The organism is Streptomyces sp. NPDC091280, assembly GCF_044768565.1.
Classification (GTDB): Bacteria; Actinomycetota; Actinomycetes; order Streptomycetales; family Streptomycetaceae; genus Streptomyces.
Genome location: NZ_JBIVUZ010000007.1, coordinates 1 through 230,686, shown reverse-complemented (window position 1 = coordinate 230,686; position 230,686 = coordinate 1). Strand labels below are relative to the sequence as shown.

General features: G+C 71.3%; 168 protein-coding genes and 2 pseudogenes (1 of these 170 cut by a window edge). 86 read left to right on the top strand and 84 right to left on the bottom strand.

Going from position 1 to position 230,686, the window contains the following annotated elements; translation table 11 throughout:
• Positions 1-619: the final stretch of a beta-galactosidase gene (locus ACIQPR_RS22255; RefSeq protein WP_403650936.1), read on the top strand. Its footprint begins 3,545 nt before the window's first position; 619 of the gene's 4,164 nt are visible here — the last part of the coding sequence; its start codon lies off the left edge, out of view; it ends in the stop codon at positions 617-619.
• 25 nt (positions 620-644) lie between these two features.
• Here the strand turns inward: ACIQPR_RS22255 and ACIQPR_RS22250 are convergent, their stop codons facing one another.
• Entirely contained in the window at positions 645-1,301 is a 657-nt protein-coding gene (locus tag ACIQPR_RS22250; protein WP_403650934.1) for a GNAT family N-acetyltransferase, read from the bottom strand.
• 177 nt (positions 1,302-1,478) lie between these two features.
• On the opposite strand from ACIQPR_RS22250, the gene ACIQPR_RS22245 reads away from it, so the two are divergent.
• Positions 1,479-2,270 carry a hypothetical protein gene (locus ACIQPR_RS22245; RefSeq protein WP_403650932.1) on the top strand — a complete coding sequence of 264 codons (792 nt, stop codon included), beginning with the start codon at positions 1,479-1,481 and terminating at the stop codon, positions 2,268-2,270.
• A gap of 87 nt (positions 2,271-2,357) precedes the next feature.
• Positions 2,358-3,929: an MFS transporter gene (locus tag ACIQPR_RS22240; RefSeq protein WP_403650930.1), complete on the top strand. Its 1,572-nt coding sequence runs from the start codon at positions 2,358-2,360 to the stop codon at positions 3,927-3,929.
• Between the two features lie 9 nt (positions 3,930-3,938).
• On the opposite strand, the gene ACIQPR_RS22235 is transcribed toward ACIQPR_RS22240, so the two are convergent.
• The 12 genes from ACIQPR_RS22235 to ACIQPR_RS22180 form a co-directional block, all read right to left on the bottom strand.
• Positions 3,939-5,807: a hypothetical protein gene (locus ACIQPR_RS22235; RefSeq protein ID WP_403650928.1), complete on the bottom strand. Its 1,869-nt coding sequence runs from the start codon at positions 5,805-5,807 to the stop codon at positions 3,939-3,941.
• Positions 5,804-9,373, bottom strand: coding sequence for a DUF5682 family protein (locus ACIQPR_RS22230; protein WP_403650927.1), 3,570 nt, complete (start codon positions 9,371-9,373; stop codon positions 5,804-5,806). The genes ACIQPR_RS22235 and ACIQPR_RS22230 overlap by 4 nt, the downstream gene beginning before the upstream one ends.
• Positions 9,370-10,530, bottom strand: a complete 1,161-nt coding sequence (locus ACIQPR_RS22225; RefSeq protein ID WP_403650926.1) for an AAA family ATPase — start codon at positions 10,528-10,530, stop codon at positions 9,370-9,372. The genes ACIQPR_RS22230 and ACIQPR_RS22225 overlap by 4 nt, the downstream gene beginning before the upstream one ends.
• An 84-nt stretch (positions 10,531-10,614) precedes the next feature.
• A complete protein-coding gene (locus ACIQPR_RS22220; RefSeq protein ID WP_403650924.1) occupies positions 10,615-15,522 on the bottom strand; it encodes a DNA-binding protein in 4,908 nt (1,635 codons plus the stop codon).
• Positions 15,519-16,385 (bottom strand): DUF4132 domain-containing protein, encoded by an 867-nt coding sequence (locus ACIQPR_RS22215; protein WP_403650923.1) that lies wholly within the window; start codon positions 16,383-16,385, stop codon positions 15,519-15,521. The genes ACIQPR_RS22220 and ACIQPR_RS22215 overlap by 4 nt, the downstream gene beginning before the upstream one ends.
• Before the next feature lie 151 nt (positions 16,386-16,536).
• Complete coding sequence (locus ACIQPR_RS22210; protein ID WP_403650921.1) at positions 16,537-17,772, bottom strand: PP2C family protein-serine/threonine phosphatase; 1,236 nt, start codon at positions 17,770-17,772, stop codon at positions 16,537-16,539.
• A 231-nt stretch (positions 17,773-18,003) separates the two neighbouring features.
• Positions 18,004-18,429, bottom strand: a complete 426-nt coding sequence (locus tag ACIQPR_RS22205) for a hypothetical protein (protein ID WP_403650920.1) — start codon at positions 18,427-18,429, stop codon at positions 18,004-18,006.
• Between the two features lie 92 nt (positions 18,430-18,521).
• Positions 18,522-19,742: a low temperature requirement protein A gene (locus ACIQPR_RS22200; RefSeq protein WP_403650918.1), complete on the bottom strand. Its 1,221-nt coding sequence runs from the start codon at positions 19,740-19,742 to the stop codon at positions 18,522-18,524.
• Between the two features lie 29 nt (positions 19,743-19,771).
• Complete coding sequence (locus ACIQPR_RS22195; protein WP_403650916.1) at positions 19,772-20,230, bottom strand: hypothetical protein; 459 nt, start codon at positions 20,228-20,230, stop codon at positions 19,772-19,774.
• A 133-nt stretch (positions 20,231-20,363) separates the two neighbouring features.
• Positions 20,364-21,518, bottom strand: coding sequence for an acyl-CoA dehydrogenase family protein (locus ACIQPR_RS22190; RefSeq protein ID WP_403650914.1), 1,155 nt, complete (start codon positions 21,516-21,518; stop codon positions 20,364-20,366).
• Positions 21,502-23,625, bottom strand: coding sequence for an acetate--CoA ligase family protein (locus tag ACIQPR_RS22185; RefSeq protein WP_403650912.1), 2,124 nt, complete (start codon positions 23,623-23,625; stop codon positions 21,502-21,504). The genes ACIQPR_RS22190 and ACIQPR_RS22185 overlap by 17 nt, the downstream gene beginning before the upstream one ends.
• Before the next feature lie 200 nt (positions 23,626-23,825).
• Complete coding sequence (locus ACIQPR_RS22180; protein ID WP_403650910.1) at positions 23,826-25,364, bottom strand: APC family permease; 1,539 nt, start codon at positions 25,362-25,364, stop codon at positions 23,826-23,828.
• 158 nt (positions 25,365-25,522) lie between these two features.
• Here ACIQPR_RS22180 and ACIQPR_RS22175 point away from each other — a divergent pair, with 158 nt between their 5' ends.
• Both ACIQPR_RS22175 and ACIQPR_RS22170 read left to right on the top strand, forming a co-directional pair.
• Positions 25,523-26,917, top strand: a complete 1,395-nt coding sequence (locus ACIQPR_RS22175) for a flavin monoamine oxidase family protein (protein ID WP_403650908.1) — start codon at positions 25,523-25,525, stop codon at positions 26,915-26,917.
• 55 nt (positions 26,918-26,972) lie between these two features.
• Positions 26,973-27,857, top strand: coding sequence for a TetR family transcriptional regulator C-terminal domain-containing protein (locus ACIQPR_RS22170; RefSeq protein WP_403650906.1), 885 nt, complete (start codon positions 26,973-26,975; stop codon positions 27,855-27,857).
• A gap of 47 nt (positions 27,858-27,904) precedes the next feature.
• Here the strand turns inward: ACIQPR_RS22170 and ACIQPR_RS22165 are convergent, their stop codons facing one another.
• Complete coding sequence (locus ACIQPR_RS22165; RefSeq protein WP_403650904.1) at positions 27,905-28,471, bottom strand: class I SAM-dependent methyltransferase; 567 nt, start codon at positions 28,469-28,471, stop codon at positions 27,905-27,907.
• Between the two features lie 131 nt (positions 28,472-28,602).
• Between ACIQPR_RS22165 and ACIQPR_RS22160 the strand changes: the two genes are divergently transcribed.
• Positions 28,603-29,901, top strand: a complete 1,299-nt coding sequence (locus ACIQPR_RS22160) for a sensor histidine kinase (protein WP_403650902.1) — start codon at positions 28,603-28,605, stop codon at positions 29,899-29,901.
• Entirely contained in the window at positions 29,898-30,611 is a 714-nt protein-coding gene (locus ACIQPR_RS22155) for a response regulator (protein WP_403650900.1), read from the top strand. The genes ACIQPR_RS22160 and ACIQPR_RS22155 overlap by 4 nt, the downstream gene beginning before the upstream one ends.
• 46 nt (positions 30,612-30,657) lie before the next feature.
• On the opposite strand, the gene ACIQPR_RS22150 is transcribed toward ACIQPR_RS22155, so the two are convergent.
• Positions 30,658-31,131, bottom strand: coding sequence for a hypothetical protein (locus ACIQPR_RS22150; RefSeq protein WP_403650899.1), 474 nt, complete (start codon positions 31,129-31,131; stop codon positions 30,658-30,660).
• A gap of 300 nt (positions 31,132-31,431) precedes the next feature.
• Between ACIQPR_RS22150 and ACIQPR_RS22145 the strand changes: the two genes are divergently transcribed.
• The 6 genes from ACIQPR_RS22145 (at position 31,432) to ACIQPR_RS22120 (ending at position 37,780) form a co-directional block, all read left to right on the top strand.
• On the top strand, positions 31,432-32,775 hold the full coding sequence (locus tag ACIQPR_RS22145) for an aminomethyl transferase family protein (RefSeq protein ID WP_403650898.1): 1,344 nt from the start codon (positions 31,432-31,434) through the stop codon (positions 32,773-32,775).
• 139 nt (positions 32,776-32,914) lie between these two features.
• A complete protein-coding gene (locus tag ACIQPR_RS22140) occupies positions 32,915-33,787 on the top strand; it encodes a methylenetetrahydrofolate reductase (protein WP_403650897.1) in 873 nt (290 codons plus the stop codon).
• The gene (gene purU, locus ACIQPR_RS22135; RefSeq protein ID WP_403650895.1) at positions 33,784-34,689 is read left to right on the top strand and encodes a formyltetrahydrofolate deformylase; all 906 of its coding nucleotides are present in this window, start codon (positions 33,784-33,786) and stop codon (positions 34,687-34,689) included. The genes ACIQPR_RS22140 and purU overlap by 4 nt, the downstream gene beginning before the upstream one ends.
• Before the next feature lie 91 nt (positions 34,690-34,780).
• Positions 34,781-35,653 carry a bifunctional 5,10-methylenetetrahydrofolate dehydrogenase/5,10-methenyltetrahydrofolate cyclohydrolase gene (locus tag ACIQPR_RS22130; protein ID WP_403650894.1) on the top strand — a complete coding sequence of 291 codons (873 nt, stop codon included), beginning with the start codon at positions 34,781-34,783 and terminating at the stop codon, positions 35,651-35,653.
• A gap of 67 nt (positions 35,654-35,720) precedes the next feature.
• Entirely contained in the window at positions 35,721-36,758 is a 1,038-nt protein-coding gene (locus ACIQPR_RS22125) for a chorismate-binding protein (protein ID WP_403651484.1), read from the top strand.
• A 95-nt stretch (positions 36,759-36,853) separates the two neighbouring features.
• The gene (locus ACIQPR_RS22120; protein WP_403650893.1) at positions 36,854-37,780 is read left to right on the top strand and encodes a LacI family DNA-binding transcriptional regulator; all 927 of its coding nucleotides are present in this window, start codon (positions 36,854-36,856) and stop codon (positions 37,778-37,780) included.
• A gap of 19 nt (positions 37,781-37,799) precedes the next feature.
• Here ACIQPR_RS22120 and ACIQPR_RS22115 read toward each other — a convergent pair whose 3' ends face one another.
• A complete protein-coding gene (locus ACIQPR_RS22115) occupies positions 37,800-38,297 on the bottom strand; it encodes a MarR family winged helix-turn-helix transcriptional regulator (RefSeq protein WP_403650891.1) in 498 nt (165 codons plus the stop codon).
• A 137-nt stretch (positions 38,298-38,434) separates the two neighbouring features.
• Between ACIQPR_RS22115 and ACIQPR_RS22110 the strand changes: the two genes are divergently transcribed.
• The 6 genes from ACIQPR_RS22110 to ACIQPR_RS22085 all read left to right on the top strand — a co-directional run bounded on the left by ACIQPR_RS22110 (position 38,435) and on the right by ACIQPR_RS22085 (position 45,037).
• Entirely contained in the window at positions 38,435-39,778 is a 1,344-nt protein-coding gene (locus tag ACIQPR_RS22110; RefSeq protein WP_403650890.1) for an aminomethyl transferase family protein, read from the top strand.
• A 227-nt stretch (positions 39,779-40,005) separates the two neighbouring features.
• A complete protein-coding gene (locus ACIQPR_RS22105; protein WP_403650888.1) occupies positions 40,006-40,917 on the top strand; it encodes a LysR family transcriptional regulator in 912 nt (303 codons plus the stop codon).
• 136 nt (positions 40,918-41,053) lie between these two features.
• Complete coding sequence (locus ACIQPR_RS22100; RefSeq protein WP_403650886.1) at positions 41,054-42,172, top strand: MBL fold metallo-hydrolase; 1,119 nt, start codon at positions 41,054-41,056, stop codon at positions 42,170-42,172.
• A 175-nt stretch (positions 42,173-42,347) separates the two neighbouring features.
• On the top strand, positions 42,348-43,700 hold the full coding sequence (locus tag ACIQPR_RS22095; RefSeq protein WP_403650885.1) for a glycine cleavage T C-terminal barrel domain-containing protein: 1,353 nt from the start codon (positions 42,348-42,350) through the stop codon (positions 43,698-43,700).
• An 86-nt stretch (positions 43,701-43,786) separates the two neighbouring features.
• A complete protein-coding gene (locus ACIQPR_RS22090) occupies positions 43,787-44,284 on the top strand; it encodes a pyridoxamine 5'-phosphate oxidase family protein (protein ID WP_403650883.1) in 498 nt (165 codons plus the stop codon).
• 180 nt (positions 44,285-44,464) lie between these two features.
• Positions 44,465-45,037 (top strand): MarR family winged helix-turn-helix transcriptional regulator, encoded by a 573-nt coding sequence (locus ACIQPR_RS22085; protein ID WP_403650881.1) that lies wholly within the window; start codon positions 44,465-44,467, stop codon positions 45,035-45,037.
• A 7-nt stretch (positions 45,038-45,044) separates the two neighbouring features.
• Here ACIQPR_RS22085 and ACIQPR_RS22080 read toward each other — a convergent pair whose 3' ends face one another.
• From ACIQPR_RS22080 to ACIQPR_RS22035, 10 genes are all read right to left on the bottom strand, one after another.
• Positions 45,045-45,776, bottom strand: a complete 732-nt coding sequence (locus ACIQPR_RS22080) for a gamma-glutamyl-gamma-aminobutyrate hydrolase family protein (protein ID WP_403650879.1) — start codon at positions 45,774-45,776, stop codon at positions 45,045-45,047.
• On the bottom strand, positions 45,773-47,263 hold the full coding sequence (locus tag ACIQPR_RS22075; protein WP_403650877.1) for an aldehyde dehydrogenase: 1,491 nt from the start codon (positions 47,261-47,263) through the stop codon (positions 45,773-45,775). Before ACIQPR_RS22075 ends, ACIQPR_RS22080 begins: the two co-directional genes overlap by 4 nt.
• Positions 47,264-47,358: 95 nt before the next feature.
• Positions 47,359-48,816 (bottom strand): APC family permease, encoded by a 1,458-nt coding sequence (locus tag ACIQPR_RS22070; RefSeq protein WP_403650876.1) that lies wholly within the window; start codon positions 48,814-48,816, stop codon positions 47,359-47,361.
• A 185-nt stretch (positions 48,817-49,001) separates the two neighbouring features.
• Positions 49,002-49,598 (bottom strand): TetR/AcrR family transcriptional regulator, encoded by a 597-nt coding sequence (locus tag ACIQPR_RS22065; protein WP_403650874.1) that lies wholly within the window; start codon positions 49,596-49,598, stop codon positions 49,002-49,004.
• Between the two features lie 28 nt (positions 49,599-49,626).
• Positions 49,627-50,472: a fumarylacetoacetate hydrolase family protein gene (locus ACIQPR_RS22060; protein WP_403650872.1), complete on the bottom strand. Its 846-nt coding sequence runs from the start codon at positions 50,470-50,472 to the stop codon at positions 49,627-49,629.
• Positions 50,473-50,481: 9 nt separating this feature from the next.
• A complete protein-coding gene (locus ACIQPR_RS22055) occupies positions 50,482-51,417 on the bottom strand; it encodes a 3,4-dihydroxyphenylacetate 2,3-dioxygenase (RefSeq protein ID WP_403650871.1) in 936 nt (311 codons plus the stop codon).
• Complete coding sequence (locus ACIQPR_RS22050; protein ID WP_403650869.1) at positions 51,410-52,870, bottom strand: aldehyde dehydrogenase; 1,461 nt, start codon at positions 52,868-52,870, stop codon at positions 51,410-51,412. The genes ACIQPR_RS22055 and ACIQPR_RS22050 overlap by 8 nt, the downstream gene beginning before the upstream one ends.
• 219 nt (positions 52,871-53,089) lie before the next feature.
• A complete protein-coding gene (locus ACIQPR_RS22045; protein WP_403650868.1) occupies positions 53,090-53,902 on the bottom strand; it encodes an acetoacetate decarboxylase family protein in 813 nt (270 codons plus the stop codon).
• A 12-nt stretch (positions 53,903-53,914) separates the two neighbouring features.
• On the bottom strand, positions 53,915-55,126 hold the full coding sequence (locus ACIQPR_RS22040) for an NAD(P)/FAD-dependent oxidoreductase (RefSeq protein WP_403650866.1): 1,212 nt from the start codon (positions 55,124-55,126) through the stop codon (positions 53,915-53,917).
• A complete protein-coding gene (locus tag ACIQPR_RS22035) occupies positions 55,126-55,314 on the bottom strand; it encodes a ferredoxin (protein WP_403650864.1) in 189 nt (62 codons plus the stop codon). Before ACIQPR_RS22035 ends, ACIQPR_RS22040 begins: the two co-directional genes overlap by 1 nt.
• Before the next feature lie 364 nt (positions 55,315-55,678).
• On the opposite strand from ACIQPR_RS22035, the gene ACIQPR_RS22030 reads away from it, so the two are divergent.
• Together ACIQPR_RS22030 and ACIQPR_RS22025 are read left to right on the top strand one after the other, a co-directional pair.
• Positions 55,679-56,992, top strand: a complete 1,314-nt coding sequence (locus tag ACIQPR_RS22030; RefSeq protein ID WP_403651482.1) for a glutamine synthetase family protein — start codon at positions 55,679-55,681, stop codon at positions 56,990-56,992.
• A 28-nt stretch (positions 56,993-57,020) separates the two neighbouring features.
• Positions 57,021-58,307, top strand: coding sequence for a cytochrome P450 (locus ACIQPR_RS22025; protein ID WP_403650862.1), 1,287 nt, complete (start codon positions 57,021-57,023; stop codon positions 58,305-58,307).
• 80 nt (positions 58,308-58,387) lie between these two features.
• Here ACIQPR_RS22025 and ACIQPR_RS22020 read toward each other — a convergent pair whose 3' ends face one another.
• Complete coding sequence (locus ACIQPR_RS22020) at positions 58,388-59,464, bottom strand: glycoside hydrolase family 19 protein (RefSeq protein WP_403651480.1); 1,077 nt, start codon at positions 59,462-59,464, stop codon at positions 58,388-58,390.
• A gap of 414 nt (positions 59,465-59,878) precedes the next feature.
• On the opposite strand from ACIQPR_RS22020, the gene ACIQPR_RS22015 reads away from it, so the two are divergent.
• From ACIQPR_RS22015 to ACIQPR_RS21995, 5 genes are all read left to right on the top strand, one after another.
• Positions 59,879-61,906 carry a hypothetical protein gene (locus tag ACIQPR_RS22015; protein ID WP_403650861.1) on the top strand — a complete coding sequence of 676 codons (2,028 nt, stop codon included), beginning with the start codon at positions 59,879-59,881 and terminating at the stop codon, positions 61,904-61,906.
• Between the two features lie 174 nt (positions 61,907-62,080).
• Positions 62,081-62,929 (top strand): serine hydrolase, encoded by an 849-nt coding sequence (locus ACIQPR_RS22010; protein WP_403650859.1) that lies wholly within the window; start codon positions 62,081-62,083, stop codon positions 62,927-62,929.
• Between the two features lie 152 nt (positions 62,930-63,081).
• A complete protein-coding gene (locus ACIQPR_RS22005; RefSeq protein WP_403650857.1) occupies positions 63,082-64,536 on the top strand; it encodes a DUF6351 family protein in 1,455 nt (484 codons plus the stop codon).
• A 203-nt stretch (positions 64,537-64,739) separates the two neighbouring features.
• Positions 64,740-65,114 carry a hypothetical protein gene (locus tag ACIQPR_RS22000; protein WP_403650855.1) on the top strand — a complete coding sequence of 125 codons (375 nt, stop codon included), beginning with the start codon at positions 64,740-64,742 and terminating at the stop codon, positions 65,112-65,114.
• Between the two features lie 208 nt (positions 65,115-65,322).
• Positions 65,323-65,682 carry an ArsR/SmtB family transcription factor gene (locus tag ACIQPR_RS21995; RefSeq protein ID WP_403650853.1) on the top strand — a complete coding sequence of 120 codons (360 nt, stop codon included), beginning with the start codon at positions 65,323-65,325 and terminating at the stop codon, positions 65,680-65,682.
• Between the two features lie 111 nt (positions 65,683-65,793).
• On the opposite strand, the gene ACIQPR_RS21990 is transcribed toward ACIQPR_RS21995, so the two are convergent.
• Both ACIQPR_RS21990 and ACIQPR_RS21985 read right to left on the bottom strand, forming a co-directional pair.
• Positions 65,794-66,240: an RICIN domain-containing protein gene (locus ACIQPR_RS21990; protein ID WP_403650851.1), complete on the bottom strand. Its 447-nt coding sequence runs from the start codon at positions 66,238-66,240 to the stop codon at positions 65,794-65,796.
• Between the two features lie 83 nt (positions 66,241-66,323).
• Entirely contained in the window at positions 66,324-67,094 is a 771-nt protein-coding gene (locus ACIQPR_RS21985; protein WP_403650850.1) for a peptidoglycan DD-metalloendopeptidase family protein, read from the bottom strand.
• Positions 67,095-67,257: 163 nt separating this feature from the next.
• Here ACIQPR_RS21985 and ACIQPR_RS21980 point away from each other — a divergent pair, with 163 nt between their 5' ends.
• Entirely contained in the window at positions 67,258-68,535 is a 1,278-nt protein-coding gene (locus tag ACIQPR_RS21980; RefSeq protein WP_403650849.1) for an SH3 domain-containing protein, read from the top strand.
• Positions 68,536-68,639: 104 nt separating this feature from the next.
• Entirely contained in the window at positions 68,640-69,533 is an 894-nt protein-coding gene (locus ACIQPR_RS21975; RefSeq protein ID WP_403650847.1) for a M23 family metallopeptidase, read from the top strand.
• A 27-nt stretch (positions 69,534-69,560) separates the two neighbouring features.
• Here the strand turns inward: ACIQPR_RS21975 and ACIQPR_RS21970 are convergent, their stop codons facing one another.
• The 5 genes from ACIQPR_RS21970 to ACIQPR_RS21950 form a co-directional block, all read right to left on the bottom strand.
• Positions 69,561-70,979 carry a serine/threonine-protein kinase gene (locus ACIQPR_RS21970; protein ID WP_403650845.1) on the bottom strand — a complete coding sequence of 473 codons (1,419 nt, stop codon included), beginning with the start codon at positions 70,977-70,979 and terminating at the stop codon, positions 69,561-69,563.
• Positions 70,976-71,755 (bottom strand): serine/threonine protein kinase, encoded by a 780-nt coding sequence (locus ACIQPR_RS21965; protein ID WP_403650844.1) that lies wholly within the window; start codon positions 71,753-71,755, stop codon positions 70,976-70,978. The genes ACIQPR_RS21970 and ACIQPR_RS21965 overlap by 4 nt, the downstream gene beginning before the upstream one ends.
• Positions 71,756-72,125: 370 nt before the next feature.
• Positions 72,126-73,709: a peptidoglycan-binding protein gene (locus ACIQPR_RS21960; protein ID WP_403650842.1), complete on the bottom strand. Its 1,584-nt coding sequence runs from the start codon at positions 73,707-73,709 to the stop codon at positions 72,126-72,128.
• A gap of 375 nt (positions 73,710-74,084) precedes the next feature.
• Positions 74,085-75,215: a fatty acid desaturase family protein gene (locus tag ACIQPR_RS21955; protein ID WP_403650840.1), complete on the bottom strand. Its 1,131-nt coding sequence runs from the start codon at positions 75,213-75,215 to the stop codon at positions 74,085-74,087.
• Between the two features lie 7 nt (positions 75,216-75,222).
• Positions 75,223-76,281, bottom strand: coding sequence for a ferredoxin reductase (locus tag ACIQPR_RS21950; RefSeq protein ID WP_403650838.1), 1,059 nt, complete (start codon positions 76,279-76,281; stop codon positions 75,223-75,225).
• 87 nt (positions 76,282-76,368) lie between these two features.
• Here ACIQPR_RS21950 and ACIQPR_RS21945 point away from each other — a divergent pair, with 87 nt between their 5' ends.
• Positions 76,369-77,508, top strand: a complete 1,140-nt coding sequence (locus ACIQPR_RS21945) for a PucR family transcriptional regulator (protein ID WP_403650837.1) — start codon at positions 76,369-76,371, stop codon at positions 77,506-77,508.
• A 64-nt stretch (positions 77,509-77,572) separates the two neighbouring features.
• Here the strand turns inward: ACIQPR_RS21945 and ACIQPR_RS21940 are convergent, their stop codons facing one another.
• From ACIQPR_RS21940 to ACIQPR_RS21925, 4 genes are all read right to left on the bottom strand, one after another.
• On the bottom strand, positions 77,573-78,262 hold the full coding sequence (locus tag ACIQPR_RS21940; protein WP_403650835.1) for a hypothetical protein: 690 nt from the start codon (positions 78,260-78,262) through the stop codon (positions 77,573-77,575).
• A 117-nt stretch (positions 78,263-78,379) separates the two neighbouring features.
• Complete coding sequence (locus ACIQPR_RS21935) at positions 78,380-79,078, bottom strand: hypothetical protein (RefSeq protein ID WP_403650833.1); 699 nt, start codon at positions 79,076-79,078, stop codon at positions 78,380-78,382.
• A 135-nt stretch (positions 79,079-79,213) separates the two neighbouring features.
• Positions 79,214-79,960 (bottom strand): hypothetical protein, encoded by a 747-nt coding sequence (locus ACIQPR_RS21930; RefSeq protein WP_403650831.1) that lies wholly within the window; start codon positions 79,958-79,960, stop codon positions 79,214-79,216.
• Between the two features lie 9 nt (positions 79,961-79,969).
• A complete protein-coding gene (locus ACIQPR_RS21925) occupies positions 79,970-80,515 on the bottom strand; it encodes an RNA polymerase sigma factor (RefSeq protein ID WP_403650829.1) in 546 nt (181 codons plus the stop codon).
• Between the two features lie 88 nt (positions 80,516-80,603).
• Here ACIQPR_RS21925 and ACIQPR_RS21920 point away from each other — a divergent pair, with 88 nt between their 5' ends.
• Positions 80,604-81,515: a serine/threonine-protein kinase gene (locus tag ACIQPR_RS21920; protein ID WP_403650827.1), complete on the top strand. Its 912-nt coding sequence runs from the start codon at positions 80,604-80,606 to the stop codon at positions 81,513-81,515.
• Positions 81,516-81,536: 21 nt separating this feature from the next.
• On the opposite strand, the gene ACIQPR_RS21915 is transcribed toward ACIQPR_RS21920, so the two are convergent.
• The 7 genes from ACIQPR_RS21915 to ACIQPR_RS21885 all read right to left on the bottom strand — a co-directional run bounded on the left by ACIQPR_RS21915 (position 81,537) and on the right by ACIQPR_RS21885 (position 92,855).
• Positions 81,537-81,821: a zinc-ribbon domain-containing protein gene (locus ACIQPR_RS21915; RefSeq protein WP_403650826.1), complete on the bottom strand. Its 285-nt coding sequence runs from the start codon at positions 81,819-81,821 to the stop codon at positions 81,537-81,539.
• Positions 81,822-81,947: 126 nt separating this feature from the next.
• Positions 81,948-83,144, bottom strand: a complete 1,197-nt coding sequence (locus ACIQPR_RS21910; RefSeq protein ID WP_403650824.1) for a glycoside hydrolase family 43 protein — start codon at positions 83,142-83,144, stop codon at positions 81,948-81,950.
• A gap of 37 nt (positions 83,145-83,181) precedes the next feature.
• Complete coding sequence (locus ACIQPR_RS21905; RefSeq protein WP_403650822.1) at positions 83,182-85,278, bottom strand: hypothetical protein; 2,097 nt, start codon at positions 85,276-85,278, stop codon at positions 83,182-83,184.
• Between the two features lie 13 nt (positions 85,279-85,291).
• Positions 85,292-87,751 carry a glycoside hydrolase family 2 TIM barrel-domain containing protein gene (locus ACIQPR_RS21900; RefSeq protein ID WP_403650820.1) on the bottom strand — a complete coding sequence of 820 codons (2,460 nt, stop codon included), beginning with the start codon at positions 87,749-87,751 and terminating at the stop codon, positions 85,292-85,294.
• 43 nt (positions 87,752-87,794) lie between these two features.
• The gene (locus ACIQPR_RS21895) at positions 87,795-89,255 is read right to left on the bottom strand and encodes an MFS transporter (protein ID WP_403650818.1); all 1,461 of its coding nucleotides are present in this window, start codon (positions 89,253-89,255) and stop codon (positions 87,795-87,797) included.
• 223 nt (positions 89,256-89,478) lie between these two features.
• Positions 89,479-90,459: a LacI family DNA-binding transcriptional regulator gene (locus ACIQPR_RS21890; protein ID WP_403650817.1), complete on the bottom strand. Its 981-nt coding sequence runs from the start codon at positions 90,457-90,459 to the stop codon at positions 89,479-89,481.
• 146 nt (positions 90,460-90,605) lie between these two features.
• Positions 90,606-92,855: a glycoside hydrolase family 3 C-terminal domain-containing protein gene (locus ACIQPR_RS21885; protein WP_403650815.1), complete on the bottom strand. Its 2,250-nt coding sequence runs from the start codon at positions 92,853-92,855 to the stop codon at positions 90,606-90,608.
• Positions 92,856-93,136: 281 nt separating this feature from the next.
• Between ACIQPR_RS21885 and ACIQPR_RS21880 the strand changes: the two genes are divergently transcribed.
• From ACIQPR_RS21880 to ACIQPR_RS21870, 3 genes are all read left to right on the top strand, one after another.
• Complete coding sequence (locus ACIQPR_RS21880) at positions 93,137-95,341, top strand: MMPL family transporter (protein ID WP_403650814.1); 2,205 nt, start codon at positions 93,137-93,139, stop codon at positions 95,339-95,341.
• A 90-nt stretch (positions 95,342-95,431) separates the two neighbouring features.
• Positions 95,432-96,637 (top strand): sensor histidine kinase, encoded by a 1,206-nt coding sequence (locus ACIQPR_RS21875; protein WP_403650812.1) that lies wholly within the window; start codon positions 95,432-95,434, stop codon positions 96,635-96,637.
• Positions 96,634-97,332 (top strand): response regulator, encoded by a 699-nt coding sequence (locus ACIQPR_RS21870; RefSeq protein ID WP_403650810.1) that lies wholly within the window; start codon positions 96,634-96,636, stop codon positions 97,330-97,332. Before ACIQPR_RS21875 ends, ACIQPR_RS21870 begins: the two co-directional genes overlap by 4 nt.
• Before the next feature lie 56 nt (positions 97,333-97,388).
• On the opposite strand, the gene ACIQPR_RS21865 is transcribed toward ACIQPR_RS21870, so the two are convergent.
• Positions 97,389-98,036, bottom strand: coding sequence for a TetR/AcrR family transcriptional regulator (locus ACIQPR_RS21865; RefSeq protein ID WP_403650808.1), 648 nt, complete (start codon positions 98,034-98,036; stop codon positions 97,389-97,391).
• A gap of 140 nt (positions 98,037-98,176) precedes the next feature.
• On the opposite strand from ACIQPR_RS21865, the gene ACIQPR_RS21860 reads away from it, so the two are divergent.
• The 3 genes from ACIQPR_RS21860 (at position 98,177) to ACIQPR_RS21850 (ending at position 101,730) form a co-directional block, all read left to right on the top strand.
• Complete coding sequence (locus ACIQPR_RS21860) at positions 98,177-99,115, top strand: MBL fold metallo-hydrolase (RefSeq protein WP_403650806.1); 939 nt, start codon at positions 98,177-98,179, stop codon at positions 99,113-99,115.
• A 75-nt stretch (positions 99,116-99,190) separates the two neighbouring features.
• Entirely contained in the window at positions 99,191-100,789 is a 1,599-nt protein-coding gene (locus ACIQPR_RS21855) for an MFS transporter (protein ID WP_403650804.1), read from the top strand.
• Positions 100,786-101,730 carry a fumarylacetoacetate hydrolase family protein gene (locus ACIQPR_RS21850; protein ID WP_403650803.1) on the top strand — a complete coding sequence of 315 codons (945 nt, stop codon included), beginning with the start codon at positions 100,786-100,788 and terminating at the stop codon, positions 101,728-101,730. The genes ACIQPR_RS21855 and ACIQPR_RS21850 overlap by 4 nt, the downstream gene beginning before the upstream one ends.
• Positions 101,731-101,763: 33 nt before the next feature.
• On the opposite strand, the gene ACIQPR_RS21845 is transcribed toward ACIQPR_RS21850, so the two are convergent.
• Positions 101,764-102,333, bottom strand: coding sequence for a TetR/AcrR family transcriptional regulator (locus ACIQPR_RS21845; protein ID WP_403650801.1), 570 nt, complete (start codon positions 102,331-102,333; stop codon positions 101,764-101,766).
• Between the two features lie 156 nt (positions 102,334-102,489).
• On the opposite strand from ACIQPR_RS21845, the gene ACIQPR_RS21840 reads away from it, so the two are divergent.
• Both ACIQPR_RS21840 and ACIQPR_RS21835 read left to right on the top strand, forming a co-directional pair.
• Positions 102,490-103,206, top strand: coding sequence for an alpha/beta fold hydrolase (locus tag ACIQPR_RS21840; protein ID WP_403650800.1), 717 nt, complete (start codon positions 102,490-102,492; stop codon positions 103,204-103,206).
• Positions 103,207-103,327: 121 nt separating this feature from the next.
• Positions 103,328-103,792 carry a hypothetical protein gene (locus ACIQPR_RS21835; RefSeq protein WP_403650798.1) on the top strand — a complete coding sequence of 155 codons (465 nt, stop codon included), beginning with the start codon at positions 103,328-103,330 and terminating at the stop codon, positions 103,790-103,792.
• 48 nt (positions 103,793-103,840) lie between these two features.
• Here ACIQPR_RS21835 and ACIQPR_RS21830 read toward each other — a convergent pair whose 3' ends face one another.
• The 5 genes from ACIQPR_RS21830 to ACIQPR_RS21810 form a co-directional block, all read right to left on the bottom strand.
• Positions 103,841-105,835, bottom strand: a complete 1,995-nt coding sequence (locus ACIQPR_RS21830) for a fibronectin type III domain-containing protein (protein ID WP_403650797.1) — start codon at positions 105,833-105,835, stop codon at positions 103,841-103,843.
• 256 nt (positions 105,836-106,091) lie between these two features.
• Positions 106,092-108,044 (bottom strand): hypothetical protein, encoded by a 1,953-nt coding sequence (locus ACIQPR_RS21825; protein ID WP_403650795.1) that lies wholly within the window; start codon positions 108,042-108,044, stop codon positions 106,092-106,094.
• Positions 108,044-109,426: a cytochrome P450 gene (locus tag ACIQPR_RS21820; RefSeq protein WP_403650793.1), complete on the bottom strand. Its 1,383-nt coding sequence runs from the start codon at positions 109,424-109,426 to the stop codon at positions 108,044-108,046. Before ACIQPR_RS21820 ends, ACIQPR_RS21825 begins: the two co-directional genes overlap by 1 nt.
• The gene (locus tag ACIQPR_RS21815) at positions 109,423-110,496 is read right to left on the bottom strand and encodes a polyprenyl synthetase family protein (protein WP_403650791.1); all 1,074 of its coding nucleotides are present in this window, start codon (positions 110,494-110,496) and stop codon (positions 109,423-109,425) included. Before ACIQPR_RS21815 ends, ACIQPR_RS21820 begins: the two co-directional genes overlap by 4 nt.
• A gap of 619 nt (positions 110,497-111,115) precedes the next feature.
• Positions 111,116-112,486, bottom strand: coding sequence for a condensation domain-containing protein (locus tag ACIQPR_RS21810; protein WP_403650789.1), 1,371 nt, complete (start codon positions 112,484-112,486; stop codon positions 111,116-111,118).
• Positions 112,487-112,940: 454 nt separating this feature from the next.
• Here ACIQPR_RS21810 and ACIQPR_RS21805 point away from each other — a divergent pair, with 454 nt between their 5' ends.
• From ACIQPR_RS21805 to ACIQPR_RS21785, 5 genes are read left to right on the top strand one after another with little or no spacing between them, the layout of a single operon-like run.
• Positions 112,941-114,476 carry a GMC oxidoreductase gene (locus ACIQPR_RS21805; RefSeq protein WP_403650787.1) on the top strand — a complete coding sequence of 512 codons (1,536 nt, stop codon included), beginning with the start codon at positions 112,941-112,943 and terminating at the stop codon, positions 114,474-114,476.
• A 32-nt stretch (positions 114,477-114,508) separates the two neighbouring features.
• Positions 114,509-115,831: an aminotransferase class III-fold pyridoxal phosphate-dependent enzyme gene (locus ACIQPR_RS21800; protein ID WP_403650786.1), complete on the top strand. Its 1,323-nt coding sequence runs from the start codon at positions 114,509-114,511 to the stop codon at positions 115,829-115,831.
• A gap of 38 nt (positions 115,832-115,869) precedes the next feature.
• Positions 115,870-116,823 carry a sulfotransferase family protein gene (locus ACIQPR_RS21795; protein WP_403650784.1) on the top strand — a complete coding sequence of 318 codons (954 nt, stop codon included), beginning with the start codon at positions 115,870-115,872 and terminating at the stop codon, positions 116,821-116,823.
• A complete protein-coding gene (locus tag ACIQPR_RS21790) occupies positions 116,820-118,091 on the top strand; it encodes an MFS transporter (protein WP_403650782.1) in 1,272 nt (423 codons plus the stop codon). The genes ACIQPR_RS21795 and ACIQPR_RS21790 overlap by 4 nt, the downstream gene beginning before the upstream one ends.
• A gap of 39 nt (positions 118,092-118,130) precedes the next feature.
• Positions 118,131-119,492 carry a condensation domain-containing protein gene (locus ACIQPR_RS21785; RefSeq protein ID WP_403650780.1) on the top strand — a complete coding sequence of 454 codons (1,362 nt, stop codon included), beginning with the start codon at positions 118,131-118,133 and terminating at the stop codon, positions 119,490-119,492.
• Between the two features lie 38 nt (positions 119,493-119,530).
• Here ACIQPR_RS21785 and ACIQPR_RS21780 read toward each other — a convergent pair whose 3' ends face one another.
• Positions 119,531-120,502 (bottom strand): hypothetical protein, encoded by a 972-nt coding sequence (locus tag ACIQPR_RS21780; protein WP_403650778.1) that lies wholly within the window; start codon positions 120,500-120,502, stop codon positions 119,531-119,533.
• Positions 120,503-120,571: 69 nt separating this feature from the next.
• Positions 120,572-121,252, bottom strand: a complete 681-nt coding sequence (locus ACIQPR_RS21775) for a hypothetical protein (protein WP_403650776.1) — start codon at positions 121,250-121,252, stop codon at positions 120,572-120,574.
• Between the two features lie 216 nt (positions 121,253-121,468).
• Between ACIQPR_RS21775 and ACIQPR_RS21770 the strand changes: the two genes are divergently transcribed.
• The gene (locus tag ACIQPR_RS21770; protein ID WP_403650774.1) at positions 121,469-121,828 is read left to right on the top strand and encodes a hypothetical protein; all 360 of its coding nucleotides are present in this window, start codon (positions 121,469-121,471) and stop codon (positions 121,826-121,828) included.
• Positions 121,829-121,869: 41 nt separating this feature from the next.
• Here ACIQPR_RS21770 and ACIQPR_RS21765 read toward each other — a convergent pair whose 3' ends face one another.
• From ACIQPR_RS21765 to ACIQPR_RS21735, 7 genes are all read right to left on the bottom strand, one after another.
• A complete protein-coding gene (locus ACIQPR_RS21765) occupies positions 121,870-122,391 on the bottom strand; it encodes a MarR family winged helix-turn-helix transcriptional regulator (RefSeq protein WP_403650773.1) in 522 nt (173 codons plus the stop codon).
• 36 nt (positions 122,392-122,427) lie between these two features.
• Positions 122,428-123,099: a GntR family transcriptional regulator gene (locus ACIQPR_RS21760; protein WP_403650771.1), complete on the bottom strand. Its 672-nt coding sequence runs from the start codon at positions 123,097-123,099 to the stop codon at positions 122,428-122,430.
• 100 nt (positions 123,100-123,199) lie between these two features.
• A complete protein-coding gene (locus ACIQPR_RS21755; RefSeq protein ID WP_403650769.1) occupies positions 123,200-124,243 on the bottom strand; it encodes an LLM class flavin-dependent oxidoreductase in 1,044 nt (347 codons plus the stop codon).
• Between the two features lie 105 nt (positions 124,244-124,348).
• Positions 124,349-125,836: an aldehyde dehydrogenase gene (locus tag ACIQPR_RS21750; protein WP_403650767.1), complete on the bottom strand. Its 1,488-nt coding sequence runs from the start codon at positions 125,834-125,836 to the stop codon at positions 124,349-124,351.
• A 37-nt stretch (positions 125,837-125,873) separates the two neighbouring features.
• Entirely contained in the window at positions 125,874-126,605 is a 732-nt protein-coding gene (locus ACIQPR_RS21745; RefSeq protein ID WP_403650765.1) for an alpha/beta fold hydrolase, read from the bottom strand.
• A gap of 6 nt (positions 126,606-126,611) precedes the next feature.
• The gene (locus ACIQPR_RS21740) at positions 126,612-127,163 is read right to left on the bottom strand and encodes an amino acid synthesis family protein (protein ID WP_403650763.1); all 552 of its coding nucleotides are present in this window, start codon (positions 127,161-127,163) and stop codon (positions 126,612-126,614) included.
• Positions 127,160-127,756, bottom strand: coding sequence for an amino acid synthesis family protein (locus tag ACIQPR_RS21735; RefSeq protein ID WP_403650761.1), 597 nt, complete (start codon positions 127,754-127,756; stop codon positions 127,160-127,162). Before ACIQPR_RS21735 ends, ACIQPR_RS21740 begins: the two co-directional genes overlap by 4 nt.
• Positions 127,757-128,005: 249 nt before the next feature.
• On the opposite strand from ACIQPR_RS21735, the gene ACIQPR_RS21730 reads away from it, so the two are divergent.
• The 16 genes from ACIQPR_RS21730 to ACIQPR_RS21655 all read left to right on the top strand — a co-directional run bounded on the left by ACIQPR_RS21730 (position 128,006) and on the right by ACIQPR_RS21655 (position 148,028).
• Complete coding sequence (locus ACIQPR_RS21730) at positions 128,006-128,944, top strand: flavin reductase (RefSeq protein ID WP_403650759.1); 939 nt, start codon at positions 128,006-128,008, stop codon at positions 128,942-128,944.
• Positions 128,945-128,969: 25 nt separating this feature from the next.
• Positions 128,970-130,454: a purine-cytosine permease family protein gene (locus ACIQPR_RS21725; protein WP_403650757.1), complete on the top strand. Its 1,485-nt coding sequence runs from the start codon at positions 128,970-128,972 to the stop codon at positions 130,452-130,454.
• Between the two features lie 281 nt (positions 130,455-130,735).
• Complete coding sequence (locus tag ACIQPR_RS21720) at positions 130,736-131,602, top strand: hypothetical protein (RefSeq protein WP_403650755.1); 867 nt, start codon at positions 130,736-130,738, stop codon at positions 131,600-131,602.
• Positions 131,603-131,851: 249 nt separating this feature from the next.
• Positions 131,852-134,917 carry a glycosyl hydrolase gene (locus tag ACIQPR_RS21715; RefSeq protein WP_403650753.1) on the top strand — a complete coding sequence of 1,022 codons (3,066 nt, stop codon included), beginning with the start codon at positions 131,852-131,854 and terminating at the stop codon, positions 134,915-134,917.
• A gap of 140 nt (positions 134,918-135,057) precedes the next feature.
• Positions 135,058-135,957, top strand: coding sequence for an SCO3242 family prenyltransferase (locus ACIQPR_RS21710; RefSeq protein WP_403650751.1), 900 nt, complete (start codon positions 135,058-135,060; stop codon positions 135,955-135,957).
• Positions 135,958-136,010: 53 nt separating this feature from the next.
• Positions 136,011-136,868: a sugar phosphate isomerase/epimerase family protein gene (locus tag ACIQPR_RS21705; protein WP_403650750.1), complete on the top strand. Its 858-nt coding sequence runs from the start codon at positions 136,011-136,013 to the stop codon at positions 136,866-136,868.
• A gap of 126 nt (positions 136,869-136,994) precedes the next feature.
• Complete coding sequence (locus tag ACIQPR_RS21700; protein WP_403650749.1) at positions 136,995-137,711, top strand: EboA domain-containing protein; 717 nt, start codon at positions 136,995-136,997, stop codon at positions 137,709-137,711.
• Positions 137,711-138,565 (top strand): TatD family hydrolase, encoded by an 855-nt coding sequence (locus ACIQPR_RS21695; RefSeq protein WP_403650747.1) that lies wholly within the window; start codon positions 137,711-137,713, stop codon positions 138,563-138,565. The genes ACIQPR_RS21700 and ACIQPR_RS21695 overlap by 1 nt, the downstream gene beginning before the upstream one ends.
• Before the next feature lie 7 nt (positions 138,566-138,572).
• Positions 138,573-139,757: a metabolite traffic protein EboE gene (gene eboE, locus ACIQPR_RS21690; RefSeq protein ID WP_403650745.1), complete on the top strand. Its 1,185-nt coding sequence runs from the start codon at positions 138,573-138,575 to the stop codon at positions 139,755-139,757.
• The gene (locus ACIQPR_RS21685; protein ID WP_403650743.1) at positions 139,754-141,130 is read left to right on the top strand and encodes an alkaline phosphatase family protein; all 1,377 of its coding nucleotides are present in this window, start codon (positions 139,754-139,756) and stop codon (positions 141,128-141,130) included. The genes eboE and ACIQPR_RS21685 overlap by 4 nt, the downstream gene beginning before the upstream one ends.
• Positions 141,131-141,154: 24 nt before the next feature.
• Complete coding sequence (locus ACIQPR_RS21680; RefSeq protein WP_403650741.1) at positions 141,155-142,354, top strand: cytochrome P450; 1,200 nt, start codon at positions 141,155-141,157, stop codon at positions 142,352-142,354.
• A 307-nt stretch (positions 142,355-142,661) separates the two neighbouring features.
• On the top strand, positions 142,662-143,990 hold the full coding sequence (locus tag ACIQPR_RS21675) for an extracellular solute-binding protein (protein WP_403650740.1): 1,329 nt from the start codon (positions 142,662-142,664) through the stop codon (positions 143,988-143,990).
• Positions 143,987-144,892: a carbohydrate ABC transporter permease gene (locus tag ACIQPR_RS21670; protein ID WP_403650738.1), complete on the top strand. Its 906-nt coding sequence runs from the start codon at positions 143,987-143,989 to the stop codon at positions 144,890-144,892. The genes ACIQPR_RS21675 and ACIQPR_RS21670 overlap by 4 nt, the downstream gene beginning before the upstream one ends.
• Positions 144,889-145,833: a carbohydrate ABC transporter permease gene (locus ACIQPR_RS21665; RefSeq protein ID WP_403650737.1), complete on the top strand. Its 945-nt coding sequence runs from the start codon at positions 144,889-144,891 to the stop codon at positions 145,831-145,833. Before ACIQPR_RS21670 ends, ACIQPR_RS21665 begins: the two co-directional genes overlap by 4 nt.
• Positions 145,834-145,860: 27 nt before the next feature.
• Positions 145,861-146,769 carry a 5-dehydro-4-deoxyglucarate dehydratase gene (locus ACIQPR_RS21660; RefSeq protein WP_403650735.1) on the top strand — a complete coding sequence of 303 codons (909 nt, stop codon included), beginning with the start codon at positions 145,861-145,863 and terminating at the stop codon, positions 146,767-146,769.
• Positions 146,766-148,028, top strand: coding sequence for a glucarate dehydratase family protein (locus ACIQPR_RS21655; protein ID WP_403650734.1), 1,263 nt, complete (start codon positions 146,766-146,768; stop codon positions 148,026-148,028). Before ACIQPR_RS21660 ends, ACIQPR_RS21655 begins: the two co-directional genes overlap by 4 nt.
• A gap of 15 nt (positions 148,029-148,043) precedes the next feature.
• Here the strand turns inward: ACIQPR_RS21655 and ACIQPR_RS21650 are convergent, their stop codons facing one another.
• The gene (locus ACIQPR_RS21650; protein ID WP_403650732.1) at positions 148,044-148,715 is read right to left on the bottom strand and encodes a lysophospholipid acyltransferase family protein; all 672 of its coding nucleotides are present in this window, start codon (positions 148,713-148,715) and stop codon (positions 148,044-148,046) included.
• A 219-nt stretch (positions 148,716-148,934) separates the two neighbouring features.
• On the opposite strand from ACIQPR_RS21650, the gene ACIQPR_RS21645 reads away from it, so the two are divergent.
• The 7 genes from ACIQPR_RS21645 (at position 148,935) to ACIQPR_RS21615 (ending at position 156,651) form a co-directional block, all read left to right on the top strand.
• Positions 148,935-149,624, top strand: a complete 690-nt coding sequence (locus tag ACIQPR_RS21645) for a restriction endonuclease (protein WP_403650730.1) — start codon at positions 148,935-148,937, stop codon at positions 149,622-149,624.
• A 147-nt stretch (positions 149,625-149,771) separates the two neighbouring features.
• Entirely contained in the window at positions 149,772-150,983 is a 1,212-nt protein-coding gene (locus ACIQPR_RS21640; protein ID WP_403650728.1) for an ROK family transcriptional regulator, read from the top strand.
• Between the two features lie 133 nt (positions 150,984-151,116).
• A complete protein-coding gene (locus tag ACIQPR_RS21635; RefSeq protein WP_403650727.1) occupies positions 151,117-152,466 on the top strand; it encodes an ABC transporter substrate-binding protein in 1,350 nt (449 codons plus the stop codon).
• A 2-nt stretch (positions 152,467-152,468) separates the two neighbouring features.
• The gene (locus ACIQPR_RS21630; RefSeq protein WP_403650725.1) at positions 152,469-153,467 is read left to right on the top strand and encodes a carbohydrate ABC transporter permease; all 999 of its coding nucleotides are present in this window, start codon (positions 152,469-152,471) and stop codon (positions 153,465-153,467) included.
• Positions 153,464-154,327 (top strand): carbohydrate ABC transporter permease, encoded by an 864-nt coding sequence (locus ACIQPR_RS21625; protein WP_403650723.1) that lies wholly within the window; start codon positions 153,464-153,466, stop codon positions 154,325-154,327. The genes ACIQPR_RS21630 and ACIQPR_RS21625 overlap by 4 nt, the downstream gene beginning before the upstream one ends.
• A gap of 40 nt (positions 154,328-154,367) precedes the next feature.
• Positions 154,368-155,651 carry a 6-phospho-beta-glucosidase gene (locus ACIQPR_RS21620; RefSeq protein ID WP_403650721.1) on the top strand — a complete coding sequence of 428 codons (1,284 nt, stop codon included), beginning with the start codon at positions 154,368-154,370 and terminating at the stop codon, positions 155,649-155,651.
• On the top strand, positions 155,644-156,651 hold the full coding sequence (locus ACIQPR_RS21615) for an N-acetylglucosamine kinase (protein ID WP_403650720.1): 1,008 nt from the start codon (positions 155,644-155,646) through the stop codon (positions 156,649-156,651). The genes ACIQPR_RS21620 and ACIQPR_RS21615 overlap by 8 nt, the downstream gene beginning before the upstream one ends.
• Before the next feature lie 23 nt (positions 156,652-156,674).
• On the opposite strand, the gene ACIQPR_RS21610 is transcribed toward ACIQPR_RS21615, so the two are convergent.
• Positions 156,675-157,526 (bottom strand): methyltransferase domain-containing protein, encoded by an 852-nt coding sequence (locus tag ACIQPR_RS21610; RefSeq protein WP_403650718.1) that lies wholly within the window; start codon positions 157,524-157,526, stop codon positions 156,675-156,677.
• 206 nt (positions 157,527-157,732) lie between these two features.
• Positions 157,733-158,434: a GntR family transcriptional regulator gene (locus ACIQPR_RS21605; RefSeq protein WP_403650716.1), complete on the bottom strand. Its 702-nt coding sequence runs from the start codon at positions 158,432-158,434 to the stop codon at positions 157,733-157,735.
• Positions 158,435-158,733: 299 nt separating this feature from the next.
• Between ACIQPR_RS21605 and ACIQPR_RS21600 the strand changes: the two genes are divergently transcribed.
• From ACIQPR_RS21600 to ACIQPR_RS21590, 3 genes are all read left to right on the top strand, one after another.
• Positions 158,734-160,179: an MFS transporter gene (locus tag ACIQPR_RS21600; protein ID WP_403650714.1), complete on the top strand. Its 1,446-nt coding sequence runs from the start codon at positions 158,734-158,736 to the stop codon at positions 160,177-160,179.
• A gap of 75 nt (positions 160,180-160,254) precedes the next feature.
• Positions 160,255-161,163 carry an ABC transporter substrate-binding protein gene (locus tag ACIQPR_RS21595; RefSeq protein WP_403650712.1) on the top strand — a complete coding sequence of 303 codons (909 nt, stop codon included), beginning with the start codon at positions 160,255-160,257 and terminating at the stop codon, positions 161,161-161,163.
• Entirely contained in the window at positions 161,160-162,206 is a 1,047-nt protein-coding gene (locus ACIQPR_RS21590; RefSeq protein ID WP_403650711.1) for an ornithine cyclodeaminase family protein, read from the top strand. Before ACIQPR_RS21595 ends, ACIQPR_RS21590 begins: the two co-directional genes overlap by 4 nt.
• Before the next feature lie 51 nt (positions 162,207-162,257).
• Here the strand turns inward: ACIQPR_RS21590 and ACIQPR_RS21585 are convergent, their stop codons facing one another.
• Positions 162,258-164,060 carry a RecQ family ATP-dependent DNA helicase gene (locus ACIQPR_RS21585; RefSeq protein WP_403650709.1) on the bottom strand — a complete coding sequence of 601 codons (1,803 nt, stop codon included), beginning with the start codon at positions 164,058-164,060 and terminating at the stop codon, positions 162,258-162,260.
• Positions 164,061-164,321: 261 nt separating this feature from the next.
• Here ACIQPR_RS21585 and ACIQPR_RS21580 point away from each other — a divergent pair, with 261 nt between their 5' ends.
• The 5 genes from ACIQPR_RS21580 to ACIQPR_RS21560 all read left to right on the top strand — a co-directional run bounded on the left by ACIQPR_RS21580 (position 164,322) and on the right by ACIQPR_RS21560 (position 169,802).
• Complete coding sequence (locus ACIQPR_RS21580) at positions 164,322-164,771, top strand: spore-associated protein (RefSeq protein WP_403650707.1); 450 nt, start codon at positions 164,322-164,324, stop codon at positions 164,769-164,771.
• Between the two features lie 132 nt (positions 164,772-164,903).
• Complete coding sequence (locus ACIQPR_RS21575; RefSeq protein ID WP_403650705.1) at positions 164,904-165,968, top strand: helix-turn-helix domain-containing protein; 1,065 nt, start codon at positions 164,904-164,906, stop codon at positions 165,966-165,968.
• A gap of 190 nt (positions 165,969-166,158) precedes the next feature.
• Entirely contained in the window at positions 166,159-167,112 is a 954-nt protein-coding gene (locus tag ACIQPR_RS21570; RefSeq protein ID WP_403650703.1) for a hypothetical protein, read from the top strand.
• Positions 167,113-167,302: 190 nt separating this feature from the next.
• Entirely contained in the window at positions 167,303-168,544 is a 1,242-nt protein-coding gene (locus ACIQPR_RS21565) for a hypothetical protein (RefSeq protein ID WP_403650701.1), read from the top strand.
• 148 nt (positions 168,545-168,692) lie between these two features.
• Positions 168,693-169,802, top strand: a complete 1,110-nt coding sequence (locus ACIQPR_RS21560; RefSeq protein WP_403650699.1) for a transglycosylase family protein — start codon at positions 168,693-168,695, stop codon at positions 169,800-169,802.
• Between the two features lie 21 nt (positions 169,803-169,823).
• Here the strand turns inward: ACIQPR_RS21560 and ACIQPR_RS21555 are convergent, their stop codons facing one another.
• Positions 169,824-171,326 (bottom strand): carboxylesterase/lipase family protein, encoded by a 1,503-nt coding sequence (locus ACIQPR_RS21555; RefSeq protein WP_403651479.1) that lies wholly within the window; start codon positions 171,324-171,326, stop codon positions 169,824-169,826.
• Between the two features lie 119 nt (positions 171,327-171,445).
• Positions 171,446-172,477, bottom strand: a complete 1,032-nt coding sequence (locus ACIQPR_RS21550) for a hypothetical protein (RefSeq protein ID WP_403650698.1) — start codon at positions 172,475-172,477, stop codon at positions 171,446-171,448.
• A 321-nt stretch (positions 172,478-172,798) separates the two neighbouring features.
• On the opposite strand from ACIQPR_RS21550, the gene ACIQPR_RS21545 reads away from it, so the two are divergent.
• Positions 172,799-173,602, top strand: coding sequence for a hypothetical protein (locus ACIQPR_RS21545; RefSeq protein ID WP_403650696.1), 804 nt, complete (start codon positions 172,799-172,801; stop codon positions 173,600-173,602).
• Between the two features lie 179 nt (positions 173,603-173,781).
• Here ACIQPR_RS21545 and ACIQPR_RS21540 read toward each other — a convergent pair whose 3' ends face one another.
• The gene (locus ACIQPR_RS21540) at positions 173,782-174,984 is read right to left on the bottom strand and encodes a transposase (RefSeq protein ID WP_403650694.1); all 1,203 of its coding nucleotides are present in this window, start codon (positions 174,982-174,984) and stop codon (positions 173,782-173,784) included.
• A gap of 239 nt (positions 174,985-175,223) precedes the next feature.
• On the opposite strand from ACIQPR_RS21540, the gene ACIQPR_RS21535 reads away from it, so the two are divergent.
• Positions 175,224-176,069 (top strand): SDR family NAD(P)-dependent oxidoreductase, encoded by an 846-nt coding sequence (locus tag ACIQPR_RS21535; RefSeq protein ID WP_403650692.1) that lies wholly within the window; start codon positions 175,224-175,226, stop codon positions 176,067-176,069.
• A gap of 4 nt (positions 176,070-176,073) precedes the next feature.
• On the opposite strand, the gene ACIQPR_RS21530 is transcribed toward ACIQPR_RS21535, so the two are convergent.
• From ACIQPR_RS21530 to ccrA, 3 genes are all read right to left on the bottom strand, one after another.
• Positions 176,074-177,087 carry a beta-ketoacyl-ACP synthase III gene (locus ACIQPR_RS21530; RefSeq protein WP_403650691.1) on the bottom strand — a complete coding sequence of 338 codons (1,014 nt, stop codon included), beginning with the start codon at positions 177,085-177,087 and terminating at the stop codon, positions 176,074-176,076.
• A complete protein-coding gene (locus ACIQPR_RS21525) occupies positions 177,087-178,898 on the bottom strand; it encodes a fatty acyl-AMP ligase (RefSeq protein WP_403650690.1) in 1,812 nt (603 codons plus the stop codon). Before ACIQPR_RS21525 ends, ACIQPR_RS21530 begins: the two co-directional genes overlap by 1 nt.
• Before the next feature lie 91 nt (positions 178,899-178,989).
• Positions 178,990-180,339: a crotonyl-CoA carboxylase/reductase gene (gene ccrA, locus ACIQPR_RS21520; RefSeq protein ID WP_403650689.1), complete on the bottom strand. Its 1,350-nt coding sequence runs from the start codon at positions 180,337-180,339 to the stop codon at positions 178,990-178,992.
• Between the two features lie 355 nt (positions 180,340-180,694).
• On the opposite strand from ccrA, the gene ACIQPR_RS21515 reads away from it, so the two are divergent.
• From ACIQPR_RS21515 to ACIQPR_RS21500, 4 genes and pseudogenes are all read left to right on the top strand, one after another.
• On the top strand, positions 180,695-188,767 hold the full coding sequence (locus ACIQPR_RS21515) for a type I polyketide synthase (protein ID WP_403650688.1): 8,073 nt from the start codon (positions 180,695-180,697) through the stop codon (positions 188,765-188,767).
• Positions 188,768-188,818: 51 nt separating this feature from the next.
• A pseudogene (locus ACIQPR_RS21510) lies at positions 188,819-197,104 on the top strand (type I polyketide synthase); the annotation flags it as partial.
• A gap of 285 nt (positions 197,105-197,389) precedes the next feature.
• A pseudogene (locus ACIQPR_RS21505) lies at positions 197,390-201,337 on the top strand (type I polyketide synthase); the annotation flags it as partial.
• Between the two features lie 59 nt (positions 201,338-201,396).
• A complete protein-coding gene (locus ACIQPR_RS21500; protein WP_403650686.1) occupies positions 201,397-202,545 on the top strand; it encodes an LLM class flavin-dependent oxidoreductase in 1,149 nt (382 codons plus the stop codon).
• Here ACIQPR_RS21500 and ACIQPR_RS21495 read toward each other — a convergent pair.
• From ACIQPR_RS21495 to ACIQPR_RS21455, 9 genes are all read right to left on the bottom strand, one after another.
• A complete protein-coding gene (locus ACIQPR_RS21495) occupies positions 202,479-205,382 on the bottom strand; it encodes an AAA family ATPase (RefSeq protein ID WP_403650684.1) in 2,904 nt (967 codons plus the stop codon). The two genes, ACIQPR_RS21500 and ACIQPR_RS21495, sit on opposite strands and share 67 nt — an antisense overlap.
• A gap of 105 nt (positions 205,383-205,487) precedes the next feature.
• Positions 205,488-206,243 carry a thioesterase II family protein gene (locus tag ACIQPR_RS21490; RefSeq protein WP_403650682.1) on the bottom strand — a complete coding sequence of 252 codons (756 nt, stop codon included), beginning with the start codon at positions 206,241-206,243 and terminating at the stop codon, positions 205,488-205,490.
• On the bottom strand, positions 206,240-208,078 hold the full coding sequence (locus ACIQPR_RS21485; RefSeq protein WP_403650680.1) for a dipeptide ABC transporter ATP-binding protein: 1,839 nt from the start codon (positions 208,076-208,078) through the stop codon (positions 206,240-206,242). The genes ACIQPR_RS21490 and ACIQPR_RS21485 overlap by 4 nt, the downstream gene beginning before the upstream one ends.
• Positions 208,075-208,974, bottom strand: a complete 900-nt coding sequence (locus tag ACIQPR_RS21480; protein WP_403650678.1) for an ABC transporter permease — start codon at positions 208,972-208,974, stop codon at positions 208,075-208,077. The genes ACIQPR_RS21485 and ACIQPR_RS21480 overlap by 4 nt, the downstream gene beginning before the upstream one ends.
• Before the next feature lie 3 nt (positions 208,975-208,977).
• Positions 208,978-209,913, bottom strand: coding sequence for an ABC transporter permease (locus tag ACIQPR_RS21475; RefSeq protein ID WP_403650676.1), 936 nt, complete (start codon positions 209,911-209,913; stop codon positions 208,978-208,980).
• Complete coding sequence (locus tag ACIQPR_RS21470; protein WP_403650674.1) at positions 209,910-211,565, bottom strand: ABC transporter substrate-binding protein; 1,656 nt, start codon at positions 211,563-211,565, stop codon at positions 209,910-209,912. Before ACIQPR_RS21470 ends, ACIQPR_RS21475 begins: the two co-directional genes overlap by 4 nt.
• An 82-nt stretch (positions 211,566-211,647) precedes the next feature.
• Complete coding sequence (locus ACIQPR_RS21465) at positions 211,648-212,820, bottom strand: acyl-CoA dehydrogenase family protein (RefSeq protein WP_403650672.1); 1,173 nt, start codon at positions 212,818-212,820, stop codon at positions 211,648-211,650.
• A gap of 723 nt (positions 212,821-213,543) precedes the next feature.
• On the bottom strand, positions 213,544-214,191 hold the full coding sequence (locus ACIQPR_RS21460; protein WP_403650670.1) for a LuxR C-terminal-related transcriptional regulator: 648 nt from the start codon (positions 214,189-214,191) through the stop codon (positions 213,544-213,546).
• A 266-nt stretch (positions 214,192-214,457) separates the two neighbouring features.
• Complete coding sequence (locus ACIQPR_RS21455) at positions 214,458-217,295, bottom strand: AAA family ATPase (RefSeq protein ID WP_403650668.1); 2,838 nt, start codon at positions 217,293-217,295, stop codon at positions 214,458-214,460.
• A gap of 145 nt (positions 217,296-217,440) precedes the next feature.
• Here ACIQPR_RS21455 and ACIQPR_RS21450 point away from each other — a divergent pair, with 145 nt between their 5' ends.
• Entirely contained in the window at positions 217,441-220,374 is a 2,934-nt protein-coding gene (locus tag ACIQPR_RS21450; protein WP_403650666.1) for an AAA family ATPase, read from the top strand.
• 166 nt (positions 220,375-220,540) lie between these two features.
• Here ACIQPR_RS21450 and ACIQPR_RS21445 read toward each other — a convergent pair whose 3' ends face one another.
• Entirely contained in the window at positions 220,541-221,101 is a 561-nt protein-coding gene (locus tag ACIQPR_RS21445; protein ID WP_403650664.1) for a TetR/AcrR family transcriptional regulator, read from the bottom strand.
• Positions 221,102-221,331: 230 nt separating this feature from the next.
• Here ACIQPR_RS21445 and ACIQPR_RS21440 point away from each other — a divergent pair, with 230 nt between their 5' ends.
• The gene (locus ACIQPR_RS21440) at positions 221,332-221,841 is read left to right on the top strand and encodes a cupin domain-containing protein (protein WP_403650662.1); all 510 of its coding nucleotides are present in this window, start codon (positions 221,332-221,334) and stop codon (positions 221,839-221,841) included.
• A gap of 29 nt (positions 221,842-221,870) precedes the next feature.
• Here the strand turns inward: ACIQPR_RS21440 and ACIQPR_RS21435 are convergent, their stop codons facing one another.
• Positions 221,871-222,488, bottom strand: coding sequence for an NAD(P)-dependent oxidoreductase (locus tag ACIQPR_RS21435; protein ID WP_403650660.1), 618 nt, complete (start codon positions 222,486-222,488; stop codon positions 221,871-221,873).
• A gap of 449 nt (positions 222,489-222,937) precedes the next feature.
• Between ACIQPR_RS21435 and ACIQPR_RS21430 the strand changes: the two genes are divergently transcribed.
• Positions 222,938-226,282, top strand: a complete 3,345-nt coding sequence (locus ACIQPR_RS21430) for a S8 family serine peptidase (protein WP_403650658.1) — start codon at positions 222,938-222,940, stop codon at positions 226,280-226,282.
• A 130-nt stretch (positions 226,283-226,412) separates the two neighbouring features.
• On the opposite strand, the gene ACIQPR_RS21425 is transcribed toward ACIQPR_RS21430, so the two are convergent.
• Both ACIQPR_RS21425 and ACIQPR_RS21420 read right to left on the bottom strand, forming a co-directional pair.
• Entirely contained in the window at positions 226,413-227,858 is a 1,446-nt protein-coding gene (locus ACIQPR_RS21425; RefSeq protein ID WP_403650656.1) for a DMT family transporter, read from the bottom strand.
• Between the two features lie 577 nt (positions 227,859-228,435).
• Complete coding sequence (locus ACIQPR_RS21420; RefSeq protein WP_403650654.1) at positions 228,436-229,341, bottom strand: M20/M25/M40 family metallo-hydrolase; 906 nt, start codon at positions 229,339-229,341, stop codon at positions 228,436-228,438.
• A 165-nt stretch (positions 229,342-229,506) separates the two neighbouring features.
• Here ACIQPR_RS21420 and ACIQPR_RS21415 point away from each other — a divergent pair, with 165 nt between their 5' ends.
• Together ACIQPR_RS21415 and ACIQPR_RS21410 are read left to right on the top strand one after the other, a co-directional pair.
• Complete coding sequence (locus tag ACIQPR_RS21415; RefSeq protein ID WP_403650653.1) at positions 229,507-230,046, top strand: winged helix-turn-helix domain-containing protein; 540 nt, start codon at positions 229,507-229,509, stop codon at positions 230,044-230,046.
• Positions 230,043-230,579, top strand: a complete 537-nt coding sequence (locus tag ACIQPR_RS21410; protein ID WP_403650651.1) for a transposase — start codon at positions 230,043-230,045, stop codon at positions 230,577-230,579. Before ACIQPR_RS21415 ends, ACIQPR_RS21410 begins: the two co-directional genes overlap by 4 nt.
• Positions 230,580-230,686: the final 107 nt, after the last annotated feature.

The following is a 230,686-nucleotide window of genomic DNA, read 5'->3' as shown; positions in this document are numbered from 1 at the left end:
GTCGGTCAAGAGCCTGCGACCGGGCGCGTCGGCCACCTTCACGTGGACGGTGGAACCACCGACCGGCACGCTGCCGTCCGCCTCGGCGCTCACCACCACGGTCCACTACCGGCAGAACGGCCGGCAGGCCGCCGGTGACGACGAGCGCATCGTCCGTGGCATCCCGCCGGCCCCGCCCGCCGGACAGAGCGACGTGAGCGGACTGCCGTTCCTGTCGTCCACCAACGGGTGGGGCCCCGTGGAACGGGACACCAGCGTCGGCGAACAGGCCGCCGGTGACGGCCGTCCGATCACCATCGCGGGCGTCAGCTACGCCAAGGGCCTGGGCACCAACTCCGTGAGCGACGTCGAGGTGTACCTCGCCGGACAGTGCTCGCGGCTGACGGCCCACGTCGGCGTCGACGACGAGACGAACGGCGCGGGCACGGTGACGTTCTCCGTGATCGCCGACGGCAGGACCCTGGTGACCACCCCGACGATCAAGGGGAAACAGGCCGCGGTGGCCATCGACGTCGACGTCAGCGGCGCCCAGGTGCTCGACCTCAAGGTCGGCGACGCGGGCGACGGCAACGGCAACGACCACGGCGACTGGGGGACGCCCACGCTGACCTGCCAATGACCGGGCGGCGGGGCGGAGGCCGCGCTCACGTCCCGACCGGGTCCTGGCCCCGCACCGCGCTGGTCAGCGGGGCCAGGACCCGCCACCCGATCCGCTCGTACAGGGCCCGCCCCTGTGGCGTCGCGCCCAGCACGCCCGTCTCCGCACCCTGAGCGGCCCCGGTGTCGGCGAGCGTGGCCATCACCAGGCGCCCCAGACCGCGGCGCCGGTGGCCCGGGTCGGTCTCCACCTGGTCGACGACGGCGGTGGAGCCCGTCACGGCGATCTGGCCGCGCGCGGCGAAGGCGCCGTCCTTGGTGCGCACCAGGGCGCGGGTCACCCCGGCGCGGTTCCAGACGCGCAGCCGGTAGCCCGCGGGGACGTCGGTGCGGGAGGCCGACAGCGGGGCGGACATCAGGAAGCCGGGACCGGAGCCCAGGGACCAGCCGGGGGCCAGCCAGGGCGTGAGCGTCTCCGGTGCCACGAACGCCTTCAGCCAGACATTCGGGGCGGTGGCGTTCTCGGTGATCTTGCGGACGGTCGCCTCGTCGGCGGTGGTCAGCACATGGCGCAGGACGTGCTGGGGCAGGCCGACGTCGACGGTGAACCCCCAGGGGGCGGGCGCCGGTTCGGCCGCGCCGCGCGAAACGGCCCACCCCTCGACCCATGCCCCTACCGCTTCGGCCGTGTTCCGGAAAGACAAAACCCCTCCCGATGTAAGCGACTCTTTTGCCTTGCGCCTATTACATCAAAGACGGGGGTGGTCCGCGACGTCCTGGGGGCAACCGGAACCCGCCCTCATAGGTCTAGCCACCGTTGACACACCATCAGGTCCGTCGCACGGGGAGACGGCGGACCCCGCGTCCCGAGGGGGGACTCCATGCGCATCCGCCCGGCCGTCGCCGTCACTTTCCTGACGGCCACCCTTTCCGCATCGCTGCTTCCGGCTACCGCCCAGGCGGCGAACCGGACCGCCACCGACGACACCACGTTCTCGAACGTCGTCGTCAACGGGGGCAAGGACATCGTGCTCGCCCCCACCACCAGAAAGACCGTCACGATCACATGGACCGCCCACGACCCGGAAGGCGTCGTCGCGTCCTGGGCCTATCTGTGGCACGGCCCCAACACCGACGACGCCGACGGCCTGCTGCCGCAGTACCCGCCGACGGGAACCTGCGCGGTGTCACCCGCGGACCCGACCACCGCCCAGTGCAAGGTGAGCATCGCCGTGGACGCCGCGCGGGACCTCGACCACAACGCTCTCGCCGGTACCTGGAAGGTGCTCGCCGGGGCGCAGGACGCGACGGACGAATGGACGGAGATCGACGCCGCCGGGACGGCGAACCTCAAGCGGTACGCCAAGGTCACCGTCAACGCCGCGCCCGAGCCGGTGAAGAAGGGCAGGACCATCACGGTCACCGGAAAACTGACCCGGGCCAACTGGGAGACCGGCACCTACACCGGCTACCAGGGCCGCGCGGTCCAGCTCCAGTTCCGTAAGAAAGGCAGCTCCGTCTACACCGCGCTCAAGACCGTCACCAGCGGAGCCGGCGGCGCGCTGAAGACCACCACCAAGGCGAAGGGGGACGGCTACTTCCGCTTCGTCTTCACCGGCACCGCCACCACCGGACCGTCCACGGCGACGGGAGACTTCGTCGACGTCCGGTGACCGGCGGCGCGGACGGATGCGGAAACCGCTCCCACGGGTGACGATGAGCGTCAGCCAGGGGAGCGGAGACACCCGAAGGGACACCGCATGTCCGGAACCGGCACCTCGTCCTCGTCCCGGCGGCTGACACTGGCCGCGATGATCTTCGCGGTGGCGATGACGTTCATCGACCAGACGATCGTCTCCATCGCCGCACCGAACATCCAGGCCGAGCTGGGGCTGTCGAACACCGGCGTGCAGTGGGCGATCAACTCCTACCTGCTGGCCATGGCCGCCCTCTTCGCCTTCGGAGGGCGGCTCGCCGACACGGTCGGACACCGGCGCATGGTCGTCCTCGGGGTGTTCGTGTTCGCCGCCGCGTCCGCGCTGTGCGGCCTGACACCCAAGGGCGGCGCGGCCGAAGGGTGGCTGATCGCGTTCCGGGCCCTTCAGGGAGCGGGCGGCGCGCTCATGTACCCGGCGGCCCTGGCCATCGTCGTCAACTCCTACGCGCTCCAGGAACGCGGCAAGGCGCTCGCCCTCTTCTTCGGCATCGCGGGCGGACTCACCGCGGTCGGACCGATCCTCGGTGGCTGGCTGACCCAGTGGACCTGGCGGGCCATCTTCTGGGTCAACATCCCGGTCGCCGTCGTGGCACTCGTCCTCATCGCGACCGCCCGCCCGCACACCCCGAACCGGCCGGCCCCGATGGACTACCGAGGCCTCGCGCTCATCGTGGCCGGAGTGGGCCTGAGCATCTTCGGCTTCCAGCAGTCCTACCTGTGGGGCTGGCACTCCGCGGCGACCTGGCTGTGCATCGTCGTCGGCCTACTGCTGCTCGTGGTCTTCGTCCTCGTCGAGAGGCGAACGACCCATCCGCTGCTGGACGTCGGCCTCTTCCGCGACCGGGCCTTCACGGTGCAGAACATCGTCCTCGGCGTGGCCATGGCCGCCTTCGTGCCGGTCTTCTTCTTCACCAGCGTCTACGCGGAGGTCGCCCTCGGGAAGAAGGCCTCCGAGGCCAGCCTCGACCTGCTCTACTTCTTCCTCGGCTTCGTGGTGGCCGCGCAGATCGGCGGTCGCATGCTCGACCGGATCGGCGCCAAACGGCCCGTGGTGCTGGGCTGCGCGCTGGCCTGCGCCGGCTTCTTCCTGTGGGCGGGCCGGGTGACCGAACTGAGCGAGAGCCGCATCGTGTGGTGCATCGTGCTCGCGGGCGCCGGCATGGGCCTGATGCTGGGACAGTCCAACACCGACGCCGTCAACCGGGTCCCCCAACTCTCCTACGGCGAGGCGACCGGTGCGACCCAGACCGTGCGCAACTACGGCTCCAGCCTGGGCCTGGCCGTCCTCGGCACGATCTTCGCCTCGGTGCTCCAGTCCCGCATCACCCAATCCCTGACCGCCCGGGGAATGGACCACGCGGCGGCGAGCCGCGAGGCCAGGTCTATCTCCCAGCTCAGTTCGGGACAGGGCGGCGGAAGCACCGGGACCATTCCGCACTTCGTCCGGCTGGGCGTGGCCGAGGCCACCCGCTCGGTTCTCCTCGGCATGGGCGTCATCATGGCCCTCGCTCTCGTCGTCGCCCTGCTCGGTCTGCGTCGCGGGGTGCAGCGGGAACTACCCGAGGAGAAAGGGGAGTTGAGAGCGCCCCGAACGCCGGAAGAAGGAGAGAGGTAGGGGCTGAGGTCAGGCCGCGTCCGGCGGCTCCCAGGTGCCCCGGACCAGCGCCCGTTCGGTACCGGCCAGACACACGGCCGCGGCGAGCCACGCGCGCGCGTACCCGTCCGGGTCGGCCTCCTCGGTGCGGCCGAACACATCGCGCCCACGCCGGTCCGCCTCCGCCGCGAGGGCGTACGACAGCTCCGCGGCCGTCCGGAAACCGGCCCGCCGCAGCGCTACGACTGCTCCGGCCCGGTCGCCGTCGCGCGCGGGCTCGGCGGCTGCCCTGCGCCCGCCGGACACCGCGACCTCCACCAGCCGCCGCAGCCGCCACAAGGGCGCCTCGGCCACCGGGTCGGACGGGACACCGGGGAGCCCGGCCGCCTCCAGGAGAGCGTCGGCCGGTGGCAGATGGCCGCCCTCGATGCGGTCGTAGCCCAGATCGGCGTGACCCAGCCACTCCGCGGGCAGCCGCAGCGTCGCCGTGGCCTGGTCCGGGTCCGGTACGGGCCCGACGGCGAGCGGTCGTAGCGTCGCCGCGCGATCGGGGTCGAGGCGGCCGACGACGCGCAGCCGCAGTCCGGGGCGGGAGGCCAGTCGGCGCAGGTTCGCGGTGTGGGCGAGGTCGGGGTGGCCGTTGGACGGCAGCAGACGGATCAGCGGGCCGTCCGCGTCCGCCCGGCCGGGGGTCGACTCCCGTGCGAGCAGCTGCTGTTCGACGACTCCGACGATCACCAGCTCACAGCCGACCAGCTCACCCGCCGTCCGCCCGGCGTCCTCCGGATCGCTGACCGGCGCGTCCCCGAGCCGGGCCGCGACGGCCTCGGCGAGCGGCCGGGCGAACAGGGCCGCCAAGGGGCCCGAGGTCCAGGACAGGCCCGGGACCGGCGTCGCCCGCACGCCCTTGCCCGCGCCGAGGCGGCCGTCCGAGGACAGCGTCGCCCCCGAGATCAGCAGCCCTCCCCGGGACAGCCCGGCATGGTCGACACTGCCCGAACCGAGCGCCACCGTGGCCGTGGCGGCTCCGCGCGCACGGGCGGGACCTCCCGGCTTCACGTCCGCCACGGTGAACCAGCGCCCGTCGTCGGAGACGACATGGGTGACCACCCCGCCGTAACCGGTGGCGGAGATCACCGGCTCCCGGCACACCCCGTGCACGCGCAGCGCACCCTCGGGCCGGTAGGCGCGCCGGGCGGTGCCGACCAGTGCCGGGGCCGGGTCGGCCGCCGCCAACAGGCCGGTGGTCAGGAGGAGTTCGCGCAGGTCGGCGACCAGGTCGGCCAGCCGGTGGCCGTCATGGCGCGAACGCGCGCCCCGTAGACCGCGGACCACCCGCAGGGCCGCCGCCTCGGCGCGGTGCAGTCCGGCGAGGCGCGCGGTGTGCGAGGCGCGCAGCACCTCCGCCTGAGCGACCGCACCCGCCGCGGGTATCCCGGCGGCCAGCACGGCGGCAGCGGCGGCCCACAGTGAGCGGGCGGCGGTCAACTGCGCGTCCGTGGGCCCCGTTTGAGACTCTGGCTCGGCCCGGTCCGGCCCGGGCGCCCCGGCGGTCTCGACGGTGTCCGGCGCCGGCGGCTCGGCCTCCCGCGCCACGGCTGCCTCCGCGTCGGCCACCGGACACGCGCCGAGCACGGCGGCGCGGTGCAGGCACCTCGGGGCCAACAGACAACTGCACACGGCCTCTTCGGGATCCGTGAGCACCCCGGAAGGGCCGGGGGTGAGGACGACCTCGGCGTCCTCGCCGCACCGCACCCGCCGTACGGAACCCTCGATGACGACGGGTGCGGCCGTGTACGTCTCGATCGCGGCGTCGAGTTTCTTGAGCAGCCGGGAGGTCAGGGCCTCCACGGCGGCAGCGGCCACCTCGGGTGCCACCGGGGGCAGTTGGGGGTTCATCGGGACTCTCCGCGGAGGCGTTCGCCCACCCAGCGGGCGAGGGCGAGGGGACTGAGGGCGGCGACGGGCATCCCGGCCGCGACGAGCTGTCGCGCCACCGGCACGGAGTAGCGCGGGGTACCGGAGTCGTCCAGGGCGGCGCAGCCCATCAGATGCACCCCGGAACTCGCCAACGCCCTTACCTCGCCCAGGAGTCCGCCCAGCGGGTAGCCCTCCTCGAAGTCGCTCACCACCACGACGAGGGTCCGGCTGGGCACGGTCACCAGGGAGCGGGCGTGGGCCAGCCCGGCCGCGATGTGCGTGCCGCCGCCCACCCGCACCTCCAGCAACAGCGACAGCGGGTCCTCGACCTTGTCCGTCAGGTCGATCACGTCCGTCGAGAACGCCAGGAAGTGGGTGCTGAGCGTGGGCACCCCGCCCAGTACGGCGGCGGTCAGCGCCGCCCAGATGACGGAGGCCTCCATCGAGCCGGACACGTCGACTACCAGGATCAGCCGCCAGTCCGCCTCCTTGCGCGAACGGGTGCTGAACACCGGTCGCTCCGGCACCACCAGGGTGCTGCCGTCGGGCCTTCTGCGGGCGTGGGCCAGGTTCGCGCGCAGGGTGCGCGGCAGATCGATCCGGCCGCCCGGACGGCGGGTCGGACGCGGTGTGGCCAGCCCGGACAGCGCGGGCCGCAGCCGGGTGGCCAGCTCCTTGGCCAACTCGTCGACCAGTCGGCGCACCAGCGGTCGCAGCCGGGCCAGTTGCTGCTCGGGCATCCCGCCCGCCAGGGACAGCACGGACGACAGCAGATCGACCGAGGGACGCACCGAATCGGGGTCGAGTTCGGCCAGTACGTCGCTACGGCCCTGGTCGGCGGCGCGGGCGAGGACCTCCTCGCGCACCTCCGCGCCGAACAGCGCCTGGAGTTCCTCGGCCCATTCACGCGCGGTCGGGAAGGAGGCGTCCTGCCCGCCGCCCGCACCGCTGTCCCGGCCGAGGTCCGAGGAGCCCTCGCCGCGGCCTCGGCCGTACAGCTCGTCGAGGGCGTGCGCGTAACGGCGGGCGCCCGGCGGCAACTTGTCGCTCTCCCTGCCGAGGAGCAGCCGCCACCGGTCCGCCGGCGTGAGACGGAGTCCGTCATCGACCGGCGGGTCCGGCACCGGCACGGGACGCGGGGTGGCGGTCCCGGGCCGCGCGGCGTCGGCGGGCCGGGGCGGCGGGGCCGCCGACCGCAGCGCCTCCACCGCCGTACGGCCGGCCTCGTCCGCCGCCGCCCACAGGGCCAGCAGGCGCGGGGAGGCGGACAGTGTCAGGTCGAGGCGGTCACCGAGCCGCTCGGTGACCGTGTGCAGCAGACGGTCGCGGCCCGCCGGGCTGAGCGTGTCGAAGCCGCCGCGCAGGGCCGGCAGCCGCTCCAGGAACGCCTGGTCGCCCAGCGAGTCGACCCGGTCGAGCAGCGGGTCGAGGGCGCTCGGTGCCGACTGGAGCAGGGGTGCCGCCCCGGTCAGCAGGCCGGCGAGCCTACGGGCCAGCGCGTGCCGCGCGTCGGGGCCGGTGGCGGTGTCGATCCAGCCGGCGGCCCGGGCGCCGAGCGCGTCCGCGTCGGCCAGGTCGAGCAGCACCCGGCAGGCGAGTGCCGCGCCCTGAATGAGAGGCGAGCCGGTGCGCGCGAGGCCGTCCAGGGCTTCGTCCATGCGCAGCCCGAGACGGTGGTCGGCCGCGCGGGTCGCCAGCGCGACGAGCGCGGCGGCCTCCTCCGGGTCGTCGCTGCCCGCCAGACCCGGCAGGGATCGTACGGCCGACTCCAGCAGGTCGGCGGCGAGCACGCCCGCCGCCTGCCGGGACCCGGGCGTGGTGCCGGGCAGATGCTCCCGGCGCAGTGCCTCCAACAGGTCGAGTCCGGCGAGGAGTTCGGGAAGTGTCGCGGAGGCGGGCAGCACCTCGGCGGCCTCGGCCAGCCGCTGGTCGACCAGGGCGGGCAGATCGCAGCGGGCGGCGTCCCGAAGCCCCGCCAGGACGAGGGCACAGGTGGGCCCGCCCGCCGCCGACTCCCGGCGGAAGGTCTCCCGCAGCGTGCCCTCGGCCGCCAGCGCCGCCGTCACGCCCCGCACCCCGGCCAGGTCGAGCCGGACGGGCACGGCCGGCACCCACGCCAGCCGCCACCGCGTGGTGAGCGCGGCGGCGTCGCCCGTACCGGCTACCGCCACGGGCTCGCCGTAGCCGACCCCGCACACGTCGAGGCGTCTGAGAAGGATCTCGCGCCGGTTGTCGAGGGGCGAACGGAGCGGGTCCAGGCGCAGTTCGCGCGCAGCGGGGTCGTCGGGGCCGGGCAGCCGCAGGGCGGCGAGCTCGGCCTCGACGGACGGGGCGAGCCCGGAGCGCGGGGTGCCCGGTGCGACCCGGCCGCGCTCGGTGCCCACCAGGACCACTTCGAGGGCACGCGCGAGAGCACGGCCCCGGCCGAGCGGTTCACCCTGTCCCATCACGGACGTCAGGGCCTCCAGCACCTCGCCCCGGCCCGGCGCGGGGAGCCCGCGCACCCGCGCGAGGTCGCAGGCCACCCGCAGCGTCTCGCGGGCCTCGCCGGTCCCCGCCGTGTGCCCGGCCGCGCGCAGCTCACGGCACACTCCCGTGATGGCCCGCGCGGCGGCGTCGCGCAGCAGCCCGGGATCGCCCGCCGCGCCGAACACCGCCTGCTGCCAGCGCGGGTCGCGGATCCCGGCCGGATACCCGGACCGCGAGTCCAGCAGATCGAACGCGTACGGCACCAGGGAGGTGACCACGGGCGAGGGCTCCCCGGGGAACACCGGTGCCGTCCCCTCCACCGCCGTACCCGCCACCCCCGCGCCGTCGGTCAGCGCCGGTGCGTGGAAGGCGCCGATCACCGCCGCGACCCGGCGTCCACCGGCCGCCGCCAGGGCGATCGTCTCCCGCATGTGCGCCTCGCGCGCCAGGTCCACCGCGGGTATCCCCTCCGACGACTCCGCGTCCTGGCGCAGCGCCCAGCCGACGCCCAGGGCGGCCCGGCGCAGCGACTCGGGGGAGCAGCCGGGGGCGAGGACCTCCACGCTGCGGTCCCACAGGTCGTCCCCGTCGCGACCGGTCCCGGCCGCGGTGAGCGCCCGCGCGAAGGAGGTGGGCGCCCGCCGGTCGGCCGCCTCGGTGTGCTCGGGCGCCTCGGCGTGCTTGGCCGCTTCGGTGTGTTCGGGTCCCTGCGCGTGCCAGCGCGCGTCGGCCATCGGCAGGTCGCAGCACACGACCTCCGCTCCGCGTTCCCGGGCCCAGCGGACCGCGGCGAGTTCGGGGGAGAAGTCGGCGAACGGATAGAAGCCGAGCCGCCCGTCCGCACCGGCACCCGCGAGCGCCACCGGCGCGAGCGTGCCGGGCGCGCCGAGGTGGGTCAGCCACGGCTGGAAGTCCACCGGCAGTTCCACGCACACCACTTCGGCACCGGCCGCGTCCAGCAGCGCGGGCACGGCGGCGGCGAGCGCCGGGCTGTGGTGCCGTACGCCCAGCAGGAACGGCACCACCGAGTCGGCCAGGGCGTCGAGTGCGGCCCTGGGGTCCTGAGCGAGCGTCACCGAAGGTTCTCCCGCAGGTCCCAGAGGCGGCGCCAGGTCGCGGAGCCGTCCTCGGCGCGGCGGCGCACCGGGCCGTCCCAGTAGCCCAACAGGCGTGCGTGGTCGCTCGGATCGTCCTTGCGGACCACACCGAGGAGATGGCCGGGCACCAGGTCGAGAGGGTCGCCGGAGGGCAGGTAGGCGGTGGCCACACCGAGGGAGACGGCGACCTGCACCGCCTCCGCGGTGGACATGACCGTGCCGGGGCGCTCCACGTCCCAGCCCTCGGCCGAACGCCCCGCCCGCAGATCGCGGAAGACGGTGACCAGGACGTCGAGCACCGCGTCGTCGACGTCGAAGGCCGCGCCCGCCCGCTCGACGGCCGCGACGGCCTGCCGCCGCACGAGCGCGGTCTCGGCGTCGACGTCCGCGATCGGGTGCACCGTCTCGAAGTTGAAGCGGCGCTTGAGCGCGGCGGACATCTCCGACACACCCCGGTCGCGCAGGTTGGCGGTGGCGATGACGGTGAAGCCGGGGGCGGCGGCGACCTGCGCGTCGTCCGTGCCGGACAGTTCGGGCACGCTCATCCGCCGGTCGGAGAGGATCGACACCAGGGCGTCCTGCACCTCGGGCAGACAGCGGGTGATCTCCTCGACCCGCGCCACCGCGCCCGAGCGCATCGCGCCGAGCACCGGCGAGTCCACCAGCGCCTGGGGCGTGGGGCCTTGGGCGAGGAGCAGGGCGTAGTTCCAGCCGTAGCGCAGCGCGTCCTCGGTGGTGCCCGCGGTGCCCTGCACGGTCAGGGCGCTGGTGCCGCAGACGGCCGCCGCCAGCAGCTCCGAGAGCATCGACTTGGCGGTGCCGGGCTCACCGACCAGCAGCAGCCCGCGTTCTCCGGCGAGCGTGACCACGCACCGCTCCACCAGGGCGCGTTCACCGACGAACTTGGGGGCTATGACGAGTTCGCGCGGCAGTGTCTCGTGGGGCTTGGCGAGCTTGAGGGCCTCGCCCGCGCTGCCGCACACGAAGGTGATGACGGCGCGGGGTGTCAGCCGCCAGCCGGGCGGACGCGGGCCCTCGTCGTGGGCGGCGAGGAAGGCGAGTTCGGTGGCGTGGCGCTCTTCGGCGGGCAAGGTCTGCCGGTCGGGCAGGGCCGTCGCCGTGTCGGTCGGGGTCATGAATGTCCTTGCAGGGTAGGTCTGTCGGTCGTTTGCGGACGGGGGCGCCGGCGGTGTCCGGCGGCGCCCCCGGTGCGGTGTACGTCAGCGGCGGCGGCCCCGGCGCACCTTCAGCTCCTCGAACCGGGGAGCGTCGCCCTCGCGGACCCGCTGCCAGGCTCTGCGGTACAGGTCGGCGGCCGGTTCGGTCGGCACGATCACGCCCAGGGGTGCCTGATCGTTGACGACGAGGTCGAACAGCGGCAGCTTCCAGCGCTCCAAGGGGACTCGCGGGGACGGCTGTTCGGCCCAGCCGCCGGGCAGGAAGAGCGAGCGTCCGGCTCTGGTCCTGGTGGCCTGGACCACGAGGTCGGTGGCGGCCAGTTCGGCGCGGGCGGCCTTGAGCCGGGCCGGCTTCCAGCCCGTCCACCGGGCCGTCGCGCGGTCGGTCGGGTCGGGCATGGCGAGGAGCATCAGATACAGCGTGGCCGCGTCCTCGCCGAGGTCGTACTCCTTGGCCACCTCGACGACCAGGTCGGGCACCGAGCAGCCCGGGTGCTGCGGCCACCAGGTGCCGTCCTTGTCCCGGCCGCCCGCCATCGGCTCACCGGGGTCGGCGAGCAGGGCGGCGAAACGCGGATCGCGGACCAGGCGCAGGGCGACTTCGGCCGGGTAGGGCTGGTCGTTGACGCGGGTCGCGGGCAGGTAGGGGTCCTGGCCGGCCTCGTCGAGGAGGTCGACCCGGATGCCCGGGGCCGGCTGGTCGTCGTGGGTGGCCATGACGACGGCGCCGTAGCGCTCGAAGCCCGGACCGGTCTCGGTGGGGGTGCCCGCCGTCTTCCGGAACGCGGGGAGGCCGATGTACTGGCCGAGGTCGAGCATCAGCCCGGGGGCGGCGAGGCGCTGGCGCACGGCGGTGAGCGCGGGCGGCAGCGCGGCGCGGACCGGGTCCCCGGCGGGCAGCCGGTGGGCGAGCCACGCGGCGAGGCCGACCGAGCCGGTCAGGGTCTGCACGGTGAACCCGGCCGTGTCGTTGCCGACCGGCCGCACCCGGTCGCCGTTGACCTCCCACCGCAGGTCCCGGCTGAGCTGCGGGGCGCGGGCCGGGTCCAGGAGCGCGGGCAGCGCGTCCCGCACCGCCCACGGCGCGTGCCGGTGGGCGCGGATCGCGTCGCTGAGCAGTTCCTCGGGGACGGCGGGACGCTTGCCGAGCCTGCTGTTCCACACGGCGGCGCCCGCCGCCACGTCCGGGCCCTCGGTCCACAGGCGCACCGGGTCGGCGGGCAGCAGCGCGCCCACGACCTCGGCGCGGACGGCGCTGTCGATGCCGCGCAGTTCGTCCTTGGCGACCGCGGCGGGGGCGACCTTCACCCCGATGACCTTGCGGGCTTCGGTGGTGAGGAAGGTCCGCTCGTAGGCGTCGACCCCCGGCAGCCCGGCGACGACGAGCCGGGCCATCGTCTCGGTGACGCCGGTCAGCCGGGCGAACTCCTCGGCGGCGTCCGGGAACCACGGCGCCGGACCGCGCTCGGCGAGCGCGGCGAGGAACGCGCCGAGCCTGCCCGGGTGTTGGTCCTCGCCGACCGGCTCGCAGGCCAGGACCTTGTACGGCTCCGGAGCGGCGAACCGTCCGGCCGGATCGTGGAACAGGCCGGTGAAGTCGCAGCCGTCGTCGTCCGGCGACCCATGTCCGGTCAGGGCGACGAAAGCCCCGTCCGCGAGCGGCAGCAGCCCGTGCCAGGAGCCCTCGCGCCAGGTGTCGGGGGCCGGGCGGAGCCGGTGCGCGTCCAGGTGCAGGGTCACCGTGCGCCAGCGGCCGGGCGCGTCGGACCGTCCCAGCCCCAGTCGCGCGAATCCGTCGAGCAGTTGCCGCAGTGCCGCGCGGTGCTCGGCGCTGGTGGTGCCGGCCGCCGCGCGGTGGGCGAGGGCCGGCACCCGCCCGAGCAGGGTGTGCAACTCCGGCTGCCCGACCGGCAGTTCGGGCCCGTCGAGGTGGAGCCGGACCGTGCCCGGTTCCGCTACGGCGGCCACGTCGGTGGCGTCGGCGGCCCGGGTCAGTGTCCGCAGGGTACGGAAGACGGTGTCGGCCTGGTCGTCGCGGTTCCACCAGTAGCCGTTGGTCGCGCCGAGACCGCTCATCGCGTCCCGCAGCAGGCTGTCCGTGGGACCGGCCGGACCCTCGTCCTCCAGGCCGCCTTCCAGAGCCAGCGTGAGCCGGGTCGCCGCCGCGTCCAGGACCGCCTGCTGGGCCGCCGCGTACCGTACGACCCCGGCGATGCCCGCGAGCAGCGCGGGGTGCGTGACCGGCAGCAGGGTACGGATGGCGCCGGGCAGTGTCTCCGGCTCCTGGTCGCCGGCCGCCGACAACAGCGCGGCGGCGGTGTCCCGTTCGATCCGCCGCAGTCCCGTGGAGCCCGCCGGGTCGCGCGGGGTCAGGCACTCCCAGTACTGCACCGGCGGCAGCAGCAAGGAGCCCTCGCCGAAGACGCCCGCCGTACGGTCGGTCTTCCCCCACGCGGTGACGACACCGTCCGCGTCGACCAGTTCGAGCCGCCAGCCGTTGTGCACGACCGCGGTGGGCCGCTCCGCGCCCGGGAACATCACCAGCGTGTACGGCCGGCCCGCGTCGGCGGGCAGTGTGAGGCCGTGCCCGGCGAGATCCTCGACCCGCGTGGAGCCGTCGGGGAGTTCCAGCCTGCGCAGGCCGACAAGGCCGTCGACCGGTGCCGAGGCCGGGGCGGCGCCCGCCGTGGGGGAGGGCCGCAGCCGACCCCCGGCGAAGGTGCTGCCCGCGGGGGCGTCGCGCAGCGCGTCGGCGAAGAACGCGGGACGGCTCATGCGTCCGCGCTCGTCGGTGGCCGGATCGTACTCGTACCAGCCGTGCTCCTCGCGGTCCTCGGACTCCGCGTGCCACACCCAGTGGCTGGAGCCGTCGAAGAGCAGCGGGCGCTCCTCGGGCACCGTCGTGTCCCCGGCGTGCAGGACACCGCGGCCGGTGGTCCGGCCGCCGCCGGGCAGCGGCAGGGTGATGGGGAAGTTGGCCTTGTACCAGTCCATTTCGGTACCCCGGGTACCGCGCGGGCCCTCCAGCTTCTCGACCCGGTCGGCACGGGTGTGCCAGTAGCCGCGCAGGCCGTCGTTGCGGCTGTTCCAGTAGACGAGGAGTTCGCCGTCGACGTGGTGGAAGCCGGGGTCGCCGTAGCGGTCGTCCTTGGGGACGCGCAGGTCGTGGGTGAGGAGGGTCCCCTCGACGCCGATCACCCGGGCCTGGGCCTCACCGGCCACCACGAGGTGGGGCCAGGCGTCGGCGACGACCAGGTCCTCCACCCGGTCCTTCGGGACGAGTTCGGCCGCCGCCTCCTCCCAGGCGGGCCAGCCGAGTTCGTCGAAGAGCCCTGCCCGCAGGGTGCGCGCCAGCACGGGCGCGAGGTCGGTGGCGACCGCCGCGCGGACCTCCGTCTCGGCCAGCGCCAGCGCCTCGGCCGGCAGCCACTTCAGACGGGCCAGCGCGTCGGGCAGCTGCGGCAGTCCGACCGCGGTGAACCGCTCGACGACCGTGCGCACCCACTGGGCGAGCAGCGGACGGCAACCGGGCGACTGCGCCAGCAGCCGGATGGCACGACGCCCCGAGTCGTCGTCGCTGAACCGGTCCGCGCCCTTCAGGAAGGCGCCGTGGAAACGGGCGTCGGCGCCCAGGAACAGCAGGTCCCGGTGTCCGTCGCCCGCCGCCCACTGCTCCAGCGGCAGGGCGTGGTCCCGTTCAGGAGCCGCCACCGGTACGTCCAGGGACAGCAGCAGGTCGATCAGGTCGATGTCGTGCGTGACCCTCAACGCCCGTCCGGACGCGGCGAGTTCGGTCCGCAGCCGGTCCACCGTCCGCTCCACGAGCGGGTACAGCTCGGGCATGCGGGTCGAGCCGCGCCAGGACCGGGCCCGCTCCCGGAACGTCAGGAAACGCTCCAGCCAGCCCGCCGTGCCGTCCCGGGGACGCTCCTCCTCGGGCAGGCCGGCGTCCCACAGCCCCGCCGTGGCACCGGAGTCCGCCAGCACCTGGAGCCACAGCGCGGGCATCTCGTCGTCGGCACCGGCGGGCAGCATGTCCAGCAGGGTGCCGCGCACATGCCGCTCCCGCGCGGCCAGCGCCACCAGCGCGGCCCGGTGGCCCTTCCACCAGCCGGCCGCGGCACGCAACGTGGCGGGCAGGCCGAGCAGTTCGGACAGGTACCGCTGCTCGGCGAGGTCCGCGTCCTGTCCGGCGGCGCGGGCCAGCTTGCGAAGGTCGCCCGCCATCTGCGCGGACGGCGGCAGACCACCGGCGGTGCGGCGCAGGCACAGCCGGGTGAAGCGCCGCAGCGCCTCCTCGGCGGGCACCCGCGCGGCCAGCTCCTTGCCGTAGGCGGACAGCACCTTCACGGGGAGCGCGCCCGCCAGCGCGAACTCCAGGAACACCGCGTCGAGCCGGTCCTCCTCGATGACGAGCCCGTGCTCGGCCTCGGCCCTGCGGGCCCGGGTGAACAACTGGGCCGCGTAGGTGGCATTCTCCTCGGCGAGGAACACCCGGCCCGCCTGCTCGTAGAAGGTGGGCAGGAAGTGCGGGACGGAGGCCGCCAGCCGCGCGCCCAGCTCCACATAGGCGTCCAGGGCGGCCTTGGGCCGCGACTTCGCCTGCCGGGCGGCGCGCTCCAGGTCCGGTACGACACCGAGCGCGTGGTGCCCGTCCTCGGGGTGGTGCACCAGCACCCACTCCGGGAAGCCCAGCGACTGACGCGACCCCAGCCCCACGACGGCCGGTTCGGCGTCCGGCTCAAGTCCGAGGAAACCGGCGGCCAGGTCTTCCGCCGCGCCCAGCTCACCGGCGACCAGCCGGACCACCACCCGGTCGTCGAGACCCGGGTGCCGGTACGTGCGGGCCGTCAGCGGCACCGCCCGCTCACCGGCGCCCTCCGTGTCCGGCGGCAGCACCGCCCCCGCCGCGAGCAGCTCCTCGTACGACACCTGCGTCCCCCCGCTCATGCGCTCTTGCCTTCCTCGATGTCACGCCCGGCGTACAGGGCCGCCGCCATCCGCATTCCCTCGGACCAGGCCACCGGTCCCACGTCCCGCAACGGCAGGGCACGGCCGTCCTGGTCCTGCCAGCTGAGCCCCCCGGTCTCCACCGTGTCCTCCCAGTACGGCTCCCCGATCCACACGGACGCCTCGACCGTGCGCCCGCCGTCACGCACCCGGGCCGTGGCGTAGCCGCCGCTGACGCGGTAGCCCAGCGAACTGGCGCGCGCCGCGAGGGCGAACCGGGAGCGGAACGAGCCGCCCGCGAACTCCCGTATCTCACTGGCCTTCGGGGCGATCTCCTCGGGGCGGACCCAGGTCGCCCGGTGGATCTGCTCGACGCGCTGGACGATGCCCAGCTCGGCCGCGAACTCCCGGATGTCGTCGAGGTCGGGCAGCAGCACCGGGTGCGGCAGGGTCACCGTGCGCGGGGACAGCCGTACCGTCTCGCCGTCCAGGTTCACCACGCGCAGCTCGCCGTCCTCGGTGGTGCCCCGGAGGAAGCCGACCTCGTCGGGGTCGTCGCCGACCACGGCCAGATCGCGCAGCGCCGACTGCCAGGCCTCGTCCGGCCACACGCGGACCAGCAGGCCGGTGGGGACGGGCAGCGACGACACCATCCAGGAGTCGACCTGTGCGACGCAGCCCGCCGCGTGCCGATCCAGCCATTCGGCGAACCTGCGCAGCCGGTCCACCTCCGGGTGGTCCTTCAGCGCGCGCGGCAGGGACTTCAACTGCCGTCCCGCCGCCCGGCCCCCGGTGGCACGCGCCGCCACCCGTCCCTCCACCAGGGCGACTTCATACCCGTCACCCGCCGACAGCCAACCCACTGTGCCCCCGCCTCCCACATCAACCCAGCCAGAAGAAAGCACAGTTCAGCCGAGATGTCCCGACAGCTGTGCGACGACAGGCGGAACGTTAGCGGCGATCACTGACAATCGGTCGGGGAAGCTGTGGACGGACCGGATTCGGCCACCGCCGTCACAGGCGCAGGACGATCAGGGCGGTGTCGTCGGTGTTGCCCTCCGCGGGGAGGAGATCGGCGAGCAGGGCGTCGGCCATGGACTCGGGTTCCGCGTGCCGGTGGTGGGTGAGGGAGTCGGCGAGCCGGGCGAGACCGCGGTCGATGTCCTCCGTACGACGCTCGATCAGTCCGTCGGTGTACAGCACCAGGGTGGAGCCCTCGGCGAAGGGGACGCTGGTCTGCACCCGGCCGACATGCTCGGGTCTGGCGCCCAGGGGCGGGTCGGTGGCCTGGTCGAGGAAGGTCACCGTGCCGTCCGGGGCGAGCAGGGCCGGCGGCGGATGGCCCGCGCAGCTGTAGGTGATGGTGCGGTCGTCCCAGTCGATGAACGTCGTGACCGCGGTCGCCGACTCGGCCCCCTCCACGAAACGCGAGTACAGCCCCAGGGCCTCCAGGGCGGGCCCCGGGCCGTCCGCGACCCGGCAGGCCGCGCTCAGGGCGCTGCGCAGCTGGCCCATGGCGCAGGCCGCCGCCAGCCCGTGTCCGACGACGTCACCGACGGCGACCGCCATCCCGCCGTCGGACAGGTCGACCAGGTCGTACCAGTCGCCGCAGACGTTCAGCGCGCCCACGGCGGGCCGGTAGCGGACGGCCGCCCGGTGGTGGCCGACGGGTCGCGGCGGGGGCAGCATCGCGGCCTGGAGGGTCAGGGCCACCTCGCGCTCGTGCGCGTGGGCCGTGCGCAGCCGCTCGTTGACCTGTTGCAGCTCACGTGCCCGGGTGTACAGCTCGGCCTCCAGTACCCGGGCCCGGCTGTCGTCGGACTGTTCGTCGAAGCCCCGGACGAACTCGGTGACCTCCTCCACCCGGTGGATGATCAGCGTCACCTCGCCGTCCGGGCCGCTGACGGGGGCGTTGATCGGGCTCCAGAAGTGCTCCACCCAGCGGCCGGACTGCTCGGGGTCCTCGATGTCGTAGCGGAGCAGGGCCATGGTGTCGCGTTCGCCGCTGGTCACCGCGCGCAGCATCGACTCCCGGGTCTCGCGCATGCCGGCCGCCGCCGCGTCCTTGGGGTTCTCGGGGAAGACGTCGAAGATGTACCGGCCGATCAGTTCCTCGCGCTTGCGTCCCGACAGGCGCTGGAAGTCGTCGTTGGCGTCGACGTAGACGAGCTCGGGGGTGAGCAGGGCCACCATGCCGGGCATGTCGCGGAAGACCGCCGCGTAGTCGATCTCCGGATCCGGATCCTGCATGGCCTGCCCGCTTCGACGCCGTGGGTCACTGTGTGGCTCCACGATAAGAGGGATCCGGCCACGAAGCCCGGAAACGGCACTTTTCGGTCCGGTGAGCGGCTGCCGCGCCCCCGGGCCGTCGCCCGACCGAGTGACCTGGCGGAAAGAGCCTCCGCAGGCCGCCGGACCCTGGTATCGGGCCCTGCCGGGAACGGCCGGGCGCCGGTGTCGCACGCCGGACGGCCACCCCGTTCACGGTTCGGCGTCCGGTGTGCCGGTCACACCGGTGGTGACCCGGCGGTAGGCGGCCCGGGCGTGCAGGAGGCGGGCCAGCGCCGTGCCCACCAGGGCGGCGGTCAGGAGGCAGCCGAGCCAGAACGTGTCGCGGTGCCCGGCCCAGGTCAGGGTGCCGGCGGGCGGTATGGCGAACCCGTTGAGGAAGAGCCAGCACAGCACCGCGATGCCCGGGGCCGCCGTGAAGCGGGCGCACAGACCGAGCACCACGGACAGCAGGGACAGCGCGACCAGCGCGGGCGAGGGCCGATCGGTGCCTATCAGCGCGTTCAGCAGCGCCACCAGCACCAGCGCGCCGCCGGACGCCGCCGCCCAGACCAGTGGCGTGGCCACGGGCGAGGGGACGGGCCTTGCTCCGGTGCGGAGCGGCACCCAGTCGATCATGCCTGCGACTCCTTCTGGTCGTCCCGCTCCTCCTGGGACGGGGAAGCCAGCCTGCCCGAGTCCCCGGCACGGGGACAACCTCGCCCCATGGCTCAACTCCCGGTCCGCACGGCCCCCTCCGGAGACTTCGCCGCCCGTCGCTCGTAGAGAGTCGGCCACAGGGTGATCAGGACGAGCAGCCACACCACGCCCACCGTGCGCACCCGCCCGCCGAACGCGGCCAGCATTAGCGGCAGGACGCAGCAGGGGAGGGCCACCGACAGCAGCCACCGCCGCTCCCGTTCGGCCCGGCCCAGCCAGGCCAGCCCGCTGAGCAGGAAGTATCCGGCCAGCGACGCGCACAGCAGCCACCGGGTGGCGTCCGGCAGGGTCTCCAGATGCTCGGCCGCGGCACCCAGTGCGGCGGCCAGGGCGGCGAGGCAGCCGGACACGAAACAGTGCAGGGGCAGCGCCGCGCGCGCGGGCAGCACCCCCGCCGCCAGATGCGGCACCCCCGCGTAGCCGTGCCCGAACGACAGCGACCACAGCGTGGCCAGCAGGACGAACGCCGCTACGGCCAGCATGTACAGCTGCTTGTCCCACTCCGCGTCCGACAGGCCCTCGACCACCTGGGCGACGCCCTCGCCGAGCACGATCAGGACGAAGAGGCCGAGCCGCTCGCTCAGGTGCTCCGCCTGCGACCGCGCGAGCGACGGACTCGCCTCGGAGCCGCGCCGCGCGGGACGGTCGTCGTGGCGTTCCCTGGCCTCCTGGTGCTCGACGATGTCACGCGCGGAGACCGCGAAGGTGACGTACAGGTCGAGGGCGATACCGAGCGCCCAGAGCCAGTGACGCATCGGATCGTGCGCCCAGAGGGAGACGACCCACGGGATCACGCCGAGCGACATCTGGGCGGCCGGCCAGTCGACGAGGATCTGGCGGCGGTGCTGCCAGGCCCGGTTCGCCAGTCCCCGGATCAGGACGTAGGCGAGAGCGAACACGCGCGCGTGCTGGTCGTCTCCCTCGTGCACCCCCGGTACCGCCGCCGCCATGACGGCCATGCCGAACATCGCGAGCAGCACCGTGCGGACGTGGGTGTGCTCGGAGGCCACGTTCGCGTACAGGGTGAAGACGATCCAGGCCGTCCAGAAGGCCAGGAACAGCAGCGCGTACAGGCCGAGGTCGGACACGTCCGGGACACCGTGCAGGAGGTGCGCGATCTGCGCCACCCCTGCCACGGCGACCAGGTCGAAGAACAGCTCCAGCCAGCTGGCGTGCCGGTTCTCCTCGGATGTCGCTCGCGGGGCCGCCGCGGCCGTGTCGTCGTCGCTCACGGCACCACCATGCCCTGTCGCGGCGGCGGTCAGGCCCCGGACGGCGCGGGAGCCAGCACGATGGGCCACTCCTCGTCGTCGGCGAGCAGCCGGTCGAGCGGCACATCGGGCCCAGCGGTGAACACGGCCGTCGGCTCGCCCAGGCGGGCGCGGAGCGCCGGTTCGACCGTCGTCGCGGCCGACAGCAGGAGCACGGCGTCCGGATCGGTGACCGAGCGCTCGGGGAAGCCGGCCGGGTCCACGCCCGCATGCCGCAGCGCCACGGGGTGGACGGCGACGCCGACCTCCAACCGCCCCGAGTCGAGCGACCGCTCGGCCCAGCCGTCGGTGCGCACCAGGTAGAACGCCCCGTCGCCCTCGTAGCAGTGACCACCGAGCCGGGCCACGGCACGCTCCCCTGGAGTGCCGTCCGGGTCTACCACGAGGATGACGAAGGCGGCGTCCGGATCGTCGGGGGCGATGCCGGAGCGGACGTACAGGCGGGCCATGGGGCAGGGCCTCCGAAACGGTCGGATCTGAGCGGAGCCGGGCAGCAGTACGGTACGGGGTCGTCTCCGGCCGGAACCGCCGCCCACCGCGAGCGTTCCGCCGCACGCGACGCCATGGTGGCCGGAGGGGGTGTCACAGCCGTCGCGAGATGATCAGCCGCATGATGTCCGAGGTGCCCTCCTCGATCTCCTCCAGCTTGGCGTCGCGCATCCACTGCTCGACCGGGAACTCGCGCGAGTAGCCCCACCCGCCGAGGGTCTGGACGGCGCCCCAGGTCACCGCCATCGCGGTCTCCGAGGCCTGGAGCTTGGCCATGGCCGCGACCTTCGTGGCGTCCGCCCCGGCGTCCAGCTGCCGTGCCGCGTGCAGGGTGAGCAGCCACGCGGACTCGATCCGGGTCGCCATGTCGGCCAGCCGGAACGCGACGGCCTGGTGCTCGATGATCGGCTTGCCGAACTGCCTGCGTTCGCGGGCGTAGCCGAGCGCGTACTCGTAGGCCGCCCGGGCCGCTCCGGTCGCCGCCGCGGCCAGCACGATCCGCGAGATGTCGAAGGTCCTCATCAGACCGCGGAAGCCCTGCCCCTCGTCGCCGAGCCGGTCGGACTCGGGCACGAAGACCTCGTCGAAGAAGATCTCCCGGCAGACGATCGCGCGCTGCCCCATCTTGCGCATGGGCTCGCCGAACGTCATGCCCTCGGCGCCCTTGCGCAACAGGAACGCGCTGACCCCGGAGGACCCCCGGCCCGGGTCCGTCTTGGCGAACACCACGTACTGGTCGGCCAGTCCCGCGTTGGAGATCCACGCCTTCTGCCCGCTGATCGCGTAACCGCCCTCGACCCGGACGGCCTTGGTGACGATGGACGCCGCGTCGGAACCCGCCTCCGGTTCGGTCGTCGCCAGCGCGGTGAACAGCGGATTCGGCCCGGCCAGCGGACGCAGCCACTCCGCCTTCTGCCGCTCGGTGCCGAGCGCGAGCAGCGGGTCGGCGAAGAACCCGTTGGAGCACACGAAGTTGCCGATGCCGGGGTCGCCCCAGCACATCTGCTCCTGCACCAGGCACTGGGTCACGACATCGGTGAAGCCGCCCCCGCCGTACTCCTCGGGCAGCATGAAGTCGGTGATGCCGACCTTCGCCGCGGCCCGGAAGATGTCCAAGGGCGGCTCGATGTCCCGCTCGTCGACCTCGCGCCCGCGCGGCCGGATCTCGTTCGCGGCGAACTCCCGGCACAGGTCGACGATCGCCCGCTGTTCATCGGTCAGCGGCCAGGGCTCAGTGGACGTGCTCACGCGGTATCTCCTGCTCCTCGATGGCTTCCCGGTGGCCGTCCGCCCCGGTGGTCTCGCATGCGTCGTTCGCTACGGCGCCCGCGGCACGGGGGACGACGAGCGCGTCCACGGCCAGGGCGCCGCCGGGCCCGACCCGGATCGGGTTGACCTCGATGTCCGCCACACCGGGCGTGGCCGCGATGGCCTGCGACACGGCGACGATCGCGTCGGTCAGCGCCTCGACATCGACCGCGGGCTGCCCCCGCCAGCCGTCCAGCAGCGGGCGGGCGCGCAGCCGGTCGAGCATCCCGGCCGCCGTCCGCCGGTCGACCGGTGCCAGTTCCACGGACACGTCACGCCAGAGTTCGGCGTGGACTCCGCCCAGACCGACCGCCACGGTCGGGCCGAAGTCACGGTCCCGACGTCCGCCGATCAGCATCTCGACGACGCCCGGCCGGACGTCCTGCTCCTCGACGACGTACTCGCCGGGCCCCAGCCGTTCGTACATCTCACGGAACACGGCGGCGGCGCTGTCCGGGCCCAACCCGGTTGCCACGGCCCGGTGTTCGCTCTTGTGCTCGATCCAGCCGGCCTTGAGCACCAGCGGCGCCCGCAGGGCCGCGCAGGCCTGCGCGAACCCGGCCGCGTCGGTGACCCGCCGCGCCTCGGGCATCGCGACACCGAGGGCCGTCAGGAACGTACGGGCCGCCCAGTAGCCGGCCGCCGGGACGGCCGTCTCACCGCGTACGTTCGTCGGCACGGATCGGGGCCGCTCACCGAGCCGCGTCACATGACCCAACGCGCCCACGGCCGAGTCGACGGTGTCGAACACCGGGACGCGGTGCTCGCGGAGCCGGGCGACCGCGGGCGAGGCGGCGCTCATGCTGTGCACGATCAGGGGTACGCGTGCCGTGTCCGCCCGCTGGAGGTCGCCGAGGCGGTCGACCACCGCGTCCTCGGCGGCCGCCAGGCTCGGTGCGTCCTCGCCGTAGCAGCCGAGATACCCCGACAGGACGATCGAGTCGACCTCGCCGGAGGCCGCCACCGCCTCGACGACCCGCGCGTAGACCTGGAGATCCGCCTCGCCCGCGCCCGCGAGGTCCACCGGATTGGACACGGCCGCCGCGGCGGGGAGCAGGGCACGCAGAGCGGTCCGCAGCCGGTCGCTGAAGACCGGCGCTCGCAGCCCCCGCCGGGTGGCGAGGTCGGCGGCGATCCCGCCCTGCCCGCCGCTGTCGCTGATGATCGCGACCCGGCGTCCGCGCGGCGCGGCGGTCGCGTCCAACACCCTGGCCGCGTCGACGAGTTCGCGCGGTGTCGTGACGCGGAGGGCTCCGGCGGCACGGCAGGCCGCGTCGACGACGTCGAGCGCCGAGGTCAGCGAACCGGTGTGCGACCGCGCGAGCCGACGACTGCCCTCGCTGGCGCCGGTGGTGAGCACCAGCGCGTGCTTGCCCGCGCGGCGGAGGGCGGCGAGCGCGGCGACGATCCGCGGTCCCTCCGCGAAGCCCTCCAGATACAGGGCCACCGTGGTGGTGTGCTCGTCGGTGACGAGGGACGTGAGTACGTCGGCGGCTCCCACGTCGAGTTGGTTGCCCACCGAGCAGAAGCGCGACACGCCGAGCCCGGCCCGTGCGCCGAGCCCGGCGATCTCCGAGCCGAGCTGACCGCTCTGCGAGACGATCGCCAGCCTTCCGGGCGTGAAGTTCCCCCAGGCGAGCCGGAGTCGCGTCGCCGCGTTGAACAGTCCGAGGCTGTTCGGGCCGATCATCCGCGCGCCCGACTCGCGGAGCAGCGCGGCGAGTTCGGCCTCGTCGGCGCCGAGCCCCGAGGTGATCGCGAGGAACGCGCGGCAGCCCTTGGCGAGCGAGTCCCGGACGACGGCGAGCACGTGCCGCGACGGCACGCACAGGGCGACCAGGTCGGGGGTTCCCGGCAGATCGCCCACGGTCGTACGGCAGGGCTGCCCGAGGACGTGTGCGGCACGGTGGTTGACGAGCCACACCTCCCGCCGGCCGGCTCCCGCGAGGGCGCCGGTGGCGAGCCAGTGGCCCCACTTGGCGCGGTCGTCGGTGGCACCGACGACGGCGACGGACGAGGGGTCGACGAAGGCCTGGGGAAAGGACACGGACGGTCTCCCGGTCTCAGGTGCCGAGTGCGGGGCGGAGCGGTGAGTCGCGGTGCCGAGCGGATCGGGCGCGGGGCCGCGCCGCCGTACATTCAGCCATGGGGCCGCATCTGCGTACAGACGGGCCGCGGGTAAGGCGACGACGTTCGGACACGGCCCCTACGGCGGCGGCCCAGGTGGCGTGGGCGGTCGGTGCGAACTCAGGGCTGGGCGGCGGGAGTTGCGGGACGTGCGAAGAAGGCGGGATAGCGGCGGCGGCAGATCAGCAGGGCGAGCAGTCCCAGCAGGACCGTCCCGACGCCGATCACGAACGTGCCGCCGACGCGGGATCCCGAGGTGAACGGGAGGGTCCAGCTCGTACCGCTGTTGACCGGGTCCCATGCCTGGACGAGGCTCCAGGCGCCCGCGCCGAGCAGGACGAGCCCGCCGGTCGCGGGGAGGACGACGGTCAGCCAGGGCAGGGTCGCCCTGGCGTGCGGTTCGGTGCGGTGGACCCAGGCGGAGGTGAGGCCGGTGAGGCCGTAGTAGAACGCGATCAGCACTCCGCAGGCGGAGACCGCGTCGCCGAGGACGAGTCCGTGGCCGAGGAAGTTCAGCGCGACGTACACCACCGCGCCGATGACGCCGACCGCGATCGTGCCGACGTGCGGGATGCGGAAGCGCGGGTGCACCCGGGCCAGGGCGCGGGGGAGTGCGCCCTGGTCGCCCATCGACAGCATCGTGCGGCTCAGCGTCAGTACGGTCGTCTCTGTCGACGCGGCGGCCGAGGTGAGGACCATGAGGATCAGCAGGTGCCACAGCACCGAGCCGAAGCCGCTGGACCCGAACACCGCGGTGCCGAAGCCGTAGAGGACGTCCCCGGAGTGGTCGGGGTTGTTCAGGCCGATCCCGGAGTCGCCGATGCCGGCGAAGGAGATCGCGGCGACGGTGGCGAGGAGGTACAGGCCGACCAGGAGGACCGTGGACCAGGTCGCGGCCCGGCCCGGTACGCGGTGGCGGTCGGTGGTCTCCTCGTTGACGGTGAGCGCGGTCTCCCAGCCCCAGTAGATGAACAGCATCAGCACCAGCGCGCTGACGAAGGAGCTGAGGGACGCGCCCCCGAACGGGTCGAGCCAGGACAGGCCGGGCCGTCGGGTCCCGGCCGGCGCGCCGCCCGCGTACACCTTGACGAGCGCGACGACGGACAGCGCCACGAGCATGCCGAACTCCAGGAAGAGCAGGGCGCGTTGGACCGCCGCCGCGATCTCGATACCGCGGTAGCAGACCAGGGTCATCAGCGCGAGCCAGCCGAGTCCGGCGAGCAGCACCCGCCAGTTCGCCGGATCGGAGCCGATCTGCTCCGCGCCCGCCAGCAGGAACACGTACTGTCCGGCGACCTGCGCGAGGCTGCCGATCACCAGGACGAAGGACGCGATGATCGCCCACCCGCCCAGGAAGCCGAGGCTCGGGTTCAGCGAGCGCGTGGCCCAGGTGAAGATCGTGCCGCAGTCCGGATCGCGGCGGTTGAGCGCGGCGTAACCGAAGGAGACGAACAGGATCGGGACGAAGGCGAGCACCACGACGGCCGGGGCCTGGAAGCCGACGTAGCCGACGACGAAGGCCAGCGTGGCGGTGAGGCTGTAGGCGGGCGCGGCGGACGCCACGGCGAGGATCAGGCTGGTGGCCATGGAGAGCGCGCCGGAGCGCAGGCCCTTGTCCGTCCGGGCCGCTCGCTCTTGGAGTTGCGCATCCGAGGTCATTGCCACTCCCGATCTGTTGGTCTACGGGTACCGACAAGAAAACGCAATGACTGATTGGCGAGTCAGATTGGTCGCGGCGGGAGGTGCTGTCAAGGCTTCGATCGCAATTGTTTCGACTGCCTTGACTCTTAAGTCAATGTTGCGGCACGGTGGCCGGTGTGACTCCACCCGAGACTTCTGCCGTCGACACCGAGGTCGTCGTCGTGGGCGCCGGCTACGCGGGGCTGAGCGCCGCGTGGCGGCTGGCCGACGCCGGGATCGACGTCGTCGTACTGGAGGCCGCCGACCGCGTGGGCGGCCGTGTGCTCAGCCAACTGCGCCCCTCCGGTGTGCGCGTCGACCACGGAGGGCAGTGGATCGGGCCGAGCCAGCGACACTTCCACGCGCTGGCGGACCGTTTCGGCTGCCGCACCTTCCCGACCTGGGAGACCGGCCGGCACACCGAGATCCGCGCGGACGGCACCCGCGTCGACTACGCGGGCGGAGCGCCGGACACCGGACCGGGCATCGCCGAGTACGAGCGCGTCACCGCCCTCCTCGACGACCTCGCCCGCACGGTCGACCTCCAACAACCTTGGTCCACACCGAAGTTCGCGGAATTCGACGCCCGGTCGGCCGAGGACTTCTTCCGCGCGCAGACCGACGACGAGGACGCCCTCCAACGCCTCGCACTCGCGATCCAGGGCCTCTGGTGCGCCGAACCACGCGAGATCTCCTTCTTCCACGTGCTGTTCTACCTGGCCTCCGGCGGCGGCTACGAACAACTGATGGAGACCCGAGGCTGCGCCCAGGACGCCCGCTTCTGCGACGGGGCCGACGCGGTCGCGCACGCGCTCGCCACGTCGCTGGGCGGACGGGTCCGGCTCGGCGAACCCGTGCTGTCCCTGCGGCAGAGCGCGCACGGCGTGGAGGCGCACACCGGCCGCACCCTCGTCCGCGCCCGGCGGGCCGTGGTCGCCGTGCCACCGGCGGCCGTCGGGCACATCGCGTTCGACCCCGAGCTCCCCGCCGGACGGCAGGGCTGGATCCGCCACACGCCGATGGGCCGGGTCGCCAAGGTGCACGCCGTCTACGAGGAACCCTTCTGGCGCCCGGCCGGACGCTCCGGCATCGCGACGCTCTACGGCGACAGCCCGGTCGGTGTCGTCTTCGACAACTCGCCCGAGGACGCCTCGCACGGCGTGCTCGTCGCCTTCGTCTACGGCGACCGGCTCGACCGCTGGTCCGCCCGAGCCGACACCGAGCGCCGCCGGGCGGTGCTGGACGCGCTGTCGGCGGTGGTCGGACCCCGGGCCGCGCGGCCCGTCGACTACGTGGAGAAGATCTGGCCCCGCACCGGCCGGACCATCGGAGGCTACGAGTGCTTCGTGACCCCGGGCGGCTGGACCCGCCACGGCAGGGACGGCTGGCGGCAGCCGTCCGGGCTCGTCCACTGGGCGGGGACCGAGACCGCCTCCGTGTGGAACGGCTACATCGACGGGGCGATCTCCTCGGGCGAACGCGCCGCGGCCGAGGTGATCGGCGCCCTGGCCGCCGTCGCCCACCCGGGGTGAACCGCCCCGCCCGCGATCCGGGGCGAACTCCCTCGACTGACATACTGGCCGGGTTATGACCAGCACCGAAGAGCGGCAGGCCGGGACCGCCGACGAACTGCCCGGACGCGTCCGCACGGCGATCCGGGCCGCCGCCGTCTCCCAGCGCGAACTCGCCCACCGCATCGGCATGGACCCGACCGCCCTGTCCAAGGCGCTGCGCGGAATCCGGCGGCTGCGCGACGCGGAGATCGCCGCCATCGCGAAGGCATGCGGGGTCTCCACCGCCTACCTCGTCGAGGGAACCGGTCCCGAGCCGGTGCTCCCGCCCGACACCGGGCGGGACCGGGCGCAGCCGGTCACGGCCCAGGAACGCCGGGACCAGATCCTGGAGGCCGCGACCGTCCTCATCGCCCGCCGCGGCTACCACAACGTCCGCGTCTCGGACATCGCCCGCTACTGCGGGACCAGCACGGCGACGGTGCACTACCACTTCCCCAGCAAGGAAGCCACGCTGCACGCCGCGCTGGAGTACTACGCCCGGCGGTTCCGCACCCGGCTCGACGAGGAGTTCGGCCGGGCGACCTCCGCACCCGACAAACTGCGCCGCCTGATCGAGGTCCAACTCCCGCTCACCGCCGACGACATCGACGAATGGTCGGTGTGGATCCAGTTCTGGAACCAGGCGATGCTCGAACCCGGCCTGCGGCCCGCGCAACGGCGGATCTACTCGGGCTGGTACCGGGTCGTGGTGGACCTGCTGCACGAGTGCCGCGCCGCGGGCCTGGTACCGGAGGCCGACATCGAGGCCCTCGCCGACCGGTTCACCGCGATGGTCGACGGCCTGGCGATGCAGATCCTCGCCGGCTCGACCGGGATGAGCCCCGACCGCATGCGCTCACTCCTGCTGCGGGCCTTCGAACCGCACCTCGACCTGTCTCCCAACAGCGCCTCCGCGTAAGCCGGTTCGCCCTTCCGGGACATTCGCCCACGGCTCCTGACCGCCGCTCAGCCCTGCTGGGTGGCCCGGTGGACGAAGGCGGGCGGGACGTTCGCCCACACGGTCTTGGAGCGCTCCGACCGGCCGAAGCGGCAGGCGAGTTCGGCGGCGAGGTCGCGGGCCGGCGGAGTCCAGGCCGCGTGCAGATAGGCGAACGTGGTGAACCGGCCACCGGGCGTGAGGACTTCGGCCACGGCGTCCAGGACGCGCCCGCGCCGCTCCCTCGGCATGACCGTCCACGGCAGCCCGGAGACCACCGCGTCGACCGGTTCGCCCACGACGGCGGCGAGTTCCGTGGCCGAGGCCCGCACCACGGTCAGGCGTGGGTCGCGCCGGGTGGCCGACAGCCGCGCGGCCAGCACCGGGTTGAGCTCGATCGCGACGAGGCGCGCGGCGGGTGCGAGCCGAGCGAGGATCGCGTCGGTGAACACCCCGGTCCCCGGGCCGAGTTCGACCACGAGCCCGGCCCGCTCCAGCCCGCCGCCCTCGGTCATCGCATACGCCAGCCGTCGCGAACTCGCCGCTACGGCACCGGTCATGAGGGGGCGTCTGATGAATTCGGAGGTGATCGACATGGCGGCCATGCTGGAAGCGCCGCGTGTGGCCGCACGTCGTGTCCCCGGCCGGTGCGTGTACGACCGTGGGAGGACCCCATGACGCCCGACGGGACGATGCGGGGGAGCGTCCCCGCCCGTAGCGTGAAGCGGTGCTTCGCCTGATCGAGACCCTGCCCCGGCTGCGGCGGGACCACCCCTGGCTCACGGATGTCCTGCTCGTCGTGCTCGTGGCGGTGCCCCCGGTGATCCGGCCGGAGCCGGGCTGGCGACCGGTCTGGGCGCAGGTGACGGTGTACGTCGCCCTGGTGCTGCCCCTGCTGTGGCGCCGCCGCCGGCCGGTGCTGGTCGCGGCCCTGGTGACGGCGGCCTTCTGGGCGCAGTTCCTGGGACACGTGTGGGGTCAGGAACCGGGACGCGGCGCCGTCGCCCTCGCCGCGGTCCTGGCCACCCTCACGGTGCGCGGCCTGCGCCCGGCCGCCGCGGCGACCGCGGTCTGTGCCGCGTGCTGCGTCCTGCTGTGGATCCCCGCGTGGCAGCGGGACTACGGCGGTCCGGGCGCCCGGGGAGCCTGGCTCACTCCGCTCGCGGTGGGCCTCCTGCTGGCCGGGGCCTGGGTGTTCGGCGAGTACGTCCGCGCCCGGCGCGCCTACATCGCCGAGTTCGAACGGCGCGCCGCGCTCGCCGAGTCGGAACGCCTCGCCCTGGCCAAGGTCGCCGTCGCCGAGGAACGGGCGCGCATCGCCCGCGAAATCCACGACGTCCTCGCCCACAGCGTCAGCGTGATGGTGCTGAACGCCGAGGGCGGCAGGCTGATGCGGCGGATCGACCCCGCCGTCGTCGATCGCACCCTCGACGTCATCGGCGCGACCGGCCGCGAGGCACTGGGCGAACTGCGCCGCCTGCTCGCGGTGTTGCGCACCCCCGACGCGGACACCCCGGCCGCCGACGCCGGTCCCGACGGGCCCGGCGCACACCTGCCCGCAGACCTGCGGCGGCTGGTCGGACGCCTCGACACGAGCGGCAGGCGCGCCCTGCTGGATCTCCGGGGAGAGTGGGAGGACCTGCCGGCGGAGCTCACCGTACAGACCTACCGCATCGTGCAGGAGGCGCTCACCAACGTCGTCAAGCACGCGCCACCGGACACGACGGTTCAGGTGCGGGTCGACACCGGCAGACAGGGGGCCGGGCGGCTGGTCCGCGTCGAGGTGGAGAACTCGGCCGGCGCGAACACGGGCACGGACGACGACAAGGACGCCGCGGGCGCCCCCGACCGCCCCGCCCCACCGCTCCTGTCCGGCCGAGGCCTCACCGGGATGCGCGAGCGCGCCGCGCTGTACGGCGGACACCTCGACGCCGGTCCCACCCTCAAGGGCGGCTACCGAGTGGCCGCAACCCTGCGTCCTGTCGAACGCGATCCCGGTCGCGAACCCACTGCGGCGACCTCATGACCGACCCGGCCCCGGCCCCGCGGCCCACCCCCTCCTCGGCGCCGTCGTCCCGGGTGCTGATCTGCGACGACCAGGAGCTGATCCGGATGGGACTGCGCATGGTCGTCGACAGCCAGCCCGACCTGACGGTGGTGGGCGAGGCGGCGGACGGCGAAGCGGCCGTCGCGAGTGTCGCCGCCCTGGAACCGGACCTCGTTCTGATGGACGTCCGCATGCCCGGTCTGGACGGGCTCGCCGCGACCGAAATCCTCTGCGCGCGGCCCCACGGGCCCCGCGTGCTCCTCGTCACCACCTTCGACCTCGACGAGTACGCCTACGCCGCACTGCGCGCCGGTGCGAGCGGCTTCCTCGTCAAGGACGCCCCCGCCGAAGAGATCCTGGTGACCGTCCGCGCGGTGCTGCGGGGCGAGATCATGGTGGCGCCCTCGCTGACCCGGCGCCTGGTCGAACGCTTCGTCCGGCATACCCCCGCGTCCATGTCCGCGCCCGCCCAGCGCGGCCGACTGGCGGCACTCACCGAGCGGGAACGGGAGGTCCTCGCCCTGGTCGCCCGGGGACTGGCCAACGGCGAGATCGCGGACCGCCTCTTCGTCGGGGAGACGACCGTCAAGACCCACCTCGGCCGCATCCTGACCAAGCTCGGCCTCCGCGACCGCATCCACGCGGTGATCTTCGCCTACGAGAGCGGACTCGTACAGGTCGGGGACTGAACGGCGACGGTCGCCCGCCCGATGACGTCCCACGGTCGGGAGGGTTCTACTCCGCGCCGGGATCCAGCAGCCGCCGGATACGCGCGTACTCGGCGGCCATCTCCGGTGTCGCGAGGAAGTCCCCGAGATCGGCGGACACCTCTTGATCGACGTCCTCGACGGAACGGATGGCGAGTTCGTAGAGTTCGCCGCGCCGGTTCTGCTCCAGGTAGCTGTGCCAGTGCGCCAACGCGCTGATGGCGGTGAGGAGTCCGGTGTCCAGGTCGTCGTCGACCAGGATGCCGTCGTAGATCGTCGCCAGCTTGTCGTGCAGCTCGGCGGCGCTGATCGTGAGGACGTCGGCACAGGCGGTGGTGAGTGCCGCATGGGCGTCGGCGGAGAGTTCGTCGTCGGCCGCGCCGCTCAGCAGCTCAGGCCGTACCAGCCGGGTGACTGTCTCCTCTCCGAAGGCCCGGACGTCGGCTTCGGTCGCTCCGACGATCAACTGGAGTATGTCCGCCTCGACTTCGCTGTAGTTCACGCCCACAGCCTAGGACGCGGGCTCCCGAATGCCCTCCGGAGACCTCCCGAAGACCTCGCGAAGTTCGACATCACGAAGGACTAGAACGATTAAGTTTCCTCGGCTAACCTGACGCCCTAATCGATTTAGTGCCCCTTGATCCCGCGGCGGGACGCGGGATCAAGGGGGGTGTCGGCGGCTGGTCGGGCGGCTGGGGTCGAGAAATCGACATGCCCTTCGCCGACGTTCACTAGATCGATTTAGTACACGTCGTTCCCCATGAGACAGCCCGCCGAGAGTCGCCACGAGCAAGGAGTCACCATGGCCATCCCCACCCTCCAGGACGCCATCGACCAGGCCGGTTCGCCGATCAGGCTGCTGTGGCGGCCGGGCGCCGAACCGTGGACCCCCGAAGTCGTCGCGCGCGAGTACTCCGGCTGGCGTCAGGAGCAGGCCGCCTGGCACGAGGGCGTGGCGCTGCTCAACCTCTCGCACCACATGTACGACATGTGGATCGAGGGGCCGGACGCCACGAAGGTGCTCGCCGACCACGGGGCCAACAACTTCGAGAAGTTCGCGATCGGGCAGGCCAAGCAGTACGTGCCGGTCACCCGCGAAGGCCGCATAGTCACCGACGGGATCCTCGCCCGCGAGGGCGAGGACAAGTACCTCCTCAGCGGGATCCCGGCCGCGCAGCACTGGGTGCAGTACCACGCCGAGAAGGGCGGCTACGACGTCGGTTTCGTCACCGATCCCTCCTCCGCCTTCCGTCCGGGCGGCGGCGATCCGAGGCTGTTCCGCTACCAGATCCAGGGACCGCTGGCGGCCGAACTGGTCGAGCGGGTTTTCGGCGGGCCGCTGCCGGAGACGAAGTTCTTCCACTCCACCGCGGTCTCCCTCGACGGCCGGCCCCTCCGCGCCCTGCGGCACGGCATGGCCGGACAGGCCGGCTTCGAGTTCATCGGCCCGTGGGAGCACTCCGCGCACGTGCACGAGACCTTCCTCAGGGCGGGCGAGCCGCTCGGCCTGATCCAGGTCGGCGCCCTCGCGTACGCCACGCCCAGTGTGGAGAGCGGCTGGATCCCCTCGCCCGTTCCCGGCATCTACACCGACCCGGACCTGGCGGAATACCGCAGGTACCTCCCCCTGTTCGGCATCGAGGGCAAGCGTCCGCTCAACGGCAGCTACTTCTCGGAGGACATCGAGGACTACTACGTCTCCCCGTACGAACTGGGCTACGGGAAAGTGATCCACTTCGGCCATGACTTCGTGGGCCGGGACGCCCTGCTGAAGGCCAGGGACGAGCCGCTGCGCACCAAGGTCACCCTCGTCCTCGACCCGGACGACGTCCGCACCGTCGTCGGACAGGGCGAGGACCCCGGCTTCGTCCTCTCCTACGCCCGCCACCGCGTCGAGAGCGCCACCGGTCTGGTCGGTGTGACCATGCAGAGCGCGTCGATCGACCCGGTGGGGGCGGTGCTGGCGCAGACCCTCATCGACCCCGAACACGCCGCGCCCGGCACCGAGGTGACGGTCGTCTGGGGCGAGCACCCCGGGTCCGGCACCGACCCCGAGGCCGACCTCGGCTTCCCCCGCATCCGCGCCACGGTCCAGCCCTCCCCGTTCAACCAGCACGCGCGCACCCTCTACCGCCGCGACCGCTGACCGCACGCCACCACTCCCAACCGGCCCTGCCCGGACTGCTTCTGACGTGACGTCAAGTAGTGGGACCGGGCCGCCGCCGGTGCCGCAGGCGTGCCCGCGGACCCGGTACCCGCAGCCGAGAGAGACGAGACGAAAGACGATGAATCCCGCGAGCACCGTACGAACAGCCGTCGGTACAGGGCTGCTTGAGGACTTCTCCCTGGAGATGACGGGCAAGGACGTCCCCAAACTGGAAGAGGCCCGGGACAGCATCCCCCAGGGCACCCGGATCAATGTCACCTTCCTCGGCAACGAGGACCTCGGGATGCGGTTGGCGGCGGCCCGGGCCGTGAAGCGGCTCGGGTTCGTGCCGGTGCCCCACATATCGGCCCGGCGGCTGGGGTCGCGCGCCGACTTCGAGCAGTTCCTCGCGGGCCTGCGCGAGGACGGCACCTCGGACAACGTGTTCGTCGTCGGGGGCGATCCGGCGCACCCCGAGGGCCCCTACGCCGACTCGCTGTCCCTGATCGAGACCGGCCTGCTCCAGGAGTACGGCGTCCGTCATGTGAGCGTCAGCGGCTACCCGGAGGGGCACCCCGCGATCGACGACGGCGTGCTCTGGTCCGCGCTGCGCGACAAACACGCCTCGCTCGCCGCCCAGCCCCTGGAGGGCGGCATCATCACGCAGTTCGGCTTCGACGTCGACCCTGTCCTCGCCTGGGTCGAACAGGTCCGGGACCAAGGGGTCGAACTCCCCGTCCGGATCGGCGTGCCCGGCCCCGCCGGAGTGCGCCGGCTCATGTCCTACGCGGCCCGTTTCGGGGTCGGGACCAGCGCCTCGGTCGTCAAGAAGTACGGGTTGTCCCTGAGCAACCTCATGGGTACGGCGGGCCCCGATCGCTTCCTGCGCGACCTGGCCGCGGCCCACGATCCGGGCCGCCACGGCGAGTTGAAGATCCACTTCTATACGTTCGGCGGGCTCAAGGCCACCTCCGACTGGGCCGCCCGCTTCCGGAAGGACAGCCAGGCATGACCCTCACCCAAGTCGCCCCGGCCCCCACCGCCACGGGCGGGCGGCCCGCCCAGCAGGCCTCGCTCGTCCTCCAGGGCGCCGACGCCACCGGCATCGTCGCGGCCGTGGCGTCCGTACTGAGCCGCCACGGCGCGAACATCGTCTCCCTCGACCAGTACTCCGACAATCCGCAGGGCGGCGCCTTCTTCCAGCGCACGGTCTTCGCCCTCGACGGACTCCGGGCCGCGCTGCCCGCGCTGCGCGCCGATCTCGACCAGCACCTGGTGGACGCGTTCGGGCTGAGCTGCACCCTGCGCGACCTGTCGGTGCCGAAGCGGGTGGCGATCTTCGCCTCGAAGTCCGACCACTGCCTGCTCGACCTGCTCTGGCGCCACCGGCAGGGCCAACTGCCCGTCACCGTCGCCATGGTGATCTCCAACCACCCCGACGTGGCCGAGGAGGTCCGCGGCTTCGGCATCCCCTTCTTCCACGTGCCCTGCCAGGGCGCCGACAAGTCCGCCGCCGAGGCGGAACACCTGCGCCTGCTCAAGGGCAACGTCGACTTCGTCGTCCTGGCCCGCTACATGCAGATCCTCTCGGGCGACTTCATCGACGAGGTCGGCATCCCGATCATCAACATCCACCACTCGTTCCTGCCCGCCTTCATCGGCGCCGGCCCCTACGCCAAGGCCAAGGAGCGGGGCGTGAAACTCGTGGGCGCCACCGCCCACTACGTCACCCGGGACCTCGACGAGGGCCCGATCATCGAGCAGGACGTCGTCCGCGTCACCCACGCCCACTCGGCCGCCGACCTCACCCGGCGCGGCGCCGACGTGGAGCGCGCGGTGCTCTCCCGCGCCGTGCTGTGGCACGCCGAGGACCGGGTCGTGCGCGACGGCAACCACACCATCGTCTTCGCCTAGTGACCGGCGAGCACGTCAACCACGCCCGGCGAGCGGCGGGTTCGGACACTGCTGGGCCGGTCGCTCCCCGTCACGAGAAAGCGGTTCGACCATGACCACCAGGATCGACGGCACCGCCATCGCCCGGCGGATCCGCTCGCGGGTCGCCGAGGAGGTCGCCGAGGTCGCGGCCACTGCGCCGGGCGACGTCCCCGGACTGGCGACGGTTCTCGTGGGCGACGATCCGGCCAGCGCCGTGTACGTCGCCGCGAAACGGCGGGCCATCAAGGAGGCCGGCATGCGCGACTTCCACCGCCACCTGCCCGGGCACGCGACCCACGACGACGTGGCCGCCGTCATCGACGAACTGGCCAAAGACCCGCGGGTCTCCGGCATCCTCCTCCAACTCCCGCTCCCCGCGCGGCTGGACGCGGCCACCCTGATCGACCGCATCCCCGTCACCAAGGACGTCGACGGTCTCACCACCGCCAGCCTCGGCCTTCTCGCGCGCGGGGGACGGGGGTTGCGCCCCTGCACACCCAGCGGGGTCATCGAACTGCTCGACGCCGAGGGCGTCCCGCTCCAGGGCGCGAGCGTCGCGGTGGTCGGCTGGGGCGAGCTGGTCGGCCGACCCCTGACCCATCTCCTCCTGCGCCGCGGGGCGACGGTGTCGGTGGCGCACGAGTTCACCCTCGACCTCGCCTCGGTCACGCGCCCCGCCGACATCGTCGTGGTCGCCACGGGCGTGCGGGGACTCATCGGACCCGAACACGTCGGGCCCGGCGCCGTCGTCATCGACGTCGGCATCCACCGGACGCCCTCGGGCCTGGCCGGTGACGTCCGCTCCGAGGAACTCGACGGAATCGCCGGTCGCATCACCCCCGTCCCCGGCGGTGTGGGTCCCATGACCATCGCCATGCTCCTGGTCAACACCTTGCGGGCGGCCCGCTGGAGTTCCGGACCCGAGGTCGTCGCGGCGGCCTGAGGTCCCGCCGGACAGGGGGCCGCTCGCGCGAAGGAGGTTCGCAGTGGACCAGTTCCCCGCCGTGGCGATGCTGGGCGGACGGCTCGCCACCGGTCTCATGGACGTGACGCACGACGTCACGGCCCTGGACTCCGAGGGCTTCTGGGCCGTGGTGGCCGACTTCGAGGGCCGCCTGACCTGCGCCCGCTTCCGCGACGTACGCCGGACGGACGGCCGCGGACTCCCTACGGAACCGTGGCGCGGCCCCCGACCCGACGCGTGGACCACCTCGCTGGACCGCGCCGCCTACACGAACGGCGTGACCCGCATCCGCCAACACATCGCCGCCGGCGCGGTCTACCAGGCCAACCTGTGCCGGGTGTTGTCCGCCCCGATCGCCCCGCAGGCCGACGCCATGGCACTCGCGGGCCTGCTGGCGCGGCACAATCCGGCACCGTACGCGGGTGTGGTCCGGCTGCCGCGGCACGGGGTGGAGGTGGTCACCGCCTCGCCGGAACTCTTCCTGAGGCGCGCCGGGAGGGACGTGCTGTCGGGGCCCATCAAGGGGACCGGCCGTACCGAGGCGGATCTGCTGGAGAAGGACCACGCGGAGAACGTGATGATCGTCGACCTGGTCCGCAACGACCTCGGCCGCGTCTGCGTCCCCGGCACCGTCGCCGTACCCGATCTGTGCGCGGTCGAGAAGCACCCCGGGCTCGTCCACCTGGTGTCCACGGTGCGCGGGCGGCTGCGCGACGGGGTCGGCTGGCCCGAGCTCCTGGCGGCGATGTTCCCGCCCGGGTCGGTCACGGGCGCGCCCAAGGAGAGCGCCCTGCGGATCATCGAGGCGTTGGAGACGGCGCCCCGGGGTCCCTACTGCGGTGGTGTCGGCTGGGTCGACGCCGACCTCGGACACGGTGAACTGGCGGTCGGCATCCGGACGTTCTGGATCGACCGGAGCGAAGGGCTGCTGAGGTTCGGCACCGGAGCGGGCATCACCTGGGGCTCGGAACCCGAGCGGGAATGGGAGGAGACCGAACTGAAGGCACGGCGGCTGGTGGCACTCGCGAGCGGGGAACGGGTGCGACGGGCCGCCGCCCGGTCATGGAGGACTGAATCGATCTAGCGCGTAGAGTGAAACCCGACGTGCCGTGGGTCGGCCGCTGAGGCCCGCCCGCGGAGGCGTGCCGTGGGCACGGCTGACGAGGGGAGTGCGCGGGCATGGGCCGTTCCGGCCGAGTGACGTTGACCGACGTGGCCAAGGCGTCCGGTGTGTCGCGAGCGACGGTGAGTTTCGTCCTCAACGACGACCCGCGCCAGACGATCTCCGCGGCCACCCGGGAACGGGTCATGGAGGCCGCCCAGGATCTGGGCTACGTCGCCCACGGCATCGCCCGCGCCCTGCGCGAGGGCTCCTCGCGCATCGTGGTGCTCAACGTCGACTGGGGCATGGAGGGCAACTTCTCCCGCAGCTACGTCCGGGGTCTGGACGAGGAACTGGCCGAACACGACCACATCCTGTTGGTCCGGCACGGGCACGCGATCCCCGAGGCCACGCAGAAGGTGCTCGACACCATCGCGCCGCGCGCGGTACTGCGGCTCGGCGAGGCCTACATGCACGGCCACGAACCGACCGAGGACGACTGGGAGAACGGGTTCGCCGCCAACGCCGCCCTGCAGATCGGCTACCTCGCCGACCACGGGCACACCCGGATCGCCCTCGCGATGCCCGACCACGACTTCCCGCTCACCGAGGCCCGGCTCGGGTTCTCCCAGGAAGCCGCCCGGCGCCGAGGACTTCCGCCCCTGGAACGCATCGTCGTGCCCAGGCCGAGGGAGGCCGGCGCGGCGGCGATCGAGGCGTTCCTGCGCGACCACCCGGACGTGACGGCGCTGGCGGCCTTCGACGACGACATCGCGCAGCGCAGCCTCGCGGCCCTGCGGGACCTCGGGCTGCGGGTGCCCGAGGACATGGCCGTGATCGGCTTCGACGAGACCGAGTACGGCTCGCTGTCCACGCCCGCGCTCACCACCGTCCACATCGACGCCGAGGTCCTCGGCCGGATCGCGGCCCGCAACGCGCTCGGCATCGGCACCGGCGAACTGGCGCCCGTGGCGGGCCGGATCGTGGCCCGCGCCTCGGTGTGACCGGCGCGGCCGTGCGCCCTCAGGGCGTGGCGCGGACCACCGGCCACATGGCGGCGTAGGCGGGGTCCTCGCCCTCCAGCGCGAAGAGCAGCTTGCGCAGTCGGCCGACGACCTCGTCCTTGCCGCCGTCGCCCAGGATCCCGGCGAGGGCGGCGTCGATCGCGGCGACGCGGGCCCGGCCGTCCGTGACTCCGGCGAGGCCCGCCTCGGTGAGCTCGTGCAGGATGACGCGCTTGTGCACCGGATGCGGCAACCGGCGTACCCAGCCGACGCGTTCGAGCTGTGAGAGGGCCGTCGTCACGCTCTGGGGCGTGATATGGAAGAGCCGGGACAGGTCAGAGGCGGACATCAGGCCGAGTTCGTCGAGGTGCACGGCGAGGCCGAGTTGGGTCACCGTGACACCGAGTCCGTCCAGCGCGTCCTGAAGCCGGCCGTGCACGGCCTGCTGTGTCCGCCACAGCACATGGGGCAGTCCGTCCTGCCATGCCGGACCCGCGCTGTCCTTCGCCGAAGCCATCGTCGCCCTCCGTCTGTACGGGACGCCAGTATCCGCCCGAGAACATTGTTTCAGACGTCTTAAAACTTTACAGACATCTGTTATACGGTCGCGGAGGCGCGGCGACGAAGCCGCGCACGGTGACCGAGAGGAATCCCATGCCCAGTCTCGAAGAAGAGATCAACAAGGCGGGAGGGGCGCTCGCCCTGCTCCGGCAGGGGCGCTCCGGGGCGTACCCGTTCCCGATCAAGCCCGAGTTCAGCAACTGGCGCGACGAGCAGGAGGCGTGGCGCACCAGCGCGGCGCTGATGGACCTCTCGCACCACATGACCGACCTCGTCGTGCAGGGCCCCGACACCTACCGGCTGCTCGAACACCTCGGGGCCAACAGCTTCCAGGGCTTCGGCCCCGGGAGCGCCAAGCAGCTCATCACGGTCCGCCCCGACGGCTACATGTTCGGCGACTGCATCCTGTTCTGCGTCGGCGAGCGCCACGTCCGGATCGTCGGCCGGCCGCCGGCCCTCAACTGGGTCCAGTTCAACGCGGCCACCGGCGACTGGGACGTCACCGTCCGCCGCGACGAGCGCACCGTGAACAACCCCAAGGGCCGCGAGCTGTTCCGGCTCCAGCTCCAGGGCCCGCACGCGGCGGCGATCTTCGAGAAGGTCAACGGCGGCCCCATGCCGGACATCCCGTTCTTCACCATGGGCCGCTTCAACGTCGGCCCCTACGGGGTGACCGCGCTCAACCACCGCATGTCCGGCTTCCCCGGCTACGAGTTCACCGGGCCGTACGCGGACCTCGACCCGGTGCGCGAGCTGATCGTGGAAGCGGGTGCCGAGTACGGCCTGCGCCAGATCGGCGCCCGCGCCTACGCCTCGGTCGCCACCGAGTCGGGCTGGATCGCCAACACCCTGCCGGCGACCTACTCCGGCGAGGACATGAGGGCGTTCCGCGAGTGGCAGTCGGCGCGCTCCTTCGAGGGGAACCTCGCCCTCGGCGGCAGCCTCGTCGCCGACCGGATCGAGGAGTACTACACCACCCCGTGGGACCTCGGCTACGGCCACATCCTCAGGTTCGACCACGACTTCGTGGGCCGCGAGGGCCTTGAGGCGATCAAGGACCGGCCGCACCGCCGCAAGGCCTGGGTGCTCTGGGACCGCGACGACGTCGGAAAGATCTTCGCGAGCATGTACGAGAAGGGCAACCGGCGCTTCAAGTACATGGAGACGCCGGCCGCGTTCTACACCGCCTGCCAGTTCGACCGGGTGGAGAAGGACGGCGCACTCGTGGGAGCGGCGATGCTCACCTCGTACTCCGCGAACGTGCGCGGCTGGATCTCGCTCGGCACGATCGCCCCGACGGCGGCGGACGGCGACCAGGTGGAGATCGTCTGGGGCGAACCGAACGGCGGCTCGCCCAACCCGGCCGTCGAGCGCCACGCCCAGACCCGCGTGCGCGGCACGGTCATGGCGCGTCCGTTCGCGACGCGCAAGCGCTGACACCTGGGCGATGCGGTGGGGTGTCGCGGTCGGGTGAGCGGTCCCGGCGCGTTCGAGGACGGACGCCCCAGGTCTCGCGGTCGCGAAGGGGCCTCTGTTACGATCGCTAAATCGTTCTAGCAACCACTGGTGACCTGACTGTGTCACCAGGTCCGCCCCACCGCATCGCCCCATGTCCGACACGGCCCGGTGGGCACCGGCGTGCCGTGGACGACCGGAGGAACGCCATGGACCGTCTGCTCCTCATGCGCAGCTTCGTCATCGTCGCCGACCTCGGCAGTTTCAACGGAGCCGCCAAGGCGCTGGGATCGTCGGGATCACTCGTGTCACGGCATGTCGCCGAACTGGAGCGACAGGTCGGCGTCCGCCTCGTCAACCGCACCGCCCGCTCGGTCAGCCTCACCGAACCGGGCCTGCGCTACGCCGAGTTCGCCGCCCGCATCGTCAAGGAGATCGAGGCCGAGGACGCCGGCATCGCGCAACTGCACGACCGCGCGGAGGGCACGCTCAGCATCATCTGCCCGAAGTGGATCGGGAGCCTCGACCTCGGGGACGCCATCGCCGCGTTCTCCGCCGCCCACCCCAAGATCCAGGTCCGGTTCGAGCTGGGAGGCGTCTCCGACCGGACGTACGACTTCCTGGACGGCGGTTTCGACCTGGCCTTCCACACCCGGGATCTACGGGACTCCAGTGTGCGCCTGAAGAAGATCGCCTCGCTGCCCTTCGTGCTGTGCGCGTCGAAGGCGTACGTCGACGAACACGGCGCCCTGGAGCACCCCGGCGACCTCGCCACCCGCGACTGCCTCCTGCACGTCAACGACCCGGTCTGGCGCATCGGGCACGGCCGCACCTCCACCCTGCACAAGATCCGCAACGTGGCCTTCTCGTCCAACTCGTACATCGCGCTCAAGAAGGCGGCCGTCCACGGCCGAGGCATCGCCCTGCTCCCGCAGCGGTCCGTCTACGACGACCTTGTCTCCGGGGCCTTGCAGGTCCAGTTGCCAGAACTGGCGGCACCCGACCGCCCGCTCTACGCGATCCACGGCCCAGGGCCGGGCACCCAGCGCAAGATCACGGTCTTCCTGGACTTCCTCTCCCAGTGGTTCGCGGAGAATCCGATTCCGACGCTCGGACGTTGACGGCCTGGGACAGCCGCACGGCACGGAATCTAAGCATTCGTCCCGGGAACTCATATTTCGTACCGACTCATGGACAGCCGTGCTCGATGTGGCCACTGTGGCAACGCGAACCGAGCCACGAAGGAGCTGTCCCTCCATGTGCGAACCCCTGGGCGAACCGACCTCCCGCCGGACGATGCTCGGCGCGATGACCGCGTCGGCCGCCGCTCTGGCCCTGGCGCCGCTCGGCGCCGAACCGGCCGCCGCGGCGACCGACTCCGCGGCGGCGCCCGCCGGAGCGGGCCTGTCCCTCACACTCCTCGGCACCAACGGCGGCCCGCCGCCCCTGGCGACCCGCTACGGCATCTCGTCGGCGCTCACGGTCAACGGCAGGACGTACGTGATCGACTGCGGACGAGGAGCGGTCACCCAGTACCTGCGCGCCGGCCTGTCGATGCCGTCGCTGGCCGGGATCTTCCTGACCCACCTGCACGCGGACCACGTCGTCGACTACTACTCCTTCCCGCTGCTGTCGGCGGGCGCCGCCGGCCCACAGGGCTTCCGCGACCCGATCCAGGTCTACGGCCCCGGTCCCGCCGGGATCGCCTCGACCGTCGCCGGGGCCCCGGGCCCCGTACCGGGCACCGTCGAGCTGACGAGGCTGGCCGGCCGGGCCTACGCGGCGTCGCCGACCTTCTTCATGACCGAGCACGCGGGCATCGACCCGGCGACCCTGCTCGACGTCCACGACGTGCTGCCGCCGAGTGCCGTCGGCGCCTCCGCGACGGACTCCGCGCCGGCCATGGCCCCGTTCACCGTCATGGAGAACGACGACATGAAGGTCACCGCCGTCCTCGTCCCGCACGGAGCCGTGTTCCCCGCCTACGCCTTCCGCTTCGACACCGACCACGGCAGCGTCGTCTTCTCCGGCGACACGGCACCCACCCCGAACATCGTCAGGCTCGCCGCGCACACGGACGTCCTGGTCCACGAGGCACTCCACCCGGCCGCTCTCGCGAGCCTCGGTCTGTCCCAGGCGCTGATCGACCACATCACCTCGACCCACACGGACGTGGCCCGCCTCGGTCGGATCGCGGCCGAGGCCGACGCGGGAGCGCTGGTCGCCACCCACCTCGGCCCGGGGCAGCAGACGGTGGTCCCCGACGCGACCTGGCGCCGTCTGCTCCGCGACAGCGCACGCCGGGCCGACTACGGCGGACCGATGGTGCTGGGCGCGGACCTGCTGCACCTGCCGGTACGGCGACACCGCTCCTGACCGCCCCGGTACCTTGCGGCGGTTCCGCATTGCTTGCGCCGCGCGACCGATCGACGGGACGTCATGGCTCTCGCCTCGCCCCGAACGGCCTGTTACCGTCCGACTTAATCGATCTAGCACCGGGTGGCGGCACCCGCGCCACCCCCTGGACGACGACCACTCGACGGAGAGTGACATGGACCCTGTCTCACAGCACCGCAGCACCTACGAAGCGGTCCTCCGGCTGCACGACGCCCCGTTCGTCACCGAGCGCCCGGCGATGTTCAGCCCGGCCGCCGCCGCCCAGGACGTGGGCAACACCCGGGGCACCTACGGCCGTTTCGCGCAGCTCCTGCTCCCCGAGGAGTACACGGACTGGGTCGACGAGAGCACCGCCCACGTCCGCTCGTGCTACATCGGCGACTGGACCTCGCTGCACAAGGTGAAGGTGCACGGCCCCCACGCGCTCGCGTTCCTGAGCCGGCTGGGGATGCGGGACCTGTCCCGTTTCGAGACCGGGCAGATCAAGCACCACGTGCAGCTCGACGAGAACGGCTGGGTCGCCTCCGAGGGCGTGCTGTGCCGACTCGGGCGCGACGAGTTCCTCTACACCGCGGGCAGCTGCGACTGGCTCTTGTGGCAGCTGGGTCAAGGCAGTTGGGACGCGGCGGCCACCGACATCAGCCCCGACGTGTTCATCTTCGGCGTCCAGGGCCCGGCGTCCCTCGCCACCCTGGAGAAGCTGACGGGGGACGACCTCGGCGACATCGCCTTCAGCCGCAGCCGGATGTCGGCTGTCGACGGGGTACCGGTACGGGTCCTGCGCACCGGCATCTCCGGCGAACTCGGCTACGAACTGCACGGCCCGACCGCCCACGCCAACGCCATCTGGACCGCGGTCGTGGCGAGCGGCCAGGACGTCGGAATCCGCCAACTCGGCTTCCGCGCCCAGCCTGTTCAGCACATCGAGGCCGGGATCGCGACCAACGGGCTGGACTATCTGCCGGCGTCGATCCTCACGCCGGGTGCGCCGAGGCAGTTCCGCAAGGGCGTGCCCACCGGCAGCTTCGTCCCGACGGGCGGGGTGACCGACTACTTCCGCAAGCCGGGCGAACTCGGCTGGGGCTTCCGCAAGGGCGTCCCCGACCGCGACTTCATCGGCCGGGACGCCCTTGCCAGGGATGCCGAAAGCGGCGTACCCGCACGGCGGTTGGTGGGTCTGCGCTGGAGCGCGCAAGACGTCGCCGCCGTCCTCACCTCACTTCTGACCGGGACCGAGCCGCCGGACCAGATGGAGCTGCCGCGCGGACGCGGACCCCACTTCGACCAGGTCCTGGTGTCGGGCGAGCCGGTGGGTGTCGCCACGGGCCGGACCGTCAGCCCGACCCTGCGGGCGATGATCTCCCTCTGCGTGCTCGACCCCGCGCATACGACACCGGGCACGGAGGTCGTCGTCCTGTGGGGCCGCCCGGGCACCCCGCAGCGGGAGATCCGGGCGACGGTCACGGCGCTGCCCTTCAAGGCGGACAACCGGCGGCTCGATCCCTGACGGAACTCGCGGGCCGGCGGATGTCGAGAACACCGAGCCGGCTCCGTCCCCGGGGCAGATGGCGACAACTTCCACGGAGGACGGTTATGCGAGCGAACGAGATCACCGAGATCCTGGACCGGCCGATCAGCCAGGAGCTGCTGGCACGCGATGTGGCCCGGCTGGCGTACGTGGCCAAGGACGCCACGCCCCGGAACGTGCCCATCGCATTCACCTGGAACGGCACCGAGATCGTCATGTGTACGACGAAGAACGCCCCCAAGCTCCCGGCCCTGCGGGCGAACCCGGCGGTCGCGCTGACGATCGACACCGAGGTGCATCCGCCCAAGATCCTGCTGCTCCGCGGGCGGGCGTCGCTGGACGTCGTGGACGGCATCCCGGAGGAGTACCTCCAGATGAACGGCTCGTACCAGATGACCCCCGAGCAGCGCGTCGCGTGGGAGGCCGAGGTCCGCTCGCTCTACGACGGCATGGTCCGGATCGTGGTGACACCGACCTGGGCGAAGCTGATCGACTTCGAGACGACCCTGCCGAGCGCGGTCGAGGAGCTGGTCAAGCGGCGGGCGGAGCGTGAGCAGGTCTGATGGACGAGGGTCGAACGGGATGACGATCAAGTGACGGGCGCGGATCAGTGGGCGATCGAGATCGAGTAGGGCGCGAAGCCGCCGGACCGCACCGTGACGGCTGGTGCGCCGGCTCAGCTCGGTGCTCCGTACAATTTGATCCCGAACGACCAGTGTCAGCGAGAGACCGAGGGAGCGCCCGTGCCCGGCCACCGATCCATCACCGAAGCCGAGAAACTCGCCGCGCAGCGGCTCGGTGGTTTCCCGATACGCAGGGAACAGATGGCGGCCGTCGCCAATATCCACCGGGCCGCGGCGGCGGTGCGCCAGCATCTGGAGAACTCCGTGCTGCGGGGCTCCGACCTGACCTGGACCGCCTTCGTCGTCCTGTGGGTCGTGTGGGTGTGGGACGAGTCGGAGACCCGGCATGTCGCCGAGGAGGCGGGGATCTCCAAGGGAACGCTGACCGGTGTGGTCCGCACGCTGGAGTCGCGCGGACTGCTCCGGCGTGCCGGTCATCCCACGGACGGGCGGCTGGTCCTGCTCAGCCTCACGGACGAGGGCGAGCAGCTGATGCGGCGGCTGTTCCCCGAGTTCAACGAGGAGGAGGCCTTCGTCACCGGCCAGCTCACCGACGACGAGTGCCGCGGCCTCGCGGACATGCTGCGCCGCGTGGTGCTCCAGGTGGAGGACCACGGTGAGGAGCGTCGGGAGTCCCTGCTGGACGGCGCCGAGCCGGCGCCCCGCCGCAGCGGACGCCGGCCCAGGGCCTGAGCACGGCTCAGCCGGTCCGCCGAGCGGCCCGTACGAGGGCGTCGAACAGGCCCTGCTGCGCCGCCTGTTCGTGCGCGGTGTCCTCGGGATGCCACTGCACGGCCGTGAACCAGCCCTGGGCGCCCGGGAGTTCGAGCCCTTCGACGGTGCCGTCCGCGGCCCGCGCGGTCACGCGCAGTCCGCCGCCCAGCCGGTCGACGCGCTGGTGGTGGTAGCAGGAGGCGTCCACCTTCTCCGCCCCGGTCGCCCGCGCGAGGAGCGACCCCGGCTCCACGGTCACGGGGTGCACGACATGCCGGTGTTCGCGCTCCGGTCCGCCCATGTCCTGCTCCAGGGTGCCGCCGAGCGCCACGTTGACGACCTGGAGTCCGCGGCAGACGGCCAGCAGGGGCAGGCCCGACTCCAGTGTCCGCCGGGCGACTTCGAGGTCGAAGCCGTCCTGCTGGTCGTCGACGTCGTACACGCTCTCGTGGGCCGCGCCCGCGCCGTAGCGGTACGGCGCGAGGTCGCCGCCGCCGGGCAGCAGCACCCCGTCGAACCGGGCGAGACGGGCCGCGACCTCCGCCGGGTCGGCGGTGCCGTCAGGGGCGTACGGGTGGATGGCCGCGGGTTCGCCGCCCGCCCGCCACACCGCCTCGACGAGGGCCCGGGCGGTGACCTCGGCCCCGTACCGCAGCGCGGAGGTGGTGGCGGCGAAGCGGGCGGGCAGCGCGATCAGCGGGCGCGACGCGACGGTCACAGCTGGATCCAGGTCGTCTTGAGCTCGGTGTACTTCTCCAGCGCGTGCGCCGACTTGTCGCGGCCGTTGCCCGACTGCTTCATCCCGCCGAAGGGCACGGTCAGATCGCCCTCCTCGTAGCAGTTCACCCACACCGTGCCCGCCTTGAGGGCGCGGGAGACGCGGTGGGCGGTGCTCAGGTCCGAGGTCCACAGTCCGGCGGCCAGGCCGTATTCGGTGGCGTTGGCCAACTCCACCGCTTCCTCAAGGGTGTTGAAGGACAGGACGGACAGGACGGGACCGAAGATCTCCTCGCGGGCGAGTCCGGCGCCTGCCTCGACCCGGTCGAACACGGTCGGCTCCACGAAGCTGCCGCCGGAGTCCGTACGGGTGCGCGCGCCGCCCGTGCGCAGCCGGGCGCCCTCGTCGACACCGCGCCGCACATGGCCCAGTACGCGTTCCAGATGCCCTTCGCCGACCAGCGCGCCCATCTCGGTCGCCGGGTCCAGGGGATCGCCCACCCGCAGTTCCCGGGCCCGTGCGACGACGGCCTCGGTCACCTGCTCGGCGACGGAGGAGTGCACGAGCAGCCGGGAGGGCGCGGTGCACATCTCGCCCTGGTTGAAGAAGATGCCCCAGGCGGCGGTCGCCGCGGCCTTCTCCAGGTCGGGGGCGTCCGGCAGGACGATGTTGGGCGACTTCCCGCCCAGCTCCAGCCAGACCCGCTTGAGGTTGGAGTCGGCGGAGTAGCGCAGGAAGTGCCGGCCCACGGCGGTGGAGCCGGTGAAGGCGAGGACGTCCACGTCGGGGTGGAGTCCCAGTGCTCGGCCGGCGGTCGGGCCGTCGCCGGTGACCACGTTGAGGACCCCCGGCGGCAACCCGGCCTCCGTCGCTAGCCGGCCCAGCAGCAGCGCGGACAGCGGCGAGTTCTCGGACGGTTTCAATACGACCGCGCAGCCGGCCGCGAGCGCCGGGGCCACCTTCCAACTCGCCAGCGTCAGCGGGAAGTTCCACGGGACTACGGCTCCCACGACCCCGGCGGGTTCCCGGGTGACGAGAGCGAGCGCGTCCGGCGCGGTGTGCGGGGACTCGTCGGTCAGCTTGTCGGCCAACTGCCCGTACCAGCGGAAGGTGTTGATGGCCGCGCGCAGTTCGATGTCGTGGGCGTCGGTGACGGGCTTGCCCATCTCCAGGGTCACGGCGAGGGCGAGCGACTCCCGCTGTTCTTCGAGGAGTTCGGCGAGCCGGAGCAGGACCCGGCCGCGTTCGGCGGGCGCCAGCCGCGGCCACGGGCCGGAGTCGAAGGCGCGCCGGGCGGCGGCCACGGCCGCGTCCACCTCGGCGGGACCGCCGTCCGCGACCTCGGCGACCACTTGGCCGTCGCGCGGGGAGACGACCCGGAACGTGCCGCCGGCCCCGGGTTCGTCGGCACCGTCGATGTGGTGGGCGCCGTGGACCTGGAAGGCCTTGGCACGGCGGAGCCATTCGTCATGGGTGACGGCCGGCATGGGGAACTCCACTTCGTCAGCGGGTGGGGGAGAGCGAGGGAGGCCTCCCCGGCGCGCGCCCGTGTCGGCGGACGCGCACCGGGGAGGGCAGCCGGTCAGCCGTCGGCGGTCGCGGCCCGGCGGCTCAGCCGCGCGGACACGATGCTCAGGGTCATCACGACCGGGACCGACAGGGCGAGCCAGAGAGCCGTGGTGCTGTCGCCGCCGATCAGCGTGGTGAAGTTGGCGAGGATGAGCCAGACGGCACCGGCGACCGCGATCGTGGCCAGGACCGGGGCGATCAGGGTGTTCCACAGCCGCACCTCCAGGCGTTCGCGGCGGAAGAAGACCACCACGGAGACCGAGGTCAGCAGGTACAGGAGCATCATCGCCAGGACGGCGACCCCGCTGAACCAGGAGAAGAGCGTCAGCACCGGGTCCTTGCCCGCGATGGCGAACGGCACCACCAAAGCCACCGCGAGGAGCGTCTGCACACACCCGGCGGTCCAGGGCGCGTGGCGGCTGTTGAGGGTACACAGGCGGCGGGGCAGCAGCCCGTCGCGGCCGAGGGAGAAGAGGTAGCGGTTGGCGGAGTTGTGGAAGGTGAGCAGGCCGGCGAAGAGGGAGGTGGCCAGCAGGACCGGCAGCACGTCGTTGACCCAGCCGCCGAACTGCGCGGCGATCGGGGCGAAGACGAACGCCGTGGAGTCGCCGCTCGCCAGCGCCTTGCCCGCCGCCGCGACGGCCTTGGAGGGCCCGTAGGAGGCGACCAGCATCCAGGAGGTCAGCGCGAAGAAGCCGACGACCACGACGACCGCCAGATAGGTGGCCCGCGGGACGGTCTTCTTCGGCTCGCGCGCCTCCTCGCCGTAGATCGCGGTGGCCTCGAAGCCGAACATCGACGCGAGGGCGAACATCACGGCGATGCCCGGGGCGCCCTGGGTCACGGCGCTCGGCGAGAAGGTCTCGGTGAAGCCGAGGCCTTCCGGGCCGCCGCCCTTGAAGAGGGTGACGAGGCTGAAGGCCAGCAGGATGCTGAACTCCGCCAGGACGAACACGGCGAGCAGTTTGGCCCCCATGTCGATGCCGGTGGCGCCGAGGATCTGCACCACGGCCATGGTCGCCAGCGACCACACCCACCACGGCAGGCTCAGTCCCGTGTGGGCGTCGACCAGGCCGCTGACGATGGAGCCGTAGAGCCCGTACATGGCGGCCTGGATGGCGCAGTACGCGAAGAGCGCCACGCCCGCGCTGCCGGCCCCGGTGGTGCGGCCGAGTCCGGTGCCGATGTAGGTGTAGAAGGCGCCCGCGTCGACGACGTGCCGGCCCATGGTGACGAAGCCGACCGAGAAGAGCAGGGTCACCACGCCGACCAGCACGTACGCGCCGGCGGTGCCGGGGCCGTTGCCGATGCCGACGGAGATCGGGACCGATCCGGCGACGCCGGTGAGCGGCGCCTGAGCGGACAGAACGAGGAAGAGAATGCCCAGCACGCCGAGCGCGTTGGGTTTGAGCGTGCCTGCCGTGGGTTCGTCCCGCACGGACCGCTGGGATGCGACCGCCTGACTGTCCACTCGGATCACCTGCCAGTTGAGGGAAGGGTCGTTTCAGGCCAAACGAGTTGCCTCATGGTGGGGCGGAACTATCCGTTTGGCAAGGGGATGGCGCGGAGAATCCGTGTCCGACGCGGATTTCTTACGAGGCCGTAATCAGAGGCCGCGATCAGTGGCCGTGATCGGCGGGGGAGGAGAAGGGGAGGTCAGCTCCCGTCGCGCTCCCGGGCGAGCAGCCGCAGGACGTTCCGCAGCTCGTCGAGGGCGTCCTCGATGACCTCGCGCTCACCGAAGACGAGCTGGTGCAGGACCAGGCCCTCCAGGGTGGCGAACACCATCCTGGACAGCCCCTCGTCGACGGGGCCGGGCAGCATCTGGGTCAGCTCGCGCCGGGTGGCCGCGAAGTACTCGTCGTAGAGCGCGCGGAGGTGGGACAACAGCTCCGGCCTGCGCCGGGACTCCAGGAGCAGTTCGTACTGGAAGGCCTGAAGGTCAGGCCCGGAGTCCACCATCTCGGTCAGGCCGAGCGAGAAGTCCTCGGGCCGTCCGGTGCCGGGTTCGAGGTCGCTGCTGCTGAGGGAGGAGCGGATCGCGTGGGTGAGCGCCTCCTCGATCAGCGCGTCGCGCGTCCCGAAGTGGTGCACCACGAGCCCGTGGGTGACCCCCGCCTCCTCCGCGACGGCACGGTAGGTGAGCCCGCGCAGCCCGCCGCGTGCCACCACGCGCACCGCCGCGTCCAGCAGGGCCTCGCGGCCCTCGCCGTAGGTGACGCGCTTGCGGGGGCGGGCGGCGGGCTCGGTCATGCAGGCGACCCTACCCGCGCCGGGGCCGTCAGCGGCGCGGCGCACGAACGCCCCGGAACTCCCAGTCGCCGCCGAGCGCGGTGGACAGGACCTCCTCGGACTCGGTCGGCTGGGCGCCGACGTCGGCGCGGATCGCGGTGGGTCCGGTGACGACGTGGTTGGTCAGCCTGCCCAGCCCCTCGACCTCGACCTCGACGACGTCACCGGGCCGCACGGGACGGGAGTTGGCGGGCGTGCCGGAGAGCAGCACGTCCCCGGGGTACAGGGTGATGGTGCGGGCGATGTCGGCGACGAGATAGTGCATGTCCCACTTCATCTCGTCGGTCGAACCGTCCTGCACCACCTCGCCGTTGACGTACGTCCGCAGCCGCTTGCCGTGGAAGTCCCAGTCGGTGACCAGCCCGGGACCGAGCGGGCAGAGGGTGTCCGAGCCCTTGACGCGCAGCATGGAGCCCGCGTCGGTGTCACGGAAGTCGTGCAGGCCGTAGTCGTTGGCGATCGTGTAGCCCGCGATGAACTCCCCTGCTTCCTCAGGGGAGATGTTGCGCGCGGTCCGCCCGATGACGATCGCGACCTCGCCCTCGTAGTTGAGCCACTTGCAGCCCTCGGGGCGGACGATCGCGCCCTTGTGGGAGTTGAGGGAGGAGGTCGGCTTGTGGAAGTAGGTCGGGGTGTCCGGGAGATCGATGCGGAACTCCTCGACCCGGCTGCGGTGGTTGAGGTGGACGGCGATCACCTTGGACGGCACGACCGGAGGCAGGTGCAGCGCCTCGTCGATCTTGACGCGGCGGCCGTCCCCGGCGACGAGTTCGTCGCCGTCGACGGTGACCTCGGCGGTGGCGCCGTCCAGCAGAATGCGGCGGTACTCGGGCATGTCGCTCTCCTAGGGGCGGCTGTGCGGGGTGCGGGGTGAGGGCGGTACGGGCAGGCCGTCACCGGTCCAGCCCGTGGCGGGGCGGTCGAACCAGAGGTGGACCTGACCGGTGCCGACGGAGTTCTCGTACTCGCCGTACTGGCGGGCTCTCGCGGTGCAGGCCTGTTCGCCGAGGGCGCCGGCCAGCATCAGGTAGTGGAAGAACTTCGCCTCGGGCTTGTACTTCCAGAACTCGTCCATGGTGTCGAGGACCTTGTCGTGCCGGCCCTCCTTGAACCAGGCGATCCGCTCGTGGTCCGCCTCGCGGGCCTCGGGTGTGCGGATGTGCGCGGGGTCGCTGGCCTCGTGGTCGCGGATCTCGCGCAGCGGCCAGAAGGTGTGCGAGAGGGCACCGGAGGCGATCACCAGGACCCGGCGGCCGGGGGTGGCCGCGATGCCGTCGGCGAGCGCGCGGCCCAGCCGCAGATGGTCCTCCATGTCCCCGGTCTGGCAGACGCCGATGGTCACCCACCGCTTGTCGGGCAGCCCCTCGCCGAGGAACTTCCAGAGGTTGATGGTGGCGTAGTAGACGGGGAGGTACGCGTCCTCGATGGGGGTGATCCAGGTGCCGTGCCGGTCGGCGAACTCGGCGATGTTGTGGGCGAGTTCGGGGTCGCCGGGGTAGTCGTACGGCATCCGGCACATGCCGCGCGGCAGCTCCTCGGAGGTGAAGAGTCCGGCCCGTCGCTGCTGGGCGGTGACGACGAACTCGACGGTCGTCGCCCAGTGCGAGTCGAGGACGACGACGGTGTCGTAGTCGTCGCGGTCGAAGACGTCCTCGCGGAGTCGGCGCAGGCCGGTGACGAGGGTGATCTCCTTGCCCTCGTTCAGTTCGAGGCGGTCCGCCTCGGGCAGCACGATGGTGGGGACATGGGCCAGCAGGCCGGCCCCGACGATCTCACCCATGGTTGGTCCATCCGTTGGGGGCGGTGACGGTGTTCTTCAGGTCGCAGTAGAAGTCGAAGCTCCAGGTGCCGCCCTCGCGCCCGACCCCGGACAGGCGCGAGCCGCCGAACGGTGCCTGGAGGTCGCGCACGAAGAAGCAGTTGACCCAGACCGTGCCCGCGACCAGGCGCGCGGTGACCCGGTCGGCGCGCTCGCGGTCGCCGGTGGCGAGGGTGGCGGCCAGCCCGAAGCGGGTGTCGTTGGCGAGCCGGACCGCCTCCTCCTCGTCGGCGAAGGTCTGGAGGGTCAGGACGGGTCCGAAGACCTCCTCCTGCACGATCTCCGAGTCCTGGGCCACGTCGGTGAGCAGGGTCGGCGCGTAGTACTGGCCGTCCCGGCGGTGTCCGCCGACGACGGTACGGGCCCCGGACGCGACCGCCCGCCGCACGAAGCCGTCGATCTTCTCCAGCTGGCGGGGGTGGATGGTGGGTCCGAGGTCGGTGGCCTCCTCGCGCGGATCGCCCTGGACCAGGGCCGAGGCCTTCTCCTCGAACCGGCGCGTGAACTCCTCGGCGACGGACTCCTCGACGAGGATGCGGGTGGCGGCCAGACACACCTGCCCGGCGTTGTCGTACTGCTCGACGGCGAGGTCCACGGCGAGATCGAGATCCGCGTCCGCGAACACCAACAGCGGTGATTTGCCGCCGAGTTCGAGGCTGAGCGGGGTCAGGTTCGCGGCGGCCGACGCGGCGATCCGCCGGGCCGTGGGCACCGAGCCGGTGAAGCTGATCCGGCGCACGTCCGGGTGCGAGGTGAGGGCGTCGCCGATCTCCGCGCCGTAGCCCTGGACGACGTTGAGGACACCGGCGGGAAGACCGGCCTCGGTGGCGATGTCGGCGAGCAGCGAGGCGGTGAGCGGGGACCACTCGGCCGGTTTGAGGACGACCGTGTCGCCGGCCGCGAGGGCGGGGGCCACCTTCCACGTGGCCAGCATCAGCGGCGCGTTCCACGGGGTGATCAGGACGCAGGGGCCGGCCGGGTCCCAGCTGACGTGGTTGGTGTGGCCGCGGGTCTCGAAGTCCTCGTGGCCGAGGCTGAGCAACCAGTCGGCGAAGAAACGGAAGTTGTGCGCGACGCGGGGCATGACGCCCCGGCGGTGGGAGCGCAGCAGGGCGCCGTTGTCGTGGGTCTCGACGGCCGAGAGTTCCTCGATGCGCTTCTCGACGCCGTCGGCGATGGCGTGCAGGACGCGGGCGCGCTCGGCGCGGGGAGTGGCGGCCCAGGCGGGGAACGCCTCACGGGCGGCGGCGATGGCGGCCTCGGCCTCGGCGGGGCCGCCGCGGGCGATCGGGCCGAGGACCTGGCCGTCGATGGGGGAGACGTCGTCGAAGGTGTCGGTGGAGGCGACGCGACGGCCGCCGATGAAGTGCCGGGTGTCGACGGGGACTCCGGCGACGATGATCTTCTCGGGCATGGGAAGGGCTCCTGACGCGAAGGGACGACGGGCGGACTGGGGCTAGGCCGTGTCCGCGAAGTCCCGCCTGCCTCGCGACGCCCGGCACGCACGCTCGCCGCACCGCCCGAAAGCCCAAGTACGCCCAGTACGAGGGCTTCCGGGCGGCGCACCGAGCGCACGCACCGGACGCCGCGAGGCCCGCCCTCCGGGCGGACGACGGGACTTCGCGGACACGACCTAGTCGGCGGTCGCCGCTGAGGTGCCGGACTCCAGCAGCCGTCCGCCGTCCCAGACGACCCCGACCTGTCGGTAGTACGCGGCGATCGGCTCGTGGACCTCCAGCCGGGCCAGCTCCTCCGTGGGCGCCTCGAACAGCGCCAACTCGGCGTCCCCGACCCAGGGTTGACCGCCCTCGAAGGCGGCGGCGCCGGTCTCGACCAGTTCGTCGAGTGCCAGGCCCTTGCCCTTCTCGATCGAGGGGAGCCAGCGGTGATGGGCCATGGGGTGGGCGTTCACGAACCCGTTCGTCGGCGCGGGTTCGCGCAGGGTCACCACGGTCTCGGCGAGCCGCCGGTCGGCCGCGGCTAGGGTCGCGCCGAAGCGGGCGCCCGCCTCGATGCGCGGCGCGGGGCCGTAGGGGTGCGGCCGGGTCTGGTGGATGGAGCCGAGCTTCTTCGGATAGCCCTGGTGCAGGCCGCGCGCGATGGCGAAGTCCTTGTCGACCCAGATGTACACGCACCGCGAGTACGTCCGGCCCCGGAACGAGCAGCGCACGACCGCGAACGCCTCCTTGTACTGGGCGAGCACGGGGTCGAGCAGTTCCTCCCCCGTTTCCGAGCAGGACTGCCAGTCGGCCCAGATCAGCGCCACCGCGCCCGGATCCTCGTCGGCCAACTCCAGTGGCTCGGGCAGCAGTTCGCGCACGCGCGCGGGATCGGTGCGGTACTCGACGGTGAGCAGGTCACCGGAGTAGCGCCAGGGCGGCGCGGGGATCAGCGACGACGATCCGGTCGCGGTCTTGGGGTGGAGGTAACCACGGACGCTGGCCATGACGTTGGTTCCTTACGCGGTGAGGGCGGGCTGCTGGAGGAGCGCGGTGCGATAGCGGGCGGCCCGCGCGGCCGTCGTGGGGGCACCGAGCGCGACGACACCGACGAGCAGGTCATCGCGGTGGTAGCCGGCGATGAGGTCGCCGTCCGGGTCGCCGTCGAGGACCCGGACGTCGGCGAGGCCGAGCAGGGGCGAACCGAAGGACTGCAACCGGAAGTCGTGCTGGTCGCTCCAGAAGGTGGGCAGTGGCGCGAAGGCCGCCAACTCGCCCCGGGCGCCGGTGAGATGGGCGACGAGACTCCGCGCCGCGTGTTTGGCGCTGTCCGTCGGGATCGACCAGTGCTCGACCCGGCGCGGCACCCCGTCGTAGCGGGCGTTGGGGAAGCGGGCCACGTCGCCGACCGCGACGACGGACGGCAGCCCGCCGACCCGCAGCAGCTCGTCGGTGAGCACACCGTCGCTCAGGTCGAGGCCGTTGTCCGCCAGCCACTCGGTGTTGGCGAGCGAACCGACCGACTCCACCACCACGTCGGCGGGCAGGACGGTCCCGTCGCCCAGCACGACACCCGTCACCCGGTCCTCGCCCTCGAAGGCGGCGACCCCGGTGCCGAGCGCGAAGCGCACCCCGCGCCGCTCGTGCCGGCGCAGCAGCGCACCGGCGAGCAGTTCGCCGAGCGGGCCGACCATGGGCAGCGGGAGCGGGTCGACGACGGTCACCTCGGTGACGCCCAGGCCCACGGCGGTGGCGGCCACCTCGCAGCCGATGAATCCGGCGCCGACCACGACCACGCGCACGCCCGGCCGGGTCAGCTCGGCGCGCAGGCCCTGGGCGTCGGCGAGGGTGCGTACGGTGTGGCGGCCGGTGAGCGGTCCGGGGCAGCGCAGCCTGCGCGGGCGCATTCCGGTGGCGACGACCAGACCGTCGTAGGGCAGCGTGGTGCTGTCGTCGAGGGTGAGGGTGCGTGCGGCGAGGTCGGCGGCCACGGCCCGGCGGCCGAGGTGCCATGCGACGTCGGCGGTGCCGGCCTTGGGGGTGAAGGCGAGGGAGTCGAAGGAGGCCTTGCCGGCGAGGACTTCCTTGGAGAGCGGGGGGCGGTTGTAGGGCATGTGCGGTTCGTCGCCGATCACCGTCACGGAGCCGGTCCAGCCCGCCGCGCGCAGTTGTTCGGCGGCGCGCAGGCCGCCCATCGAGGCGCCGACGACCAGCACGTTCCCGCCGGTCATCACTCCTCGATCCGGATGGCCTGGAGCGGGCAGACGTCCGCGGCTTCCTCGACCTCGTCGCGCAGCGCGTCGTCCGGGTCGGGGACGTAGCCGAGGTGTCCGGCGTCGTCCAGCTGGAAGACGTCGGGTGCCGCGAAGACGCACTGGCCGTGGTCCTGGCACTTGTTCATGTCGACGACGACCTTCATGGCCGGCCTCCTGGGGTGAGGGCGTCGGAGAAGTGGTGGGGAAGAGGGGCCCGGCGCGACGGCCGGGCCCCCGCCAAAGGGGCTGGAAGAACAGCCCCTGACTCGTTTGGCTTCAAACAAGATAGGAAGTGGCCGGGGTGGGGTCAATACCTATCCGGATGGATAATTTTCTTGTCGTCGCCTCTTGCGGGATGCGAGGACCGCTCCTACCGTTTGGCGTCAAACAACATTGCCGGGGTCGCCCGCCACCGCCGTGACCCGGCCCCTCATTCCCCGCCTCCGGGCTCCCGACCCGGAAGTGCCCCACCGTCCGCCCGAGGAGACAACGGTGAGCGTTCAAGACATCCCGGAAGTCCGCCGCCACATGGAGCGACTCGCCGCCGACGGCATCGACGTGGTCAGGGTGACCTACCCCGACCTCATCGGCACCGACCGCGCCCGCGACGTCCTGCTGGAGGAACTGCCCCGGGCCGTGGAACACGGGCTCGCCTTCTGCCGGGCCGTCTACCACACCAGCCCGCAGGGCGATGTGGTCCCGGTCCGCGGCGGCCTCGACGCGGGGCTGCCCGACATCTGCGTACGCCCCGACCTGGACACCCTGCTGCCCCTCCCCTGGGAACCAGGCGTGGCCACCTGTCTCGGCGAGGTCCTCGACCCGGCGACCGGCGCACCTGCCCCCGAATCGCCCCGCGACCTCCTCCAGGCCGTCCTCGACCGGAGCGCCGAGCACGGGCTGCGGCCCGTCGTCGGCCCGGAACTGGAGTACTTCCTGTGCGAGCGCGGCCCCGCCGGCGACTGGCGCCGCTACGCCTCCGACCCCGGAGTCGTCTACACGGCCGGGCTGCGCGCCGACCCCGACAACCACCTCCTGCGCACGCTGCGACAGGTCCGCGACCTCAACATCGGCGTGCTCAGCGGCAACCACGAGTTCGACGGCGGGCAGTTCGAGATCAACCTCCTCCACTCGGAGGCGATGTCTGCCGCCGACCGCGCGTTCCGCTTCAAGGCCGCGATCAAGGAACTGGCCCGCAAGGAGGGCCGGCTCGCCACCTTCATGGCGAAGCCGTTCAACGACGCCGGAGGATCCGGCTTCCACCTCCATCTCTCCAGCGACGACACCGAGGGCCGCAACGCCTTCGACGACCCGTCCGGGCCCTACGGCCTCTCCGCCACCGCACGCCACTCCGTCGCCGGAGTGATGGCGCACGCACCCGCCCTCGCCGCGCTCCTCAACCCGACCGTCAACTCCTACAAACGCTTCGGGCCCGACACACTCGCGCCCTGGCTGATCGACTGGGGCCTCGACAACCGCAGCGCCATGGTCCGCATCCCGCCGGAACGCGGCTCCGGCGCCCGGCTCGAACTACGGCTCGGCGACGCCAGCGCCAACCCCTACCTCGCCATCGCCGGCACCGTCGCCGCCGCCCTGCTGGGCGTGACGGCCGCCGAGGAACCGCCCGCCCCGCTGGAGGGTTACGGCTACGACCCGGCCCGCTCCGCCGTCCTGCCCGGCACCCTCTCCGAGGCCCTCGACGCGCTGGAGGCGGACACCGCCCTGGCCGAGGTGCTCGGCAAGGACTTCACCACGTCCTTCCTCTCCTACAAGCGCAACGAGGTCGAGCGCTTCCAACGGCACGTCACCGACTGGGAGTTCACCGAGTACGCCTACCACCTGTGACCCGCCGTACGACCCCGAGGAGCCACCGATGACCGAGACGACCCTGACCGCCGCCGCGAACGAACCACTGCCCCTCGCCGACGTCGACCTCGCCGACCTCGACAACTTCACCGACGGCGTGACCCCTTGGCGCATGTTCCACACCCTGCGCCACGAGGACCCGGTCCACTGGCAGCCCGAGGAGGCCCCCAACTCCGGCTTCTGGTCGGTGACCCGGCACGCCGACATCGCCCGCGTCGACCGGGACGCCGAGACCTTCACCTCCACCCGGTTCGTCAACCTCGAAGAGGTCGACGACGACCAGATCAAGAAACGCGCCTCCATCCTGGAACTCGACGGCGTCCGCCACCGGGCCCTGCGCAGTCTGATCCAGCGGCAGTTCGGGGCGGGGGTGATCAACAGCTACGCCGACTTCCTGCGCGGCCTGACCGCGCAGACCCTCGACGCGGCGCTGGCCAAGGGCAGCTTCGACTTCGTCAAGGAGATCTCCGCCGACTTCCCCATCAACGTGCTCGCCCGACTGCTCGACGTCCCGCCGGAGGACAACCAGCAGCTCATCGACTGGGGCAACCGCATCATCGGCAACACCGACCCGGACTACGCCGACGTGCTCCTGCACAGCGAGGAGAGCGAGAAGTACCGCGACCTGCCGTTCCGTTCCCCCGCCTCGCTCGAAGTCTTCGCCTACGGACGGGAGTTGGCGCGTCAGCGGCGCGGTGGCGAGGGCACCGACCTGGTCTCCAAGCTGGTCAACACCACCCCGCGCGACGGAGTCCCGCTCTCCGCGCAGGACTTCGACAACTACTTCCTGCTCCTGGTCGTGGCCGGCAACGAGACCACCCGGCACACCATCACCCACTCCATGCTGGCCCTGCTCCAACACCCCGAGCAGCTGGCCCGCCTGAAGGACGACCCCGCCCTGATCCCCACGGCCGTCGAGGAGTTCCTGCGCTGGGCGTCCCCCGTCTACCACTTCCGCCGGACCGCGACCCGGGACGTCGAACTCGGCGGCAAGCGGATCAAGGAGGGCGACAAGGTCGTCATGTGGTACGCCTCCGGCAACCGCGACGAGGAGGTCTTCACCGACCCCTACGACCTCGACGTGGCCCGACAGCACAACGACCACGTCACCTTCGGCAAGGGCAGCCCCCACCTGTGCCTGGGCAACCTGCTGGCCCGCACCGAGATCCGCATCATGTTCGAGGAGCTGATCCCGCGCCTCGCGGACATCCGCCTGACCGGCGAAGTGCCGCGTGTGCGCTCGAACTTCGTCAACGGCATCAAGAAGCTGCCGGTGGAAGTCACGCTCGCGTGAGGCGGAGCCCGCGTTCCGCCGGAACGGCAGTGCTGCGAGGGCCGGTTCGCGGATGAACCGGCCCTCTCGTCGGACGGGGGTCAGCAGTAGAGGTTGCCGCCGGGGCTCACCCCGAGAATGGACGTGAAGCGGTTGTAGGCGTCGACGCGGCTCTGGACCTGCGCGGGGTTGCGTCCGTCGCACTCCAGGGAGCCGTTGATGGAGCGGATGGTCTGGCCGAAGCCGGCGCCGTTGACCATCGCGTTGTGCGGGGTCATCGTGCCCGGCCCGGACTGGGTGTTCCAGTACCACAGGCCGGTCTTCCAGGCGACGGCCGAGTCGTTCTGCACCAGCCAGGGGTTGTTGAGCAGATCGATGCCCAACGCGTCGCCCGCCGCCTTGTAGTTGAAGTTCCACGACAGCTGGATGGGGCCGCGGCCGTAGTACGCGGCCTGTCCGGCCGGGCAGCCGTAGGGCTGGCTCGCGTCGCAGTAGTGCGGGTAGTTGGCGGTGTTCTGCTCGACGACGTAGACCAGTCCGCCGGTCTCGTGGTTGACGTTGGCGAGGAAGGCGGCGGCCTCCTGCTTCCTGACCGTGTCGGAGCCGGTCTTCGCGAAGCCCGGGTAGGCGGAGAGCGCGGCGGTCAGGCCCTGGTACGTGTAGAAGCCGTTCCGGTTCGGGAACATCTGGTTGAACTGGGCCTCACTGACCACGAAGCCGGACGGGGTCGTACCGCCGCCGCTCACGGGCGCGCTCCACTTCTGGTTGGCGCCGCCCGAACAGGTCCAGATCTGGAGCCGGGTGCCGTTGGCCGAGTTGTTGCCGGTGACGTCCAGGCACTTGTCGGCCTGCGGGTTGACTATGTCGTTGGCGGAGCTGACGGCCCACTTCTGGGCGGCCGAGCCGTTGCAGTCGTAGAGCTGGACCGGTGTGCCGTCCGCCGTGCCGCCGGAGGTCACGTCGAGACACTTGCCGAGCGCGCGCAGGGTTCCGTCACCGGAGTTGGACCAGATCTGGGCGTTGGTGCCGTTGCAGTCGTAGAGCTGTACGGCGGTCCCGTTGGCGGTGTTCGCCCCGGCGACGTCGACGCACTTGCCGGCCAGGCCGGTGATCCGGCCGTCTGCCGCGCGGGCGGGGGAGACGGCGAACAGGGCGGACAGGGCCGCGGCGAGCAGCATGACGAGAGCGAGTCTGCTCAGCGCCGTGAGTCCGCGGAGACTCGGTGCGGTGTGGGGGGTGACCATGGGTCTTTGCTCCCGGAGTTGAGAGGTGGACGAGTGGGGCGGCCGGCACGCGGGCAGCACGTGCCGTGGGCGAAGGCCCGGAACCGGGCGGGCCTCAACTGGGCGCGCCCTGAAGGACGTTGACCACTCGAAGGTAAAAGTCTAGACCAATTTGGTCAAGGTGTGTGCATGACAGCAGGTGCCGACCCGCCGGTCCGGATCGCGCCGAGCGGGCGGGGCGGGCTCCGGTGAACCACGGGTGAATTATTGATAGCCGTCAGGCGTACAACCCTTCACTCCTTCCTCGCGTCGAACTGGCGTGCAACGGCGTCGCCGTAGCGGGAAGTCCTGTGGGGGGATCTCTTGTCCATGTTGGTTCGTTGGTTGTGTGCTGCCCTGCGCGTGCGGGCGAAGGCCGACCTGCTGCTGGTTGTCTTGTTCGCCGTCGGCTTCGCCGCGCTGCCCGTCTTCGCGCTGCTGCCGTCCCTGTGGGGCTTCGCGGTCGCGTCCGCCGTGAGCTACGCCGTGGACGAGGCCCTGCACGTCCGGGCGCCGCAGTTCATCCGCAGGCTCGCGGCACTACAGCTCGACCGCACCCTGCGGTTCGCCTTCCGGACGCTGATGCTGCTCGCCCTGGCCGACCGGATGGAGGCCCCGGACCGGGTGCTGGTCGCCGGACTCGCCGTATTCGGCGCCCACTTCACGCTGGTGATGCTGTACTCGGCGGTGCACCACGCGATCAGCCGCCGGCGCGTGCTGCCGGTGGCCGTACGCAATCTCGACATGAGCGGGGCCGGCATCGAGAAGCCCCCGCCCGCCTATCTCTACCGCCGGTTCCTGCGCAAGCTGCTGCACCTCGACCTGCCCGCCCACGCGGGACTCCTGCTCGCGCTCGCGGCCGGGACCTGGTCCCTCGCCTACGCCGGCTACGCGGTGACCGCCGGATGCGCGGTCGCGGCCGTCGTGGCCCTGCTCATGGCGTACCGCCGGGCCCGCCGGATGCCGGCCAAGGACGAGGTGATCGCCGAGGTCAACCGCCAACTGGCCGGCTACCGGCCCGAAGTGGCCCTGTACTTCAGCTTCGCGGCGGTCTCCCGGGACTTCATGTACCAGGTCAACATGTGGATCGAGACCCTTGAACGGCTCGACCGGCGCCCGCTGATCATCCTGCGCGAGCAGGCCTCGTTCCGGTACCTCAGCCGCACCTGGATCCCGGTCCTGTGCGTGCCCAAGGCCGACGACCTGGCCGAACTGGAACTGCCCGACGTCCGCGTCGTCCTCTACCCGGGCAACGCCGGCAAGAACGTCCACATGCTGCGCGTCGCCGAGGCCAAGCACGTCTTCATCGGGCACGGCGACAGCGACAAGCTCGCCAGCAGCAACCGCGTCAGCAAGGTGTACGACGAGATCTGGGTCGCCGGCCGCGCCGGGCGCGACCGCTACCAGCGGGTCCGGCACGCCATCAGCGACGAGTCGATCGTCGAGGTGGGGCGCCCTCAGCTGTCGTCGATCCGGCCGCACACCGACCACGCGCCGGGCCCGCTGCCGGTCGTGCTGTTCGCCCCCACCTGGGAGGGCTGGAGCGACGACGACTGCCACACCTCGCTCATCCCGATGGGCGTGCCCCTGATCGAGAAGCTCCTCGCGCAGAACGTACGGATCATCTACAAGCCGCACCCGCTCACCGGCCGCCGCTCTCCCGAAGCTGCTGCCTCGGACCGGACCGTCCGCGAACTGCTGACCCGCGCCAACGAGCGTCGCGAGACCACCCAGGCGCAGGGCGCGCAAGCCGTCGCGTCGAGGCTGCGGGACATCCGGGCCCGGATCGACGAACTGGCCGGACGCCACAGCGGCGACCACACCCAACAGACCCGCGACGCACGGGTCCCCGACCGCGGTGACACGGCCGAGTGGCACGCCCTGCACGACGAGTGGCACCGGCTGTTCTGGGAGAGCCACGGACCGGTCGGGCACCAGGTGATCCTCGGACAACTCCCCACGCTGTACGAGTGCTTCAACCAGGCGGACCTTCTCATCAGCGACGTCTCCTCGGTGGTCGCCGACTTCGTCGCCAGCCTCAAGCCCTACGTCCTGACCAACGCGCACGACCTGCCCGACGACGAGTTCCGCGCCGCCTACACCACCGCCGGCGGCGCCTACCTCCTGGACCGCGCCTGCACCCGGCTGCCGGAGATCCTCCGCGCGGTCCGCGAGCCGCGCCACGACCCGATGGCACCGATCCGCCAGGACTTCAAGGAATACGTCCTGGGCGCGGACCGACCCAGCTCCATGGAGCGCTTCAACACCGCCGTCAACGACCTCGCCGACCGGGCGGCGGCGGAGCGGGGCGAGCACCGGGCGGACGGTGATCAGCACACCGTGAGGGAGCCGGCGTAGGGGATCGGCAGGGGCAGGGGCAGGGGCAGGGGCAGGGGCAGGGGCAGGGGTGGCTGTGGCCATCCTCACAAAACGCGGCAAAAGCGCCCTTTCGTGGCACTCGTCACGTCGTGGAACGGCCGCCTCGTCTACGTTCGCAGCTCCCTGCCCCTGTCCCCGACCCACCGAGGCCCCATGCCGTACCGCCCGATTCCCCGACCGTCGATCACGCGTCGCCCGAGCACGTCCGGCCGGCGCGGGAGCCGTGCCCGACTCCGCGCGGCGCTGCTCGGCGGCTCCGCGGCCACCCTCCTCGCGGTCGCCGCGGCCGGTCCCGCCGCGGCGACGACCACGCCGAGCGCGACCCGGGTGGCGAGCGCCGTGCTGGACCTGGACCACCCCGAACGCGCCCCGCAGGTGCGCGGCAAGGACGCCTCCTACGACACGGCCAGCATCGTCAAGGTCGACATCCTCGCCACACTGCTCCTCCAGGCGCAGGACGCCGGACGCGACCTCACCCAGCAGGAACGCGCGCTGGCCGAGACGATGATCGAGCACAGCGACAACGACGCGGCCACCACCCTCTGGCGGGAGATCGGCCAGGCCTCCGGCCTCGCGGCGGCGAACAAGCGCCTCGGTCTGTCCTCGACGGTCGGCGGGACCGGCGGCATGTGGGGACTCACCCGCACCACCGTGAGCGACCAGATCAGCCTGCTGCGCGCGGTGTTCGCCACGCCCTCCGGCACGTCCGCGCTGACCGCGGCCTCCCGGACCGGCATCCGTACGCTGATGACCCGCATCGCCGCCGGGCAGTCGTGGGGCGTCTCGGCGGCCTCCGACGCCGGGTGGGCGCTCAAGAACGGCTGGCTGCAACGCAGCGCCACCGGCCTGTGGGACATCAACAGCGTCGGAGAGGTCACCTCGGGAACGCACCACTACCTCGTCGTGGTCCTCTCCGACGGCCATGCCTCGATGGCGGGCGGCATCGCGGCGGTCGAACAGGAGGCCCGCACGGCGGTCGCCTCGGCACGGGCGACCGCCTGAGGAGCCGTCCCTCCGGAAGCAAAGATCTCGCGTCGGCGGGACGGGCGAACACTATGAACGCAATGATCGACGGCTGGTCCCCGTAGGGGGCGCTTCCTAACATCACGGATCGCAGCGCAACTTCGCACAGCGAATTCATAGGAGCCGCTCCCGTGACGACATTCGACGCGCCCGCGCCGGTACGCAGACGCCTCCCGGCCCCTCGCCGCCGCCGGGCGGCGCTGGCACTCGCCGTGGCCGCGACCCTCTTCGGCACGCTCGGCAACGCACCCGCCCCCACGACGCGGCCGACAGTGGCTGCCTGCCCCGCCGACCTGCTGGGAAAAGCCACCTGTTACACCGGCCGTGACGGCGACGGGGCGTACTACGCGATGGCCGTACCGACGCACTGGAACGGGTCCCTCGTCGTGCACGCGCACGGCGGTCCCGATCTCGGCGACGCCTCGGACCCGGCACGCAGCACCGACGACCTGGGGCGCTGGGCGGTGCTGGTCGAGGAGGGATACGCCTGGGCCGGCTCGTCCTACCGCCGGGGCGGGTACGGGACGCGGATGGCCGCCGCCGACACCGAGAGCGTGCGCGAACAGTTCGTCTCGGAGTTCGGCAGGCCGAAGCGGACCTACCTCCACGGCCAGTCCTGGGGCGGCGATGTCGCGGCCAAGGTCGCGGAGACCTACGGCGGCCAACACGGCGCCTACGACGGCGTGTTGCTCACGAGCGGTGTGCTCGGCGGCGGTTCGCGCGGCTACGACTACCGCGTCGACCTGCGGGTTGTCTACCAGTACTACTGCCACAACCACCCCCGTCCCACGGAACCGCAGTACCCGCTGTGGCAGGGGCTGCGCGCCGACTCCACCATGACGAGCGCCGGGCTCCGCGCCCGCCTCCAGGAGTGCACGGGATTCGCCTCGGCCCCCGCCGAGCGCACCGTGCTCCAGCAGCGCAACCTCGACGACATCCTCGCCGTCACCCGCATCCCGGAACGCGCCCTGGAGTCTCATCTGCGGTTCGCCACCTTCACGTTCCGGGACATCGTGGCGAACCGGCTCGGCGGCCGGAATCCCTTCAGCGACCAGGGCGTGCGCTACTCCGGTTCACACGACGACAAGGCGCTCAACGCCGGTGTCGAACGGTTCTCCGCCGACCCCACCGCCCGCCGCGACCTCTCCTACGACAGTGACCTGACCGGCAAGGTCTCCCTTCCCGTCCTCACCCTGCACGCCATCGACGACCCGACCGCCTTCGTCGAGCACGAGGCGGCCTACCGCGCGACCCTCCAGGGCGCCGGCCGGGGCGGCAACCTCGTCCAGTCCTTCACGACGGAGACCGAGCACAGCGCGCTGAGCGACGCCGAGTACGCCAACTCGCTGGCCGCGCTGGACACTTGGGTCCGTCACGGCCGCAGGCCGACCGCTCGCTCGCTCGCCGCCTCCTGCGCGGCCTTCGACCGGAAGTACGCCACCGGATGCTTCTACGACCCGGCTTTCCACCCCGCGCCGTACGCCTCGCGGATCAGGCCCCGGCCCGGCGGCCTCGCCTGGCCCGCGATGACCGCGAAACAGGAGCGGGCATGGAGCCGCATCGACGGGGTGGGGATCGCTCCCTGACGCGCCGGGCGATGTGTCAACTTCCTTACTGGAGAGGGAAGTTCCGAGCATCGACGGGTCCCGTCCCGCCGCTGTTCGATCGGCCATCGGTCAGTCTCGAAGAGCTGCGCGCGGCGCGACGGCCGCGTGCGTACGGTCCCGGGCATCGAGGCGGGGCGACAGCACCGCTCCGCCGCAGTCGAGGGAACGCAAGGGGAGGCAACGTGGCGAGTGTGGAAGTGTCGTTGAAGGAGATGATGGCCGGCATCGAGGGGGCGTTGGGGGCCGCGGTCGTCGACTACACCAGCGGAATGGCGCTGGGCACACTGGGCGGTAGCAAGACCCTGGACCTGACGGTCGCCGCCGCCGGCAACACGGACGTCATCCGCGCCAAGGTGCGCACGATGGACCAGTTGGGTCTTAAGGGCCAGATCGAGGACATCCTGATCACGCTGGACAGCCAGTACCACCTGATCCGTCTGGTCACCGGCAGCAACGGCAACGGTCTGTTCCTGTACCTCGTTCTCGACAAGGCCCGCTCCAACCTGGCCATGGCCCGCCATCAACTCAAGCGGGTGGAAGGGCAGATCGAGATCTAGCCCGCACCGGCGGAAAGGGATCACGTCTGCCCACGATGTGAAGAGTTCTTCAACTCACCACATCTGCATGGCCACAATGTGCGGCCGTGCGGGGCCCGAGGCGTGAAGGATCGGCCTCCGAAGACGGTCTGATATGTGGCGCCACCCCCGGGTAGCGCCACATACCAGGCGGTCGCGTTTCCACCCACCCGGCAAGGAGCGAGCATCCATGCAGGTCCCCCTCTACCAGGTCAAGGCGGACTTCTTCCGCATGCTCGGCCACCCCGTGCGCATCAGGGTGCTGGAACTCCTTCAGCACGGACCGGTGTCCGTACGGGACCTGCTCGCCGACATCGAGATCGAGCCGTCCAGCCTGTCGCAGCAACTGGCCGTCCTGCGCCGCTCCGGCATCGTCGTCTCCATCCGGGAGGGCTCCACCGTGCGCTACGCGCTCGCCGGCGGAGACGTCGCCGAACTCCTGCGGGCCGCGCGCCGTATCCTCACCGAACTCCTCACCGGACAGAACCAGATCCTCGCCGAACTCCAGCAGGCCGACACGCCTCCGCGGTCGCTGCCCACGCTGCGGTGACGTCGGGGCCGAGAGGACGGCGGCGGACACCACGGGCCCGGCCCCGGTGCCACCGCCGGACGACGGTGGCACCGGGGCCGGGCGAAGGAACGGTCGGACGACCGGCAGGTGTCAGAACCAGCTCTGGTTCTGGCCCGAGTTGCACGCCCAGGTGCGGAAGCCGGCGCTGCTGTCGTCGATGCAGCGGTTGGTCTGCTGGTTCCTGAGCTCGATGGTGTTGTCGCCCCACTTGTGCACCAGCCAGCTCTGGTTGGTGCTGGAGTCGCAGTTCGCGGTCTTGAACCCCTGGTCGCTGTCGTACATGCAGCGGTTGGTGTAGGCGTTCTTCAACTGCACGGTGCCGTCGCCCCACTTGTGGACGATCCAGTTCTGCGGGGTGGAGCCGTTGCACTCCCAGGTGCGGAAGCCCGCGCCGGTGTCGTCGATGCAGCGGTTGGTCGCCTGGTTCTTGAACGTGTTGACGGCGTCGGCCGCCGAGGCCGTCGCGGCGGGCAGCAGCGCGATGGCGGCGGCGGACACGCCGAGCGCCGCGACGCGGGTCAGGACGGAGACGGACATGGGTGTTCCCTTCGATGGGGTGGTGGTGCCCCGCGGCCGAATGCGGCGGGGAGTCCGGTGCGGGCGTCCGGGCCGGGGAGCGCTCAGCCGCACTGGCGGCTGACGTTGCCCTTGTCGTCGCCCTTGAGGTAGATCGCGCTGACATAGCCGACACCGCCCGCGTTCAGGGGCAGTTCGATCCACTTGTCGTTGCTGTAGCCCTCGGCCGTGACGAGCTGGCCGGTCTTCCAGCAGTTCGCCGGGTAGCTCTCGTTGGGGTACACCGTGCTGACGACGCCGCAGCTGGTGGCCGCGCAGGAGCGGACGTTGGCCTGCGCCCAGGCGGTCACGGTGGTGCCCTGCCCGCCACCGCCGCCACCCGGCGTGCAGGGCAGGCTCACCCCGCGCTCGCGCAGATACGGCACCGGGTCGATGCCGCGGACCGTGGTGGACGTGCCGATCCTGACCCGCAGATGCAGGTGCGGACCCGTCGCCTCGCCCTCGCTGCCCATCAGGGCGATGCGCTGACCGGCCTGGACGTGCTGGCCGACGACGACGTCCCGCTGGTACATGTGCCCGTACTCGGTCACCGTGCCGTCGTCGTGCAGGATGCGGATCCACTGGCCGTAACCGCTGGCGGGGCCCGAGTTGATGACCTCGCCGGAGCCCACGGCGTAGATGGGCGTGCCCTGGGCGTTGGCGATGTCGACGCCGTCGTGGCTGTCGCTGTACCCCTGGCTGATGACTCCGGCGGTCGGGCACGAGGCGGCGAACGCGGCCGGGGCGGCCGGTGCCGCGGCGGCGGGCAGGGCCGCCGTCAGCGGCAGCAGGACGGCGGCGGCCGTGACGAGTCCGGCGTACGGGAACAGACGCACGAGGCTTCCTCTCCGGTGACTTCTGGTGGACGGCACGGAAGCTATCCGCGCCCCGACGGCCGGCGGCATCCGGAACGTTCCGGAATGACGCGGCGGCGCGCGGCCGGATAGGGCTGGGGATCGTCAACCGCACCGATTTCCCGACCAGTTGGAGAGATGCGTCATGCGATCCACCACCAGACGACTGATACAGGGCGTGTGCGCCCTGCTGGTTCTGGGCGGACTGCCGCCGGTCGCCGCCGCCGCTGCCGACGGACCCGGCCACGAACGCCCCGCCGTACGACCGGCCACCGACTGGCGCATCGACCTCGCCGCCGCCTCGGCCGACCAGCACAACACCCACCACCGCGGGAACGGCGCGCTCACCATCGGCGACCGCCGCGCCCGCACCGCGTCCGCTCCCGGCCGGGCCTTCGCCGTGTACACCGCGCCGGCCCGCAGCCTCGGACGCCAGGCGGACACGTTCACCATCCGGCCGCGGGCCCAGGTGCCGGCCGGAACGCAGGTGGTGACCGAGGTGCGGGGGAGCGACCACCCGGGACGGTGGACGCAGTGGACCGCCCCCGACCACGCCGGCCGGCTCCGGCTGGCCCAGGCCGTCTCCGTCGTCCAGGTGCGGCTGACCCTGCTCGGCACCCGCACCGCCGCCCCCGCGGTCTCCGCCCTCTCCGTCCACGCCGACCGCGCGCAGCCCGCGCCCCTGGCACCCCGCGCACTGACCACGGCCTCCCCGACGTACCGCGTCTTCGCCACCCGCGAGGGCCTCGCCGGACAGACCACCGCCAACGGCCATGTCATCCAGCAGCGCGACCACTTCGTCGCGCTGCCGTCCCGGCGGATGCTCGCCTCCAACGGCGGCCACGAGTACCAGGTACGGCTGTGCTACCAGCGCACGGGACGCTGCGAGACGGCGCCGGTGTGGGACGTCGGCCCCTGGAACACCCAGGACGACTACTGGAACCCGTCCGCGCAGCGGCAGATGTGGGGTGACCTGCCGCAGGGCACCCCCGAGGCGCAGGCGGCCTACCAGAACGGCTACAACGGCGGTCTCGACGAGTTCGGGCGCCGGGTCGCCAACCCGGCCGGCATCGACGTCGCCGACGGCACCTTCTGGGACGGCCTGGGCATGACCGACAACGACTGGGTGGACGTCACCTTCCAGCCGTCCGGCGACACCGGCGGGCAGACGAGCGTCACCGCGTGGACGGAGGCCAACGTCCGCTCCTGCGCCTCCACTTCGTGCGGCGTGGTCAGCAAGGTGTACCCGAACCAGAGCTACCCGGCGAACTGCTGGAAGACCGGCCAGGTCGTCACCGACGAGGGCTACACCAGCGACAAGTGGATCGAACTGGCCCTGAACGCGGGCGGTGTCGGCTATGTCAGCGGCATCTACCTCAAGGGCGACGCGACCGGCGGTGTGACCCGCCAGTGCGGCACCTGAGCCGGCCCGCGCCGGCCGTCACCCCGTAACGTGCCGGAGTCCCTTCAACGCCCTTGTGCGGCACCGTCGTTGCCGCACACCGAGGCGAGGAGAGGACGAGCACCATGAGGCAGAGGCCGACGGGAAGAGCGGGCTGGGCGGCGGCACTGACGGCGCTGCTGATGACGGCGGGACTGTGCGCGAGCGCACCGGCCGCGTCGGCGGCGCCCACGCCCCGCCCCGACTTCCGGCTGCCGTTCCCCTGCGGACAGACCTGGCAGTTGCAGACGTACCTGGGCCACGACCCCGACGACAAGAAGCTCGACATGTACCACGTCGACGGCGCGACCCTGGGCGCCACCGTCACCGCGTCCGCCGCCGGCACGGTCACCGAGTTCTTCGAACCCGGCGGCATCGAGATCAACCACGGGGGCGGCTGGTTCAGCGTCTACCTGCACATGGACCGCGTCGACGTCCACCTCGGCCAGCAGGTCGCCTCGGGCGCACCGCTCGGACGGCTGGGACTGGTCGGCACGGAGGAGGCCCATCTCCACTACGAGCAGCTCTACGACACCAACGGCGACAACGACGGCGAGACGGACGAGATGGTCCACCCGGTGCTCCAGGGCACCGAGTACCGGCTCAGCCCCGACGGCCCGTTCCCCCGCGTCACCAGCACCAACGCCTGCGGCGGGGGCGGCCAGCCGGCCACCAGGTACTGGGTGGACACCCTCGCCGACGCCACCGGCTATCCCGACGCCGACTGCACGCACGACAGCACGACGCGCTGCACCGCTCAGGGCACCCTGCGCAAGGGCACCAACTACGTCCTGTGCAGGAAGTGGGGCGACGAGGTACGGGTCGGCGCCGCCTACAACCACTGGTGGCTGCTGACCGACCTCGACGAGGTGACACCGGGCGGCCGGGGCCGCGCGTACGTCTCCGCCTACTACCTCGACCGGTGGGGCAACGACGAGGCGAAGGACAACGACGGCCGGGACATCCCCGCGTGCACCTGATCCGCCCGGACCAGGTGCATCGAGGCCTCAGCGGCAGGTGGGCAGGACGGGCCGGTCCTTCGTGCGCACGGCGGGGAACCACGCGGTGGCGTCGGCCGCACCGCCCGGCAGCCGGACGCGGTACCACACGGTGGAACGGGTACCGATCTCGTCGGTCACCGGCAGCCCCTGGGGCAACCGGCACTGCGCCGAGAGCACGTCCCCGTGCCAGACACGGGTGACCACCACATTGCTCACGGTGTACGGCTCCTTCGGGTCGATCGCCAGACCGAGACTGCACTGCTGGTCACGGTCGGCCGCGCGGGCCCGGCAGGTCGGCTCCACGTTGTACACCTTGATGGCGGCCGGGCCCGCGGTCTCGGAGACGTTCTCGGCATGGACGGGCTTGTCCCGTGTCGTGGCGCTGTCGTCCGCGACGTAGACCCATCCGGCGACCGCCGCCGCGCACAGGGCGGTCGCCGTCGCCGCGCCGACAACCACCCGCCGACGCCGCCGACCCCCGTGGGCACGCGCCGCGCCCGTACCCCCGTCAGGGGCTTCCGCACCGATGCGGGCCAGCAGGGCCTGCGCGGTGCACGCGGCCCGTGCCTCGTGGGTGGGGGCGAGGCAGTCCGTCGCCAGCTCGCGCCAGAACGACGGTACGGCGGGATCCAGCCGCAGCGGTGCCCGCCCGGCGGCGTACTCCTGCGCCGCCGCACCCCGCGCGGCCGGGGTCGCGCCGGGGAACGGCGAGGTGCCGCCGCCGAACACCTGATGGACCATGATCCCGAGCGCCCAGATGTCGGCGCTCGGCCGCGCCTGCACACCACGTTCGCCCAGCGGGGCCCTCCAGCGCTCGGGCGGCAGATAGTCGGGGGTGCCCAGCGGGGGCATCCACGCATGCGTGCCGTGGGTGCCGTCGAGTTCCGAGGCCAGTCCGAAATCCGACAGCCGGACCGAACCGTCCGCCATCAGGAGAACGTTGTCGGGCTTGAGATCGCCGTGCACCCAGCCCACCTCGTGCAGATGGGCCAGGCCCTCGCAAATCTGTGTCAGGATCCGCCCGGCCCGCCCGTCCGCCAACTCCCTCTCGTCCGCGAGGAGTTGGCGCAGACTGCGCTCGGCGCGCTCCATCACCAGCACGATCGCGCCGTCGAGTTCGGGGTGGTCCGGCTCGTCCAGTACGACCGAGTCGAGCACCCGGATCAACCGGGGATGCCGGGTCCGCCGCCCGAACTCGCGCTCGCGGTGGGCGCATTCGAGCAGCCCGCGCGCCTGCCGAGGGGCGAGTCCGGAGGTGGGCAGGAACTTCAGCGCGACGACATCCGGGTGCCCGTCCGGCGCCCGGCGCACGCTGCGGCCCTCGTAGACCCACCCCCAGCCCCCGTCCGCGATCGGCGCGACCACCTCCCAGTCGCCGACCCGGTAACCGGCCGGAACACGCTCCGTCTCGCCCCCACCGCTCACCGGCCCACCGCCTGGGCGCTGGTGCAGGAGACCGCCGAACGGGACGGCAGCAGCCCCAAGTGGGCCTCGCCCACCACCCCGAACCGCAGCGCGATGCCCACCAGCGCCTCGCGCTTGCCGTTGCGGCGGGCACCGCGCCCCACGTCACGCGACTCCGGCAGGACGATGCGCAGCTTCTCCTCGGCGAGGTAGTCGATGTGCGCGCTGACCCCGCGGGCGGTGAGGCGCGCGCACTGTGGAAGCTGCCGCAGGCGTTCGACGATCTCGGGCGTGGTCGGCACCGCGAGCGCCGACTCGTCGCGCAGCCGCGGCTCGCACAGCGCGACCAGGACCAGGAAGTACGTCGCGGTCTCGTCCAGCGAGTACGCCGTCAGGGTCTGTGTGCCACGCCGGCCGCCGGCCGCCCCCTGCGGGTCCAGGTAGACGTGGTCGGGGGCGAAGACCTGGAAACTCACCGGGTGGTCCCGCGTGGGCAGGACCACGCGCGCGAACTCGAAGGGAATGGGCGCCCCGAGACGGCGCGGCGGCACCCGCAGATACTCGCCCGCGCCCTCCGGGTTCTCCACCAGATAGCTCTGCGTGGCGCTGTGGTTGCTCAGCAGCCAGTGGTCCTCGCTCACCCGGATCTCCCCGGCCAGCCGCGACACCGCCGGATCGTCGAGCCGCAACTCCACGGTGACGGTGTCCGATCCGCGCCCGAACCGGGCGACCTCACCCGCGCCGAGCCGTAGCGTCAGCGGCGGTTCCTGCGGCACATGGATCAGTACGCCGCTCATCGTCCCCCGATTCCGGCAGAGTCTGCCTTTCGGGCTGTCTCTCTTCCGCACAAGGCAGGAACACGAGCGCTGGTCAACGCGCACACCCCGTTTTACCTCGATTCCTTCCGGTCTTCCGCACGCGGGTCGAAAGGGGGCACACGGGCCCCATTCGTTAACACCGCTGAAGGAGTGCGGCGGTTGCATGCGCGAGGACTCTCGCACAAAGCTCTTCGCGCCGTGCGGCGGAGAGTGCGGGTTTGGCCGATATCCGTTACACCGATATCCGTTACGCCGATATCTGTTGCTCGCGACGGCGAACGAGTGCGGGGCGAACGCACCGTCGCGTTCGCCCCGCACTCGCACACACGCCGCCGCGGCGGCTCGGTCGTCAGCTGCCGACGAGCATCTGCCAGGTCTGCGGGCCGATTTGGCCGTCCACGCCGAGGCTGTGCGCGGACTGGAAGGCGCGGGCCGCGCTTTCGGTGCCGGAGCCGAAACTGCCGTCGACGGTCAGGCCGTAGCCGAACTTGTTCAGTTCCACCTGGGCGGCGCGGACAGCGTCGCCGGTGGAGCCGTTCTGGACCTGGACGATGAGGGCGGACCAGGTCTGCGGACCGATCTCCCCGTCGACACTCAGGCCGTTCGCGGACTGGAAGCTCTTGGTCGCGGCGAGGGTGGCGGGCCCGAACTGGCCGTCGGCCGTGATGGAGGCGCCGTGGTAGCGCAGCAGGTACTGCGCGGCCAGCACGTTGTTCCCGCTGTCGCCGTCGATGACGTTCGGCCAGGGCGGGGCCACGGTGCTGCCGCCCGAGGCGCCGCTTCCGGTGCCGACGAGCATCTGCCAGGTCTGCGGGCCGACTTGGCCGTCCACGCCGAGGCTGTGCGCGGACTGGAAGGCGCGGGCCGCGGTCTCGGTGCCGGAGCCGAAGCTGCCGTCGACGGTGAGGTTGTAGCCGAACCGGTTCAGCTCCACTTGCGCGGCGCGGACGGCGTCGCCGGTGGAGCCGTTCTGGACCTGGACGATGAGGGCGGACCAGGTCTGCGGGCCGATCTGGCCGTCCACGCTGAGGTTGTTCGCGGACTGGAAGCTCTTGGTCGCGGCGAGGGTGCCCGCGCCGAACTGGCCGTCCGCGGTGATGGAGGCGCCGTGGTAGCGCAGCAGGTACTGCGCCGCCTGCACGCTGGGCCCCGACATGCCGTCGGTGATGTTCGGCCAGGACGGCAGGATGACACCGGTACCGCCGGTGCCCGAGCCGCCCCACTGGCCGTAGTCGCTGGCCATGGCCTGGTCGAGGTCCGCGTCGTGCCCGGCGACCGTGATGTCGTTCTGGACCTGGCGCAACTGCGCGCGGCTGTCCCAGTTCCCGCTGGACCACGCGTACGTCTGCCAGCCCCAGGCTATTTTCCCGTTGTCGAAGAGCTCCTTGATCACGTGGTAGCCGCCGTACGCACCGGTCCGGGAGCGGCCGATCACCGAGGCGATGCCGTCGAAGTAGGAGTTGAGCGCGGAGTACATGGAGGACTGGAGGTCGAAGTCGACGCTGAAGTAGATCGGGCGCGACGACGGCATCCCGTTGGCCAGTGCCTGCCGCTGTGCCTCGGTGGCGTGCCCGACGCCCTGGGAGTAGGGGTCGGAGGGGACGCTGCTCTGCCAGGACTGGAGCCCGTCGGACTCCCAGTTGGAGACGATGCCCAGATCCGCGGCGGTCAGGGCCTGGGCCTCGGACAGGGTCAGGACCTTCGAGTTCGGCAGCCAGCTGAGGTAGCGGCACACGAAGCCGTAGCCCGCCGCGGCGACCGAGGCGGCGGTGAGCGACGCGTCGGAGTAGTCGATCCCGTAGCCCGTCGTCGCGGTCGCCGCCGACGCCGACTGGGCGAATCCGATGCCGGTCGCGGTGGCCACCGTCGCGCCGGCGGCGAGCGTCAGCAGCTTGCGTCGGGACAGGCGACGGTCGGGGTCAAACAGGTTCATGACATGTTCCGATCTTTGACGTCTGGGTACGGTGAGCCGAGCGGGAGCCGTCGGGCGACACGGCATTCCAGTCCTGCCGCGACCAACTGTCCAGCGCTTGGGCGGTGTTGGTCGCAGCAGCACTGGAGGTGATCTTCGGCCCCCGCTCCGGCCCGCGTCCACAGCGGCCGGGGAACTGCTGTCATCGCGGGACGGGACAGCCACTGACCTGCTGCGATCCGCAGCCGCGTGACGGTTGGGCGGGACGGTTCCGACGGGGTGGGACACCGTGCCCGGACGTCGAAGACCGGAACACGCCGGACGCGGAGATGGCGGAGAGCAGCGCCTAGGCGCTGCTCTCCGCCATCTCCGGGACGATCCGACCCGACAACAGGATCAGGCCGCGACGAGCTCCTGCTCACGGTCCGGCGTCTTCGCGTCCGCCGTCACCTTGGGCTTCTTGTTCGGCAGTGAGAGGCGGAAGACCTTGTGCCACGCCGAGAACACCTGCTTGGGCAGCGGCCCGCTGACGTACTCCAGCTCGTACTTCTCGAACAGTGCGCGCACCTTCACCGCGACCTCGGCGTACCGGTTGCTCGGCAGGTCCGGGAAGAGGTGGTGCTCGATCTGGTGCGAGAGGTTGCCGGTCATGAAGTGCATGGCCTTGCTGCCGCTGATGTTCGCCGAGCCCATCATCTGGCGCAGATACCACTGGCCGCGCGTCTCGCCCTTGATCGACCGCCGCTCGAAGACCTGCACGCCCTCGGGGAAGTGCCCGCACATGATCACCGAGTGGGACCAGAGGTTGCGGACCAGGTTCGCGGTGAACGTGGCGGCGAGCGTGGGCAGGAAGGAGGGGCCCGACAGCAGCGGGTGGATCACGTAGTCCTTGAGGACCTGCTTGCGGATCTTGCGGCCCACGGCCCTGGCCCGCGCCCGGAACTCCGGGTTCTTGCGGCGGCGCTTGTGCAGGTTCTTGCCGAGCTCCAGGTCGTAGGCCGCGATGCCGTACTCGAAGAAGCACGCGTTGATGAAGTTCCACAGCGGCTGGCCGAGGTGGAACGGGTACCACTTCTGGTCCTCGTCGACGCGCATGATGCCGTAGCCGAGGTCGTTGTCCTTGCCGATCACGTTGGTGTACGTGTGGTGCAGCTCGTTGTGCGAGTGCTTCCACTGGTCGGACGGCGAGACGTGGTCCCACTCCCATGTGGTGGAGTGGATCTTCGGGTCGCGCATCCAGTCCCACTGGCCGTGCAGGATGTTGTGGCCGATCTCCATGTTGTCCATGATCTTCGCCACGGACAGCCCGGCGGTGCCGAGCACCCACGCGGGCGGGAACAGCGAGAACAACAGCACGCCCCGGCTGGCCAGTTCGAGCTTGCGCTGCGCCGCGACGACCTTGCGGATGTAGGCGGCGTCCTTCTCACCACGGCTGGCGATCACCTCGTCGCGGATCGCGTCCAGCTCGCGGCCGAGCTCCTCGATCTGCTCCGCGGTCAGGTGGGCGGTGGGGTCGATGGCGGTCAAGGTGTTCCTACCGTTCGATGTCGCAGGGGCCCGCCGCGGCGGACACACAGGTCTGGATGAGGACGCCCGGCTCGGCCTCGGTGATCTCGCCGGTGCGCAGGTCGCGGACGGCGCCCGCCTTGAGCGGAGTGACACAGCCGAAGCAGATGCCCATACGGCACCCGGAGGGCATGAGCACCCCGGCTTCCTCGCCGACGTCCAGCAACGGCGTGGCCCCGTCCGCCTCGACGGTCCTGCCGGTCGTGCTGAACGTGACCTCGCCGCCGCCGTCCCCGGTGACGACGATGGCGGGGCGGAAGCGCTCGGTGTGCAGGAGCTCCCGCACGCCGTGCTCGCTCCAGTGCTCCTCGGCGGCGTCGAGCAGCCCCGCGGGCCCGCAGGCCCAGGTCTCGCGCTCGGCCCAGTCGGGCACGAGTTCGCCGAGCCGGGCGATGTCGAGGACACCGTCCGTGTCGGTGTGCACCTCGATGAGCCGCAGCTTCTGGTCCGCGACCAGATCGTGCAGTTCGGTACGGAAGATCACGTCGTCCGGCTGCGGCGCGGAGTGGACCATGACGACGTCGTCGAACCCGGTGTCGCGCAGCATCCCCATCGCGGGCGTGATGCCGCTGCCGGCCGTCAGATAGAGCACCTTGGCGGGCTTGGCCGGCGGCAGCACGAAGTCACCGGTCGCCTGGTCGAGGTGGATCAGCGTGCCCGGTCTCGCCCGGCGGACCAGGTGGTTGCTGACCTTGCCGTCCGGGATCGCCTTCACGGTGATCGTGACCCGGCCGTCCGGGCGGTTCGTCGGCGAGGTGATGGAGTAGGCACGCCACAGCCGCACCCCGTCGACGTCGACCCCGATCCGCACGTACTGACCGGCGGTGTGGCCGCGCCAGCCCCGCCCCGGTCTGATCACGATGGTCGCCGCGTCACCCGTCTCCGGACGCACGGCCTCGATGCGCCCACGCAGGTCGGCGCCCGCGCGCAGCGGGCTGACCAGGTCGAGGTAGTCCGAGGGCAGCAACGGCGTCGTGACCATCTCCAGCAGCTTCCACGCCCTGCTGCGGAGGGCAGTACTCGTCATGACTCCAGCTTGCTGCGTCCCAGGGCGTAAAGTCCTGACCGTAAGACGTGAATCTGGTCGCTCGAATTGTTCGCGGGGAACAAAAACGTGAGTCATGCCATCCAGAGGGCCAGCGAACTGGCCCTGGACGAGACGACGGTCACAGCACTTCGGGGCGCGCTGAAGACCACCGCCGACGAGGTCGTGCAGGCGATCATCGACGAGGTCCCGCCCTACGCCAACGCCCTCTCGGGCCACATGGGCGCCACCATCCGCCGGGCTGTCCGTACCGCCCTGGGGCACTACCTGGACCTCGCGAGCGGGAAGGCAACCGGCGGCGACGCCGGTGACGCGGCCTACGAACTGGGCCGCGGCGAGGTCCGCGACGGCCGGACGATGGACGCCCTGCTCGGCGCCTACCGCGTCGGCGCCCGCGTGGCCTGGCGATGCCTGGCGGCGGGCGCCGTACCCGCGGGGCTGCCCGCCGCCGAGGTCGCCAAGTTCGCCGAGCTGACCTTCGCCTACATCGACGAGCTCTCCGCCGCGAGCGCCGCGGGCCACGCCGACGAACTGGCCGCCCGGGGCCGCGCCCACGAACGCCACCTGGAGCACCTGGCCCGCGATCTCCTCGCCGGTGCGAGCCCGGACGTGCTACTGGTCTCCGGCCAACGGGCCGGTTGGCAGCCCCCGGTCTCGCTCACCGCGGTCCTGCTGCCCGCCGCCCAGGCCAGGCCCGCGTACCGCACACTCGACCCGAGCACCCTCGTCCTCGACGATCTGCCGGACGCCACCGGTGTGCTGCTCGTCCCGGACGCCGACCGGTCACACCTCCTGCGGCAGCTGACCGACCGCACCGCCGTGGTCGGCCCGGCCCGGCCGTGGACCCGTGCGTCCGCCTCGTACGCACGAGCCGTCCGCGCCCGGTCCCTCTCCTCCGACATCCGCGACACCGAGGACCACCTGCCCGCGCTGGTGCTGAGCGCCGACACGGACGCCTTCGCCGACCTGCGGGCCCGAGCCCTCGCACCGCTGCGGACCCTGCCCGCCGCGACCGCGCGGCGCCTGGAGGAGACACTGCGGGCGTGGCTGCTGCACCAGGGCAGACGGGACGAGGTGGCGGCGGCACTGTTCGTCCACCCCCAGACGGTCCGGTACCGGATGTCACAGCTGCGCGAGTTGTTCCCGGACCTCTCCTCGCCGCAACGGGTCCTAGAACTGACGCTGGCGGTCGGCCTCCGGGTCGGCTGACACGTACGCCGACCGTCTACGACCGACCGCATGAGCGTTGATCAACCGGAAGCGGCTCGATACATCACGCGGATGGTTCTAGAGGAGAGGTCGGCAGCAACCCGAGGCGTCCCAGGGCCCGTTGCGTGGCTTGCAGCACCTCGTCCGGAGGCCGTTCGTCCGCTCGGTCGATCATGACGAGACCCCAGCCCTTCCGCCGGACCGCGTCAAGCGTCACCGCGCGCTCGCGTCGCAGGTACGTCACCGCCGAGGCGAGGTCGGCGACAGGAGGAGTGACCTCGTAGGCGGCCAGTTTCCCGATGAACCAGTCCAACCACTGCTCGCCTTCCCGAGTCACGGCCCGGGACAGCGCGGCCCCGGCGTCGCCGTCGAGGAAGACCATGACCGGGTGGACCCGCGCGAGGACCTCGGTGAGGTCGGTCATGAAGGCGTCGATGGCGGCCTCACCGTGCCCCATGGCCAGCAGCGTCGGCACGAACGGCATCAGCGCGTCCGCGACCACCACGTCGTCGCCGTTCGCCACGACCGCGTCGACGAACCTCGCCGTCGACGCGATCAGTGTGGCCGACGCGACCGTGCCCGTCGTCTCGAACTCCTCTACCACCGAGGCGAACTGAGGGCGGGTCAGGATCTCCTCCTCGCGGAAGTGATCCACCCGCAGCCCCATGTCGGCCAGCCGTCGGGACAGACCGGCGCACAGCGTCGACTTGCCCACCCCGGGAGATGCTCCCCACACCGTGATCAGAACCGTCATGGCTGGCGAGCCTAGGATCCGCAGCCACGACAGCCAAAGACCGACGACGAACTCCCGCGCCCGGCTCGGAACCGCAGGACCACGCTCTGCGGCGGGAGGACTACGGGCGCGGCACGATCAGCGGGCCAGCCGGTTGAGGGCGCCGGCCGCGATGCCCGCCATGTAGCCGGCGTCGTCGCTGGGCTGACCGGTCAGTTCGACGATGCCGACCTTCTGGTTGCTACGGATCACCGCGACCCCGCCGGCCACCTTGCCGTCGCCGTTGTAGGACGAGTACCAAGTGCCCGCGCCCGCCTTGACGGTGATCGTGTGCGCCTTGCCGTAGTACCAGTGCCCCGCCGGTTCGTCCTGGCAGTCGCGCACCACGGCGTTGAGCTGCTTCTCGTACGTCGTCGCCGATGCGGCGGTGGAACCCTCGGCGGCGGACTCGGTCAGCGAGGTGCCGTCGCTGTCGAACCGCCAGGCCACGTCGGCATACGCGGCGGCCTTCCCCTTGGTCAGCGCTCGCATCGTCTGCTCGCCGGAGCACGCCGAGAGAGCCTGCTTCCCGGTCAGGTCCACGGTCGCGGAGACCGGCGTCAGGCCCTGCTGGAAGAAGTCCTCGCTCTGCATCAGGTTGCCGGAGCCGAGACCGGGCTCGGCGGAGGCGGCGGTGGACACGGCGGCCGACCGGTTCGGCGCACCGGTGCCCGCGTGGGCGGCGGCGGGCTGCGTGCCGATGACGATCGCGACCAGGGCGGTGCCGGTGGCGGCAGCCACTCCCGTGCCACGACCGCGACGCGCGGACTTCTCGCCGACTGCTCCGTGCTCGAACATCTCATCTCCTGTCTGTGGGCGACGCCGTTCGCGTCGTCGTACATCTGGGAGATGCCGCAGGTCCGCGAGATGTTGGATGCCGGACGGGCCCATTTGATGTGAGCCACGTCACATCCGTCGTGGGTGCGGGTGGGCTCAGAGCCGGGTGACCGCCGTACGGACGAGCCGCGTCATCGCGGCCGTGTCGAGGCAGGCGTCGACCTCCAGGACCCCGTAGTGAGAGCCGCTGCGGAGCACGGCGATGCCTCCGCACGACTCCCTGCCCCGTGGGGCGCTCCCCGTCGTGTTCAGGTCGCCCGCGTAGGAACCCAGCCAGCTCGCGCTGATGCCCGGAGCGACATCGATCGTGTGCGTCGGGCCGTAGACCCAGTGACCGACCGGCTCCGTCTGGCAGGCCGCTTCCTCCAGCACCAGGCGCTGCGCGAAGTTCCGCGCCAGTGCGGGGCTTTCGGCGTCGGCGACGACCTCCCGCGCGACCTGATCCTTGATGTTCACCGCCAGCGTGGGGTCGGTGTCGTCCGTCTTCTCCGAGGTCACCAGCCCGCGGAAGTGCGCGCCGGGACCTCCCAGGGTCTCGCCGAGGGTCTTCTCCCCGGCGCAGGCCGCGTTGGCGTATCTGCCGTCCCCGACCCGGTCGCGCGTGTAGATGCGCGCGGAGAAGCCGACCTTGCCGAACTCGGCCGCTGTCAGCAGGTTCCGGTCCGTCACGGCTCCGCCGACGGGCTTCGGCGTCGACGAGCGGAGACCTGTCGAGGACGCGGTGGCGCCCGGCGCCAGTGACGGGGTGGCCGAGGCGGAACGGTCGGGCAGGACGAACCAACCGGTCAGCACGCCAAGGGCGATGGCCGTCGTCAGGATGAGGACGATCGTGCGCGTTCGCACCGCGATGCCTCAGCAGCCGCCGTCGAGGCGGTCGCGCATGAAGCGACGAGCCTGATGGATGCGGTCCTTGACCGTCCCCAGGGGAGCGTCGGTGATCTCGGCGACCTGCACATAGGTGAGGTCTCCCAGATCGCGCAGCACGAAGGACTCCACCAGCGCCGGATGCCGCCGCTCCAGCGCGGCCAGCGACTCCATCAGGTCCAGGCGGGTCCCCGCGATGACACTCGTCGTCCGAGGGTCGAGGCCCTCGGGCAGGACCGCGTGACTGTCCTCCGCGCGTCGGCGCATCGAGCGGTACGTGGACCTGGCGGCGTTCGACGCGATGACCGTCACCCATCCGAGGAACGAGCCTCGCCCGCTGTACTCGTGCAGATGGGTGCTGATCGACAACAGGGCGTCCTGCGCGGCCTCTTCGGCGTCGGCGTGGTGCGGAAGGAACCTGGAGCAGCGGCGCATGACCGTGGGCCCGAGCCTGACGAGAAGACGGTCCAGGGCCGCTGTGTCGCCTGCCTGGGCGGATGCCACGAGCCGCGTCAGCTCATCCTCTTCGAACACCCTGCTGTTCCCCGTTCGCGTCTGGTCCCCGATGCCGTCCGGCCGCCCTGTGGTCACCGGCCCCAGCGCCTCGGGCAGAATTCGCCGCATGCAGCAGCTAGGTCGTTACGTCCTTGAGGACAGACTGGGAGCCGGTTCGTTCGCGACCGTCTGGAAAGCATACGATCCGGAACTCGACACCGATGTCGCCGTCAAGGTGCTGGCCGACAACTGGGCGTCCAACGCCGATGTGCGACAACGTTTTCTGACGGAGGCGAGGCTGCTCCGCAAGATCTCTGACCCGCGTGTCGTACGGGTCCACGACGTCGGCGTCCAGGACGACCGGCCGTACTTCGTCATGGACTACGTCCGGGGCGGCACGCTGGCCGAGAAGGTGGGCCACTGCGAACCCGCGGAGGCACTCCGGCTGGCGGCCGAGGCCGGGTACGCCGTGCAGGTGCTCCATGACTCAGGCGTCGTCCACCGCGACATCAAGCCGTCGAACCTCCTGCTCGACACGGCCGGCACACCTGCCGCGGTCCGTGTCGCGGACCTCGGCAGCGCGAAGCAACTGGCCGACGCGTCCGGGCTGACCGTGACCACGGGCACTCCCGCGTACATGGCGCCCGAACAGGCCTTCCAGACCGGCGGGTTCGACGGCCGAGCCGACGTCTACGCCCTCGGTGTCGTCACCTACGAACTGCTGACCGGCCGCAAGCCGTTCGGTTCCGGCGGTCGCGCCACCCTCTTGATGGCGCCGACATCGCCGGCGACACTGCCGACCCTTCCCGGAGAGCTGGGAGTCCCGAACGGTATCGACGCGCTGCTCAGCGCCGCGTTGTCCGTGGACCCCGAGGACCGACCGCCGACCGCGCAGGCGTTCGCCGACGCGTTGTCGTCCTCAGAGGGAGAGGAGGAGCGGGTGCCGGCCAGGTCCCCTAGGCCGACCCACCTTCAGGTCTGGCTCGCCGCGGTCGCCCTGTTCCTGGTGGCAACTGCCCTGACCTGGCTGGCTCGCTGACCGTCGAGGACCGTTGCCAGGTCAGTGCTGATAAGGCTGCTGCTGCGGCTGCTGTCCGTACGGCTGGCTGTGCGCGCCCTGCGCCTGCAACTGCTCGGCCTGCTCCTTCGTGATCTTCTGCTCCGCGCCGCAGAAGGTGCACTGCGTCGCGTACTTCGTCGAGAAGGGGAACAGCGGAACGAAGAACAGCGTGAACTTGGTGACGCGCTTCCTGAGCGTGTGCGCGGCGGGATTCCCGCAGTTGGCGCACACCAGCGTCAGTATCGCGAGCTGGTACAGGTACCCCTTGGTGCCGAAAATGATCATGTCGTGTCTCTCCCGGGACGGCGCCGCCCTGCTCGGTGCGGGCAGGCGGCGAATGCGGTAACGGCACACAGTCTCGTACACGGGGACGAGTGCGGGGGACGGCAGGGGCGCCCGCATGTTCCTCCTTCACGACGAACACCCTCCGTCCGGCGTCGCGGTGTCCTCGATCGTGACCGTGGTGTCGTGCTCCACGAGGCGTCGTACGACGGCTCGTTCGTCGGGGGTGTTGTTGGGCTGGTGGAGGGTCAGGGCCAGGGAGCCGTCGCCGAGCCGGAAGACCATGCCGTGGCCGCCGTCCGTCGGCCACAACGCCTGCTCGTCCTGTGTCCACGGTCCGGTGATCCGCCCCGAGGCGGAGTGGGCGAGGCCCATCGCGTAGCCCTGGTCACCGTGGCTGGACCAGAGCATGAGGAGATGGCCGCTGCGCAGGCGGAAGAGGAACGGCCCGTCCGTGACGTGGGCGGGGAACCTCCGGGACACCCCGGGGAGTGGCCTGGCCCAGGGGGCGTCCGAGGCGTTGAAGAGGAAGACGGGGGTTCCGGTCGTGTGCCGGAGGTCGGCACTGAGGCGCTGCGCGTGGATCGCGCCGTCATGGATCTGGGTCCACTCGTGGCAGTACACGATCCAGGGCGCACCCGACTCGTCGAGGTGCAGAGTTCCGTCGAGGCACTGCCACTTGCGTGGTGTGACCGCGCCCTCGCTCCAGGGGCTGAACGGTCCCTGGGGTGTGTCGCCCACGAGGATCTGGGTCCCGCGGTAGCCGTCCGGAGCGGTGAAGGTGGCGAACATGTACCAGCGGTCCTGGTACGCGTGCACCTCCGGGGCCCAGAAGGAGCCCTCGCTCCAGAACCCGGCGGGCGGCCTGAAGGCGGCGAACGGGCCCTCCCAGTGCAGGAGATCGGTACTGCGATAGGTGTCGAACCCGATGCCGGGGCCGTCCCAGATGTTGGGGTCGGTACTGCCGTAGAGGTGATAGGTGGCGGTGCGGCGGTCGTGCAGGACGAAGGGGTCGCGGATCTGGATCCGGTCGAGTGTCAGACCCTGCCGCACGGGTTCGGGGTCCTCGCTCCCGCCCGTCGTGGTCGGCTCGTCGCCGGTGACGAGCCGGCCGTCGTTCACCGCCCGGACCAGGCCGTCCACCAGCGGCTGCGAGATCCTGCCCTCGCTGAGCCCGACGAGCCGGTTCAGGGAGAACACCCGGGCCGGGCCCAGCTGGGAGACGTCCTGGCCCAGCCGGGTGAGCAGTTCCCGGATCAGCGGGCCGCCGGCCGGGTCCGCCAGCCAGTCGCCCAGCGTGCTCCGGCCGGTCAGTGCTGTGGTCATGCGCGGTTCCTTGTCATGAGGTGTGGATGGGCCCGGCTCACGGCCACGGCGTGAAGCCCTCGTGCCGTACCGTCCAGCCCTCCGCGGGGAAGCCGGGACACGCGCCGTCCGCCCCGTCCCAGCCGGCGGCCATGAGCGAGACCGCCGCGAGGAGGGCGCCGTTGGAGGGCAGGTAGACCGGCAGGAGGCTGCCGATCTGGGGCGTGTGGCCGGTGGGGAGGTAGTGGTTCTTCGGTGTGTCCATGAGCAGCGCGTCCACCGCGAGGTCGGGGCGGCCGACGCGGGTCGCGGTCATCGCCAGCACGGGGAAGTCCCAGCCCCAGGCGCTGTGCCACTCCCAGTCCTTCAGCACGTCCTGGAGCGTCGCGGCCATGACTGTCGGGTCGACGAGCGGGGTGTCGGGTACGACGCCGAGCGCGCACAGGAGCGCGGGGTGGTCGTCGCGCTTCAGATACGGCTCGGTGGCGACGGCGGTGTAGCGGCCGTCGCGCCGATGGGGGAGGGCCAGCCCGTCCTGGACGCGCTGCCACTGCTTGTCCCGCTCACGGCCGGTGCGCTCGCGCCAGCGCTGGGCGATCTCCAACCCCCACCACCAGTAGGCGAGTTCGAAGGTGGGGTCCTCGGTGGCCGTCGCGTCGTAGAACTCCTGGGCGGGGAGCAGCGGGGCCGGCAGGTGGTAGGTCCCGTCGCGTTCCTCGACGAAGGAGGCCATGAACGCGGCGGTGTCCTCGACGAGTTCGGCGAAACGCGCCACCAGGTCGCCGTCCGGGCGGCTGCGGTGCAGCAGTTCGAGGAGGTAGAGGGGGTGGGGCTGCTGCCAGATGAGGAACACCCCGATGTCGGAAGGGCTTTCGCGGCCGTCCGGACCGGTCTGCTTGGGCCAGCGCGCCCCGTCGTAGCGCTGGCGGCGTGCGGTGGCGCGGGCCTCGGGGAGGACGGAGAGGTACCAGTCCAGGCCGCGTTCGAGGAGTTCGGGGCGGCCCCAGGCGGCGAAGTGGGCCGCGTGCCACCAGTGCATCTCCAAGTGGTGCTTGCCGTGCCAGGAGTTGGTGATCAGGCCGGTCTCCTGCGGGGGCAGGGTCCCGGAGCAGTTGACCGCCGTGAGGTACTGCGAGAGCACCACCCGCCGCTCCAGCTCGACGGCCCGCGGATCGGTGCTGCCGGTGAGGTCGACGGCCGCGCCGGAGGTCCAGAAGTCCTCCCACCAGGTGGCCGAGGCCGCCGCGAGAGACGCGAAGTCACCGCCGGGAGAGGGGAGTTCGTCCTTGTCAGCGAAGGATGCGACGAGTTCGAGCGTGTCCGAGTCCGTGGTCAGCAGGTACTCGTGCGGGTTCCCCGTGGGGCGTACGGCACCTGCCGACCAGGTGAGCCGCACGGTGTACGTGGTGGCGTCGAGGGTCCGGCGCAGGAGGCACCCGGTGTCGGTGACCTGGTCGAGGTCGGTGCGATGGCGCTCCGGTGACGTCCAGTCGCTCGTGCCGAAGAAGCCGTCGCTCGCGTAGGGGAAGCGGATCACGACACCGGCCAGGCCGTTGGCGAGCAGTTCGGATTCGACGCGGAAGGCGACGCGGCTCCCGTGCGGGTCGGCGACCGTGGTGACCGCCGTCTCGTGGTCGGCGTAGGTGAAGCGGCTGCTGATCGTCGCGGTCCACAGGTCGAGGCACTGTTCGGTGTCCCGCAGGGCTTCGGGGCCGCTCTCGGGCTCGGCGTCGGGGGCGGGGCGCAGCAGGAGGCCGATACGGCCGAGGTCGAGCCGTTGCGGGTTGGCGCTGAGCCAGGCTCCGGGCCTCATCTCCTCGGGCAGGTCGCCGCCCATCATGGCGGCGATCCCGAACCTGTCGGGGTAACTCACCGTCCCCCGCGCGGTGTTGTGCTCGGACATGGCGTCCGGGAGGGTGTACCCCTCGGAGTTGGGCATGGCGTGCCAGCCCCAGGTGCTCATGGTCGCGGTGTGCACGGCGAGCCGACGTTCCGCCATCGCGGCACTCTGGTCGTGGTACCCGGGGAACGACTGCATGCCGGTGATGTCGCACGAATAGGCGAAGTCGCCGTTGCCGACGGTGAGGACATGGGCGGGCTCGGGCTCGGTCAGACGGACGGTGTGTCGGCGGACCAACGTTTTCCTGTCGATCACTGGATTGCTTTCCTTACTCGGCGGTCTCGACGGTGATGACGGCCTCGACCGGTTCGCAGTCCGGCGCGGTCGCCAGGACGCGGATCTTCCCGGTGCCGGTGGGCCGTACGACGGCCAGGGCGCGGCCTTCGTGGGTGTGCCGCGTGGTCGCGTCGAAGCGTTCCTCCGAGGCGGGGGCGGCGCTGCCGAAGCCCACCAGTTCACCGGCGCCGGAGACCTCGATCGAGACCGGCCGGTCGGCGGCGGTGTGGAGGGTGCCTTCGGCGTCGGTGAGGGTGAGGGTGATGTAGGCGAGGTCACCGCCGCCGCTCTCGATGACCGGGCGGTCGGGCTCGGCCGTCAGCCGCACCGGACCATGGGCCCGCTGGAGGCTGGTGCGGCCGGTCTCGATTCCGCCCCGGTAGGCGACGGCGACCAACTCCCCAGGGACGTAGGCGACTTCGAACTCGGTGCGGAAGCGGTGCCGCGCGCCAACGGGCCGCCGTCCGAACGAGTTGCCGTTGCCGAGCAGTTCGACCTCGTCGGCGTCGGAGTACACCTCGACGGTGATCGGCCTGCCCTCGAATCCGGGCCAGGTCCAGCTGGCGATGCTGTCGCTCCAGGCCCACGGTCCGCCGATGGGCGTCAGCCCGTGATGCTCGGGGCGCCGGACCGCGAGGTAGGGCTCGGAACGCAGGCCGAAGACGATCTCGCGGTAGTAGGAGGCGGGACGGCGATGACCGGTGATGTCGATGTCGCCGCAGCCCGCGAGGAGGTGCGGGAAGGGCGCGGTGTGCTCGGGGCGGGGGTGCTCCGGTGTCGCGAACTGGGGCCGTCCGATGCCGACTTCGCCGATGTAGTCCCAGCCGGTCCAGGTGAAGTCGCCGATGACGTGGCCGTGTTGCTCGACCAGCCGCCAGTTGCCGTCGATGCGGGTGGGGAAGGTCTCGGTGCCCAGGATGATCCGGTTCGGGAAGAGTTCGCGGTCGAGGGTGTAGCGGGCCTCGGCGTAGTTCATGCCGGCCACGTCCAGGACGGCGAAGGACTCGGCGGTGCGCTGGGTGACCAGGTCGGAGGCGCTGACGTAGTTGATCATGTCGCCGGCGTCGGCCATCTGGGAATTGATGCCGCCGCTCTGCTCGGCCGCTTCCGTGTGCTGCCCTCGCAGGGCGGCCAGTTCGGACATGACGGCGAGGAAGCCGTTGACGGCGTTGGTGACATAGCGGGAGGAGTCGAGGGAGCGGACCTTCTCGGCGAGCCGGCGCCCCCACGCGGCGCCGGCGGGCGAGCCGACCTCGGGGATCTCGTTGCCGATCGAGTACATGATGACGCTGGGGTGGTTGTAGTCCTTGGCGACCATCGCCTCGACATCGCGCTCCCACCACTCGGGGAAGTGCAGGCTGTAGTCGAAGCCGCTCTTGGCGGACGTCCACACGTCGAAGGTCTCGTCCACGACGAGCATGCCGAGCCGGTCGCAGGCCTCCAACATGGCCCTGCTCATGGGGTGGTGCGACATGCGGATCGCGTTGAACCCGGCGTCCTTGAGCAGCTCCACCCGCCGCTCCTCCGCACGGGCGTAAGTGGCCGCGCCGAGCGGGCCGTTGTCGTGATGGACGCACGCGCCGCGCAGTTTGACGGTACGTCCGTTGAGGCGCAGCCCCTGCTCGGGGTCGAGCTGGAGCGAGCGGATCCCGAATACCACGCTGTCGCTGTCCACCGGGTCGCCCTCGGAGCTCAACGCGACCTGGCAGTCGTAGAGATGGGGGCTGTCCACGTCCCACAGGCCCGGCTCCCGCACGTACAGGCGGGAGCGGACGACGGCGTCCTCGCCGGGGAGGACGGTGACCTTGGTGATGTCGCCGGTCACGGAGTTCCCGGCCGCGTCGCGCACGTTGACCGCGAGGTCGAGGGTGCGGATCGCGATCGAGTCGTTGCGCACCCGGGTCGCGACCTCGACCACGGCCCGCTCGCCCTCGACGTCGAGCGTGGTGACGCGGATGCCGTCCGGGACCAGGCGCACCAGATCGCCGGTGAGCATCCAGACGGGACGGTAGATCCCGGCGCCGGTGTACCAGCGGGAGTCCTGGTGGGCGCGGGCCTCGACGCGGATCTCGTTGTCCTGTCCGTAGCGCAGGTAGGGGTCGGCTTCGACGGTGAACTGCGAGTAGCCGTAGGGGCGTTGGCCGACGTAGGCGCCGTTGATGTGGACGGTGGCGTCGCGGTGGACGCCCTCGAACTCGAACTGGACGCGTCTGCCCCGCAGTTCGTCGGGGACGGTGAACGTCTTGCGGTACTCGAAGACGCCGCCGGGGAAGTAGGCGCCCGCACCTCCTTCCATGGTCACCTCGCCGTCCGGCGCGACGCGATCCTGGCCGATCATCGCGTCGTGCGGGAGGGTGACGGCCTGGAACGGGGCCACAGGGCCGGACAGTTCGGCGAAGGGGTTCACCTTGCGCCGGGTCTGCCAGTCGTCGTTGAAGGAGGTGCGGATCATCGCCTGCCTTGTCTGTTCGGGAGAGGTGGGGGAGGGCGGAGGGTCAGGCCGCCTGGCCCGCCTCCACGGTGTCGATACGGCGTGCCTTCGGGATGAGGGCCACCAGTACGGTGCCCAGGCCGCAGAATCCGGCGACGAGCAGGAAGCCGTTCGCGAAGCCGCCGTCGAGGTAGAACTGGGTGCCCTTCATGACCACGCCGTCCTGCGCCATGACCGTGAACACCAGCTGGCTGACGATCACTTGGATCACGCTCTGGACCAGCCACTGGGAACCGTTGGCGAGGGCCTGCTCCTCAGGAGCCACCGACTCGATGACCATGATGGGCAGCACGGAGACGACGAGTCCCATGCCCGGGCCGGAGATGACGCCCAGGAGAATGAAGTGCCAGATCTCTGTGTGGAGTTGGGAGGCGACGACGTATCCGGCGGTGGTCAGGGCGCCGCCCAGGGCGAGCAGGACGCGGGTGTCGACGCGACGGGCGAGCCATCCGGTGAGGACCGCCGTCGCGATCACCAGGACGCTGATCGGCGACTGGACGGTGGCGCTCTTGGTGACCGACCAGCCGAGGCCGTCGGACATCGTCGGGATGTGCGGCATGAGGGTCAGGAGCATGGTGACGGTGCCGACCGCGAAGGTGGCGCCGGCGCCGACCGAGGCGGCCAGGAAGACCGTCCACACCCGGCGCCGCTTGATCAGCGGCAGCGGCAGCAGCGGGTCGGCCGCGCGGGACTCGTAGGGGAGGAACAGCAGCACCGCGAGGACGCCGAGGCAGATCCAGGTCAGTGTCCTTCCGCTGGTCCAGCCCCAGGTGGAGCCCTCGCCGATGCCGTAGACGATCGCGCTGAGGCCGCCGCCGAGCAGCAGGCCGCCGATCCAGTCCATCCGGCGGGCCGCTTCGCGGACCGGGCTCTCGGGCACGCACAGCAACTGGAGGAGCAGGCATACGGCGGTGGAGACGACGATGAACCACAGGGCGCCGTGGAAGCCGTGATGGTCGATCAGATAGGCCGACAGGAACGGGCCGCCGAGGCCCACCAGGCCGATGCTGGCGGCCAGGACACCACTGGCCGTGCCGACCAGTCTGCGCGGGAAGATGTCGCGGGCCAGGGCGTAGGCGATGAACACCGTCGCCCCGTAGGCGCCGGCGAGGACGCGTCCGGCGATCAGTGTCGAGTAGTCGGTGGCGAAGGCGGCGATGGCGTCGCCGAGCAGGCCGAGGGCGGTGGCGACGACCAGGACGCGCTTCTTGCCGTACATCGCGGCGGCCTTCATCGCGAACGGCGTCAGGAACGTGCCCAGCAGCGCGCCCCCGAGGGTGAACCACGCGATCTGCGTCGTACGGAAGTGGACGGCCACCTCGGCCTGCGAGTTGCCGGCGAGCAGACCCGCGATGGGGTTCAGGGCGACGGTCCACAGCAGCGCGACGAGCGCGAGGAGGTGCCGGGAGGTGAAGCCCGTCCGTTCGGCCTGTGCGGCGTCGGGGGCGGTCTCGGTTGAGGACATGGAGTACCTTTCACGGCTTTGTGAAACGTTTCAGTCGACTGTTGACGACTTCCTGCCGGTGGGGGGAGGGGGGTTTGGTTTCCGGCGTACGGCGCCAGTGATGCGCGTCAGTGACGCGCGTAAGTAGAAAACCGCAGTGCGTTCAGGACGGCAAGATGCGCGGGGGTAACGAGCTGGTAACGCGATGGCCCCCGGTCCGAGGACCCGGTCTCAGAACTCGGTCTTAAGAGGAGAGCCGCTTGACCAGCCGCAGGCTGTCTCCCGGCCCGCCCGGGATCACGCGTCGACCGGTAAGGCCCGCCACCACGGCCTCCGCGCGGTGTCGGCCCGCCTCCTGGAGGTCGAAGTAGACCGTGGAGAGCGCCGGCGCGGCGAAGCGGGCCATGGGGATGTCGTCGGCCCCGACGACCGCGAGATCGTCCGGAGCGGTCAGCTCCAACTGCCGCATGGCGGCGAGCAGGGCGATGGCGTGCTCGTCGTTGAACGCGCACACGCCGGTGATCTCCTCGTCCTGCCACCGCTTCACCACATGGGCGAGCGGGGCGATCTCCAGATCGGGCGCGCCGAGCGCGAGCGGGGGCGCGACACCCGCGTCCGCGCACGCCTCGACGACCCCCTGGAGGCGCTCCTCGCCCATGCGCCGGAACCGCGACGGCGAGGGCAGCAGATATCCGATCCGGCGATGACCGCGGCCGATCAGATGCTCCGCCTGCATACGTCCCAGCGAGGGCATGGCGGAGAGATGGGCGTCGGTCGGCGGCAGCACGACCCGCACACCGAGCCCGTGCAGCGCCGCGACGGTCGCCTCGTCGAAGCCCTCGAACCCGAGCACCGCCGAGGCGCCCACGGTGGCGCACACGTCCGGCACCGACCGGCCGCGCTCGGCCATCAGATGGGTGACCAGCGTCAGCCCGTGATCGGCGAGGGCGACGGTCAGTTCCTCGACGAAGCGGCTGATGCTCGGACCGATGGGCAGATCGGGGATGGACAGCAGCACGATGTCGCTGCGGCCGGCGGCCAGGGCACGCGCCGAGGCGTGCGGCCGGTACTGGAGCCGCTCGGCCGCGGCCAGCACCCGCTTCCTGGTCTCCTCCGGGATCGTCTGCCCGGGCCGGTTGTTGAGCACGTAGCTGACGGTGGTGCGCGAGACGCCGGCCGCGTGGGCGACGTCGGCACTGGTGATCCGCTTCGCGGGGCGCGTCATGACCCTCTGATCCGTCCGAGCCGTCGGCACGGCCGCACGCGTGTTCCGCCCGTCGCGCACCGCCCGCCACCTGCCGCGGTCTCGGCAGGTGCCCCGATGATACGCGTCCCGCGACACGTTCACTGACGCGCATCAGTCGGAGGGGCTCAGGGGCGGTCGGCGACACGGGTACGTTCCATCAGGCGCTGAAGCGTCGCGTCCAGGGCGTCGCCCTCGACCAGCCCCACGACCCGCTTCATCGGCACGTCCCGCACCGCCTGGAGCAGTTCCGGACGGTCGCTCAGCTGCGAGCCCTGGTCCTCGGGGAGAGCGGCGGTGAGTTCGTCCAGGAGGGTCGAGCCGATGACGGGGTGCGCGATCCACTCGCCGAACGTGGACTCCAGGGTCAGTTCCTGGGCGGGCGCGTCCCCGGCGAGGGACACGGACGCCTCCGCGACCATGTGCTCGGCGTTCTCGCCGATCTGAACCCGGTACTCGCCGGGCGCGACCGCCCAGCCGGCGTCCAGGACGTCGTAGTAGGCGAAGGCGCGGCGGCCCAGGTCGAAGGTCAGCGTCCGGGACTCGCCGGGCGCGAGGCGGACCTTGGTGAAGGCGCGCAGCTCGCGTGTCGGCCGTCGCACCGGTCCGGCCTGCGGGGAGACGTAGACCTGGACGACGTGCTTGCCCGCGCGGTCGCCGGTGTTGGTGACGGTGAGCGAGGCGCGGGCCGAGTCGTCCCCGGTGCTCTCCACGGCCAGGCCGCTCACCGTGAAGGTGGTGTAGGACAGCCCGTGCCCGAACGGATAGCGCACCGGTGTGCCCGTCGTCCCGTACCAGCGGTAGCCCACCATGACGCCCTCGCCGTAGCGGACATGGCCCTGCTCGCCGGGGAAGTTCACGAAGCTGGGGTTGTCCTCCAGCCGTAGCGGGATCGTCTCCGCGAGTCGGCCGGACGGGTCGGCCGCGCCGAACAGCAGGTCGGCGAGCGCGCCCCCGCCGCCCTGGCCGAGCAGGAAACCCTCCAGGATCGCGTCGACGTCGTCGTGCCAGCCCTCCAGCGAGACGATCCCGCCGTTGGAGAGCACCACCACCGTCCGGACGGCCGCCGCGGCGACGGCACGGATCAGTTCGATCTGTACGGCCGGGAGGTGGAGCGTGTCGCGGTCGAATCCCTCGGACTCCTCGCGCTCCGCGAGCCCGGCGAAGACGACGGCCACGTCCGAGGAGCGGGCGAGGGCCACCGCGGCCTCCCGGAGCGCCACGGCGTCCCCGGAGCCGTCCGAGGCGAAACCGGGCGCGAAGTCAACCGTGTTGGTCCTTTCGGCCGCCAACTCCCGCATCGCGTCCAGGGCGTTGTCCAGCCGGGTCGGGTTGAGGTGCGAGCTGCCGCCGGCCTGGTGGCGCGGGGTGGTGGCGAACTCCCCGATGACCGCGACCCGTTGACCGGGCGCCAGCGGCAGGACACCGTCCTCGTTCTTCAGCAGGACGGCGCACTCGGCCGCCAGCTCCCGGGCCAGCCGGTGATGGGCGTCCACGTCGAAACCGTCGCACGGCTCGGCCACCAGACCGGCCAGCGCGAGAATCCGTCGTACGGCCGTGTCGACCGCGGACTCGTCCAACTCGCCCTCGCGTACGGCGTCCACGATGCGCCGTGTGTTCTCCGGAGCGGGGCCCGGCATCTCCAGGTCCAGCCCCGCCAGCACGGACGCCACCGGGTCGTGGACCGCACCCCAGTCGGACACCACCGCTCCGGTGAACCCCCATTCCTCGCGCAGGACTTCGGTCAGCAGCCACCGGTTCTGCGCCGCGTGCACCCCGTTGACCTTGTTGTACGCGGCCATCACGGTGGCGGGCCGGGCCTCGGTGACGATGTGCTCGAAGGCCGGGAGGTAGATCTCGCGCAGGGTGCGCTCGTCGACGTCGGCGCTGACCCGCATCCGGTCGGTCTCCTGGTTGTTGACCGCGAAGTGCTTCAGGGAGGCGCCCACGCCCTCCTCCTGCTGGCCGCGCACATGGGCCGCGCCGAGGTGCCCGGACAGCAGCGGGTCCTCGGAGTAGTACTCGAAGTTGCGGCCGCACAACGGGGACCGCTTGATGTTCACGCCGGGGCCCAGGACGACGTGCACACCGAGGGCGCGGGCTTCGCGGCCGACCGCCGCGCCGACGCGGGCGGCGACCTCGGGGTCCCAGCTGCTGCCTACGGCCACCGCGGGCGGGAAGCAGGTGGAGGGCAGGCTCTGGTAGATGCCCATGTGGTCGAACTCGCCGACCTGGCGGCGGACTCCGTGCGGGCCGTCGGTCAGGACGACCGAGGGGAGCCCGGCGTCCTGGACCGGGTGGGTGGACCAGAAGTCCTGTCCCGACAGCAGTGCGGCTTTCTGCTCCAGGGACAGGCGGGACAGGTCGATGTCGGGCATGCGGGGTCCTTCTGGGTGGAGACGGCGGCTACTGACGCGCATCAGTGACGCGCGTCCGTGGACCTTAGCCGGGGAACCGGTGGTGAACAAGGCTTCCCGGGCGTGCGGTGCGCGGAGTCATCCCGGGGCCGGAACCGCGCCTCCTCCCGGAGGAGGACAGCGGTGCGTCGGCTCATGCAGGGACACCAAGCGGGATTGCGAGCACGCGCACGATGTCCCGGCACCCCCTGTCCCGTCAGGCTGGCCGTCCACCCGAGACCTGACCTGGAGACCTGTTTCCTGTGGCTACCTCGCTCTACCGTCTGGGCCGCACGGCCTTCCGGCGCCGCTGGCTCGTCGTACTGCTGTGGGTGGTGATCCTCGGCGGTGCCGGGGCCGGCGCCGCCCTGGCTCCGGCCTCCTCCGACGACGGCACGTCCTTCATGCCCGGCATCGAGGCGCAGAAGGCGTTCGACCTCATCGGGGAGCGCTTCCCCGGGGCGGACGCCGACGGCGCCACCGCGCGGATCGTGTTCGTCGCGCCCGAGGGCGAGAAGGTGACCGCCGCCGGAAACCGGGCCGCCATCGACACGCTCGTCACGGAAGCGTCCGACGAACCCAAGGTCGCGAACGCCGTGAGCCCGTTCACCGCGGGCGCGGTGAGCGAGGACGGCTCCACCGCCTACGCCACCGTGAACTACGAGGTGAAGGCCGACGACCTCACCGACACCGACAAGGCCGCCCTGGAGAAGACCATCGGCGCGGCGCGCGCGTCCGGTCTCACGGTCGAGGTCGGCGGCACCGCCCTCGCCGAACAGCCCGCCGCGGGCGGCAGCGCCGAGGCCATCGGCATAGGTCTCGCCGCGGTGATCCTGCTGATCACCTTCGGATCGCTCGCCGCTGCCGGGCTGCCGCTGCTCACCGCCGTGCTCGGCGTCGGGACCAGCATGGCCGCGATCATGGCCCTGGGCAGCGTCTTCGGCCTGTCCCTGACCACGGGTACGCTCGCCTCGATGCTCGGACTCGCGGTCGGCATCGACTACGCCCTCTTCGTCGTCTCCCGCTACCGCGAGGAGCGCGCCAACGGCCATGAGCCGGCCGAGGCGGCCGGGCTCGCGGTCGGCACGGCCGGCTCCGCCGTGGTCTTCGCCGGGCTGACCGTCGTCATCGCGCTCGCGGGCCTGACCGTGGTCGGTGTCCCGATGCTGACGAAGATGGGCCTGTGCGCGGCGGGCGCCGTGGTCGTCGCCGTGCTGGTCGCCCTCACCCTCGTCCCGGCGCTGCTGGGCATGTGGCCGGACGCGGTGCTGTCCCGCCGTACCCGCAAGAATTCGCCGGTCCCCGCCGCGACCGGCAACGGCGGAAGCCGCTGGGCGCGCTTCGTGCTGCGCCGCCCGGTAGTCGTGCTGGTCGTTTCCGTCGTGGGCCTGGGCGTGCTGGCCCTGCCCGCCACGAGCCTGGAGATGGGCATGCCGGGCGCCGAGTCCAAGCCGGTCTCGTCGACGGAGCGACGGGCCTACGACGCCCTCGCGGACGGCTTCGGCGCCGGTTTCAACGGCCCGCTGACCATCGTCGTCGACGCCAAGGACGCGACCGACGCCAAGACGGCCGTGCGACGGATCGCCAAGGAGATCGGCGCCACGGACGGGGTCGTGTCCGTCTCCTCCGCACAGTTCAACGAGGCGGGCGACACCGCGCTGTTCTCGGCGGTCCCGGCCACCGGCCCGAACGACGAGCACACCAAGGACCTCGTCCGCACCATCCGCTCGGAACGCGCCGCCCTGGAGCGCGCGACGGGGGCGACCTTCGAGGTCACCGGCAGCACCGCGATGAACATCGACATCGCCGGGGCCCTCCAGGCCGCCCTCGTGCCCTACCTGGCCGTCATCGTCGTACTGGCCCTGCTGCTCCTCCTGGTGGTCTTCCGGTCGGTGCTCGTCCCGGTCAAGGCCGCGTTCGGGTTCCTGCTGTCGGTGCTGGCCGCTCTCGGCTCGGTCGTCGCGGTCTTCCAGTGGGGCTGGGGCGCGCAGTTGCTGGGCGTGGAGCAGGCCGGCCCGATCATGAGCCTGATGCCGATCTTCCTGGTGGGCATCGTGTTCGGTCTGGCGATGGACTACGAAGTGTTCCTGGTCGCCCGGATGCGGGAGGCGTACGTCCACGGCGACCGCGCCACCGACGCCGTCGTCTCCGGGTTCCGCCACAGCGCGCGGGTGGTCGTCGCCGCCGCGGTGATCATGATCGCGGTGTTCTCCGGGTTCGTCGGGTCGGGCGAGTCGATGGTCAAGACGATCGGGTTCGGGCTCGCCGTGGCGGTGCTGTTCGACGCGTTCGTCGTACGGATGGCTTTGGTGCCCGCCGTGCTGGCGCTGCTCGGCGACAAGGCGTGGTGGCTGCCGAAGTGGCTGGACCGGGTGCTGCCCCGCGTCGACGTGGAGGGCGCCGGGCTCACGACTCCGCCGCCGGTCGTGGGCGGCGAGACCGCGCCCCAGGAGCCGGTGAGGGTTTGACCGGACGGTGGGTGGCGGCGCCGGGCAGCACGGCGCCGCCACCCACGCGATGTGTGAGCATGGCTGTTCCCTGAAGTGTTTCGGAGCGTGATGAGTACCAGTTGGCGGCACCGGGCGACGGCCCACCCGAGGGCGCTGGACCTCGCGGGACTGGTCCTGCTGTTCGCCGTCACCGTCTCCGGCCTTCTGGCCACGCGGGCGCTGGCCCCCCGTCCGCTGACCCTGTGGCCCGCCGTCGCCGTGGTCGCGCTCGCCTGCGCGGCCCTGAACTGGCGGCGGCACCATCCCCTGCCCGTCCTCGCCGTCACGGCGTCGTGCACGATCGTCGTAGGCGCGCTCGGCTATCTTCTGACGCCGCTGCTGATGGGCCCGCTGCTGGTCGCGCAGTACGAGACGAGCCTGCGTACGTCCCGGCGCACCGGGTGGAACGGCGCCCTGACCGTCACCGGCTGCGTGGTGGTCGGCGGCCTGGTCTTCCCCTCCTTCCTGGACTCCGTAGTCTTTGCCGTCGTCAACCCCACGGCGTGGATCCTGCTCTGCGCGGCCCTCGGCGGCTACCGGCGGGTGCGCCGCGACTACGCCGTGGCCCGCGCCGAACACGCCGACCGGCAGCGTGAGGAGGAGGCACGGCACCGGGTCGTCCAGGAGCGCATGCGCATCGCGCGCGAACTCCACGACGTGGTCGCCCACCACCTGACCCTGGCGGACGCCCAGGCCGGAGCCGTGAAGCACCTGGTGCGGACCCGGCCCGACCAGGCCCTGGAGATCATCGACAAGCTCCCCGAGACGACGGCCGCCGCGCTGCGCGAACTCAAGGTCACGGTGGGCCTCCTGCGGCAGGACACCGACCCCGCCGACGACCTGGACCCCGCACCGGGACTCGACCGGCTGCACGACCTGGTCGACTCCTGCGCGGCGGCCGGACTCCAGGTCACCGTCACCGTCGAGGGGGAGCGGTGCCCGCTGACCCCCGTCCTCGATCTGACGGCCTACCGGATCCTCCAGGAAGCGCTGACCAACGTCACCAAGCACGGCTCCGGGCGCGGCGCCGAAGTACGGCTCGCCTTCACGCCCCGGCGGCTCAGCCTGACCGTCGCCAACGCCACCGCCGACGACCACATCCTCGCCGCGTCCGGCCCGGGAGGCGGGTTCGGCCTGATCAGCATGCGCGAGCGGGCCACTTCGGTGGGCGGTACCTTCCACGCGGGCCGCCGTGCCCAGGGCGGCTTCGAGGTCGTCTGCGCCCTGCCGCTCGACACCCCCCTCGACAGCCCCGACGAAAGTCCCGCCCCATGACCATCCGTGTCCTGCTCGCCGACGACCAGGCCCTGCTGCGGGCCACCTTCCGTATCCTCATCGACTCGGCCGAGGACCTGACGGTGATCGCGGAGGCCGCCGACGGACAGGAGGCCGTCGAACTCACCGAGGAACACCGCCCCGACGTGGTCGTCATGGACATCCGGATGCCGCGCCTCGACGGTGTCGCGGCCACCGCCGCGATCTGCTCCCGGCCCGAACTGACGGACACCCACATCCTCGTGCTCACCACCTTCGAGAACGACGAGAACGTCGCCAAGGCCCTGCGCGCCGGCGCGAGCGGCTTCCTCGGCAAAGGCGTCAGCCCCGAGGTCCTGCTGTCGAGCATCCGTACGGTCGCGGCCGGCGAGGCCCTGCTGTCGCCCACCGCCACCCGGGCGCTGATCACCCGCTTCCTGGCCACCCCGGACCACGACGACCTGCTCGCCCTCCCCGATGCCGTCAGGTCCCTGACCGACCGCGAACGCGAGGTCGTGACCCTGGCCGCGCACGGCAGGTCCAACGCCCAGATCGCCGAGTGGCTGGTCCTGAGTCCGCTCACCGTGCGCAGCCACATCCAGCGCGCCATGACCAAACTGGACGCGCGCGACCGCGCCCAGCTCGTGGTGATCGCCTACCAGAGCGGACTGGTGACACCGCGGTCACCGGCGCCGGGCCCGGCGGACGCGGGCTGACCGGTCCCGGCGCGGATCGGCTGACGCAGACCCCAGGCCTGGGCGTGCCTGTGTCGTCAGGGCCTTCCGGTGTCCTCCCGCCCGGCCAGCAGTCCCGTCAGGACGATGTCGAGCGCACCGCGGAGCCGCGCTTGGAGATCGAAGGGGGCCGGTTCCTCGCGTACCCAGCGCAGGACCGTGGAGAAGTAGCACATGGCCAGCAGCTCTCCGGCCTGGCCGCAGTCGACGCCCGCCCTGATCTCCCCCCGGCTCAGGCCCTCCTCGACGATCCGCGCGAGTTCGACCTCCAGTGACGGGTCCTGGAGGAGGCGGCCGTAGCGCGCCGAGGCGTCCATCAGGACCGAAGTCTCCGCGCGGGAGCCGATGTTGAGGTCGGCCATCTCCTCCAGGTAGCGCCGCAGCCGGTCGTCGACCGGAAGATCCTCGGCGTGCTGCGCGCCGAGGATTCCGGCGACGCGGGCCCGGCGCCGGGCCCCCCATTCTTCGAGGAAGCCGATCTTCTGCGCGTAGTGGTTGAAGACGGTGGCGCGGGCCACGTCGGCGGCCTCGGCGATCTGCTCCATCGTGGTCGCCTCGAACCCGTGGGCGACGAAGAGGCCGACGGCCGTGTCGTACAGGTGGTCGTGCAGTTTGCGGCGCCTGCGTTCCTGGCGTCCGACCGTCGCGCCGCCCTCGGTCGCGGTTGTCGTGTCAGGGATCTTCATGGCGCCCAGTACAGCACAACGCCTCCCGCCTCTTGACCTCTCCCCGGCCTGTCTCTAGATTCCTCGCCATTGATGGACTCCAGTCCACCAATGGATTCAAGTCTCACCATGATGACCGTGAGACGCGACAAGGAGGCACGATGGCTTCCGCCACCTCTCTCACCGGCTGGACCCGGCTGCGCGACGGCTGCCACGCCTGGATCGCGGGCGGCGACGGCTGGGGCATGAGCAACGCCGGACTGATCACCGGCCGGGGCGCAGCACTGCTCGTCGACACCCTCTACGACCTGCGGCTGACCAAGGCCATGCTGGACGCGCTGACACCGCTGACCGCGACCGCGCCGATCACGACCGTGGTCAACACCCACGGCAACGGCGACCACTGGTTCGGCAACCAGCTCGTGACCCACGCCGAGATCATCGCGGCCCGCGGATCGCTCGCGGACATGCGGCAGGTGGGCCCGGCCGAGATGCGCGCGCTCACCGCCATGGACAACCCCGCCGGCCGCTTCGCCCGCCGGATCTTCGGCCGCTTCGACTTCACCGGCGTCGAACCGGCCCTGCCCACCCGGACCTTCGACGACGAGACGGTCCTCGACATCGGCGGCACGGAGGTCCATCTCATCGACGTGGGTCCCGCGCACAGCGCCGGGGACACGATCGTGCACGTCCCGCGAGCAGGCGTCGTCTACACCGGCGACATCGTCTTCGCCCGCGCCACCCCGGTCGTCTGGCACGGCCCCTTCGCCCGCTGGCTCGCCGCCTGCGACCTGCTGCTCGACCTCGACGCCCACACCATCGTGCCCGGCCACGGACCGGTCACCACCAGCGAGACCGTCCGCGAGATCCGCGACTACCTCACCTACGTCCATGAACAGGCCGCCCGCCGGTTCACGGCCGGCATGCCGGTCATGGACGCGGCGCACGACATCCGCCTCGGCCGCTTCGCCGACCTGGGCGAGAGCGAGCGCCTCGCCGTCAACGTCCACACCGTCTACCGGGAGCTCGACCCTTCACTGCCCCCGCTCGACGGCCCCGCCCTGTTCGCCTGCATGGCCGAGCTGTCCGCCGACGCCTGACGGTCCCGAGCCCCCCTCAACTCCCCAGTCCCCAGCCCCCGGTATGTGCTCGCGCCGGCCTTCGAAGGAGAAGCCATGGTCGCCACCCCTGCCTACGACCCACCCACCGCACCGTCCCTCCCCGCATCCGAGACCGGCCCCCGGCACACCGGCACGATCGTCGCCGGCTGTCTGGCCGTCTGCCTGGCCCAGATCGGGCTGGTGCTGCCCGCCGCGATCAACGGCGTCATGCAGCGCGGCCTCCAGGCGTCCGGCTCCGAACTGACCTGGATCAGCGACGCGTTCCTGGTGCCCGCCGCCGTCCTCGCCCTGACCTTCGGAGTCCTGGGCGACCTGTACGGCCGTAAGAAACTGCTGGTGGGCGCCGCACTGCTGGCCGCCGTCGGATACCTGGTCTCCGCCACCTCCGGTTCCCCCGCGCAACTGATCACCGGTCAGGCCATCTCGGGCATCGGAGCCGCCGCGCTCTTCCCGGCCTCGCTCACGATGATCACCGCTGTCACTACGACACCGGCCGCCCGCGCCAGGGGACTGGCCTCCTGGACCACGGCCCTGTCCCTGGGCGCCCTCATCGCCCCGCTCCTGTCCGGCGGAATCGTCGAACACGCCTCCTTCCAGTGGGCGTTCGGCGTGACCGGCATGATCGCCGTGATCACCGCCGTGGCGGCCTGGCTGCTCGCGGCCGAGTCCAGCGCGCCCGAGGGACGCTCGCTGGACTGGCCCGGTCAGATCTGCATCGCCGTGGCCATGCTCGCTCTGCTCTACGGCATCATCCAGGGCCCCTCGGACGGCTGGGGCTCGGCGCCGGTGGTGCTCTCCTTCGTCGCCTTCGTGGTGTTCATCGCCGCGTTCGTGGCGGTGGAGAACCGCAGCGCCGCCCCGATGCTGCGCCTTGAACTCTTCCGCATCCGGGCCTTCGCGGCGTCCGCGGCGATGGCGGTCATCGGCATGTTCGGTTTCCTCGGCGGCGCCTACGACCTGAGCATCCGGCTCGGGGTCATCCAGCACCAGAGCCCGCTGCGCGCGGCGATACCCTTCGTGATCATCCAGGGCATCACGCCGTTCATCTGGCCCCTGCTGGCCCGGCTGCTGCACCGCGTCGGCCCCGGACCCATGCTCGTCACCGGCTTCGTCTCCCTGGCCGCCGCCCAGCTGTGGCTGCGCGCGGTGCCGGTCCAGGAGACCGGACTGCTGCCCCTGCTCGGACCGCTGGTCCTCAACGGAGTCGGCTTCGGCCTGGTCGTCGCGGCGCTCACGGCCGCCGCCGTCAACGTCGTACCGCCGAGCCTGACCGGCATGGCGGGCGCCACCACCAGTCTGGTCCGCGACCTCGGCCAGACCCTCGGCCCGGCCATTGTCGGCGCCGTCGCCCTCGGCATGGCCGCCGACCGACTCACCGGCGACCTCGCCGGCGCCGCCCTCACCCCCCAGGAACACGGCATCGTCGGCGCGGTCCTGCACGCGGGCGGACCGCTGGCCCTGCACACCGCCGAGCTGGGCCCGCTCAGCGCCAAACTCGCCCCCTACACCTCGGACGCGCTGGCCCACGGCTACAACAACGCCCTCCTGCTCACCGCCGCGGCCTGCGGGGTCGCCGCCGTGATCGCGGCCGTCTTCGTCGGACTCCGCCCCGGAGCCACCCACCTGGTCCGGTCACAGGAGAGCGCGGAATGAAGTTCGCCACCTATGTCCACGGCGGCAAGCGACGGTCCGGAGTCGTCGTCGGCGACCGGATCCACCCCTTCCCGCACCCGGTGGAACTGCGCGACCTCATCGCGGCGGGAGAGCAGCCGCTGCGCGAGGCGGGGGAGCGAGCCCGCACCGACGCCCTGCCCGTGGCGGTGACCGAGGTCCGGCTGCTGCCACCTCTCCAGCCGCCGACAGTCCGCGACTTCATGACGTTCGAGAGCCATGTCGCGGGCGTGGCACGGGGATACGGCGACACGGTCCCCGACGAGTGGTACGCCGCGCCCGCGTTCTACTTCACCAACCCGTACGCGATGATCGGCGCGCACGACGACGTGCCCGTTCCGCCCGGCTGCGGTCGCTTCGACTTCGAACTCGAAGTGGCCGCCGTGATCGGCAAGGAGGGCCGGGACCTCACTCCCGAGCAGGCGCGCGAGCACATCGTCGGCTACACGATCCTCAACGACTGGTCCGCGCGCGACCTCCAGGGCCGCGAGATGAGGGTCAAGCTCGGCCCGGCCAAGGCCAAGGACACCGCCACCACCCTCGGCCCCTGGCTGGTCACCGCCGACGAACTCGAACCCCACCGTGACGCCGAAGGCTTCCTCGACCTCGCTCTGACCGTCCACGTCAACGGCGAGCCGATCGGACAGGACCAACTGGCCAACATGGCATGGACGTTCGAGGAGATGGTGGCCTACGCCTCCCGAGGCACGTGGGTCCGTCCCGGTGACGTCCTGGGCTCGGGAACCTGCGGCAACGGCGGCTGCCTGGCCGAACTCTGGGGCCGCGCGGGCACATTGGAGCCCCAGCCCCTCGTTCCCGGTGACACCGTCACCATGAGCGTCGAGGGGATCGGCACCATCAGCAACACCGTCGTCGAGGGCGTCGCACCGACACCTGTGCCGAAGGCCCGCCGCAGGGAGTGAAGCCCGGGCCTCGGCAGGGTCGTTGCGGTGCTGTCAGCCCTCCTGGGCGGGGAACACCTCGTCGACCGCGCGGCGCAGGGTTTCGCGGACGGCCTGCGCGTTGTCGAGTTCGGCGGCCTGGAAGGCGCCGTCGTGCAGCAGGACCAGGACACGTGCGGCGTGGTCGGGGTCGGGGTGGCCCATGTCGGCCGAGAGGTCACGGAGCACACCGAACAGCCAGGCGCGCTGGTCGTCGATGACCGCACGGACCCGGTGGGTGCGGTCGGGGTACTCGGCGGCGGCGTTGAGGAACTGGCAGCCCCGGAAGCCGTCTTCGAGAGTCGCGTCGCCGAGTACGGCCATGACGGCACGCAGGGCCTCGCGCGGTGTCTTGCCCTGCCGTGCCCGGCCGACCGCGTCCCTGATGTCTTCGGCAGTGGCGGTGAGGTAGGCGGAGACGAGGTCGTCCTTGCTGGGGTAGTGCCGGTAGAACGTGGCGCGGGTGACCTTGGCCTCGGTGACCAGGCGGTCGATGCCCACGGCCTGGATGCCCTCGGCGTAGAAGAGGCGGGACGCGGTGCGCAGCAGTCGGTCCTTGGGGTGCGGCTCCGAGACGGTCGTCATGCACCCATCTTAAAGAAAGACCAGTCGTTCTTGCCTGCCGCCCCCTCCGAGGCCCTCGTGTTGCGGCCCCCGCGCCCTCGTGTTGCGACCCCCAGGGAGAACGACTAGTCTCTCTCCAAGAAAGACCGATCGTTCTCCCTGAGAGGCTTGGAACTCATGAGCACCACCCCCACCACTCCCACCATCGTTCTCGTCCACGGCGCCTTCGGCGACTCCGGCATGTGGAAGGGGGTCGTCTCCAAGCTCCAGGCGCAGGGCTACACCACCCTCGCCGTGGCCAACCCGCTGCGCGGCCTGGAGTCGGACGCCCAGTACGCCGCCGCTGTCACCCGGTCCGTGGACGGTCCCGTCGTCCTGGTCGGCCACTCCTATGCCGGCGCGATCATCAGCCGCGCGGCCCGCGACGCCTCCAATGTCGAGGCCCTGGTCTACGTCGCCGCCTTCCAGCCCGACGAGGGCGAGAGCGCCCTGGAGAACGCCTCCCGCTTCCCCGGCGCCAAGATGGGCCCGGACACCACCGTCGCGACCGAGTATGAGGGCGAACCGGAGCTGCGCATCCTGCCCGAGCACTACCAGGACGTCATCGCCGGTGACCTGCCCGCGGAGACGACCGATGTCCTGGCGGTCACCCAGCGACCGGTGCGCGTGCAGGCGCTGACGGCCGAGCTGTCCGGTCGGCCGGCCTGGCGCGGCCTGCCGTCCTGGGCCGTGGTCGCGACCCAGGACCATGCCATCCCGGCCCAGGCGCAGGAGTTCATGGCCGAGCGCGCCGGGTCGACCGTCGTGCGCGTCGAGGCGTCCCACGCGGTCTCCATCTCGCAGCCCGACGCCGTGGCAGAGGTGATCATCGAGGCCGCCAAGGCGACTCGCTGACTCCTGCCCTCCGATGGATGCCTGAAGTGCCTTGACGCGTCTGCCCGTTGTCGGATTACACAACGCGTGTGTAAGGTCGAGGTGTTGGCTTTGGGTGACGCCGAAGGGGTGCAGTGTGCGTATGAACATCTCAGTCCCCGACAGTCTGGCGGAGCAGGTCCGGGCTCGTGACCTGCCCATCTCGGCAATCTGCCAGGAGGCCCTGCTGCACGCGGTGGAGCGGGAGCGGGCGAAGGAAGGCATCACGGGCAACCTCGCCGCCGTCGTCGAGCGCTTGCGCGGCACGGTCGACGACAAAGACCGCGAGAGGCGCAAGAGCGATCGTGAGATGCGCGAGGAAGGGCACGCCGACGGCATCACCTGGGCCAAGGACTACGCCACAGCGGCCGAACTGCGACACATGGCCGCCTACGACTCCGGAAGAAGGGACGGTCCTCCGTTCCGGAGCCTGTTCCCGTTCATGTCGGACAAGAGGAACGAGAAGGTCACCCACATTCCGCCCATCAGGGTGAAGGAGCCTTACTGGGCGGGCTTCATCGCCGGGGCCGGGGAGGTCTGGGCCGTGGTGGCGGACCAACTGCGCTGAAAGGCCCGGCGATCGGGTACGGCACCTGGCCGCCGGGACACTTCCGGGTCAGGCCGGCTGCCAGGAAAGGATCCCCTGGTACTGCGTTTCGATGCCGGCGGCCGCGATGACGCTCGATGGAATCTGATCCGCCGCGGTGATGTCGTGGTTGCCCTGGATCAGGACGCCCTTGTTGTCGTAGTCGGCGGGACCGTTAGGCCAGTAGTTGCCTTCGATGTCCGTCGGGTCGTAAGTCCCGTCCCCCGCGGTGAAGTTGCCGTGTTTGCTGCCCCAGGGGGAGACGTTGATGTTCCAGACGGCGTTGCCGAGGATGGACACGTAGGTGGCGCCGTTGTCGGTGTACAGGACGTGGCCGCCCGAGGTGTTGAGCTGGTCGTGGACCACGTTGCCGCTGACGTGTTCGCCGGTGGCCATCGAGGTGCCGGTGATCCCGTTCGTGTAGACGGCTCCGCCGTCGCCGAGCAGGGACATGTGGTCGTGGATCAGGTTGTTCGAGATGGTGTTGTGGTTCGAGTAGTTGGGCTGCGCAGGCAGGCTCACCTTGTCGGGCCAGCCGCCCCAGCCGATGGAGATGGCCGTGTACGGGACGTGGTCGATCTGGTTGTGGGTGACGGTCGAGGTCTCGATGTAGCCGGCGTCGACGGCGACTCCGCCGTGGTACTCGGCGGCGATGTCGTAGAAGTGACTGTCCTTCACGGTGATTCCGCTGGTGTGCTGGGCGGAACTGCTGGGCTGGGGGATGTCCACTCCGCCCAGGTCGAGGCCGTTGCCGGAGATGTCGGTGAACGCGCAGGCGGTGACGGTGGCGTTCTGCGAGCCGTCGCCGAGATCCAGTCCGGCCGCGCCGAGGTGGACGAAGTAGTCGTGGTCGAAGTGGATGCTCTTGTCGTAGGTGAAGTGCACAGCGCCGGGCATCTTCGTCCAGTTGCCGTAGGGGCAGGTGCCGCCGGAGACGAAGTCGCACAGGCCCTGGGTGGCGTAGCCCTTGGTGCCGGTGACCTGGTAGGTGGCCTGGATCTCGGAGAAGCCGGTGCCGGTGTTGGACGTGGTGTAGTTCGCGTAGCTGAACTGGATGCCCTGGAAGCCGACATGGCTCGGCTCGTCGGAGGACTTGCCGGAGGACGCCACCAGCGCGTCGAGTGACGGCGCCTCGACGTCCGCGGTGGCCAGGTTCTCCCCGGAACGCGGGATGTAGTAGAAGCGGTGCTCGCTCTTGTCCAGGTAGAACTCGCCCGCCTTGTCGAGGAGTTCGTAGGCGTTCTCCACCGCGGTCGGCTTCTCGGTGATGGACTTGCGGCCGACCAGGTTGTAGGTGCGGCCGGAGTCGTCGGTGCGCATGACGCGCTGCGTGGAGTTGTTCCAGCAGGGCTGGGCCATGGTGATGGCCGTGCTCGTCACCGAGGCGACCGGGCAGCGCGGCTCGGTCCACAGTCCCAGGCCGCCCCGGTAGACGAACTCGATCGCGGACGGGTTGCGCCAGCCGGCCATCGGGTCGCCGGACGCCGTCGTGTACCCGGTCGCGGTCTGGGTCACCGACACCGGAAGGGAGCCCGTCGCGCGCTGGGCGCGCACACCGTTGACGTAGAGCTGCCGGGTGTCCAGTCCGGTGGGGGCCGGGGCGGACCAGATGGCGCTGCCGGTACTGGTTCTGGCCCAGCCGGTGATCTGGGTGCCGCCGCTGATGACCGGGGTCTGTCCGGCCGCCGCCTTCCACCACACCGTGCCCGCCGTACCGCCGCCTGAGTCCGCGGCGGTGAAGGTCAGTGTCTTGGTCAGCCGGTAGACGCCTCCGGCCAGGGTCACGGTGATCGGGCCGGACGTCGATGTGTCGACCGCCCGGACCGAGGTCTGTGCCTTGGTGAGGGTGCGGAAGGGGGCGGCGGCGCTGGTCCCCGCGTTGTCGTCGCTGCCGCTCGGCGAGACGAAGTAGGTGACCGCGGTCGCCGCGTGCGCGGGCAGGGTGAGTGCCGCGAGGGGCAGGAGGGCGCAGACGAAGGCCGCGACCACACGGTAAGACCCGATGAATAAGAGCAGTCGCTTCATGGGTCTAGGGGCGCGCGTGTGCTCGATTGTGTGAAACATGCTGGCAAGGTAGAGGTGCCGAGATGAGACGTCAACGACTGCGGTGCTGATACATCGGATCAATGTCCGGTGTCGAACGAATGCGGGTGACCCCTGGTCGCCTCGGCTTTCGGCTGTCGGCTGCCGACACCTCACCGAGGGGTGCGCCGCCCGACCGGAGGTCTCAACCCGGCCGGTATACAGGTCACTTGGGCGGCGCGCCCCTCGCGGAAGCCGGTCAGTTCTCCCCGGCGCAGATCGTCCCCAGCCCGTTGGTGAGGCGGGCGAAGGGGTTGTGGCCGGTGAGTTCCGCCGCGCCGCTGGCCACACCGAAGAAGGCCCGGCGCAACCGCAGTCCGTCGGAGGCGGGGAGCCGGAAGGTGGCCCGGACCGCTTCGTCGACGTCCATGAGCAGCCGCGCGTCCACGCCGGGCGCGCTGCCGTGGCCCAGCACCGCCTGCCGCCAGAAGCGGCCGACCAGGTCGCCCAGGGCGGTGGCGTACGCGGTGCGACCGGCGGCCGTACCCTCCAATGCCGCCTCGAACACCCGCCGCCAGTCGTCGTCCAGGCCCAGGAGCGCATCGTCGTCGGCGGCTTGGTCGTAGCGGGCGAACGCCCTTGCCGCCGCCGACTCGCAGGGGCCCGGGTCGGTGTCGTAGGCCAGGCTTCTGCGGGCGATCCGGCGGGGCCTGTGCTCGGGCGGCAGCGCGGGCCCCCAGAGGGGGTCCCAGTTGGGGCCGTACAGGTCGTGGCCGGGCCGCAGGGTGCGCGCGGCGGCGGGGGCCGGGGCGTACGCGACCGCCATGTCACCGCCCGCGCCCGAGAACGCGGCGAGTTGGCGCCGGACCTGGTAGCGGGGGGTGAGGAGGTACCAGAGGCAGGCGCCCATGGAGAGTTCGGCGGCCTCGTCGTGGCCGGGCCGGTCGCAGGGGCAGTCCAGGACGGCGTCGGTGACCTCGGCGAGGGCCTGGCCGTAGCCGGTGACGGCGGAGGCGCCCCGGACGGCGAGGGCGAGCAGGAGCTGGTTGAAGCTCTCGTGGTGGGTGTGGTCGGCGATGGCGTCGGTGACGTCGTTGTACCGCATGATGTTGTCGATGGCGCGCTGGATGTGGTCGCAGGTCGCCGCCGAGGTGAACTCGCCGCGTGCGTCGGCGACTTGGCGATAGTGGGTGGTGCTGAGCATGAGTCGGTAGTACGGGGCGATCGCACCGTCCCAGGAGCGCGCGCCCATGTATTCGTCGGGGGTCACGGGGGCCGGAGCGTCGGTGTGGGGCTCGGTCGCCATCGCGTCCTTCACCACCATGAGCGCGCCGACCGCGACCGTCTCGCGGGCCGCGAGGGTCGCGGCGGGGCCGGAGAGGTGGGCGAGGCCCTCGGCGGCAGCGGCCATGTAGCGGTCGTGGCCGCCGGCGCCGGAGTCGTCGAACGCGTCGCAGAAGTCCACGGCGGAGGTCAGCGACATCATCGACGCGCACAGGTCGTGCAGCCGGGCGTCGTCGCCGCGCATGAACTGCCAGGCGTAGACGCTGCCCCACAGGTCGCGCATCCCCATGATGGGATCCGTGGCGGCGGGGACGCGACGCAGGTACTCCGCCCACAACTCCCTTGTCTCACCGCCTTTGTCGGGCGCGACCCGGCCGAGGCGGGCCAGGCCGCGTGCGGCGGGAGTGGCGTCCACGCGCCAGAGGGCGGTGGCCTGGGCGGCGGTGGTGCGCCGCGCGATGTCCGCGAGCGGGCCTCTCTCCACGGCGTGGAGGAGTTCGGGTTCGTAGACGGCCCGCATGATGCGGCGGGCCATGCTCAGACCGCTGTCGGGGCAGGGCATGGTCGCGGTGGAGTAGGGGACGTAGGCGGGTTCGCCGGTGAGGTAGGTGGTCGCGCCGTCGGGGGCCGCGGGGCCGTCGTCGACGGTGTGGATCGGGTCGAGGAGAGCGAGGGCGGCGGGGTCGGTGATCAGCCCGCCGCGCTCGATGTCCCAGGCGTCGGGGCGGGCACGGGCGGGGGACGCGTCCGCGTGGGGGTGTCGGTGGGTGGTGGGTCTGTCGGTGCCGGGATGATCCTGGCTGGTTGGTCGGTCGGCGCCGGGCCGTCTCTGGCCGGTCGGTTCTGCGGAGTTGGGCCGTCCCGGTTCGTCGACGACCCCGTCCCCGGCGGTCGCTCCCCGGTCGGCGAGGTGCGGGTTCGCCGTCATCAGCGGTTCCTCTCGACCCGCACGAGCGTACGCGGCGGGAGGAGGAGGGCGGTGACAGTCGGCTTGGCGTCGGCGGAGCTCGCGGGGTGGAGCAGGCGCCAGCGGGTGAGGATGGTGGCGAGGGCGATGGTGGCCTCGACGGTGCCGAAGACGTCGCCGATGCACTTGCGGCGGCCCGCGCCGAGCGCGAAGTAGCCCTGGCGCTGGACGTTGGTGACACGCTCGGTGCTCCAGCGGTCGGGGTCGAAGGCGTCGGGGGCGGCGAAGACCGAGGGGTCGCGGTGCAGGGCGTACGGGCTGAAGAAGACGCCCGCGCCGGCGGGGATACCGCCCTGCTCCCAGGGGATGTCCTCGGTGGCGACCCGGCTGCTGATCCAGGCCGGCGGGTACAGGCGCAGGCCTTCGGTGATGACGTTCTGGGTGTAGCGCAGCCTGGGCATGTCGTCGTACCCGGGCAGCCTCGGCTCCTCGCCCGCTCCGCCGCCGAGCACCTCTTGGAGTTCCGCGCGCAGTCGGCCGAGGACCTCGGGGTTGCGGTAGAGCAGGCGGAGGGTGTGTGTCAGTGAGGAGGCCACCGACTCCAGGCCCGCCGTCAGGAACGTGACGACCTGGTCGTAGACGGCACTGTGCGGGTCGGGCTCGTCCTTGCAGGCCGCGACGACCATCGACAGCAGGTCGCCGTAGTCGCTCCCGTCGGCGAGGTAGTGGTCGACGACCTTGTCGACCACCTTGCGGGTGTGCGCGGTGACTTCCTCGTAGCGGCGGTTCACCGGGATCGGCAGCGAGGCGAAGACGCGGCTGGGGATGATCATCCGCCAGTAGACACCGCGCATGATGTCGGGGACGGCCTGCGCGATGTGCCGGGCGGCGGGGTCGGCCTGGTCGGCGGAGATCAGGGTGCGGCCGATGACCAGGGTGGTCAGGCGGTGCATCTCCTTGTAGAGGTCAAGGGTCTGTCCCGGGCGCCAGGAGGAGGTGACTTCGTCGGCGGTGGCCGTCATGACCTCGGCGTAGCGCTCGATGCGGCCGCGCTGGAACGCCGGCTGCATCGCGGGGCGCTGGCGGGCGTGGTCGTGGGCGGGGCAGCTGGCGAGCCCGTTGCCGACGTAGGGCCGCACGCGGTCGAAGACCGGTCCGCCCTTGTCGAAGAGGTCCTGGTCCGTGGTGTGCAGTCGGCGCGCCAGCTCCGGGCTGTTGACCACGTACGACGTGTGGGTCGCGATCCGGACGCGGACCACCGGGCCGACCTTCTGGAGCCCCATGAAGAAGGCCAGCGGGTTCTGCGCGATGTGGGGGATGTGCCCGAGGAGGGGGAGTCCGCCGGGGGCGTCGGGAACGGTGGCCGGGGGGACGGTGTTCGGGGGAGCGGCGAACGTGGTCATGAGGTCCTCACAGTGCTGGTGATGGCTATCTCCCGCAGGGCGGCGTCGGCGGCGGGCGGCAGTGCGGCCCGGGTGAGCGCGTGACAGGCCTCTTCCTGCCGGGTGCGGATGAGTCGTTCGACGGCGGCCCGCGCGCCGGTGGCGTCGAAGACCTGGCGTACGCGCGCGGCATCCTCCTCGCCGAGCGCGGGGGAGCCGATCGCGGTACGGAGCAGTCGGCGCTGCTCCTCGTCGGCGTCCCGCATGGCGAAGGCGACGAGCAGCGTGCACTTGCCGTCCCTCAGGTCGTCCAGGCACGGTTTGCCCGTCGTGCGGGGGTCGCCGTAGGTGCCCAGGATGTCGTCGCGCAGTTGGAACGCCTCGCCGATGGGCAGCGCGTACTCCGACAGCGATGTCATCAGTTCCTGGCTCGCGCCGCCCAGGGCCGCGCCGAGGTGCAGCGGGCGTTCGACGGTGTAGCGGGCGGTCTTGTAGCGGGCGATCCGCAGGGGCGCGTCGGCGTCGGCCCCGGGCGGGCCGCTGGCCACCAGGTCGAGGTACTGACCGAACATCACCTCCCAGCGCATGGCGTCCGCGACCGCTCGTACGGCGTCCGCGCGGGCGGGCGGTACGTCGGCGCCGTAGAGGAGTTCGTCGGACCACGCGTGGGCGAGGTCGCCGAGCAGGATCGCGCCGTGCTCGCCGAACCGGTGGGCGTCATGGCGATGCGCGTACCGTTCGGACAGCGCGCGGTGCACGGTGGGGGCGCCCCGGCGGGAATGGGCGGCGTCCATGACGTCGTCGTGGATCAGCGCGAACGAGTGGAACATCTCCAGCGACGCGGCGGCCTGGATGACGTACGGCGGCGGTTCGTTTCGGCCGCCGGCCGCGTACCAGCCCACCGCGCACAGCATCGGGCGTATCCGTTTGCCGCCGTTGAGGACGAAGTTCCGTAGCAGGGAGGTGACTTCAGGAGGCAGCTCCCGGGTCGCCGCCGCGCGGGCCTTGGCGTCCAGGAAGTCCTTCAGTACCTGGTCGACCCGGTGCAGGACGGCGGGTAGGGAGATCGGCTCGGCTACGGCACGGGACATGGGTGGGGCGGAGCGGGGACGGTGGGTTTGCATCGGTTTCTCCAGGGATGGTGGCATTCATGGCAGGGGAGACCGAAGGAGGAAAGGGCAGCGGGGCGGTGCCGTGCCTGATGGGGGTGTGCGCGAGAGGGTTGGAGGGCGGGTCTACTCAGCTGTGAGGTAAGGACGCGCGAATGTCGATGCTTACGAAATTCATTTCTCCGCCTTACCCGCCTCGCGAGATGTCGAAGTTACAGGGCCGGTGCGTAAAGGTTCAAGGACTTCCGTATTCGGCGAATTGATTGACCGAAACTCGCCTTCCCGATCGGGGTCGACGTGTTGTTCGGTATTTCGGTACGGCATCTGGGCTGGTGAATGCTGGTGTGCGGGGCGGGGATGCCGGTGGGTGATGGCCGTCGCCATCTCGTACGTGGCTGGAAATGGCGGCAGTTCAGGTCGCTTGAATTCAGCGCTTTCACAATTCCTGCCGAATTTCGACAGGTGATCGACAGCAGGAAAACAGGCGAGCGCGACGGTGAACGGCGGTCGGACGCGTCGACGGTGAGGGGGGGCGGAGGTCGACATCCGGGTCGGGTCTGTCGACCGCGATCGGCGTGGTGGGTCTGGAGGCCGTCCCCGTTCAGGCCTCCGACCCGGCCGCCTCACGCAGAGTCGACCGCAGGGCGCGGACGAAGCGGGGGACCGTGGAGCGCGCGGTCGGGGTGCCCGGGTAATCGACCCTCAGGTATGTGCCCTCCCATGTGCGGTTCAGCCAGAGGTTCAGGCCCTGCGCGCGGCCCTCTCCGGTGAGGTATCCGACGTTCGACGAAGCGAACTCCCGTGCGGCGGGGGCATGTCGGAGGTCCAGGTAGGAGACCAGGGGAGGGGTCTGGGTGGTGCCGAGGTGGGAGATCTCGTGGTCCGGAAGCACCTCCATCAGACGCATCGGGCTGAGCGTCCGAACCTCGGACGCCCGGGACATCGCCTGTCCTGCCGCCACCAGTACCTGCCCGAACTCGCGCTCCGTCGCCGGGAATTCGACCGGCACCGTGTTGACGAACCAACCGTGCGCGCGTTCCCAGCGCGGCTCGTCCCTGGTGTGGACCGTGACGAGTGCCCGATAGGCCTCCTGGCCGCTCAACCGGTGTCCGGTCACCGCGAGCGCGGCGAGCAGACCGGCCGTGAAGCCCAGGCCCGCGTCCTTGCACACGCGCCCGAACGCGTCGGCCTCGGCGGCCTCGAAGACGTCGAGGCGGATCGCGCCGGTCGGATACATACGGCCGGGTTCGGCGCCGAGATCCACGGGAGCCGCGGGTAGTCCGTCACGGAGAAAGTGCGTCCAGCGTGCCGTCTCGGGCGACCGGGCGGTCAGCCGGGCGCTGCGATCCCGGTCCAGCCGGCAGAAGTCGACGTGTGAGCCGACGTCAGGAAGAAGTGCGCCCTTCCCCTGATAAAAGGCCCTCAGTTCACTGAAGGCGTATTGAAGAGACAGACCGTCGGTGTGCGCGTGGTCGACGGCGAGGACCACTGTGCTGCTCGTGTCGCGCACCACGGCGTGTGCCAGCAGCGGGGGCCAGTGCGTGGGGTCGGTGGCGGGTACGAGGCAGGCCCGGAGGTGGTCACGGACGGCCTGCCCGGACCGATGTCCCTGGTGGACGGGGACGAAGGCGACGGACTCCGGCGCGACCGCGTGACGGCGAAAACCGTCTCCCTGCGGGGCGAACCAGGTCAGCAGGGTGGAATGCCGGCGGACCCATGCGGCCAGGGCCGCCGCCATGACCGGGGCGTCCAGGCGGCCGGGCAGGTCGAAGTGCATCCCCAGCCAGGGGGCTTGCGGATTGCCCGCCCGGTCGTTCGCGAGGCGTCGGCGGACATGGTTCTCCTGGAGATGGCTGAGCGGCGCCAGATGCACGGCTGCCTTCCGCGCGATATCCAAGGTCGCCGCAGGCGCACGGAACTCGACTAATTCACCAGGCTGCGGGTCGTACTCGGCCAGCGAGGTCATTTCCATGGGGCGGCATTATTGCCCGCTCGGTCCAAAGGAAAGTGTGCCGAGGTCGCCGAGGTGACCGATCTAACAGCGGCAAGGAGACCCGGTTAATCTTCCGTGGAGATTGGGAAAAATCGCACACAAATGCCTTGACTTTTGCCGTCCGTCACGATCTGTGGGTAATTTTCGCCAAGATGGAGGCCTGTGAACCGGCACAGGTGACGCACTGTATTCACTCAGCAACCACTCGATCGTGCGGCGTTGACCAGCGTAAACGAGGTGTCGAAATATCGAACCATTTCAGAAGTGACGTTCCTTCAGAGGGGGTGCGACTTTTTTCAAGCCAAAGAGTTCGAAGTGGAAATCGACATGCTTGAAAGTTCTTGTATCCACTCTGTAACTTCGGCGATCGACTCAACGCCCGGACGGCGTCGAACTATTACTGGGCGGGAACATGGAATTCGAAAGTTTCGACGTGTGCGTTGTGGGAAGCGGCGCGAGCGGCTCCGTGGCCGCACAGGAGATCGCCTCCCGAGGGCTTCGCGTTCTCGTCCTGGAGGAGGGGCGGGAGCTGAGCGCCGGGGAGTCGCTGCACGGCTTGGAGAGCGCGTGGGAGAGCGCGCTGATACCGACACCGGGCGGGTTGTTACGTCCCTTCGGCCGTCCCTGGAGCGCCTCGGCCGTCGGCGGCGGCATGGCCCTGTACGCCGGCATCTCCTTCCGCCTGCGCCACGTCGACCTGGACGCGGGCCCCCACGTGGCTCCGGACGCGCTCGATCCCGCGTGGCCGATCGGCTACGAGGATCTGCGCCCGTACTACGACCGCGTCGAGCGATGTATCGGGGTGGCCAGGGAACTCGGCGCGGACCCCCTGGAACCACCCGGCTCACCACCTGTGCTGCCCGCCCATCCGCTCAGCGGCCGGGGGCAGTTGCTCGCCGCCGCCGGCCGCCGGATCGGCCTACGGCCGTTCCCCACCCCGCTGGCGATCAACTCCGTGCCGTACGCGGGCCGGCCGGCGTGCATCCGCTGCGGTCCGTGCAACGAGCACGTCTGTCCCACCGGTGCCCGCGCCACCGCCACCGCCTTGCTGCCCGACGCACCGCTCCCGCCCGGCGCCCTGGCCGTGGCCCATGGCGCCAAGGCGCTCCGCATCGTCCTGCACGACCGCCACCGCCGCCGCGCCGCCGATGTCGACTGGCTCGACCTGCGCACCCGTACCCGCCGTACGGCCCGCGTCAGATGCGTGGTCCTGGCCGCCAACGCCATTCAGTCCGCGGCACTTCTCCTGCGTTCGACCCAGCCCGGCGCACCGCGCGGGCTCGGCAACAGCACCGGCATGGTGGGGCGCGGCCTCTCCTTCAAGATCAGCGGCTACGTCGGCGGGACCGTCCCCACCGACAGCCTCCCGGCGGCCGGCCCCGCCGCGCCGATCGACGACGGCCCCTTCTCCACCGTGGCCTTCAGCGACCACTACCTGGACCCGGACGCCCCGTCCGGCCTCGGCGGTCTCCTCTACGAGGCCAGCGAGGAGGACCGCGCCCCGGTCGACGGCCGCATCCGGCTGCGGGTCCACTTCCTCGCCGCCGACCAGCCCATGCGCTCCAACGCGGTACGTCTGGCCCGCTCCCGTGGTCCGCTGAACCTGCCGCGGATCGTCATCGACTACACCACGCATCCGCTGGACAAGCGCCGCCTGGGGTATCTCGCCCGCCGCGCCTCGGAGTTGCTGGCCAAGGCGGGTGCCGACGACATCCGGTACGAGGACTCCAACTACCAGCTCGGCAGCCGGCATCTGCACGGCGGCTGCCGGGCCGGCACGGATCCCGCCCGATCCGTGGTCGATCCCTCGGGGCGGGTCCACGACCTCGACAACGTGTATGTCGTGGACGGCGGTTACTTCCCCTACGCCGGCGGGGTCAACCCGACCTTCACCATCCAGGCCAACGCCCTGCGCATCGCCGACGGCATCGCCACGAGCCTCGGCGCGCCGCCCCGGCCCGCCAACTGACCTCCGCCACCGCGCACTTGAAGGGAACAGCCATGTCCACCACCACCCCGCCCACACCCGCAACGGAGTCCGGTCACACCGAACTCCTCGACCGGGCGCGGAAGTTCACCGCCTCACAGACCTGGGACCTCGACCACCGTTTCCCGCTGGTGCTCGACCGGGCGTCGGGCGCCGAGGTCTGGGACGCCGCCGGGCGCAGGTACGTGGACTTCACCTCGTGCAGCGGCGCAGCCCCGCTCGGCGCGGGCCACCGGCCCGTGCTGGACCGCATCGGCGCCGAACTCGCCCGCAGCGGCGGCATCCTGCCCGGCCCCCTGTCCACGCTCCGCGTCGAACTCGCCGAACGGCTGGCCGCGCTCTTCCCGCTCGCCGAACGCTCGGTCTTCTTCCGCACGGGTTCCTGCGCGACCACAGCCGCCGTCCGCCTGGCCCGGGTGCACACCGGCGCCTCGACCGTCCTGACCAGTGGTTACCACGGCTGGCACGACTGGCATCTCCAGGACCGCGCGCCCATGGGCCCGCCCGACCGCGATCCGCAGACCCACGACTTCCGCTACGACCTCGACCTGCTGGACGAACTGGCCGCGAAACACGGCCCGTTGGCCGCCGTCATCGTCACGCCGGAGGTCAACTTCTTCCCGCACGCCTACGCCCGCGCACTGGAACAGGCGACCCGGAGGCACGGTGCGCTGCTGATCGTCGACGAGGTCATGACCGGCTTCCGCTACGCCACCGGCGGCTACCACACCGCGGCCGGCCTCTCACCCGACCTCATCACCCTCAGCAAGGGCCTCGCCAACGGCACCGCGCTGTCCGCCGTCTCCGGCCGGGCCGAGGTGATGGCCGCCGTCGAGGACACCTACCTGGGCAACACCTACCAGCGCGAGGTCACGCCCTTCGCCGCCGCCCTCGCCACACTGGACGCACTGTCCGACGGCACCGCCCTCGCCCGCGCCCACACCGTCGGCGCCCGGCTGATCGAAGGCCTCAACGACGTCTTCGCCCGGCACTCCACACCCGCCTGGGCCTTCGCCCACCCCACCATGTTCGACGTCGTCTTCGCCGACCAGGCCCTCGGCCACGCCTTCTTCCAGCAGATGTGGGGCCACGGCTTCCTGATGCAGTACGGCGGCCGGTTCATGCCCTCCGCGGCCACCCGGGACGAGGACGTGGAGGCGGCCGTGGCGACGGCGGACGCGGCACTGACCGCGGCGCGAAAGGAACAGCAGGACACCGGAGCCTCGACGACTGCCGACGGTGACCCGCTCACCGCGGCGATCCGGTTCGCCGAGGAACGGTTCGTGACCACACCGGCCACCGTCCGCCGCTGGTTCACCGACCCCGTGACGAAGTAGACCCCCTGCCGTCTCCATCCCCTTCCCCAGGGAGATCCATGGTTCCCGCTCCGCTCGCCCGGCCCCTCGACTCCGACCCCGTCCTGCTCGGCGGGGAGAACCGCTCCGGCACCACCCTGCTGAGCATCATGCTGGACTCGCACCCCGCCCTCACGGTCGGCCCGGAGATCGACTTCCCCGAACCCCCCGACCTGGGACCGCACATCCTCCAGGTCTGCGACCTGATGGACCGCGGCGACCCCCGCGTGGCCGGCACCACCAAGGAGACCATCGACCCCGACTGGTACGACGGCATGCACTTCACCGTGCAGTGCGAACGCTCCGGTCTCACCCGCGCCGAACTGCGCACCCTGGTAGCCGACTTGATGGCCGCACGCGGCACCGACCTGTCCGCGCCGGACGACCGCTGCCGACTCATCGAGGCCATCGGCGAATTGCGCCGCGTCCACACCGGCGCCCGCCGCTGGGGCCTCAAGCTCCAGCGCAAGATCCAGGACGTCGCCGCCTACGCCGACATCTGGCCGCACGCCCACTTCATCCACATCGTCCGCGACGGCCGGGACCTGGCCGCCTCCCACCTCAAGACGGTCCCCGACTGGGGCTACCGCTCCGTCACCGAGGCCGCGCACGGCTGGCTGGACGTCGTCACCCGCGCCCACCGGGACGCACCGCCCGGCCGCTACCTGGAGATCCGCTACGAGGACCTGGTCACCCGCCCGCGCGAGACCGCCGAGCGGATGCTGGACCATCTCGGGCTGCCCTGGGACGAGGCACTGCTGCGACACGCGGAACACGAACACGCCCTGTTCAACAACCCCTGGGGCCACCCGGCCGCCGAAGCCGCAGGCAAGCCCGTCTACACCGGCCGCAACGGCCGCTATCTCCAGGACCTCACAGCGGGCGAGATCAAGGAGTTCGAACAGATCGCGGGCGAGGAGCTGCGACGCCTCGGCTACGCGCTCTCGGCCACGGGTCCGGGAAGCACCGCATGACGGACCAGGACGTCAAGGGGAAGACGGCCCATCGCCTTCCCCGCGGCTTCCATCTCCTCCTCACCGGCCAGACCGTCTCCCTCATCGGCTCCGCCGTCACCTACCTGGCGCTGCCGCTCACCGCGATCGACCTGCTCCACGCGGGCCCGTTCGAGACCGGACTGCTGCTCGCCTGCGGGCGGGCACCGTACTTGGTGTGCGGACTGCCGGCCGGAGTCCTCGTCGACCGGCTGCCGCACCGCCCGCTGCTGATGTCCGCGAACACCGTCATGGCCGTGGCCCTGGCGACCGTGCCCGTCGCGGCCCTCCTCGGGCACATCAGCCTGCTCCACCTCTACCTCACGGCGGCCGTGGTCGGCACGGCGACCGTGGTCGCCGACGTCGCCTACCTCTCCTGCGTACCGACCGTCGTCTCGCCGGACCTCCTGGTCCGGGCACAGAGCAGGCTCGAACTGGGCCAGTCCCTGGCAGTCGCTCTGGGACCGGCGCTCGCGGGATGGCTGATCGGAACGTTCTCCGCACCCACGGCGATCTTCGCCGACTCCCTCTCCTTCGTGGTGGCGACCGCCCTGTTGCCGTACATCGCCATGCGGCCCGTGCACCGGGAAGCCGCGTCCGGCACGCTGTCCGGGCTCGCCTCCGAAGCCGCGGAAGGCGTCCGCTTCGTGCTGCGCACGGCCCGGTTGCGCGCGGTCACCCTGGCCACCGCCACCCTCGTGTTCAGCTACAACGCCTACGCGGCCGTCCTGTTGCTCTACCTCACCGGGCGGCTCGGCCTCTCCGCCGGAGCCACCGGCGCGGTCATCGCGATCGGGGCGGCCGGGGGAGTGGCCGGGGCACTCGCCGCCCAGCCACTGGCCAGACGTCTCGGCCTCGGACGCACACTGACGGCCGCCCTACTGCTGAGCTGCGTCGGCGCCGTCATCACCCCGTCCGTCGCTACGGCCGGATGGGGCCCGTCGCTCTGCGTCGCCCTCTCCCAGTTCCTGCTGTGGGCAGGCCAGCAGATCTACAACGTCCACCAGGTCCCGATCCGCTATGCCCTCGCCCCGGCCGCCCTGCACGGCCGGGTCAACGCCAGCATCCGTACGGCCGTCTGGGGCCTGGCCCCCCTCGGCGCGCTGCTCGGCGGCGCCTGCGGGGCCTGGCTCGGAACCCGCGCGACCCTCCTGCTCAGCGGGGCCGCGATGGCCCTCGCCACCGTGTGGATCATCCGGTCCCCGCTGCGGACCGTACGCACACCGCACCTGGACCCGGGCACCTCCTGACCGGGCACCCCGCCCCTTCACCTCCTGGCTGGTCTCACCGTGAAGCTCACCGACATCCCCTCCCTCGACATGCCCCCGGGCCGTCCGACCGTCTGGCGGGCCACCGCCACCACCGCCTGGGCGCCCGACCCCCGACCCGCCTCCTACGTACAGCAAGCACACATGGACCACGTACTCGCCTCCGCCGGAGCCGGACCCCTGGCGCCGTCCTGGCTGGGCATCGCCTTCGACCTGCCGCCCCACCTGGATCAGCGGGCCTTCGCCGCCGCCCTCGCCGCCTGGACGGACCGCCACGAAAACCTGCGCAGCCGCCTCGTGCCGCCCGGGACGCGGCGCGAGACCCTTCCCCCCGGAGCCACGGCCGTCCACGGCACGACACTCCAGCCGTTCACCGACGGACGCCAACTCGCCCAGCAGATCGAGGAGTTGTTCGACCGGGAGGCGGGCCCGCTGCACTGGCCCGGATTCGTGTGCGTCACGGTCGACCGCGCGGACACCACGACGGTGTACCTCGCCGCCGACCACTCCCTCATGGACGGCTACTCCGTCTTCCTCGTCCCCCAAGAGATCCACGCCCTCTACACCGGCTCATCTCCCCTGCCCGAAACGGCCAGTTACCTCGACTTCGCCGCCGAGGAACGCGCCACCGTCGACGCACTCACGGCTGACGACCCCTTACTCGTCCCCTGGCGGAAGTTCCTGGCCGCCGTCGACGGCCAACTCCCCGAATTCCCCACGCCGATCAAGCACTTGGGCGCCTCTCCGCCCGACCAGCCCAGCGGCTGCCGCCACCTCCTCGACGCCCCGGGCACCCGTGCCTTCGACCGGGCCTGCCGCAGCCGCGGCGGCGACTCCTTCACCGGACTGCTGGCCTGCCTGGCCCGCATCGGCTACGAGACCACGGGCGAACCGCAGTTCAGCACGATGGCCCCCTTCCACACCCGCACCACGCCCTACCGCTCATCACTGGGCTGGTACGTGGGCATGGCCCCGATCAGCTTTCCCCTGCACGACGTCGGCTCCTTCGAACGGACCCTCCGCTCGGCGGTCGCCGGGCTGGAGGGGGTCAAGGAGATGGCGCGCGTACCCGTAGGCCGCATAACGGAGTTGCTCGGCACCCCACTCCGAGACCCGTTCATGATCTCCTACATGGACCTGCGCCTGACGCCCGGAGCCCGCGAGTGGACCGCCCGCCGCACCGTCAGCCTGCGAGGGCGCAGCAACGACGCCGACGAAGTGTATTTCTGGTTCATGCGCACCCATGAAGGCCTGACGGTGAGTTGGCGCCACCCGGCCACGGATACGGGACACGCAGCGGTGGACCGGTACATCGGGAGGCTACGGCAAGTGGTCGAGCAGATCTCCGACGCCGGGGAATGGCAGACGCCGACGACACAGTGAACCGGGATCATTTGGAGGCCCTGTGTGTCCACCCCCAACTATCCTCCGTCCAGGGACGGTTCGACGGCACCGGCGTCCAGCACCGTCACGCCCCGCACGAGCAGCGGCTCGACGCCGACCTCCAGCAACAGCCGCGTCACGATGTAGGCGGGCTCGGTCGGCGCGGATTCCTCCCCGTAGCACCTCCAGCGGATACGGCTGGTCAACCACAGCCTGTCGGTGACCTGTTGGGCATGAGGCCTGCCGAGTCGGCCGTCGAAGGCGAGCAGGGTTGTGCTGGGCACGGAGAAGTCCGTGGCGAACGGTCGCGCAGGCCTTGTGACCGTGTTCCGCACCTGCTGGGCGACCGCGTCCGAGCGCACCAGCAGGTCCAGGTCCCGGGTGTTCATCCTCACCCTGGTGCCCCAGCGCTTCAGCAGCGTGGGAACGCCGTCCCTCATCAGGCCGAGCAAGAGTGATCTGTCCGTGCCCAGGCGCTGTTCCGCTTCGGCGCGCAGGTCGGGGTGGAACGCGGAGCGCTGAGCGAAGTTGTGGTTGTCGGAGAGGAACCAGAGCATCCGGTTGTGGGCTTCGAACGCGTCGAGCAGGGTCAGCCAGACCACCGTGTCCTGGACGGCACGCTCCTCGGCCTTGCCGTCGTCTTCTCCGGTGTCCGACTGGGCGTGGCCGGGGACACGGCGGTCGGCCACCCGCTTCAAGGCTTCCTCGGCGGCGCCTTCGGGCGTCGGCAGAACGGTGAAGTACGCCTGGAGAGCGTCCAGTCGGCGTTGAGCAGCCTCCTCCGGCGGACGCTCCGTCGACGGCTGGGCATCGACAGGGGGGTGGGCGAGGTACTCGATCGCCACGGCCTGCGGCACCGCGAGCGTGTGCCCGTTCAGCCGAGCCGCCGCGTGGAGCATCCTGAACACGGCCCCGTCAGGGAAGCCGACCAGTTCGAGCTGGTCGGCGTCGAAGACGATCAGCGCTCCTCGTCTCGTGTCGGGCAGATACGGGTTGGTCGTGCGTTCCATCGATCGGTTCCTCTTCCGTGCCTTCTTCTGCGCCTTCTTCTGTTCCGCGATGAGTGACCCGCAGATGTGTCATGCAGGTGAGTCCTCGTGCTCCTGCGTCCGCTCGCGCTCGCGCTCGTCCGTCGTTCTGGAGGCCAGTCGCTCCGCCGTTCCCCGGAAGGCCGCCCACCCCAGGAACAGGCTCTCTACGGCTGCCGTGATGCCCGCCGCCAGGAACCGCCCGGAGCCTGTCGGCCGCCGGCCCATGAACAGCGGGACCTTTCCCTTGGGGTCGACGGTGAGCGTGACCGCCTGACCGACCCTCAGCTTCTCCCCGTAGATCGTGCCGGGCACCGGCCGCCCTGACGGATCCTTGAATCGCGCGGCCGAGAGGGGAGCGCTCGGCCCTTCGTCGACCCAGTAGGTGTCGCTCACCGTCGCCCGTACCTCCCGGCCCCGGTCGTGCAACGCCTGCTGATCCAGGCCCGAATAGGTCAGGTGCGTCACGGCCAGCGCGCCGATGGGCATCACGATCATCGCCAGGAGGCCCCAGCCCTCGGGCTTCTCCATGCTCGGCACCATCGTCAGGAGGACACCGAGCGCGAGGACATAGAGCAGCGGATACAGGAGCAGCGCCAGCCAGACGTTCTGCGTCACGTGCAGCAGGATGCCGACGCCGACCTCGGCGCCCAGGCACACCACCGCGGAAACCGCCAGGGCCAGCGCGGTCAGGCCCACCCGGCGGATCGGTCCGTCTATGCGTTCATCCACTGTCTTCCCCCTCCGGACACCGAACACGTTCCCCTGCTGCCGCCCGCTTCACACCGGGCCGGACCGGGGACAGGGAAAAGCACTCGGTTCCACCGCTTCGCGCGACTACCGTGCGGTGTGCAGATCGTTCACCACGAGAGGGCTGGGTCGTGCTGACCACTTCGCATCCGCCGTAGGTACCTCTGGAGAGCCCAGAGGGCCCGACGGAGGCTCTTGATGTCCAGGACTGTTCGTACGACCCCCGAGCGATTCCGCGTCCGAGACGGCGCGTCCGAGTCCATGTCCCTGTACGACCTGCGCTACCCCCACACTGAATTGGCCCGGGCGGCCCGCGAAGGCCGTCGTCCCGCTCCGACGAAGGTGCTGCGCCGGATCACCTCCTGGCAGCCGATGGTGCTCTGCTCCAGAGACGACTCGTTCTCCGCCGCGGTCGCCACGGCCGAAGGCCGGGCCCGGCTTCGGGCCCGACTCGAAGCCCAGCGGATCCGCGGACTGCACCGCGCCGGCCACGACCTCGGTGACGTCGACATCCCCCCGGTCCGCCACCGCCATGGTGAGGTCTGGCACTCCTGGTAGACACGAAGCAAGCCAGGACCGAGATACCGACACCCCGTGAGTCAGGGCAGTCGGGGCAGCTCGTCGCGGGCTGCGTGGCTGAGGATGCGCAGGTCCTCGGCGAAGCGCTCGCGGTCCTCGGCCGGCAGCGGTGCCAGGAAGTAGCGGCGGACGTTCTCCGCGTGCAGACGCGATGCCCGTACGGTCGTCTCCTCGCCGAGTGTCGTCAGGCGCACCAACCTGCCGCGTCGGTCGCCGGGGTCCTCGGCCCGCTCGACCAGTCCGGCGGCCTCCATCCGGTCCACCAGGCGGGTCGCCCCGCCCGTGGTCAGCACCTGTTCCTGTGCGATGGCCCGCATGGACAGGCCGGGGTCGCCCGCGCGTCCCAGGATGAGCAGCACCTCGAACATGAGGTGGCTGATGCCGCATTCCTGTTCCAGCGAGCGGCCCAGGATGTAGGCGAGCCGGTTCGCGGCTCCTTGCAGGCGTCCGAACGCGAGCACGAGCGGGTTGCTCGCGGCCTCCTCCGAGGTCGTGATCGGGATACCTTCGCCGCCGTTGCCGCGGCCGTCCTCACCATGCATCCACTGATCATGCCCTGAGCCCGGACCTGTGTGGGGTCACCCGTGCTTCTGGTCGTCGATGCCGGCCATCAGCGCCTGGTGGCTGCGGCGGACGTGCTCGCGCATCACGCGTTCGGCGGCGTCGCCGTCCTTGGCGAGGATCAGGTCGAGCACGCGGTGGTGCTCGTGGTCGGACTCGGTGAGGCGGCCGGGCTGTGCCAGCGAGGTGCGGACCAGACGGCCGTACGCCAACTGGTTCATCAGCGTCCGGTAGTGCGCCTCCAGCTTGCTGTTGTCGGCGCCGACGACGATCAACTCGTGGAATTCGTGCACGAGTTGGGCGTAGCGGTCGGCGTCGCCCGCGCGGACGGCTTCGTCGGCCTCGGTCATGGCGGCCTTGAGGCGGTCGACCTCGGGGACGTTGCCCCGGAAGGCGAGGAGTCGGGCGGCGGCTCCTTCGAGGAGTTCCTTCATCTGGAACAGCTCGGTGATCTCACGGCGTGACGGTGCGGCGACGAAGGTGCCGACCCGTGGTCGTACCTCCACCAGGCCCTCGATCTGGAGTTGCTTGAGCGCTTCGCGGATCGGTGTCCGGCTGACGCCGAAGGTCTCCGACAGGGTCATCTCGGAGAGCGAGGAGCCCGGCTGCAACTCACCGCTGATGATCATCTGGCGGAGCTCTTCGGCGACTCGGGCCTGCATGCTCTTCTGTTGCAGGCGCTTGGTCATCCCCGTGGGTCCTTGCATGGTACGTGACGCTAGTTGGCGGGTGGAGGGCACGTCAACCTCTTCTTCGGCCACGTTGGTGCCATGCAAGGTACGGGTCGGTTCACTGGAAGGCCGGGATGACTTCCTTGATGAACAGCTCCAGCGATCCGCGCTTCTCCTCGTGCGACATGCTGTTGTCGATCCAGAAGCTGTACTCGTCGACGCCGAGCGCCTTGTAGGAGCGCAGCCGGTCGACGACCTCGGCCGGGGTGCCGATCATCGCGGTCCTGTGCAGCGATTCCGGCTGGAACTCGGGGCGGCCCTCGAACTTCGACTCGGGGCTGGGGTCGAGGAACCCGTTGCGCGGGCTGGTGGCGTTGCCGAACCAGGCGTCGAACGTGCGGTAGAAGCGGTTGATCGCCTCGGCGGCCGGACGCCAGCCCTCGGGCTCGTCAGGGGAGTGGACGTGCGTGTGCCGCAGCACCATCAGATCGGGGCGCGGCACCTCGGGGTGAGCGGCCACGGCGGTGTCGAACTTCCGCTTCAGATCGGCGACTTCCTCGTCCCCCTTCATCAGCGGGGTGACCATGACGTTGCAGCCCTGCGCCACGGCGAAGTCGTGGGAGGCGGGGTCGCGCGCGGCGATCCACATCGGAGGAGTGGGCTGCTGCACCGGCTTGGGCACACTGGTCGACAGCGGGAACTGCCAGATCTCGCCGTCGTGCGCGTAGTCGCCCTGCCACAACGCCCGTACGGCGGGCACCAGTTCACGTAGATGCTTGCCACCGTCGGCGGCCGGCAGCCCGCCCGCCAAGCGGTCGAACTCGAACTGGTAGGCACCCCGGGCGAGTCCGACCTCCATACGGCCATTGCTGATCACGTCCAACAGCGCGCATTCACCGGCGACACGGATCGGATTCCAGAACGGCGCGATGATGGTCCCCGCGCCCAGCCGGATCGTCGAGGTCTTCGCGGCCAGATGCGCGAGCAGCGGCATCGGACTCGGCGAGATCGTGTACTCCATGCCGTGGTGCTCGCCGATCCACACGGTGCTGAACCCGCCCGCCTCGGCCATGAGGGCCAACTCGGAGAGATTCTCGAACAGTTGCCGGTGGCTGACCTCCTCGTCCCAGCGCTCCATGTGCACGAACAACGAAAACCTCATGGCTGCTCCTCGTGTGGTGCGGGTGCTGCGGGTGTTGCCTGCGGTGCGGGTACGACGTGCGGTGCGGATACGACGTGCGGTGCGGGGGAACCGACACCTCGCATGTCAGCTCCGCATCGTGAACGGATCGGCCACGGGCTCCTCGCTCGTGTTGATCCAGACGCTCTTGAGGCGGGTGTACTCCTTCATCGTCTCGGTGCCGTGCTCGACGCCGACGCCGCTCGTCTTGAAGCCCTGGCGCGGTGACATCGGGGACATCGCCCGGTAGGTGTTGACCCAGATCGTCCCGGCGTCGAGCCGTGCCGCCATCCGGTGCGCCCTTGCGAGGCTGGTTGTCCAGACGCCTGCCGCGAGCCCGTACTCGGTGTCGTTGGCCAGGCGGACCACCTCCTCCTCGGTGTCGAAGGGCATGACCGCCAGGACGGGACCGAAGATCTCCTCCCGTACGACACGCATGCTGTTGTCGACGTCCACGAGGATCGTGGGCTCGTAGAAGTAGCCGCCGAGACCGCCGTCGCTCGCGTGTCCGCCGGTCAGCACGCGGGCGCCCTCCTCGCGGCCGAGGTCCACGTACCCGGCCACCTTGTCCCGCTGCTCGGCGAAGGCCAGCGGGCCCAACTCGGTCTCGTCGTCCAGCGGATCGCCGATGCGGATGCTCTTCGCGCGCTCGGCCACCCGGTCCAGGAGTTCGTCGTAGACGGACCGGTGGGCGAACACCCGGCTGCCGGCGATGCAGGTCTGTCCTGCGGCGGCGAAGATGCCGGCGACGACACCCATGGCCGCGTTCGGGAGGTTGGCGTCCTCGAACACGATGTTGGGGGACTTGCCGCCGAGTTCGAGGGTCGAGCCGATGAAGCGGCTGGCGGTCGCGGCGGCGATCCGGGCCCCGGTGGCGGTACTGCCGGTGAAGGAGATCTTCGCCAGGTCGCGGTGGTCGACCAGGGCCTGCCCGGCCTCGGCGCCGAACCCGGTGACGACGTTGACCGCGCCGGGCGGGAACCCCGCCTCCAGTGCCAGTTCGGCGAGCCTGAGTACCGTGGCCGAGGTGTGCTCCGAAGGCTTGATCACCACGGTGTTGCCTGCGCAGAGCGCGGGCGCGAGCTTGCTGCTGGTCAGCGTGAGCGGGGAGTTCCAGGGGGTGATCGCCCCGACGACGCCCAGTGGCTCCCGGGCGGTGTAGTTCAGCACCGCGCGGTCGGAGGTGGGGATGAAGTCGCCGTGGATCTTGTCCGCCAGCCCGGCGTAATAGAAGTAGTACTCCGGCAGGGTCGCCAGCTGGCCGCGCATCTCGCGCAGCAGCTTGCCGTTGTCCTGCGTCTCCATCCGGGCCAGGTCTTCGGCGTTCTCGGCGATGAGGTCCCCGAGCCGGCGCAGCAGACGGCCGCGTCGGGTCTGGCTGAGGTCGCGCCAGCGGGCGTCCTCGAACGTCGTGCGCGCGGCGGCGACCGCCCGGTCGATGTCGACGGCGTTCCCGCGTGCCGCCTGGTAGAGCGGCTGTCGTGTGGCCGGGTTGGCGCTCTCGAAGTACTCGCCCGACGCGGGTTCGACCCACGCCCCGCCGATGAAGTGCTGCCACTGGGTGAGGTCAGGCATGTGCGCCCTCTCCGATGAATCGGATGAATCAGTTGAATCAGTTGAATCGGATGATGTCGATGAAGGTGACGAGGGAGTCGACGAACGCCTCGGGACGCTCGACGGGGAGCATGTGCCGCGCGCCGGGGACGACCACGGCACGGCAGTCCGGCAGCGCCGACGCCAGGCGGCGGGTCATCTCGGGGGTGGAACCGGGATCGTCCTCACCCGTGACGGCCAGCGCGGGTACGGCGATGGCACCCAGGTGGGGCGCCAACTCCGCGTCCGCCGTGGCGAACACGCGGTAGCAGTTGAGGAAGGAGCCGACGTCGTTGGCGCGCAGGGTGGCCTCGGTGCGGGCGACCTGCGCGGGATCGACGTCGGCTCCCGCGTACCAGCGGTCGAGGGACGCGGTGGCGCTCGCCGCGAAGTCGGTCTCCGCGTTGCGCAGCCGGGCGAGGACCGACTCCCTTTCGCCGGGCGTTCGTTGGCACACCGAGCTGACCGAGGTCAGTGTGGCCGCCAACTCCGGTCGGTACAGCGCCACATGCTGGGCGACGAGCGCCCCCAGCGAGAACCCGACCAGATGCGAGCCCGCCGGGATCTCCTCCACGACACCGTCGGCCAGGTCCGCGAGCGACACCCCGTCCTTCGCCGGAGGGCGGGTGCCGTGTCCCGGCAGATCGGGGGTGAGCACGGTGAACCGGTCGGCCAGGCGCGCGGCGGCGGGCTCCCACATGGAGTGGTCGAGCCCGACACCGTGCAGCAGCACGATCGTCGGCTTGCTCATACGGGCCTACTGCTCGGTCGACAGCGGCGCCAGCCGGGCCTGCGGGCGCCCCTGGGAGGCGGCGGCCAGCCCGATCACGATCTCGTCCGCGCGGGGCCCGTCCGGCACCCGGGCCTCGATGCTCTGGTGGTGGGAGCGGATCGTCGCGTCCGTGATGTGCTTGAGCGGGATGTCGAAGACCGTACCGGCCGCCGCCCGCTTCTCCACCGCGGGCAGCAGCGTGGTCGCGTTCGCGGCCTTGCGGAAGTGGTCGCCGAACTTGAGCGTGTGGATGAGCCCGGACCCGTGCTCGATCTCGCCGTCGAGCCCCACGATCGCGGCCTTGCCGTACGCCTCGACGGGCGCGCCGAGGGCCTCGACCACGCGCGGTGCGAGCAGCTCGCCGAGCTGGGGCGCGATCTCGTCGATCCCGGGCAGCAGGTCGTCGACGAAGCCCTGTCCCGCCCAGGGGTTCTCGATCACGGCGAGGACGACCGCCGTACGGGCGGGCGGGTCGACCGGGCGTCCTCCCTCGGTGTGGATGTCCTCGGTGAAGGTGATGATCTTGCGGACGTTCATCGGGCGTTCTCCAGGTCGGCGAGACGGACGAGGGGGTCGGTGCGGCGGTCTCCGATCCGGGCGTTGGGCCGCGGCCCCGACGACGCGGCGGCGATCACCAGGATCTCGTCGGGCCGGGGTGCGTCGGGGATCCGGATCTGGACGGTCTGGTAGTGGGAGCGGGTCGCGGCGGCCGTCTTGTGCCACAGCGGCACGGTCAGCGCCTCGCCCGCCGGCAGCCGGTCGTCGCTGAACACGATGATCGACGTGCCCTCGGTCAGCTCACGAAGGACGTTACCGAAGTACGGCGTGTGGATCAGTGCTCCGCCGTGCTCGATCTCCCCGTCCAGACCGACCACGGCCGCCTTGCCGAAGGCCTCGACACGGTCCACACCGCCCAGCGTCTCGATCAGCCTGTCGGTCAGCAGTCGGCCCAACTCCGGTGCGACGGCCTCGACTTCGGGCTGAAGGTCACCGACGAAGCCGCGCCCGGCCCACGGGTTCCGGATCACCGCAGCCGCGGCGACCCGCCGTACCGGAGTGGCGACCGGCCGCCCGAGTTCGAGCAGGACCTCGTCGACGACGGTGACCACTTTCCGTACCAGGCGGCTCATGCGAGGACCCCTGGGATACGGAGGTTCGAGAACCTCATGAACGGTCCTTCCTGTTGCGGCTCTGCCATGCAAGCGAGGCTAGGGTCGCTCGGTGAACTCCGTCAAGGGTCAACACTTTCGAAACGCGATTGACCACTGCATTTGATGCGCGACCTGGGATTCCCGCATTTTTCCGCGTGAGGTATTGACACCACATAGCGCCCTCCCTACCGTCCTCTGCCATACAAGAGCTCCACGGATGGGAACGCTATGAGTCGCACTCTCGACCGCGCCGCCACTCCCGCAGACCGCATCTCGCACCTCCGCTCCACCTGGCGGGCCGCCTGGGACCAGGGCCAGGTGGACGCCCTGGACGAACTGCTCAGCCCCTCCTACGTCCGCCGCCGCGGACCCGCGTCCGCCGGGCAGGGCCGGGACCAGTTCAAGGACTCCATCCGTGCCATGCGCGACGCGTTCCCCGATCTGCGCACCGAGATCGAGGACATCGTCGAGGACGGCGACCGGGTGGCGATCCGCTGGCGCAGCACCGGCCGGCACACCGGCGCCTTCCTCGGAGTGCCGCCCACCGGGAAGCCCGTCGAGGTCTCCGGCGCGACCTTCGCGCGCTACGACGGCGCCTCGGTCGCCGAGGAGTGGGTGACCTTCGACTCCGGGCAGCTGCTCGAAGCGCTCGGCATCATCACCACGGGCCAGCAGGCGGCCGTCGACGCCGACCTGGTGCGCGGGGTGCACCGCAAGTTCATCACCGGCGTCACGGTGGTGACCACCGACGACGACGGCACCCCGCGAGGTCTCGCGGTCAACGCCTTCTCCAGCATCTCCCTCGACCCGCCCATGGTGCTGGTCTGCGTCCAGCGCAGCTCCTCCACCCATCCCGCGCTGCACCGCGCGAGTCACCTGGGCATCAGCATCCTGTCCGCCGGCCAGCTCGACGTGGCGAAGACCTTCGCCTCCAAGGGCGACGACAAGTTCGCCCAAGTCGACTGGGCGCCGGGCGAGTTCGGGGCCCCGCTGCTCGACGGCTCCTGCGCCCGGCTGGAGGTGGAGATCGGCCAGCGCCTCGAAGCGGGCAGCCACACCGTGTTCACCGGCCGGGTCGTCTCCGCCCGCCACGACGACCTCGCCCCGCTGGTCTACAGCGGCGGCGGCTTCTTCGACATCTCGCACACGGCGCCACTGCCGTGGTGAGCCTCCTCCTCCCCGGGAGCAACGCATGACAGAAGGAACACCGGCGCCCGTCTACGGGAGTGCGGTCACCAAGGTCGAACCGTTCGGCGTCGACCACATCCCCGACAACGAGCGCCACGGCAGGCCGAGTTCGCAGTTCTTCGTCTGGTTCGCCGCCGGCCTCAACTTCCCGATCATCCTGCTCGGATTCAGCGCGGCCTGGTTCGGGATGAGCTTCGGCGCCGCCGTCACCGCGATCGTCGTCGGCGCCGCGCTCGGCTCCGTGCTCATGGCCGTGATGTCCCGCATGGGCGTCCGGCTCGGGGTGCCGCAGCAGATCCAGGCCCGTGGCCCGCTCGGCTTCTTCGGCAACTTCGTGCCCGTCGCCTACATCAACGTGTTCGCCGGGGTCGGCTGGGCCTCCGTCACCGTCATCCTGGGCGGCAAGGCCTTCGCCGAACTGACCCATCTGCCGTACTGGCTCTGCGCGTTGGTGCTCACCGCCGTGGAGCTGGTGGTGTCGATCTACGGCTACAACATGATCAACTACCTCCAGCGGGTACTGACTTACGTCCTCACCCCGCTGTTCCTGCTGATCACCGTCGTCGCCGTGGTCCGGGGCGGCAGCTTCTTCCACGCCGACTCCTCCGCCGCCGGATACATCGGCTCCACCGGCGGCTGGGTCACCTTCTGCGGCTGGTTCCTGTCCTTCCTCGTGGCCTGGGCACCCTTCGCCTCCGACTACTCCCGCTACCTCCCGGACACGCCCGAGGTCGTCAGCCGCACCGCCTGGTACACCGGCCTCGGCAACTTCGTCACCATCGCCTGGCTGGGCATCCTCGGCGTGGTCGTCGGCGGCAGCGCGAGCAGCTCCGACTCGATCACGGCCCTGCACGAACTGGCCGGCCCGTTCGCCGTCCCCGCCCTGCTCGCCGTGGGTCTCTCCGCGCTGGCACAGAACTTCCTCAACGTCTACGGCGGCGCGATCTCCGTCCAGACGCTGAAGATCCCGGTCACCCGCGCCCAGGCGGTCACCGTCATCTGTCTGCTGGCCTACGGGATCAGCCTGTGGGGCGAGTCGGGCACGGAGGACAAGTTCAAGGTCTTCCTCAACCTCACCGCCTATTTCATCGCCCCCTTCGCGGCCGTCCTGCTCCTCGACTTCTATCTCGGCGGCCGGTCCGACCCGTCCCGGATCGCCGAACTCTACGACCGCCGCCGGGTGTTGGACTGGGGCTTCGTAGCCTGGGCCGGAGGCGTCGCCGCCTCGGTACCGTTCTGGCAGTCCAGCTTCTACACCGGGCCCTTCTCGAAGGCGTATCCCGGCGCGGGCGACCTGAGCATGTTCGTCGCGGCCGGCGTGGGCAGCGTCCTGTACCTGCTGACGTACCGACTGAAGCCGCTGTGGGTGAGGGACACCGGAGACACGGGCGATGCCGGGGACAGCGGGAACACCGGAGACAACCTGGCCGCACGTCCGTCAGCGGCGGACCTGGACCGTTCCAGGACGGTGGCCGGGCAGGACCGCTGACGACATGTCGACTCATGGCTGAACCGGGCGGCACCGGGATCTCCCGGCGCCGCCCGGCCTGTTGACCGTCCGCACGGACACCTGGGGCCCCTCCGTCTCTCCCCCCCCGGGGGGCAGCAGTACGGCCCGCCGGACGGTGGGGTTACCCACACCTTCGGGCAGGGGGCGTACCGCAGTGACCGGCCCGGCCCCGGGGCCGCATGCTGGCACTCCCGGTATGGCGTCGACCGGGCCCCGCCACGCCCCGGCTCGCACAGCTCGCACAGTCCGAAGGATTCTCCGTGCCCCGCCACTCACTCGAAGCGCTGTCCTCGCGATCGTCCGGACGCGCGGTCACCCTGCTCACCGCTGTCGCCGCGCTGCTCCTCCCGGCAGCCTTCCTCGCACCGAAGTCGCTCGCGGCGAACAGCTCGGAGAGTGGCTATGCCCACCAACACACCCTCATCGACGCGGTCGGCAAAGCATTCATCGGCTACTGGAATTCCGGCGAGCGGGAATTCACCCCCGAAATGCGGCAGGTCGTCGACTACTGGTTCCGGTTCCACGCCATCAAGGCCGGAATCTCCCTGGCGCTGCTCATCGTGCTCGTCGTACTCGGCCGCCGGATCGGCAGAATGTATGTCGCGGCCGACAAATCCGGGCGCGTCACAAGGGCCGGGCTGGCATCGGGCGGAGTGCTCACCCTGGCTCTCGCCGTACTGGCCCTGGTACTGGTCATCGCCAACGTCCAGGGCGCCGTGGCACCCTTCACCTCGGCACTGTCGCTCATGCCCGTCGCCGCACCCCACGGACAACTCGCCGGGACACTCGCACAGGTCCGGGAGCAATTGCGCGCATCGCGGGAGACGGGTCATCGCAGCCCACCCGCAGTCGACATGATGGTCGGGGACTTCGCCCGCTATCACGAAGCGGTGGTCGTGATGTCGGCGGTTCTGGTGCTGGTGTTCATCGGCCTCAGCGCTGTGCTGTGGAAAAGGTTCATGAGCACGGGACCTTCCGACCGACGGCCGGGACGGCGCGCACGGGGCTGGTTCGCTGCTCTCGCGACGTTCTTCTCGCTGCTCGTGGCTGTCCTCCTCGTCGCCAATCTCTCGAATGCCGCGCACCCGGCGGCAGGGCTCGCGGGCTTCTTCGCGGGCGGATTCTGACAACTCCCGGTTGTGGTAAGCCTCCAGAGGAAACGCACCCGACGTGCACGCCGCTGACCGCTCGCCGCTCGCCGCTCGCCGTGCACCCCTCGCGCCTGGCAGCGCCTCCTCAACTCGTCCCGCCCCGCGCTGCCTTGAATCGTTGTCGTTTCTATTGACCTCAGTTCGGAAGGCGAACTACGGTTCCCGCACTTGCCGTTATTGAAACGATTCAACAGCCGCTCACCCATGACCAGTTGGGGTTGAACCATGCACGAAAACCACCCGCAGCGTGCCGGTGCGACGCGTCGATCGGTGCTCGCCGCCGGTCTGTCGACAGGCGTTCTGGCGGCCCTCGGCCCGGCGGCGACCGCCTCCGCTTCCGCCTCTACTTCCGCCTCCGAATCCGCTTCCGCCTCCGTCCCCGTCTCCGGGGCGGCCCGCTCCACCGGGGCCGCGCCCACGGCGAGTTGGTTCGCGGGGCCGGCCAAAGCGGTGCGGCCCAGGTTCCGTTGGTGGTGGCCGGACGGGCTGGTGGACCCGGTGGAGATCGCGCGGGAGGTGGACCGGATGGCCGACGCGGGCTTCGGCGGCGCCGAGATCGCGGCCGTGCACCACAGCATCACCGACACCTCCGTACTGGACACCGCCCACCACGGGTGGGGGAGCGCGGCCTGGCGCGAGGGTGTGACGGCCGCGCTGCGCCAGGCCGCCCGGCGCGGACTGACCATCGACCTCACCCTCGGCCCGAGTTGGCCCGTCGCCGTGCCCGGAGTCACGCCCGACGACGATGCCGCCGTAAAGGAACTCGCCTACGGCAAGGCCACGTTGACCGGCGGGGCGCCCTACGACGGTCCGGTACCGGCCTCCGTGTACCCGGCTGCCTCGGGCGTCACCGCGCAGAAGCTGTTCGCCGTGCAGGCCGCCCGGGTCAACACCGCCTACTCCAGCGGCAAGGCGACCGGCCTGGACGCCGACAGCGTCACCGACCTGACCGGCCTCGTCTCGGGCGGCAGCCTCAGCTGGACCCCGCCCGACACGGCGACCTGGGTGATCCTGGCGTACTGGCAGCGCGGCTCGGGCCAGCAGCCCGAAGCGGGGCCGCACTCCTCGCCCGCCGCGTACGTCGTCGACCACTTCAGCGCGGCCGGGACCGCCGCCGTCACCCGCTACTGGGACGCCACGATCCTGGACTCCACCCTCCGCGCACTCCTCAGGACGGCGGGCGGCACCTTCTTCGAGGACTCCGTGGAGTTGGAGACCAAGGGCCTCCAGTGGACGCCCGGCCTGCCCGCCGCGTTCCGTGAGCACACCGGACGCGAACTGCTGCCGTATCTCCCGGCCGTCGTCCTCGACAAGGGCAACCAGATCTTCGCCTTCGAGGCCCGCCTCACCCAGGAGATCCGGCACGACTTCTGGGAGACCGTCTCCGGCCTGTTCAACAAGCACCACCTCGGGGCGCTCAAGACCTGGGCGCACGGGCACGGCATGAAGCTCCGTTCCCAGCCCTACGGCCTCCAGACCGACGCCATCGCCTCGGCGGCCCTGCTCGACGTCCCCGAGGGCGAGTCGCTCGGCTTCAAGAACCTCGACGACTACCGCTGCCTGGCCGGCGGACGCGACATGGCGGGCCACCGCGTCCTGTCCTGCGAGGCGGGCGCGTACGCGGGCGGCGCCTACAACACCACCTGGGACAAGTTCCTGCGCACCATGGGCGGGGCGTACGCGGCGGGCGTCAACCAGACCGTGATCCACGGCTTCTCCTACGCCACCGCGCCGGGCGTCAGCTGGCCCGGCTTCGCCGCGTTCAGCCCGTACGGCGGGGCTCCGGGATACGGCGAGTCATGGGGGCCGAGACAGCCGACGTGGCGCCACGTTCCCGACATCACCGACTACCTCGGCCGTGTCCACCAGGTGCTCCAGTCGGGGGCCGCCCGCGCCGACATCGCCGTCTTCCGGCAGACCGGCTACACGGCGACCGGCATCGGCGCCTCCTGGCTGACCTCCACGGGCATCCCGCTCGGCTGGACCCACCAGTTCCTCAGCGGCCCCCTGCTCGACCTGCCCACGGCGAAGGTCTCCGGCCGACGCCTCGCACCCGACGGCCCTGCCTACAAGGCCCTGTTCCTAGAAGGCGACTTCTTCTACGGCTCGAACCCCACGCTGGCCGTCGCCGACGCCCGCAAGCTCCTGGAGTTCGCCCGCGCGGGCCTGCCCACCGTGCTCCTCGGCGCCTTCGACCAGGCGCTCACCCCAGGTCTCCCCGACGACGGGGAACAGGCCGAACTCCGTTCCCTCACCGCCGAGTTGCTCGCTCTGCCGAACGTCCGCCGGATCACCGACAAGACCCTCGTCGGCGCCGCGTTCGCGGAACTCGGCGTGACCTCCGACGTCGTCCACTCCGTGCCGTCGACCCTGCTGAACGCCCACCGGGTCACCGACGACGCCGACTTCTACTACCTGTGCAACGGCAAGCACGCCGAGACCGTCAAGCCCGCCGTGGCCCTCATCGACCACGACGTCACGCTGCGCGCCACCCACCGCAAGGGATCGGGCGCGGTCCCGTACCTGCTGGACCCGTGGAGCGGCCGGGTCACCCGGCTCGCCCAATACACCCAGGACGGCGACGAGTTCACCTTCCGGGTCACCCTCCAGCCGGGGGAGACCCTCGTCGTCGCGCTCGGCGGCCCCGGGCTGTTCGGGGAGCACTGCGGCAACCGCCCGCACGCGGTGGGCACCGACGCGGACAGCGTGCTGTTCTTGGACGGATCACTCGTCGTGCGGTCCTCCACGCCCGGGACCCGCACCACCACCCTGTCGACGGGCCGCAAGGTCACCACGAAGGTCCCCGAGGTACCGGCGGCCTTCACCCTCGACCAGTGGACTCTGTCCGTCGAGGACTGGCGGCCCGGAGCGACCGCGACCACCACCGAGATCGTCCCGCACACCCTCGCGCTCGACGCCCTGCTGCCGTGGTCCCAGATCCCCGAACTCGCCGACGTGGGCGGCATCGGCCGCTACCGCACGACCGTCACCCTCCCCGACACCTGGACCTCGGACACCGGCGCCCTGCTCCGGCTGGGCAGCGTCAGCGACACCTGCCGGGTCACCGTCAACGGGACACGCCTCGACCCCGTGGACCGACTCAATCCCGGGGTGGACCTCGGCGGCCATCTGCGCCGGGGCGCCAACACGATCGAGGTCGAGGTGGCCACCCCGCTGTTCAACCGGCTGCGCATCAGCAACCCCACGGTGTTCGGCCCGTCCGCGCGACAGGCCTACGGTCTGGTGGGACCGGTCCAATTCGTTCCGTACGTGCAGCGGACGGTGGTCTGATCGTCGGCTACCGGCGCGGTGTGCCCCCACCGCGCCGGTACCGGCGGGTAGTAGTTCTGCACAGCCTGCGCGCGATCTCTTCACCGAAATGGCAAAGGTGGGATATCTGAAGACTAAAGTTTCTAACGTATGGTCCGATCATGTACGACTCGCACAACTCCCCCCATTCCCCCCGCCTTTCCGATCTCGCGCAGCTGATCCGGCTGCCCGCCGCGCTCAGCGTGCCGGGTGACGTCCTGGCCGGGGCGGTCGCCGGGGGCGGCGCTCCCCGGCCCCGGATTCTTGCCACGATGGCCTCGTCGGTGGCCCTCTACTGGGCCGGCATGGCGCTCAACGACTACGCCGACGCGACCGTCGACGCGATGGAGCGCCCGCAGCGGCCCATACCCTCCGGCCGTGTCGCACGTCGTACGGCGTTCGCCACCGCGTGCGGGCTCACGGCGGCGGGTCTCGGCCTCGCCGCGCTGGCCGACGGGCGGCGGGCGCTCCAGGTGGCGCTGCCCCTGACGGGACTGGTCTGGGCGTACGACCTCCGACTGAAGTCCACCCCGGCAGGCCCCGCCGCCATGGCGGGCGCGCGGACCCTGAACGTCCTGGCCGGAGCGGAGCCCGGACGCCGGGCGACCGCACTGCCAGCGGCCCTGCTGGTCGGCGCGCACACCTACACCGTCACCGCGCTCAGCCGCCACGAGGTGTCCGGAGCGCCGCGCGAGGTGCCGGTCGCGACCCTGGCCGGAAGCACGGCAACTGCCTTGGCCGCAGCGGCACTTCCTGGTCTGCGCCGACGTGGCGCGGCGGCCCGGATCGGCGCCGTCGCCGGTTCGCTCGGCTACCTCGGCGCCTACGGAACGGCCCAGGCGCGGGCGGCGCGCGAGCCTTCCGCGGTGAACGTCCGCGAGGCCGTCGGCAGCGGCATCCTGTCCCTGCTGCCGCTCCAGGCCTCGCTGACCGCAGGAGGGGGAGGCCCTGGCCTCGCCGGTGTCCTCGCCCTGGCGCACCCCTTGGCGCGCCGGCTCGCCCGGAAGGTGTCACCCACATGAGTCCGACACCCGTGCCTGTTCCCGATCCTGTGCCGGTTTCCGATCCCGTTCCCGTGCCTGTTCCCGTTCCCGAGGAGCGGCTGCGGTTCGGCTTCGGCACCAACGGCTTCGCCCTCCACCGCCTCGATGATGCCCTGACCGTGCTCGCCGACCTGGGCTACGACTCGGTCGGTCTCACCCTCGACCATGGTCACCTCGATCCCTTCGCCCCTGACCTCGGCCGCCAAGTCGAGCGTCTGGCAGGGCGGTTGGACCGGCTGGGCCTGGCCGTGGTCGTGGAGACCGGGGCGCCGTACCTGCTGGATCCCTGGCGTCAGCACACTCCCACGCTGATGTCCACCCTCGGTGCCGAGCGGCGCGTCGACCTGCTGGCCCGCGCGATCCGGGTGGCCGCCGAACTGGGCGCCCCCGTCGTCCAGTTGAGCAGCGGACCGGCCCCGGAGGGGGTGCCCGAGGAGGAGGCATGGAAGCGGCTCGCCGCCGGCTGCGAGGAGGTCCTCGACATCGCCCGCGAGCACGGGGTGAGCCTCGGATTCGAGCCCGAGCCCGACATGTTCGTCGACACGGTGGAACGGTTCCTGGAACTACGCAACCGCCTCGGCGACCCGGACCGGTTCGGCATCACCCTCGACATCGGGCACGCCCACTGCGTCGACCCGCTCCCGCTGGTGCGCTGCGTCGAACTGGCGGCGCCGTACCTGGTGAACGTACAGATCGAGGACATGCGCCGGGGCGTGCACCAGCACCTCGAATTCGGCGTGGGCGAGATTGACTTCCCGCCCGTACTCGCCGCCCTGAAGCACTCCGGCTACCAGGGACCGGTGTCCGTGGAGATCCAGGGCGCCTCCCTCGACGCCCCCGAGGTCGCCCGCCGCTCCCTGCGCTTCCTCAAGGCCGCCGAGCCCTTCTGACACCGGGACCGGCTCCCGCCCGGTACGGCACCCACCCCAACACCCCTTCCCGTACGGCACAGCACCCCAACACCCCACCCCGATACGGCCTTTGCCGTACCCCCACGCAGCAAGGAGGTCCGCTTCGTGGACCCATCCGTTCCCGTCGCTCTCGATCGACAGCTCACCGCGGAAGCGCGGGTGTGGCTCGCCGAGGCGGTCGTGCGGGTCACCCGCGACCCGTCCGCGCTCGCCGCCCTCTTCCCCGCGGTCGGCAGGCACTGCGGGCGCGAGCCGCTCGTCGACGGCTGGACGGTCGCCGACGCCGCCCGCGCCCGACTGCTGGCCGCCCTCCCTGTGCGAGGCACAGCGCTCGCCGAGGAGATCACCGCGTTGCACCGGTACGGCGACAGTGCCGAACAGCGTGCCGTACTGCGGTCGTTGGCGGCACTGGAGGACGCCGATCCCACCTTCGCCGACCTCGGACTGCCGCTGGTGCGCAGCGCGCTGCGGAGCAACGACACCCATCTGGTCGAGGCCGCGGTCGGTCCGTACGCGGCACGCCACCTGGATGCCGACGGCTACCGGCACGCCGTACTGAAGTGCGTCTTCTGCTCTGTGCCGCTCGACCGGGTGGCCGGGCTCGAAGACCGCGCCGACCGTGAACTCGCCCGTATGCTCGCCGACTTCGCGCACGAACGGGTCGCCGCCGGCCGGGCCGTCCCCACGGACATCTGGCCGGTCGTGCGCGCTCACCCCGGGATCTGGGAGGCCTCGGGACTCCCGGCGGAAGTCGACTCGCCCGTACCCGCCCGCCGAACGGCCGCCGACCAGGCCGTCGCCGCCTACAACGGAGCTCTCTGATGCGCATCTTCGACCCCCACATCCACATGACCTCACGCACCACCGACGACTACGAGGCCATGTACGCGGCCGGTGTCCGCGCGGTGGTGGAACCGTCGTTCTGGCTGGGGCAGCCGCGCACGTCGGTGGACAGCTTCACCGACTACTTCGACGCGCTGCTCGGCTGGGAGCCCTTCCGCGCCGCGCAGTTCGGCATCCAGCACCGCTGCACCATCGCCCTCAACCCGAAGGAGGCGAACGACCCGCGCTGCGCCGGGGTGTTGGACGTCCTGCCGCGCTACCTGGCCAAGGACGGCGTGGTGGCCGTAGGTGAGATCGGCTACGACTCCATGACTCCCGAGGAGGACGAGGCGCTGGCCCGACAACTCCAACTCGCCGTCGAGCACGGGCTTCCGGTCCTCGTGCACACCCCGCACCGGGACAAGGCGGTCGGCACCCGCCGTACCCTCGACGTGGTCCGGGAGTCCGGCATCCCGCCCGAGCACGTCCTCGTCGACCACCTCAACGAACTCACCGTGTCGATGGTCGCCGACAGCGGCTGCTGGATGGGCTTCTCCGTCTACCCGGACACCAAGATGGACGAGGACCGCATGGTGCGCATCCTCCAGGAGCACGGCACCGCCCGGATGCTCGTCAACTCCGCCGCGGACTGGGGCCGTAGCGACCCCCTCAAGACCCGTAAGACAGCCGACGCCATGCTCGCCGCCGGATTCGACGACGACACCGTCGACCAGGTCATGTGGCGCAACCCCGTGGACTTCTACGGTCAGAGCGGCCGACTCGATCTGACCGACGTCAAGGTGGACGACTCGGCGCTGTTCCAGGGCAACTCGATCAAACGCGGCGGGGAGTGAGTCCGCCGTGCGCTTCCGGCATCCGGACGGCACGACCGTCCATCTCGCCTATTGCAGCAACGTCCACCAGGCCGAGGACCTCGACGGCGTGATCGGCCAACTCGCCGACTGCACCGAGCCGGTGAGGGAATCCCTCGGCGCCGACCTGCTCGGCGTCGGGCTGTGGCTCGCCCGGGACGTGGTCACCGAACTCTCCTCCAACCCGGACGCCGTACGACGCCTGCGCGGCGAACTCTCGGCACGCGGACTGGAGACCGTCACCCTCAACGCCTTCCCCTACCGCGGATTCCATCAAGAGGTCGTCAAGAAGGACGTCTATCTGCCGGACTGGACCGACCCCGCCCGCCTGGAGTACACCGTCGACTGCGCCCGGGTGCTGGCGGAGCTGCTGCCCGACGACGCGCGGCGCGGCAGCGTGTCGACCCTGCCCCTGGCCTGGCGCACCCCGTGGACGGACGACGCGCGCGACACCGCCCGCCGGGCCCTTGACCGGCTCGCGGTCCAACTCGCCGACGTGGAGCGCGAGACGGGCCGTACGATCCGGGTCGCCTTCGAGCCGGAACCCGGCTGCGTGGTGGAGAACACCGTCCAGGCCGCCCGCGAACTCGGGGGACTGGACCCGGAGTTCCTCGGTGTCTGTGTGGACACCTGCCACCTGGCCGTCCAGTTCGAGGAACCGGCCGCCGCACTGCGACGGCTCTCCGACGCCGGTCTGCCCGTCGTGAAGGTGCAGGCGTCCAGCGCCGTGCAGGCCGACGACCCGGCGGACCCGCAAGCGCGGCGGGCGCTGGCCCGGTTCGCCGAACCCCGCTTCCTGCACCAGACCCGCACCGCCCCGGGCGGCACCGTGACCGGGGTCGACGACCTGCCCGAGGCCCTGGCCGGCGGACTGGACCCCGGCTCGGCCTGGCGCGTCCACTTCCACGCACCGCTGCACACCGAACCCGAACCACCCCTGCGCACCACTACCCCCGAACTCACCACGTTCCTCGGTGAGTTGCTCGGCGGCCCGGAAGCGGTCTGCGACCACGTCGAGGTGGAGACCTACACCTGGTCGGTCCTCCCGGAACGCCTCCGGCCGTACGACCGCGCGGGTCTCGTCGCCGGTCTGGCCGCCGAACTCGCCTGGACCCGCGGCCGGTTCGAAGAAATCGGCCTCACCCCCCACGCACGAACGGAACCCGTCGCATGACCAGAACCGTCGTCCTCGACATCGTCGGCCTCACCCCGCGCATGCTGCGCCACATGCCCGCCGTCTCGGCCGTCGCCGAACAGGGCTTCCAGGCCCGCCTGAACACCGTGCTGCCCGCCGTGACCTGCACCGTGCAGTCCACCCTCCTCACCGGAGCACCCCCCTCGGAACACGGGATCGTCGGCAACGGCTGGTACTTCCGCGACCTGGGCGAGGTCCTGCTCTGGCGGCAGCACAACGCCCTGGTCGGCGGCGAGAAGATCTGGCAGACCGCGCGCCGCACCGCACCCGACTACAAGGTCGCCAACGTCTGCTGGTGGTACGCCATGGGCGCCGACGTGGACCTCACCGTCACCCCCCGCCCCGTCTACTACTCCGACGGCCGCAAGGAACCCGACTGCTACACCTGGCCGCCCGCCCTGCACGACGAACTCACCGACAGGCTCGGCCCGTTCCCCCTGTTCACCTACTGGGGACCCAACGCGGGCATGCCCTCCAGCCAGTGGATCCTCGCCGCGGCCCGCCAGATATTCGACGAGCACCGCCCCGACCTGACCCTCGTCTACGTGCCCCACCTGGACTACGAGCCCCAGCGCACCGGCCCGGACTCTCCGCAGTCGGCCCGCGAGGCACGACGGCTCGACGACGCGCTGCGCCCTCTGCTGGACCACTTCAGGAACGAGGACGCCACGGTCGTGATCCTCAGCGAGTACGGCATCGCGCCCGCCTCCCGGCCGGTCGACATCAACCGGGCCCTGCGCCGCGCCGGACTCCTCGAAGTGCACACCCAGGACGGCATGGAATACCTCGACCCGTGGACCTCGCGGGCCTTCGCCGTGGCCGACCATCAGGTCGCCCACATCTACGTACGTGACCCGGCGGACACCGCGACGGTCGCCAAGATCGTCGGTGAACTCCCTGGCGTCGAGCGGGTGTTGGACGAGGACGGCAAGCGGGAGCACGGTCTCGCGCACGACCGGGCGGGCGAACTCGTCGCCGTCGCGGAGCCGGACGCCTGGTTCACGTACTACTACTGGCTGGACGACGACCGCGCCCCCGACTTCGCCCGCCAGGTCGAGATCCACCGCAAACCCGGTTACGACCCCGCCGAACTCCTCTACGACCCCACCGTCCCCGGAGTGAAGGCGCGCGCCATCGGCCAGGTCGTCCGCAAGAAGGCCGGGATGCGCTACCGCATCCAGACCGTCCCCCTGGACCCGTCCGGGGTCCGCGGCAGCCACGGCCGACTGCCGGACGACCCCCAGGACACCCCCGTCCTGCTCTGTTCCCGGCCCGGCCCCGCCCGCGCCGAGATCGACGCGACCGAGGTCAAGGACCTCCTCCTGGCCCTGGCCGGCCTCACCACCCCCTGACCCACCGCACCACGGGAGCCCCCCATGTTCTCCTCCTCCACGGACACTCCACCGTCCCTGCCCCTCGACCGCCCGCTGCTCGATCCGGCCCCGGAATACGGACGATGGGTCAGGGAACAGTCCCCGGTCCGCATCACGCTCTGGGGCGACAACCACCCCTGGCTGATCACCCGGAACGAGGACGCCCGCGCCGTGCTCAGCGACGCGCGGTTCAGTTCCGAGAACATCCGGCCGGGTTTTCCCGGTCTCCAGCCGACGACCCCGCCGGTCACCCCCGGCCAGCTGTTCGCCATGGACCCGCCCGACCACACCCGGCTGCGCCGGATGCTCATTCCCGAGTTCACCTTCCGGCGGGTGGAGCAACTGCGGCCCGCCATAAGCCGGATCACCGGCGAACTCCTCGACGGACTGCTCAAACAGGAGCAACCCGCCGACCTCGTCGAGCACTTCACCCTTCCGCTGCCGCTCCTCGTTATCTGCGAACTGCTCGGAGTGCCGTACGAGGACCGGGACTTCATCCACCGTCAGGCGTCCGCCTTCGCCACGATCACGGCCGGACCGGAGGCGATGCGGGCCGGCTGGGCGGCGCTCTTCGGCTACCTCCAGCAGCAGTTGGCCGCCAGGGCCGGCGCGCCGGGGGACGACCTGATGAGCAAACTCGCCGTGGAGCGGGTCGCCACCGGCGACGCGACCGCGGCGGAGGCGGCGGGCATGCTCGTCCAACTCCTCATCGCCGGGCACGAGACGACCGCGAGCATGCTCTCCCTCGGCGTCGTCGCCCTCCTGCGCCACCCCGAGCAACTGGCCGCGCTGCGCGCCGAGAAGAACCTCGTGCCGGGCGCGGTGGAGGAACTCCTGCGGTACCTGAGCATCGTCCATGTCGGGCTGCGCCGGATCGCGACCGAGGACGTCGAGATCGGCGGCGTCACCGTCCGGGCGGGCGACGGGGTGGTGGTGGCGCTCCAGGCCGCCAACCGCGACCCGTCCGCCTTCGCCGACCCGGACACCCTCGACGTGACCCGCGACGCGGGCCAGCACCTGGCCTTCGGCCACGGCCTCCACCACTGCCTCGGCCAGTCCCTGGCCCGCGCCGAACTCCAGATCGCCCTGCCCATGCTGTTCGAGCGGCTGCCGGAGCTGAGGCTCGTCGGTTCGGCGGCGGAGGAGTACGCCTTCGAGGGCCGCGCCGTGCACGGCGTACGGGAGCTGCCCGTGGCCTGGTGAGAACGTCGCGGCTGCGAATCGGGCGGGCACCTTTCTGTGGTGCCGCGAGGCAGTCGTGCGACAGCCGTACGGAACAGTGCAACCGCTCGCAGGCGTGACGCGAGCGGTTGCACTCGCGATGTGCCGCGTGCTGTGACCGCGCCGCGTCCCGCCTCCTCGACAGCCCCCTTCGTTCGACCTGTCGGACAAGGTGCAGAACCTCGGTGAAATCTCCCAGTCATGTATTGACATGCGAACGTAACGATTCGTAGCTTGGGCGATCATTTAGATCCGTGAAGTAAGTTCATGGATATGAACGGAGGTGCTCATGGGCGTTCGCCGACGAAGTCGCCGCCTGGTCGCTGTCCTCGCTGTCGCGGGGCTGGCTTTCGGGACGGCCGCCTGCGGTTCGGGTGCGGACTCGGCGGGTTCCGGCGACCCGAACACCCTGGAGGTGTGGACCCGGAGCAATCCCGACCCCGCCGCCACGTACGACCGCGTCTTCGCCGCCTTCACCAAGAAGACCGGAATCAAGATCGACTACCAGCCGGTCATCAACTTCGACCAGCAGCTCCAGAGCCGGGCCTCCACCAAGGACCTCCCCGACGTGATGATCAACGACACGGCGCTGATGGGGAGTTACCAGAGCCAGGGCCTGCTCAAGGCCATAGACCCGGACACGATCACGGGCCACGACCAGATCAGCGCCAAGACCTGGTCCTCCACGGTCGGCCTGGACGGCAAGCACTACGGCATCCCGTACTCCCGCCAGGCCCAGACCCTGATGATCCGCAAGGACTGGCTGCGCAAGCTGGGACTCAAGGCGCCCACCACCTGGCAGGAGATGCTCTCCGTCGCCAAGGCCTTCGCCACCCGGGACCCGGACGGCGACGGCAAGAACGACACCTACGGCATGGTCGTCCCCGGCAGCGCCCAGAACGGTTACGCCGCCTGGTGGGGCGCCAGCTTCCTCTGGCAGGGCGGCGCGAAGATCATCGAGCCGGACGGCGACGGCGGCTACCGCCCCGCCATGGACTCGGCCGCGGCCGTCCGCACCGTCACCTGGCTGAAGGACAACCTCTTCTGCGGCGACAACGGTGTCATCCAGCCCGGCGCGGTGAGCGCCATCACCGGCACCGCCACCAACTTCCAGGACGGCAACGCCGGTATGTACCTCACCGGCCCGTACAACATCGCCACCTACGACGTGACGCCGGGGAAGGACAAGTTCGAGGTCGTACCGGCCCCCGCCGGTCCCGCCGGCTCCGACGTGCTGGCCGACGGCGAGAACATCTACTTCGGCGCCAAGACCGGCAAGACCGCCCAGGAACAGGCGCTCGCCGCCTTCCTCGTCTCACCCGAAGGACAGCGCCTGGCCATGACCGGCAAGAACCAGCCGGTCGTCCGCATCCCCGTCAACACCACGCTGGACGCGGCGAAGGTACGCGACGACCCCCGCTGGAGCGTCGTACAGAAGGCCTACGAGAACACCTCCGAGCAGTTCCCCAACGCGCCCGACTTCGCCCCGATCAAACAGGACACCGCGGACGCCCTCAACGCCCTGTTCACGTACTGCGGCAGTGACGTCCGCTCCGGACTCAAGGAGCTGAACGACACCCTCGCCGGTGACCTCAAGGACCAGGACCTGCTGAAATGACCGCCACCGTGACCACACGCCCGCGCGGCAGAGGCCTCTCCAGGAAGGCCGTGCTGCCCTGGCTGTTCCTCGCCCCCGGCCTGCTGCTCGCCCTCGTCTTCAAGTTCCTGCCCATGGGCAAGGGCATCTGGCTCAGCTTCTTCAAGGTGCGGCCCTTCCTCGGCGACAAGTGGGTCGGCCTCGACAACTACACCCGGGTCCTGACCGACCACCGCTTCCAGGACGCGGTCGGCCACACCCTGCTCCTCGGCATCGGACAGTCGCTCGGCGCCATCGTCGTCGGCTTCGCCCTCGCCCTGCTCCTCGAAGGCCAGGCCCGCTCCCTGAAGATCGTGCGCACCGCCGTCTTCCTGCCCGTCGTCACCGCGACCGCCGTCGTCGGCGAGCTGTGGCGGCTGATGTACTACCCGACCTCCGACGGCCTCATCAACCACGCCCTCGGCATCGTCGGCATTGGACCGGTCCCGTTCCTCGACGACCCCGGTACCGCCCTGTGGGCCACGATGGCCATGGGCATCTGGATCGCCGCCCCCTACAACATGGTCATCATCCTCGCCGGACTCGCCGGTGTGGACCGGTCCCTGTACGAGGCCGCCGCGATGGACGGCGTCTCGCTGTGGCAGCGGCTGCGCCACATCACACTGCCCGCCATCCGCCCCGCCCTCGGCATCGTCCTCACCCTCGCCGCCATCCGCGGACTGCGCGTGTTCACCGAGGTCTACGTCCTCACCGGCGGCGGCCCGGCCGGCTCCACCGAGGTCTGGATGACCCGCGCCTACACCCTCGGCTTCACCCGCAACGACATCGGCGGCGCCTCCGCGGCCTCCGTCGTACTCCTCTGCGTGACCCTGCTGCTCACCGTCACCGTCAACTACTTCCGCAAGAGGGGGGACGTGCGATGAGCGCACCCGCCATCGACCCCGTACGGACACCGGCATCGGCCGCCGGGACGCGCCGCACCACCGACAAGGCGCGGACGACACCCGCCCGCTTCGACACCGCGCTCGGCTGGAGCGACCGGCCCGGAGCCGGTCTCGCCCTGCGGATCCTGTTCTGCGCCATCGCCCTGGCCGTCTTCGCCGCGCCGTTCCTGACCATCGTCTCCGGCGCCCTCAGCACCAACCCGAGCGGCTCCTCGCTCTCCTTCCTCCCGCACCACACGACGCTGCTGAACGTACGGGTCGCCGGTGAGCGCGGCATCTGGGACTACTTCACCAACTCCCTGGTCATCGCGGGCGGCGGACTCCTGCTCCAACTCGCCGTCTCCGTGCTCGCCGCCTACGCCCTGGCCCGCCACCGCTTCCGCGGCCAGGCCCTGATCCTCACCCTGTTCATGCTGACGATGATGCTCCCCGAGGAGGTCATCGCGATCCCGCTGTCCCTCGTCCTGGGCCATGTCCCCGTCGTGGGGCTGGACTTGAAGGGCACGGTCTGGGCGGTCATCCTGCCGCTGGGCGCCTGGGGCTTCTCGGTCATGCTGCTGACCGAGTTCATGAAGGACATCCCCACCGAGATCGAGGAGGCCGCCCGCATCGACGGGGTCGGCGAACTGCGCATGCTGTGGCAGGTCATCCTCCCGCTGTGCAAGCCGGCCCTCGGAGTCGCGGGCGTCCTCGGCTTCATCATGATCTGGGACCAGTACCTGCTGCCCCTGATCGCCGCGAAGGACCCCACCGACTACACGGTCACCGTCGCCCTCTCCATCCTGCGCACCGACCCCGAGGTCGGCTCCGGAGTCGTCCTCGCCGGCGCGGTCGTCGCACTCCTGCCCAGCCTGATCGTCTATCTGCTCCTCCAGCGCTCGCTGGTCTCCGGCATCGCCGCCGGGGCCACCAAGGGCTGACCGAACCACCCCGGATACGAGGGAGACATGAAGTTCCAAGGAGTCCTCTTCTTCCCGGTCACGCCGTTCGCCCCGGACGGCTCACTGGACGAGGAACTGCTCGCACGGCACATCGAGTCCGGCGTCGCGGCCGGCGCGGGAGGCGTCTTCGTCGCCTGCGGCACCGGCGAGTTCCACGCGCTGACACCCGAGGAGATCGAGCGGGCCACCCGCGTGGCCGTCACCGTGACCGCGGGCCGGGTGCCCGTCCTGGCGGCGGCCGGCGGCCCCGTCCCGGTCGCCCGCGACCAGGCCGCCCGCATCGAACGCGCCGGCGCCGACGGCATCCTCCTGCTGCCGCCCTACCTCGTCACCGCACCCCAACAGGGCCTGCTGCGCTACGCCGAGGAGGTCACCGCCGCCGCCGAACTGCCGTGCGTCTTCTACCAGCGCGGCACCGCCCGCCTCACCGAGGCCACCGCCGCACGCCTGGCGGCCCTCCCCAAGGTCGTCGGCCTCAAGGACGGCATCGGCGACATCGAACTCATGCACCGCATCGTGCGCGCCGTCCGCGCGGTACCCGGCACACACGACTTCCAGTTCTTCAACGGCCTGCCCACCGCGGAGATGACCGCCCCCGCCTACCGGGGCATCGGCGTCGGCCTCTACTCCTCCGCGGTCTTCGCCTTCGCCCCCGAGATCGCCCTCGCCTTCCACCGCGCCCTGGCCACCGCGGACGAGCCCCTGATCACCACCCTCCTCGACGAGTTCTACGGCCCTCTCGTCGCCCTCCGCGATGAGGTGCCCGGATACGCGGTCGCCCTCGTCAAGGCCGGAGTGACCATCCGGGGCCTGGACGTCGGCGGTGTACGGGCACCCCTGTGCGACCCCACCCCCGAACACACGGCCCGACTGTCCAAGCTCATCGACCACGGTCTGGAGGTGCTGGGCGCATGAACAGCACTACGACAGGTACCCGCATCCGCGAACTGATCGTCACCCCGATCGCCTTCCGCGACCCGCCGCTCCTCAACTCCAACGGCGTCCACGAACCGCTGGCCCTGCGATGCGTGCTCCAACTCGTGCTGGAGGACGGCACGGTGGGGCTGGGGGAGTCCACGGGAGGGGCGGTCCGGCTGGAGCGACTTGAGGCGGCGGCGAAGGCCGTGGTGGGCAGGGACGTCTTCGACACGACGGCCCTGGCCGCCGCGATCGACGAGGTGCTGCTGCCGACCGTGCCCAGCGCGCACGAACGCGGCTGGACCACCTCCGCAGTTGAGGTGGCCTGCCTCGACGCCCAGGGCAAGCTGCTCGGACGCCCGGTCAGTGACCTGCTCGGCGGCAAGGTCCGTGACCGCGTGCCCTTCGCCGCGTACCTCTTCTACAAGTGGGCCGAACATCCCGCCCTCGACGGCCGGCCGGCGGTGGGCGACGACTGGGGCGCGGCGCTGGACCCCGCCGGGATCGTGGAGCAGGCCCGGCTGATGCAACAGCGGTTCGGCTTCCGCTCGTTCAAGCTGAAGGGCGGTGTCTTCCCGCCGGACGAGGAGATCGCCGCGATCAGGGCGCTGGCCGAGGCCTTCCCCGGGCAGCCGCTGCGCCTCGACCCCAACACGGCCTGGACACCGGACACATCGTCCTACGTGGCACGTGAACTCGACGGCGTACTGGAGTACTTGGAGGACCCGACCGCCACCATCCCCGGCATGGCGCGGGTGGCGAAGGACTCACCGCTGCCGCTGGCCACCAACATGTGCGTGATCGCCTGGGAACACCTGAAGCCCGCGATCGAACAGAACGCGATCCAGGTCCTGCTCACCGACCACCACTACTGGGGCGGGCTGCGCCGCACCCGTGAACTGGCCGCCGTCTGCGAGGCGTTCGGCATCCCCCTGTCGATGCATTCCAACTCGCACCTGGGCATCAGCCTGGCCGCCATGACACATGTCGCGGCTGCCATCCCCAACCTTGACCACTCCTGCGACACCCACTACCCGTGGAACAAGGCCGACGACATCGTCGTCCCCGGGGTGCTGGAGCTGAAGGACGGCGCGGTCGAGGTCCCCACCGGACCGGGCCTGGGCGTGGAACTCGACCACGACGCCCTCGAACGGCTCCACCGGCTCTACCTGGACTCGGGGATGCGCACCCGCGACGACACCGGCTACATGCGACGCGTCCAACCCGACTACGAGCTCAGGCTGCCTCGCTGGTGAGCGGAGGGTGCTCGCTCACCCGGCCCGGACCGACGTGCGCGGGGCCGACGGCAGTCGGCTGACGGCCTGTCGCCACGCGTCGTGCACGGCTGCGCGGGCGTGTGCGGTGGCCTCGGCCGTGTCGCCCGTGAGGCGCACCGGCTCGCCGAGGTGGACGTGCAGGTCGGGGCGCCGTAGGGGCGCGGTGGCGATGCCGGTGAGCTGTTTGATCCGGGGGCCGGAGACGATCCGGCGGGCTCCGGCGTGCCCGAGGGGGACGACGGGTGCGCCGGTGGCGAGCGCGAGCCGGGCCAGACCGGTACGGAAGACGCCTGGCTCGCGGTCCGCCGGGTCCCGGCGCCGGGGGAGTCCGCCTTCGGGATAGAGCACGACGACCCGCCCGGCGGCGAGCGCCTCGGCCGCCAGGTCCAGCGCCGCCGCCGCGCTCCGGCTGCCCCGGTGAACCGGTATGTGCCCCTCGCGGCTGAGACGGCCACCGAGAACCGGCACCTTCCACAGCCCTGCCGTGGCGAGGACGACGGGCTCGGTGCCCAAGCGGTGCAGCGCGGCCAGGACGAGTGCGGGGTCGGCCAGAGAGGTGTGGTTCGGGGCGACGATGCTGCCGGGTGCGACGGCACGGGACGTTGCCGTGGTCACGGTCAGGCGGCCGAGAAGGGGTACGACGGTACGGGCGAAGGCGCTGAGCACGTGCTGCTGGCTCCCTGGTCTGCCGGGCGCGGCCCGGTGGGTGTGGTCCGGCACGTATCGTCACGTGGCCGGATCGCTCCGGGCATGAGTGCGCGTACTCAATTAGGTGCGGGGCCGGGCCGGTCGCGCCCGCCGACCTCACCGCCGAGGCCCTCTTGTCGGGGCCGAACAGGCCTCTCACACTGCGGTTCACGGGCGGGGCGCGAACCTGGGGGAGCGATGGCCTTACGACGACGACGTCGGCGCTTGAAGAAGCGGACGCGCAGGCAACTACAGGCGTGGGGCGCGGGAGTTGCGGCGGTCGCCGCGATCTGGGTCGCCGGGAACTGGGCGGCGGTCTGGCCCGTCCTCGTGACGCTGCTGGCCCTCTCCGTGGTGGGCGGCACCGGGTGGGGACTGTGGCGAGCCCACCACCTCGCGGTCGGCCAGGACCGCCAGTGGCGCGCGCAGGAGGAGGCGAAGGCGCGGGAACTGTCGATGACGGAGGTCGACACGTTGTCGTGGCAGGACTTCGAGCGCTACGTCGCCGAGCTGTGCCGTCGGGACGGCTGTACGCGGGTCGTCGTCAGCGGCAGGAGCGGCGACCTGGGCGCCGACGTCGTCGGCTATCTCGCGGACGGCCGCAAACTGGTCGTCCAGTGCAAGAAGTACGCGCCGCACCGCAGCGTGTCCTCGCAGGACATGCAGAAGTTCGTCGGCACCGCCCGCCCCGAACACGGCGCGGACGTCGCCCTGTTCGTCACCACCTGCCGTACGTTCACCAGGGCCGCGCTCGGGCTGGCGGTGCGTCAGGACATCGTGGCCATGCATCGGGACCTGCTCGGATCGTGGGTCAAGGGAGCCCGTCTGGAGACGCTGATCCCGCTGAACGGGCGCGGCGACGGGACGACACGGCGTTCGCCCGCCTGAGTCGGCGCGCGCCTTTCGTCCCACCGGCGGAGGTTCGCGCGATGCCTGGGTGGCGCGGTGCGGTCGAAGGGTTGATTCCGGCCATCGGCGCGCGTATAAATAAACAACTTTCTTTCTTACAGGCTCGCATATCGAGACGAGGCCCCCGTGACCCGCCGCTATCCAGCAGGCCCGCAGCGGTTGCTGCGCTCGCTCAACGGCCGTGCCGTGCTGGAGGCGATCGACGAGGCGGGCCCGGTCACGACCACCGACCTGGCGGGACGCATCACGCTGTCCCGGCCCACCGTGGCCGCCGCCGTCGCGCTGCTGCTGGAGCGCGGGGTCATCACCGAGGTCGGCCCCGTCACCGGCCGCAAGGGCCCGGCGCCGGCCCAGTACCGGGTCAACGCCGACTGCGCCTTCGCGATCGGCGTGGACGTCGGCCACCGCAAGATCCGTGCCGCCGTCGCCGACGTCACCGGCCGGGTGCGGGCGAGCGCCGAGTCCGAGCAGCGGGGACACCTGGGCGCCGACGCGCTCGTCGCGCAGATCCTGGACATCTGCGTGGACCTGGCCGGACAGGTGGGCCGACCGCTCCCCGAGATCACCCAGGTCGTCGCCGGACTGCCCGCCGCCGTCGGCCCCGACGGACGGCACCTGTCGTACGCCGCCGGACTGCCCGACGCGGGACGCGGACTCGGCGAGGCGCTCGGCCGGGCGATCCCGGTGCCGCTGGTCCTGGAGAACGACGTGAACCTCGCCGCGCTCGCCGAACGCACCCACGGCCGCGGCACCGACACCGACGACTTCGTCCTCGTCAGCCTCGGCGTCGGCCTCGGCCTCGGTCTGGTGGTCGACGGCCGGGTCCGGCGCGGCGCCACCGGAGTCGCCGGCGAGGCCGGCTACCTGCCCAGCGACCGCATGGTCGCCCCGCCCGGACAGCGCCGGGACCTCGTCCAGGAACACCTGGGCGCCCGCTACATCAGCGACCGCGCCCGGCGCCTGGGACTGCCGGGCGACGGCAGCCCGCGCACCGTCTTCGAACTCGCCCGCACCGGAGACCCGGGCGCGCTGGAGATCGTCGACGACACCGCCCGCAGCGTCGCCTACGTGGTGGCCTGCGTCGTCCCCCTCATCGACCCGGCACTCATCGTGCTGGGCGGCGCCATCGGCGCCAACGGCGACCTGCTCCTCGAACCGGTCGCCCGTCACCTGGCCGATTTCAGCACCTTCCGGCCACCCGTCGTCGCCTCCGGCCTAGGCCCGGACGCCGTGCTCTCCGGAGCGACCACCATGTCGGCGGAGCTGGCCCGCGAGGCCGCCTTCGCCGCCGCCACCACTCCCGTCCCGCAGACAGAGCAGCCCACGTCTCTGTCCTGACCGCCGCACGAAACAACGCGGCGACGCCGTCTTGCCGGACAGCGCCGCCGCTCACGTCACCGGGCATTGCCGTGCCCGATCGACCGACCGATCCGTCACCCAGGGAATTGCCATCTCCGAGGAAGGACGATCAGTGTTCAAACCTATCACCGGGGCTACGGCCGTCACGGCCGCCGGCGTACTGCTGCTGGCCGGCTGTACGTCGACCGGAACCACCTCCTCCCAGCCCGACTCCGCGATCTCGGCCGGTGCCTCGCACAAGGCCACCACCGTGACCGTCTGGACCTTCAACCACCTCCCGAACGAGGTCGCCGCGTTCAAGGCCACCCTCGGCCGGCTGCACGCCAAGTACCCATGGCTGACCGTGAAGTTCGTGCCCAACAAGGACGACGCGGCCTACGCCAAGGCGGTCGCCGCGGGCGATCCGCCCGACGTGTTCATCGGCTCCGCACCCGACGACGTGGCGAAGTTCTGCTACAACGGCACGGTCGCCGACCTGAACCCGTACCTCACCTCGGCGAAGATCGACACCGCGAAGACCTTCCCGCCCGCGACCCTCGTCTACACCCGCTACCAGGGCAAGCAGTGCGCGCTCCCGCTGCTCACCGACGCCTTCGCGCTCTACTACAACAAGAAGATGTTCGCCGCGGCCGGCATCACCAAGCCGCCCACCACGCTGGCCGAACTGACCGCCGACGCCAAGAAGTTGACCGTCAAGAACGCGGACGGCTCGATCAAGACCTACGGCTTCGTCCCGCGCTCCGACTACGACGTCAACCGCTACCTGTTCACCGGGGCGCACAGCGGCACCGAGTTCTACGGCAAGGACGGCAAGACCACCTTCGCCTCCGACGCCAAGTGGCAGCAACTCCTCGCCTGGGACCAGGGGTTGATCGACTACTACGGCAAGGCCAACGTGCAGAAGTTCGTCGGCCGCTACCAGCCGCACGCCGACGACGCGGGCAACCCGCTGCTGACCGGCGCCGCCGCCATGGAGTACGACGGCGAGTGGCACGTCGGTGAGATCGCCTCGGAGAAGAAGGACTTCGACTACGGCGTCGTACCGATGCCCGTCCTGGACGGCTCCTCCGGCACCTATGGAGCGGGCAGCACCCTCGGCACCGTCGCCTACCTCTCGGCGGGCTCCAAGCACAAGCAGGAGGCGTTCTTCGCGCTCCAGCAACTCACCACCGACACCACGTTCCTGAACACCCTCGCCGACACGGTCTACAACATCCCCACCACGTTCGCCGCGCTCAAGGCCTGGGACCAGCGCGACGACCCGCACTGGAAGCCGTTCGTCGACGTCTTCGAGAACGCCCACTCCTCGTACAAGACGCTGACCCCGGCGGGCATCGAAGACATGGACACCTGGCGCGCCTTCCTGCTCGACTACGAGCAGGGCAAGACGAAGAGCGCCGCGAGCGGGCTGGCCACGGTCGGGAAGAAGATCGACAGCCTCAACTCCGAGAGCGGGCAGTAGAGATGACGACCGTACTCGCCCCCGTCGGCGAGGCCCCGGGCGCGGCGCGTACGCGTCCCGCCCGGGGCGGGCGGCGCCGACCGAACCGCGCCCGCTGGTGGGTCGTCCTCGCCTTCCTCTCCCCGTTCCTCATCGGGTTCGCCGTCTTCGTGCTCTACCCGGTCGCGGCCACGCTCTACTACTCGCTCACCGACTTCCAGGCCGGCTCCTACCGTCCGGTCCAGTTCGTCGGACTGCGCAACTACCGCGCCCTGTTCACCCAGTCCGACACCTTCTGGGTCGCGGTGCGCAACACGCTGTGGATGGTCGTCGTCATGGTGCCGCTGCGTACCGGCTGGGCCATGCTCACCGCCTGGGTGATCATCCGGGTCAAGCGCGGCCGGGCCGTCTACCGCACCCTGTTCTTCCTGCCGTCGATGGTGCCCGTGGTCGCCGCCGCCCTGTCGTTCATCGTCCTGCTCAACCCGGTCGGACCCCTCAACCGCCTGCTCGGCTGGGTCGGCGTCGACGGCCCCGGCTGGTTCTCGGACCCCGCCTGGTCCAAGCCCAGCCTCGTCCTGATGGCGCTGTGGGCCAGCGGCAACGTCATGGTGATCTTCTCCGCCGCCATGCTCGACGTACCGCGCGAGCTGTACGAGGCCGCCGAACTCGACGGCGCCGGCACCCTCCAGAAGTTCCGCAGCGTCACCCTCCCGGCGATCTCCCCGGTCATCTTCTTCGCCCTGCTCACCGGGATGATCTACACCTTCCAGTACTTCACCGAGGCGTTCGTCGCCTCCAGTTCGGCCAACGCCACCTCCTCCAGCAACGACCTGATCGGCTACCCCGCCAACTCGCTCCTCTTCTACTCCACCGAGCTGTACCGGCAGGGCTTCTCCTACTTCAAGACCGGCTACGCCTCGGCCATGGCCTGGCTGCTGTTCCTCGTCATCTTCGCGGCGACCGTGGTCTTCATCCGCGTCTCCCGCCGCTTCGTGCACCACGCGGGAGGCGGCCGATGACCACCCTCGACCTGACGAAGCGTCACCCCCGCACCGGCCGCCGCCTGTTGTACCTCCTGGCCGAACACGCACCGGCCGTGGCGGTCGCCCTCTGCTTCCTGCTCCCGCTCACCATCGGCGTGCTCACCGCGTTCATGACCCAACACCAGGCCGGCACCGGCTCGTTGTGGCCCTCGCCCTGGGAGTTCGGTAACTTCCGCGAGGTCTTCAAGGCCATGCCCTTCGGCCGCGACCTGCTCAACACCATGCTCTACGCCGGCCTGTCCACCATCGGCGTCGTCCTGTCCTCGGTGCCCGTCGCCTACGCGCTGGCCCGGCTGCGCTGGCGCGGACGAGAAGGCGTCTTCCTCGTCGTCCTCGCCGCGATGATGATCCCCGCCCAGGTCACCAGCCTGCCCCTGTACGTCATGTACGCGCACATCGGCTGGGTGGGCACCCTGAAGCCGCTGATCGTCCCGTCCTTCTTCGGCGACGCGTTCAGCATCTTCCTGCTGCGCCAGTTCTTCCTCACTATCCCCGACGAGTTCACCGAGGCGGCCCGGGTCGACGGCGCGGGCGAACTGCGCATCCTGTGGCGGGTGTTGATCCCGATGGCCAAACCGGCCATCGCCGCCGTCGGGCTCTTCGCGTTCCTCTACGCCTGGAACGACTTCTACAACCCCCTGCTCTACACGGGAAACAGCGACACCGGACAGACCCTCGCGGTCGCCCTCAGCCAGCTCGCCAAGAACGGCCACCAGAACGCCTACCAACTCCAGATGGCGGCCTCGCTGATGTTCCTGCTGCCCGTCCTGATCCTGTTCTTCCTCGCCCAGAAGGTCTTCGTCGAGGGCATCGCCCTGACCGGCGTCAAGGGCTGAGAGCCGTCACGGCAACCACAGTTGGCCAAGGAGCACTCTTTTGAAGATCACCGTTGTCGGCGGTGGCAGCACCTACACACCCGAACTGATCGAGGGCTTCGCCCGCCGGACCCAGGTGCTTCCGCTGGACGAACTGGTCCTGCACGACACCGACGCCGAACGCCTCTCCGTCATCGGCGCCCTGTCCCGCCGCATCCTCGCCCGGCACGGCTTCCCCGGCCGCCTGACCACCACCACCGATCTCACCTCGGCGGTGGACGGAGCCGCCGCCGTGCTCATCCAGCTCCGGGTGGGCGGGCAGGCGGCCCGGCTGGTCGACGAGACCCTCCCGAACCGCTTCGGCCTGCTCGGCCAGGAGACCACCGGCCCGGGCGGCTTCGCCAAGGCCCTGCGGACCGTGCCGGTGGTCCTCGACATCGCTGCCGAGGTACGCCGCCGGGCCGAACCGGGCGCCTGGATCGTCGACTTCACCAACCCCGTCGGCATCGTCACCCGCGCACTGCTCGACGCGGGCCATCGCGCGGTCGGCCTGTGCAACGTGGCGATCAAGTTCCAGCGGCAACTGGCCGCCCGGTTCGGCACCGACCCCGACCAGGTACGGCTCGGCCACGCCGGCCTCAACCACCTGTCCTGGATCCGCTCGGTCACCGTCGACGGAACGGAGCGCCTGCCGGAACTCCTGACCGGCGACGCGCTCGACGACCTCGCCGCCCAAGTCCGCGTCCCCGCAGGGGCGTTGCGCGACCTGGGCGCCATCCCCTCCTACTACCTGCACTACTTCTACCGCACGGACGAGGAGGTGAAGGCCCAGCAGGCCGGAGCACACCGCGCCGAGCAAGTCATCGCCATCGAGAAGGAGTTGCTCACCCTCTACGCCGACCCCGGGCTGGACCGGCAGCCCGAACTCCTCCAGCGGCGCGGCGGCGCCCACTACAGCGAGGCCGCCGCGGCACTGGTCACCAGCCTGCTCACCGGCGACGGCGCCCACCACTACGTCAACGTACGCAACAACGGAGTCCTCACCGGCCTGCCGGACGAGGCGGTGGTCGAAGTCCCCGCCCACGTCGACACATCAGGCCCCCACCCGGTCCCCGTACCACCCCTGCCACCCGAGATGCTCGGACTGGTCCAGGCGGTGACGGCCTACGAGACCCTCACCGTCGAGGCGGCCCTGACCGGGGACCGTACGGTGGCCCGACGCGCCCTCATGACCAACCCGCTGGTCCGCGAATGGTCCCTGGCGGACGCACTGCTGAACGCGTTGCTGGAGGCCAACCGCCCCCATCTTCCCCGGTACTTCGCGAACGAGGCCGCCGATGCCTGACCTCGTGGTGGGCGTCGACGGAGGAAACTCCAAGACCGACCTCGTCCTCGCCGACACCGAAGGACGGCTGCTGTCCTGGGTACGCGGCGCGGGCACCCGTCCGCACACCGAGGGAATGGAGATCACCACCGAACGACTCGCCCGCCTGGGCCGACACGCGCTCACAGAGGCCGGCCTGCCCGACACGACCCCGGTCTCGGTCGGCGCGTACTTCCTCGCCAACGTGGACCGGCGCACCGAAGAACGCTTCGCGCTCGGGCAGTTGACCCGACTGGAGGTGGCCGAGCGGACCCTCGTACGCAACGACACACTCGCCGTCCTCCAGGCCGGCGCGCCCGACGGCTGGGGGGTGGCGGTCGTCTCCGGCGCCGGCATCAACGCGGCGGCGGTCCATCCGCGTGGCCGCTCCGCCCGCTTCCTCTCCCTCGGGGACATCACCGGCGACTGGGGCGGCGGGCTCGCCGTGGCCAGGGCCGGTCTGGGAGCCGCCGTCCGCGCGGGCGACGGCCGGGGACCGGCGACCCGGCTGCGACAGGAACTGCCCAGCCACTTCGGCCTGCCCAGCGTGGAGTCCGTGGCGCTCGCCGTCGCCGCCGGCGACCTGCCGATGACCGCGCTCCACGGCCTGGCCCCCCTGGTCTTCGCGACGGCCGCCGCCGGCGACACCGTGGCCCGGGGCATCGTGGAACGCCTCGGCGACGAGATCGTCGCCATGATCACCGCCCTGCTCCGCCGCCTCCGCCTCCTGCGCACCCCGACACCGGTGGTACTCGGCGGCGGCACCCTGCAGAACGACCAGACCCTGCTACGCGACCACATCAGCGACCGCCTCGCCACGGAAGCACCACTGGCCCAGCCCCGCGTCCTCGACGTACCACCGGTCGCGGGCGCACTGAGGGAAGCCCTCCTGACCGCAGGCGCCCCGACCACGGCACAACGCCGCCTCCGCGAGGCCGTCGCCGACCGGAAACCACCACCGCTGCTCGCTACGCCGCCGTAGCGACGAGGGCGCGACGCTCCACGTCACCGAGCCCGGTAGGCGGTGGCCAGCACGGAGACAGTGACCCGGTCGGGCAACGGATCGCCATGGGTCAGGTCCGCACGGCTCACATGACGCGCGCTCGGCGTCATCCCGACCAGGTCGAGCGCGTTCTGCCGGGTCAGTGGCACGGTGTACTCGACCTGTTCGGTGGCGGCGGCCCCGAAGAAGGGATCCAACGCCCGGTGCAGGCGCTGTTCCTTCACCGGGTCGACCGTGACCATCGCGGGCACCCGACCGCGCAACTCGGCGAGGTGCCGTCCGGTGGGACGGGCCACGACCAGTCGACCGGCCGGACGCAGCACCCGGTGGAACTCGGCCGGGTTGCGCGGTGCGAATACGACCAGCACGACATCGGCCGCTCCGTCGGCCAGGGGAAAGGGACGGAAGACGTCCCAGGCCGCCGCAGCGGCTCGTACGTGGGCGCGGGCCGCCGAGCGCAGAGCCCGCACCGACGTGTCCAGCCCCAGACCACGGGCGCCGGGCAGACGGTCGAGCAGACCGGCCAGGTAGTGACCTGTGCCGCAGCCGATGTCCACCACCGCGGCCTGTTCAGGCGCGGAGTCCGCGGCCAGCCGGGCCACGGCCTCGCGGACGGGTGCGTACGTACCGGTGGACAGGAAACGGTCCCTGGCCCGGGCCATGGCCACGTCGTCACCGCTGGTGGCACGGCTGCCGGTGAGCAGGGCGGCGTAGCCGTGCCGGGCGATGTCGAAGGCGTGGCCTGCCGGGCAGCGCAGCGCGCCCCGGCCGGGTTGCAGACGGTGGGTACGGCATGTCGGGCAGCGCAACAGGTCGAGGAACTGTTCCAGGGCAGGGGGAAGGGACACGGGCACGAGGCACTCCTGGCAGGGGTGAAAGGAAGGGGATCGTGCCTGCGCGTGCTCAGAACTCACTGCCTCGGAATGCAACGGGCAGCGGCCAAGGCGTGGTTCACGCGGCAGGCACACCAAGGAGGGCGACGCCCGACAGCGTCGCCCTCAACGCCTTCCGATCACAGGAAGCAGCAGTGCGGAGTGCTCATGAATGCCACGGCATGAGTCTACGAGCTGGCGAACTCGACGGGGTCGGTCCCGGCCGGCAGCACTCCGGCCAGCGATTCCAGGGACGGGCGCCGGCCGCGCTCCACGTGAACGAAGGCCAGCGCGGCGGCGAGTTCGCTGTCGCCGGCGCAGATCGCCTCGTACAGCTCGCGATGTTCGGTGCACAGGACGCCCGGGTCCCGGTCGGAGGTCAGCCGGAAGAGCCAGCGCACCCGGGCGTTGATGGGCGCCATCATCGAGTTGAGCAGGCGGCTGCCCGACAGCCGCACGATCGCTTCGTGGAAGGCCGCGTTCGCGGCGGCGATCTCGGCCTGTCGGCCCTCGGCCGTGGCGAGTTCGGCGCGGGCGAAGGCGGGTGAGAGCAGCGCGGTGGAGCGCTCGGCGGCCTGCCCGCTGGCGAGCCGGGCGGCGAGCACTTCGAGGCTCGTGCGCACGCTGAACAGTTCGTCGATGTCGCGCAGGGTCAGCTGGGTCACCATCGAGCCGCGCCGGGGCAGCGTGGTGATCAGCCCTTCCGCCTCCAACTGGGGCAACGCCTCGCGGATCGGGATGCGGGAGACGTCGAGGCGCTCGGACAGCTCGCGCTCCAGCAGCCGTGTGCCCGGCGGGAGTTCGCCTTCGATGATGCCGTCCCGGAGGTACTCGTAGACCTTGTGGACCAGTGAACGGCTGTCGGAGCCAGGGGAGTCCATGAGTGACATGGCATACAAGATAGCCGAGGCTCCGCGCGGGGCACCAAGCTCCATGATCGAGAATCGAGCTGCGCATCATCGCCAAATGCCGCTCTGAACTTGCCATTTAACGGGCTCGGAATCTGGCGTCCGCATCTCTTACGTCGAGTTAACATCGCTGGCCTACGCCCACCGGAACGCCGTTGGTATACCAATAGCACTCACTGGTTGACGGAGGCCCTCATGGATCGCACCGAACCGAGTCACCCGCACATCACGACCCCGACCCCGAACCCGACCGCGACACCGGCATCCCCGGCAGGTGCCGCATGAGTGCGCAGCAGCTCTCCGCGCCGTCGACGGCGCGCCCGGCCACCAACACCCTCGCGCGGGCTCTGGACGAGGCCGGCTTCACCCGGGCCCAGTTCTGGGTCCTCATGATCATTCTGGCCGGGATGTTCTTCGACACCCTGGAGCAGAACTCCGTGGGGGCGATGGGCAGCCTCATCAAGTCGTCCCTGCACATCGGCAACAACGAGCTGACGGCGATCAACAGCTTCACCGTGATCGGCGGCCTGATCGGCCGGTTCGCGGGCGGCTGGATCGCCGACCGCTACGGCCGCCGCACCTCGCTCAGCGTCAATCTCCTCGTCTACACCCTGGGCGGTCTGCTCAGCGCCGTCGCGATGAACTACCCGACCCTGCTGGCGAGTCGGCTGGTCGTGGGGATCGGTCTGGGCGGCGAGTTCACCATCGGCATCGCGATGCTGTGCGAGATGGTCGCCACCCGCCACCGCGGAACGCTCGTCGCCATCCTCAACGTCGGCTCCGGCGGCGTCGGCAACTTCCTCTCCTACGGCCTGTTCCTCCTGCTCCTGGGACCGCTCGCACCCGCTCTCGGCGGCGACCACCTGGTGTGGCGCTGGACGTTCGTGCTCCTCGCCCTGCCCGCCCTGATCGTGGTGGTATACCGGCGACGCCTGCCGGAGACCCCCCGCTTCCTCCTCTCCCAGGGGCGCGTCGAGGAGGCCAACCACTCCCTGGCCCGGCTGACCGGCGACCGGCTCGACCCCAAACACGTGCCTCCGCACTCCGTCCCGCCCGTGCTGAGCGAGGCGGACATCCCGCCCCGGCAGGTGAAGGCGTCACCGGCCGCGGTCTTCGGCCCCTCGGCCCTGGCCCGTACGGTCACCATCGGCGCCGCGTCCTGGATGGCCTTCGGCGCCCAGGTCACCCTCAACTTCCTGATGCCGACGCTGCTCACCGAGCGCGGCTACACCCTGTCCGACAGCCTGCTGTACACGATGATCATGAACATCGGCTCGCTGCTCGGGGCCTGCGCCTCGGCCCTGCTCGCGGGCCGCTGCGGCAGGCGGCCGGTCATCGCGGTGGCCGGCAGCCTCGGCTGCCTCACCGCCGTCGCCTTCGCGGTGTTCGCCCACGAGACCGCGGCGATCCTCGTCCTGGGCGCGCTCTTCCAGTTCTTCACCATGCTCACCAACACCACCCTCGCCGTCTGGTCCCCGGAGCTGTACCCGACCCCGATCCGGGCCAGCGGCACCTCCATCGTCAACGGCATCGGCAACATCGCCGGAGCCGTCATGCCCTTCGCCGCCGTCGTCCTGTGGGACCGGTTCTCCTTCGCCGGAGTCTTCGGGATGGTCGCGGTGATGTACGCGGCGCTCGTGATCGCCTCCCGGTTCGCCCCCGAGACCCGCAGCCGCACGCTCGAAGAGGTCAACGAGCCGTCGGCCCCCACACCCGTCCACGCCTGACCAGCGGCACCCGCACCGCCGTACCCCTTCCCCTTCTCCTTCCCCTCCTCTGTCTCTTCCTTCAGAAAGGTCACCATGGACAAGCTCACGATCTCCGCCACCGCCAACGGCCTGAACTACCTGCCGGAATACCTCGCCGACCAGGAAGGTCTCTTCCGCGACGGGGGACTTGAGGTCGCCGCCGTCGCCCGCGACCCCTGGACCGGCGTCCTGGACGACCTTGAGAGCGGACAGGCCGACATCGCGCTCGGCGGACTGTGGGTACCGGCCATGTACGCGGGCAGCGAGCGCGAGTTGAGCGTCGTGTGCCAGCTCAATCACCAGTTCCCCATGGCCATCGCGATCCGGGACGGCGGCGACGCCTCCGCCGGGTTCGCCCTGGAGGACCTGCTCGGCAAGGTCGTCCTGGCCCCCGGCGCGGGCGGCAGCGCGCCCTACGAGTTCACCGCCGGACTGCTGCGCGAGGCGGGCGTGGACCCGGCCGGCATCCGCTTCGTCCGCGACCTGTCCACGGCGATGCTCGTGGAACTGTTCACGGCCGGACTCGGCGACGCCATCATCGCCGACCTGGTCACCGCCACCGAACTGGAGGCCGCGGGCGCCGCCCGGATCGTCTTCCGCCACCTCGACGGCGGCGGCATCATGCCCAACAGCGTCTACTACTGCCGCACCGAGCGCGTGGCCGAACTGCGCGACCGCATCACCCGTTTCGTCGCCGGCATCGACGCCGCGATGCGGCTGCTGCCGACCGTCGACCCGCACACCGTCGACTCCGTCCTCAAGCGCCGCTGGCCCGAGAAGGACCCGGGCATCCTGCGCGAGGCACAACGCCAGATGGCCGAGAGCGCCGTATGGGACACCGTCGCCATCGACGAGAGCGCCAGCGACCGGTGGATGCGCATCCTCGCCGAAGGCGGCCTGGTGCGCTCCGCTCCCTCCTACGCCTCCCTCGCCGACGACAGCTTCATGGCGGAGTACCGATGACGCTGCTCCTCGGCTCCGCCGACCTCACCGGACTGGTCAGCCGCGCCGAGGTCATCGGGGCCGTACGCACCGCGCTCATCGATCTCGCCGAGGGCCGGGCCGAACAGCCCGCCCCCGTGGCCTTCCCCGGAGCCGGCACCACCCAGTTCCTGCCGATGGCAGCCACCTCCCACCGCCTGGGGCTGTCCGCGGTCAAGGTCATGTCCGACGCGCCCGACAACCGCGGGGCCGGACTGCCCACCCAGCGCTCCACGGTCCTGCTCCTGGACGCGCGCACCGGAGAATGCCTCGCGGTACTGGACGGCGAGGTCGGCACCCGGACGCGTACGGCGGCGGCCAGCGCGGTCGCCACCGACGCCCTCGCCCGCACGGACGCCCGCGTGCTGGGACTGGTCGGCGCGGGGCGCCTGGCCATCGAGCACGTGCACGCGCTGCGCGAGGTCCGAGCCCTGGACACCGTGCACGTCTGGTCCCGTTCCCCCGCCACCCTGCGCGCCTTCCACCACGCGGTGGGCGACCTCGTCGAGGTCGTCGAGGCACCCGATCCGCGGCACGTCGTCGAGGCGGCGGACATCGTCTGCACCCTCACCCCCGCCCGCCTCCCGGTCGTGCACGGCCGGTGGTTCCGACCCGGCCAGCACATCAACGCGGTCGGCGCCCCACCACGCCCCGACCACCGCGAGATCGACTCGGCGGGCATGGCCCGCGCGAACGTCGTCGTCGACAGCACCCCCACCCAACTCCTGAAGTCCGGAGAGGCCCTGCTCTCGATCGCCGAGGGCGCCACCACCACGGAGACCTTCGGCCGCGAACTCGGCGCCGTCCTCGCCAGATCGGCCCCCGGCCGCGCCACACCACAAGAGGTCACCCTGTTCAACTCGGTCGGCATCGCCCTCCAGGACCTCGCCTACGCCGCCCTCGCCACCGAACGCGCCCGCACCGCCGGAATCGGCATCAACACCCGCTCGGCGTACGGCACATCGGCCCGTCTGCCGGCCTACGCGACAGCAGTACGGAACCTGGCGCCGGAGGCCGCGCGATGACCGCGACCGCCGCCGTCCTCGACCGTGACGTGAGCACCACAATGGCCAGTGTCAGCGCGGTGAGTCGGGCAGCGCGACGAGCAACTGCTTGTCCGTCACGACCGCCAGCGACAGGGTGCGATAGCCGACCGTCTCGAACAGGACGGTGATCTTCCCGTCGCCCTGGCTCAGGACCTCGCCCTGACCCCACCGGCCGTGCCGCACGCGGACACCCGGCAGATAGGCGTGCTCACCCACTGCGGGCGGTGTGGCCGTCTCCGCCGCCCGGACGGCACCGGCCGAGGCGCCCACGCGCGCACCGGCCCGGCTCCACCGACCCCATCGCCGCCGCCGTACGGTGGATTCGTGCTGCCCGGCGGGCTCGGACCGTTCGCGTCCGGGCCCGCTCACCGGCTTGGCCACCGGACCCGCGCAGCTGTCGCACGCCCCGCACGGGACGAGGGCGGAGTCGCCGAAGTATCCGAGGAGGAACCGCCGCCGACAGCCGGTCGTCTCGGCGTACCCGCGCATCATGTCGACCCGGGACTGTTCGAGCTTGAGGTGCGTGGCATGCACGGTGAGCGCGCTGCGCACGGCGGCGTCGACGGCGTCGTCCGCGCAGGCGCCGGGCGTGCCGGTGAAGCGGCTGCCGTCCCGCCCGGTGCGGACGGCCCCGGCCTCCTCCAGCAGGTTCAGCACGGCGGACAGGGCAGTCGCGCCGAGTGCGCAGTCGGCCCGGAGCCGGGTCGCGGTCACGGCGCCCGCGGCGCCGCGCAGGCGCTCCGCGACGCGGCGCAGCGCGTCGGCGTCCGGGGCACCGGCGGCGAAGAAGCGTTGCAGGCCCAGGTCCTGCGGGCGGTAGGCGAGGATCGCCCTGGCCGGTGCGCCGTCGCGGCCCGCCCGGCCGATCTCCTGGTAGTAGGCGTCGAGCGAGCCGGGGACGGACGCGTGCAGCACGAACCGTACGTCCGCCTTGTCGATGCCCATCCCGAACGCCGAGGTGGCCACGACCACGTCGAGTTCACCGGAGCTGAACCGGTCCTGGGCCTCGCGGCGTTCGGCGGCGGAGAGCCCCGCGTGGTAGCTCGCGGCGGACAGCCCGAGGTCGCTCAACTGCTCGGCATAGCTGTCCGCCGCCTTCCGCGTCCCCGCGTACAGGATCCCCGGCTTCTCCTCCACGGCCGTCCGCTCCACGACGAACCGCTCCTTGGCGGCGGGGTCCTGAAAGGCCGACACCTCCAGGCGGATGTTGGGGCGGTCGAAGCCGGCCACTATCTCCACCGGGTCGTCCATGCCCAGACGGGCGGCGATGTCCCGCCGAACAGGGGCCGCCGCGTTCGCGGTCAGGGCGAGCACCGGAGGATTGCCGAGCCGCTCCCGCGCGTGGCGCAGCCGCAGGTAGTCCGGCCGGAAGTCGTGCCCCCAGGACGACACGCAGTGCGCCTCGTCCACCACCAGCAGCCGGGGTCGTACGGCGGCGAGCCGGTCGGTCACATCCGGCTTGGCGAGTTGCTCGGGCGCGAGGAAGACCACGTCGACCGAGGAGGCGCTGATACGGGCCCATGCCGTCTCGTTGTCGCTCCGGCGCTGGGCGGAGTTGATGGCGGCGGTGCGCAGCGCGCCGGATCCGAGCAGGCTCTGCATCTGGTCCCGCTGAAGCGCGATCAGCGGCGAGACGACCACGACCGGACCGCCGAGCAGGACCGCGGGCACCTGGTACACGGCGGACTTGCCCGCGCCGGTCGGCATGACGGTGAGGACGTCACGCCCTTTCAACACGGCCTTCATCGCGGCCAGTTGGGCCGGTCGCAACCGCTGCCAGCCGAAGACCCGACGGGCGACGCCGCGCAGTCGACGGGACGTGAGTGTGAGCATCGTTCTCCTTGAGACGTCGGCGTCCAACCGCCGGATGTCCAACCACCGAGAGTCCGGCCGCCGGATGTCTGGCGGCTACCCCGGTTCGCCGGAATCTCGCCTCGCGCGATTCGGTCACCGTGGTCACGGCTACTCGGCCGTGTTCGCGGTGCGCCCGGTCAACTCGGCCGGATCGAGACGGTGTTGGGTCACAACCCTGTGAAGTCGGCGAGTGTCTGACCTATCGGGAGTAAGGCACTCCTAAGATCACAAGGGGGAAATATGAGACTCGTCCATTCCGTCCTCGCCGGTGCCACCATGGCGGCCCTGGCGGTCGGCGCCACGACCGTTCTGGCCGGCCCCGCCTCCGCGGCGCCGAACACCACCGCGCAGAAGGTCTGCGGGAGCGGCTACAAGACCGTCAATTCCGCGCCCGTCGGCACGCAGGGCACCGTCTACCTGACCTACAACGCGTCCAACGGCAAGAACTGCGTCGCGACCATCCGCACCAATCCCGGCGCCGCACGCGCCATGGGGGCGTGGATCTACGTCTCCGACACGGAGGAGTACGCCCAGGACGAGGGCGCGTACACGTCGTACGCGGGGCCGACCTATGTCCAGGGCAGGGCCCACTGCGTCGACTGGGGCGGCCACATCGACAACGTGTACGTCTACATCACCGGCTCCAACTGCGCCGCGCTGACGGAACATCGGGTCACCACAGTCCGCTGACCCGCGCAACGCCGACGCCGTCCGGCCCACTCCTCTCATCGCCGGGGGTGGGCCGGACCCCCACATCCGATTGACATGACCCCCGCATGTAAAGATTCGGGAAAGTACATCGGGGGTCAGGGGGAACGTGTGGTGGCTGGTGCTCTGTTTCGGACCGAGGACGTTCCCAAGGAGGAAAGGTTCGAGTACTGGCGTCAGTTGGTGGGGCTGACTCGTGCCAGTGAGATCATCAGTGCTCATTCCGGTGATTTCTGGGCGGAGCACCGGTTGATGGAGATGGGACCGGTGACGGTTTGGCCGTCGGCGTTTCTGCCGACGCGCTATCGGCGGACCGGGAAAATGGTGCGGCAGAGCGATCCGGAGCTGTATCACCTGACGCTGATGCTTGAGGGGGAGCTGGCGTTCGACCACGCCGAGCGGAACGGGACCTTCGGCTCCTACGACCTTCAACTGGCCGATAGTTCGCGGCCCTACGACGTACGGTCCCCGGACGACCATGAGCCCCGAGTCGTCAGGGGCATCGGCGTGGACTTCGCCAAGGCGCTGCTGCCGCTGCCCCCGCGTGAGATGGGCGAACTGGTGGGCCGAGTCCTGTCCGGGCGCGAAGGCCCCGGCGCCCTGCTGGCGGAGCTGCTGGTCGGACTGGGCCGACAGGCCGACACCGTCCGGCCCGCCGACGCGGCCCGGCTGGGGAGTGTCGTACTCGATCTGATCTCGGTCTGTTTCGCGCAGGCGCTCGACGCGGAGCGGCGCCTGCCGCAGGAGTCACGGCAACGGGCCCTGGCGCTGCGGATCCGGGCGTTCATACGGCAGAACCTGCACGACCCCGAGCTGGCGCCGCCCGCCATCGCCGCCGCGCACCACATCTCGCTCAGCTATCTGCACCGGATCTTCCAGGAGCAGTGGCCGGGGGAGACCGTCGCGGGCTCGATCCGCCGGTCGCGGCTGGAGAACGCCCGCCGTGATCTGGAGGACCCCTCCCTGCGCGGCACGCCGATCCAAGTGGTGGCCGCCCGCTGGGGTTTCGTCCGGGCCTCCGACTTCACCCGGGCGTTCCGCGCCGCGTACGGGCTCTCGCCGAGGGACCACCGCGTCCAGGCGCTGTCACCCGCCGGGCGGGCGGACGGACCGGGGGAGATGCGCGACGGAGTCCTGCGCGGTTCTGCGTTCGGGGCGCTGGGCCGCCCCGGCCGGTGACGGACGAGACGTCCGCCGAACGTAGACGCAGTGCGAAACAGGTGTGAACGGAGTGACAACACGGCTCGATCGCGGATTGACATGCTCGATCAAGCGCCGACCGGGACGGGGGACTCAGCCCCGGTCGGCGCCCCGAACCGCCGTCCTTCCGTGAGCCGCGCTCACTCCCGCCACCGACCGGAGCACTGTCATGCCCCTGCCGTCATCATCGTCACCGGCCTTCCCACCGGCACGTCGTCGGCGGCGCCGCGCCCTTCTCGTCGGCTCCGGTCTGCTGACCGCCGCCGCCGTCTTCACGGGCATACAGACCGGGGCCTTCACGGACGGCCCCGCAGGTTCCGGACGGCAGCAAGGCACCGTAGCGGCTGAGTCCAAGGCATCACGCCCACCGGCCACCACCGCCCCCGGGCCCTCCGTCACGGCTGCCCCGACGTCGCCGTCCGCTGCGCCCCCGAGCCCCAACACGCCGCAGTCGAAGCCGAGTTCGGACCACACGGGCCGTACGGACGGTACGGACCGCACGGACTCGACGGACACCGGGACGACGGCCACGGGCCGGGCCGGGACGAACGCCGCCACCGCCGCGCTCAACGGCACCCAACTCGCCCCGTCCGCACTGCCCGACTACGACGAGATGCGCTGGCGTCCGATCTCCGATGCGGTGACACAGCCCCTCGACCAGGACTTCGGCCTCAACGAATGCGTGTCCGTCCCGGGCGCGCTCGTCTGGCAGCAGCAGGGCTTCATCAGCGCCCGCCAGACACCGGCCGTCCAGGACACCCTCTCCTTCCCCGACGAGGCCTCGGCCCGCGCCGCCTACCGCGGGGTCGTCGACGCCATGAAGGGCTGCGCCGCCAAGAGCCGCGCTCTACAGAAGCAGTACGGACTCGCCCAGGACGCCGAGGTCCGCCGTACGGCCGCTGTCGCCGACCCTACCGACGGGACGTCCTGGATGCGCAGTTGGAACGGTGTACAGGGCTTCTCGGCCCCCGGCGACCAGACCAACCACGTGTACGCCGTGCGGCACGGCCGGGTCCTGGCCCTCCTGCACTTCGACGAGTGGGCCGCCAAGGCCGCCCCGTCCTACGACCCCAGGGGCGACGCGGCCGTACTGTGCACCCTGGGCGCACAACTGGCCGGCTGACCACGGCCCAACTGCCGTCCGGCTCCGGCTGATCGAGAGCCCGAGAGCCCGAGAGCCCGAGAGCCCGACAGCTCGACAGCTCGACCGCCTACCGGTTCCGGCCGAACCACGGCCCGAACCGCCGACCGCGCACCGCCGCGGATCGACCTTCCACCTCCCACCCTCCACTCACCGTTGCAGGAGCACAGCCATGTCCGCACTGCGTACCCGCGTCGCCCGCACCACGACCTTCCTGCTGGCCGCCGGGCTCACCGTCTCCGCGTTGGCCGTCACCGCGCCGACCGCCCAGGCCGCCTCGTCGGTCGGCGGCACGATCAGCCGGGCCGAGATGCTCTCCCGTGCCCAGAACTGGGTCGACGAGAAGGTGCCGTACAGCCAGTCGAGCTACTACCCAGACCCACAGGGCCGCAACTACCGCATGGACTGCTCCGGTTACGTGTCCATGGCTTGGCACGCGGACAGCAGCTACACCACCTGGACGCTGCCCAGCATCTCCACCGAGGTCAGCAAGACCAGCCTGCTGCCGGGCGACGCCCTCAACTACACCGAGCAGCACGTGATTCTCTTCGGCAACTGGATCGACAAGTCCGCGGGCACCTTCAAGTACTTCGCCGAACAGAACTCAAGCGTCCTCACCGACACCTATACCGGAAACCTCAACTCCAGCTCCCTGGCGGGCTGGCCGACCAGCGTCTACCAGGGCCTGCGCTACGACAAGGTGACCTCCGGCCAGGACGGCATCGGCATGTGGGACCCGTCCAACCACTACTTCCACCTCCGCAACACCCCCAACGCCGGTGGAAACGACAGGGACTTCGTGTTCGGCGCGGACGGCATGACCCCGCTCACGGGCAACTGGGACGGCCAGGGAGCGGACGGCGTGGGCATGTGGAACCCGGCCAACCACACCTTCTACCTCCGCAACTCGCCCAACGCCGGGGGCAACAGCTACGAGGTCAGTTTCGGCAGCGCGGGAGACATTCCGGTCGTCGGTGACTGGGACGGGAACGGCACCGACACCATCGGTGTGTGGCGTCCGTCCAACCACACGTTCTACCTCCGCAACTCCAACACCGCGGGCGCGGCCGAGAAGACCTTCGTCTACGGCGGCGACGGCATGGCCCCCCTCGCCGGCGACTGGGACGGCAACGGCACCGACGGCATCGGCATGTACAACTCGGCCACACACATGGTCTACCTCCGCAACACCGCCAACGCCGGTGGCAACACATACGAGTTCGGCTACGGCAGCGCGGGCGACCAGGCCGTGGTCGGCGACTTCGACGGTGACGGCAAGGACACCGTCGCGGTCTGGCGCGAGAGCAACCACCGCTTCTACATCAACAACCAGAACACCAACAACGTCGCCGACTCCGACTTCGTCTTCGGTGCCGACGGCATGATCCCGGTCGCGGGCGACTGGGAGGAGTGACCCATACGGCGGCGCCGTTCCCACGAACGGCGCTGCCGCGTCACGCCTGAGTCCGCCCGCACCACCCTCACGCACCCGCCGCGTCGGCTGCCGCCAACTCCCATCAGCGCAGCCGCACTTCGGCCTGCCCACCTCCCAAGGGGTCCTTTTGTCTGCCAAGCCTCCCGCCGCTACCGCCACGCGCCGCACGCACCGCCGCCCTGTCGCCCTCGCCCTCACCACGGCCACGCTCCTCGGCGCCTCCGCGCTCGCCACCGGTGAGGCGTCCGCCGCCTCCGTCGCGACCTGGGACAAGGTCGCCGAATGCGAGAGCGGCGGCAACTGGTCCATCAATACCGGCAACGGCTACTACGGCGGCCTCCAGTTCTCGCTCGCCACCTGGCAGGCGTACGGCGGCACGCAATACGCCGCCTATCCGCACCAGGCCACCAAGAAGGAGCAGATCCTCACCGCCGAGAAGGTGCTGAAGGCTGCCGGCCAGGGCCAGTGGCCGGTGTGCGGCCCACAGGCCAACCTGGGCGCCGACACGAGCGACCCGTACCCCGCGACCCCGCAGGACGGCGTGGGGATGTGGGATCCGTCCAACCACTACTTCCACCTCCGCAACACGCCCAACGCCGGTGCAAACGATGCGGACTTCGTGTTCGGCGCGGACGGCATGACCCCGCTGACAGGGAACTGGGACGGCCAGGGGTCGGACGGCGTGGGCATGTGGAACCCGGCCAACCACACCTTCTACCTCCGCAACTCGCCCAACGCGGGCGGCAACAGCTACGAGGTCAGTTTCGGCAGCGCGGGAGACATCCCGGTTGTCGGTGACTGGGACGGCAACGGTACGGACACCATCGGTGTGTGGCGTCCGTCCAACCACACGTTCTACCTCCGCAATTCCAACACCGCGGGCGCGGCCGAGAAGACCTTCGTCTACGGCGGCGACGGCATGACGCCGATCGCGGGTGACTGGGACGGCAGCGGCAGCGACGGTATCGGCATGTACAACTCGGCCACGCACATGGTCTACCTCCGCAACAGCACGAGCGCGGGCGGCAACAACTTCGAGTTCGGCTATGGGAGCGCGGGCGACCAGGCCGTGGTCGGCGACTTCGACGGCGACGGCAAGGACACCGTCGCCGTGTGGCGCGAGAGCAACCACCGGTTCTACATCAACAACCAGAACACCAACAACGTGGCTGACTACGACTTCGTCTTCGGTGCCGACGGCATGATCCCGGTCGCGGGCGACTGGGATGGCAAGTAGGTGCTGAGGCGGTCCTCGCACTCACGCATACAGGAGTGGGAAGTCGACCGTGGCCCAAAGGGCACGTGGAGCGGTCGGTCTGTCGGAGGTCGGGTGGGTGTCGGTGGTCCACAGCTTGGCGTGGGTGGTGGAGTTGTCGACCGATGGCCAGCCCGGGTTGCCTGTTGCTGCGAAATCGGCCCATGCGCGGACCATTTGGTGTGCCAGTCCATGGTCTGCGGAAGTCGGCGCGCCCCCGATCAGGAAGGCGAGACGTTCGTCATCGAGGTTGCCGAAGGCGAAGGGGATGTCGGCGCAGTGCCAGGCCCGCACAAGCCCGTTGCCTGCCGTGCGTCGGCGATCGAACCGCGACAGGTAGGTCCGGCCTCCGGCTCGGCTATGCGCCTCGGCGAGTCGGTTGCTGTACTCCCCGAACAACAGGTCACCGAATATGGCGAGGTAGACGTCCAGGACCGGAGCGTGGGGCGTAGCGGCGCGGTAGCCGGCCACCAGGCTGTCGGGCAGGCCGAAGTCCGAGGCGAAGCGCGCCAGTTGTTCATCGGTGGTGATCTTCGCGCTACTGCCGACGGCGTCGAGCAACCAGTACTCCTCCGTGGTGTGACAGACCAACAGATCCACGTCCCGGGCCGCTCCGGTACGCACTCCCGTGAGCGGATCGGTAGGCAGGACATCACCGTCGAGGACCGGAGCGTAGAGCGAGGGGTCGTAGTGGCGGGATCCGGAGGAAGGGTTCCGGCGGTAGTCCTCGACGACCCGGTCGGATGCCATGACCAGTGCCTGTGGAGTCGCCGATGCCAAGCCTTCGGGCGTGGCGGGGCAGCCCGCCGCCGCGGCGACTTCGCGTGTGGTCGCCGTGGCGATGTCGAGCGTGTAGCAAGGGCTGGCGGCGCTGTGGGCGATGGCGCGGTGGAAGAGGCCGCGGGCGCGGTTCATGACCATCAGGCAAGCTACTGAGGCGGCTCCGGAGGACTGGCCCGCGATCGTGACGTTGTCGGGGTCTCCACCGAACCCGGCGATGTTCTCGCGTACCCAGTGCAGGGCCGCGACCTGGTCGAGCAGCCCTCTGTTGTCTGGGTAGGCGGCTGTCTCCGCACCGGGTAAGTGGCCGAAGCCCTCGAAGCCGAGCCGGTAGTTGAGGGTGACCAGGACGAGCCCGGCGCCGGCCAGAACGGTTCCGTCGAAATCGGGCTGGGCCGAGGAACCGAAGGTGTAGGCACCGCCGTGCAGCCACACCAGGACGGGAAGGCGGTCTCCCTCTGGAACCGGCGTCCACACGTTGAGGGTGAGGATGTTCTCGTCGCCCGGTGACCACACGGGTGCGCCGGGCAGCTGAGCCGACTGCGGGGCGATCGGGCCGAAGTTCGTACCGTCCCGCACGCCGGTCCACGGCCGTGCCGGAAAGGGTTCTCGGAACCTGTTGGCGCCGAACGGAGGTGCGGCATAGGGGATGCCGAGGACCGCGACGACACCGGCAGCGGCACGAAAACCTCGGACCGAACCGCTCGTCGTCTTGAAGACGTCCATGGAGACTGCCTCTCTATTGGTGAACGGGTGAGCGGGGGTCTTTGGCGCGTTCTCTGGTGTTCGTGGCGCATAACCAGGTGACTCTTCCCGCGGCTTCGACAGCACTCGGGATCGACGAGTTACTGGATGCTCCAGCGATGCGGATGCGTGGGTTCGTTGGGGCAGGCGAATACGTTGAGTTCACCCCAGCGGCCCACCGTGACCTCCGTGGGGGTGGCGCACCGGTGGGTCGGCCGGTTCTGGTCCTCCAGCGGTTTCCAGCTGCCGCTGCCGCCGTCCCACTCCGAGCTGTCGATGGTCAGCAGCAGGTGCATCGGAGCCGTGCAGGTCAGGCAGTCCATGGGATACGGGTCGGTCGCATGCCAGGAGGCGAAGCCGCCCACGCGCCAGCCTGGCGGGATGGACAGGTCGTACTGGTACCCGGGCGGCTCTGCCGCGTTCCCGTCCGCCGACTGCTCGGCTTCCCCTTCGAGGGCTTCCTCCCAAGCGTCGATCCGGGCGCAAAGGTCCTCGGGGAGAAGGCCGGCAAACGGGTAGGTGACCACCTGCTCGGGGTGCAGCACGCAGGGCTCGGGCACGAAGCCGTCGGACCCGACGACCAGTGGCTGCGGCGGCGCGGTCATCACCTCACCTACCTCTGACGACCGCCGCCAGCTCAGATGCAGTTTGAGGTCGTACCGGCCAGGGCCGTGCGCGTCGAAGGGGCACCAGAAGACCTGAAGCAGATCGCAGTCGCCCGGCCCCGCCGGAAGGTCAGGCACATCACGCCGGTACAACTGCGCGAGACCGATCATCGGCAGCGGGTCGGTCTCGGTCGCCCCGGGGATCCGGTGCTCCCGGTGCAGCTCGCCCAGGAGCTCCCGTTCCTCGTCCGTCGGGCCGGGAACTTGCTCGCGAGTCCATGCGGAAGCCAGAACCTGACGATAGCGGTGGATATCAGCTGGGCGCCGACCACGCCCGCGGCCGTGGGCCTCGTCGCACATCGGCCAGGGCTCGTCCCTCGGCCACAACATGGGGCCGCCCACGGAACTGGCCGACACGTCTGGTCTGCCAGGCCGGGGATGGAGTCGAGTCGTCGTCCCCCGGTAGGCGGCCAGTTCCGGAAAGAGCGCCTCGACATCGAGAGGGCGCGGGGGCGTGGTCCTGGTCATGGGCGCGACCCTAGACGCCCGGTGGCACCGGTCGGGGAGCACCCCTGGCAGCTGCCGCCTCGCACGCTGCTCACAGGCGGGTGGTGAAGCGGCCGTCGCGGAATTCCAGTTTCGCGCACCGCGCGGTGATCCCATTCCAGAGGCTCGGGAACCACCGTGTGCTGGATCGCAAGTCAACCCCCCACTGTCGATGGAGCCGCTGCCTGACAGCGCGCACGTGTCAACGTGTGGATTGTTCAACGATCCCTCGATAGGATCGTTGAAGACTTCATCGTCGGTTTCGCGAACGCGGAACCGTAACCCACCGGAGGACTGCGGGAGATGAGCAGGCGTCAGTACGAAGAGGTGGACGACCACGGGCAGATCCTGTTCAGCGACGATCCGGCGCTGCGGCTGGAAGCCGTGCTGATGGGTGTGGGCACCCAGGAAGGCACGGTCACCCTCGATCACGCGCAGACGCGTCACATGCCCGCTGCCCTCTTCGAGTTCAGGCGTTCCCTGAAGGTGGGTGGCTACGGGATTCAGTTCGCGGTGCCGCACGCGGCCTCGCTCGACGAAGTGCCCAGGGAACCGCAGATCGAAGGCGCCGTCCTGTTCGGCATGAGGCGCCTGCCGCCCGAGTTCTCCGACCTGCGGCTGCCCGACCCGTCAGGTTCCGACGATGACGAGGCCCGCCTCGACGGGAAACGGCCCACCATCTTCGACGAACTACGCATACGCGAACCACCGCGACACGACGCCGGCGAGGTCTACTTCGGCATGAAACGCAGGTCCCCCGGCCACGCCGACCTGTGCTCGATCCCTGGATGGGAACTGCACGAGACACCTGACGACCAGCCAGGGCCCTGGCAGGATTTCGGACACGCCTACTCCCGGCTGGAACTGCGGGCGCCGGACGGGGACATCTACTCCCGGACCTGGGTCCCGTACGACCCCGAGTGGGAGGCCGCCGCCCTGTGTCACGGTCACGTCGTGTGCCTGTGCGGTGTGACCTTGGGGGTTCGGGCGCCGTACGGGATGACCGGTGCGCAGTACACCTCGGACATGCGCTACGAGTACTTCCGTTACGGGTGCGCGGTGGGCCTGACGGTTGGTGGACTCGTCGCCTACGTCAACCACCGCTGACGCGCAAATCCGAGTCGGCACGTATCGAGGACGAACCGGACCGCAACGTGGTTGCGAGCGGGGCCGGCGGAGCATGCGTGCACGGGTTGGGAGATGTCGGCGGCAGTGTCCCCTCGTGAAGATCGAAACAGTGGACAACTCAAGAGCTCGAACGGTGAGAACCGGCCCGGACGGGCACATCACCCCTCACCGGGTTTCCTGATCTCCAACTCCGCGCTCGCGGCGCTGCTCAGGGTCGCCAGCAGGCCGGGGGACATGGTCTTCGTCGTCATCAGGTTCTCGAAGGTGCCGGCCAGGGCCCATTGCCGGAAGCGGTGATGGACCGTTTGCCAGGCGCCGTAGTGATCGGGCATGTTCCGCCATGAACTGCCGGTGCGGAAACGCCACATGACCCCGTCGAACTGCTTGCGCAGACCCTCCGGGTAGGGGCCGCGCTCCCCGACCGGGAGCAGTGCTTCCACCGACGCCCATTCCGCGTCGCTGAGGTCGCCAGGAGTCGGTCCGGACTCGTCGGTGGCGTGGGGGCGGGGTACGTCCAGTTCGACCAGGAGGGAACGGATCGTCTCGACTACGCGCATGACCATCGCGGGGTCGGCGCCCGCCCGGGCGTGGGCGCTCATACGGATCGCGGGTGAGGGGGGAAGGTCCGTGTATTCGACCAGGCCGTCCGGTCCTCGGCCCGTCGCCGCGAGGAGGGCCACGCCTAGTCCGGCGCGGGCGGCGTCCAGCACTCCGGCGAGGTAGGCGGCGTCGCAGACCACGGAGGCTTGGATCCCGTGTGCGGAAAGGACGTCGAGGGCCTGGCGGCGGACCGCGCAGGGTTCCTCGATCGCCACCAGGGGCAACGCTGCCGCCCGCGGCGGGGTCCAGCCCGGGGCGGCGTACCACTTCAGGGGTAACCCGCCCAGGTGCATGGCCTCTATGGAGACGGCCTCGGTCACGTACACCGCCAGATCCACCGACCTGCGGTCGACGGCCTCGACGAGGCGCGCGGATCGGTCGATGCGGAACCGGACCTCGCTGCGCGGGAGTGTTTCCTGGACGGCCGCGGTGATCCTGGGCAGGATCCGGTCGGCCGCGTGTTCGGCGGAGCCGATGACGATCGTAGCGGGCTCGGAACCGAGCAGTCGCCGAGCGGCCTCGTCGTGGACGCTGAGGATCCAGCGTGCCTCGTCGAGGAGCAGATTGCCGGCCGCGGTGAACCGGGTCGCCCGGCCCGCTCGTTCGACCACGGGCCGGCCGAGTGTCTTCTCCAGCCGCCGCACATGCTGGCTGACCGCGGACTGGCTGAGCGCCAGCGATTCCGCGGCCCGGTGGAATCCACCCTCGTCCGCGACGGCCACCAGAGTGCGCAGCGCGATGATGTCAAAGACCGCTCTCATGGGCGCACGCTAACATCAACTAATAAGTATTTAAGGTCACTTGAGGCCTTGTTCCTGGTTGTTCACACGTATGTATCGTGAGCCGTTGGCCAGTTGTTCGCCCGCCCTGACGCATTGTCAAGTGGCTGCGGAAAATGCGTGGAAGGTAGGGGAGGGACCCCGGGAAGTTAGGGGTTGGTCGGGCTGGGGACCGATGACACGGTGGGCGGACCGCGCCCGTGCTCCCGGAAGAGACCACCATGACTGCCCTGCGTACCGTCCTGATCACCGGCACGTCCTCCGGTATCGGCCTCGCCACCGCGGTCCAGGCCGCCGAGGCCGGCTGGAACGTCGTCGCCACCCTCCGCGACCCCGGCAGGGCCGATGCCCTGCGCGCCGCCGTCGAAGCGGCCGACGTCACCGACCGCGTCCATGTCGCCCGCCTCGACGTGACCGACCCGGCGTCCGTCAAGGAGGCCGTGGCTGACGCGGTCGCCGCGCACGGACACCTCGACGCCGTCATCAACAACGCCGGGGTCGGCCGACTCGGCACCGTCGAGCAGATCGGCGTCGAGGCCTTCCGCTCCGTGCTGGAGACCAACTTCTTCGGAGTCGTCGAACTGACCCTGGCAGCGCTGCCGCATCTGCGGGCCCGCAGTGGTCGGATCATCACCGTCTCCAGCCTCGGCGGCATCGTCGGACAGCCCTTCAACGAGGCGTACTGCGCGGCCAAGTTCGCCGTCGAGGGATTCCTGGAGTCCCTCGCCCCGGTCGCCGCGACCACCGGCGTGCAGGTATCGGTGGTCGAACCGGGGCCCGTCGCCAGCGAGTTCGTCGCCAGCCTGGGACCCTCCGTGCCCGGCCTGATCGAGAACGCCGGACCCTACGAGGCGGCCTTCAAGGCGTACGCCGCCGCCACCGAGGGTCTCTTCGAGCAGGCACAGAGTTCGGCGGAGGCGGCGGCCGTCGTCGTCGACGTCCTCACCGCAGAGAAGCCCGCGTTCCGCGTACAGACCTCCGACCTGGCGCGCGAACTCGCCGGGATCAAGCTGTCCGACGTGGACGGCTCCGCCGTACAGGCGTTCACGACGCCCTGGCTCGGCTGAGCCCTCACGGCAGGGCGACCACCTGGGCCGCGTGCGAGAGACCGGCACCGAAGCCCACCAGCAGGGCGAGGCCGCCCCTGGGCACCGCGCCCCGGGCGAGCAACTCCTCCACGGCGAGCGGAACGGACGCCGCGGAGGTGTTGCCCGCGTGGACCACGTCCCTGGCCACCACCACGTGGTCCGGCAGCCGCAGGGCTTTCGCCGATCCGTCTACGATGCGGAGGTTGGCCTGATGCGGGACGAACGCGGCCAGGTCGGCGACGTCCACTCCGGCGGCGTCGAGCGCCGCGCGGGCCGTCCTCGGCACGGTGGCCACCGCCCACCTGAACACGGCGGGCCCGTCCATCCGCAGCGTCGGCGGCGCGGTCGGCCCCGTCCCCGGCACAGGCCATGGCGCGGAGTGCGCGATCGCCTCGTGCCGGTCTCCCTCGGAACCCCAGACCACCGGGCCGACACCCGGCTCGTCGGCCGGACCCACGACCATCGCGCCGGCGCCGTCCCCGAACAGGAAGGCCGTACCGCGGTCGGTGGGATCGACGATGTCCGTCATCCGTTCCGAACCCACCACCACGACATACCGGCTGTTTCCCGACCGGATGAGGGAGTCGGCCGTCGCCAGCGCGTGGCAGAAGCCCGCGCAGGCGGCACCCACGTCCATGGCACCGGCCGAGCGCGCGCCCATCCGGTGTGCGACGCGCGGCGCGGCCGGGGGTGACTGTTCCAGTTGGGACATGGACGCGAGCAGGACCGTGTCGACCGCGTCCGGGGCGACGCCGGCCTGGGCCAGTGCCTTCACCGAGGCCGTCACCGCCATGGCCACGACGGTCTCGTCCGGCGCGGCGAACCGCCGGGCGGAGATGCCCGACCTGCGCCTGATCCACTCGTCGCTCGAATCGATCGGCCCCGCCACCTCGTCGTTCGTCACCACGCGGGCGGGCCGGTACGCCCCCACCCCCAGAACACGGGATCCCGGGACGGTCGCGGAAGCCCGCAGCGTCCGTACGGCCGCGCTCGTCATCACGCCTCCGAAGCCGAGGTGGAATCTGAAGCCGGAGCCGATGTCGTGGGCGAGCCCAGGATCGCCGACGCGCCGTACTCACCGGCCAGATACCGCTGCCGTGTCAGGCGCCGCTGCACCTTCCCGCTGGACGTCTTCGGCACGGACCCCCTCCTGACCACCAGGACCTCGTCCGTGTCCAGCCGCTGACGGTCCAGCACCGCGTCCCGGATCCGCTCCCGCAGCCCCTCGGAGCCGCCGTGGCGCAGTGCCCGTCCGTCGGCCTCGACCACCAGCACCAGCCGTTCGGACACGCCATCGTCCACGGAGAACGCGGCGGCGCAGTTCGGGTGCAGGGCGGGGTCGGCGCTCTCCGCCGACACCTCGATGTCCTGCGGGTAGAAGTTGCGCCCCTTGCGGATGATCACGTCCTTGATCCGGCCGGCCACGAACAGCTCACCGGCGTGGACGAAGCCGAGATCGCCGGTGCGCAGCCAGGTGCCCCGAGTCTCCTCGCCCGCGAGACGAACCCCGAAGGTCAGCAGGTTCTCCTCGGCCCGCCCGTGGTAACCGTCCGCGACACAGGGGCCGTTGACCCAGATCTCGCCGACCACGCCGTCCGGGAGTCCGGCCAGTGACACGGGGTCGACGACACGTACCGAGGTCGCTCCCGACGTCGTACCGCAGCCGACCGCGTGGACGACATGCTCGGAAGGCGCCGACGCGGCCGGGAGCGGTTCGACACGTCCCTCGCGCAGGGCCTCGGCGGACACCGGCAACACCGTGGGTTCCTGGTCCTCGCGGCTGCCGGTGACCTTGAGGGTGTTCTCCGCGAGACCGTATCCGGGGCACATGGCCGTCGAGCGGAAACCGGCGGCGGCGTACGCCTCGGTGAAGGCGCGGACCGTGCCCGCCCGCACCGGTTCGGCGCCGTTCGCCGCCACCCGCAGACTGGACAGGTCCAGCCCCTCGGGTACGCCGCTCTCGGCCGCCGCCCGCACGCACAGGTCGTAGGCGAAGCTCGGTGCCGCGGTGTGGCTGCCGCGGAACCGGGAGATGGCCTCCAGCCACCGGGCCGGGCGGCGGATGAACGCGTCGGGGGCCATGAGGTAGGCGGGGATGCCCGCCCACAGCGGCAGGACGATGCCGAACAGCATGCCCATGTCGTGGAAGAGGGGCAGCCAGTTGACCACCGCGCTGTCGGGGCGGCAGGGCCACAGCAGGTCCGTCTCGGCCACGTTGCTGCGGAAGTTGGCGTGGGTGACCCGGACGCCCTTCGGGTCGCCGGTGGAACCGGACGTGTACTGGAGCAGGGCGATGTCGTCCGGGCCGGCGTTCGGGCCGGACCAGGCGGCATCGGGCGGCGCGGTCAGCGACGCGGAGTCCAGGAGAGTGAGTCCCGCCAGCTCCGGCGCGTCGCTGAATCGTTCCTCCAGATCCTGCTTGACGGCCGCCGTCGTGAGCACCGTGGCCGTGCCCGCGTCGTCGGCGATACGGCGCAGCCGCTCCAGACCGCGCAGCCGGCTCGGCACCTGCACCGGAGCGCCTGCCACACCGGCGTACATGCAGGCGAGCAGGGTGGTGACGAACTCCAGGCCGGACGGGTGGAGCAGCACGGCGGCGCCGCCGCGCAGCCCGGCGGCGTCCAGCGCGGCGGCCCGGGACCGGGCGGCCTCGTCGAGGCGACGGTAGGTGAGGGTCTCGTCCGGGATCTCGCCGTTGCGCAGGAACACGTAGGCGATGTCGTCGGGCTGGGTCCTGGCACGCAGACGCAGTACCTCGGGCAGGCTGGGCAGTGAGGTCGCCGGGGGAGCGAGGGCGGTGGCGGTCATCAGGGTGTGACTCTCCTTGCCGGGGCGCTGTGCGCCGGTGCGTACCGCTCGGGGCGGTGAGTGAGGGCGTCGGGGCGGACGCGGGGGCCGCTCAGCCGGCCAGCGCGGGCTCCGGGGTGTCGCGCAGCGGATTGAGCCGTTCCTCGCCGATCGCGGCGCGCAGTCGCGGGTCCGTGACGCCGAGGCCGGGCGCGGGAGCCAGGGCGAGGACACCGACCTTGCCGGTGTGGCCGTTCGTCTGCACCAGACGGGCCGCCTCGCCCGCCTCGGAGAGCGGGAACACCTCGGAGAGGATCGGTGCGACGCTGCCGAGCTTGAGCAGCCGCATCATCTCCGCGGCCTCCTGGAGATTCATGCCGTGACTGCCCACGATGCGCTTGAGGTTCATCCAGAAGTACCGGTTGTCGAAGGTGTGCTCGTAGCCGGTGCTCGAACCGCAGGTGACGACGGTGCCGCCGCGCCGGGCGAGGATGACGGAGATCCCGAAGGTGGCCCGGCCGACGTAGTCGAACACCACGTGCGGGTCCTCGCCCAGCTCCGCCCGGATCGCCCGGCCGAGCCGCTTGGCGAGTTCCACCGTCTCCCTGCCGTCCGCCGGCACACCGCCGACACCGATCTCCTCACGGTTGATGACGATGTCGCAGCCGAGCCTCCGCAGCAGCTTCGCCTTCTCCTCGGAGCCGACCACACCGACCGGGATACCGCCGCCGTTCTTGACCAACTGCACGGCGAACGCGCCGAGTCCACCGGTCGCACCCCAGATCAGGACGATGTCGCCCTGCTTGATGCGGGCGCCCCGGTCACTGACGAGCATCCGGTAGGCGGTGCCGCCGCACAGCGGCACACAGGCCGTCTCCTCCCAGGTCAAATGGCCCGGCTTGGGCAGCAGTTGACTGGCCCGTACGACGGTGTAGTGGGCCAGACCACCGAAGTTGGTCTCGTAGCCCCACGCCTTCTGGTCGGCGCCGAGCATCCCGTCGGCGTGGGTCACCGGGTCCTGGTCGTCCACCACCGCCGCGTTGACGGCCACGTGGTCGCCGATCTTCCAGCGCCTCACCCCGGCGCCGACGCGCACGATCACGCCGGCCGCGTCGGAGCCGATGACCTGGAACGGCTGGTCGTGCCGGGCCGCGTAACCGCCGGTCCTGGCGAAGCGCTTGAGCGCGTCGAACGTCGACACGGGCTTGAAGGTGGCCGACCAGACCGTGTTGTAGTTGATCGAACTGGCCATGACCGCCACCAGCACCTCGTCCGGGGCGAGTTCGGGCATCGGCACCCGGCCCACCCGCAGAGAGCGTCGTACGTCGCGGTCGGCCGCCCCGTCGAAGATGCCGACGTCCTCCTGCCGAAGGTGCGCGGCCACGAAGTCCTTGGGGACCGGAGCGCGTTCGAGCTCGTCCGCGGAGGCTCCCCGGAGAACTGCCTCGGTCAACGAATCCATGGGTAATTCCCCTCGGTTCGACATGGGTCTGTGGCTGTCGCCTGTTTTCGACAGACGCTATGGCGGGTCGTTTTCCTAGGGGAACCCCTAACCCGGTCCGCTAGGGGGTGGGGGTCCGTGAAAGCGGATTCCGGCCGCCCCCGCACGCTGCAACAGGGCTGCTGAGCACGGACGTTGAAGCCTTAGGGGGAGGGTAGGGGTAGGCGCTCGAAGTCCTGGGTGACGAGAATTCCTATCTCCTTTCCGTGCTGAATCCGGGAGAGGAAGAAGAAGCAGGAGCGGCGGGATTTCTCTCCGTGGATTTTCCAGAAGCGGTGTTCTCAGAAGCGTGTTCTCAGAAGGGGCGGCGGGAACGATGACCAGGCAGGCCGACACCAGCGAAGCCGGATCCGTCGCCGTCGTGGGCCTGGCGTGCCGACTGCCCGGGGCGCCGGACCCGGATGCCTTCTGGGACCTGTTGCGGCGGGGCGGGAGCGCGATCGGCCCGCCGCCCCCGGACCGGCAGACACTGTGGGGCTCCGACCTGCCCGGCGGCTTCCTCGACGACGTCGACCACTTCGACGCGGACTTCTTCGGCATCTCCCCGCGCGAGGCCGCCGAGACGGACCCCCAGCAGCGGCTCGTCCTCGAACTGGCCTGGGAGGCACTGGAGGAGGCCGGTGTCGTGCCCGGCACCCTCGCGGGCACCACCGTCGGCGTCTACGTGGGCGCGATGGCCCACGACTACGCGACCCTGCGCCACCGCGAGAACGCCGGACCCGTCACCCGCCACACCCTGACCGGCCTGAGCCGCGGCCTCCTCGCCAACCGGGTGTCCTACACCCTCGGCCTGCGCGGCCCCAGCCTGACCGTGGACTCCGCCCAGTCCTCCGCGCTGGTCTCCCTCCACCTGGCCTACCGTGCCGTCCGCGACGGGGACTGCGCGCTCGCCCTGGCCGGCGGGGTCAACCTCAATCTCGCACCCGACAGCACCTCGGCCGCGGCCCGCTTCGGCGGACTCTCCCCTGACGGCCGCTCGTTCACCTTCGACGCCCGCGCCAACGGATACGTACGCGGCGAGGGCGGTGGGATGGTCCTCCTCAAGCCACTGGCGGCGGCCCGCGCCGACGGCGACCGCGTCCACGGCGTGATCCTCGGCAGCGCCGTCAACAACGACGGCACCACCGAGGGGCTGACCGTACCGAGCGCCGACGCCCAGCGGGACGTGGTGCTGCTGGCCGCCCGGCAGGCCGGGGTCGATCCGCGCGAGGTGCAGTACGTCGAACTGCACGGCACCGGCACGCCGGTCGGGGACCCGGTCGAGGCCGCCGCGCTCGGCGCCGCGTACGGCACCGGCAGGACCGGCGACGAACGCCTGGTGGTCGGCTCGGCGAAGACCAACATCGGCCATCTGGAGGGCGCGGCCGGGATCGCCGGACTGCTCAAGGCGGTGCTCGCCCTCCGGCACCGGCGACTGCCCGCGAGCCTCAACCACGAGACACCCAACCCCCGAATCCCGCTGGACGCGCTCGGGCTGAGGGTCCAGCGGGACCTCGGTACCTGGCCGCATCCCGATCGACGGCTGATCGCGGGGGTGAGCTCGTTCGGGATGGGGGGCACCAACTGCCATGTGCTGCTTGCGGAGGCGCCGGTCGTCGGCGACGCGTACCAGGACCAGGACCAGAACGTCGATTCGGGCGACAGCGGTTCGGCCGCCGACACCCGGGCCGTCCTGCCCTGGCCCCTCTCCGGTGCCACCCCCGCCGCGCTGCGTGCGCAGGCCGGGCGGCTCGCCGCCCACCTCCGGGCCCGTCCCGCTCTCGCGCCCGGAGACCTCGGGCACGCGCTCGCCACCACCCGCACCATGTTTCCCCACCGCGCGGTCGCCCTGGGGCACGACCGCGAGACCCTGCTCGGCGCGTTGGACGCGCTGGCCGCCGATGCTCCCGCCCCGGACGCCGTCGTCGGCGGTCGGGCCGCGCGGGCGGCCGGGCCCGTCGCGTTCCTCTTCCCCGGCCAGGGCAGTCAGCGGGCCGGAGCGGGCCTCGAACTCCACGCCACCACACCGAAGTTCGCCGCGATCCTGGACGAGGTGTGCGAACACCTCGACAGCCACCTCGACCGACCACTGCGCGAACTCCTCTTCGCCACCCCCGGATCGCCGGACACCGAACTCCTCGACCGCACCGAGTACACCCAGCCGGCCCTGTTCGCGCTGGGCACGGCGCTGTACCGCTGGCTCGAACACCGGCTCCCCGCACCGGACTTCGTCCTCGGCCACTCCATCGGCGGCCTCACCGCCGCCCATGTCGCCGGTGTGTTCACACTCGCCGACGCGGCCACCCTCGTCACGGCCAGAGGGCGACTCATGCAGGAGGCCCGTGCGGGCGGCGCGATGATCGCCGTAGAGGCCACAGAGGCCGAGACCCTTCCCCAACTCGCCGCATACAGCGACAGGTTGGCGCTCGCCGCCGTCAACGGCCCGCGCTCGGTGGTCGTCTCGGGCGATGCGGACGCGGCGGCCGAGTTCGCCGCGCGCTTCGAGAGCGGCGGGCGCAGGACCCGCCGCCTCAGGGTGAGCCACGCCTTCCATTCACCACACATGCACAGTGTCGTCGACGAGCTCCGCCGCGTCGCCGCGACACTCGACCTGCGCGCCCCCACCCTCACCGTGATCTCCGACCTGACCGGCCTGCCCGCCGAACCGGGCGAGCTGACCTCGCCCGACTACTGGGCGGAGCACATGCGCAGCCCGGTCCGATTCCACGACGCGGTACGGCAGTTGGCGGCACGGGGCGTCACCGGATACGCGGAGCTGGGCCCCGGGAACGTCCTCACCGCCCTGACCAGGAGCGGCCTGGCGGCGGACACCCACGCCTCCGACGCGACCGTCGTTCCCCTGCTGCGCCCCGGGACACCGGAGCGGCACTCGCTGCTCACCGGGCTGGCCGAACTCCACGTGAACGGTACGACGGTCGACTGGTCGGGCCTCCACGGCGAAGGCCGTCCGCACCGAGCCGACCTGCCGACGTACGCCTTCCAACGCCGCCCTTTCCGGTTCCCGACCTCCGACGCCGGGGACAGCACCGCGCGCCCGGAGGCGGCCGTAAGCCTGGGGGCGGCCATACGGTCGGAGGCAGCCGTACGACCGGAGGAGTCCGGTGCGGAGCAGGCGGCGGACGGAGCCCTCGCGCCCCGCACCGACCTCCGCGCGCTCGTCCTCGACGCCGCCGCGGGCGTCCTGGGCGGCACGGCCCGGGAACTCGACCCGGGGCGGACCTTCAAGGAACTCGGACTGGACTCGTTGGGCGCGGTGGAGTTCGTCGACCGGCTGGCACGGACGAGCGGGCTGCGGCTGTCACCGACGCTGACCTTCGACCATCCCACCCCACTCGCCCTCGTCCGGTACCTGGAGGAGGGCCCGGCGCGGGAGACACGGGAGACGCGAGACCCGGCACCCGGTGGCGGGGACCCTGCCGAGCCGCAGGGCGCCGGTCACGACGATCCGATCGCGATCGTCTCCACGGCCGGCCGCTGGCCGGGCGGAGCCGAAACCCCTGAGCAGCTCTGGGAGTTGCTGGTCTCCGGCACGGATGTGACGAGCGGCTTCCCGGTCAACCGGGGCTGGGACGAGGACCTCTACGACCCCGACCCGGACCGCCCCGGCACCTCCTACGTCCGACGCGGCGGATTCCTGCACGACGCCGACCGCTTCGACGCCGACTTCTTCGGGCTCTCCCCGCGCGAGGCCGAGGCGATGGACCCTCAACAGCGGCTCCTCCTGGAGACCTCCTGGGAACTGTTGGAACGGGCGGACATCGACCCGGGCGCGCTGCGCGGCAGCAGGACCGGCGTCTTCGTGGGCGCGACCCAGCAGGAGTACGGTCCCCGGCTGCACGAGGCCACGGGCGGCGGCGCCGGTTACCAGCTGACCGGCGCGACCGTCAGTGTCGCCTCGGGCCGTATCGCCTACGCGTTCGGCTTCGAGGGCCCGGCGCTCACCGTGGACACCGCGTGCTCCTCTTCCCTGGTGGCCCTGCACCTGGCGGCCCGCGCGCTGCGGTCAGGGGAGTGCTCCCTCGCGCTGGCGGGCGGAGTGACGGTGATGTCCACCCCGGGCATGTTCACCGAGTTCAGCAGGCAGCGCGGCCTGGCGCCGGACGGCCGGTGCAAGCCGTTCGCCGCGGCGGCCGACGGCACCGCCTGGTCGGAGGGTGTCGGGCTGGTCCTGCTGGAGCGGCTCTCCGACGCCCGCCGGGCCGGTCACCAGGTGCTCGCCCTGATCCGGGGCAGCGCGGTCAACTCGGACGGCGCCAGCAACGGCCTGACCGCCCCGAACGGCCCCGCCCAGGAACGCGTCATCCGCCAGGCCCTCGCCGACGCCCGGCTCACCACCGCGGACGTCGACGCCGTGGAGGCGCACGGCACGGGCACCACGCTCGGCGACCCCATCGAGGCCCAGGCGCTCATCAACACCTACGGGCAGGACCGGCCCGAGGACCGGCCGCTGCACCTCGGTTCACTCAAGTCGAACATCGGGCACACCCAGGCCGCGGCCGGTGTCGCGTCGGTCATCAAGCTGACCCAGGCCCTGCGCCACGGTGTGCTGCCCGCGACCCTCCACGTCGACCGGCCCACCCCGCACGTCGACTGGAGCAGGGGCTCCGTCGCGCTCCTCACCCACAACACCCCCTGGCAGAACGGCACTTCCCTCGCACGTCCGCGCCGCGCCGCCGTCTCCGCGTTCGGCATCAGCGGAACCAACGCCCACCTCATCGTCGAAGAGGCCCCACCCGCCCCGGCGGAACCCGAGCGTCCCGCCCGGCCCGTTCCGGTCCCCTGGACCTTCTCGGCACGTACACCGCAGGCACTCCAGGACCAGGCCGCGCGCCTGGCCACGGCGCTCGACCGCACGGACACCGAGGGCCACCAGCCCACTCCGGCCCGGGACTTCGACCCGGCCGAGGTCGGGCACGCGCTCGCGCGGAGGCCCTCGTTCGACCACCGCGCCGTGGTGGTGGCCCGGCGGCCGGCCGACTTCCGCGCGGCCGTGCGGGCACTGGCCCAAGGCGAGAGCGCCGAGGGACTGGTCCGCGGTGAATCCGCCGCCGGAGCCCCTGCTGTCGGCGGGCTGGCGTTCCTGTTCACCGGACAGGGCAGTCAACGGCTCGGCATGGGGCGGGAGTTGTACGACGCCTATCCCGTGTTCGCCACCGCGTTCGACGAGGCCTGCGCCGCGCTCGACACCGGCCTGGCCGGTCATGCCGCCGGCCCACTGCGGGAGGTCGTGTTCGGGACAGGGACGGGGACAGGGGCAAGGGCTGGCGAAGAGACAGGAGGAGCAGAGACAGGTGGGGGCCAGCTCGGCCGCACCCTCCACACCCAACCCGCCCTCTTCGCCCTGAAGGTGGCCCTGTTCCGGCTGCTGGAGTCCTGGGGTGTACGCCCCGACGTCGTGGCCGGGCACTCGGTCGGTGAGATCGCCGCGGCGCACGTCGCCGGTGTCCTGAGCCTCGCCGACGCCGCCGCACTGGTCGCCGCACGAGGTCGGCTGATGCAGGCGTTGCCGGAAGGCGGAGCCATGGTCGCCCTGGAGGCGACCGAGGACGAGGTGCTGGGCGAACTCGTCGGGTACGAGGGCTCGGTGGGTATCGCCGCCGTCAACGGGCCAACGTCCACGGTGATTTCGGGTGCCGAGGACCAAGTGCTCGCCACGGCCGCGGTGTTCCGCGCGCGGGGCCGGAGGACCAGCCGCCTCCGCACCAGCCACGCCTTCCACTCCCCGCTCATGGACCCGATGACAGGGGCGTTGGACCAGGTGGCGCGGGAACTCATCCATCTGCCGCCCGCCATCCCCGTGTTGAGCGCGCTCGACGGCACACTGTTCACGCCCGAGCGTCCGGTCACGCCCGACCACTGGGCCGCTCACGCCCGGGGCGCCGTGCGTTTCCTCGACGTCGTGCGCCGGTTGGAGGCCGACGGCGTCACCACGTATCTGGAGCTCGGTCCCGACGCGGTCCTCACGGCGCTGGCCCAGGAGAGCCTGGTCGGCGGCGGTTCGGCGGACGTACCCCCGCCGGCCCTCGCCGCGCTGCTGCGCAAGGGCCGCCCCGAGCCAGAGACCCTGTTGACGGCGCTGGGCACCGCCCACGCCCGAGGGACCGACGTCGACTGGCACGCGGTCACCGGCCTCTCCGGACCGAGCCGCGTCGCCCTGCCCACCTACCCCTTCCAACGCCGACGCCACTGGCCCGAGCCGCCCGCACGCAAGCCCCGCACCGGCACTCCGGCGGCCCACGACGACGGCTTCTGGGACCTTGTGTCGGACCGGAACGTCGACACCCTCGCCACCACGCTCGGCATCTCCACCGACACCGGCCGCCGCGAGGCCCTCGACGCCGTACTGCCCCTTCTTGCGGCCTGGCACCAGGAGCGCGGTCGCACGGTCGAGACCGACAAATGGCGGCACCGGGTCCGCTGGCGGCCCGTATCCGACCCGGCATCCCGCGCCCCGCGAGGGCGCTGGCTGCTCCTGCTGCCGCAGCGGCCCGGTACGAGCGACGGCCGCAGCACGCCGTACGACACCTGGGCACCGCTCCTGGAGGGTGCCCTCGCTCAGGCCGGTTCGCGCGTCGAGCGCGTCCATGTCGACCCCGTCCGCACCGACCGCGACTCCCTGGCCGTCCTCCTAGTGGAGGCGTTCGGCCGGGAGCCCGTGGAGCCGGTGACCGGTGTGCTGTCGCTGCTCTCACTGCACAACGAGCCGGAGCGCGGACACCCGACACAGCCCCACGGCCTCACCGCCACCACCGCGCTCCTCCAGGCCCTGGACGACACCGGAACCGACGCACGACTGTGGGCCCTCACCCGAGGCGCGATCACCACCGGCCCGGACGACTCGGTGACCGACCCGGACGGGGCGCTGGTCTGGGGCCTCGGCGTAGTCGCGGCCACGGAAAGCTCCGTCTGGGGCGGTGTCGTCGACCTGCCGGAGCACGGGGACGCAGGCGTCGCCGCGCACGTCCTCGCCGCGCTCACCGGTTCCCACAGGGAGGCCGAACTGGCCGTACGGCCCGAGGGGTTGCTCGCCCGGCGCCTGGTCGCGGCGCCCTCGGCGGCGGACCGCACCGGGGGAGGCTGGACGGCGCACGGAACCGTACTCATCACCGGCGGCACCGGGGCACTGGCCCGGCACGCCGCCCGTCTGTTCGCCCGCAGGGGCGCCGATCACCTGCTGCTGCTCAGCAGGCGTGGCGGCGACGCCCCGGACGCGGACGAACTGCGGGACGAACTCACCGCGTTGGGCACGCGGGTGTCCTTCGCCGCGTGCGATGTCTCCGACCGTGCCGCACTCGGCCGGGTGCTCGACGCCGTACCCGAGAAACATCCTCTGACAGCGGTCGTGCACACCGCCGCCGTGCTCGACGACGGGCTGCTCGGCGCACTCACTCCCGAGCGGCAACGACGGGTCCTGGGCGTGAAGGCGGCCGGTGCGCGCAACCTGGACGAACTGACCCGGGACCTCGACCTGTCCGCGTTCGTCCTCTTCTCCTCGGCCACCGCCCTCACCGGCACCCCGGGCCAGGCCAACTACGCGCCGGGCAACGCCTATCTCGACGCCCTCGCCCACCGGCGGCGCGCGGCGGGGCTGCCCGCCACCTCCGTCTCCTGGGGACTGTGGGCGGGGGAGGGCATCGCGGGCGACGAAGGAGCACGCCGGACCGAGCGCTACGGCCTGCTGCCCATGGCACCCGAACTGGCCGTCACCGCGCTGGAACAGGCCCTGGACGACGACGAGACCCATGTGGTGGTCTGCCGCGCCGACTGGTCAGCCCTGGCGGCACTGCGCCCGCATCCGCTGCTCGAAGAACTCACCGGCGACGCCGGGAAGACGACCGACGTCCCGCGTGCGGACACCGAACCGACCGGCATACGAGCAGAGTTGGCGACAGCGGCCACCGAACAGGACCGCCGCAAGCTCCTGTTGCGGTTCGTGCGGACCCAGGTCGGCGAGGTGCAGGGCGGTCGTCCCGCCGAATCCGTGGAGATCCACCGGGGGTTCAAACAGCAGGGCTTCGACTCCCTCACCACCGTCGAACTGCGCAACCGGCTCAACCGGGAGACCGGCCTGAACCTGCCCACCACCGTGGTCTTCGACCACCCCACCCCGCACGCCCTGGCCGAGCTGCTGCACGAACGGCTCGCGCCGGCGGCGGGGCCGCATGAACTGACCGCCCAACTCGACCGCCTGGAGGCCCTGCTCGCGGCCGTGCCACAGGACGACCCCGAACGGGCCACGGTGACAGCCCGGTTGGCCGCGCTGGCCGAACCGGCCGCACCCGCGCCACACGGGTCGAGCACACGGGACGACGACATCGCCTCCGGGCTCTCCGCCGCCACCGACGACGAGTTGATGGACTTCATCGGCAAGGAACTCGGCATCTCCTGACCCGCCCCCAGCACTGGGCACTCCACGTGAAGGCACGAAGAGGACGGACTCATGAACGACAGCCGTATGCGGCATCTCCTGGAACGGGTCACCGCCGAACTGCACGAGACGCGCAGGAAGCTCCGCGACGCCGAGGACGGCGGCCAGGAGCCCATCGCCATCGTCGGGATGGGCTGCCACTTCCCCGGCGGGATCGACTCACCGGAGGACCTGTGGCGGCTGGTCGGCGAAGGCCGGGACGTCGTCGGTGACTTCCCCGACAACCGGGGCTGGGACACCACCACCCTCTTCGACGCGGACCCGGACCGGCCCGGCACCTCGTCCACCCGGCGGGGCGCCTTCCTCGCCGAACCGGGCGCCTTCGACCCGGACTTCTTCGGCATCTCGCCCCGCGAGGCGCTGGCCATGGACCCCCAGCACCGGCTGCTCCTGGAGACCGCCTGGGAGACGTTCGAACGGGCGGGCATCCGGCCCGACACCCTGCGCGGCAGCAGCACCGGCGTCTTCGTCGGCGGCAACGGAAACGACTACGCGCCTCAGGCCGGAGCCGTCCCCGAGGAGTTGGAGGGCTACATCCTCGCCGGGAACGCGGCGAGCGTCGCGTCCGGGCGGATCTCCTACACGTTCGGACTCGAAGGCCCCGCCGTCACCGTGGACACCGCCTGCTCGGCGTCCTCGGTCGCCGTGCACCTGGCCGTGCGGTCCCTGCGTTCGGGGGAGTGCGATCTCGCGCTGGCGGGCGGGGTGACCGTCATGACCACCCCGTCGACCTTCGTGGAGTTCTCCCGCCAGCACGGCCTGTCCGCGGACGGCCGCTGCAAGGCGTTCGCCGGGGCCGCCGACGGCACCGGCTGGTCCGAGGGAGTGGGACTGCTGCTCGTCGAGCGGCTCTCCGACGCGCGGCGCCACGGACACCGGGTGCTCGCCGTCGTGCGGGGCGCCGCCGCCAACCAGGACGGCGCCTCGCACGGCCTGACCGCCCCGAACGGTTCGGCCCAACGCCGGGTCATCCGGCAGGCGTTGACCGATGCCCGGCTCACCGCCGCCGACGTCGACGCCGTCGAGGCACACGGCACTGGAACCACCCTCGGCGACCCCATCGAGGCGGAGGCACTGCTCGCCACCTACGGCCAGGAGCGGACCGGCGGGCGACCGTTGTGGCTCGGCTCCGTCAAGTCCAACCTCGGGCACACCCAGGCCGCCGCGGGGGTGGCCGGCATCATCAAGATGGTTCAGGCCATGCGGTACGGCGTCCTGCCGAAGACCCTGCACGTGGACGAACCCTCCCCGCACGTCGAGTGGGCCTCCGGAGCCGTCTCCCTGCTGACGGACCGTCAGTCGTGGCCCGAGACGGGACAGCCGCGCCGGGCCGGGGTGTCCGCCTTCGGGATGAGCGGCACCAACACCCACATCATCCTTGAACAGGCACCCGAGCCCGAGGAGGTGGACGCGGAGGTCGACCTCGACGGACGACCGGACCTCGCGGCCGTCCCGCTGATCCTCTCCGCCCGTACTCCGGCCGCCCTCTCCGCCCAGGCCACCGCACTCGCCGCCCACCTGCGCTCGGACAGCGGCCTCGCCCCCGTCGCCCTCGCCCGCGAACTGGCAGCGGGCCGCGCCGAGTTCGAGGAGCGGGCGGTGATCGTCGGAACGGACGGCGACACCCTGCTCGCCGGGCTCGACGCGCTGGCCGCCGGTGCGCCCGCCCCCGGCCTCGCCCGCGCGAGCGCCGGCAGCGACCGCCGTACCGTGTTCGTCTTCCCCGGACAGGGCTCGCAGTGGCTCGGCATGGCCCGTGAACTCCTCGACGCCGCACCGGTGTTCGCCGACAGCGTCGACGCCTGCGCCCGCGCGCTGGAGCCCTACACGGACTGGTCCCTCACCGATGTCCTGCGCGGTGCGCAGGGCGCCCCGGACCACGAGCGGGTGGACGTCGTACAACCCGCGCTGTGGGCGGTGATGGTGTCCCTCGCCCGACTGTGGCAGTCCTACGGGGTGCGGCCGGACGCGGTGGTCGGGCACAGCCAGGGCGAGATCGCCGCCGCGTATGTCGCGGGCGCCCTCTCGCTCGACGACTCCGCCCGGGTGGTGGCCCTGCGCAGCCGGGCCCTCGGCGCGCTGGCGGGCGGCGGCGGCATGGTGTCGGTGGCGCTGCCCCGCACCGAGGCCGAAGCCGTGATCGCCCCCTGGGACGGCCGTGTCTCGGTGGCGACCGTCAACGGCCCCTCCTCCGTGGTCGTCGCCGGTGAACCGACCGCACTGGACGCGCTGTTGGCCGCCTGCGAGCGCGACGGGATCCGGGCCCGCAGGATCGCCGTGGACTACGCCTCGCACTCCGCGCAGGTCGAGCGGATCCGCGAGGAACTCCTCACCGCCCTCGCACCGGTCGCCCCCCGCGCCGCCACCGTCCCCCTCCTGTCGACGGTCACCGGCGACTGGCTCGACACCACGCTCATGGACGCCACCTACTGGTACACGAACCTCCGGCAGACCGTCCTGTTCGAACCGGCGGTCCGCAAACTGATCGCCGAGGGCCACGACGTCTTCGTCGAGACCAGCCCCCACCCCGTCCTCACCACCGCCGTGGAGGAGACCGCGGGCGAGCGGGAGATCACGGTCACCGGGTCGCTGCGCCGGGAGGAGGGCGGCCTGCTCCGCTTTCTCACCTCCGTGGCCGAGGCGTACGTCCACGGGGTCGCCGTGGACTGGAGTCCGGTCCTCACGGGCCCGCGCCCTTCCCTGCCGCCGGACCTGCCCACCTACCCGTTCGAGCGACAGCGCTACTGGCTTGAGCGAGCCACCGCCCCGGCGGCCGACGCGCCGGGGCTCGGCCTCGGCATCGCCGCGCACCCGCTCCTCGGGGCGACACTGCGGCCCGCGGAGGGCGACGGCCTGCTGCTGACCGGCCGTCTCTCCCTGGAGACCCACCCCTGGCTGGCCGACCACACCGTCCTCGACCGCGTCCTCCTGCCCGGCACGGCCCTGGTGGAACTCGCCGTCCACGCCGCCGACGAGACCGGCCACGACACGGTGGACGAGCTGGTGATCGAGGCCCCCCTCGTGCTGCCCACCGACGGCGCCGTCCAGATCCAGGTCTCCGTGACCGCCCCCGACGCCGGCGCCCGGAGTGCGGTGACCCTCCACTCCCGCCCGCAGCACGCTCCGGACAACACCCCCTGGACCCGGCACGCCACCGGCTTCCTCAGCCGTACGACCACTCCCGCCCCCGTGGCCGGTACCTGGCCGCCCCCGGACGCCACACCCCTCTCCACAGATGGCCTCTACGACCGCCTCGCCGAGTCCGGCGTGGTCTACGGCCCGCGCTTCCAGGGGCTGTCGGCCGCCTGGCGGCGCGGCACGGAGGTCTTCGCCGAGGTCGCGTTGGACGACGAAGAGCGTGCTGCGGCAGGGGAGTTCGGGATCCACCCGGCGCTCCTCGACACGGCCTTCCACGCGGCCGGACTCGGCCCGGCCCCGACCGCCGAACCGGGCCAGGTCCTCCTTCCCTTCGCCTGGAACGGGGTACGACTGCACGCCTCGGGAGCCACGGCCCTGCGGGTACGACTCGTCCCCACCGAGGACGGCGGGTTGTCCCTGCAAGCCTTCGACGCCTCGGGCGCGCTCGTCGTGTCGGTCGACTCGCTCGTGTACCGGCCGGTCACGGCTGGCCAACTCGCCGCAGGTGCAAGGACGGAGGCTCCGCTGTACCGGCTCAGCTGGACCCCGCTGCCCGCTCCCGCCACGCGCGCCCCCGTCACCGTGCAACCGCTGGCCGCGTACGGCAGCCCGGGCGCCGTTGCCGAGGCGGTCCGCGAGGGCCGGACCCTGCCGGACGTGCTCTGGCACGAGGTGCCCGCCGCGCCGGCCCCGGGCGACGGACCTTCGGTACCGGCCCTGGCGCGGGCCACGCTCGACCGGGTGCTCGCCCTCGTCCAGGACTGGCTCGCGCGCCCCGAACTGGACGCCGTGCGCCTGGCGTTGGTGACCGCAGGGGCCGTGGATGTCGGCGGGGAGTCGCCGGACCTGACGACCGCCGGGGTTTGGGGCCTGTTGCGCTCGGCGCAGTCCGAACACCCCGGCCGACTCCTGCTGGTGGACGCGGACGAGGCGTCCCGCACGCTGCTTGCCGAGGCCGTCGCCACGGGCGAGCCGCAGGTGGCCCTCCGCGACGGGAAGTCCTTCGTCCCCCGGCTCGCGCCCGCCGACACCGCTTCCCCCGCCCGGACCTGGCGGTTCGCGTCCTCCGACGGAACCGTCCTGGTGACCGGAGGCCTGGGCCTGCTCGGCAGGTTGGTGACCCGGCATCTCGTCGCCGACCTGGGCGTACGGCAGCTGCTGCTCACCGGCCGACGCGGCGAGCGCACGCCGGGGGCGACCGAATTCCTCGCCGAAATAAGCGAGTTGGGCGCACACGTCACCGTCGCCGCCGTGGACGTGGCCGACCGGGACGCCCTCCGTGCCGTCCTGGACGCCGTCTCTGCGGAACACCCGCTGACTGGAGTCGTGCACGCGGCCGGAACGCTGGACGACGGTGTCCTCGGCGCCCTGACGGCCGATCGGCTGGACACCGTCCTGCGTCCGAAGGCCGACGCCGCCTGGAACCTGCACGAACTCACCCAGGGAGCCGACCTCGCCGAGTTCGTGGTCTTCTCCTCGGCCGCAGGTGTCCTGGGTGTCCCCGGACAGGCCAACTACGCCGCCGCGAACACCTTCCTGGACGCCCTGGTGGCCCACCGGCGCGCACAGGGGCTGGCCGCCACCTCGCTGGCCTGGGGTCTCTGGGCGGAGAGCAGCGAGCTGACCGGCCACCTCGACGACACCGCCCACCGCAGGAACGCCCGCCACGGCACCCGCCCCCTCACCACCCCGGAGGGTCTTGCCCTCTTCGACGCCGCCGGGGCGACCGACCACGCACTGCTCGTCCCGCTCACCCTGCGACACGGCGGCGACCCGGCGCAGATTCCCCCCGTACTGCGCGATCTCGTACGGCCGCGTCGCCCGGCCGCAGCCCGATCCGCAGCCGAGGCTCCGGGTGGTTCCACGCTCGCCGACCGCCTGCTCGCCCTCGACCCTGCCGCCCGCGAGGAGTTCCTGACCGGCCTGGTGCGCACCGAGGCGTCGACCGTCCTCGGCCGCGACGGCATCCCCACCAACCGCGCGTTCAAGGACCTCGGTTTCGACTCGCTGACGGCGGTGGAACTGCGCAACCGGCTGGCCACCGCGACCGGACTCAGGCTCTCGCCCACCCTCGTCTTCGACCACCCCACCGCCCAGTCCCTCGCCCGCCACCTGCTCACCGAAGTACTCGGCGAACAGCCGGAGACGAACACGCCCGCCCCCGTCGCGGTCGCGGCCGACGACCTCGACGACCCGATCGTCATCGTCGGCATGAGCTGCCGGCTGCCGGGCGGAGTCGCCTCGCCCGACGACCTCTGGGAGCTGGTCGCCACCGGCGGCGACGCGATCACCCCGTGGCCCACCGACCGGGGCTGGGACAACGAAGGCCTCTTCGACCCCGACCCGGACGAACCGGGCCGCACCTACACCCAGCACGGCGGATTCCTGCACGACGCGGCCGAGTTCGACGCGGGGTTCTTCGGGATCTCGCCGCGTGAGGCGCTGGCGACGGACCCGCAGCAGCGGCTGCTTCTGGAGACGTCGTGGGAGGCGTTCGAGCGGGCCGGGATCGCGCCCGAAGCTCTGCGGGGGAGCAGGACCGGCGTCTTCGTCGGCGTCATGTACAACGACTACGCCTCCCGACTGCACGAACTCCCGGCCGAGTTGGAGGGCTACCTCCACAACGGCAGCGCGGCGAGCGTGGCATCGGGCCGCATCTCCTACACGTACGGCTTCGAGGGTCCGGCGGTGACAGTCGACACGGCGTGCTCGTCGTCGTTGGTGGCGCTGCATCTGGCGGTACAGGCGCTGCGGTCCGGGGAGTGCGACCTCGCCCTCGCGGGCGGGGTGGCGGTGATGGCCTCACCGTCCGGCATGGTGGCCACCTCCCGGCACCGGGCCTTCGCCCGGGACGGCAGGGTCAAGGCGTACGCGGCCTCGGCGGACGGCACGAGTTGGGCCGAGGGGGTCGGGCTGCTGCTCGTGGAGCGGCTGTCGGACGCGCGGAGGCAGGGACACCCGGTGCTCGCGGTGGTGCGGGGTTCGGCGGTCAACCAGGACGGGGCCTCAAACGGGCTCACCGCGCCGAACGGTCCGGCCCAACAGCGCGTCATCCGGCAGGCGTTGACCACCGCCGGCCTCGCCCCGCACGACATCGACGCGGTCGAGGGACACGGCACCGGCACCACCCTCGGCGACCCCATCGAGGCGCAGGCACTGGTCGCCGCGTACGGCAGGGGGCGTCCCGAGGACCGGCCGCTGTGGCTAGGCTCCCTCAAGTCCAACATCGGGCACACCCAGGCCGCCGCCGGGGTCGCCGGAGTCATCAAGATGGTCCAGGCACTGCGGCACGGCCTGCTGCCGAGGACGCTCAACATCGACGAGCCCTCGCCGGACGTGGACTGGAACACGGGCGGCGTACGGCTGTTGACCGAGGAACGCCGTTGGGAGGCGGACGGGCGACCGTTGCGCGCGGGGGTGTCCTCGTTCGGGGTGAGCGGCACCAACGCGCACGTCATCCTCGAACAGGCCGTGGAATCAGTGGAGTCGGCGCAGCGGCGGGCCGATTCCGGCGACGGCGGCCCGCTGCCCTGGGTCCTGTCCGCCCGGACCCCGGCGGCACTCTCGGCGCAGGCCGCACGGCTGCTCGAACTGGTGGAGAAGGGGGACCGGCCGCCCGCCGACGTCGCGCACTCCCTCCTCGCCGACCGGTCGCACCTCGAACACCGCGCGGTGGTGACGGCCGAGGATCGCGACAGCCTCGCCGAGGGCCTGGGTGCCCTGGTCCGTGGCGAACCCGCCGGCAACCTCGTCCGGGGAGCCGTCGCCGAGGGCGTCAAGACGGTCTTCGTCTTCCCCGGACACGGCTCCCAGTGGAGCGGGATGGCCCAGGGGCTGCTGGACTCCTCCCCGGCCTTCGCCGAACGGATCGACGCCTGCGCACGGGCGTTGGCGCCCCACGTCGACTGGTCCCTCCACGACGTCCTGCGCGAGACGCCGGGCGCGCCGACCCTCGACCGGGTCGACGTGGCCCAACCGGCGCTGTGGGCGGTGCTCGTGGCCCTCGCCGCCCAGTGGCAGGCGCACGGGGTGCGTCCGGACGCGGTCGTCGGGCACAGCCAGGGAGAGGTCGCCGCCGCCACCGTGGCCGGGATCCTCACCCTGGAGGACGCGGCCCGGATCGTCGTCGAGCGCAGCCGGATCCTGGCCGGACTCGTCGGCAAGGGCGGCATGGCTTCCCTCGCCCTGCCGCTCGCCGAGGTCGAGGAGCGGATCGAGGCCTGGCCGGGACGCCTCTCGGTCGCCACCGTCAACGGACCCTCGGCCGTCGTCGTCGCCGGAGACGAGGACGCCCTGGAGGAACTCCTCGCCGTCTCCGCGGAGCGGGGCGAGCGCGCCCGCCGGATCAGGGCGGCCACGGTCGCCGGACACTCCCCGGTGATCGAGGAGGCGAAGGAGGAACTTCTCGCAAGGCTCGCCTTTGTGACGCCCCGTCAGGGAGACCTGCCCCTCTACTCCACGGTCACCGCCTCGCTCGCCGACCCCGAGGAGCTGGACGGCGCCTACTGGTACCGCAACATCCGTCAGACCGTGCGCTTCGCACCCGTCGTCCGCGATCTCGTGCAGGAGGGATACACCCTCTTCGTCGAGGTGAGCCCGCACCCCGTGTTGACCAACAGCATCCAGGACACCGTCGACGAGGCGGACGCCACCGACATCGCGGTCACCGAGACCCTGCGCCGCGACCACGGAGGCCTCGACCGCTTCCTCGCCTCGGCGGCCGTCGCCCATGTCAGGGGCGTCCCCGTCGACTGGTCACCGGCCTTCGGCGGACTGCGGCCCCGGCGGGTGGACCTGCCCACGTACGCCTTCCAGCGGCGGCGCTTCTGGCTCGGCGCCGGAACGGCACCGGCCGCCGTGAACTCGCGGACGACGATCCCGCACGACGAGGACACGGCAAGCGGTCAAGAACCCTCCGACGCGCTGGTGTCGAGGCTCACCGCCCTGGGCCCCGCCGAGCGCGCCGAGGCACTGCTCGATCTCGTACGGCGCCAGACCGCCGACGTCCTCGGCCACGACGACGTCGAAGAGGTCGGCGCGGAACGGGCGTTCAAGGAACTCGGCCTGGAGTCCCTCACCGCCGTGGACCTGCGCAACCGGCTCGCCGCCGCCCTCGGCCGGAAACTGCCCGCGACCCTGGTCTTCGACCGGCCGACCCCGGCGGCGGTCGCCGCGTATCTCGCCGCCCTGCTGCCCACCGGTACCGGACCGGCGCAGGACGCGCTGACCCTGCTGGAGCAACTGGCGCCCACCGGCCCGGAGAAGCACGAACTCGCCTCCCGCCTAAGGGCGTTGATCGCCCACTGGGGCGACGGCACCCCGACCGCGACCGGCGACCGTGTCGGCGACGTCGACCTGGAGTCGGCCACCGACGACGAACTCTTCCAACTCATGGACAGCGAGGCGTGATGGACGCCGAGCAGGCGACGCGAAAGGTGGCCCACGGTGGCCGATGAGGAGAAGCTGCGCAGCTATCTCAAGCGGTCCCTCGCCGAGACCCGCGAGGCGCGGGAACGCCTGCGCGAGGTGGAGTCGGGCCTGCGCGAGCCGATCGCGATCGTCGGCATGAGCTGCCGGCTGCCGGGCGGTGTGGTCTCGCCCGACGACCTGTGGGAGCTGGTCGCGGCGGGCGGCGACGCCGTGTCGTCGTGGCCGGAGGACCGGGGCTGGGACCTCGAAGCCCTCTACGACCCCGACCCCGCCCGGCCGGGCACCAGCTATGTCCGACACGGTGGATTCCTGTACGACGCGGCCGACTTCGACGCGGGGTTCTTCGGGATCTCGCCGCGTGAGGCGTTGGCGACGGACCCGCAGCAGCGGCTGCTGCTTGAGACGTCGTGGGAGGCGTTCGAGCGGGCCGGGATCGTGCCCGAGGCCCTGCGGGGGAGCAGGACCGGCGTTTTCGTCGGGCTCGCGGGGCAGGACTATCACACCCGCCTCGACGAGATCCCCGCCGAACTGGAGGGTTACCTGGGCATCGGCAACCTCGCCAGTGTCGCGTCGGGCCGTATCTCCTACACCTACGGTTTCGAGGGTCCGGCGGTGACGGTCGACACGGCGTGCTCGTCGTCGTTGGTGGCCCTGCACCTGGCGGTCCAGGCGCTGCGGTCCGGGGAGTGCGACCTCGCCCTCGCGGGCGGGGCGACCGTCATGTCGACGCCCGCCGGTTTCGTCGCGTTCTCACGCCAGCGAGGGCTGTCGCAGGACGGCCGCTGCCGTGCCTTCGCCGCCTCGGCGGACGGCACGGGCTGGGCGGAGGGCGTCGGGCTGCTGTTGGTGGAGCGGCTGTCGGACGCGCGGCGGCAGGGGCATCGGGTGCTGGCGGTGGTGCGGGGTTCGGCGGTCAATCAGGACGGTGCCTCCAATGGGCTCACCGCGCCGAACGGTCCGGCCCAACAGCGCGTCATCCGGCAGGCGTTGAGCGTGGCGGGCCTCGCCCCGCACGACGTCGACGTGGTCGAGGGGCACGGCACCGGCACCACCCTCGGCGACCCCATCGAGGTGCAGGCGCTCCAGGAGGTGTACGGCAGGGGGCGTCCCGAGGACCGGCCGCTGTGGCTCGGCTCCCTCAAGTCCAACATCGGGCACACGGCCGCCGCCGCGGGGGTGGCCGGGGTGATCAAGGCCGTCCAGTCGATACGGCACGGCCTGCTGCCCCGTTCCCTGCACGTGGACGCGCCCACACCGCACGTCGAGTGGGCGGGCGGCGGCGTACGCCTGCTGGACGAGGCCCGCAGCTGGCCGGACGACGACAGGCCCCGGCGGGCCGGTGTCTCCGCCTTCGGCGTCAGCGGGACGAACGCGCACGTCATCGTCGAACAGGCCCCGGCGGAGGAACCGGCCGAGGAGCGTGGCCCCGGGGAAGGGCCCGGCGCGCTGCCCTGGCTGCTCTCCGCCAAGTCCTCGGCCGCCCTGCGCGACCAGGCGGCGCGCCTCACCGCACTCCTCGAAGCCCGGCTCGGCCTCGACCCGGTCGACGTGGCCTGGTCCCTGGCCACCACACGCACCGCGCACGAACACCGCGCGGTCGTCGTGGCGGCGGAGCGCGAGGAGGTCATCGGCGGTCTGCGCGCGGTCGCCGACGCGAACGCCACCTCGAAGGGCGTGCGCGGCGGCAGGACCGCCTTTCTCTTCACCGGACAGGGCAGCCAACGAGCCGGTATGGGAAGGGAGTTGCACGCACGGTTCCCCGCCTACGCCCGCGTCTTCGACGAGGTGACCGCCGCCCTGGACGACGCCGGTGACCTGGCCCACTCCGTGCGCGAGGTCGTCCTGTCCGCCGAACACGGGGACCTGCTCGGCCGTACGGAATACGCCCAGCCCGCCCTGTTCGCCGTCGAGGTCGCGCTCTTCCGGCTGCTGGAGACCTGGGGGGTGCGGCCCGACGCCGTAGCCGGGCACTCGATCGGTGGTCTGGCCGCCGCGCACGCGGCCGGGGTGTTCTCGCTGTCCGACGCGGCGGCCCTGGTGACGGCACGCGGCCGGCTGATGCAGGCGTTGCCGGCCGGTGGTGCGATGGCCGCCGTGGAGGCGACCGAGGACGAGGTCGCGGCAGCGCTGCGGGGACAGGACGAGGCCGTCACGATCGCCGCGGTCAACGGGCCCCGGTCGGTGGTCGTCTCCGGAGACGAGGCGCCGGTCCTCGCTGTGGCGGCCGACTTCCGTGCCCGAGGTCGCAGGACCGCCCGGCTGCGGGTGAGCCATGCCTTCCACTCGCCCCGCATGGAACCGATGCTGGACGAGTTCCGCCGTACGGCCAAGGGCTTCGACTACCGTGAGCCCGCTCTGCCGGTGGTCTCCGACCTGACCGGCGCCCCGGCCACGGGCGGCGAACTCGGCACCGCCGAGTACTGGACGGAGCACGCCCGCCGCCCGGTCCGATTCCTCGACGTGGTGCGGGAGTTGCGGGCCTCGGGGGTGACCCGGTTCGTGGAGCTGGGACCGGACGGCGTCCTGACCGCGCTGGTCGGCGACATCCTGGCCGCGGAAGCGCCCGACACGGCCCCGTCGGCCGTCCTCGCCTCCGTCCTGCGCGACGGCCGGAGCGAGGCGGCGACCTTGCTGACCGCGCTCGGGCACCTGCACACCGACGGCACGGCGGTGGACTGGCCCGCCGTCTTCGAGGGCCTGGACCCACGACCGGTGGACCTGCCCACCTACGCCTTCCAGCGCAGCCGCCACTGGCTCGACGCCACGGTGACCCGCAGCACCACGGCCTCCCTGTTCGCCCCCGACCCCGTACCGGCGGACTCCGGCCCCACCTGGGTCGAGCGGCACGCCCAACTCCCGGACACCGAGCGTGACGTGGCGCTCCTGGACGTCGTACTCACCCACACGGCCGTCGTGCTCGGCCACGGGTCGGCGCAGGCGGTGCCCGCCGGGCGGCCGTTCGTGGAAGCGGGGCTGGACTCGCTGTCTGCGGTCGAACTGCGCACCGGACTCGCCGCCACGACCGGCCTCCCGCTCGGCGGAGCACTCACCATCCGCTACCCCACCCCGCAGGATCTCGCGGGGCACCTCGGCGAACTCCTGCGCGCCCGGCCGAGGGACACGACCGAAGGCCCGCTCACCACGCTCTACCTACGGCTCTGCGCCGCCCAGGAGATCGGGGCGGCCACCGAGGCGATCGTGGCCGTCTCCCGGCTGAGGAACACCTTCGACGCGGCGGACAGCGCGCGCAACGCCGTGGAACCGGTCGTCCTCGCGCGCGGCGACGACCCGCTCGCCCTCGTCTGCTTCCCCGCCCTCACCGCGCTGTCGGGGCCGCACGAATACGCCCGCTTCGGCCAGGCGCTCGACGGAGAGCGGGACGTCCTCGCCGTGCCCGCGCCCGGTTACGCCGACGACAGCGCCCTGCCCGACTCCGCGGCCGCCTTCGTCGCGATGCAGGCGGACGCCGTCCAACGGCTCGTCGGCGCACGGCCGTTCGCCGTGCTGGGCCGGTCCCTGGGCGGCTGCGTGGCACACGCGGTGACCGCCGAACTGGAACGCCGGGGCACGCCCCCATCAGGCCTCGTCATGGTCGACACCTACCCGATGGACACCGCCTCGCTGCCCGGCATGGAGTGGTGGATGCCCGCCATGATCAACGGCATGGTCGACCGCTTCGACGCCTTCGACCTCGGCCTGAGCGACACCGGTCTGACCACGATGGGCGGCTATCTGCGCACCTTCGGCCCCTGGCAGCCGACCCCCGTCACCACCCCGACCCTGCTCCTGCGGGCCGAGGACCCGCTGCCCGGCACGCCGGCCGACCCCGGCCGGGACACCCGAGCCTTCTGGCGGCTGCCGCACACCACGGCGGACATCCCGGGCGACCACTTCTCGGTCCTGGAGGAGCACTCGGCGACCACCGCCGCCGCCGTACAGGACTGGCTGAACTCGCTGAACTGACCGCGCCCGTGCACCGCCAACAGCCCTGACGACCCGCACCCCTTGGAGAGAAGAACACCATGACCGAAGCACAGCCGCTGCACCTCGCCGTCGCCCTGGACACCGTCGGCTGGCACCCGGGCGCGGACGCTCCCGACGGGAACCTCTACGGAGCGGAGCACTGGACCGCGCTCATACAGGAGGCCGAACGCGGACTGCTGGACTTCGTCACCCTGGAGGACCCGCCCAAGCGTCCCACCGGCAAGGCCGGGCACCGTCCGGACGCCCTCCTCATCGCCGCGCTCGCGGCCTCGCACACCGAGCGCATCGGCCTGATACCGACCGTCGTGGTCGACCACGCCCAGCCGACGAACGTCGCGCGGGCCATCGCCACCCTCGATCACCTCAGCGCGGGCCGGGCCGGCTGGCGCACCCAGGTCACACCCGCCCGCCCGATCGTGATCGCCGACATCTTCACCCCCGAGGTGCAGCGGCCGATGGCCGAACTCTTCGAGGGCGCCGCCGACCTGGTCCGGGTCGTGCGCGCCCTGTGGGACGGCGTCGACGACGAGAAGGCGCTGCGGGACCTGGCGCCCGGCCGCTTCGCTCCGGCGGACCCCGACCCGCACGGCAGCTTCACCGACATCGAGCCCCTCGGCGGAACGGCCGGCGACTGGCTCACCATCGACTCGCCCGCCCTCGCGCCCCGCGCCCCGCAGGGCCACCCGTTGATCTTCACGCTCGCCCACATCACCCTGCCGTACCGCTACGGGGCCCGCTCGGCCGACGTCGTCTCGGTGACCCCGCACAGTGTGGAGGAGGCGCGGGCGACCGTCGAGGAGATCAGGGCGCACCAGGCGGAGGCAGGGCGCGCGGAGCAGAAGGTGCACGTCTTCGCCGATTTTGTCGTCCTCCTGGACAGCGACCCGGGGCGGGCGGCCGAACGCCGGGCCCGCCTCGACGAGGCGAACGGCGCCGAGTACACCTCCGACGCCGAGATCGTGGCCGGAACCCCTGCCGAGGTCGCCGACCTGCTCCTTGAGTGGCAGGCGGCGGGCCTGTCCGGATACCGGCTGCGGCCCGCCGAACTGCCCCACGACCTGAACGCCGTCACCCGCGAGCTGGTGCCGGAACTCCAGGCCCGGGGCGCCTTCCGCACCGCCTACGAGGCCGACACACTGCGCGGGCTGCTGGGACTGCCCGAGCCCGTGGCCCCCGGCGCCGTCTGAGCCCGGTCCCTGACCCGCCGCTCCCGCTGCCGCCCGAGCCGGTCCTCCGGCTCGGGCAGGCCCGCGCCTTCCCGGCGGTCGAGTTCGAGCAGCGCGAGCGGCAGGTCGGCCCGGCCCCGCACCCGGAGTTTGCGGTAGGTGTGCGTGAGGTGCTGCTCCACCGTGCTGACGGTGACGAACAGCTTCTCGGCGATCTCCCGGTTCGACAGCCCGGCCGCCGCGAGGGTCGCCACCTGAGCCTCGGAACCGCTCAGCACCCGGACGTCGGACTTCCGCTCCACGGGCGCGGTCCCGGGCGTGCCCGTCGTCAGGCGGTCCGAGAGCGGGGCGTACCCGTGCTCCCCGGCCAGGTCGAGGGCCTGTCGGGCGACCAGACGGGCTCGGCCGCCCTGGCCCGCCCGGGAGTGGACCTCGCTCAGGTCGGCGAGCGCGTGGGCCAGCTCCAGCCGGTCACCGCCGACGCCCAGCAGGTCAACTGCCTCCCGCAGCAAGGGCGCTCGCCGCCGGGTGTCGGACACCGAGGCCGCAGTCCGCAGCGCCATGCCCCGAGCCCTGGGCATGCTGACCGGCACCATGGAGAGCTGCTCGGCGGCCAGCCGGCGGGCCTCGTCGGTCCGGCCGAGCCGCAGCAGGGTCGCCGCGGCGTCGCCGCGCCACGGCACGAACGCGGGCAGGTCGATGTCCCACTCCCGCATCAGCAGGCCGCACCGCGTCAGGTCGTCGAGCGCGGCCTGGAGCAGGTTGTGGGCGAGCCGCCACCGGCCCCGCGCGTACAGGTACTGCACACCGAAGCGGGTCTGGAACATCTGCTCCGGCAGGGCCGACGTGCCCGGGGTGCCGAGGTCGGTCGCCGTGCCCGTGGCGGTGGCCGCGAGCATCAGGCTCGACACGGGGGAGCCGATCAGCACGCCCCAACTCCGCATCGACATCAGGCCCATGGCCCGGCGTGAGTGGTGTTCCGCCAGGCGCGCCTCGCCCTGCCGGAGCGCGATCTCGGCCCGCACCGCCGCGAACAGCGCCTGCCACGCCGGGACATCGCGTCCGGCGGCCTCGCTCAGCAGCGCCTCGCACCAGTCCACCGCGAGATCGCTTCGGTCCGCGTAGACCAGCACCGACAGGGCCAGGTGCAGCGTGTCGAAGCTGTCGTCGTCCAACACCGTTGTCTGGAGCGTCAGTTCGGCGTCGCGCAGGATGGTCTCGTCGGGGCCCGCGCGCAGCAGCTGGTTCAGCGCGCCCGCCATGAGCCCCGCCGGCCCGGTGCCGGGTCCGGCGTGCGGGTGGGGCGCCGGAGAGCCGGCGCCTCGCGCCAGCAGCGTCGGGTGGGAGGCGCGCAGCCGCTCGCGCGCCGCCCGGTAGTCGGTCTCGGCGGCCGACGCCAAGGTGTCCGAGGACCGTTCGAGCCGACGCATCGCGAGAGCGATCTCGTCATTGCCGCCGTTCCAGAGCAGCCGCCCGAGCAGGGCCACGGTCTGGCACCCGGTCAGGCGGCCCTCGCGCAGCGCCGTGACGAGCGGACGCAGCCGGCGGCAGGCGGTGTCGGGGTCCGTCCTGAAGTCGACGACACTGCGCAGCAGGGTCACGGTGACCCGCTGCTCCTCGTCGGCGCAGGCCTCACCGGCCACATCGAGGCAGGCCTCGACGAACGACGTGTCGTCCCGGCGCAGGGCCTCGTGCGCGGCCTCCAGCGCCACCTGGTACGCCCACGGCTCCCCGTCGTGCCCGGCCGCCACCAGGTGGACGGCGACGACGGACGCCGGTTCCCGGGCATGCCGGAGCATGGCGGCCGTGGCCCGGTGCAGCACCGTGCGCTCGACGCCGCTCATCCCGGCGAGGACGGCGGCACGGGCGGCCGGATGCCGGAATCGGCCGCCGTCGAGGACTCCGCAGGCATCCAGTGCCCGAAGGGTCTCGTCGACGCTCTCCCGCGTGGTGCCCAGCAGCCCGGCCAGCCGTTCGCCCGAACCCGACGCGTCGAGCACGGCGAGCGCGCGGGCCGTGTCCCGCATCCGCCGTCCCGCGCGACGGACACACGCGTCGACCGCCCGCCCGAACTCCTCGCCCACCACCGGCTCCGACGACGACGGCTCGGATCCCGGGCACTCCCGACGGTCCTCCGCGAGCGCCCGCAGCAGCAGTGGATTCCCGCCGCTGAGCCGGAACCACGCCTCGGCGTCGGTGACTTGGCCGGGCCCGGTCAGCTGCGCCAGCAACTCTGCGGTGCCTCGGGGCGACAGGGACCGCAGCCGGAGCCGGGTGAAGTGGCGCTGCCGCAGCAGCGTCGTCTGCCAGGACAGGCCCGCGGTGCTCGACCCCGCCACCCTGTCGCGTTCGGCGACGACGAGCAGGATCCGCGAAGTGCGCAGCAGCCGGGCGACATGGATGAGCGTGTCCAGGGAGGCCGTGTCGGCGAAGTGCAGATCGTCGACGATCAGCACCACCGGTGTCCGCTCCGACAGGGCGCGCAGCAACTGCCACTGGATCTGGCTGACCCGCGCCGGCACCGGGTCGTGGGTCAGCAGGTCCGCGTCACAGGACGGGATCAGGTCGTGGTTGTCCGGCAGACTCAGCGCCCGTTCGCGGTCGGCCGGTGAGAACTGCTGGTGCCGCAGGATCTGTCCGAGGACCCCGAACACCACCCCCTGTTCCGTGCAGCGGGCCGTCGCGTGCAGGACGGCGGCACCCCGGCTCGCCGCGTACTCGCCGAGGAAGTGCAGGAGTTCCGTCTTTCCGCTGGCGACCGGGCCGCTGACACACAGCACGTTCCCGCGTCCCGCACCGCAGTCGGCCACCAGCTCGCGCAGTCGCTCCATCTGGGTCTCACGCTCGATCAGAACCACAGCAAGCTCCACATCACACATGTCGCAATGGCGTTGCACGGATCTCGGACATCAGCGCCATCGATGACATCCACCACCAGGCAGTGCAGAGGGCGGGCGCAGCGGTCAGGACCGCTGCGCCAGCCGGTCCCGGACCAACGCGCCGATACGGTCCCGGTGTTCGAGGACGAAGAAGTGGCCGCCGCTGAAGGTGAGCACCTCCGTGGGACCGGTGGTGTGGTCCTGCCAGGCGTGTGCCTCGGCCGGGGTCACCTTCGGGTCGTCGGTTCCGACCAGGACCGTGACCGGCGTGTCGAGCGGCGCGCCCGGCCGGTGGCGGTACGTCTCGACGGCACGGTAGTCGGCGCGCAGCGCCGGCAGGATCAGCTCGACCAACTCCGGGTCGTCGAGCACCGCTTGAGGCGTCCCGCCCTGCCGGACCAACTCCGCCAACAGGTCCCGGTCGGCCGCGAGATGGAGCCGTTCGTCCCGAAGGGCGGACGGGGCCCGGCGCCCGGAGGCGAAGAACTCGGTGGGCGCCGTCCCGCTCCCGGCCCGGAGCAGCCGGGCCGTCTCGTACGCCACCAGGGCCCCCATGCTGTGCCCGAAGAAAGCCGTCGGCGTGTCCCACGAGGGCGCGAGGACGGCGGAGACGGCCTCGGCCAGCGTCTCGATGTCGGGGGCCGGCGCCTCCGCATGGCGTTCCTGGCGGCCCGGGTACTGCACGGCCACCACCTCCACCTGCGGATGGAGGAACGCGGAGAGCGAGAAGTAGAAGGCGGCCGACCCGCCGGCGTGCGGAAAGCACACCAGGCGGGCGGTCGCCTCCTGGGACGGATGGAAACGCCGGAGCCACAGTCCGGCGTCGAGGTCGGTCCTCATGTGCGTAAACCTTGTCCTTCCTGCGCCCGGTCGGACCGGGGGAGTGCGGCGAGCAGCTCACGGGTGTACGGATGGGCGGGGCGGTCGAAGATCTGTCCGACCTCGCCAGTCTCCACCAGCCGCCCGTCCTTCATGACGATCACCCGGTCACTGACGTGATGGATGACGCCGAGGTCGTGCGAGATGAACAGCAGAGCCACCCCCAACTCCCGCCGCAACTCGCCCAACAGGTCCAGAACCTGCGCCTGGATCGACACGTCGAGCGCGGAGACCGGCTCGTCGCACACGATCAGCCGGGGCCGGGTGGCCAACGCCCGCGCGATGGCGACGCGTTGCCGCTGACCGCCCGACAACTCCAGTGGGCGCCGCCTCCCGACGTCCGCCGACAGGCCGACCTGGCCGAGCAGTTCGGCGACCCGGGCCGACCGGACCCGGCCGCGCGGAACCCCGGCCCTGGCCACCGCCTCCGAGACGACACGGTCCACGCTGTGCCGCGGATCGAAGGAGCCCAGGGGATCCTGGTGGACGACCTGCATCCGGTGCCGCCGGGCCCGACGCTCCCGTTCGGGCAGCCCGCTCCACGGCTCGTCCTCGAACCGCACGGACCCCTCGTCCGGTTCCGTCAGCCCCAGCACGATGCGGGCCGCGGTCGTCTTCCCGGAGCCCGACTCGCCGACCAGGCCGAGCGTCTCGCCCTCGCCGATCCGGAAGGACACGTCGTCCACGGCGGTGTAGGAGCCGCCGTCCGGTGCCCGGAACCGCTTGGACACGCCCCGCACCTCCAGCAGGGCCGTGCCCCCGCTCCGTGCCGCAGCCGCAGCGGGTTCGGGCCCCCGCACCCTCGGCGCGGCCACGGTCACCGGTGTGCCGGGGTGCCAGCACAGCGCCACATGACCGTCCTCGCGGGGCGAGGGCAGTTCGCTACGACACCGGGCGTCGGCGGTCGCACAGCGAGCCGCGTACGGACAGCCGCCCGGTCCCGCGACCGTGCGCGTGCCCTGCTCCGGCGTCGGCACGGACAGCGCGCGCCCCTTGGAGCCGATGGTGGGCACAGCCGCCAACAGGGCCTGGGTATAAGGGTGTCGGGGATCCTTCAGCACGTCCCGCGCCGGGCCCTGCTCGACGACCAGACCGCCGTACATCACCGCGACCCGGTCGGCGAGCCTGGCCACCACGGACAGGTCGTGGCTGATGAGCAGCAGCGCGGTGCCCTCGCCCACCAGCCGGGCCAGCAGCGCGAGCACCTGGGCCTGCACGGTCACGTCCAGGGCCGTCGTCGGCTCGTCGGCCACCAGCAGCTCCGGCGCCCCGGACAGCGCCGACGCGATCAGGGCACGCTGGCGCAGGCCGCCGGACAGCTGGTGGGGATACTGCTCGGCCCGCCGGGCGGGGTCGGGGATCCCCGCGTCGGACAGCAGGGACAGGGTCCGCTCACGCGCCGCCCGGCCGGCCGCGAGGGAGTGCGTGCGCAGCGTCTCCCGCACCTCGGCGCCCACGGTGCGCAGCGGGTCCAGGGAGACCAGCGCGTCCTGGAGGACCAGGCCGATCCGGCGCCCCCGCACGGCACGCCACTGCCGCTCGGACAGGGCGGTGAGATCGAGACCGTCGAAGTCGAGGCGGCGCGCCCTGACGGTGGCGCGGGCGCCCGTGAGTCCCAGCAGGGTGCGGGCGGTGACGCTCTTGCCCGACCCGGACTCGCCGACCACGGCGAGGCACTCGCCCCGGCCGAGGGAGAGCGACACGTCCCGTACGGCCCGGACCGGTCCGCCGCGCCGGGTGCCGCGGAAGGTGACGTCGAGGCCCTCGACCCTCAGCAACGGCTCGGTGGTGTTCATCGGGAGGTCCTCCGGGTGAAGCGCTGCTGGACGAAACGGCCGACCACGTTCACGGCGATGACGGTGGTGGTGACGGCGGCTCCCGGGAACACCCCGAGCCACCACGCCGTCTGGAGGAAGTCGCGCCCGGCGGACAGCAGCGCGCCCCATTCCGGTGAGGGCGCGGCGGGGCCGAGGCCGAGGAAGCTCAGCCCGGACGCCGAGATCAGCGCGGTGCCGAAGCCGACGGTGGCCAGGGTCAGCAGGGGCGCCAGCGCGTTCGGCAGGACGTGCAGCAGCACGATCCGCCAGCGGGGCAGGCCGAGCGCCACCGCCGACTCGATGTACCCGGAACGCCGCACCACCAGCGCCTCCGCGCGCACCAGCCGGGCGTAGCCGGGGACGAAGGCGATGCCGATGGCGGTCATCACATTGACGGTGCCCGCGCCCAGGACGGCCACCACGAGCAGCGCCAGGAGCAGGGCCGGGAGGGCGAGCAGGATGTCGGCCAGCCGCATCAGCACCTGGTCGACGGCCCGCCCGCCCAGCGCCGCGGTCAGACCGACGACGGCCCCCGCGACCACCGCGATGACGGTCGAGCCGAACCCCAGCAGGAGGGAGGGCCGGGCTCCGTACAGCACCCGGGTGAACAGGTCGCGGCCCAGTTGGTCGGTGCCGAACCAGTGGGCGGAGTCGGGGCCTTGGAGGGCGGCGACGGGATCGGTCGTGGTGGCGGAGCCGTCCGTGAACAGTCCGGGCGCCAGCGCGACGGCCACGACGAACAGCAGGAGCACGCCCGCGATCAGGACCGACGGCGGAACGGCCGCCCGTCGGTCGGCCCACCGCCGCGACCGCACGGGGGCGGAGACGGGGGCGGGCCCGCCGGCGCCGAGTTCGGGAATCAGTGAACTGGCCATGGTTCAGGCGCTCCTGAGCCGCGGGTCGATGACGGGATACAGCAACTCCACCACGGTGGAGATGACGACGAACACGAACGCGGACAGCAGCACCACACCGATCACCACCGGCATGTCCTTGGCGGTCACCGCCTGGAGGACCAGTGAGCCGATGCCGGGCCGCCCGAAGACCGTCTCCACCAGGACGGCCCCGCCGATCAGGGAGCCGGTCAGCCACCCCGCCAGGGTCAGCAGCGGGATCGCGGAGTGCCGCAGCGCGTGCCGCAGCCGTACCGCCGTCTGACTCACGCCCCGGGAACGGGCCGTGACCACGAACGGCTGTTCCAGAGCCGCTTCCAGGCCCTCGCGCAGCACTTGCGCGAGCACCCCCGCCAGCGGGAGCGCCAGGGTGACGGCGGGCAGGACCAGCGAGGCGAAGCCGTCGGCCCCGGCCACCGGGAAGACCCGGAACCGGAAGGAGAAGACGGTCAGCAGCACGATCCCCACCCAGTACGACGGCGTGGAGGCCGCGACCAGCTCCCACACCGAGGCGACCGCCCGCAGCGCCGGCCGCCGCCCGGCCGTCGCCACCGCGGAGACCACCGCGAGGACGACGGCCAACAGTAGCCCGGCCGAGGCCAGTTGGACGGTCGGCAGCAGCTGATCCCCGATCAACGACCAGACCGGGCGCTGGAGTTGGTACGAGTCACCCAGGTCGCCCCGCAGCAGCCTGCCCAGGTAGTGCAGGTACTGCTCGAAGACGGGCCGGTCGAAGCCGTACTCACGGCGGATCTCGGCCCGTACGGCGGGGGAGCCCGCGTTGGAGGGCCCCAGCAGCACGGACACCGGGTCGCCGGGGATGAGCTGGAGGACGAGGAACGCCAGGGTCGCCGCTCCCGCCAGCACCGCCACCGCCGAACCCAGGCGCCGGGCGACCGCGCGTGCCAGGGCCGCCGTCACTTCGTCAGCCAGGCGTCGTAGTACGTCAGCCAGTTGCTCGCGTTGAAGGTGAGCCCCTTCACGTGGTCGGACTCGCCGACGAGCGAGACCTGCGTGTACAGCGGGACCACCAGCGCGAGGTCGATGGCGCGCTGCTGCACCTTCGCGTAGACGTCGGTGTGCACCTTCTCGTCCAGCGTCGCCCGGCCCTCGTCGGTCCACTGGTCGAGGTCGGTGTCCTTGACGAACGTGGCGTTGATGCCGCCCTTGGCGGGCGCGCTGCCGGAGTTGAGGAACAGCCACAGCACGTCCGGGCTGAACCGCGGCCAGCTGAGGTCGACGAAGTTCGCCTTGCCGCCGTACACCTCGGTGTTGTAGGTGCCCAGGTCGAGGCTCGGGTGCTTGACCTCGACGCCGATCTTCTTGAGGTCCGCCTGGATGGCCTGGGCGAGGACGTCACGGCCCTCACGGGTCGCCTGGATGGACAGCAGCGGCCAGTTCACCGTGAGCCGCTTGCCGTTCTTGGTCCGGTAGCCCTGCGCGTCCCGCCCGGTCCAGCCGGCCTGGTCGAGCAGCTTCGCGGACAGCTTCGGGTCGTAGGGCCAACTGCCTTCGAGGGACTTGTCGTAGTCGGGGGTGGTGGGGCTGATGGGGCTCCAGGCGCGGGGGTACTGCCCGAACGTGACGGTCTTGACGTCCTGGTCGATGTCGATGCCCCGCTGGATCGCCTTGCGCACCCGCTGGTCGTCGAGGGGGGCCAGGGAGCCGTTGAGCCACAGGTTGTAGTTGCCGCCGGGCGCCTGCCGGGAGATCAGGTCGAACCCGGGCGTCGCCTTCACCGTCGTGACGCTCTGCGGCGGGATCGCCTTGGCGACCTGGACCTGACCGCTGGTCAGCGCGCCCGAGCGCACCGAGGCGGTGGGCAGGAAGCGGATGACCAGCTTGTCGAGGTAGGCGGGTCCGGTGTGCTTCGCCGTCGACGGCGCCCACGCGTACTTCGGGTTGCGGGTCAGGGTCGCCGACTGGCCCTTGGTGTAGCTGCTGAAGACGAAGGGACCTGAGCCGACGTCGGCGGGGCCGCCCGCGGCGAACTTGCCGGCGTTCGCCGCGATGGCCTTGGGGGAGTAGAAGCCCAGGTAGGTGGTGCTGGCGGCCTGGAGGAAGGGCGCGAACGGCTTGGCGAAGGTGACCTTCGCCGTGTACGGGTCGACGACCTGCGTGCCCGTGTACGGGCCGAGCAGGCTCACCGCGTACAGCGACTTCGTCGACTTGGCGACGATGTGGTCGAAGTTGGCCTTCACGGCGGACGCGTCGAAACGGGTGCCGTCGCTGAAGGTGACGTCCTTGCGCAGATGGAAGGTGTAGCTCTTGTAGTCGTCGGAGACCTCCCACTTGGTGGCGAGCCACGGATGGAACTTCCCGGAGGAGTCCTGCGAGACCAGTGAGTCGAACACCTGGCGCTGGATCTCCGCGGTGATGTCCTGGGTGCTCGCGTGGATGTCCCAGGAGACCGGCTCGGTGTCGACGGCGGCGGTCAGGGTCCCACCCTGGACCGGCTTGCCGGAACCCGAGGCGCCGGCGGAGTCACCGCCCGACGAGCAGGCGGTGACAAGGAGGAGACCGCTCACCGTCACCGCGAACGGACGGACGAGTCTGGACAGGGACGCGCGCATGGTGGAACCCCCGGCAGGAGTGGAACTCGGCAGTGGAAGGGGCGTGGGGGGAGCGGACGTGAAGGGAAGGGGACGCGGTGGTTCAGTCACCGGGTGCCTCCGCCGCGAGGGCCGTCGCACCGACGACCGGCAGGATGGCGTCCTCACCGGGAGCGTGGACGCCGACCGACTGGATGTCGCGGAAGTGCCGTTCCAGCGCCTCGCCCTGGGCGAGGCCCGGATTGCCGAGCAGTTCGAGTCCCTTGCGGACGGCGGTGGTGAGATGGCGTACGACGACGACCTTGGAGGCCAGCGCGTCGACACCGCGCACGGGCTCACCGCGATCGACCCGGGCCGCCACGCCGAAGATCAGCTGCTCGGCGGTGGTGAGCAGGATCTCGATCTCGCCCGCCGCCCGTTTGAAGCGGCCGGTCGTGGCCACCGGGCGGCCCAGCGCGGCGGGCACCCGCTCGTGTGCGAACCGGTGCACCTCGCTCTGCGCGGCGCGCGCCACGCCCAGATAGATGGCGGACGAGAGGAGGAGCAGCACGCTGCCGGGCAGCGTTCCCTCGGGCGGTTCGGCGCCTGGGAGGGCGAGTTCGTGGACGTACTCGGCGGGGATCTCGACGTCGGTGAACACCACCTCGTGACTGCCGGTCGCGCGCATGCCCAACTGGCGCCAGGTGGGCACGATCTCGATGCCGGGGGTGTCGGCCGGGACGATGAAGTTGCCGACGCGGGGCGAGAGTTCGTCGGTCGCGGCCCACACCAGGAAGTAGCTGAGCCCTTCCGAGCCGGTGACGTAGCGCTTCCTGCCGTCGATCGACCAGCCCGTCGCGGTCCGCCGGGCCGTGGTCGCGGGTATCGGGCCCCGGGTGGAGGACCCCAACTCCGGTTCCGCGCGGGCATGGTTGAGCAGCGTGGGCCGTACGGCGGACTCGGCCAGGACCCGCTCGTACAGCTCCTGCGGCCACGGGCTCCGCGTCTGGAGCAGATGCGGGACGATCGTCATCCCGGCGATCAGCGCGGTCGACGGGTCGCCTCGGCCGAGCGCCAGCAGGATCTTCGTGATCTGGGTGAAGGACGCTCCGGGACCGCCATACCGGGCGTCCACCCCCGCGGTCAACAACCCTGCCTCATGCACCAGTTGGATCGAGGAGTGCGGGAACGCCCCGGTGCGGTCGTACTCGGCGGCGGCCACCGCGAGCGACGCGCTCACCTCGTCCAGGCGGCCGAGGTCGAGGGACAAGGGCCGGCTCTCGGTGGCGGAACTCATGCGCCCCTCGCGGGGGTGAGGAGGGAACGAGTGGTGATCATGAGCATGGTCCTTGTCCTCGGGCATGGGTAGCCGTACGGCTACCAGGGGTGAGCCGGTGGTGGCAGCGGAGAGTGGTACCGCGCGTCGAAGTCGCGCTGTCGGCGTGCTGCGGGGCGGATCGGCGAAGAGCCGTATCAGGGCGTGGAGTTGCCGTCGGCGGTCAGGCCGATGAGACGGCGCTCAGCGGAGCCGAGCGGTGCGGCGGTGCCGAGCGGTGCGACGTGCGGGTCGGTTCAGCGACAGCCGGTCGACTTGACCCGGCCGAAGTCCACGACTCGGCACTGGGTCAGACGGTTCGTCAGGTGACCGCGGTGTCCATGGCGGCACGCGACGTCACAGGCCGTACCCCGGCGGGACTCCGTCGCAATCACAGGCCTGAACATGCCTCTGAGCATGAAGGACGAGGGCACTCTGCGTCCAATGCCGAATACTGATCGCCACCGATCGCACCAGGCGATCGGTGGGCGTGCCGATCATGACCTGCGGATTCCTGCCGCGGTACTGGTGGTTCACAGGTGCGGCGTCGCCATCCTTGATCCCGTCCCCGGGCGGGTGTTCCCTGTTCGGATCATCAAGTGGGGAAGCGAGATGCCTCTGGGGCGTGCGCCGCGTCCGTGGACCTCATGCGGTGTTCTTCCGGCCGGTGGACAGGAAGCTCCCGTGAGTCCGGTCCGGATCGGCTCAGATCAGTCCGGCCCTGATGGCGTAGGACACCGCGTGCGGGCGGCTGCGTACGCCGAGGCGCTTCATCGCTCCGTACAGGACGTACTTCACCGTGCGCTCGGAGTAGGAGAGTTCCGTCGCGATCTCACTGATCTGCCTGCCTTCGGCGATCAGCCCCAGAACGGCGAGTTCGCGAGGACTCATCTTCGAGGCGGTACGGCTCCGGGCGGACACGCCGGGTGACTCGGCTGCCGAGGTCTGCGGTTCGGGTCCTGGCAGCCCGCTCTGAAAGACGGGCAGGAGGCCGCTGTCACGCTCGACCGCCGTGTGCACGGCGGCGGCCAGATCCCGCGCGGTGCACCGTCCCCGCCGCAGGACGGCGCGGACGCCTCGTTGGTGCGCCACGGACACGTCGGCGTCCCATGCCCTCACCAGCAGCAGGAAGCAGGCGTCCGGCCTGTGGCAGACGGCGGGCAGCAGACCGAGGACGGAGTCGTCCGCCGTGTCCATCGCCATGACGACCGCATCGGCTTCCCGTGCCCTGGTCCACGGGACCTCGTGCAGCCGCGCATCGAGGGTCAGGAAGTCGGCGAGGGCGGCGCGCTCAAGAGGGTCGAGCGAGTAGACGGCCACGCCCACCGATTTCGTGAGTGCGTGCTCAGGCATAGGTCTTCCCCCGAGGAAGGTCCTGGACAGGTTCGAGCCGATGGTGCCAGCCGTGAAACCGGCCGGCCGTCGCGTGAGGTCGCTCATCGATAACCACAGGGAAACCTGGGGCGAATGGAGGTGCGCACGGCCGCGATTCGATCGCCTGGCGCGGCACGCCTACGGCGCGTGGGTGGGTGCGGTTTTCACGGAGGTGGCCGACCGCCGTCAGGTACTACACCTTCACCGAGGCGAGCGGAACGGGCGCCGACACGTGCGGTCGGCCGTCACCGTGCGCCTTGTCTGGCGGCCGGCACCGATCCGAGCCCCGCCAGGTTTCCGTTGAGCCAAGAGGCGGCCAGTTCCGAGCGGGAGCGGCATCCGGTGCGTTGGAACAGCCGCGTCAGCCGCTGCTCCACGGTCTTCACACTGCAGTTCAACCGGGCCGCCATCTGCCGGTTGGTCGCGCCCTGACTGACCATGTCGGCCAGCCTGACATCCGTTTCGTGCCATGCGGCCTTGGCCGTGCGTGGCTTCGGCAGCGAGACGTTCTTCTTCTTGGCCGTGTTCGCCACGGCCGCGCGGATGGCAGGGCCGACCCCGACGATGTGCCCCTTGCGCGTGAACTCGGTCAGCCAGCGCGCGGGCTCGTCGGTGACATTCGCCAGGCTCATGACGCAGAGCAGACCCAGGTAGACGTCACCTCGGGCGTCCACCAGCCGCCGGGCTTCCAGCGCGCTGTCCGCGTCGGCGTACACGATGCCTCGGGCAAGGAGGACCGCCTCGTACGCCATGGGGGAGGCCATCCGTCCGTGCAGTTTCTCCAGCTCGTCCAACGACTCGCGCGCGATGCCCGGCAGGTTCCTCGACATGGCGGACATCAGGATGCGCACGAGCACTCTCTCGATGCCCGCCGAGAGACCGTTTAGTCCGGCCCTGCGCACCTCCTGCCACGCCTGCTCCAAGGCCTGCTCCTTCGAGCCGGTCAAGAAGCGCAACTTCAGCCGCACCGACGCGAAGTGGGGATGAGCGAAGGTGCCGGGCACTCGCTCCAGCCACGCGGTGGCCCGCTGTGTCTGCCCGCGTATGCAGTGGATCTCGGACGCCAGCGCCCGGGCCGCCTGCACGGCTCCCGCCGGACTGCCGGACCTGCCGTGTGCCTCCAGCCGACGGGCCGACGCCAAGGCCGCGTCCCAGTCACCCGCCAGGTAGTGACGCACCATCGCTTGATATCCGGCGGCCGGACTGTTCCCCGCCCCGGTGTACCGGGATCCCAGCACCGCCGCCAGCGCCCCGGCCAGGTCACCGTAGGCGGCAGCGTTCCGCAGTCGGTCAAGTGCCTCGGTGCTGACGCAGCCCTGCGGCAGAGCCCTGGACGCCCGGTGGAAACCGACGTCGTCTCCCACCGCGGCGGCCAGCAGACGTACCTCCGCCGAAGACGGCAGGGGCCCGGAGCCGGACACCGGATCCGCCGCTCCGGACACCATCGGGTCGGTGCCCGGTAACGGTTCCTGCGGTAGGGGTGCTGCCCCGAACAAGGGGCCCAGCGAAGCCAGTTCGGCCGCTGCGGGGACCTGGCGCAGGATCTCCAGGTCATCGGGACCGGCGTCGTCGGCGTACGGGGAACGGTGCTCGTGGAGTGCCGCAAGCGCCCAGACTCGCGCGACGAATTCCAGGTCGGTCCGGTCCTCCTCGGTGGATGCCGTCTTCAGGCATGCGCGCAGGGGTGCACCGAGGGCGAGGGCGCCCGAGTGATCGGCGTGCCGCAGGCTCAGTTCCGCGGATCTGCGGAGAGTTCCGACGGTCCGTGGATCGTCCGGTGCCAGACGCCGAAGCGCCAGGGCGTAGCCCCGGACCGACCGGGACCAGTCGGCCCCGGCGCCTCTGCGGGCCGCCGCGAGCAGCACGGGCACCGCCAGCGAGTCGTCCAGCCGTGACCCGGCCGCCGCCACGTGATCGATCAGCCGGGGGTGACCTGCCCCGGTCTTTCCGGCTCCGAGGCGGTCGATCACCGTCGTCGTGATCCGGGCGTGGAACGGCGACTTGTCGTTGTCGGTGCCGAGGAACAGCGTGCACAAGGACGCCGCGAGCGCCGGGACCGCGAAGGACGTCCTGCCGTCCCGGCCCAGGGTCACCACCCGCTCCCTGACCAGCCGGTCCAGTGTGCGTTCGATGGCGCTGTCCGCCGCCGCGGTATGCGGCATCAGCCGGAACCAGTCGTCGAGCCGCACATCGGCACGCACCGCGATCCGGGCCAGTCCGGCCGCCACCTCGAAGGTGAGCGCGTCCGGTGGAGTGGTCGGCCAGCACAGATCGCCCAGCTCCGCCAGGTCGGTGGTGAGGCGCAGGTCCGGCTCGGGTCCGGCGAAGCCGAGGTGGCCGTCGAGTTCGAGGAGTTCGTCGCGTTCGCTCAGGGAGTCGAGCACCGACAGCACGGCCCGGGGATTGCCGGCCAGTGGGCCCAGAGCGCTCAGTACCGTTGAGACCAGTGCTGGTTCGACGTTGCAGCCGAACCGTCGTACGGCAAGCGCCTCGATGTCGGCAGGGGTCAGTGGCCGGAGCCGGAGGACCCGGTCGGCGGCGGCCGATACGGCTTCCCCGCCGTCCCTCGTGCTCATCGGCCTGCCGGCCAGCACCACCGGTACCCCGAGCGGCCGGAACATCCGTAACAACACCCACAAGGCCGAGGCCGTGGGCCGGGGCAGTCGTTCGATGCCGTCTGCGACCAGCGCGAAGGGCCTGTGCCGGGCCACGTCCGTGAGCAGTCTCCCGAGGGTGGACAGCAGCGCCAGCTCCGCGTCGCCGCCCGCCGAGCGCTGCCTTGCCCGCTGAGCCTCCGCCCCGACCGCCGGGAGCCGCCCCGGGTGTATCCGGCGCAGCCCGCCCAGAAGCGCGTCGGCCAGCGCGGACCCTCCGACCGTCCCCCCGTCGCCGCACGCCAGCGAGAGAATCCTGAAGCCTTGGGCGATGGCGGCCCGCTGAGCTTGTTCCAGCAGGGCGGTCTTGCCGGTTCCGGCCGCTCCGGTGATCAACAGCGTCCGCGCGGAGGCGCCCGTCGAGCACAACGTCCTTGCCACGTCACGGACTTCGTCATCTCTGCCGATGACCGGTCCATGATCGTGCATGACATTTCCTCCGTACGGCCGACTCCGTTCATGACGATAATGGACCACGGCTTGCCACATCCCGGGAGCGCTTACGGTCGGAGAGGGCCGCTGCGCCAGGGTGTCGATCGCCGGACACATGTCATCTACGAGAGCACGATCGAGCATGACTGATCAGTCCATGTCCGCCTGGTTGGTTCGTGGTGGCACGACCGCGATCATCCATCGATCCGCCGACGAACTGGTGGGACGCCAGCGGGAGTTGCACGAGATCCACGACTTCCTGCACGACCCGGACGGACCGCGCGCGGTGCTCGTCCGCGGTGAACGCGGCTCCGGGCGAAGCGCGTTGCTGCGCCTCGTGGGCGAACGCCTGCGGGCCGAAGGGACCACCGTCCTCACGGCGGTCTGCGTGAACGGCGACGGCGACCGGCCGCTGCTCTTCGCACTGCGGCTGGTGATGGCACTGGAGCGGCAGCGGCCCACCGCGCTGCGGCAGGGTTCGCCGGGGCACCTCGTCGCGGAGGCCGTCCACGCGGCCGACCGGCGCGACCGTAAGGCCATGGCGTCGTTGCTCACCGCCGCCCTGACCCGGTCCGGAGCCACGCCCGTGGTCGTGACCGTCGACGACGCCCAGCACGCCGACGCCGACTCACTGGACGTGCTCGGCGAGGTCGCCCCGGCGGCCGAGCCCCACGTCGGGCTGCTGCTCGCCACCACGTGTTCTGCGGGGCCGTGCAGGACGCGAAGGGGCGATGAAACCGGCGAGACCTGCGAGACCGGTGAGGCCGCGTTGGAACGGCTCGGGCGGGTCCCGTGGGCCCGTACGGTCCTCCTGCCCAGGCTCGGTCCGGACGAGACGATCGCCATGGTGGTCCGGAGGCTGCGGGCCGCGCCCGACACCGGCCTCGCCAGGCGGATCCACCCGTTGACCCGAGGGGTTCCCGGCGCGATCGACGCGCTGCTCGCGGAGTGGACACGGCAAGAGGCCATCAGAGTGGCCGACGGGCACGCATTCCTGGCCGCAGGTACACCAACTCCCGTTCTCCCGGACGACGATCGGTTCGTCACGGCGCTGGACACGCTGGGCGAACCGTGCGGGACGGTGGCCGCCGCCTTGAGCGTCCTGTGGCCGCTGGGCCGGGCGGTTCCCGACCTGGTCGCCTCATCGACGGGGCTGGCACCCGACGCCGTCGTCGACAGCATCCGTGACCTGGTGGAGGCCGAGGTCCTCGACGAACTGCCCGACGCCGACGGCTCCGGGACCAGGGGCTGGACGTTCCGCGTCCCGCTGACCGAGCACACCGTCCGGGAACGGATGGGGCCGCTGCGCGGCCGGGTGTCCACCGCCGCGGTCGAAGTCCTCTGGGCGGCCCGGGACGCCGCGGAGGCCACGCCCCACCGCGACCCGCTCCCGGAACTGCTCGACGAGGCGGACCACACGACCTACCTGCCGGAACGGATCGTGGACGCGGGCAGTCTCGTCGACCGCGAGCGCGCGATCCACGAACTGACGGTCGCCGCGGACGGCCTGCGCCGCGGTCTGACGGAGCGCACGGGGCTCCGCTGGCTCCAGGCCGCCGCGCATCTCGCCGTGGACCCCGCCGTCGGCGTGGAGGTCCTGCGCTTGTACGCCAGAGCCGCTTACCGCGTGGGTGACTACACGACCGCACGCCGCATCGGGGAATCGCTGCTGCCCAACACCGCCGGTACCCTCACCGCACTGGAGTTGCAGGAGGCGGCCTGCCTCGTCGTCGCGACGGCCTGCAACAACGAGGACTGGCAAGCCCTCTCGCGCATGGCCGAAGCGCGGTGGTGGGACGAACTGCCCCTGCCGACCGAGGCCGCCGTGGCCGGCCAGGTCCTCGCCCTCTGCCGGCTGGCGAGGTGGCCGGAGGCGGTCGAGCTGTGCGACAGGACGGCCGAAGAGTGGGGCGCAGACGTCCACGCCCGCGCGGCGATCGAGCTGTTCCGGTCCTCCGCGGAATGCGCGATCGGCCGACCGGAGCGGCTCATGAGCCTTCTGGCCCCCTACGAATTGACCGACGTGCCACCCGACAAGGCATACACGCACAGCCTCTCTCATTTCGACAGGATGCTGAACTGCTCCGACCTGACCACGGCCGAGAGACTGCTGGCCGCGTCGGGTATTCCCGCCGACACGCTGCCACCCGTCAACCGGTTCCTCTGGAACCACCTCCGCGGGCGGTGGGAGGAGGCGTTGGAGTCGGCGCGGCGCATGCTGGCGGAGAACCAGGTCGTCATACCGACGGCGGACCACTGGCTGCTTCCCGCGCGAACTGCGGCCATTCTCCTGGCCCGTGGCCGCCCCACGAGCGCGGGTCGCCTCATCAACAGCGTGCGGGTCAATGGCGAGGGACCGCCCGAATACGCCCTGGACGGCGCCGAGGCGGAAGTGCTCCGGACGCTCGGGGACCTGGCCGGCGCCGAGGAGAGGCTGCGACGGGCACTGACGGTGGCCGACGCCCGCGGACAGATCCAGGGAACCGAGGAACTCTGGGCACCGCTCGCCGAACTGCTCGTACAGACGGGGCGTGGCGTCGAGGCGGCCGAGTGCCTGGAACAGCTGGATCAGGTCGCGGACAGGATGGGCGGCGGAAGGCCGCAGCTGCTGTCCCTGCTCGCGTCGGCCAGGGTCCTGCGGCAGACCGGTCCCACGGCGCACGGCACCGTGCGGGAGCGACTGCGCGACGCGGTGGAACTGGCCCGGCTCAGAGAGCAGCCGTTCGAGACGGCGGTCGCTTTCCTCACCGCCGCGGAACTCGACCCGGACCAGGACGGACTGTTGCACGAGGCGTACGAACTGTTCGGCGTGACCGGTGCCGCTCTCTGGCGGTTCCGCACCCGGAACGCCTTGCGCGAGGCCGGACTCTCCGTCCCCGGACGCAAGCAGGCCACCGCAGAGAGCGAGCATTTGCTGGCGACATTGATCGCCGAAGGACTCAGCAACCGCCAGATCGCGACCGTTCTACGACTGAGCGAGGACGCGGTGGCCAACCGTCTGACGCGGCTGTTCGTCCGCACCGGACTGAAGTCCCGTACCGAGGTCGTCACCGCCGTGCTCACCGGGTGGCACTGACTGCTTAGGCGGGCCGCCACCCAGTGGTCCTCACTCTCGCCGAGCACGGGAATTCCGGGCTCGGCACGCGGACATCGTCGATGTCGTCGGCTCCAAAAGCGCACAATACGGGCGAGTTGGAGGAGGGTGACGGACCGGTACGGGACTTCAGTCCGGTGCGGTTCTCTCAGCGGGGCACAGCGCCCTCCCGGACGACGGCGAGCAGACGGAGTACGTCGCCTCCTGTGTTCGCGGCCGCGTCGGCGATCGCGTTGACGAGCAGGAGCAGTTCGCCGATCGGGATGTCGGCGCGCGCGGACCCGGCCGTCACGGCGGGGCGCAGGAGTGCCTCGCCGGTCTCCTGGAGGAGGGCGAAGGACTCGCCCTGGGACGTCGCGGTGGCGGCCCCGCCGCGGATCAGCTTCGACAGAGCGTCGTCGGCGGCGCAGTGGACCGCGACGCGTTCGAGCCAGTGCCACAGGGCATCGGCTCCCGGAACGGTCACCGCGATTTCGCGGCCCTCGTCGCACAGCCGGATGACGTCGTCCAGGAACACGGCGTCGAGCAGCGACTGACGGCTGGGGAAGCGGCGGTGCAGCGTCGCCGATCCCACCTTGGCCAGGCGCGCGATCTCCTCCAGGGAAGCGGCGGCGCCGTCCCGCCGGAACACCGCGCCCGCTGCCGTGATGATCGCGGCACGATTGCGTGCCGCGTCCGCCCGCAGTTCGCCGGGGTTCTCGGAACTCACGCTGTCATCGCACCTGTCGTGGTCGGTGAAGGGGGGGAGCAGCACGGTGGTGTGCTTTGTCCGCCCATCGTATCGATCCCTCGTCGGCAGGGCCTCGGCCGTGGTTGCAGGTGGAAGTGAGCCCCCTCTAGCATAAGTGGGGTGCCACCCCACTTGATGGAATGTCAGGGCGGTGTCAGCGCGGTGCGCCCGGAACCATCCCGGCGGTCATTCCGAGAACGGAGCTTTCAGTGACTCTTGCCCATGTAGCGCGTGCCGGTCAGGAACAGCGGCTGGCGTGGCTTGCCGGAAGCGTTCACCACATCACGCTCGACGCGGCGGCCACCGAGGGCCGCCTCACCGCCATACGTTCCACCATGCGCGCCGGCACGGCGTCGCCGGTACATCTGCACGAGCACGAGGACGAGACCGTGTTCGTCCTTTCTGGCACCGGAGTCTTCTGGGCCGGGGACCAGCGCTGGGAACTGTCGTCGGGAGACACCGCCTTCCTGCCCCGTGGTCTTCCGCACACCTACCTGTTCACCTCCGACACCGCCGAACTCCTCACGGTGTGCAACCCCGCCGGCATGGAGGAGTTCTTCCGGGCCGCGGGATGGGACCTGGCGAATCCGATGCCGGAGGACTGGGCCGTCGACCTGAAGTCGCTCGGGAAGATCGGCGCTGCGGCGGGCCAGGTGGTGCTGGGCCCGCCGCTCGGCCCCGAGGACGCCATGCCTGACCGGTACCTGCACCGCGACTGAACCCACCGCTCGCGAGTCCGGCAGTGTGTTCAACGGGCGAGCGGGACCAGGATCCGTCCGCGCGGGCCTGTGTTCACCGCGTCGAGCATCGAGGCCGCCACGGTGGCCTTGGTGATGCCGGCCGGGAAGATCCGTCGCGGCAGCCGGTCGAGGGTCACGCTCCGCCGGGTGGTGCTGGCGGGTCCGTTGGACATCGGGCCGACGTGCAGGACCGTGCCGCCCGCGGCGAGGATCGCCTCGTCCGCGCTCGTCTTGTCGTCGAGTTCGGTGCGGAGGAACACGTTGAGGAGGGTGCGCGTCAGCCACCCGGCGGCGATGGCCGACTGCCCGGTGCCCAGGGCGCCGACGGACACGATCCGGGCCGGCGCCGCCGCCGCGATGGCCCGGGCGCCGGCGGAGAGCACGCCGGGCTTCTCCCCTTCGCCCGCACCGAGGGCGGACAGCACCGTCTCGCTCCCGTCCAGCGCCTCGGCTATCGCCTTCGGGTCCAGGACGTCGGCGGCCACGCGGGTCAGCCGGGACGAGTCCGGCAGTGCGATGCGGTCGGGGTGCCGGCAGATGGCCACCACGTCCTCGCCGCGTTCGAGGGCCTGCCGGGTCAGCTCGGTGCCGACGCCGCCGGAGGCGCCCAGGACGGTCAACGTCATGACGACAGCACCTTCCCGTTCGGCGCCTTCGCCCCGAGAGGCGGCAGTGCGACGTACGAAGTCATGGTCTGTTCCTTCGACTTGAGGTCATCTCCGTGTGGGCCGGCGACCACAGTCAAAGGCCGACAGGAGAATGAATCAAATGCAACTAAATCAATCGAGGATTGACTCAGATGCATTTGTCGGGGTCGTGGGAACACGCATTTCTACGTCGGGTGCCTGCTCCGTGCACCGGTCGCGGTCGGTACGCGCTGGACGCATCGCGGATCGTCGCAACACCGGTTGCCCGGACGGGCGTTCGCCAAGTCTGCCCTTCTGTACACACGCCCGCAGGAACCGGCGGACGCACGCGGGCCTCCTCTGGTGCGAGAGCGCGTCGAGCACACAAGTGCGAGCGCCCGAACGAGCCGTGCCCCGGATCGGACACGGCTCCGGTTCCGGAGGAAACCATGCCTGGACAAGTCCTACGAGCCTGCCTCGCCGCGGCCGTCGTGGCGAGCCTCGTCGGCCTCACCACCGGAGCGTCGGCCTCGCCCGCGACCTCGGCCACAGCGCCGACGTCGGCCAAGGGCGCGGCCGGTGTCGGCGACGCGAAGCTCACCGGCGCCGCCGCCTCGACCGCGCACCACGGCGTCACCCTGATCACCGGCGACCGCGTCGTGCTGGACGCCAAGGGCGAGGTCGTCGGCGTACGGGCGGCCAAGGGCCGCGAGCACGTACCGTTCGAGACCCGCAGCGCCGGCGGGCACACGCTCGTCATCCCGGCGGACGCCGCCCGCATGATCGCCCAAGGCACCCTGGACCAGCGGCTGTTCGACGTCACCGAGCTGAACAGTGCGGCGACCCGCAGGGACCAGCGGTCCGGCCTCAGAGTGATCGTCGGCTACCGGGGCAGCGCCGCCACGGCCGCCAGAACCGAGGTGCGTGACGTGTCCTCGCTGCGCCGCAGCCTCACCTCGCTGCACGCCGACGCCGTGCAGACCCCGGTGCGGCGGGCCGCGGGGCTGTGGAAGGCCCTCACGGACGGGGACCGGGCCGCCTCAGGCGTCGCGCACGTCTGGCTCGACGCGGTACGGGTGGCCGCCGCCGACCCGAACGTCACGCAGATCGGCGCGCCCACCGCCTGGAAAGCGGGCTACACCGGCAAGGGCGTCAAGATCGCCGTACTGGACACCGGGATCGACACACAGCACCCGGACCTCAAGGGCCAGGTCGTCGCGTCCAAGAACTTCTCCACCTCGCCCGACCTCAAGGACCGCATCGGCCACGGCACCCATGTCGCGTCCATCGCCGCAGGCACCGGCGCCGGTGCGCGGGGCAAGTACACCGGGGTCGCGCCGGGCGCGAAGATCCTCGACGGCAAGGTGCTCGGCGACGACGGCTCGGGGGACGACTCGTCGATCATCGCGGGCATGGACTGGGCCGCCGAAGAGGGCGCCGACATCGTCAACCTGAGCCTGGGCAGCACCGATCTGCCCGGCTCCGACCCGCTGGAGAACGAACTCGACAAGCTCTCGGAACAGCGGGGCATCCTCTTCGTCGTCGCGGCCGGCAACGAGGGCGAGGAGGGAGAGCGGACCGTGGACTCTCCCGGCAGCGCGCCCGACGCGCTGACCGTCGGCGCGGTCGACGGCAAGGACAAGTTGGCGTACTTCTCCAGCCTCGGCCCCACGGCCGACAACGCCCTCAAGCCCGATGTCACCGCTCCGGGCGTGGACATCACCGCCGCGGCGGCCCCCGGCAGCGAGGTCGTCAAGGAGAACGGCGAGAAGCCCGCGGGCTATGTGACGCTGTCCGGTACGTCGATGGCCACCCCGCATGTTGCCGGCGCTGCCGCGATCCTCAAACAGGAGCATCCCGACTGGACGTTCGCCCGGCTCAAGGCGGCCCTCATGGGTTCCGCGAAGAGCGGCGCGTACTCCGCGTACCAGCAGGGCGCGGGCCGAATCCAGGTCGACAAGGCCATCGGGCAGACCGTGCTGGCCGATCCGCCGTCGCTGGACTTCGGTGTGCAGCGGTGGCCGCACACCGACGACCGGCCGGTCACCAAGCAGTTGACGTACCGCAACACCGGCGACAAGGACCTCACCCTCACCCTGTCCGCCTCGGCCACCGGGCCGAGCGGCGGGTCCGCGCCCGCCGGCTTCCTCACCCTGGACGCCACCACGCTGACCGTCCCGGCGGGTGGCACGGCCGAAGTCGGCGTGACGGTGGACGCGCGGCTGGGCGGCACGGCCGACGGCGACTACTCGGGCTATGTCACGGCCACCGGCGGGGGCCGGACGGTCCGTACCGCGATGGGCACGATCCGCGAGACGCAGTCGTACGACCTCACTCTGAAGTACGTGGACCGAGCCGGGCCGGCCCCGGTGCACCTGATCACCCTGAACGGCTACGACGGTCTCGCCAACGGCCAGGACTACACCGCGGAGACCACCGGCGACACCACGACACTGCGGGTCCCGAAGGGCACCTATCTGCTCGACTCGCTCAACGCGGCGGACCCCGCCACCGGCAAGGGCGGCGTCGACTGGCTCATCCAGCCGCGGCTGAACGTCACCAAGGACACCACGGTCACCGTCGACCTGAACTCCACCACCCCGAACACCATCACCGTGCCGGACCGGTCGGCCGAACCGGTGTACGCGTCCGTCCAGTACGACTACGCGTCCGCCGGTCGCTCCCGCCTCGCCCTGACCTCGTTCGCGGGGCTGCGCATCGGACGGATCGGCCCGGCGGTGTCGGCCGCCGACCTCGCCGAGACCTGGTACGGCCAGTGGACGGCCGGGCCCGGCGCCGAGTACGACATCATCGCCGGCGCCCCGGTGACCGGGATGCACGGGCTGACCCGCCACTACAAGGCGTCCGACCTCGCCACCGTCAAGCTCGGCCTGGGCAGTTCGAAGGCCGGGAAGTACGGCACGGTCACGCTCTTCGCCGAGACCCCCGACGGCCGTGAGACCGGCGACGCGATGCCGCAGAAGCTTCCGGGAGTACGCACTCTGCACCTGTCCGCCAAGGACGCGTACTGGGCGCCGGCCCTGGACCAGTACCCGGACAAGGCCGGCGCGGACAGTCAACTGGGCAGCGAGACACGGTACTTCTTCGACCAGGAGCAGACCTTCAAGGGGGGCCGCACCTACCGGATCACCCTCGACGGCGCCGTCGTCGAGCCGTACGTCGGCCCGGACTGGGGGATCATCCGGCAGGGCGACGAGATCACCGCGGACATCCCGGTCTTCGCCGACGGCGACCACCACCCGGGCTCGCCCGCGACGTTCGCCTCGGTGCGGACGACGCTCTACCGCAACGGCAGGAAGTTCGCCTCCAACAGCAACCCGCTGCTCGGCGGGGCGTCCTTCAAGGTCCCGGCGGGCAGGGCCGCGTACCGGCTGGCCACCTCGATCCGACGCACCGCGGCCGTGACCAAGGCGTCCTCGCGGATCGACGCGAGCTGGACCTTCACCTCCAAGAAGGCCGACTACGCCGACCTTCCGGTGTCCACGCTCGACATCGGCGCCAGGACCGACCTGTCCAGCCTCGTCCCGGCCGGCCTCTGGACGAGCGTCCCCGTCACCGTCGAGGGCTCGGCGTCCGGCGGCCACCTCAAGTCCCTCGCGGTGTACGTCTCTTACGACGGCGGCAAGCGGTGGACCAGGCTCGCCGTCAGGCACGGCCGGATCATCGCGCGCAACCCTTCCAAGGGACATGCCATCTCGTTCAAGTACCGCATCACCGACAAGCAGGGCAACGTCTCAGCGGTGACGGTCCTCAACGCCTACTTCGGCAAGTAGCCGCCCCTGCAAAGGCCCGGGTGTCGTCGACTACGTGAACCACGGCAGGGAACGGGGACTTGGCCCGCTCCCTGCCACCTCGCCCACCTCGTGATGCTCGGTATCGGCCCGTACGAGAATCACCAGGTCGTCAGGAGCCGTGGACCGGTCTCGTGACCTGTGATGACTCGGCGCGGACGGGCGCGGGATATGCGCGCAGGTCGGCGGGGATCTCTCCGGCGCGGCCCACATCCTTCAGGTACATCGCCCGGAGCACTGGGGCCAGTGTCGAGACGATGTGCTCGTCGGCGGTGTCGCGCCATTCGTGGTGGGCGCGGTCCAGGCAGTCCCGTATTCGGCGCGGGTCCGGTGCGGGTGCGGATCCGTGGAATCGGGCCGCGTTCAACCACAGTTGGGCGGCGAGGCCGTGATTCCCGGCGATGCGGGCGACCTCGGCACGTACCTCGATCCAGTGCGTGGCTTCGGGAGACTTGGCGCCGTGGATCCGGACGGCCCGGGTCTCCAAGTCGCGTATGGCGGCTTCGACTTCCGCGAAGCGGCCCGCGTGCGCTTGCCGCCGCAGGTAGGTGTAGACGTCGCTCCCCGGTGCTTGGTGCAGGGCGAGGAGGGGATGTTGGGGGAACGTGACGGGTAGGCGTGTCGCGCCGGTGGCGTCGGACAGGGGAGGTGTGCGTCGCGCATCCGCGACCACGACCACGGTCACCCCGGCCATGATCATGATCAGGCCCGGCCAGGTGGTCGCGGCAGGCAGCTGGCCGAGCCAGAGCCAGCCCACGAGCGCGGCCACGGGTGCCTCCAGCAGCAGAAAGACGCTCACCATCGTGGCGGGCGCCCGGCCGAGTGCGAAGTTGAGTGAGAAGAGACCGAGTAACTGGGGGAATATGAGGAGCCCGAGCAAGGCGAGCCAGGTCCCGCCGTCGAAGGTGAACAGCGGGGTCCGGGCGAGGAGACAGACGACCAGCAGCTCCACGGTGCACACCGCGGAACACAGCACCGAATACACCGGTGTGCTGACATCCGGGCGGGCCTGCTCGCTCAGCGCCGTGTAACCGGCCAGCGCGCACGCGCCCGTGAGGGCGAGGATGTCGCCGACGACGGCTTCGGTGCCCGACCGGCCGTCCATGCCACTGGCGATCACCGCGCCCATGACGGAGACGACAAGACCTGCCCAGGTCGCGCGCGGCAGCCGCAGGCCCTGGAACGTCGAGATGAGGGCTTGCCAGATGGGCTGGGTGGCGACCAGCGCCGTCGCCATGGCCACACTGGTCATGCGTGTGCTGGGCATGAAAGTGGCGAAGTGGGCCGCCAGGGCCGTACCCGCGAGAATTCCGAAGAGCGCTCCGCGCCGTTGTTCTCGCCGCACCAGGAAACGCTCCTTTCGGAACACCTTTCCGAACTCTCGTCGGCGGATCAGCGCGACAGCCGGCCCGAGGGTGAGGAACCCCAGTGCGTTGCGGCCCAGTGCCAGGGCGAGGACGGGGCCCGTGGCGAACGCCGTCAACGGCGCGGTCGCCGAGAACGCGCAGACCGTCACGAGGACGGCTGTGACGGACAGAGTGTCGAGTCTTGTGCGCACGACAGGTGGATCCTTCTGGGTGAGCTGTTCTGACATGGGGGGGGCGGCGGGGCAGGGCCTGGTGGCCCGCGGAACCGAAGGAGCCGACGCGGAAGTCGTATGAGGAGACGGATGGTTACGAGGGCAGCGCAAGGCGCGGCCGACGCGCCGTGGATATCCCGCTGCGAAAGCGAAGCGGCGTATTTCGGGCAGCCTCGCTGAACGCATTCATCGGCCGTCGTCCCGGCCGCCATCATATGGATCGCGGTGGCCGAGATCAGCCGGGCATGTCGGTCCTGAAAGAGATACTCGGGCACGCCCCGGTCACGGCAGGAAACGAATGGGCGTGTCAAGTGAAGCTCTACAACCGGCGGTTGTCGTGCGGTATGTGCTGGAGCAATCCGTCACCTCAAGGGAACTCGGGCCGTGACCAGGGCGCGGATACCGATGGTGCCACCGTGAATGCCGGTTGTTCCGAAGGTGCCCTTCCAGCTCTTCAACCACAGGGAAAACTGGTGCGAGTTACGGCACGGTGCGACTCCGGGGCGGAGGGGATCCGAGGCGAAGGTGATTCGGCGAGCGGCGATCAGGCTAGCCGTCAGCGGGCGAGGATCGCGGCGGCGCCCGCTGCGGCACGCGCGACGTCCGCGAGGAACTCGAAGTCCAGGGTCTCGATCGTGTCGGATTCCCGGTGGTAGTGCTGGTTGCGCAGATTGGCCGTGTCGGTCACGAGCAGGCCCTTGCGCCGACTGCGCCAATAGGGCAGATGGTCGCTACGACTCGCGTCCTTGAGCAGGCCGCCGATCCGCCGGACGGAGAACACCCGAAGACCACGCGCGCACTGGGCCGCGCCTTGGGTGAACGCGTCGGCGTAGGACGTGGACCGCAGGTCGGCGACGACGGTGATGAAGTCGCCGACGCGAGGAGGCGAGAACAGTAACGGGACGCGCAGGGGCGTCTGTTGCGATGCGGGTGCGGTCGTCCGAAAGCCGATCATTTCCAGGGAGATGAGACCGTCGACCGACCCTTTGTCGAGCCGCTCGACGTGGGCGAAGCTGCCGAGCAGCCCGGATTCCTCCTCCGCGAAACAGCAGAACCTGATACCGCGCGGGAACGGGCCGGCCGCCTGTAGACAGCGCGCGATCTCCAACAGGCCCGCTATTCCGCTCGCGTTGTCATCGGCACCCGGACTGCCCGGAACGGTGTCCCAGTGGGCTCCGATCTCCAGAAGCGGAAGGTCGGCTCGCTGCCCGGGGAGCGTCGCGAGCACATTCGTCTGGTGCCGCCCTACGCCGTAACGCTCCTCCACGGTCTTGTAGCCGAACGATGCGAGGCAATCCGTGAGATGGGCGAGAGTGGCGTCGACGGCCGCGGGACGATGGGCGTCTCGCGGTCCGAGAGAGGTGAGTTGCCGAACATGCTCGGCTGCCGATTCGGCCGTGATGGTTGCGACCGCGTCGCGGACGGATTCGTGCAGTCGGAACCTGCGTGTCGACAGCGGCATGTGAACTACGCCTTTCTGGAACGTCCTTGACCCGGAAGAAGTATCTGCCTGGCCGGAAGGTCGGCGCGGTCCTAAGCCCCGTACAGAAAGGACGTGGTTACTGAGCTTGAACTCGGGTTGTCGTAGCCGCTGACAGGGCTTGATCCTCGCGGTACGCCGTCTCTTATGAGGTATGCGCAGGGTGGCGGTCTGTCGGATGAGCGCCGGCAGTTCCGCGAGGGGATCCGGTTGAGGGCGGCCGAGCGGTTCGCTGCGGGTGAACCGAGTTCGGTGATCGCGAAGGAGTTACGCGTCAGCGTCCGGTCGGTGCAGCGGTGGCGCAGGTCCTGGGACAAGGGCGGCCTGCGGGCTCTGCGGTCGGCGGGTTCGGCATCGCCACCGCGGCTGAGTGAGGCCCAGTTCGCCCAGCTGGAGGCGGAGTTGGCCAAGGGGCCCCTCGCGCACGGCTGGCCGGACCAGCGGTGGACGCTGTCGAGGATCAAGACCGTGATCGGCCGCCGGTTCCACAAGAGCTACACCCTGCAAGGGGTGCGCAAGCTGCTGATCCGGCACGGCTTCTCCTGCCAGATCCCGGCCAGACGCGCCGTCGAACGCGATGAGGAGGCGATCTGCGGCTGGGTGAAGGAGACCTGGCCGCACGTGGAAGCACCGCGGCGGCGCTCGACGCCTGGATCGTCTTCGAGGACGAGTCCGGCTTCTCGATGACGCCGCCGACCGCCCGCACCTGGGCCCGTCGCGGGCAGACCCCCGTCATCCGGGTCCGCGGCCGCTCCCGCCGCCGCATCTCTATAGCCGCGCTGACCTGCTACAAGCCGGGCGAACGCTCCCGGCTGATCTACCGGCCGCGCCGCGACGACGGCCGGCGCGACGGCCGCAAGAGCTTCGCCTGGACCGACTACCGCGACCTGCTCATCACCGCGCATCAGCAGCTCGGCGCACCGATCGTGCTCGTCTGGGACAACCTCAACGTCCATCTCGCATACGGAATGCGGCAGTTCATCGCCCGGCAGGACTGGCTGACCGTCTACCAGCTGCCCTCCTACGCACCCGACCTCAACCCCGTCGAGGGCATCTGGTCCCTCTTACGGCGAGGCTGGCTGTCCAACACCGCCTTCACCACCCCCGAACACCTCATCCAGACCATCCGCCACGGGATGAGGAAGATCCAGTACCGGCCTCACCTCATCGACGGATGCCTCGCCGGAACCGGCCTACCCCTCACCCCAACGACATCATGAGTTCAAGTTCAGTAGAGGGCGTCTGAAAAGCCTCTCAGCGGGCTGATCTTGCGAGGCGGCGCACGAGGAGCATGGCCATGGTGAGGTAGATGGCGTTCTCCGAGCAG

Bases quoted from the DNA above. Each gene is read 5' to 3' on its own strand.
- ACIQPR_RS22090 (WP_403650883.1), top strand. From the start codon at position 43,787: ATGCGAGCGAACGAGATCACCGAGATCCTGGACCGGCCGATCAGCCAG.
- ACIQPR_RS21580 (WP_403650707.1), top strand. From the start codon at position 164,322: ATGAGACTCGTCCATTCCGTCCTCGCCGGTGCCACCATGGCGGCCCTG.
- ACIQPR_RS21845 (WP_403650801.1), bottom strand. From the start codon at position 102,333: ATGACGACCGTCTCGGAGCCGCACCCCAAGGACCGACTGCTGCGCACC.
- ACIQPR_RS22205 (WP_403650920.1), bottom strand. From the start codon at position 18,429: ATGATCGACTGGGTGCCGCTCCGCACCGGAGCAAGGCCCGTCCCCTCG.
- ACIQPR_RS21875 (WP_403650812.1), top strand. From the start codon at position 95,432: ATGAGTACCAGTTGGCGGCACCGGGCGACGGCCCACCCGAGGGCGCTG.
- ACIQPR_RS22155 (WP_403650900.1), top strand. From the start codon at position 29,898: ATGACCGACCCGGCCCCGGCCCCGCGGCCCACCCCCTCCTCGGCGCCG.
- purU (WP_403650895.1), top strand. From the start codon at position 33,784: ATGACCCTCACCCAAGTCGCCCCGGCCCCCACCGCCACGGGCGGGCGG.
- ACIQPR_RS21745 (WP_403650765.1), bottom strand. From the start codon at position 126,605: ATGAGCAAGCCGACGATCGTGCTGCTGCACGGTGTCGGGCTCGACCAC.
- ACIQPR_RS22040 (WP_403650866.1), bottom strand. From the start codon at position 55,126: ATGACCGGCGGGAACGTGCTGGTCGTCGGCGCCTCGATGGGCGGCCTG.
- ACIQPR_RS21710 (WP_403650751.1), top strand. From the start codon at position 135,058: ATGTACGACTCGCACAACTCCCCCCATTCCCCCCGCCTTTCCGATCTC.
- ACIQPR_RS21820 (WP_403650793.1), bottom strand. From the start codon at position 109,426: ATGACCACGTTCGCCGCTCCCCCGAACACCGTCCCCCCGGCCACCGTT.
- ACIQPR_RS21725 (WP_403650757.1), top strand. From the start codon at position 128,970: ATGACAGAAGGAACACCGGCGCCCGTCTACGGGAGTGCGGTCACCAAG.
- ACIQPR_RS22140 (WP_403650897.1), top strand. From the start codon at position 32,915: ATGAATCCCGCGAGCACCGTACGAACAGCCGTCGGTACAGGGCTGCTT.
- ACIQPR_RS21600 (WP_403650714.1), top strand. From the start codon at position 158,734: ATGAGTGCGCAGCAGCTCTCCGCGCCGTCGACGGCGCGCCCGGCCACC.
- ACIQPR_RS21810 (WP_403650789.1), bottom strand. From the start codon at position 112,486: ATGGAAATGACCTCGCTGGCCGAGTACGACCCGCAGCCTGGTGAATTA.
- ACIQPR_RS21915 (WP_403650826.1), bottom strand. From the start codon at position 81,821: ATGATCATTTTCGGCACCAAGGGGTACCTGTACCAGCTCGCGATACTG.
- ACIQPR_RS21675 (WP_403650740.1), top strand. From the start codon at position 142,662: ATGGGCGTTCGCCGACGAAGTCGCCGCCTGGTCGCTGTCCTCGCTGTC.
- ACIQPR_RS21825 (WP_403650795.1), bottom strand. From the start codon at position 108,044: ATGACGGCGAACCCGCACCTCGCCGACCGGGGAGCGACCGCCGGGGAC.
- ACIQPR_RS22240 (WP_403650930.1), top strand. From the start codon at position 2,358: ATGTCCGGAACCGGCACCTCGTCCTCGTCCCGGCGGCTGACACTGGCC.
- ACIQPR_RS21910 (WP_403650824.1), bottom strand. From the start codon at position 83,144: ATGACCACAGCACTGACCGGCCGGAGCACGCTGGGCGACTGGCTGGCG.
- ACIQPR_RS21485 (WP_403650680.1), bottom strand. From the start codon at position 208,078: ATGAACACCACCGAGCCGTTGCTGAGGGTCGAGGGCCTCGACGTCACC.
- ACIQPR_RS21455 (WP_403650668.1), bottom strand. From the start codon at position 217,295: ATGCACGATCATGGACCGGTCATCGGCAGAGATGACGAAGTCCGTGAC.
- ACIQPR_RS21800 (WP_403650786.1), top strand. From the start codon at position 114,509: ATGTCCACCACCACCCCGCCCACACCCGCAACGGAGTCCGGTCACACC.
- ACIQPR_RS21630 (WP_403650725.1), top strand. From the start codon at position 152,469: ATGACGACCGTACTCGCCCCCGTCGGCGAGGCCCCGGGCGCGGCGCGT.
- ACIQPR_RS21860 (WP_403650806.1), top strand. From the start codon at position 98,177: ATGGCTTCCGCCACCTCTCTCACCGGCTGGACCCGGCTGCGCGACGGC.
- ACIQPR_RS22180 (WP_403650910.1), bottom strand. From the start codon at position 25,364: ATGACCTCGGATGCGCAACTCCAAGAGCGAGCGGCCCGGACGGACAAG.
- ACIQPR_RS22095 (WP_403650885.1), top strand. From the start codon at position 42,348: ATGGACCCTGTCTCACAGCACCGCAGCACCTACGAAGCGGTCCTCCGG.
- ACIQPR_RS21715 (WP_403650753.1), top strand. From the start codon at position 131,852: ATGCACGAAAACCACCCGCAGCGTGCCGGTGCGACGCGTCGATCGGTG.
- ACIQPR_RS21960 (WP_403650842.1), bottom strand. From the start codon at position 73,709: ATGAACCTGTTTGACCCCGACCGTCGCCTGTCCCGACGCAAGCTGCTG.
- ACIQPR_RS21430 (WP_403650658.1), top strand. From the start codon at position 222,938: ATGCCTGGACAAGTCCTACGAGCCTGCCTCGCCGCGGCCGTCGTGGCG.
- ACIQPR_RS21550 (WP_403650698.1), bottom strand. From the start codon at position 172,477: ATGACCAGGACCACGCCCCCGCGCCCTCTCGATGTCGAGGCGCTCTTT.
- ccrA (WP_403650689.1), bottom strand. From the start codon at position 180,339: ATGGATTCGTTGACCGAGGCAGTTCTCCGGGGAGCCTCCGCGGACGAG.
- ACIQPR_RS21895 (WP_403650818.1), bottom strand. From the start codon at position 89,255: ATGTCCTCAACCGAGACCGCCCCCGACGCCGCACAGGCCGAACGGACG.
- ACIQPR_RS22115 (WP_403650891.1), bottom strand. From the start codon at position 38,297: ATGGCTTCGGCGAAGGACAGCGCGGGTCCGGCATGGCAGGACGGACTG.
- ACIQPR_RS21515 (WP_403650688.1), top strand. From the start codon at position 180,695: ATGACCAGGCAGGCCGACACCAGCGAAGCCGGATCCGTCGCCGTCGTG.
- ACIQPR_RS21420 (WP_403650654.1), bottom strand. From the start codon at position 229,341: ATGCCGCTGTCGACACGCAGGTTCCGACTGCACGAATCCGTCCGCGAC.
- ACIQPR_RS21835 (WP_403650798.1), top strand. From the start codon at position 103,328: ATGAACATCTCAGTCCCCGACAGTCTGGCGGAGCAGGTCCGGGCTCGT.
- ACIQPR_RS22105 (WP_403650888.1), top strand. From the start codon at position 40,006: ATGGACCGTCTGCTCCTCATGCGCAGCTTCGTCATCGTCGCCGACCTC.
- ACIQPR_RS21645 (WP_403650730.1), top strand. From the start codon at position 148,935: ATGGCCTTACGACGACGACGTCGGCGCTTGAAGAAGCGGACGCGCAGG.
- ACIQPR_RS21530 (WP_403650691.1), bottom strand. From the start codon at position 177,087: ATGACGAGCGCGGCCGTACGGACGCTGCGGGCTTCCGCGACCGTCCCG.
- ACIQPR_RS21435 (WP_403650660.1), bottom strand. From the start codon at position 222,488: ATGACGTTGACCGTCCTGGGCGCCTCCGGCGGCGTCGGCACCGAGCTG.
- ACIQPR_RS21740 (WP_403650763.1), bottom strand. From the start codon at position 127,163: ATGAACGTCCGCAAGATCATCACCTTCACCGAGGACATCCACACCGAG.
- ACIQPR_RS21565 (WP_403650701.1), top strand. From the start codon at position 167,303: ATGTCCGCACTGCGTACCCGCGTCGCCCGCACCACGACCTTCCTGCTG.
- ACIQPR_RS22100 (WP_403650886.1), top strand. From the start codon at position 41,054: ATGTGCGAACCCCTGGGCGAACCGACCTCCCGCCGGACGATGCTCGGC.
- ACIQPR_RS21750 (WP_403650767.1), bottom strand. From the start codon at position 125,836: ATGCCTGACCTCACCCAGTGGCAGCACTTCATCGGCGGGGCGTGGGTC.
- ACIQPR_RS21855 (WP_403650804.1), top strand. From the start codon at position 99,191: ATGGTCGCCACCCCTGCCTACGACCCACCCACCGCACCGTCCCTCCCC.
- ACIQPR_RS21660 (WP_403650735.1), top strand. From the start codon at position 145,861: ATGAAGTTCCAAGGAGTCCTCTTCTTCCCGGTCACGCCGTTCGCCCCG.
- ACIQPR_RS21680 (WP_403650741.1), top strand. From the start codon at position 141,155: ATGTTCTCCTCCTCCACGGACACTCCACCGTCCCTGCCCCTCGACCGC.
- ACIQPR_RS21540 (WP_403650694.1), bottom strand. From the start codon at position 174,984: ATGAGAGCGGTCTTTGACATCATCGCGCTGCGCACTCTGGTGGCCGTC.
- ACIQPR_RS21790 (WP_403650782.1), top strand. From the start codon at position 116,820: ATGACGGACCAGGACGTCAAGGGGAAGACGGCCCATCGCCTTCCCCGC.
- ACIQPR_RS21755 (WP_403650769.1), bottom strand. From the start codon at position 124,243: ATGAGGTTTTCGTTGTTCGTGCACATGGAGCGCTGGGACGAGGAGGTC.
- ACIQPR_RS22110 (WP_403650890.1), top strand. From the start codon at position 38,435: ATGCCCAGTCTCGAAGAAGAGATCAACAAGGCGGGAGGGGCGCTCGCC.
- ACIQPR_RS21665 (WP_403650737.1), top strand. From the start codon at position 144,889: ATGAGCGCACCCGCCATCGACCCCGTACGGACACCGGCATCGGCCGCC.
- ACIQPR_RS22050 (WP_403650869.1), bottom strand. From the start codon at position 52,870: ATGCCCGAGAAGATCATCGTCGCCGGAGTCCCCGTCGACACCCGGCAC.
- ACIQPR_RS21730 (WP_403650759.1), top strand. From the start codon at position 128,006: ATGAGTCGCACTCTCGACCGCGCCGCCACTCCCGCAGACCGCATCTCG.
- ACIQPR_RS22025 (WP_403650862.1), top strand. From the start codon at position 57,021: ATGACCGAGACGACCCTGACCGCCGCCGCGAACGAACCACTGCCCCTC.
- ACIQPR_RS21480 (WP_403650678.1), bottom strand. From the start codon at position 208,974: ATGGCCAGTTCACTGATTCCCGAACTCGGCGCCGGCGGGCCCGCCCCC.
- ACIQPR_RS21780 (WP_403650778.1), bottom strand. From the start codon at position 120,502: ATGGAACGCACGACCAACCCGTATCTGCCCGACACGAGACGAGGAGCG.
- ACIQPR_RS22170 (WP_403650906.1), top strand. From the start codon at position 26,973: ATGACCAGCACCGAAGAGCGGCAGGCCGGGACCGCCGACGAACTGCCC.
- ACIQPR_RS21595 (WP_403650712.1), top strand. From the start codon at position 160,255: ATGGACAAGCTCACGATCTCCGCCACCGCCAACGGCCTGAACTACCTG.
- ACIQPR_RS21885 (WP_403650815.1), bottom strand. From the start codon at position 92,855: ATGCCCGACATCGACCTGTCCCGCCTGTCCCTGGAGCAGAAAGCCGCA.
- ACIQPR_RS21415 (WP_403650653.1), top strand. From the start codon at position 229,507: ATGAGGTATGCGCAGGGTGGCGGTCTGTCGGATGAGCGCCGGCAGTTC.
- ACIQPR_RS22120 (WP_403650893.1), top strand. From the start codon at position 36,854: ATGGGCCGTTCCGGCCGAGTGACGTTGACCGACGTGGCCAAGGCGTCC.
- ACIQPR_RS21500 (WP_403650686.1), top strand. From the start codon at position 201,397: ATGACCGAAGCACAGCCGCTGCACCTCGCCGTCGCCCTGGACACCGTC.
- ACIQPR_RS22020 (WP_403651480.1), bottom strand. From the start codon at position 59,464: ATGCTGCTCGCCGCGGCCCTGTCCGCCCTGTTCGCCGTCTCCCCCGCC.
- ACIQPR_RS21760 (WP_403650771.1), bottom strand. From the start codon at position 123,099: ATGACCAAGCGCCTGCAACAGAAGAGCATGCAGGCCCGAGTCGCCGAA.
- ACIQPR_RS21770 (WP_403650774.1), top strand. From the start codon at position 121,469: ATGTCCAGGACTGTTCGTACGACCCCCGAGCGATTCCGCGTCCGAGAC.
- ACIQPR_RS21555 (WP_403651479.1), bottom strand. From the start codon at position 171,326: ATGGACGTCTTCAAGACGACGAGCGGTTCGGTCCGAGGTTTTCGTGCC.
- ACIQPR_RS22235 (WP_403650928.1), bottom strand. From the start codon at position 5,807: ATGAACCCCCAACTGCCCCCGGTGGCACCCGAGGTGGCCGCTGCCGCC.
- ACIQPR_RS21450 (WP_403650666.1), top strand. From the start codon at position 217,441: ATGACTGATCAGTCCATGTCCGCCTGGTTGGTTCGTGGTGGCACGACC.
- ACIQPR_RS21815 (WP_403650791.1), bottom strand. From the start codon at position 110,496: ATGTCCCGTGCCGTAGCCGAGCCGATCTCCCTACCCGCCGTCCTGCAC.
- ACIQPR_RS21765 (WP_403650773.1), bottom strand. From the start codon at position 122,391: ATGCATGGTGAGGACGGCCGCGGCAACGGCGGCGAAGGTATCCCGATC.
- ACIQPR_RS21940 (WP_403650835.1), bottom strand. From the start codon at position 78,262: ATGACGGTTCTGATCACGGTGTGGGGAGCATCTCCCGGGGTGGGCAAG.
- ACIQPR_RS22210 (WP_403650921.1), bottom strand. From the start codon at position 17,772: ATGCAGGATCCGGATCCGGAGATCGACTACGCGGCGGTCTTCCGCGAC.
- ACIQPR_RS22195 (WP_403650916.1), bottom strand. From the start codon at position 20,230: ATGGCCCGCCTGTACGTCCGCTCCGGCATCGCCCCCGACGATCCGGAC.
- ACIQPR_RS22125 (WP_403651484.1), top strand. From the start codon at position 35,721: ATGCTGGGCGGACGGCTCGCCACCGGTCTCATGGACGTGACGCACGAC.
- ACIQPR_RS21615 (WP_403650720.1), top strand. From the start codon at position 155,644: ATGCCTGACCTCGTGGTGGGCGTCGACGGAGGAAACTCCAAGACCGAC.
- ACIQPR_RS21850 (WP_403650803.1), top strand. From the start codon at position 100,786: ATGAAGTTCGCCACCTATGTCCACGGCGGCAAGCGACGGTCCGGAGTC.
- ACIQPR_RS21470 (WP_403650674.1), bottom strand. From the start codon at position 211,565: ATGCGCGCGTCCCTGTCCAGACTCGTCCGTCCGTTCGCGGTGACGGTG.
- ACIQPR_RS22015 (WP_403650861.1), top strand. From the start codon at position 59,879: ATGTTGGTTCGTTGGTTGTGTGCTGCCCTGCGCGTGCGGGCGAAGGCC.
- ACIQPR_RS21865 (WP_403650808.1), bottom strand. From the start codon at position 98,036: ATGAAGATCCCTGACACGACAACCGCGACCGAGGGCGGCGCGACGGTC.
- ACIQPR_RS21460 (WP_403650670.1), bottom strand. From the start codon at position 214,191: ATGCCTGAGCACGCACTCACGAAATCGGTGGGCGTGGCCGTCTACTCG.
- ACIQPR_RS22245 (WP_403650932.1), top strand. From the start codon at position 1,479: ATGCGCATCCGCCCGGCCGTCGCCGTCACTTTCCTGACGGCCACCCTT.
- ACIQPR_RS21950 (WP_403650838.1), bottom strand. From the start codon at position 76,281: ATGACGAGTACTGCCCTCCGCAGCAGGGCGTGGAAGCTGCTGGAGATG.
- ACIQPR_RS21490 (WP_403650682.1), bottom strand. From the start codon at position 206,243: ATGAGGACCGACCTCGACGCCGGACTGTGGCTCCGGCGTTTCCATCCG.
- ACIQPR_RS21585 (WP_403650709.1), bottom strand. From the start codon at position 164,060: ATGCTCACACTCACGTCCCGTCGACTGCGCGGCGTCGCCCGTCGGGTC.
- ACIQPR_RS21975 (WP_403650847.1), top strand. From the start codon at position 68,640: ATGAGGCAGAGGCCGACGGGAAGAGCGGGCTGGGCGGCGGCACTGACG.
- ACIQPR_RS21655 (WP_403650734.1), top strand. From the start codon at position 146,766: ATGAACAGCACTACGACAGGTACCCGCATCCGCGAACTGATCGTCACC.
- ACIQPR_RS21735 (WP_403650761.1), bottom strand. From the start codon at position 127,756: ATGAGCCGCCTGGTACGGAAAGTGGTCACCGTCGTCGACGAGGTCCTG.
- ACIQPR_RS21935 (WP_403650833.1), bottom strand. From the start codon at position 79,078: ATGTTCGAGCACGGAGCAGTCGGCGAGAAGTCCGCGCGTCGCGGTCGT.
- ACIQPR_RS21695 (WP_403650747.1), top strand. From the start codon at position 137,711: ATGCGCATCTTCGACCCCCACATCCACATGACCTCACGCACCACCGAC.
- ACIQPR_RS21890 (WP_403650817.1), bottom strand. From the start codon at position 90,459: ATGACGCGCCCCGCGAAGCGGATCACCAGTGCCGACGTCGCCCACGCG.
- ACIQPR_RS22220 (WP_403650924.1), bottom strand. From the start codon at position 15,522: ATGAGCGGGGGGACGCAGGTGTCGTACGAGGAGCTGCTCGCGGCGGGG.
- ACIQPR_RS21625 (WP_403650723.1), top strand. From the start codon at position 153,464: ATGACCACCCTCGACCTGACGAAGCGTCACCCCCGCACCGGCCGCCGC.
- ACIQPR_RS21570 (WP_403650703.1), top strand. From the start codon at position 166,159: ATGCCCCTGCCGTCATCATCGTCACCGGCCTTCCCACCGGCACGTCGT.
- ACIQPR_RS22055 (WP_403650871.1), bottom strand. From the start codon at position 51,417: ATGGGTGAGATCGTCGGGGCCGGCCTGCTGGCCCATGTCCCCACCATC.
- ACIQPR_RS21840 (WP_403650800.1), top strand. From the start codon at position 102,490: ATGAGCACCACCCCCACCACTCCCACCATCGTTCTCGTCCACGGCGCC.
- ACIQPR_RS21900 (WP_403650820.1), bottom strand. From the start codon at position 87,751: ATGATCCGCACCTCCTTCAACGACGACTGGCAGACCCGGCGCAAGGTG.
- ACIQPR_RS21685 (WP_403650743.1), top strand. From the start codon at position 139,754: ATGACCAGAACCGTCGTCCTCGACATCGTCGGCCTCACCCCGCGCATG.
- ACIQPR_RS21605 (WP_403650716.1), bottom strand. From the start codon at position 158,434: ATGTCACTCATGGACTCCCCTGGCTCCGACAGCCGTTCACTGGTCCAC.
- ACIQPR_RS22045 (WP_403650868.1), bottom strand. From the start codon at position 53,902: ATGGCCAGCGTCCGTGGTTACCTCCACCCCAAGACCGCGACCGGATCG.
- ACIQPR_RS21990 (WP_403650851.1), bottom strand. From the start codon at position 66,240: ATGTCCGTCTCCGTCCTGACCCGCGTCGCGGCGCTCGGCGTGTCCGCC.
- ACIQPR_RS22010 (WP_403650859.1), top strand. From the start codon at position 62,081: ATGCCGTACCGCCCGATTCCCCGACCGTCGATCACGCGTCGCCCGAGC.
- ACIQPR_RS22030 (WP_403651482.1), top strand. From the start codon at position 55,679: ATGGAGCGACTCGCCGCCGACGGCATCGACGTGGTCAGGGTGACCTAC.
- ACIQPR_RS21545 (WP_403650696.1), top strand. From the start codon at position 172,799: ATGAGCAGGCGTCAGTACGAAGAGGTGGACGACCACGGGCAGATCCTG.
- ACIQPR_RS22065 (WP_403650874.1), bottom strand. From the start codon at position 49,598: ATGACCGAGCCCGCCGCCCGCCCCCGCAAGCGCGTCACCTACGGCGAG.
- ACIQPR_RS22060 (WP_403650872.1), bottom strand. From the start codon at position 50,472: ATGCCCGAGTACCGCCGCATTCTGCTGGACGGCGCCACCGCCGAGGTC.
- ACIQPR_RS21525 (WP_403650690.1), bottom strand. From the start codon at position 178,898: ATGACCGCCACCGCCCTCGCTCCCCCGGCGACCTCACTGCCCAGCCTG.
- ACIQPR_RS21410 (WP_403650651.1), top strand. From the start codon at position 230,043: ATGACGCCGCCGACCGCCCGCACCTGGGCCCGTCGCGGGCAGACCCCC.
- ACIQPR_RS21535 (WP_403650692.1), top strand. From the start codon at position 175,224: ATGACTGCCCTGCGTACCGTCCTGATCACCGGCACGTCCTCCGGTATC.
- ACIQPR_RS22165 (WP_403650904.1), bottom strand. From the start codon at position 28,471: ATGTCGATCACCTCCGAATTCATCAGACGCCCCCTCATGACCGGTGCC.
- ACIQPR_RS21590 (WP_403650711.1), top strand. From the start codon at position 161,160: ATGACGCTGCTCCTCGGCTCCGCCGACCTCACCGGACTGGTCAGCCGC.
- ACIQPR_RS22130 (WP_403650894.1), top strand. From the start codon at position 34,781: ATGACCACCAGGATCGACGGCACCGCCATCGCCCGGCGGATCCGCTCG.
- ACIQPR_RS22145 (WP_403650898.1), top strand. From the start codon at position 31,432: ATGGCCATCCCCACCCTCCAGGACGCCATCGACCAGGCCGGTTCGCCG.
- ACIQPR_RS22075 (WP_403650877.1), bottom strand. From the start codon at position 47,263: ATGCCGGCCGTCACCCATGACGAATGGCTCCGCCGTGCCAAGGCCTTC.
- ACIQPR_RS21465 (WP_403650672.1), bottom strand. From the start codon at position 212,820: ATGAGTTCCGCCACCGAGAGCCGGCCCTTGTCCCTCGACCTCGGCCGC.
- ACIQPR_RS22225 (WP_403650926.1), bottom strand. From the start codon at position 10,530: ATGACCCCGACCGACACGGCGACGGCCCTGCCCGACCGGCAGACCTTG.
- ACIQPR_RS21980 (WP_403650849.1), top strand. From the start codon at position 67,258: ATGCGATCCACCACCAGACGACTGATACAGGGCGTGTGCGCCCTGCTG.
- ACIQPR_RS21795 (WP_403650784.1), top strand. From the start codon at position 115,870: ATGGTTCCCGCTCCGCTCGCCCGGCCCCTCGACTCCGACCCCGTCCTG.
- ACIQPR_RS21830 (WP_403650797.1), bottom strand. From the start codon at position 105,835: ATGAAGCGACTGCTCTTATTCATCGGGTCTTACCGTGTGGTCGCGGCC.
- ACIQPR_RS22035 (WP_403650864.1), bottom strand. From the start codon at position 55,314: ATGAAGGTCGTCGTCGACATGAACAAGTGCCAGGACCACGGCCAGTGC.
- ACIQPR_RS21670 (WP_403650738.1), top strand. From the start codon at position 143,987: ATGACCGCCACCGTGACCACACGCCCGCGCGGCAGAGGCCTCTCCAGG.
- ACIQPR_RS21870 (WP_403650810.1), top strand. From the start codon at position 96,634: ATGACCATCCGTGTCCTGCTCGCCGACGACCAGGCCCTGCTGCGGGCC.
- ACIQPR_RS21920 (WP_403650827.1), top strand. From the start codon at position 80,604: ATGCAGCAGCTAGGTCGTTACGTCCTTGAGGACAGACTGGGAGCCGGT.
- ACIQPR_RS21995 (WP_403650853.1), top strand. From the start codon at position 65,323: ATGCAGGTCCCCCTCTACCAGGTCAAGGCGGACTTCTTCCGCATGCTC.
- ACIQPR_RS21965 (WP_403650844.1), bottom strand. From the start codon at position 71,755: ATGAGCGGCGTACTGATCCATGTGCCGCAGGAACCGCCGCTGACGCTA.